The sequence below is a fragment of the Paenibacillus sp. FSL M7-0896 genome, assembly GCF_037975415.1.
GTDB lineage: Bacteria > Bacillota > Bacilli > Paenibacillales > Paenibacillaceae > Paenibacillus_AQ > Paenibacillus_AQ silagei.
In genome coordinates this window covers 1,845,483-2,076,168 of sequence record NZ_CP150250.1, presented here as the reverse complement: position 1 = coordinate 2,076,168, position 230,686 = coordinate 1,845,483, and the positions used below count along the sequence as shown (strand labels likewise).

Sequence of the window (230,686 nt, the reverse complement as noted above, 5' to 3'; positions counted from 1 at the left end):
CGGGAATTTGCCGGAGCCGCAGAGGACCGAATGCTCCAGAATGTGAAACACTCCCGTGCTGTCCGCAGGCGGAGTCCGGAACGTGACACTGAATACCTTATTGTCATCCTGATTCTGTACATAGAGCAGCCGTGCGCCGCTCTGCTGATGCTCCAGCGTGTATACGGAGGATTCGATTTCCCGTATGTACTCCTTGCGTATAACTTCAAACCCGGAATAGACCTCACCTGCTATTAAGCTGCTCATAACTTTTCCCTCCTTGGTTCAGGGCTGCCCTGATTCCATGAGCTTATCATATCCGGGGTTTCGGGTTCCACTATGAGCTGCATAGAGGCTTGTTCATTACTATAACCTCCTGATCAAATATGTTAAAATATGCGGATAGCTTATCTTAGCAGCAATTGAATTGTACAGCAAAGGATGGATCATGATGGAGCTCACGATGAATTGGATTACACTCAGGGTACGCAATTTGGAGGCTTCCCTTGATTTCTATCACCGGATTCTAGGGCTTCCTGTGGAGCGCAGATTCGAGAGCAGAGGGAAGCAGATCGTCATGCTGGGGATAGAGGGGCAGCCGAAGCTGGAACTCATAGAGGGCAGTGACCCGCCGCTGAAGCCGGAGTGCGGAGTCTCTGTAGGCTTCGAGGTCGCATCGCTGGACAAGGCTATGGCCGAACTTGCTAAGGAAGGAATCCCGGTAGCCCGCGGCCCTATCGCGCCGAATCCCAGCCTGCGCTTCTTCTATATTCTGGACCCAGACGGCTTCGAAGTGCAGCTTGCGGAGCATATGTAACGGCGTTCGGATGGGCTTGCTATCCACGGACTAGCACTAGTGTACCTGATTTGCTGATTTAGCCTGCGATTGAGCCGAATGAGATGCAATAGTGCTCCTCATTTGGCCCACGCGCCTGCATGCCAGCACAATGTATGCTGTTTTCCACATACATTTGAGCCATGCGCCTGCATGTGAACACAATGTATGCTGTTTTCCACATACATTTGAGCCATGCGCCTGCATGTGAACACAATGTATGCTGTTTTCCACATACATTTGGCCTATATACCGCTGTACCAGCCGTTTGTACTCGGTTTTTAGCATAGCATTCAGCCTTTTACCGATGAAATTAGTTACACTCCTGCTCTCCCGGCGACCCTTCAGCCCCATTCAGCAACCAAGTCACTCTAGGAATCATTCAAAGAGCTCTTTTCCACAAATGTAGACTCACCTTGTCCACAACAGGAGGAATTATAATTTCCTGTACAGCAAAAAAACGGCATTTCTGCCGTTTCTTAAGGGATGGACTCTCAGGGGCTCGAACCCTGGACAAATAGATTAAGAGTCTACTGCTCTACCAACTGAGCTAAGAGTCCGTATGGTGTCTATGTATGATTCTTCTAGACGATGATCTCTAAGCTGACTGCGTCCGCTCAAAAGTACTTTCATAGTATACTTTTTTGAACGGGCGCTGTCAACTGTTTTATTAAAAGTTTCTCACACTTGGCTATGAACAGCTGTCTACACGCGATTCTTCCGCATCATCACCACATACACGGGGAGTCCGGCAAGCGTGATGCCAATCCCAATAAGCGAGCGCAGCGGATCACTGATGATCGTGCTGGCCAGAATATAGAGCCCCCCTGCTACGCCAAGGATCGGGGTGAACGGATAGAGTGGCACGCGATAGCGGCCTTGTACAGGCGGCAGCTTCCTGCGCAGGAGGAACACGCCGAACACGCCCATCGTGAAGAAGATCCACAGGACAAACACCAGCAGATCGGTCAGCGTATTGAAGGTCCCGGAGAAGATATAGATCACGGCCAGTATACTCTGAAAAACAAGCGCATTCGCCGGTGTCTGGAACTTCGGATGAATGCTGCTCAGCACCCGGGAGAACGGAAGCTGTCCCCGCTCCCCCATCGCCTGCGGCACCCGTGCTGCGGTCATGAGATAACCGTTCAGCGCACCCAGCACAGAGACAATAATGCCTGCCGTAATAAAGGCTCCGCCGCCGCTACCGAACAGCGCCTCTGCTGCATCGGCACCCGGAGTCGGGGACGACACGATCTGGTCATAGGGCAGCGCCTGGAACACCGCAATATTGAACAATACATACACGGCGATGACAAAAATAACACCGATCGAAATGACTTTGGGCAGCGTCCTGGCCGGGTCTTTGATCTCTCCCGCCATATTGGTTACGCTGATCCAGCCGTCATAAGCCCAGAGTGTGCCGAGCACCGCAGCCCCGAAGCCTGCACCCGCAGCCGCTGTACCGATGCCTCCGAAGCCGGGAGCCAGATCCGAGAACAGCCCGACGCCCACAATGCCCGCCACCGGAATCAGCTTTCCAACCGTAGCCACCGTCTGAATAATCCCGCCGAACTTCGTCGCTATAACATTCATCAACAGAATGAAGCCCAGAATACCCACGGCAAGCAGCTTCTGCTGCCATGCATTCAACGGCAGAAAGTAACCGGAATAGGTAGCAAAGGCAATGGCCAGCGCCGCCACAGAAGCCGGATAGGAGATCACCGCCTGCACCCAGCCGAGCAGATAACCGAATACTCCGCCGTACAATTCACTTAAATAAGTATATAGGCCTCCCGACTTCGGAATGGCAGCCGCGATCTCCGCCACACTCAGCGCCGAAGCCAGGGTAATGATCCCTCCAACACCCCAGGCCAGAATACTCATCCATGGGCTACCCGCATTATTCAATACAATTCCGGGCTTCAAAAAAATCCCCGATCCAATAATCATCCCGACCACCAGGGCCAGGGCTTGCATGAACGTAATACTTTTGGTTAACGGCTTTGTTGTCATGATGTGATTCATTGTCCTTCCGTTCTGTGAAATATTTATCATGCTTTTATTTCTCTATTTGTCCTGTTCACCCCTCTTTTTGAGCCGGAGAAATTGGTTATAAACCAAACTCCCCATTGTAACTAACACTATATGGAAGATATACTGAAGCCTGGGCGTATTTCCCTGGGCATAGCTGGTTCGCTCAGCGCCACAACCTTCGAGGAGGCATATACCTTTATGCTGTACACTCCAGGCATTACCGACTGCTCACCGGCAGAGGTGAATTATGACGCTACAAGAATCGGGGTATTGCATACCCACTTCCAGCAACTGATCGATGACAAAAAGATTCAAGCCGCCTCATATTGTATATCCAGATACGGCAAGACGTTCATGCACGGCGCCATCGGCCCCCTCTCCTACCGCAAAGAGCGGACGGAGCCGTTGTTGCCGACTACCGTTCATAGAATTGCTTCAATCACCAAAGCCATTACCTCCGTGGCCATAGCCAAGCTTGTGGAGGATGGCGTGCTCCGGCTGGACCTTCCCGTCGGCACTTTTCTGAAACCGTTTAACGTGGAGCCTTTTGCCAAAATCGATATCTACAGCCTGCTGACCCATACCTCCGGCCTGTTCCCCGACTGCGCGTGCAGCATGATTCCCTATCACAAAAGCTATTGGCAGCTCATCGGCGAATACTTCGACAGCTACAGGCCGGAGGACGGGGATCCGGACTGGATCACCGCCGCGCTGAGCTGCGGCGTGAATAAGAAGGTAGGCGAGGAATGGCAATACTGCTCCTTCGGCTTCTGTATTCTTGGCGAGATTATCAAGAAGGTGACTGGCGTTACCGCCGAGCAGTACATAGAGGAGAACATCCTGAAGCCGCTCGGCATGAAGGATACGATGTGGGAGCCGACGCCGGAGCTGGCGGGGCGCTTCATTATCCGCAACGAAATGCGGGAGAAGCAGTTGAATGAGCTGGCCCAAGGCATCCAGCCCGAGGTCTCTGCGGCAGAAAAGCTGTGGGAGACGGTATCCAGCACCGGCGGAGGGCTGTCCTCCACACCGGCTGACCTGATCCGCTTCGCCAACATGCTGCTGGGCATGGGCCGACTGGGTGAGACCCGCATTCTCGGCCGCAAAGCCGTCGAGAAGCTCACCACCCGTACACTCTACGGGGTTCCCGACTACTGTTGGGGCAATGATGTCAAAGACCGGAGCTACGGTATTGGACTGGATATGCGGAAGGGTCCCGCCTTCTTTTACTCCGAGGGCAGTTATTTCCATGAAGGAGCCGGAGCCTGCTGTATGGTGATGGACCCTGCCGAGCAGCTTGCTGCGGTATGGTTCGTGCCGTTCAAGGACGATAACTGGTACGCGGAGGCGCTGTTCAATGTCACCAATATTATCTGGTCAGGCGTGATCTGATGAACCGTCTCAAGCATAACTGGAGGATCTGCCGCTCCGTGGCGGCGGTAACCTATAAGGAGTGGAGTGCCTACCGCACTCACTCCCTGGTGTCCGTAATCGTCGGTCCTGTCTATTTCATGGTGCAGTATTTCATCTGGACCGCAGTCTATGGAGGGCAGGCTACACTGGGCGGGCTTGATCTCCAGCAAATGATCCGCTACTTCGGGGCAACGGCGCTGATTGGTTACCTGATCATGGATTTCGCCGACTGGAATCTGTCGATGCTTGTCCGCACCGGCAAGTTTCTGACCTTCCATCTGCGTCCGGTCGATCACCGTTCCTTCGCGCTGTTCCAGAAGCTCGGACACCGCTTCCTCGGCTTCGTGTTTGAATTTCTGCCGTGCCTGCTGATTTTTATCTTTATCTTCGGCATCGATATGCGGCCGGCAAGCCTGCCGTGGACCATAGTGTCCGTGCTGCTCGCTTTTCTGATGAATTTCTATGTCAACTATACGATTGGCCTCACCTCCTTCTGGCTGGTGCAGTCAGGGGGCATACGTAGCGCCTTCATGCTGGTGTCGGGGATTTTCTCAGGTGCGCTCATTCCGCTGGATTTCTTCCCGCACTGGCTGCAGGTGACCCAGTTGTTCCTGCCATTTCAATACATTGCTTATATGCCTGCCATGGTGTTCACCGGCCATTATTCACTCGGCGGCCTAGAGTTATCCATCCCGGAGGCTGTCGGCATGCAGGGAGCGGCTGTGCTGGTAATGTTCGGGTGCAATGAGCTGGTCCGCCGCCGGGCCATGAAGCAGTTTACCGCGGTCGGCGCGTGAATGAATGCCCCGAAGAAAGGAACATTCTTGACATGAAAAGGTATGTAGATGTATACAAGCAGTGCATGTACTCCGCCGTGCAGACGGCTTCGGCCTATAGGATGAACTTCATCGTCAGCAGTCTGATTACCCTCATCGGTAATATACTGTTTCCGCTGGTGACCCTGCTGATCTACCGGGCAGGCACCAGCTTCCCCGGCTGGAGCTTATACGAGGTCTTGTTGATCCAGTCCGTATTCACGATGTCCAGCGGCCTCTCCAGCCTTGTCTTCGGAGGGGTCATGTGGACCACCATGTCGCATGTCCGGGAGGGCAGCTTCGAGGTAGTGCTGCTTAAGCCGCTGAATCCGCTGTTCTACCTTGTGGCTACGACCTTCTCCACCGAAAGTGCCGGGCTGTTCCTGGGCGGAGCGGCGTTATTCGTGTTCTCCGCCTGGCATGTAGGCGCGATTCCGGCCTTAGCCTGGCTGCAATTCGCAGGCATGTTCTTCGCCGGAACGGCAGTCCTGGCCGGGTTATCACTGATGATGGCGGCGATGTCGTTCAAGTGGGTGGGCAATTCGCGGATTTCCGAGCTGGCCGACAGTGTACTGAGTGTCGGCAAGTATCCGCTGCCGATATTCCCGAAGGCGGTGCAGGCGGCAGCGACGATGATCATTCCTGTGGGCATGGTCGGCTTCCTCCCGGCCTCGGCGCTGCTTGGCCGGGTAGGAGCCAGTGATTTTACAGCGATACTGCCCTGCTTTGTCTTTCTCTGGGCAGGCATTTGGGTCTACCGGCACATGATCAGATTATATGAGGGGGTTGGCGGCTGATGCCGGTTATAGATGTGAAGCATTTAACGAAGACATACACCACTTATAAGCGGGGCGCAGGCATGGGGCAGACCTTCAGGAGCTTCTTCAAGCGTGAAGAAGTCTCGGTCCAGGCTGTGAACGATATCAGCTTTGCCATTGAGCAGGGCGAAATCTGCGGCATGCTGGGTCCTAACGGGGCCGGCAAATCGACGACCATCAAAATGCTCTGCGGCGCACTCTACCCGACAAGCGGGGAGATTTCGGTCCTCGGCTATTCCCCGGCCCGTGACCGGAAGCGGTATGTCGGCAAAATCGGAGCTGTCTTCGGCCAGAAATCCCAGCTCATCTGGGATATTCCGCCCATCGACAGCTTCAATATGAACAAGGCTATCTACGGAATCTCCACCCCGGATTTCAATCATCGGCTGGAGGAGCTCGCGGTGCTGCTGGAAATCTCCCAGGTCATTGAGAAGCCTACCCGGGTGCTGTCGCTGGGCGAACGCATGAAATGCGAATTCGTCATGGCCATGCTGCACCAGCCGGACATCCTGTTCCTGGATGAGCCGACGATCGGGCTGGATGTGATCGCCAAGGTCAAGATCCGCGAATTCATCCGCCAGATGAACAAGAAGCTGAATATGACCTGTATCCTGACTACCCATGATCTGGAGGATGTGGAGGAGCTGGCGCACCGGGTCATCGTCATTAACCATGGCGAGAAGGTGTTCGATGATTCGCTGCAGCGGCTTAAAGTCTTTCTGGGAGAGAAGAAGCAGGTCAGCTTTACCTTCGTAGAGTCTGTGCAGAACACCCCCTTCGACAACGATTACACCAAGGTGGTTGAGCGGCCGTCAGACTTCCAGGTTACGCTGGAGGTGGACACCGCCCGCATCTCGATCAGCGAGTTCATCGAGAATATCTCCCGCAAGCACGGCTTCTCGGATATTTCGGTCAAGGAGCTGCCGATTCAGCAGGTGGTCATGAATATTTATGAGAGTGTACAAGCATAAACCAACAAACAGCCTGAACCGTCACTTTACCGTGACCGCTCAGGCTGCCTGTTTTTCAGGTGTTTATTAGCTCTTATGGACAAAGTAACGCTTATCATTAACCATTAGGCAGCTTCGTCTTACTTCCCGGCAGCCAGCTCAGACGCAAGCTTCTCCGCCCCGTCAAAGATGGAATAGCTATATCCCCAGAACTGGTTGAAGTCAATCTTATAGATTGCTTTGTTTTGGATTGCCTTCAGACTCTGCAGTGACGGATCGGCATAGAACGCTTTTATCGACTGGTCAGCATCAATACCGCCTGTGTATACCGAGATCAGCAGGACATCCGGGTTGGTCGCAATTAATTGCTCCTTGCTGATCTCACCGGTCACATCCGCGTAGCTGTTAGTCAGTCCAAGCAGTCCCAGCACATCTCCCGCAAAAGTATCCACGTTCCCGCTATAGACAGCGATCGCGCCGTTGCCCCCGTCAGAGACGTAAGCAAAGGTCTTCCCTCCTGCTGCTGCCCCTTCCTTCAGCTTCGCTGCACGCTCCTTCAGCTCTGCAATATATGCAGTAGCCTTCTCCTGCACATCAAAGATCTGGCCGAGCTGTTCAATATCCTTGTACAGGCTGTCAAGCGTTGCCCCTTGCAGACTGGTGCTCTGCACGAAGGTCTTGATGCCCAGCTCATTGAGTCCGCCTACCGTCCCGACTCCCCAATCCGCATCCGCGAACAGGCCGCCGCGCCCCATCACCAGATCCGGGCTTGCGCCTACAACCAGCTCTTTGCTGGCATAGTCCTGGGAGATGACAGGAATCTTCTTGAATTCCTCTTGAACCGCCGGATCGCCTGCACCGTAGAGAGCCGCAACCCCAACCATTTTGTCGGTAAGCCCCAGCTTAATCAGCAGTTCCGCCGCACCTTGGGTATTCGCTACTACCTTCTCAGGAGCCTTATCGAAGGTCTGCGATTTAGTCGTCCATTCGGTGCCTTCCCCGTTATTCGTATGGTTCTCAACAGTAAGCGGATATACCGTCTTGGCCGCCGCAGGTGCAGTCTCCGCCGGTGCGGGACTGGCCGATGCAGGTGCAGCCGTTGCCGCCGCTTCCTTCTCATTACCTGCATTGGAAGAACAAGCTGCCAGCATGACCGCCATCACCAGAACCGCCAGCAGCGGTACATATCGTTTGAATATTTTCTTCATTCTTTGGTTCCCCTTTTCTGTATGTATGTTAGTTATCCTGCGGGTAGGGCATTAAGCCCATAGCCTTGCAGGGGATACCTCCGTAGAATATAGAAAGTTGGACAGCATGTCAATGAGAATTATTATCATTGACAATCGTTCTCAATATCCTTTATATTTAAAAACATGCTACGATATTCTGCTCACAGTGTCTTCTGATGAGTCCGTCCATACTAATCTTTTAATGTAAAGGAGCCTTCCCATTGTCATGCATACTGATCTAGCCGTACCTTCACAGCCTAAGCAATCTCTCATTCATTCCCGTTACGGCTTCATGGCTGTTATAGGCGTCCTGTTCATTATCACCCTGCTGTCTGCCGGGGCTGCGGTCTCCTTCGGCCAGGTGGACATTCCTGTCTCCCAATCCTACCGGATTCTGCTTCATCACATCACAGGCATCCAGATTGGAGATATGCAGGAGCTGACGAACGGTTCTTTCGTGGATATTATCTGGAAAATCCGCTTCCCGCGTGTCCTGATGGCGATGTTCATCGGCGCCGGACTTACGCTGTGCGGGACGATTATGCAGGCGGCGGTACAGAATCCCCTGGCTGATCCATACATACTCGGTATTTCCTCCGGCGCTTCGCTGGGCGCAACCTTCGCCATCCTGATCGGCTTCGGCTCGATGGGGCTGCTCGGCCAGTCGGGAGTCGCCTTTTGGGCTTTTGCAGGGGCGGTTGGTGCATCTCTGTTGGTCCTCACACTTGCCAGTGCGGGCGGCAAAATGACCTCCGTCAAGCTGGTGCTGGCCGGGATGGTCATTAACGCTTTATGTACCGCTTTTGCCAATTTCATTGTCTATTTCGCGAACAATGCCGAAGGCATTAAGACAGTTACCTTCTGGACGATGGGCAGCCTGGCCGCCTCCAGCTGGGACAAGCTGCCGCTGATCTCGGTCACCGTTCTGCTCGCCGTTATCCTGTTCCTCTCGCAGTTCCGCGTGCTGAACGCCATGCTGCTTGGAGATGAGGCTGCGGTTACGCTGGGCATTCATCTCGGTGCCTACCGCAGAGTCTACATGATTCTCACAGCGCTGATTACCGGCGTTATGGTAGCCAGCTGCGGGATGATCGGCTTCGTGGGACTAATTATCCCCCATCTGGTGCGGGGACTGGTGGGCTCGGACCACCGCAGACTGCTGCCGGCGTCGATTCTGTTCGGAGCGATCTTCCTGATCTGGACGGACGTCATTGCCCGGACCATCGTACCGAATGTGGAGCTGCCGATCGGGATCATTACCGCCCTGATTGGAGCGCCGATGTTCATGTACATGCTAATTAGAAAAGGCTATGCCTTCGGAGGGAAAAGCTGATGAATCTGAATGTTGAACGGCTAAGCGTCTCTTTCGGTGAGGCGAAGATTGTGCAGGAGGTCTCGCTGAGGGTGCAAAATAAACAATTCGTCGGCCTGATCGGCCCGAACGGCTGCGGCAAATCGACGCTGCTCAAGAGCATCTATAAAGTCATTAAACCGCGCCAGGGCGATGTCTTTCTCTCTGAGCTTAATGTGATCAAGGCCAGCCCGAAGCTTGTTGCCCGGAAGCTGGGCGTAGTCGGCCAGTTCAACGAGCTGAGCTTCGACTTCACCGTACGTGAGATGGTGGCAATGGGCCGGACGCCCCACAAAGGCAAGCTGGAAACCGACAGCCAGCAGGACGCTGACATTGTCTCGGCCGCACTCTGCAAGGTCAATCTGGAGGGGCACACAGGCCGCAGCTATAACTCCTTATCCGGCGGCGAGAAGCAGCGTGTCATTCTGGCGCGTGTGCTGGCCCAGCAGCCGGAATTCATGATCCTGGACGAACCGACCAACCATCTGGATATCAAATACCAGCTGCAGATTCTGAATATCGTCCGAAAGCTGGATATCGGCATTCTCGCCGCGCTCCACGATCTGACCCTGGCCGCCGAATACTGCGACTATCTGTATGTCATGAAGGAAGGCCGGGTCGCGGCCAGCGGAATCCCTGAGGATATTCTAACGAAGGAATTAATCCGCGAGGTCTTCGATGTGGAGTGCGAGACCTACCGCAATCCGGTCACCGGAGCGCTGGGCATCGCCTATCTGGAGACAAGGTAATCCTTCGGACAAATGGAAACGGCTTTGCCGTCCTTTTAAAGGACGGTACCGTTTCAGCGAGAAGCTTCTACAGCCTGCGGCTCTGTGCCCGCAGGTTTATTCTTTTTGCAGGATGTTGAAACTATTTTCACCCCTTGACGGTCTAATGGTCAATCAAATGCTTCAAGAAGCCAATAAAGGAGTGAAAGAACTGAAAGCCCAGCCGCAAGTATACCAACCATTCGCTGAACAGCTTCAAGACTGCCGGAACAACCTGTTCCGCAAGGCCTACTGTTATGTTAAAAACGAGCATGAAGCGCTAGAAATTGTCTCGGAGGCTACCTATAAGGGGTATCTTGCGTTCGGACGGATGAAGACACCGCAGTATTTCGAGACCTGGATGACCCGGATTGTCATCAACACCGCTATTGACCATCTTAACCGAAACAAACGGGTGACTTACATGGAGGATCACCCGCAGAGCTATACCGGGGATGAGCATGCAGTTCCACTGGAAGAGAAGCTGGATCTGTACCAGGCTCTTGACAGACTACTGCCGGAAGAGAAGGCTTATATTATCCTGAAATTTTTTGAGGATCTGCGCTTCAGGGACATGGCGGACATTCTGGAGCTGCCGGAGAACACCGTCAAGACCAGGTTCTACAAGATTATCGGCAAACTGAAGGCTCACTTAAAGGATGGGGAGGTCGAGGGAATATGACAGGAAAAGACCGCTATGCACAGATCGAAATTCCCGCACAGCTTGGAGACATTCTGGAGGCAGCGCAGAGAAAGGCAGTGGCCCGGAGAAGAACAGTCCGGCTGAAACGATACAGCTCGCTGGCCGCAGCCATCATTGCCTGCCTGCTTGTCGTTAATATTCCCGATGTAGCAAACGCCCTGTCTAAGGTTCCCGTAGTCGGAAGCATCGTGAAGGTGCTGCAATTCGGGACTGGAGGCGAGCGGACCGACGGAGCCGCCGTGAGCACCGTTACTGCAGAGGATACCGTCCGCATTGTATTCGATCAGGAAGGCGATACAGCCGCAAGTGTACCTTCCTATACAGTCGACCAGAGGGAGGCTCCGGACCGTCTGATCTTCACCTTTAACGGTGTCCGCAGCTTCGATTATGATGCGCTGGAGCAGGATATCCTGGCCTCTCCGCTGGTCAGTGATGTGTACAGAAATATCATCCTGGATGATTCCGCCATGCGGTTCGTGGTTGAACTGAAGGAAGGTACGCGCCATACCCTTACCGAGTACAGCAATCCGGGTACGCTTGAGCTGAAGCTGACAGCAGAGGGCAAGGCCCCTGCATCTAAGGAAGTCTACTATGTACGCAGCGAAGGAATGCCTCCGGGAGAATCACTGGCTATCCTGGAAGAGATCTATCTGGATGACGATGTTACCTTCCTGAAGACAGCCTCTGGTGATTTCGCCGCTGTCATCGGCGGTTTCGCCACCCGTGAAGCCGCCGAGCAGAAGCTCGCAGCAATCTCCGCGCGTGAAGACTATGCCGGAAACCTGCGCGTGGATAGCTGGATGAGCAATGGACATCCGGACGATTGACCGTATTCCCACAGGCAGGTTGTGAAGCAGCGGCCGCTTTTATTGCCCTACCCATCCGCGTCAGCTTTAAGGAGGGGAAGAGCATGAAAGCGGCCTTTTTGTGCGGCAATTGCAGCTCCAGATGAATTTCCCTCTATACACCTGATGGGCGATCGCTCATCGTTACGGACTTAAATGTAAAGTATGTGTCATTTATATGTTTTGTATAATCACATAAAATTAATTTTTATTAAATTTTTATGCATATTTATGAATTTATTTTACATATAAGTAAAATTATCATTTTGACAATTATGAATAATGTCATATATACTTACACAGAAATCAAATTAAGAGGAGGTCACTTATGAATCTTATGCACAAAAGAAGTCTAAGTCTCTTTACCGCTCTGTTGGTTCTCTTCACCATGTTATCCTTCCCTTCTATCACGAAGGCCGCCGAAGTCACCACTCCCGGGAGAATCATACCGAATGTCGTAGTAGTCGGTGTCGGAGGAACCATCACCTCCACTTCTCCTTCCAGAGAGCTGTTTCAGACGTACGGAACGCCAAAGGTACCCATTAATGATATTATCCAAAGACTACAGCCCGAGCTATCCAAAATAGCCAATGTCACCAGTACAGAGCTAAGCAATATCAGCTCGGCGCAAACCACCTCCAAGGACTTATACAACCTTACCATCGCTATCGACAAGGAACTGGCCAACCCGGCTGTTCATGCTGTAGTTGTTACTACCGGCACCAACATCATGGAAGAGTTGGCTTACTGGACTGATCTCACTGTCCGCAGTCCCAAGCCTGTTATCTTCACCGGGTCCATGCGACAATCCAATACGATCTCCTTCGACGGAGAAGCTAATCTGCTGAATGCAATCCGGCTGGCTGCAAGTCAGAAAACCACTTACTATGGTACAGTTTTGATGATGAACGATGAATTCTTTGCAGCCAGGGAAGTTACCAAGACGGATGCACTGCGTCTGGATACCTTCGACGGGGGCCGCTACGGCGCTCTGGGGACGGTAGATGAGAACCGGATTCGTGCGGTTCGTGCGCCAGCCCGTGTCAAGGATGCCGGTACGGAGAAGTGGAAGACTCCTTTTGATCTCAGCACCATCCAGCCGGAAGATTTGGCCAAAGTCGATGTTGTGTATAGTTATACAGAAGCCTCCGCTACGCCCATTACGGCCTTGGCTAATGAAGGGGTTAGAGGGATTGTAACGGCGGGCCATGGTGCCGGCGGGATCTCTACCGCGCAGCAGGCAGCCCGTACGGCGGCTATCGAGAAGGGTGTCTTATTCGTAAGTGCAACACGCGCGGGTTCAGGCGCAGTATATGACACTGGCGCCAAAGGCATCATCGGTGCAGGCGATTTACTCCCGCAAAAGGCAAGAATCCTGCTTCAGCTGGGCCTTACCTTCTCCAAGGACCAGGAGCAGATCCGTCAGTGGTTCTCTACCATTGGAATGCCGGATTACGATATGAGCAAATAAGAAGACGCGCGCTTTTCGAGCGGCTCCTCCACATCATTTCCTCATAGGGCACAAAAGATAAGCGGAGGCCCCCGGCCTCCGCTTTCTGCTGCTTAATGCTTCTACACCTGCCCGCCACGCATCAGCCTACATCCTTATATCTCAATCTGCGGATTGACCAGACTGACAGAACTACGAGGTACACTCCATTCATAAGGAAGAATAGCAGATTCTCCATAGCCGTCAGTCCGCGCTGGGTAAGCACGCCCATGCCAATGGTCAGCAGCGAATATGGGAACAGCAGCCCCAGCTTGAGCACATACAGGCCCAGCCCGACAAAAACCGCACATAGACTGATTCCGATGGGTGTGGCAAAGCTGCGGATACGGATGGACAAGCCGAGCTGCAGGGCAGCAATACTCAGCGAAGCCACCCAGCCGCGCACGGTCCACAGGATGATGTCCTTTGGAAATGCCCCCGTCAAAGACAGCATCTGTCCTGCCGCCCAATACATTAGAAGGAATAGCGTCTGCGCTCCGGCAATCAGCACGCCCACAATAACAAGCTTGGCTATAAAGAGACTGGTTATGGATACCGGAGCAGCCAGGATCATGTTCCAGTTCCGGTTCACATGCTCCAGCCGGCAGACAAACGCGCAGCAGATGGCAATCAGAATCGGCAGGAAGAACTCTCCATAAAATAAGCTTACCTGAGTCCATAGACTATACCATTCTCCCTGTAAGGCCTCCCGGTTCATCACAAAATTAGCACAGCCGATCATCAGGCTGACCACAGGCAGACTGACCAGCACCAGTCCCATCCGCGAGCGGCGCAGCTTGGGCCATTCGGCAGCAACACTTCTAAGCATAAGTTCTCCTCCTTAGACCGATTGTTTGGAGACATGGGTATTCCCGGCAACATACAGAACCAGTGTCAGTATCAGAGCTGCACTTAACTGAATCAGAGGCATGCTTCCGGTAATATAGGTTCCTGATGAAGCCTTATACACATAAGTCACCGGACTGAGATCCAAATAATAAGACCAGACGACTAACTGACGGACAGCGGCAGGGAACAAGCTTGCGGTCGTCCCCAGGAACCCGCCCAGCATGCCAAGACACAGGGCAAATGCCTGATTCTTCACCGCCAGCGATATCCATTGCTGCATCGCAATAATCAGCAGACTGGCAATCAGAGTACCCGCAGTAAACTGCAGCAGCAGGCCTGCCGGAAGCGGTTCTGCGAGTCTATGGAACATACCGAAGCCGGCAATAAAAACAACCTGGGCCAGAATGCCGTAAAGGATCAGACTTCCGGCACAGACGAATTTGGCGGCATACACCGTCTGGCGTCCGACAGAAGTAGTCATCAGCATTTTCCAGGTATCCCCTTTATGCTCCATGTCGCAAATCCTTGACACCACAATCGCCGACAGAATCGGCAGGAACAGCCCGTTCATGGACGAGAGGCTGAAAATCAGCGCTTCCCAGGTAGCATTGTCCGCACTCCGCGAGATCGAGATGCTCATGGACATGGCCGCCCAGCCCAGCTCGGCGGCCAGAAAGAGGGTCAGCATCGCCCATACCTTTCTCCGCCGGATTTTGTAGTATTCCAGGAACAAGGCTTTCATCACAGGCTCCGCTCCTTTCCGGTAAGATCCAGGAAGATATCCTCCAGACTCTTCCTCGACTCCACGATCCGGCTCACAGCAATCTGGCCGGACACCAGAATCTCATTGACCCGGGCCACCTCAGAGTCCGGCATGGCGCTGAACACCAGCTGCCGCTCCTGCATTATGGGCCTATACCCGTGCTCCGACAGTATCCGGACTGCCCGGGCGGGATCATCGATCCGAAAGTGAACCGCCGCCCGGTTCTGCGCCTGAAGCGCAGCCATCGCCCCCTGGAACAGCAGCTTGCCGTCACTGATGATGCCAACCGATGTAGCAGTCTGCTCAATCTCCGACAACAGGTGGCTGGATACCACAATCGTCATGTCATACTGGGCAGGCAAGGATTTAATCAGCTCCCGGATCTCTCCGATCCCCGCAGGATCGAGCCCATTCGTAGGCTCGTCCAGAATCAGCAGACTCGGGAAAGCCAGCAAGGCCATAGCCAGACCCAGGCGCTGCTTCATTCCGAGTGAATACTGCCCGGCAGGCTTGTGCCGGTGATTATCCAGCCGGACAATCTGCAATACCTTATCAATATTTTTGGCAGGCAGGCTGCGCAGCCGCTGCATAACTCTCAGATTCTCAAGGCCCGTCAGATGTCCGTAATAGGAAGGCGACTCGATCAGCGAACCCGTCCGGTTCAGAATCTCCAGCCGGTGGCTCCGCAGCTCTTGGCCGAACAGCTTAACGGTTCCTTGGGTGGGTTGCACCAGTCCCAGCAGCATCTTGAGCGTAGTCGTCTTCCCTGCTCCATTCGGACCGAGGAAGCCGAAGATCTCTCCCTGCTGCACCTTCAGATTTACTTGATCCACCCGGGGCGTTCCCCCATAGGTTTTGGTTAATTGTCTTGTCTCGATAATAGGATGAGTGTTCATAGGTTTTCAGTTCAGCTCCATTTCTCTCAAGTTGGCTCTTGCTTCCCAGCATAGAGGCCTTCTCTTGCTCCAGGCTGAAGATAACCTTACGCCTACCTTAAATACACCGGCACCTCCCATTCTTCACCGCCTGATCGTGTATACTAATTCATGGGTGATGACGATTGAATAACATGAAGAACCGCAAAATAATAATCGTTGAGGACGAGCCGAAAATACGTGAGATGATCGAGCTCTTTTTACGAAAAGAAGGGTATTACCGCATCTATGCGGCTGGCGATTATAGCAGTGCCCTCGCCATGTGCCGCCAGGAGAAGCCGGATATCGCCATTCTCGATGTGATGCTGCCGGATGGGGACGGGTTCTCGCTCCTCTCCGCCATACGAACCTTCTCCGATATGCCGGTACTCTTCCTGTCGGCACGGGGCGAAGATGAGGACCGCTTGCTGGGGCTGGGCCTGGGAGCCGACGATTATATCGTCAAGCCTTTTCTGCCGAGGGAGTTAATGCTGCGTCTGAGCGCTGTGCTGAAGCGAGTATATGCCTCGCCGATTCCAGAACGGCTGCCTGTCTTCAGGTCAGGTGAGCAGGTGGTGGATCTGAACAGCGCTGTGGTACGAAGAGACGGCCAGGAGCTGCCTCTGACGGCTAAAGAGCACGCCATTCTGGTCAAGCTCTATGAGAACCGCGGCCGGATTGTGACCAGCGATGCTCTCTGCCTGGCGGTATGGGGAGATGACAGCTACGGGTATGAGAATACCTTAATGGTGCATATGCGGCGTATCCGCGAGAAGATCGAAGCCGATCCCTCGAAGCCGGTACAATTGCTGACGGTCAGAGGGCTTGGGTATAAGCTCTTGGTGCAGGAGGCGCTCTAATGGACAGCGCGGTCCGTATTTTACGCAAATTCGTAGGTTCTACCCTGCTGGTCTCTACGCTTCTGCTCCTGTTCAATCTGATTCTGCTGGGTTCCCTGATCTTCAAGGAAACGCATCAGGAGGCTTCACCGGAAAAGGTTGTGCGGGAGATATCTTCAGCTCTGCAAGGGTCTGACGGCAAGTATTCCCTTAATCCCAAGGAGGGTGCCCTGCTTCAGCAGAACCGGGCCTGGGCTATGCTGCTGAACGCGGAAGGCAAGGTGACATGGAGTGAGCAGCTGCCGCCGGAGATTCCGCACGCTTACAACATCGTAGAGGTGGCGAAGTTCTCACGCTACTACTTGCTGGAATATCCTGTGTATATCTGGGAGCATCCAGAAGGACTTATTGTCGTAGGCTATCCTAAATATTCATATGAAAAATATCAGCTCGGATACATGACGGACTGGCTGCGCTCCCTTCCCTTAAGAGTGCTGCTGCTCCTGATCTGCAATGTGGTACTGGCCGTTGCCCTCTCCTTGTTCATCGGCACCCGGCTGATCCGCAATATCCGGCCCCTGATCAACAGCATTCATGCCCTGGCCAAAGACAAGCCGGTTAACCTGGAGACTGCCGGACTCTTCAGTGATTTGTCCGAGAGCATTAATTCGGCTTCCGCTACCCTGCAGACCAGGAGCTCGCAGCTGAAATCCCGGGATGAAGCCCGCTCCAACTGGATCGCCGGGATCTCCCATGACATCCGCACCCCGCTCTCGATGATCCTTGGCTACGCGAGCAATCTGGAGGAACAAGACAACCTGACCGGAGAGCAACGCCAGCAGGCTGCCATCATCCGCCGCCAAGGCGAGCAGCTAAGGTCGCTGGTCAGCGATTTGAATCTCGTCTCGATGCTGGAGTATGACATGCAACCGTTGCAGCTTAAACCGGTACGCTTATCCGCTCTGGCCCGGACCGTGGTATCCGACTTCATTAATAACGGCCTGGAGGAGCGTTATTCACTGGACCTGTGCATTGTGGACGAGCGCCTGCAGGTGATGGGAGATGAGAAGCTGCTCTACCGTGCAGTAAGCAATCTGGTCCAGAACAGCATCCGGCATAACCCGGATGGGTGCCGGATTGAGATTAGCATCCTCCGCAGCGGGGAAGACTCCTGTTTCGCATTATCCGTATCGGACAATGGTCAGGGAGTTCCGGCGGAGCACTTGCCGGAGCTGGTCCTGCTGCCTTACTCCGGGAAGCGGACCCTCCCCGTCCGGCAGGGCCACGGGCTTGGCCTTCCGATGGTCGCCCGCATTGCCGAAGCCCATAAGGGCAAGCTTGTTCTGGAGAGCAACACCGGCCATGGACTGCGGGCCACCCTGCAGTTTCCCCCTTTGGCGTGAAGACGGATGGACAGCGAATGGAAGAGCCTCTTGCGGCGCAAGAGGTTCTTCCATTTAGGCTAAAATCCTCTCTCCAAGATTCCCCATTTTCTGCTATGCTAATAGAAATCCAAAGTAGAAGCAGGAGGCGCGCAATAGAATGGATGCATTTCAATACGAGCTTACATCTGAGACAGCGATCAACTTGAGATATGAGTATGGAGGTGAATATTTTACATTCAACCTGTTCCGGGATGACAGCGGGTGGGTGCTACATCCGTTTGACGGGATGCTGCTGAGGAATCAGGCAATGTGCACGCTGGTTGCGCAGGAGCTGTTCAAGCACAAGCCTTTTCAGGTGATGCTGGCCAAGGAAGGGATTCTGTTCACCGACATACGCTCCACGGTCAATCTGGATAATGTCAGCGCGCCGGTTGCCGCACGCAATGAACGCGAGTCACGCGGTAATCCTGCAGACGACCTGATGGAATTCGTTCAGCAGCACTCGATTGAAGAGGTCATTGACTACGAAGGCAAGCTGGTGGGGAGCCGTATCTCCTTTTACCAAGAAATTCTACAGCGCATGTTCATGGACAACCTGGGCCCCTCGGACCCCGAGTTCCAGAAGATTCAGGATATTGTACGGATCTACGAGCAATCCCTGGAGCGCCTGACGGATCTGAATGGTCCCAATCTGGATGCCGGAAGCCGGGACAGATTCTGAGTCTGCCACCCGCACTTATACATGCTTGAACTACTCATAGGAAAGGCTGGTACTCATGACACTTGAGCTTATCAAGGGGCAAAAATGCAGCTTAACCAAAGACAATCCTCTACTCGGCCGCATCATCGTAGGCATGGGCTGGAATGAGGCAAGGTCTGGGGTCGAGATTGATTTCTCCGTTTTTTTACTTACCGCGTCGCAGAAGGTTGCAACAGAGAAGGATCTTATTTTCTATGGCAATCCTGCGGCCCCGGACCAGTCTGTAGTGATATTGCCGCCCGCGCAACGAATCCATAGCGGACCCGCTGACGATACACAAATTGCTGTAGAGCTTAGTCTAATTCCTGCGGAGGTTGAGCGGATTGCCTTTGCCCTGACGATCTATGAGGCGGAATCAAGACAGCAGAGCTTCTCGCTGCTCTCCGATCCCTATCTGCGCATTATGAACGCTGCGGATGGAACGGAGCTCCTCCAGTACCGCCTGGGCGGCGGTTATTCCGTGGAGACTGCCATTGTGGCAGGGGAGATCTACAGATATCAGAACGAATGGAAATTCAGCGCGGTCGGCTCCGGTTATGCGGGAGGCTTAGCCGCGCTCTGCCACAGCTACGGAATACAGGTCAAGGACATCCTGCCCGTTGTTCAAGCTTCCAGAACAGCCGAACCTGCCCGCAACTCCCCCTTTGTTCTTCCGGAGCTGCGGTCACGGCCTAAGCCGGTCGATTCATTGCCTCCCGCAGCACCAGCCACTCCTTCCGCTTCGCCCTTGAACCCGGACACCATCGTACTCAAGCGGCACGGGGAGACCCTCCGTCTCCAGCAGGGAGCAGGAGCCGCAGGAGAGATTCTTATCAATCTTAACTGGCTTCAGACTCCATCCTCCGGGTGGTTCGGAAGCAGAGGCATTGACCTGGACCTCGGCTGTCTGTTCGAGCTGAAGAACGGCCTTAAGGGTACGGTCCAGGCGCTCGGCGAATCGTTCGGCAGCTTGAACCGGCCGCCCTACATCCTCCTAGACGGGGATGACCGCACCGGCTCCATCGCCACAGGCGAGAATCTGCGGATTAACGGCCATCACCTGTCCGAGATCAGCCGGATCGTCATCTTTGCTTTTATCTATGAAGGTGTTACGAACTGGTCGCAAGCCGGCGCCGTTATAACCATCAGCCAGCAGGGCGGGCCGGAGATTAAGGTGCAGCTGGACGAGCATAACAACGATAAGGGAATGTGCGCCATCGCCATGCTGCGCAGCCAGCCAGACGGGAGCTTCAGCGTGGAACGGCTTGTAGAGTATTTCAGCGGGCACGAGGAGCTGGACCAGCGTTATCACTGGAATCTGCGTTGGGAGTTGGGGAGTAAATAGGGAGTAAGTAGCGGCCAGCATAATCAGGAACAACGTCCCCTGGCGGGCGGGTGATATGGCCGATAGCGCTGAGCCACCTTCTGCCGGACCAATGTGGTCGGTTTTTCGACCACATTGGACTCACTCGCCTCACGCTGGCCCAATGTGGTCGGTTTTTCGATTACATTGGGCCCACTCGCTCCACGCTGGCCCAATGTGGTCGGTTTTTCGATTACATTGGGCCCACTCGCTCCACGCCGGCCCAATGTGGTCGGTTTTTCGATTACATTGGGGCCACGTGCTCTCGTGGCAGCCTATAGCTTCAGCCGCACACAAAACAACCCTTCCCCGTCAAAGACGGATGGAAGGGCTGTTTGTTACGTGATTTTTTATTCCGCAGTATGATCTACAGATGCTGCCTGGATGCTGCCGAATGCCCAGTAGCTTGCCGGGACATCTGCCCATTTCTGGGCTGCGCTGGTCAGAGGAGCGATCTTCAGAGCACGGTTGATGATGGTTACGGCTTCCGCACGTGTTAACGTCTGGTCTGGACGGAATGTTCCGTCCTGATAGCCGGTAATCATGCCTGCCTGGGACATCCGCTCAATCGCGGCCTGTGCCCAGTGTCCGGCAATATCGCTGAAGCCGGCCGATTGGCCTTCGCTGCTTGTAATCAGGCGCGATAGAAGGGTCGCCATCTCAGCTCTGGTAATCGTCTGGTTCGGCTTGAAGCTGCCGTCCGTGTAACCTTTCATCATGCCGCTTCGCGTCACTTGACCGATTGCTTCTGCCGCCCAGTGTCCGGCAGGAACATCGGAATACGCTACACCAGCAGTGACTGCGGACTGGCTGAAAGTGCGGGCAATGATGCTGGCCGCTTCTGCCCGGGTAATGCTGTTGCCTGGCTTGAAGGTACCATCGGCATAACCCGTCATATACGCCTTCACCTGTACCGCAGGATCTTGTGCAAGTACAACGGTAAAGGTACTAAATTTGCTGATGCTAAATTGAATGCCCGACTTTCCGGTCTGGCCGAAAGGTACGATCTCTCCCTTGACCAATTCTTTGGTGCCGTCGCTGTGCTCGATGAAGACCGCCAGTGCCTTCAGTTGCTCCGCCGTTAACGAAGAGTTGCCAAGCGGCAATACCAGTGTAACCGGACGGCTCTGCAGATTGGTCTCAATCGTTACAGGACGGCTTACTAACGTAACTGTCGCACCGCGGGATACACTCTGCACCTGTGCTTTGGCAAGTGCTTCAACCTCTGCGCTCTGCTGTGATGTCTTCAGTGGAACGAGGTTGAAATAAATATCTGTACCGAATCCAGCCATTGAGCTGCCCGGCACCTTCACCTCAGCATTCACTGTGAATAGATCCAGCATGATCTGATTATCAGCAAATTGCTTACTGGAAGCTGCTGGAATGGTCAGTCTGGTTCCGGCAACTTCATCATTCTTATCAGGCACGATGATTCTGGCAATATTGGACCCGGCCGCCTTAAGCTCATTGACTGCCCGGATCGCCTGCTCCAATGTGAACGTAAGAGTATCACTCTTCACGCCGTTCGCATCCTTGGTGCGGGTAATGACAACGGAGGATACCATGGAGCCTTGAGCAGCCCCGTTTTCAACGTTTGCGTTAATACTTTCTGTCTGAGGACTTGGTGTTGGAACCGGAGCCGGTGCTCCTCCCCCTGATCCTGAACCGCCGCCCGGTGCCGGTGTAGGAGATTCAGTTGGCGTGACTGGAACAGGAACTGTTGCGAAGCTCCAGAGCTTACTATCCGCAAGTCCTGCATAACTGTTACCTGCTTCATCTGTAAAAGCACCCGGTTGTATAAGCACGTAATAGCTGCCGCCCTGCTTCAGCAGGCCGTTCGTGTTGATGCTGACGGTTGAGTTCGCAATCGAAACTAGCGTCTTGTCGTCCGCTTTAATCGACTTAACGACTTCACCATTCTCTGCATTTACAATCTCAATATTGCCTTTTCCCGCAAGTATATTCTCGTTAAAAGTCAATGTGAGTACAGCCGATACAGGTACGTGCGTTGCATTACCTGCCGGACTGTAAGATGTCACTACCGGGGCTGCTGTATCCGGCGCACTGGTAGTCACAAACCGCCAGGCGTTGATACCTGTAATGCCGGCATAGCTGTTGCCCGCGTTATCTGTAAATGCTCCCTCTGTAACCCGTACAAAATAACTCGTTCCATGCTCCAGGTTATCCGCCGGATTGATGGTTACGACATTGTTCAGGATCGTTACCATGTCCGAAAGTGTTGGAATCGTCAAGACCGGATGATTATCATCTAAGCTGCGGAAAATCTCAATAGTACCCGCCGCTGCCCGTACATTTTCGCTGAAGGTAAGGACCAGATTCGCGTTAACTGCCACTTCTGTGGCCCATGGCTCCGGCGAATACGTAATCACCGTTGGTGAGATCCGATCCGGCGCATCTGTGGTTGTGAACTGCCACGTGGTGCTGTCCTTGATTCCGGCGTAACTATTGCCTGCTAAATCTTGGAAGGCCCCGCTTCCAATTCGTACATTGTAGGTTGTTCCATACTTCAGAGCATCTGCCGGATGAATGGTCACCACATTGTCCTCAATGGTTACGTTCGTGGAAATGGCGTGAATATTCGCCACTGGTTCTTGATTCGCACTGTTGTAAATCACAATATTGCCTGCCCCTGCCTGTACACTCTCACTGAAGGTTAGACTCAATGGGGTAGTTGCCGCTACACCTTCTGCCCCTTGTACAGGGGAATATGCAGTCACAGTTGGCGCTGTAGTATCCGGCGCAGCCGTTGTGGTGAAGTGCCACGTGGTGTCGTCTGCGATACCGGAGTACAAGTTGCCGGATAGATCTGCGAAAGCATCTCCGCTAATCTGTACATGGTAGCTTGTACCATATTCCAGATTGTCAGCCGGGTTAATCGTGACTACATTGTTCAGAATGCTTACGTCCTTCGCAGCAATGGTAGCCGCTATTTGGTCAGACGAGTTGTTGTAGATAACAATACTGCCTTCCCCTGCTTGTACATTCTCGCTAAAAGCAAGCTCCAGGTTAGTTCCGATAGCTACCTCTGTTGCCCCATTCTCCGGGGAGTATGTGCTTACGATTGGCGCGGTCGTATCCGGTTCGCTGGTGGTACTAAAGCGCCAGGTTATATTGTTAGTGATACCGGCATAGCTGTTGCCCGACATATCCGTAAATGTACCATTATCAATCTGGACATAATAGCTTGCACCATAATCCAGATCAGCCTCGGGGTTAATCGTTACAACTTTTCCGTCAATGATTACTTCATCAGAACCAACAGGGATCGTCACAGGAGGAACTTCGCTGTTCGTGCTGTTGATTATCTTAATTCGGCCTTCACCCTTCTGTACATCCTCATTAAAGGTAAGAGTAAGGTTGGTGCCAATCTCTTCATTCGTTACTCCATCTTTAGGAGAAAAACCACTCACCACAGGCGGTGCAGTATCTGGCGCCTCTTCTGTTGTGAACTTCCAGGTGTCCTTGTCCGAGATACCTTCATAATAGTTAGCATTGTCTGATAGATCTTTGAAAGCTCCTTCATCGATGTTTACAAAGTACGTAGTACTGTTTTTAAAAACTTTATACGGAACAATGGTTACCACGTTATCCTTAACCGTGACATTCTCTGAGTTAACCGGAATTACCATTAGGTTTCCTTCGTCCATACTGTCATAAATCACAATGTTGCCGCTATCTGTCGTTACATCCTCACTGAAAGTGAGCGTCAGATTTGTGTCAATGGCTACTCCTACCGCCCCTGGCACAGGAAAATAATCACTTACAGTCGGAGCTTCCGTATCTCCTGGTCCGGCAACTGTCGTGAAACTCCACTCAGCCGCTGCGATTGCTGCATTTCCGCTTGCACCGTTAGTGAAAGCATTCTCGTCAACTGTAACGGCATATTTAGCCCCTGCATCAAAATCCTTACCCGGATTAATCGTTACCGTATTGGTAGCTGGATTTACTGTTACTCTGCTGGCGTCATCCGCCGGGATGGTTTCAACCGGGGTAGATGTATCCGCAGCCTTGAAAATATAAATATTTTCAGTTCCCGCCTCTACCGGCTGATTAAACATGATCTCCAGATTTGCATTTACTTCTACATCGGTCTCATCATTCCCTGGAGTCAAACTGAGCACCCGCGGAATGTTGGGAACGACATAAGACATAATGATCTCTCCGGAATCACCCGCTGCAATAAATTGATTAAGAACTTGATAAAATACAATGCCGTTAAGATTAGCAGTTGCGTTTGTAGTCTCAGGCTTCCACGTTTGCCCCAGATCGGTAGTGGAGAACACTTTCCCGCTATCTCCTGCGGCCATAAATACGCTGTTTCCGAAAGTTATTCCATTCAGGTTCACTTTCGATTCAAGGACCTTTGCTGCGCCTTTCGAACTTTCCGGAGAGGTAATAATAGTTCCAGACGCACCAACCGCTACGAACATTCCGCCGCCAAAGGTGATTCCGTTCAATTTGTTGGTTGTTTTACTTGTCACCTTGGTCCAATCAGATCCATCTTTGGACATTACCACTGTACCGTTATCACCCACCGCTACAAACTTACCGTTACCGTAAGCCACAGCGTTCAGATTCTCATTAGTGGCTGAGAATACGATCTCCCAGTCAGGGCGATTGTCATTTTTGATCATAATCATTCCTGAATCGCCGACTAGAACTATTGTTCCATCGCCGTAACTGACTCCATTCCAGTTCATACCGAAGGATCCATCGGAGGGTGTCCAGGATACGCCATCTGTTGACGTTAGGAGGATCCCATTGTCACCGACTGCAACGAATTCGCCGCCTGCGCCTTTATGAATAATGCTATTCAAATCCTCGGCTACCCCAGAACTACGAACAGCCCATGTCGAAGTTCCGCCTGCGGTAACAATTTTTCCTGCTTTCCCCACCGCAACTAATGTATCTGAGCCAATAGCAACTCCGTTTACGTTGATGTCGTCTGGCAGCGGACCGACATTCACCCAGCTTGCCTCACCATTGTCTGTTGAACCCGCATATACCGGAAAGGCTCCGGTCCAAACCAAGCTGATCACGAGTAACAACGAGAAATATTTTTTCAATCCCTTACCCTTAAACAAATGTATCGTTCCCCCTTGTTCATTCATCCTGTACGCTATATTGCAAGTTCTGCTGGAGTCTAGCATCTGCCCCCTTAGAAATTTCATCTCTGCGCCCATTCTAGCAGACAGCTCTAAACAAACTCTTAACAATTCTCGACAAAAACCGATTCATCAGGACCTAATTGGGGTATAGCTCTAAAAAAATGAAAAAACAGCGATTTTCTAACCTCTTATCAAAAAAATTGTCTAAACCAAAAAAAGCGCACGGAGCTTTCGCTCACATGCGCAATTGTGGTTATATTTCCTCGAAAATCCCCTTGGCAACCTGTATCGCCGATGCGGCACGCGGCCAACCTCCATAAAAGGCGAGGTGAGTCATTGCCTCGATCAATTCTTCTTCGGATAGACCGTTCTCTAGGGCCAGACGGATATGAAAGGGTAACTGCTCGGTAAGTCCACCGGCAACCAGGGCCGATATCGTCAGGAGACTGCGTTCCCGAAGCGATAACTGCTCCCTTCTCCATACCTCCCCAAAGAGCACCTCCTCCGAATAACGCGCGAACGAAGGAGCAATGTCTCCAAATGCTTCAAGAGCATTCGATGCAATTTTCCGATGCTTCATTCCAACACCTCTCTTCCTTAAATGAACATTCATTCAATCATCTGTGCGATGCCATTGCCAAACGTCCAGTCCTCGAATTCTGTATCGACCAGCACGACGAAGACGTCTTCTTTCCTGATGCCCAGTGTGCTCGACAACGTCTCGGCCAGCTTGCTGTAAAAGCCCCTTTTCTGCTCCTTGCTTCTCCCGGATTTGAGCGTAATCTGAATATAGAGCAGCCCATCCGTTCGCTCTATATTTAAATAATTCGGACTGTAATAAAATTCGCTTGCTTTATGGGCATGGTAGACTTGAAAGAAATCATCTTGCGGCACGTTAAAATATTCCCTTAGAGCACTCATAATTTCGCGGCTAATGATAGGCAGCTGTTGGTCATCGTATTTGTTCTCCAAGTAACTGACTCTGACAAAAGGCATGTCATTTCACTCCTTTACTAGTGTAACTTCATTGTACTCCCCGCCTCTTATTCTGTATAATTGAATTAAATGATACATAAATTCAAATTACCCGATGGAGATATCTGCTAATGGACCTAAAAGAACTAACTACATTTCAAACCATCCTGCAAGAAGGAAACTTCTCTAAAGCAGCCGCCAAACTGAACTACGCACAATCCACAATCACCAATCAGGTTCAACGTCTGGAAAAGGAACTGGGCATCAAGCTGTTCAAACGGGGCTGGGATTCTGAGCTTACAGCTTCGGGGCGAATATTTGCCGCTGAGATCGACAGTCTGATCCGACATTGGAACTATGTTGCGGACCAGGCAAAAGCTCTGCAAAAAGAGGAGATCGGTACGCTCAGGATCGGAGGGCTGGAATCATTGACAGAGCAGATACTACCAAAATCACTGCTGCGGTTCATGGAGCATAAGCCTAATGTATCCTGCCATTTTGTGATCGGTAACACCGCTTCGCTCTCACATGCCCTGCTTCAGAATCAATTGGATTTTGCCATCTGTGGAGAGCCTGTTGACCTATCTTCGTATCACTTCGAACCCTTGTATCAGGAGCGGATATCTTTTATCGCAGGGAACAACCACCCTTTGGCCGCAAAAGATGAGATCGCTTTCGAGGAATTGCTTGGTTATCCAATCATTGCCGGGGGAGCTACCTGTCTATATCATTCCCAATTATCGAAGCAGTTCTCCCGGTACACCGAAACTCCCTTTCTGCATACCGTAAGTCAAATCTCTGCCATTGCGGGCTTCGTCCAGCAAATCGATTTTGTAGGAGCCGTCCTCGAATCTACGCCGTTACCACCGAATGTGGTGAGACTCCAGGTCACGCTGAAGGAAGCCTCCATTCCCGTAGGCCTGCTGCAATCACGCAACGATGAGTATCTCTCCTCATCCAAGAAGCTTTTGATGCAATTTGTAAAAGAGGAGCTGGAGTCTATTCACGATTAAGGCAGGTGGAGTAACGAGGATGCAAACAGTACCGCAGTGATAAAAATGAGCTGAATCCCTACGCGGACCGCTAATTTCGGCACAGGCTTGCCCCCGATTGTCATATTCATGCGTGCTGCATAGATATTGGCGGGGAGCATGGCCATAAGAAGCAAGATCAGGCATACAGAAGCAGTTGCTGAGAAAGCGGGCAGCAGGATACCTATAGCTCCGGCAATCTCCAGTATTCCGGTAACCGTCACAATCCACTCCTTCATTGGAAAAACAGGCGGCACCATTCTGACCAAATCCGGCCGCCGCCGTCCCCAGTGGGCAGAAGCTCCGAGAAGCAGCATGACAGCTACAGCCCACTGAAGGGCGGTTTGCCAGTCATTCCAATACGTCAAGCCTAGTAGACCTATTCCCCGGAACAGTAAAAAGGATGCTATAAGCGCGATAAAAGGAACCATTTAACCTCTCCCCTTCTTGTTACTTCATATTGCTTCATCTCAATTCTTCAGAATACCAGCCATAAAACCGGATATTTCTTTCGCAGAAAGGGTCCCGGAAGAGGAACGCAGGGATGCCCGCACACGCAGACCCAGTGACAGCAGAACGAACAGCTCCGCCGTCTCATCAGGGTTCACCGTTTCTTTAATCACCCCGTACTTTTGCCCCGTGATAATCCACTGCCTGGAGACCGACACCGACCGCTCATGAAAATGCTCAAGCACCTCCGCTACCGCCGGTTCATTCTCCTTGCCCAGCAGGTATAGAAGCACCTTGTTAGTCGCTTCATGGCTATCTTCCAATCCGGCAAGACTTCTGGCGATGGCATGCATCGGCCCGTCGAAGCTTTTATCAATGCTGCCTCTTACTTCCTCCTCAAAACGATCATTCACAGCGTCAAGACGCTCCTCCAGCACCCAGGCAAAAATCTCATCCTTACTCTTTACATAATGGAATATCGCACCCTTAGATAATTGCGATTGCTCCATAATATCCTTTAAGGTGATGGCATGACAGCTCTTGTCCCGCAGCAATTCTTTCGTTGCATCCAACAACTGCCGGATGGTCTGCTTCCGCCGGTCTGCGTTCTTCATTGCTATTCTCCTCTTCTGCCTTACATAGTTAAGATTGGGTTAATTTAAAATATGATTACTGTTGATTATACATACCGACCGTTGGTTTGTAAATTAGTGTGTAAATAAAAAAAGGTTCGGAATGTTCCGGATAACGTGGATTAATTCCTCCATCATTTCTCCGGCTCCCGCACCCGTGATTTTAATACCTGTCCGATCTGGATCTTATTTCCAGTTATGCCTCTTCATCCTCTTCGTCTTCATCTTCATCAAAGCCGCCATATTGATCCGGTGTCTCTCCCTCGATCTCCGTGACCATAGGCAGTTTTTGTCCCGGCTTCACTTCAGTCTCTCCCAGATATTGAACAATCATTCTCCACTCATCGCCATAATCAAATAGGAGCAGCATCTTTTGTTTGGGGGTATGAAAGACTTTACTGATTTTCGCTTTATGCACTCCAGGAAACCTATCCCCCGCCCCCACATCAGCAAATGATTCATAGCCTTCATCAGAGCGTGTCCAGTTTTTGAGATTATCATAGAATCCAAAGGCATGATCCAGATCAAAATCAAAAGATTCAATCGTAACTGCCGCAAGATCGTACAGCGATGCCTTTGCAGAAATTGCAATCTTCCGGGTAGGCCGACCACGCACCGCACCGTTCCAATCGCTTAAGGTTACTTTGAATAATCTGGCTTGTTCATTCATGGTCATCGGACTCTCCCCTAGTGTCCAAATCAGTTAAATCAAATCGAATGCCTTTGCAAAAGCATCAAGATCATCAATGATAAACAAATCACTACTCCATCTACCTGGCCACACAGCATACAAAGTTGTTTCTTTGCTCATAACCCTATTATATATCTCCAGAATCTTTAGTCTATCTGACTTATTTTTATGATGAACCTGCGATACGTTACCCCTTTCATCCACCTCAAAATAACAAATGGTACTCGCTCCGTATGGAAAGTTCTCGGCTTCTTTAGCACTTCTCATCCCCTTTTTCAACTCCTCTCTTCTCTCGCATTCTCCGAACCTTATGGGACAGTTCTTTTGCTTCGTTAGGGGTCAGCATACCTGCGGATTCAAGGATATCGTCAATTGAATAATCATCTTCAACTTCGATTGTATCGGATTGTTTGTCCATTCTTTTTGGCAAAGACATACCTTATTTCAGCCTCCTATAAGTCATACACAAGGTATTATATTAAAAGCAAACTAAGAATCTCTCAAAACACTTAATCTTGCATCGAGTGTTGACAGCTTAATCTGCCCTTTATGATCAGGGTCCTGATTATACACAAACTTAAAAAGTCAAAGCGAAATTAATAATATTGGCATCAATAAACACATGTGCATTGCGCCTCGTCATTCTTCCTTATCCTCTGAGGCTTCAGTAGTCGTCATCAGCGTTAATGCGGCCTCCTGATATTCCCTGGCTTGCTCTGGAGCGATATGCGCCAAGAGGTTAGCCGCCTCTAAGGATGAGAGCTTCCCTTGCTCAAGAACAGATGCAACAACATTAGTATATCTTTCAAAAGACTCCTCGATGTACGCTTCATCAAACGGACTGGTTGGCAATGAAGACGCACTGCGCTGCTCTTTCCATTCTGTATCCGTCAGCTTCAATACTTCTGTAGAGATAGGCAGCTCTAATTCATTCACTCGTCTGGCAACAGCCTCATATGGGACAGAAGCCATATCTGCAATCATCAAAATAGCTTTCGGCTCTTTGAACTTCTTCTTAAGCTTCGGCCATACCAATCGAATAATCTGCCTAGGCATCATGAGAGCCGCTGCAAATCGATCTGCTGCCCGTTCGACATCCAGCTGCTGAGGTAATAGTTGTTCAAAATTCAGAACATGCCAAAGCTCATGTGCAGCAGTATAATAACGGGTTCTCAATGGCTGATAAGTATTAAGCATTACATATTTATCATCGTCAAAACTAACAGTAGCACCAAAAAAAAGAGGGTCCGGGATATTTTGATAAATCACAGAGGCATGTTCCCGCAATTTTTCTTCGACTCCCGACCCAATAAAGGTTAGCGCTCCAATCTGTTCAGTCAGCACTTCATATGCAAAGTTTTCACCCATTTGTTCAGACTGCTGTTTTATGGAGGGCATTATCGTCCGACCTCCACATATTCCTTTTCCAAATGACGGCTATTCTGAATAGCAGTCAGTAAAATATTCAAATGCCGTTTAGCAATTCGCGAATCCGCATTTCCCCGTAAACTTAGGGTATATTCCTTTTCTTCCGCTTGTTCAGGAGCCAGTAATTGTTCTATAGTAATTCCCATCACACCGGCGACTTGCACCATACGTTTAGGCAGGAACTGACGCTCACCGCTTAGAATATGCCCCATCAAAGCCTTGCTAACCTTGATTTGATCAGCAAGCCACTGAATGGACCTGCCGTTCTCCGCCATCCATGATTTCACCTTCACAATTGCCGCCTGATTCATTTCATTAGCCATCCGAAGCATACCCCCAACTAGAAATGTCACGACATCAATGTCTGTATTTATTATACGTCAAAATAAATTCGATGTGTAGACGAATACAAATTATATATTAACCGTCTACAAAATTTATAAACATCTTATTAAAAGCAAAAAAAGAACGGCATCTCTGCCGTTCTTCATGTGATGGACTCTCAGGGGCTCGAACCCTGGACAAATAGATTAAGAGTCTACTGCTCTACCAACTGAGCTAAGAGTCCGTATGAAATTGGTGGAGCCAAGGGGGATCGAACCCCTGACCTCATCGCTGCCAGCGATGCGCTCTCCCAGCTGAGCTATGGCCCCATATTTTTACAATTTTGCCAATTTAGAATTACATTATGTATTCTAAAATCTGATCTGAGCGAGAAGCTCAGGTCGCTTATTCATCAATGTGTTTCGTAGGCGACTTCTATATAATACAGAAATCTGCTTTCAGTGTCAACACTTTTCCGAAATTAATTTTGATACAAGACGCTCCACCCGGGAACTGACCTCTCAACCTCAAGGCCAGCCCCACTACCCCAATCGAATCCTTCACTTCTAAACGGCGAAGCTTACAGCCCGTCCAGCTCCTCAGTCTTGGACAGCAGTCCCTTCAGTTCCTTCATGAACATGTTAATGTCCTTGAACTGGCGGTACACGGACGCGAAGCGGACGTAGGCTACCTCGTCGACAGGGTAGAGCTGCTCCATGACCAGCTCGCCGATCTGGCGGCTCTCGATCTCGGCGAGAGCGATGCCGCGCAGGCTTTTCTCCACCTCAGATACGATGACCTCCAGGCGCTCTACAGGGACCGGACGCTTCTCGCAGGCACGGATCAGGCCACGGAGGATTTTATCACGGCTGAACTCTTCACGGCTGCCGCCTTTTTTGATCACAATCAGGGGGGTCTCTTCAATCATCTCGAAGGTGGTGAAACGACGGCTGCACAGCTCGCATTCCCGCCTGCGGCGAATGGACTTATTCTCGTTGGCAGGGCGCGAGTCCAGGACCTTGGTATTGGTGTGGTCGCAGTAAGGACATTTCATAAGCTTCTTCACTTCCTCATCATTAGAATGGTTAGGCCTCGTCCCTTGATACACAAGGGCTATGCGGGCATCATTTAATTTCCAGAAAACACCGTTTATTTGTTGTTATGAATCTGACATGTCCGGCACATAATACAGTTACCAACCGATAGGAGGTGAACAGCAATGAGCCAAAATAACAACTCCAATAACCTGGTAGCTCCAAACTCACGCGGTGCCTTGGAACAACTGAAATATGAAGTTGCCCAGGAACTAGGTATCACCCTCTCCCCAGACGGATACCAAGGCAATAAAACTTCTTACGAAAACGGTTCGATCGGTGGTTACATCACTAAACGTCTTGTAACCCTGGCTGAACAGCAGTTGGCAGGTCAGTACAAATAATAACCTGCTAAGCGCGACATAAGCTTGCCTAAGAAGTATCGAACGGCCTCCGGCCGTTTGATGCTTCTTTTTACATAACAGCAGCAGAAGTAACAAGCACCCTAGAACTCACTGTAGAGCTCGGTGTATTGATCATAATAATAAATTACACGCTGCACGTAGTGACGCGTCTCACCGAACGGAATGTCCTTCACAGAGGCTTCTGTTCCGTCCCATTGCCCTTCATCCAACCAGCTCTGCACCTTACCAGGCCCGGCATTATAGGCGGCTATGACCGCTATACGGTTGCCGTCGAACTGCTTGGACAGCGTAGACAAATACCAGGTGCCCAGTTCAATATTGGAGGAGGGCTCTTGCTTCAGCCGCTCCAGCGACACGTCGGGGAGCTTGGCCTTTTCGAGCGCCCACTTGGCGGTATCCGGCATGAGCTGCATGAGCCCCAGTGCGCCTTTTTTGGATTCGCGGCCGGTCTTATAATTGGTCTCCACACGGATGATGGACGCCACCAGGAACGGGTCCATCTCATACGTCTGGCTGTGCTGGCGGATCTCTGCTTTATAATAAATGGGATAAAACCATGACATCCAGTTGGAGCCGAGAAACAGGATCGCGGTAAAGCCGATGAACAGCAGCAGCAGGACTCTTTTTTTGCGAAGCCACTTCATCATATCAGGCCCAGCCTGTCCCACAGACGTCCAACCTGAAGCTCGGCAGATTCAGGATCACCGCTATTGTCGATCACATAATTCGCTTTCCTGCGCTTCAGTTCAATATCTATCTGGGACCTCAGCCGGTCCTCAGCCTGTTCCAGCTTCATTCCGCTGCGCTCCATGAGGCGGGCTAGCTGCACCCTCCTCGGAACATAGACCACAATAATCTGATCAAACAAGGAATCCAGCTCTGATTCGTAGAGCAGCGGAATGTCCACAATGACCAGCCGTTGCGGATTCTCCTGTTCAAGCGCATACATTCTGTCCTTGATCTCCCTGCGGATTGCCGGATGGGTCAGGTTATTCAGTGTCTTGAGCGCCTCCGGGTCCCGGAAGACGATCTCGCCAAGACCCGCCCGGTCCAGCGAACCGTCAGGCAGCAGAATGCGGTCTCCAAAAGCCTCCACCGCTGCCGCCAATACCGGATGTCCGGGGAGCATCACCTCTCTGGCGATGACATCGGCATCCACCAGCGCAGCTCCCTTGCGGACAAACAGTGCAGAGACGGTGCTTTTTCCCGAAGCGATGCCTCCGGTTAAGCCTATAATCATGTACTCACCTCATAATAACTTCATTATACCCATTACAATTAATAATATCGCGGGCAGCGCAGCCGCATGCTTCATCCAGTAGCTGCCAGATAATCTCAGTCCTGTCTTCATTCCCATCAGCAGAAAGGTCCCGCTGAATACAGCGATCATCAGCGAGGTGGACCACGGGCTGAATCCGAGTAGTGCCGCACCGAGACCGGCACCGAAGGCATCCAGCGACAACGCGATCCCCAGGATCATGGCTTCCATGGAGGAGATGCTTCCAGAGGCATCCATATCAGCGGAAGACGGCGTGCGGAGAATCTGTATAACCACGCCCAGATGGCGAAGCTCCAGCGAGAATACAGCCGGCTTCAGCTCTGCCTCAGCACTCTGTGCGGCAGCAGCCGTCTCCCTCCTGATCTCCTGCCCGGGCGCAGCCTCTTCCTGCTCCTTCTCCTTCTGTGTCAGCATCTGGAACAGGGACCAGCAGCCCATTAAGACGAGAATAACCGCTCCGACACTGGAAGCGGCATTCGGGGAGACTACCTTTGCCAGCAGCACGCCGACCTGCATAGAACCATAAATGACGACCCCTGAACAGAGCGAGATAATGATAATGGAGAGCAGGGGAATTTTCATTTTACGCAGTCCATATGTAATGCCTACACCAAATCCATCCAGACTAAGCGCAAACGCAAGCAACAGCAGTGACAACAATGGGCTAAGCACCCGCAATCCCTCCCGTGAAGAACCGGAGCCGGAGCTCCGTTTCGCCATAATCAGCAATCTTCACACATTATATGGGCGGGACGGGCAGGAAGTGCCTGCCTTTATACATAACGGTTATAACTCAGATGTAACTAGCCTGGAAACGGGCTGTAAATGCGGCGCTGACTCTAAATAAATATTACAGAATCAGTACAGGTACCGGCTGGCAGCTGGGACAATAATGCGTTCCCCGTCCGCCGACCACACTCTTCTCAATCAGCGTGCCGCAGGTGGCACACGGCTGATCCTTGCGTCCGTAGATCTTGTGCTGATCCTGGTAGCTCCCGCTCTCCCCCTGGCCGTTGACATATGACTTCACGGAGGAGCCTCCGGCATTCACTGCTTCCGTCAGTGTTGCGACAATAGCATGATGCAGTCTGGCCAGCTGATCCTCCGAGAGGGACTTCGCGGTCTCCTCCGGGTGGATGCCTGCACGGTGCAGGGACTCATCTACATAAATATTGCCGATACCTACTATATATTCCTGATTGAGCAGCAGCGGCTTGATCTTGGTGCTCCGCTTAACGACAATCTCCTTGAACCGTTCCAGCGTGAAATCGGCATCCAGCGGCTCCTGCCCCAGCTTGTTCAGCGGCTTCAGCTGCAGATCCTCTCCCGGCTGGAATAGATGCATCGTCCCGAATTGGCGCACATCCGTATAACGCAGCTCCGTCCCATCTGTGAAATGGAAAATAACATGCGTATGCTTGTCCAGCAGCTCGCCCTCACGGTACACCCCGTAACGGCCCTCCATCCGCAGATGGGAGACCATCACCAGCCCGTCAAATACGAAACGCAGGAACTTGCCTCTGCGCTCAACCGTTACCACTGTATGGCCTGCCAGCATATGGGCAAAGGCCTGAATATCATCCGGGCGCTGAATGATCCGCGGCAGCCGGACGGTGACATGCTCTATCTGCTTGCCTGTAATTAACTCATTAAGTGTTCTTCTGACTGTTTCGACTTCCGGCAATTCCGGCATCATGGCTCACCTCCACTCCATTATACCGGATATCTGCCATGTGCGGGGAGCCTATTTCGCTTCGTACCAGTTGCTGCCATAACTTACCTCTGCCTTCAGCGGAACAGACAGCTGCAGCGCTCCGGCCATCACCTCGGGCAGCAGCTGCTTCATTTGCTCCAGCTCCTCCTCCGGCACCTCGAATACTAACTCATCGTGTACCTGGAGCAGCATCCGGCTCTTCAGGCCGCGCTCATGCAGCGCCTTGTCCATATGAACCATGGCCAGCTTGATAATATCCGCAGCGGTTCCCTGAATCGGCGTATTCATCGCCGTACGTTCTGCGAAGGACCGAAGATTGAAGTTCTTCGCATTGATCTCCGGCAGATAACGGCGCCGCTCCAGCAGCGTAGTCACATACCCCTGCTTACGGGCCTCGACTACGATATCATCCATGTAACGGCGCACACCTTGGAACACCTCGAAATACTGCTCAATGAACCGGGCCGCTTCCTTACGCGGAATGTTCAGGTTCTGAGACAGCCCGTAATCGCTGATGCCGTACACAATCCCGAAGTTAACTGCTTTGGCGGAGCGGCGCATGTTACTGTCCACACTCTCCGCAGGGACGCCGAATACGTCCATCGCAGTCTTGGTATGAATATCCATATCCTCGACAAAAGCTTCCTTCATCCGCTCATCACCTGAGATATGCGCCAGCACACGCAGCTCGATCTGCGAGTAATCCGCCGCCAGAATCGACCAGCCCGGCTCGGAGGGCACGAACACCTTACGGATCTTGCGGCCCTCTTCGAGCCGGATTGGAATGTTCTGCAGGTTCGGGAACTGGCTGCTGAGCCGGCCCGTGGCCGCAATCGTCTGCCGGTAAAAGGTGTGTACCTTGCCGGTCTCCGGCGAGATTTCCTTCATCAGGCCTTCCACATACGTGGATTGCAGCTTGGCAATGGTACGGTATTGCAGAATCAGGCGCACAGCGTCATGATAAGGCGCAAGCTTTTCCAGCACCTCGGCATCCGTCGAATACCCGGTCTTCGTCTTCTTCACGACCGGCAGACCGAGCTTCACGAACAGAACCTCGCCCAGCTGCTTCGGAGAATTAAGATTGAATTCGGTTCCGCAAGCGGAGTAGATCTCAGTGACCAGCCGGGAGATCTGGGCTTCAAATTCCCTGCCGAGCTGGACGAGATCATCCTTGTTAACAGCAATGCCCTGCTTCTCCATATCGGCGAGAATCCGCGACAGCGGCATCTCCAGGTCCTGGAACAGGCGGGTCATGTCCGTCTTGTCCAGCTCCTCCTGCTGCTTCTGCACAATGCCAAGCACGGTTGCACTCTTGCGGGCGACATGCTCACCGAGAATCTTAAGCTCAGGAATTCTATATTTGGCCCCTTTGCCGAAGACATCCTCATCCGGCGACAAGCGGGGCAGGCCGTATTTCGTGGTCAGGTCATTCAGATTCTGGCTGGCTTCGGTCGGGTCCAGCAGGTAGGCGGCAAGCTGAACATCGTTAGCGGCTCCGGCAAAAGCAATCCCCTGCCAATGCAGCGCCAGATCGGCACGGTGCAGATCATACCCGCTCTTCGGCGCCTGCCCGTCACCGAGCCAGTCACGCAGGGGTGCTGCCGCCTTACTCTTCAGCAGGGCAAAAGGCACAAAATAATGCTGCTCCGGCGAAGACAGCCCGAGACCGATCACTTCGGCACGGTGCGGGTTCTCCCCGTTAGATTCCACATGCAGGGCGGAGATGCCCGGCAGTGCCTGAACCAGCTCGCCTATTCCGGCTTCGTCAACAATTGTAATATTAAGCTCTGCGGCTTCCACCACGGGGGAACCCGTCAGGCTGCCGTCCGCCGCATGTGAATAGGCGCTCAGCGACAGGCGCTCCAGCAGCGAGCGGAATTCCAGCTTGGCGAGCGCCGGCCCAGCCGTGTCTGTGTTAATCCCGCTGAAGACCATATCCTCCCACGTATGCTCAAGCGAAACCTCGCGGTAGATCGTCGCCAACTTTTTGCTCATGACGGCGCTGTCCGCGTGCTCTTCCAGCTTCTCTTTCATCTTGCCCTTCAGCTCACCGGTTCCGGCCAGCACGCCCTCCACCGATCCGAACTGCTGGAGCAGCTTAAGCGCTGTCTTCTCCCCGACTCCCGGCACCCCGGGAATATTGTCGCTGGCATCGCCCATCAGCCCCTTCAGATCAATGATCTGCTCTGGGGTGAGATCATATTTGTCACGGATCTGCTTAGGTCCGTAAAGTTCCACTTCCGTAACTCCCTTGCGCACCAGCGCTATGGTGGTATGTTCGGAAGCCAGCTGCAGCATATCCTTATCCCCGGACACAATCATCACCTGACGGCCGGCGGCATCCGCTTCCCTGGAGATGGTGCCGATAATATCGTCAGCCTCGTAGCCTGCAATCTCGAATTGCGGAACCCCCAGACCCTTCAGCAGCTCCTTGAGCAGCGGGAACTGCTCGGACAGCTCCGGCGGGGTCTTCTGGCGCCCGCCTTTATACTCCTCATAGCCTTCATGCCGGAAGGTAATCTTCCCCGCGTCGAAGGCCACAATCATATGTGTCGGTTTATGCTCCTCCAGCAGACGCAGCAGCATCGTCGTGAAACCGTATACCGCATTCGTCTGTTGTCCCGCTGTATTCGTCAGCGGCGGCATGGCGAAGAACGCCCGGTAAATGATATTATTTCCATCAATGAGTATCAGCTTGTCCACACTAGCACCTCGCCTTTTTCTTGCTTTCTCCTTACATAGTAACATATGCTCCGCACCAAGACGAAATGGCTCTGCCACGAATCGCCGCTTTATGCCAAAATAAAAAACAAGCCCCCGGAATGAAGGCTTGCCTCTGGCAGTCTATACTGTTATTGGTTCAAATCCGGACGTTTACCTGTAACAAGATACACTACACTCTCGCCAATATTCGTGGCATGATCGGCAATCCGCTCAATGTAACGGCCAACCAGTGTGAGCAGCATCGCCTGATTCACTGTCTCAGGCTTCTGAACCATATAAGTATACAGTTCGTTAATCATCGCGCTGTACAGGCCATCGACCTGATCGTCATCCTGCGCCATTTTGTAGGCCAGATCCGTATTCTCGTCCAGATAAGACTGAATAGCCTCCGTGGTCATGATTGTAACAAGCTCAGCCATGCGCGGAATATCCACAAGCGGCTTAATCAGCTGCTGTCCCTGGATGCGCATCGTTACCTTGGCTACATCCAGTGCCAGATCGCCCATACGCTCCAGATCGCTGGAGATTTTGAAGGCTACAATAATGCGGCGCAGGTCCTTCGCCACCGGCTGCTGGGTGATGATCAGCCGCGAGCCGATCTCCATGATCCGGTCTTCCATGGCGTTCAGCCGCAGGTCCGCTTTGACAATCTCCTGCGCCCGTACCGTATCAAGGGTCTGTAGGGCCAGTACCGCACCGTCGAGTGCATCCGTTACATGCTCGCCCATCTGCTGCAGCAGAGAGCGCAGTTCTTCCAGATCTTTATCGAATTCTTTTCTGCGAATCATATCGAAAGTGATCCTCCTCACAAACATTTGGTCATATCGGGTGAACAAGAGTGAACCTAAGACTTACGAAGCAGCCATTCTTAGCCGAAGCGGCCAGAAATATAGTCTTCTGTGCGGGAATCCTTAGGGTTCGAGAACAGCAGCTCCGTGTCCGCAGCCTCCACAATAACACCGTTCAGGAAAAATACAGTGCGTCCCGATACCCGGGCGGCCTGATGCATATTATGCGTGACCATTACAATCGTATACTTATCCCGCAGCTCCTGGACCAGCTCCTCAATCTTGAGTGTGGACACCGGGTCCAGCGCTGAAGTCGCCTCATCCATCAGCAGAATATCCGGCTGTACGGCAAGGGCTCTGGCAATACAGAGACGCTGCTGCTGGCCTCCGGACAGACTTAAGGCCGACTTTTTGAGGAAATCCTTCACTTCCTCCCAGAGTGCAGACTGGCGCAGACTTTGCTCTACCAGGACATCCAGCTCGGCTTTGCTCTTCACACCGTGCAGACGCGGGCCATAAGCCACGTTATCATAGATCGACTTAGGAAAAGGATTGGGCTGCTGGAACACCATCCCCACCTGCTTGCGCAGACTCTCCACTTCAATCTCGTCGCTGTAGATGTTTTTGCCGCCGATATTCACTTTACCTTCAATACGTGTTCCGGGAATCATGTCGTTCATACGGTTAAGGGTACGCAGCAGGGTGGATTTCCCGCAGCCGGAGGGTCCGATAAACGCAGTCACCTGCTTCTCCGGAATCTGCAAATCCACCTTCTTCAGGGCATGGAATGACTCATAGTAGAGATCTAGCTTCTCTATGTCAATGATGGATTTCATTAGTTTCTGTTGTCTCCTTCTCATCATCTTCGTTCCCCATGATAAGCTTTCAGTGTAAATAGAGCTCCAGAGAATTGTTAACGCAGTGTAAAAATCCTTGTACAGTTAGACAATGCCGGAGGAGAAGATGCTTATCTTGTGAGAAAAGAACACCGTCATGTTAAATGACCGGTGTTCTCTTCTTGTTGACAACCAGCTTGTAGCCCACGCCGCGGATGGAATCAATATGCACGGATTCAGGGTCAAGCTCTAGCTTCTTGCGCAGGGAGCTGACATGCACATCGACGGTACGCTGGCCTCCGATATAGTCGAAGCCCCAGACCGCATTCATCAGATCATCCCGTGTCAGGACAACGCCCGGCTTGCGGGCCAGATACAGCAGTACTTCAAATTCCTTCGGCCGCAGATTGATGCTCTGTCCGCCCAGCGAGACTTCATAACGCTCGGGGTAGATCTCCAGCTGTCCGAGAATAATCGTCGATGCAGACACCGCCGTCTCGGGCGGAGCTTCTTCGGCAATACCGGAGATCCGCCGCAGTACAGCGCTGACCCGCGCCAGCAGCTCGGATACGCCGAAGGGCTTCGTAATATAGTCATCCGCCCCGGACTTCAGCCCGCGGACGACATCCTCTTCCGCATTCTTGGCCGTCAGCACAATAACCGGTGTGCGGATGCCTTGTCCACGTAATTTATCCAGAATGTCAATGCCGTTCATGCCGGGCAGCATCAGATCCAGTACGATCAATTCAAAAGGTTCTCTAGTCGCACGGTCATATCCTGCCGTTCCATGATCCTCCACCGTCACCTCGTAGCCTTCCTGTGTCAAGTTGTACGACAGCAGCCGGGCCAGTGTCGGTTCGTCTTCAATGACAAGCAATCGTTGTGCCATAGGTTCCCCCGTCTTTTCATAGGTTATTAATTTTACAAAACTGCACACATGCACATCATAGCACCACAATGTTAACTTGGTGTAAAATCATAAATTTATTCTCTATTGATCCGTTATGATCCGCAGGGTTATAGATTCTCTTCCTGCAGCAGCGGCAGTTCAAGGATGAACGAGCTGCCGATGCCCAGATCGCTCTCAACGTTAATTGACCCGCGGTGCAGCTCGACCAGATGCTTCACGATGGATAGACCGAGGCCGGTTCCGCCGGAGCTTCTGGAGCGGGCTTTGTCCACCCGGTAAAAGCGTTCAAAGATCCGGGGCAGATCCTTGCGCGGAATCCCCATCCCCGTATCACTGACTGTAAAGCGCACGCTCTCGGTGCCATCCTTCTTCTGGATACTCACTGCGGTGACTCTGACATTGCCCCCGTCCTGGGTGTAGTTGATCGCATTGGAGAGCAGATTCATGAAGATCTGGCGCAGCTTGTCTTCATCTCCCTCAATGAATAGCTCCGCAGGCACATCAGAGCTAAGTGTAATCTTCTTCTTCTCCGCGACCTTACTGAGCGTTTCCAGCACGGAGTCGAAGAATTCGATCAGATGAACCGGGGAGCATTCCAGCTGAACGCGTTTGGATTCGATTTTGGACAGCTCCAGAATGTCGCCGATCAGGCGGTTCAGCCGTTCATTCTCATCGTAAATAATCTGCAGGAACGAACGCGCCGTCTTCTCATCCGTTACGCCCCCGCCGAGGAGGGTCTCGGCGAAGCCTTTTACCGCAGCGACAGGGGTCTTCAGCTCGTGGGAGACATTGGCGACGAATTCGCTGCGCATTTTCTCGAGCCTGCGAATCTCTGTAACCTCCTGAAGCAGGAACAGCATGCCCCGGGAGCAGCCGTCCTGAATCATCGGCACCCCATCCAGACGCACAATCCGCTCCACGGGATTATAGATACTGCGCTCCTCGTGAATAGGTTCACCTGCGGACACTCCATCATCAATCAGCCGGGTAAGCTCATAGTGATGCTTAATCTCCTTATAGGAATGTCCAGTCATCTCGCTGTGCTTCACATCAAGTAGCCGTTCGGCGGCCCGGTTGAGCAGGGCAATCTCCCCTTCAGCATTGATCATCACGATGCCGCCGGTCATATTGTCGAGTACGCTTTGCAGCAGGTCCTCATTGTCGCGGATGGTTTTCAGCTGGGCCTGGAGACTGTCGGCCATCGCGTTGATGGCTGTAGCCAGCTGGCCGATCTCATCCTTGCGCTTCATGGGCACCCGGGCATCGTAATCGAGATCAGTAATCCGCCGCGCCACTCTGGTGATCTGCTCCAGCGGTGAGGTCATACTGGAAGCCACCTTGTAGCTCACCAAGGTTGCGGCAATGAACAGCAGCACCAGCCCCCCTGCCATGATCATCCACGCCCGGTTCAGTCCTTCGGATACGGTATCGAGCCCCATCGACAGCCGGATATACCCGTCAAAGCCCTGATCCGAGGACACGGAACCCGCCACATACATCATTTCGCGGTCTAATGTATCGCTGTAACGGATCGCCCGGCCAATCCCTTCCTTCGCGGCCAGCAGCTCCTCTTCGCGGGTAGAGTGGTTGTCCATCTCACGCGGATTCTTCTCCGAGTCCCCAATGACCCGGCCCTGCTTCGTAATGAAGGTGACACGTGATCCGGTCAAGATGGATATCCTCTCTGCCTGTTCTGTATAGTAGTTCAGGGCATCCGGGCTGCTGGTATCCATGAATGAGAAGGTGCCGGAGAGCAGCTTTATTTCCCGGGACATGTTCTCTTCCAGCACGGAAATATGCGAATCCTTGAACAGCTGAGCCATGGTGATTCCGGCCCCGGTCATTGATATTCCTATCAGTGCCATAAGTATGATGGTAAGTCGAATGCGGAATGGTTTCATCTGCGGCGGTCCTCTTCCCTCGTGTTTATGTCCATGAGAACACTCTACCTGCATTTTCGGCAAAATACCAGTTCCGGCGGCGATTATCAACGGGGTGTAAAATGTGCGGGGGCGAGGGAGGAGCGCTGTCTAAGATCCAAGAGCCTGGGCCGAGGATGGAGCGTTGTTTGAGATCCAAGAGCCTGGGCCGAGGATGGAGCGCTGTCTGAGATCCAAGAGCCTGGGGCGAGGGTGGAGCGCTGTCTGAGATCCAAGAGCCTGGGCCGAGGATGGAGCGCTGTCTGAGATCCAAGAGCCTGGGCCGAGGATGGAGCGCTGTCTGAGATCCAAGAGCCTGGGCCGAGGGAGGAGCGATGTCTGAGATCCAAGAGCCTGGGCCGAGGATGGAGCGCTGTGGGATCTATAATGGACGCTCCGCAAACGGACTGTTGTTCCGATCGCTGTTGTCTCCAGATTTTATTTATTCCCCTAAACGGTAAAAATCCGGACACAAAGGCGAACGCTGCCGCTTCTCCACAATCAGTCCGCCCGCTGCGCTGTTTAAGTGGTGGAAGTTACAGGGGAATCCTGTAAACCTCAGACCCTCGCACACATCCAGCACGCTCACCCTGCGCCTACATATTGTATTTGTTTTTCCGTATACATTTAGCTCCACGCACCTCGCACGTGCACATTGTGTTCGGTTTAATACGAAAATAAAAGTCGGGATGCGACTGATGCACCCGACTTATTTTCATTCCTGGGGGTGACAAGGCCTCTTTCTTGTCATGCCTGTTTTTCGCATACAGTCGCCCTGCATACCTCGAACGTGTCCTCGCACGCGTGTATTGTATTCGGTTTTCCGCATACATTCGGCCCGCACACCTCGCCACTGCCCATTATGTTCGGTTTTTCGCCTACATTTGGCCCGCATACCTCGCACATGCGCATTGTGTTCGGTTTTTCACACACATTTAGTCTGCATACCTTGCACGTGCGCATTATGTTCGGTTTTCCGATTACATTTGGCACGTACACTCCCAACCTTCGCATTGTGATCGGTTTTCCGATTACATTTGGCACGTACACTCCCAACCTTCGCATTGTGATCGGTTTTTCGATTACATTTGGCACGTGCACTCCCAACCTTCGCATTGTGATCGGTTTTCCGATTACATTTGGCACGTGCACTCCCAACCTGCGCATTGTGATCGGTTTTTCGATTACATTTGGCACGCACACCTCTCCAACCAGAAAACGCCCTTCCTAATTGGCATACTACACCACTTAGTAAGGGCGGCCCCGTTTTGTTACTTACAAGCGCTACTGATCCTTCCAGCGCTGCACGGTCAGTGTGACCGTCTGCGACCCGCCTGACGTCGTGAGCGTCCGGTTCGCAATATCTGCACCGCTGGATGCGGTCTCTACCGTGCCCCAGCTTCCGCGCGTCAGCTTATACGTCACGGCGCTGCCTGCCGGAAGATTCAAGGTGATGGAATAGACGCCGTCACTGCCACGGGTCAGCAGATAGGCTGCATCTGGCGCATTCCAGCTGTTGAACGAACCGCTCAGATAAACAGGAGCATTCGCCGGAGTGGACCCAGGAACGCTAACCCGAAAGGTTACGCTATCCGCCTGCGGTTCCCCGGAGGTCAGGCTTCCCCCAACCAGACTGGAGCTACCGGTGCCAAAATGATAGTTATTCCCGCCATTGTTGTCCCAAGTGCCGCTGCCGTTATTGAAGGCTGCAGTTAGGCCTGTGGCGCTGCCGAGCGGAATGGTAATCGACTTGTAGCCGCTGAAAGTAGAAGCCTGCATCTGTACACCCGGTGAAGTCGTCCAGGTGGTTGCCCCATCCAGCTTGTAATGGATATACGAATTACTGAAGGCTGTATTCTTGTAATAGATCGTCGCGGTGTTGCCCGCCGAAGTGGCAGTTGGCACAGGTGTCGCCGTTGGCGCTACGGTTGGTGTTGCACTCGGTGCTACGGTTGGAGCCACGGTTGGTGTTGCGCTCGGCGATAAAGTTGGTGTAGCTGTTGGAGTTGCAATAGGCGTTGCACTTGGTTTAACTGTCGGTGCCACCGTCGGCGTCGCGGTCGGCGCTACAGTTGGCGCTACAGTTGGTATTGCGGTCGGTGTTGCGGTTGGCGTTGCACTAGGTGTTGCCGTCGGAGCTGCGCTCGGCGTCACACTCGGCGATGCGGTAGGCGCAGCAGGACCGCCCGGCTGGATTTTGCCGGACCCGGTGTAGGTCCATGTGCCGGTGCCGAACAGATAATTGCTGCCGCCGTTGCTGTCCCAGATACCGCTGCCATTGTTGAAGCAGGCTTCGAGCTGGGTAGCTGCGCCGATGTTAATGGTGATTTTGTGATAACCCGCTACCTCGGCGGCCGGAATCGCTACGCCTGGGGCTGTCGTCCATGTCCCCCCAGCCGGACGGTAATGAATGTAAGGAGTGGAATACCCCTGCTTGTAATAGATCGTTACATTATTGCCCGCCGGTGTGGTAGCAGTAGCTGCTGCACTGAAGCCTGAGAGGTTGCCGGAGGCATCATAGGCTTTAACTCTGTATTCATAGGCTGTACTGGCCGACAAGCCGCTGTCTGTATATGAGGTGGAAGCTGTTGTTCCGATTTTGACGCCATTGCGGTAGAGCTCATAGCCGGTAACACGAATATTATCTGAAGCGGCTTTCCAGGTCAGCCCGATAGAAGAAGCATTAACCACTGTGGCCTGAAAATTGCCTGGAACAGCCGGAGCTTCTGTATCCGGGACAGCGGGCACATCAGTGATGAACGGATGCGTTCCTTCAATAGTACCTTGCATGCTCTCCTTGTATTTGCCGTTCTCCAGCGTATATTTGCCGGCACCGACATAGACCTGCTGGATATCACTTTTGGTCACATTGCCTTTAGCATCCCTGGCTTCAATGTAGTAGTCTAACAGCTGATCGCGGTAATCGGAGATGTAGGAGAAATGCAGATTCCCGATATCCGTGGCCGGAACCTTCTGCATAATCGTTTTACTGCTTGGCTGCCAGTCAACACCGTTAATATCGGCGCTCAGGTCGCGGACATTCATCGGGTATTCTGTCCACGCGCCAACCTTGGCAGGGTCAATACCAGGTACTCCGGCTGCGGCCAGACCTGCGGGATCATAGACTTTAAAAGTATTATCCGCTGCGTCTGCCGTCTTATCGCGGTGTGCCCGGACCTTCACCTTGATCTCGCTGATTCCGCTGGTGTCGAAGGCATACGTATAGATGGCAAAAGCATTATTGTAATGCTGCAGGGTCCAGCCCTCTGCCTTACTGACATTGGCGCTGCCCGGATTGTACGGGTAACGCTGGGGCCACCAGACGGAGGGGCCGGTTTTGTCTTTGGCCAGCTTTTGCGATACATAGGGCTTGGAGAAGTATAACGATTGATTGAAGGACAAGGCCGGCTTCACGCTGTCATCCACATTCTCATCGTAATAGCCGAATCCCGAATCCATCGCAGGCAGGAGGAAATACCAGGCCAGCTCAGCGGGATTGGCACCTCCAGCATAGTCATTCGCCGTGTTGCCCTTCACAGGGTAGGAGAGCATCCACGGATTCAATTGGTTGCCTTCGTAAGTCACCTCCCGGTCCAGCGGGTTCGCCGGTTTCCAGTAATTCGGATGCTCCTCCAGCCAGATCTGCTCAGCAGTCTTGGCATAGTTCAGGGAAGCCTGTAACAGTGCGAAATTACGCTCCAGATAATGATAGCCCTTCTCGAAGGATACCGTCATGCCTTCCTCGACACCCGCCAGATTCTTCTTCGGGGCGTAAGCAGTCCCGTTCACCTGATTGAAGGCCGCGAACTGGCCTTTCCAGATCCCAAACGGCAGATGCCAATGGTACCAGGTCGGATCAGACGACGAATCCCGGGTATCGATCCAGGAGCCGTCCTGCACATGGACCACATCGGATGCGGCCGGTGTATTGCTGCGCAGATACTCATCGATCCCCATACCGGTCACACCGCTGCTGGCATAGGTAACATTCCCGGCATTGCGCCAGGTCTCCTCGGAGCCGGCCCGGCCCGAAGAATTATCCCCGTCATGGGCTACAACAAAAATCTGCTTCTGCGCGACCAGATTCTCATACGGCTTAAGCGCGTCTGCTTTTACCTGGCCCAGATACCCTTCTTCCCAGGACTGCGCCTGGGCGACAGGCACGCCGACCACTCTCGATTCTGCCCCGGTTGCCGGGTCCACATAACGGACCCAATGGGCCGTTGAGGCAAATGGATATTTATTATAGACCACCTGCTGCTCATTGAACATCGGCTCACTCACCCAGGCTCCGGCTGTACTGACATTCTGCAAATCGCTGCGGTTGGGCGGTGAGATCATCGTATCTGTGCCCGGACTGTCCAGCAGCGGATAATCCTTAAGGGTGCGGGAGAAATGGTTGTTGCCGATCACGGACCACTGGATGCCAAGCTTGTTCAGCACCGGGATCATCCGCTCTGAGAACCCCAGCTCTGTCGGAAAAAATCCCTTCGACGACTTGTAGCTGCTGCCCAGGAAATAAGGCTGAGCCATCGTGGCTCCATGATAGATCATATCCTTGAGCAAATAGTCGTTGCCGACCAGCGGTCCCATCGAATGGTGTCCGGAGAAATGGATCAGGTCGAGCATGTTGTCGCCGCCTGTGGTCCGAAGCTGATTCACGGCATTCTTCCACGGGGTTCCCCATGCCGGATTATTGTATCCGCTTACATTTCCTTGTTGAATAATACTGTTCACATTGTTCACCACGGACCCCGACATGGTAACATGCATCTGCGCCTGGGGATGATTGCTGTGCAGCGTGTTCGCCACACTCCAGGGCCAGGTTAAATACGCGCCCGTCTTGGCGTGATGGGAATAGTAAGAGACCAGATCATCGTGGGGCATGGGAGTTCCATTCGGCAGATAATAGGGATATCCAGCGGGCGGATTCTGCTTCAGTTGAATCACTTCACCATCGTAGGTATAGCGGATCGGACTGCCTACAGGAGTGGAATTGTAAGAGTTCAAGTCATAGTAAGCCCAGAAATTCGGCATATGATTATGGTAGACATGCGTAGCGGCAATCTCTGCCGAGACAGGGGACACTAATGCCGGAACGCTCAGAAGCCCGCCCAGGAGCAGGGCTGTAATCTTGCGCAGGGACCTGGAGGTCTTGGTCATGGTTCAACTCCTTCTTATCGGGTTCATTCTTCGTCAAAAAAACGGGGGCGGCGGACATCCATCCATCCCCCGCCCCCTCAAGCGGCTTACTGATCCTTCCAGCGCTGCACGCTTAGTGTCACTGTCTGTGCTCCGCCTGCCGGTGTGAGCGTCCGGTTCGCAATGTCCGCCCCGCTGGACGCGGTCTCTACCGTACCCCAGCTTCCGCGCGTCAGCTTATACGTCACGGCGCTGCCTGCCGGAAGGTTCAAGGTGATGGAATAGACGCCGTCACTGCCACGGGTCAGCAGATAGGCTGCCTCTGCCGCATTCCAGCTGTTGAACGAACCCGTCAGATAGACCGGAGCATTCGCCGGAGTGGATCCCGGTACGCTAACCCGGAAGGTTACGCTATCAGCCTGCGGTTCCCCGGAGGTCAAGCTTCCCCCAACCAGACTGGAGCTACCGGTGCCAAAATGATAGTTATTCCCGCCATTGTTATCCCAGGTGCCGCTGCCGTTATTGAAGGCTGCGGTTAGTCCTGTGGCAGTGCCGAGCGGAATGGTAATGGACTTGTAGCCACTGAAAGTAGAGGCCTGCATCTGCACACCCGGTGAAGTCGTCCAGGTTGTCGCCCCATCCAGCTTGTAATGGATATACGAATTACTGAAGGCTGTATTCTTGTAATAGATCGTCGCGGTGTTGCCCGCCGGAGTGGCGGTTGGCACAGGTGTCGCCGTTGGCACTACAGTCGGTGTTGCGGTCGGCGCTACAGTCGGCGCCACAGTTGGTGTAGCAGTCGGTGCTACGGTTGGTGCCACCGTAGGCGTCACAGTCGGTGTCGCTGTTGGTGCTACGGTTGGTGTAGCCGTTGGCGTCACCGGACCGCCTGCCTGGATATTGCCTGTAGGCGTATAGGTCCAGGTACCGGTGCCGAACAGATAATTACTGCCGCCATTGCTGTCCCAGGTGCCGCTGCCGTTATTGAAGCAGGCTTCGAGCTGGGTGGCTGCGCCGATGTTGATGGTGATTTTGTTATAGCCCGCTACCTCAGCGGCTGGAATAGCCACACCCGGAGATGTCGTCCAAGTCCCGCCCACTGGGCGGTAATGAATGTACGGATTGGTGTAACCCTGCTTGTAGTAGATTGTCACACTGTTACCGGCAGGGGTAACGATCAGAGCGGCTGCGCTGAAGGCCGACAGATTCATGGCGGCATCATACGCTTTTACCGTATAAGAATAATTAGTGCTGCCTACAAGTCCGTTATCGGTAAAAGAGGTCGTAGCCGAAGTCCCGATCTTCACGCCATTGCGGTAGATTTCGTACCCGCTCACCCCGACATTATCGGTGGAAGCTGACCAGGACACCAGCGCGCTGGAGGCATTCTGTACGGTTGCTGTTACATTTCCCGGAACACTTGGTGCCTGCGTATCGGTTACCGGCTGTGTTTTGGCATAGATTTTGGCGGAGTTGGCGCCCAGGGTAATTGTAATTTGCTTACCAGTGACACCGCCCGCCTGCACGGTCACAGTATCGGAGGGGTTCAACTGGTTCACCAGAACCGTACCTGCGGTTAGTGTGCTTTCGGCGCGCAGCGGCAGCGTCACAGTCTGTGATCCGCCGGATGCATTACTGAATGCGGAGATGACCTCCTGGCCGACATTCGTGCCCGTATCAATCCGCCGGGAGAAGGCGTACAGATTCTGTGCGGACCACATTTCGCGCTGGGTGCCGGTGCGCAGGGCCGGGTTGTTTTTGCGGATCTCATTGAGCTTGGCTACATGCTTGAAGGTACTGGCATTCTCATTGAAATAATTATCCAGCACATTGCCGTTTGCATCCCGCTTCACCATCGACCAGCGGTTCCACGTATCCGCGATGCCGCCCGTCATAATCTGCCCGTTGCCGTTGCCCTTGTTCTGCTCCGTTCCCTGAAAGACCACAGGCGTTCCGCGCACGGTGAAAATAAAGGACAAAGCATTCTGCAGCTTCTCAACACTGCCCCCGGCCTCGGTCAGGAAGCGGTTGCGGTCATGATTGTCGATGAAGGTAACCATATGGTTGGCGTTGCCGCCGTAGTAGGAGTCTTGAGCCAGGGTGCCTTTGATATTCGCGTCAAAAGACTGCCCGTACGCGAAGCTGTTCAGCACGGAGAAGAACAACGGGAAGTCCAGCATCCCCCACTCCTTATTCTGGCCGACCCAGCGGGAGACGAATTCGGCATTGCCGTCGAAATTCTCCCCAAAAGTGTTCACGCCCAGCAAATTTTGCAGCTCGCCGATATCGGTCGGCTTCATCAGCTTGGCCGCATCGACCCGGGCGCCGTCTGCTCCCGTATAGTCAAACCAGCCCTTGATCGAGCTGAAGATAGCCTGCTTGGCGGCAGGAACATCAAAGTCGATATCATCCAGACCGCCCAGATCATGATTCTCCAGATAATCCTGGGCCCACTGATCGTACCGTCCGTCGGCAAGAGACCAGTTAATGTCACCATTATGGTGATACCAGGCCGGATTATTGAACGGGGCCGCAGGCTGCAATGTCGGGATATCATAATACGCCTGTGTGCCCAGCATATAATCGCCGATGTGATTAGGCACGACATCAATGATCACCTTAATCCCGAGCGCATGTGCGGAGTCTACAAGTTCTTTCAGCTTTTCTTTGGTGCCGAAGTAAGGGTTGGCCTTGTTGGGGTCCTTGACATTGTATCCGTGGTAGGCAGTGTTCTTGCCGGTACCGTTGTTCTCACGGTTAGTCATCTGGGGCTCGGCTACCGGTGAGATCCAGATCGCGGTATAGCCCATATTGTGAATATACGGGAGCTTGTCAATGACCCCCTGCCAGTCCCCGCCCTTCATATACCGGAAGTCCTCCTCGGAGTTCTCCCCGTAGCGGATAGCCGCGCCTGTTGCATTATTGGAAGAATCCCCGTCATGGAAGCGGTCAACCATAATCTGATAAATCGTGTCATTCTCGGTTACGGTGCCAATACTGGCTGCTTCCACCTTGGCTGGCGGCAGGACAAACAGATTCATCATGATCGACAATACAATGGATGTGATTAGAACGGGAACAAGTAGGCGTGTACGTTTACTTTTCATTCCTCATCTCCCTCTCATGTAAACCGAATGCAATACACTTTCAGTAACGAATAAGCTGCCGTCAATAACTCCAATCTTTTTAACATAGGGAAACCGGTTTCCCCACTAAAAATTAACATGTCCATGTATGCGCTGTCAAGACATATAATTTATAACTTCCACAAGCCGCATCCTATAGGGGCTGCCGACTCTGCAAAACATGAAAAAAATATTATTCGGCACAGTTGAATAACTGCAGGTGCTTTTCAGGAAGCGGTTGCCTCCAAAAAATATAATGTTAGACTGATAAATAAAAATGCTGCAATATAAGGGGAGCGATATTATAATGAGCCCATCCATTCTGCGGGACGGATTACGAATCATCTCTTCATGTAAAAAAGACACAGGGGATATCTGGCAGGCTCACTTTGGTGCTGCCGCTATTGGCAGTTATTTTTTTATTAAAACGAATAATCCGGCACCAGAGCTTGCCCGACTTGTAGCTTTGCAGACCGAAGCGATGATCCAAAGGAAAATTGGGGAGAACGGCATACAACATCGTACCGGCTGTGACGAGCAGCTGGCTGTAACTGCCATACTTGAGGCCCTCGATGCAACGATTGATGAGTTACACTGGGTCGGTCATAATGTGATTTACAGCGCATCGTGTCTGCTCTCCATCCACGAACTTAAAGGCTGGGGAAGTACGGAGGATCTTGCAGGAATAACCGATCTTATCCGCTCGTTTGAGCGGACAATTCCGGGGCGGTCATGGATTGGCTTCTCTGCTTCCGAGGTGAAGAGGATGGAGGTTACAGACGAGGACGGCTTTCCGGTCATCTCGACGCCCGGCGAGCTTTCTTCGCTTGTGCTGGAAGAATTAGCTCATTTCCCTGTCATTTACCGGGCAGAAGCACATCATGATCTGATCGGTCATATGCTGACTTTCTCCCACGCGCTAAACATCCTGTATGACCTTGGCCATGTCTCCTTTTTCCAAAGAGGGTTACCGCCTTTAATGAAATTGATTACAGTTCTGCGCCACAGCCGTAACCTTGTACCTGGAGAACCCATCAAGCTGGTTTCACCTGTCGATCATTTGCCCCTGAAGCCGGCTGAGCGTGCGGACGTATTGCCGACCGACATTAAGTTTTGGCAAAAGGACTATAGCGGGCAGGATTGGGATTATGGTCACGTGTTTAAATTCACCCATAGCTTCTATGACCATTTGCAGCGTGTAGAGCACAAGAAAGAGTCGTATATTGAAAAATTCCGGTATACGCTAATTCAATAAAACAGCGTCAGTCTATGGACATTACGCTCGTCCATGGCTGACGCTGTTTCTTTGTTTGAAGTCCTGTTACTTAAACACCGGCTCGCGGAACTGGGCCAGCTTGGCGGCGGAATCCTTTTCGACATCCGCATGGAGGCTGTTGCCGTGCGCATCCATGGTCACGATCGCTGCGAAGCCGTCCACCTGCAGATGCCACATCGCTTCAGGAATACCGAATTCCATGAAGTCTACGGCGTTGACCTTCTTGATACATTCTGCGTAATACTGCGCCGCACCGCCGATTGCATTGAGGTAGACCGCGCCGTGCTCCCCTAAGGCCTTGAGGGTCTTGGGTCCCATACCGCCTTTGCCGATTACAGCGCGGATGCCGAACTTCTTAATAATATCGCCCTGATACGGCTCCTCGCGGATACTGGTCGTCGGGCCAGCCGCCTTCACATGCCAGCCTTCATCATCCTTCAGCATGACCGGGCCACAGTGATAGATGACGGCACCGTTCAGATCGACAGGGGTGTCATGATCCATGAGGTATTTGTGCAGGGCATCGCGGCCGGTGTGCATCTCGCCGGAGAGGATCACCACATCGCCGACACGCAGGCTGCGGATATCCTCCTCGCTGATCGGTGTGGTCAGACGGATCTCGCGCGAGCCGCCTGAGCCAGCGGAAGCTGCCGCAGCCGGTTCAGATCCTGCCCCATTCCCTGAAACGGCTGCATCCGAAGCTGCTTCACCCGTCCCGGATACAATAGCCGGTGCCGCAGGAATCGTAGCATCCTCTGGCACCACGCCGGAAGTTGTCCGTTCTGCCGCAGCTACACCCACAGGTTCAGCAACCGGCTGCGGTGCAGCTTCCCCCTCAACAGATATCCCGGTGCCGCTCTCATACAGCCAATCCTGAATGTCACCAGTAGCCGGATGAACCAGAATGCCCTGGCGGCGGAAGGCCCAGCAGTTATAGGCTACAGAGACAAAGAAGCTGGCAGGCAGCCGGTTCATTACCCCGATTTTGCAGCCCAGCAGCGTCACTTCACCGCCGAAGCCCATCGTGCCGATTCCGAGCTTGTTGGCATTCTCCATAATGTAATTCTCCAGCTTGCCCAAATCTTCATTAGGATTCACATCCTCAACCTTGCGGAACAGCTGCTTCTTCGCCAGCTCATAGCCCGTGGTACGGTCGCCGCCGATGCCTACACCAATGAATCCTGCGCTACAGCCTTGGCCCTGCGCCTGGTATACGGAATGCAGGATGCACTTGCGGATACCGTCGAGGTCGCGTCCGGCTTTGCCGAGTCCCTCCAGCTCTGCCGGAAGGCTGTACTGGATGTTCTTATTCTCGCAGCCGCCGCCCTTCAGAATCAGCCGTACGTCAATGCTCTCTTCCTCCCACTGCTCGAAGTGAATCACCGGAGTCCCTGCCCCCAGATTATCCCCGCTGTTCTCGCCGGTTAGTGAATCCACGGAATTGGGCCGCAGCTTCCCGTTCTTCGTAGCGCGGATAATTGCGCTGTGAATATCCTTCTTCATCTCTATCTGATTCACGCCCACCGGCGTATGAATGATAAAAGTCGGCATCCCCGTATCCTGGCAGATCGGCGATATTTGCTGCTCCGCCATCCCGATATTCTGCGCTATCGTGGTTAGTGCCAGTCCGGAGCGTGTCGCCCGGTCTTCCAGCGCCCGCCCTCTGGCCACTGCCCGGCGCACATCTCCCGGCAGGTTCGTGGAGGTCTCTACAATCAAATTATAAATGCTCTCTTCAAAATGCTGCATCTTCATTCAGTCTCCTCTCCATCTGGTTCAAGCGGCCCTAACTCTGGTACAATTAGTTACTATAATAGCACATTAAGCTGCTCATGAAAGGGGTTACTTCAAAATTGAACTACCATTTCTCCGCCTATCTCTACCGGCTGCAATATATCCAGCGCTGGAGCCTCATGCGCAGCACCGCCCCGGAGAACGTGGCGCAGCATTCATTCCAGGTCGCCCTGCTGGCGCACATGCTGTGCACCATCGGCAATGCCCATTTCGGCCGCTCGCTGAACGCCGACCGCGCATCCACGATGGCGCTGTTCCACGACGCCACCGAGGTCTTCACCGGCGACATCGCTACGCCGGTGAAGCATGACAACTCGCGTCTGCTGTCCAGCTTCCGCGAGATGGAGCAGGTGGCCGCCGACCGGCTGGCGGCCATGATCCCGCCGGAGCTGAGCGCAGTCTATGCGCCGCTCCTGCAGCCGCACACCAGCCCTCCCGGCTCCGAGGATGCCGGACTGCTCCGCTACGTCAAGGCAGCGGATGTGCTGGACGCTTACCTGAAATGCGTCTGGGAGGTCGCCGCAGGCAACCGCGAATTCGCCGCTGCCAGGGAGCAGACTGCCGCGAAGCTGCATGTGCTGGAGATGCCTGAGATGGAGTATTTCCTTAAACACATGGCTCCGGGCTTCGAAATGTCGCTGGACGAGCTGTCTTCCAGTGCGAGTCAGGGACAGTCTGCCGGAGAGCCTGAATCTATAGAGTAGATAGAGTACACATTCGCATGTGTTGGCTCCTAGCGTTGGCTGATATACTTACGTGTTAACAATGCTATGCGAATGCCGCTCTTAAACGGCCCGCATTTTCTCCATCCGCACCAATTGTGTTCGGTTTTTCGCACACGTTTGGCCCACATGCAACTTATAACCCTTATACAATGCAAATAACCCGCCATGAAGCGGGTTATTTGCATATGGTCAAGTTAAGTTAGACACGGTTAGTCTAGTCAAGTTAAGTTAAGTTAGGCACGATTAGTCTGGTCAAGTTAAGTTAGGCACGGTTAGTCTGGTCAGTTTAAGTTGATTCGCTTAGTCTAGTCAAGTTAAGTTCATTCGTTTATCCTGATCAGTTTAAATTACATCCGGTTTGGTCACATCAGGCTCAACCAGATTCAGCCTGCCTATCTCAAACCCAAGCGGCTCGGACAGGATATCCCAGTCCTTGAATACCGGCTGGAGTCCTTGCGAACGCAGCATCTCGGCCATCTCGTTCACGCTGCGGTTGTCCGAGATTTCAAACTGCGGCGTTCCCCCTTCCAGGGAATGTCCGCCCACTTCGGTGGATACCCCTGCGGACATCTTCGTGATGCCGAGCTGGACCAGATGATCGCGCAAGGCCGCAGGCTCGCGTGTAGACAGCGAGATGCCGGAGCGCGGCAGAAATAGGCGGTAGGCCAGAATAATCTGCACCAGCGCACGGTCGGTTACATCGCTTGCGGGATTGAATTCGCCTAAGTAAGGCCGGAACCGGGGAGTCGACAGCCCGATTTCGCATTCCGGGTACTTGTCCTGCAAATATCTCGCATGCAGCGCAGTGGCCAGCGCCTCCTGGCGCCATTCGTACATGCCAAGCAGGGCTCCGATATTCACCGAACGGAACCCGGCTTGACAGCCCCGTTCGGGAGCGTCCAGACGGTTGCGGTAGACGCGTTTGGGTCCTTTTACATGCAGCGCACGATAAGTTTCCTGATGGTAGACCTCCTGATAGAGCGTCAGACCGTCCACGCCAGCTTCTCTGAGCTCAGCATATTCTGCTGTCGAGAGCGGATTCACTTCAATGCTGACGGAGGCAAAATAGCGGCGCAGCACATTCACGCAGTCCCTCACATAACCGGCCGGACTGTCCCTGCGGGATTCTCCGGTCAGAATCAGAATGTGGCGCAGGCCTGTGGCTGCGATGGTCTCCGCTTCCCGGGCGACCTGCTCCAGCGTCAGTTTTTTGCGCGGAAAATCATAAATAGAACTGAAGCTGCAATACGTGCAGTGATTCACGCAATAATCAGCCAGGTACATCGGTGTAAACAGTTGCATCACATGGCCGAAATGCGTACGCGTTAAGCGGTGCGCCTTCTGCGCCATCTCCTCCAGATAAGGCTCCGCTGCCGGTGACAACAGTGCCATCAGCCCCTCTTCATCCACCCGCTCTGCACGAAGCGCACGCTTCACATCCTCTGCCGTATACCGGCTCCATAGCGTCCCGTAAGGAAGCTGCTCCAGCCGGGTCATCGTCTCATAAAAGCTCATAACCGTTCTCTCCTTCCTATTCCATCTGTCAGGCCAAGAACCCGGTCAACGGTGAAGAGGCTGCCGCCGTCTCTTCCACAGGCCCCAGTCCGGCGAGATAAGCCTTGCGCCCTGCGGCTACCGCGTCACGGAAGGCTTCTGCCATCAGCAGCGGATCCGAGGCGGTGGCAATCGCTGTATTAAGCAGCACCGCTGCGGCCCCCATCTCCATCGCCTCAGCCGCCTCGGACGGTCTGCCGATTCCGGCATCCACGATCACCGGCAGATTCGTCTCGGAGATCAGAATCCGGATCAGTTCCTTGGTCTGCAGTCCGCGGTTGGACCCGATCGGCGCTCCCAGCGGCATCACGGCCGCAGCCCCCGCTGCTTTCAACCGCAGGGCGGCGGACAGGTCAGGACTCATATACGGAAGCACCACGAAGCCCTCTGCTGCAAGGATCTCGGTCGCCCGGATGGTCTCGGTATTATCCGGCAGCAAATATTTCTGGTCGTTGATGACCTCAATCTTCACCCAGTTCCCCAGCCCCGCCGATCTCGCCAGCCGGGCAATCCGTACTGCTTCCTCTGCGGTGCGCGCACCGGAGGTATTAGGCAGTAAGGTCATATGGGAAGGAATATGGCTGACAATATTGTCACTGCTCTCCGGGTCCACCCGGCGCAGAGCAACGGTAATGACCTGTGAGCCTGATCGCGTAATCACCTCGGGAATGAGGGTGTTGCGGCTGTATTTTCCGGTACCAATGAACAGTCTGCTGGTTAGAGTCACTCCGCCAATCATCAATGGATCTTGCATGTTAACGCCTCCTGGGATAAGTCTTCGTGTTCAGCCTCCGCCTACAAAATGAACCAGCTCCACCCGGTCCCCCTCACTGAGCAGTGTCTCTCCGTAAACCTCTCTGCCAGCAAGCTCACCATTCAGTTCGACAATCACCAGCTTACCGGCCCACTCGGGCCGGGAGAGCAGATCCTCCAGTGTCCGGCAGCTCTCTTCGATTCTTTGCCTCTTTCCGTTAACGGTCACATTCATGCCTGTTCACCTCCTGCTGTGCCCTGTGTTTGAGCCATATCCAGCGCTTCAGCCAGCTCCGCTGCCCTGTCCCTGTGGACCGCTTCCCTGTACGCCATGGCCGCTGCCACCGGGTCCGGGGCTCCGCAGATCCCCGACATGACAGCAATGCCAGCCGCCCCTTGGGCCAGCACCGCTCCGGCATTACCCGGGGTAATCCCTCCAAGCGCAATCAGCGGGATGCGGCTCCAGCGGACAGCCTCGGCCAGTTGCGCAAGTCCCCGTGCCTGCTGCCCCGACTTGCAAGCTGTCGGGAAAACATGCCCGTAGAGGCAGAAGTCTGCTCCTTGCCTTCCAGCCTCCGCAGCCTCTTCCTGCGAGTGTACCGATCTGCCGATCCGCAGGCCCGGTGCAAGCCCGCGTGCTGCGGCTGGCGGAAGGCTATGCCAGGCCAACTGTACACCGCCTGCCCCAGCGGCCAAGGCAACATCGATCCGGTCATTTATGACCAGCTTCGAAGGCGGAACCCCGGCCTGAAGCATCTGCTGCGCCGCCGCCAGCAGTTCGCGGGCGGACATGGCTTTTTCCCGGAGATGGATATAATCCACCATGGGATGTACCGCCGCAGCCAGCTCCGCAAGCTTCTCAGGGTGGAGCCGTCCGTCTGAGATGACATGAATTTCGTGCAACACGTCCACCTTCCTCTCCTCAGCACTACGCTGATCCCTACCTCCAAACACAAAAAAGACCGCCCCCATAAGGAAGCAGTCTGGAATAGAAACAGGAATACCGGTATTAGCCGTATACCCCCGCTGCAATATTCGTTCTCCACTTCCCTACGCTGGTATAACCCAGATCAGGTTCAAAGGGTCCGAGCAGATACGCCCGTCTCAGCCTTGCGGCTCCCCTAGTGATCGTTCTATGCTATTGTTTGGCCTTGCTTTTTGTATATTAGCATATAATTCCTGTTAGAGCTATTCTTTCGTAGATTTTACTTCAATTACAAAAGCCACGGATGAACTCCCTTCTGAAAATTTACCATCCTCGGATGTCCAGAATGCTGATATGCCGTAGTAATAAACGCCTTGTTCTTTTGGAGCATTAAAAGAGCCGTTCTTCAATGGAATTTGCACTTCTTTATCATCGACAAATTGCTGAACGGTTAACCCGCCGGGTGCCGGTTTATAAGTAAAAGCAACATTGATCCCCCCCTCAGGGGCTATAGCAGTGGGAGTAACCCCCTGTACCATGGATTGTCCTCCTGCATAATCCGCACATCCTAATTTTCCCCAGCAATAGCTGCCTTGGGTAACCGGAATTTGGGTTTTCCCGGAAGTAACAAGGGGTAGCGGCGGCGATTCCTGTGTAATTCTAATCCCAATGCTTTTTGCATTTCCTTCCAATCTTGTATTTGCCACAAGTCTTCCTGCAAAAGGAGTCAAATAAATGAACACTACCAGAAAAACTAAAATCCCCGCTGCAGATAGAATGAATCCTTTTTTTCTAAGCATCCCAATCCCCTATTCATATCAAATTATCTAAATAGACGGAATTATATTGTAATAGTTACAAGCGCTGAAAAAAAGCCTACCGGCAAGCGGTTAGGCTTTTTAAAAATAGAATTTATATGTTGCACACGATTTCTGAAGATGCCGATTAAAGAATCTGCATCCAGATCTTATTCTGCACCCATTATCCGTTGACAACCTCACCGCCGTTCACATGCATCACCTGTCCGCTCACATAGGAGGAATCGTCCGAGGCCAGGTATACATACGCCGGTGCCAGCTCTTCAGGCTGCCCCGGGCGCTTCATCGGCTGGGTGCCGCCGAACTCACTGACCTTCTTCGCGTCAAAGGTTGACGGAATCAGCGGGGTCCAGATCGGTCCGGGCGCTACTGCGTTCACGCGGATGCCCTTATCGGCCAGATTCATTGACAGCGAACGAGTGAAGCTGAGAATGGCTCCTTTGGTGGACGAATAGTCCAGCAGCTGCGGGCTGCCGCGATACGCCGTGATGGAGGTCGTGTTAATGATCGTAGCGCCTTTTTTAAGATGAGGCATAGCTGCCTTCGTCAGGTAGAACATGGAGAAAATATTCGTCCGGAACGTACGCTCCAGCTGCTCCGCTGTAATGTCCTCAATATGGTCCTGCGGATGCTGCTCCGCCGCATTGTTAATCAGGATGTCAAGCTTGCCGAGTCCTTCAACGGTTTGACGTATCAAGCTCTGACAGAAGCATTCGTCCCCGATATCTCCGGCGATCAGAATACACGTTCTGCCCTCCTGCTCAACCTGGCGCTTGGTCTCTTCCGCATCCTCATGCTCGTTCAAGTAGGAGATCACCACATCCGCGCCCTCCTTGGCAAAATGAACGGCAACCGCACGCCCGATCCCGCTGTCGCCTCCGGTAATGAGCGCAGCCTTGCCCAGCAGCTTGCCTGCTGCCTTGTACGCCGGTGTCTCAAACTCCGGGAGCGGGTTCATCTCACTCTCAATTCCCGGGCGCTGATCCTGTACCTGCGGGGGCAGAGTTTTGACAGGTTGTTTGTTAGTGTCTGGCATAATCCATTCTCCTTTCGCTGTCCACAGTATTGTTGATTAATCATGTTAGCATGGCTTAAGGTCTGGTGTTTATGCATCAGGCAGTGTGCCTGCTTGACTGTACGTTATGTTACTTACCACACTTGGCAGCCGCCCAAACAGCCAATCTTCATTCAACGGTGCCTATATCGGAACGGTAGTACGGTAAGGAACGAACGTTTCCAAAAAGAATATTATCTATATCCGCTAAGGGGAATGTCCTATACTTTGTGAGGAACCACGGCAAGATCGTATCGAAATCATACTAGCAGGAGGGTATCGCACAATGAATGCAAGAATCACCTTATCTCCGGTCACCCCGGACGATATCGATTTCATCACAGATCTGGAAATGAGCGCTTCACTCTGGCCCTTCGAGGATATGATTCCAACCGACAAGGAGGCAGTCCGGAAGACTGTGGCGGAACGAATCCAGAGCGACTGGCATAGACAATTCCTGATCAGGCTAGCCACTCCCGAAGCAACCCCTGTAGGGGAACTGAGTATACATTGGTATGTAAAAGAGCGCGAGAGCTGGGAGTTGGGCTACAGCCTGTTCCCTGAATACCGGGGGCAAGGCTACGGCACCGAGGCGGCGCAGCTGGCCTTGAAGCTTGCTTTTGAAGAATGGAAGGCCCATAGAGTCGTGGCTATGTGCAATGAATACAATACCGCATCCATCAAGGTGCTGGAACGCTTGGGCCTGACCCGCGAAGGCGTATTCCGGGAAGAAATACACTGGAATGACCAGTGGGTGAACCAATACTTTTATGCGATACTGGACCGGGAGTACCGGGCGATTACCGGGATATAGCGGAAGGATGCTGTATTCTGTTTTTAGGCACGTTGCTCATTTTCATGCTGGAGCTGTGCCTTGAAAGACATGTTTGTTTTCGCATACATCGGGTCGATATCTCTTCATAGCAGTACATCGCCCCTCATGACAAGACCTCACTCCTTGGGATAACGGCCTTATTTCCAGAACTCTATTCATCTTCCTTCACAATTGCATCCTGAACCTTACCCGCACCCCTAACCTTTGTTGAAGTATTTAGAATCGCCTGCGTCACCGTTGTCCCTTCATCCAGCTCTATCTTAACCCCTGTTGCAGTGGCAGCGGTCTTAAGCGTGCGTATGGAGCCTTTTTGCAGGTGGAGGAAGGGTCCTTTGGCTTCAATGTTCACATCTCCGAAATTGCCGTTAAGCGTCACTACGATCCCGGCTGCAAGGCCGGATGGCAGATCAATATCTGTGAACCCGTCTCCGGTACCCTCCCCCTCTTCCAGATTTACACCGGACTGTACCGACAATGCCTTCACCCAGGTTGTACCTTCGGTGAGCAGGCGGGCAGTTCCACTATTCTTCTGCACAATCACTTGGTTCATGGTTGTGTTCTTGAGCTGCACTGAGGGATCTCCGCTTCCCTGTATGATGACCTTGCCTAGTACTTCAACACTGTCCAAGTTCACCTCTCCGTTGCCGATTCCTTCCTCCAGGACCAGGTCTCCAAAAATCTTCAGATTCTGCAGCAGCACATCATAGCCGGATACAGTGACATTATTATAGTATTTGATAGCTCCTGGTTTAAAGCTTCCGAGCCCCTCAGAACGGCCGATAGTTACACTCTGCAAGCCGCCGCTTGTGACATTGTAATAATCCAGCAGTGCAATTGCTTCGGCCCGGGTCATCGCCTGTTCTGGAGCAAACCGCCCGTCCGGGTACCCCTTCATTCCTCCGTCATTGATCAGTGCAGCGACATCGGCTTCACTCCAGCCTGCAATCTGATCCTTATCGCTGAACATGGATAATACCTCCGTGCTTCCCGTCTCAAAATACATCATTCTGCTCACCATAATCGCCGCCTCCTGGCGCATAACGGGATCGCCCGGACGAATCGTGCCTCCGTAACCCTTGATGATGCCCACTTCCAGCGCTTTCGAGATTTCTTCGTATGCCCAGCTCGTCTTAGGCAGATCGCTGAAATCAGCCTTCACCTTGCTCTCAGTCGTCAGCCCGGCCAACTGGTTGATTAACGCGATAAATTCCGCTCTAGTGATCGCCTGATCCGGCCGGACTGACCCGTCCGCGAATCCCTTCAGCCATCCCTTTTCCAGCCAGCGGCTCATCTGCTTCTGCGCCCAGTGTCCTTCATAATCGGCTGCCGCAGACATATGCCCGGCTGAACCCAGCAGCAAGCCCAGACTCAGCCCGACCGTTACTAATTTTCTTCCTATCATTACTGCGCTCACTCCTAAGTATGTATGTGATGCCAAATGAACCAAGCACCTAATCACAGTGTACCGGAATACATAGCCGTTGGGAACAATATCCAACCATGTGCATCCAGACATGCGAAACAGCCCTGGAGGCCGAGGCTTCCAGAGCTGTTATCACACTGCCCATCCGGCAGCAGGTTATTTAGATAATTGTGTTGTAGACCATGAAAAAGATCATGACGACCAGCGAGACCATCAGCAGCAGACTCATGGTACGGATCTTGGCAGTCTCCGCAGAGACATCGCGGTTCTCTCTCATGCCAGCCGCAGCAAGGCGCAGAGGCTTGGTCATAATCCCGCCGAACGCGAACATAGCCAGCAGAAGCACCGTAACAATGATCATCCAAGGTACAGAATACTCGCCCTTAGTCATCATGTAGCCGCCGGTCAGCAGCTGAATCACCAGCCCGTATTGGGCAAAGCGGTTGAATCCGCCGATTGCACTGAGCGTGCCTTCCTTCGCCGGGGAGGACAGCTTAGCCGTCCCGCTTAAGATAAACGGCAGCACCAGATAGAAACCGAGTGCCAGTGTCCCGATCATATGCAGAAAAAAGAAAATATGACCCATTGTAATCTCCTCCAATTTTGAATGTGAGGCCTTCGGCAGACTGCCGGGGTTACATGGTTACAGAGGAAGTCACCGCGCGGACCGAATCAGCGGACTGGTCGAGTGCCGCCTGTTCCTCCGCCGTAAGCTCCAGTTCAAAAATCCGCTCAATGCCCTCTGCTCCCAGAAGCGCAGGAACTCCCATGAACAGGTTCTCATAGCCGTATTCACCCTCAAGCAGAGCGATTACCGGTATGATCCGTTTCTTGTCCTTGAGAATAGCCTCCGCCATCTGAACCAGGGATGCTGCCGGAGCATAGTACGCGCTGCCGTTCCCAAGCAGGCTGACAATTTCACCGCCGCCCACACGGGTACGCTGCACAATCTCTGCAATGCGATCTGCCGGGATAAGCGTCTCGATTGGAATACCGCCTACGCTGGAATAACGCACTAACGGCACCATATCGTCACCATGGCCGCCCAGCACGAAGCCGCGTACATCCTCTACCGATACATTAAGCTCCTGAGCGATGAAGGTGCAGTAGCGGGCCGTATCCAGCACCCCGGATTGCCCGATGACACGGTTCTTGGGGAAGCCGAGCGCATGATAGGCCACGTATGTCATCGCATCCACCGGATTGGTCAGTATGATCACAATGGACTCTGGGGCCACGCGCTTCACATTCCCGCAGACCGATCTGACGATATTCGCATTGGTATTGACCAGATCCTCACGGCTCATGCCGGGCCCCCGGGCAATCCCTGCGGTAATAATAACGATGTCAGAATCCGCTGCGTCCTCATAGCTCGAAGTTCCGGTAATTTGAGCATCGAAGTTCTGCACGGGTCCCGCTTGGAGCATATCCAGCACCTTGCCCTTGGTAGGATTCTCAAGCTGAGGAATGTCAAGCAGCACTACATTGCCAAGCTCCTTCTGGGCAAGCATAAGCGCCGTGGTCGCGCCGGTGAATCCGGCACCTACGACAGTGATTTTTGAACGTTTGATCGCCACGGTAGCCCTCCTAACCTGATGATAGTCTGAAGGCGGCCAACATAGATATAAGCTACACGGATGTGCAGCTTATATCTGTAGTATTTACCGGCCCGGCCTCTTACAGATGGTTGATGATCTCGTCAGCAAAAGCAGAGCATTTCAGCTCAGTCGCGCCTTCCATCTGGCGGGCAAAGTCGTAAGTAACCGTCTTGTTGTTAATCGCCGTACTCATTCCCTGGTAGATCAGGTCAGCCGCTTCCTGCCAGCCCAGATGCTCAAGCAGCATAACGCCGGAGAGAATAACAGAGCCCGGATTCACTACATCCTTGTCAGCATACTTAGGTGCCGTACCATGTGTAGCTTCGAAAATAGCATGTCCCGTAATATAGTTAATATTCGCTCCCGGAGCGATACCGATGCCGCCAATCTGGGCAGCCAGTGCGTCGGAGAGATAGTCACCGTTCAGGTTCAGCGTTGCAATGACATCGAAGTCTGTCGGGCGTGTCAATACCTGCTGAAGCGCAATGTCCGCAATGGCATCCTTCACGATGATCTTGCCTGCTGCTTCGGCTTCCTTCTGGGCAGCATTCGCAGCCGCTTCACCGTCGCGTTCCTTGATGACATCGTACTGGTTCCAGGTGAAGACCTTATCGCCGAACTCTTGTTCAGCCACTTCATAGCCCCAGTTCTTAAAGGCGCCTTCAGTGAACTTCATGATGTTGCCTTTGTGTACCAAGGTTACGCTCTTGCGTCCGTGCTTGATCGCATACTCTACTGCTGAACGAACAAGGCGTTTCGAGCCTTCCTCGGATACAGGCTTAATACCGATACCGGATGTTTCCGGGAAGCGGATTTTGTTCACGCCCATTTCCTTCTGCAGGAATTCGATCACCTTTTTCACTTCGGCAGAGCCTTCCTGATATTCGATACCAGCATAGATATCCTCTGTATTCTCACGGAAAATAACCATATCCACCAGCTCAGGATGCTTCACCGGAGAAGGAACGCCGTCGAAGTAGCGCACCGGGCGCAGACATACGTACAGGTCAAGCTCCTGGCGCAGCGCTACGTTCAGGGAGCGGATACCTCCTCCAATCGGAGTGGTCAGCGGGCCCTTGATGGCCACAATATACTCACGGATCGCTTCCAGCGTGTCGTTCGGCAGCCATTCACCATATGTATTGAAGGCCTTCTCGCCGGCAAACACTTCGTACCACGCAATTTTCTTCTTGCCGCCGTAGGCTTTCTCTACAGCTGCATCCAGCACCCGCTTGGAGGCTTTCCAAATGTCACGGCCTGTCCCGTCACCCTCGATGAATGGAATGATCGGCTGATCCGGAACCAGCAGCTTGCCGTCTTCGATTGTAATTTGTTCGCCTTCTGTGGGCAGATCGTATTGTTCCAGTTTCAACATTGGTAGATATTCCTCCTAAAAGTATGATGTATAAGCATTCATATCATTCATTGTACTAAAGGGGTAGAGCAGCCCGCAAGGGCCGCCCTCCCTGACGGCCTGTTATCGCTCGTCTACAGGGACGTACTTCATGTCGGACATGCCTGTATATTCCGCACGCGGACGGATGATACGGTTGTCTTCGTACTGCTCCAGAATGTGCGCCGTCCAGCCCGAAGTACGGCTGATCGCGAAGATAGGGGTGAACAGCTCCCGTTCAATCCCCAGCTGTGTGTAGACCGATGCCGAATAGAAGTCGACGTTTGGTTTCAGCCCCTTTTGGCTGGTAATCAGCTCTTCCACCTTGACCGACATGTCATAGAGACTGGTGTCATTCTTCATCGTGCCCAGCTCGCTGGACATCTTCATCAGGTGCTTGGCGCGCGGGTCGCCGTTCTTGTAGACACGGTGTCCGAAGCCCATAATCTTCTCGCGGCGCTCCAGCTTGCCCTGGATATACGGCTCTACCGCATCCAGGCTGCCGATCTCCTCAAGCATCTTCATCACAGCTTCATTCGCCCCGCCATGCAGCGGCCCCTTAAGCGCCCCGATTGCTGAGGTCACACCGGAATAGATGTCGGACAAGGTCGCTACCGTTACCCGTCCGGCAAAAGTCGAAGCATTCAGCTCATGGTCGGCATGCAGCACAAGCGCCGTATCCAGCGCCTTGACGGATACCGCATCCGGCTCTTTTCCCCACAGCATGTAGAGGAAGTTCTCGGCGATGGTCAAGCCTTCCTTGGGAGCTACCGGCTCCAGGCCTTTGCGGATGCGTGCCAATGCGGCAACTACGGTCGGAATCTGCGCCTGCAGCTTCAGCGCCTTGGTCTGGTTCGCTTCCTTGCTCATATCATCGGCGGCTTCATCGTACAGCGCCAGACTCGATACGGCAGAGCGCAAAGCGGCCATGGTGTTGGCTTCCTTGGGATACAGCTTCATTTGAGTGAGCACCTGCTCCGGGATCGGAGCGTGAGCGCTGAGGTCGCGCCGCAGAGCTTCAAGCTCCGGCACTGTCGGCAGACTGCCGAACCACAGCAAATAAGCGGTCTCCTCAAATGTGGCATGGTCCGCAAGATCGTCAATATCATAGCCGCGGTAAGTGAGCACTCCATCTACGATAGAGCTGATTGAGGAGGTCGTTGCAACAATGCCTTCAAGTCCTTTAGTAGCTGTCATAGTATCTCTCTCCTTTGCCAACAAGAGTGTATAGTGCCGCTTCAAATCTCATGTAAACATTTACATTTCCAAGTATTTCAACTCTCTCAGAAAAAAAGCTTCAGGACCGGCTCAGAAGATTGCAACTAAATTTCTGCTCTTTAACCTTTAATTATCATACCGGATTTTGACGGTTATGTGAACAACGTGGAAGCTTTACAGGACATCAAATGATTTTATCGGAGGGATAGAAAAAAACGAACGCAAAACCTGTTTCATGAACGCGCTCCCAGGTTATGGATATGCCCGCCGTCTGCCCTTTTCTAGCGTTGCTAGTCTTTTCACACCCCCTATGAATATATATAAGACGAGCCGTTGTTTCTGGAATCCGCCAGAGTAGGAGGGACCTAAGATCGATACACTTGTGCTTAAAAGATTGCTGCGCGGCCTCTGGGTCGTGCTTGCCGCCGCCCTGATTCTGCTGGCTGTATATGTACTGCTGCCGCTCCTGTACCCCTTGCTGATCGCCTGGATGCTGGCTTATCTTATGCATCCGCTGGTCCTGATCCTGAAGGGGATGAAGCTCCCCGGCTGGCTCGCCGTATCCCTCTCGCTGCTGTTCTACATCGGAGGCATTGCTCTTGTCCTGACCGCACTCATCACAAGGCTGGTCAAAGAGCTGATCGGGCTGCTCCAGACCTTCGATCTTCATACCGATCAGTGGCGGGAACTGCTGCTGTCCCTGAGCCGTAATGCCAGCATTCAGAATATTATTAACCAAATCAACCAGTTTTACCACGACAACCCGGGTTATCATGCCACCATTGACAGCAATATCAACCGGACCACTGAAACGGTCGGCCAAGCCGTGACGCAGATGATCACCGGATTCTTCAATATCATCCTGAAGCTGATCTCCTCGCTGCCGAGCCTTGGCACCATTCTGATTGTCATCGTATTGGCCGCCTTCTTCCTCAGCACCGGCTGGGAACGGCATAATGCCAAGCTGACTGCGTGGCTCCCAGCCCCGCTACTAAGACCGGTGTCGGAGATCTGGAAGGATCTGCGCAAAGCGCTGTTCGGCTACATCCGCGCCCAGCTGGTGCTGATCTCCGTAACGGCGGTAATTGTGATCATTGGCCTGCTGCTGCTGGGGGTCAAATCAGCCTTCGCCATCGGCCTGACCATCGGTATCGTCGATCTGGTTCCTTATCTGGGTGTTGGTATCGTCATTCTGCCCTGGGCCTTGTATTCATACATGACCGGGAACATGGCGCTAGCCATCGGGCTGCTGGTGCTCTACGGCATCATCCTGATCACCCGCCAGGTACTGGAGCCCAAGGTACTCGCCAGCAGCATCGGCGTCGATCCGCTCGCCATGCTGATCGGCATGTTCGCCGGCCTTCAGCTGATGGGCATGCTCGGCCTGATTCTCGGCCCGGTGCTGCTCGTTATTCTCGACGCATTCGCCCGCGCCGGCGTATTCCGCGCCCTGCGCACTTATATCCTCAGCGGCAGGCTGCATTAGTGGCCGCGTTCGAAACTAACTTTGCTCCGCACCACTCCCTAACGCCAAAAAGGCATCCAGCCGCAGTATCCTGCAACTGAACACCTTTTGGCAAGCCTGATTACTTCCTTATTACCCGCTTACCTGCGGTAGAAGGTGAACGTGCCGTTCTTCATCTTCTTCTCGATCCATTTCAGCAGAAAAACCCGGTAAAGCGGCCGGGTCAGCGGAAATACCAGAGTAAAGCCGATCAGATCCGTGACAAACCCCGGCAGAATCAGCAGCAGACCGCCGAAGAAAATACATAAGCCGTCCAGCATGGTCCGTCCGGGCACCCGGCCCTCCTGCATATGTGTTCTGCTGTCCTGCAGCACTTTCTTGCCCTCGAACCGCATCATTAGCAATCCGATGACTGAAGTAGCCAGCATGATCAGCAGCGTCTTGGGCGCTCCAAGAAAGCTTGAGACATAGATGAAACCGAATAATTCCACGGCCGGGACTGCAAATAGGGCGGCCCACAGCCATTTGTTCCTGATCATACTGCTCCTCCTTCTTCTTTACGTTAACGCTATTCTTCTTCCTTCAGCGCAGCCAGGATGGCATGGAACAGCTCAGGCTGTGCCCTGTCGATCCGCACCGGCCTCCATTCCCCGTTCAGCCAGACATGGCTCGTCGAGCCGCTGACCAGAAGCTCGCCTGCGGTCCGCTCCTGCCCTTCCTGACCCGCCGCCATCCGGCGGATTTCATATTCATACACAACCCTAAGAGCCGAGAAGGTGGTTAACCGCGCATACACGGTAATAAGATCATCATATCGCGCGGGGCTTTTAAATTGCAAATCTGCAGAGGTTACCGGCAGCAGCAGACCGAGTCCCTCCAGCCTCTTGTAGTCGAAGCCCAGCTCACGGAACATCTCCGTCCGGCCGCACTCAAACCAGATCAAATAGTTGGCATGATAGACGACGCCCATCTGGTCGGTCTCCTGATAACGTACACGGATGGAGGTACTGTGCCAGCGGCTGGCCCATCCCGGTTGATGCGGATTCATATTCATGCTCCTTTCTAAAATACAGTCTACCCGGCAGCCAGCAGAACGCTTAAGCGCCGACACCGCCGGATGCAGACTTCAGCGGCAGCTTGCGGCGAGAGCTTCGGGCGACATAGAACAGAAGTGCTGCGCCCGCAGCCGCACTAAGCATGCAGGAGAGGTTCATCAGCCCGACCCCGCCCTGATTTAGCAGCATCCCGTTCAGCAGATTGCCCAGAATGCCGGCTAACCCGGAGAATACGATGTTAAATACACTTTGCCCGGTCGCCTGCATCTCAGGTGAGGTAATCTTCGATACATATTCAACCGCCGCAATATAAAAGAACCCGAACGAGAGGCCGTGAAGCACCTGTACGCCGATCATGACGGAAGGGTACGGGAAGGCCACCTGGATGCCCCAGCGCAGTACATAGATCATTGCGCCGAGCAGCAGCGTCCGCTCCATCCCCAGTCTGCGGATCACTTTGGAGGCGAAGAACATTGAAGGCACATTGGTAATCGATGCCAGGAACAGGGCGATTCCGGCAGTGCCGGTCGAACCGCCGACCGACTGGAAGGCAATCACGAAATAGGTCCCGAAGGCCGTCATGGTCTGATTGACCAGAAAGCTCCCGCCCAGGAAGGCCAGGAATATGCGGTTGCCGAGCAGCTTTTTGATCCCCTGGGAGAAGGACTGGCTCATCATATGATTCTCCTCCGCCTGCTTGGGAAGAGTGAAGGCAATCACTACAGCGACGCTATTCAGCAGCAGAAACGGCAGCCAGATGGTCGATACAGAGAACTTGGATACATACTGTCCCCCCGCAATGGCCCCTACGGCGGCGCCTATGCTCATCATCATGCGAATGCTGCCGTAAGTGGCTCCGGCCCTGTTCGCTGCCGCTATGGCGTATGAGTCGGCTATAGGCGCCTGTGTAGAGGAGAAGATCGTGGACACGGTATATACCAGCATCAGCACGATAAAATATTCCGAACGGTACAGGACCGCAAGCACCGCCGGAACCGCCACGCTCAGAATCAGCACCAGCCGCGCCTGGTTATACCGGTCGGAGACCATTCCCCATAAGGGCTGGACACAGATGGCGATCAGCGTACCTATAGCCATCAGCACGCCGATCTGGCTGACTTCAAGTCCGTTCGATTTCAGCAGCAGCGAGAGGTAGGAGCCGAAAGAGCCTCCGGCCAGTCCCAAAAATAGATAGAACCCGCGCAGCTTTGTTATTTTTTCCATGGGGATTACAAGTCCTCTCTCATTCTTTTTAACAGAATACCCAACCTTCATAGCCGCCTGCTGCATTAAATAGAGCACAACCTATTATGAGGCGGTGGACAAGTGGGCCAAGTCAATAGATTAACACGAAGCAAACCCTGTCTGAAGGATAAACTTAATACGGGCAGAGCCGCCAGTTCAGGCTTAGGCTGGACATCAAGCAACTGGAGCGGTTATGCCATTTCCGGCAAAAAAGGCAGCTACCGGCAGATATCCGCCGACTGGATCGTCCCTTATGTAAAGCCTACGGTAAAAGCTACGTTCTCCTCGGCCTGGATCGGCATCGACGGCTTCAAGAACAGCAGCCTGATTCAAACGGGCACCGGCCATGAGTCGGTGAACGGAAAAGTCCGGTATTATGCCTGGTGGGAGATTCTCCCCGCCTCCGAAACCGTCATTCCTCTTCCCGTCTCTCCCGGCAACCATATGCGTGCTTCCATCGTCAAGCTGAGTTCCGGCAAATGGTGCATCACCCTGCGCAATCTCAGCAAATGCTGGGTCTTCCGTACCGTACAGCGCTATAACGGACCGCAAAGCTCTGCCGAATGGATTGTCGAAGCGCCGCAGGTGGGGTTCGATATCGCTCCGCTGTCCAAGTTATCCACAGTCTGCTTTACCTGTTGCCAGGTCAATGGACGCAGCCCCAGACTAAAGGTCTCAGATGGCGGCATTATGCTCCAGAATAAGAAGCTGCTGGCTGTGCCTTCTCCCCCACGTTCCTGCGGAAGCGCCTTTTCAGTCAGACGAATCTATCATAAAAGTCCCTCTGCCGTGTATTCCAGGAACCCTATTTATACGACTCCCTAACAGGCTGACATGCCGTCTGCTCCAGACACTCAGGTCCAATATATCCATTTGCATGATCGATATCAAAAAAGAGCAGCGGCAATCAAGCGCCACTGCTCTTATCATTATATCTTATTCGTGCTGCAGAAGCTCTTCCAAATCCTAGTCGGCTGGAATCGTATCTACCTTCACCAGGTTAGTGGAACCGGAACGTCCAAGCGGGATACCTGCAGTGATGACTACAAGATCGCCAGCTTTAACCAGACCGGAAGCTTTACCGCCGTTAAGAGCTGTTTCCAGCAATTCGTCAGTAGAATGAGCTTCAGGACCGAATACAGGAGTTACGCCCCATACCAGCGCCAGCTGACGCATGGTTCTTTCCTGGGTGGTAACAGCAATGATCTGTGATTTAGGACGATATTTGGAAACCACGCGTGCAGTGTGGCCAGTTACCGTTGAAGAAATGATCGCTTTAGCATTCAGATCCAGAGCGGAGATCGCTACGGATTGGCTGATCGCTTCAGTTACAGTAGTTTCTTGAGCAATCTGCTGCTTCATGAAGATCTCACGGTGGTTCAGAGCAGATTCTGCTTTCTCAGCAATACGGGACATAGTCAGTACGGATTCAACCGGATATTTCCCGGCAGCAGTCTCACCGGACAGCATGATTGCATCAGTTCCGTCGAAAATCGCGTTCGCTACGTCACTTGCTTCAGCGCGGGTTGGGCGCGGGTTGCGCTGCATGGAATCCAGCATTTGGGTAGCTGTGATTACCGGTTTGCCGGCGATATTACATTTTTGAATCATCAGCTTCTGTGCCAAAGGTACATCTTCAGCAGGGATTTCTACACCAAGGTCGCCACGGGCAACCATCAGGCCGTCGGATACTGCCAGGATTTCATCCAGGTTATCGACACCTTCCTGGTTCTCGATCTTGGAGATGATCTGGATGTGGGAAGCATCATGCTTCGCAAGCAGTTCACGGATTTCCAGAACGTCGCTGGCTTTGCGTACGAAAGAAGCGGCAATAAAATCAATGTCCTGTCCGATCCCAAAAATGATATCATTGGTATCTTTTTCCGTAATACCCGGCAGGGAGATGGATACTCCTGGTACGTTAACACCCTTCTTGCTCTTGATCGTACCGCCGTTAACAATACGGGTCTTGATTTCGGTGCCTTGAATGTCGACAACTGTAAGGCCGATCAGGCCGTCGTCGATCAGGATCGTCGATCCTACTTGAACATCGTTAGGCAGGTTGTTGTAAGTGATGGAGATACGGTTGTGGTCGCCAAGGATCTCTTCCGTAGTCAATGTCAGATACTCATCCTGAACCAGTTCAATCGGTTCTACTTCCAGCTTGCCTGTACGAATCTCCGGTCCTTTGGTGTCGAGCAGGATGGCAACAGTCTTGCCAAGTTCCTTGGATGCTTGACGGATCGTGTTGATCCGGGCTCCATGCTCATCAAAATCGCCGTGGGAGAAGTTCAGACGGGCCACATTCATACCAGCCAAAATCAATTTTTTGATATTCTCCAACGATTCACTTGCAGGTCCGATCGTACATACAATTTTACTTTTCCGCATTAGGTTTTCCTCCGTTTTTTCGTTCTCTCTGTCTCATCTTTTCCAACTACAAAATCTACTATAAGGCTTGCTCTTTGTATAGGAACTTTATCACATGTAAAGACATGCACGTTTTATTGCGCCCTTATGAATATTACTGCATGTTGAACACAAAATCAATGTTAGTGCCTGTTTTTGCTGTAAATTAAAGTCGAATAATATAGGATGGCCGATAAAAGAAAAATCATCCCGCAGCAAGCACAGGATGATTATAATGGGAATAATTGTATAACCAGTCTTGTCCCGTCCGCGGACTGGAATAAGCTGGAATGTGTTAAAAAGTGCAAACCGGCGGTACCGGCATTGCCGCTAATTCCCCGGAGAGCATCTCCTGCTTACTCTACAATTTGCGCTTCATCCTGATCGGCATCCTGCTCCAGCACCGCCTCGGAAAACTCGCCGATTTTGCGGAATTTCAGGTAACGGTCTTCCTTCAGCGCCGCCGCATCCATACCGGACAGCTCCTGCAGGTGACGCCAGACTGTGTCCTTAACCGCCTCCGCCGCAGCTTCGTAATCCCGGTGTGCACCGCCTCTGGGCTCCGGAATAATCTCCTCGATCACTTCCATCTCCAGCAGATCGGTGGCCGTAATCTTCATGGCCTCTGCGGCCTGCTCCGCCTTGGTGGCATCCTTCCACAGAATCGACGCTGCACCGTTAGGGGAGATCGCCGAATAGATCGCATTCTCCAGCATCAGCACACGGTTGCCGACAGCCATCGCTAAGGCTCCGCCGCTGCCGCCCTCGCCGATAATCACGCAGATGACCGGCACGGCCAGCTGGGACATCTCGAACAAATTGCGGGCAATCGCTTCCGATTGTCCGCGTTCCTCTGCGGTATTGCCCGGGTAAGCCCCCTTGGTGTCCACAAAGGTGATGATCGGACGGCCGAACTTCTCCGCCTGCTTCATCAGGCGCAGTGACTTGCGGAAGCCTTCCGGATGGGCGCTGCCGAAGAAGCGCAGAATATTCTCCTTCGTATCCTTGCCGCGCTGTTGACCGATGACAGTTACAGGCCGGCCGTTCAGCTTGGCGATTCCGCCGACTACAGCAAGATCGTCACCGTACAGGCGGTCACCATGCAGCTCGATAAAGTCCGTGAAGATAAGCCCGATCAGATCCAGCGAGGTCGGGCGTACGTGATGCCGGGCCAGATGCATCTTCTGGGCCGGGGATATATTGGAATAGATCTCATTCTCCAGCTCGCTGTAGCGCTCCTCAAGCCGGGCTACCTCATCGCTGAAATCAATGCCCTTCTCTTCGCCGAACTGCTTGAGCTCGGCGATTTTTTTGCGCATTTCTACCAGAGGCATTTCAAAAGGCATCTCTCCTGCCAACCTAAAATCCCCCTTTCACATCATGCAGCTCCAGCAGCTTCGTGAGTGTGGAGCGCATTTCCTTACGGTGCACGACCAGATCCAGCTGTCCGTGCTGCAGATTGAACTCGGCCGTCTGGAAATCCTCCGGCAGCTTCTGGCGGATCGTCTGCTCGATGACAATCCGTCCGGCAAAGCCGAAGACCGCTCCGGGCTCGGCAATAATAATATCGCCCAGGCTGGCAAAGCTCGCCGATACCCCGCCGGTGGTCGGATCAGTAATGACGGAGATATACAGGCCGCCCGCTTCACTGAACCGGGCCAGCGCGGCACTTGTCTTCGCCATCTGCATAAGACTGAGAATGCTCTCCTGCATCCTGGCTCCTCCGGAGGTGGAGAAGATCAGCATCGGCAGTCCCCTCTCTGTCGCTTCTTCTACCGCTCTAGTAATTTTCTCTCCAACCACAGATCCCATGCTGCCTGTGAAGAACTCAAAGTTCATCACGGCTACAATAACCGCATGGCCGCCAATGCTGCCCTGGCCGGTGATTACAGCCTCAACTTGTCCGGTTTTGGACTGCTGCTGCTCAAGCTTGGAAGCATAGCCGGGGAACTTCAGCGGATCAATGGACGCCATCTCGCTGTCGAACTCAATGAACCCTTCCGGATCAAGTATCATCGCAATCCGTTCGGTCGCATTCAGGCGCATATGATAGCCGCAGGACGGGCATACTTTCAAATTCTTCTCCAGTTCCTTGCTGTACTGGATTGTTCCGCATTTGGCACACTTGCTCATTAGACCTTCGGGAATCTCCCGCTTAGGGCGCTCGCCTTCTGCCGGTCCGCCGCTTCGCTCCAGACGCTCTGAAGGAATAGTCGCGTACTTCCGTTTTTTCTGAAATAAATCTTTGAACAAGGGTCGCACCTCTTCAGCCGTTTATTTGCGTAAATAGCAGCTTGCCGCTGTCATGAATGTTCTTGAATCTCTACGCCATACTCTTCAGGGATGCAGGATCAGATTGAGGACCTCCTGCACTTCTTCAAGCTCTCCCGAAGGAACCAGAATCTCAAACTGCTGCTTGGACATATTGATGGGACGGCATTTAATCAGAAATCCTTCTTCCGTAAGCTTCCTCTCAATCATCTCCGCCACTTTGGCGGTCGGCGCTATATAGATTACCGTCCACATGCCCTGCAAGGCCTCCCTAATCTCGAATCCAGCCGTATCCTGAATATAATGAAATTATGATAACACAGTTTTCTTTTTTCCCGCAAGCAAGCCCGGCAGGAAGGACTCAGGCCCGGGAGGCCGGTCGCAGCGCATCAGGAGCAGCCGTTATTCGGTCCCGGTCACATGGGGATAGACCTTCGCACCCTCATGCCCGTGGGCGATCCGGGCTGAAGCTGCAGCCGCAATTCCGGCCACAAGATCATCCAGAAATACATGAATGCTCCCCTTATCATCATTCAATTTGCCGATAATTCCAAGCTTTATTTTATCGAGGTAGCCGAAGCTGGTCAGACCGATCATTCCATACACGCTCGTGATGCCCAGCGCCAGCGTCTCGTCCGCCCCATAGAGCGACTCATCCGCTTCCATTACCGCCTGAAACGGCTGGGGCAGCAGCTTCTTCTCGGCCAGCTCATCCAGCGCAATCCCCGTCATGAGCGTATACTGGACCTCTCTTTTGTTCAAGACCGACTTGACGCTGCTCAGGCACTCCTCCTGCGTTAAGCTGGGATAATAGACCGATTGCAGGATATATACGATCTCTGCGATCGAATCCAGTGATACTCCCCGGCGCCCCAGCAGATCCTCCGCCATTTGATAGGACATGATGTCATTCCCCTTCCGCACGGGACAATGCCCCGCTATGATTTAGCTGAACTTGAGAGTGAAGCCTGACAGATTCATAAGTTCACTCTATTGGTTCCCTAATGTATGCGGAAGAGGGGACAAATGTGCTAAAAAGATCAGTGTATCTATGGCCGGGTTATGGTGCAACGCGTATGCCCAAGTGCATTCTGTACAACTAAATCGTCTGATTTACTGCCGGCTATCCATTTAGCTGTAATCGATACAACTAAACTGCCTCTATATGCGGGTTCTCACCTATTCGGGCAGATTTAGTTGTACAGACTACAGTTAGGAGAGGAAAGCCGTCCTTTTCACGGTTTTTAGTTGCACATAATACACCTATGTGAATGTTCGCTTTGAACATGCTCCTAGTAGCGCATCAGATTAAAAAAGCGGGTCGGCATGATGAGGCCTGAACGACTAAAAGAGTGAATTGCTTGGGACAAATGTATACGAAAACAAACAGTCTTTCAAGGCACAACTCCAGCATGAAAATGAGCAGCGTGGCTAAAAAACAGAACATCGTCTGTTTGTATATAATTAACAAATTTAAACATAAAACCAAACGCAATTGGACCGGTGAGTAGCGTAGGCCAAATGTAATCGGAAAACCGAACACAATTGTAGGTGGTATCGTTTTACTGATTCAATCCATAAATTTATTTCTGACGCTGCACTGGGAAGGCTTGGCTATTCCTATCTGAGGCGGACGGTTCCGGCACCCAGCATCTCCTCAATGGCTGCGAACAGCTCCTCCGAGGGCTCGATCCGGTAGCTGTCGCTCAGCGCAAGCACCTTCTGGTTGCGCTCATAGAACAGCAGCGTCGCTGCGGGTCCCGGATGGGTCTGCAGCAGCGCCTGGAGGCGCGGCAGCAGACCCTTCAGCTCAGCGCCCGGCGTGATCTTGATGAAGACACGCTGGGCGCCTGGCTCCCTGCCCCGTGCGCAGCGGGGCAGAGCTGTCCGGCCGCGCGGCTGACGCGGCCGGGACCTTAGGCGCGGCCTGCGCAGCGGCCGCAGAAGCGCGCGCACCGGGCGGCTGTGCCGCCGGTGTGCGCGTGCCCGGTGCAGCGGCGGCGCCAGCTGCACCGCCGGGCCGGGCGCCGGGGCCACCGGCGCCCGTGCGGGCTGCAGGAGCGGCCGCAGGCGCTCCTGCAGGGGCACTGCGGCCCGCGCCGTAGGCGGGCCGGGACCCGGCGCTGCGGCGCTGCAGCAGGCCGCGCACGCTGTCCGAGGTGAGTGGAGCTACCTCCTCGGCCAGCAGCTTGAAACCCTCGTCCTCCTGCTGCACCTTGGCGCGCAGGGCCAGCAGTGCGCCCTTCTCAATCAGGGCGCGGCTGCGTTTCCACACCTCAGGGAAGAGTACGACCTCGCAGCGCTCGATCTGATCTTCCCACTCCACAAAAGCCATCGCCTTACCGGCTTTGGTCGTGATCTCCTTCAGCGACACGACCATACCGGCCGTCACGGTCATACTCTCATCCGCTGCTTCGCCAAGATCCATCAGCTTCTGCACCCCCGGCTCCTCCAGCAGCCCCGCATGGTCATCCAGCGGATGGCCGGAGAGATAGAGCCCGAGCAGCTCACGCTCCAGCTCCAGCTGCTGGGTTCCGCTGAACCTCGGAATATCCGGGTAGCGGATCTCCCAGTTCGGCGTCTCGATCAGGTCATCGAACAGCTGGATCTGCAGCTCATCGCGCTCCTTGCGCCATTTGGCCGCCGCGTCCACCGTCTCATCCAGCATCGCCAGCAGCTGCGCCCGGTGTCCGGGCAGCGCATCGAACGCCCCGGTCTGCAGCAGCGATTCGATCACGCGCTTGTTGCAGACCCGCAGATCGACCCGGCGGCAGAAATCGAGCAGGCTGTCGAACGGCCGCTCCTTGCGGACTGCCATGATGTTCTCTACAGCCTGCGTGCCGACATTCTTCACCGCAGCCAGCCCGAAGCGGATATGCCCGCGGCCTTCACCGGGCACCGGAGTGAACAGCACCCCGCTCTCGTTGACATCCGGCGGCAGTACGCCAATCCCGGACCGGCGGCATTCCAGAACATATTCCGCCACCTTGCGGTGGCTCCCCATCACAGCAGTCAGCATCGCGGCCATGAACTGCACCGGATAATGCGCCTTAAGATAAGCGGTCTGGAAGGCCAGCACCCCGTAAGCAGCCGCATGGGCGCGCGGGAAGCCGTAGTTGGCGAACCGCACGATCATATCATAGACCGCATGGGCATCCGCTTCCTGGTAGCCCTGCTTCAGACTGCCCTCCACAAAGTGGCTGCGCTCCTGATCCAGCGTCTCCCGCTTCTTCTTGGATACTGCACGGCGCAGCAGATCTGCTTCGCCAAGCGAGAAGCCGGCCATCAGGGAGGCAATCTGCATGATCTGCTCCTGGTAGACGATAATGCCATACGTATCGGCCAGAATCGGCTGCAAATCCGCATGCGGATAGACGACCTCGAACTCCCCATGCTTGCCCCCGATGAATTTCGGGATGAATTCCATCGGACCCGGACGGTACAGCGCCACCACCGAGACAATATCCTCGAACCCGCTTGGCTTCAAGTCCTTCAGCACCCGCCGTACGCCTGCCGATTCCAGCTGGAATACGCCGGTAGTCTCGCCTGCTCCAAGCATCTCATAGGTTAGCGGATCATGATCCGGAATAATGCGGAAATCCGGCACGCTCCCGGTCATCTCCTTCACCCATTTCATGCAGCGTTCAATAATCGACAAGGTCCGCAGGCCGAGGAAGTCCATCTTGAGCAGCCCAACGCTCTCCAGATGCTCCATAGAGTACTGGGTCAGCGCCGTGCTCTCATTGCCCGCCTGGAGCGGAACAGCATCGGTTAGCGGCCCCTTGGAGATGACCACGCCAGCCGCATGCGTCGAAGCATGGCGCGGCATGCCCTCCACCTTCATCGCCGTATCCAGCAGCGCTCTGGTCTTCGGATTCGTCTCATACAGCGCCTTCAGCTCAGGCGTACTCTCCAGCGCCCGGGTGATGCTGATGCCGAGCTGGCCCGGAATCAGCTTCGCCGCCTTGTCCACCTCGTTATACGGCAGATTCAGCGCCCGGCCCACATCACGGACAGCAGCCCTGGCCGCCATCGTACCGAAGGTGATGATCTGCGCCACATGCTCCTTACCGTACTTGTCCACCACATAGGCAATGACCTCATCGCGGCGTTCGTCGCTGAAGTCGATATCAATATCGGGCATCGTGATCCGCTCAGGATTCAGGAAGCGCTCGAAGAGCAGATTATATTTCAGCGGGTCCACATCGGTAATCTTCAGCGTGTACGCGGTAAGACTCCCTGCGGAGGAACCACGGCCCGGACCGGTAACAATACCGCTGCGGTGACAAAAAGCGATAAAATCCCACACGATCAGGAAGTAATCGCTGAACCCCATGCTCTCAATAACTCCCAACTCATAGTCGAGCCGCTTCTCAGCCGTCTCCTTCTGCTCCGGCGACTCCCAGAGCGGAGTATCCGCGTAGCGCTGCGCAAGCCCGCTGCGGCACAGCTCGCGCAGATAAGCAGCGGCATCCAGCCCTTCCGGCAAAGGCGAGAATTCCGGGAGAATATGATGGCCGAACGTCAGTTCCAGATTGCACGCTTCAGCGATCCGCTGCGTGTTCTCTATCGCCTGCGGCACATGCGGAAACAGCGCAGCCATCTGCTCTCCGCTTTTGAAGAACAGCTGGTCCGTTCCGATCTTCAGCCGGTCCTCATCGTCTACGGATTTGCCCGTGCCGATGCAGATCAGCACATCCTGGACCTCGGCATCCTCCTTGTCCATATAGTGGACATCATTGGTCACTACCAGCGGAATGTCGAGCTCTTCAGCAAGTGCTATCAGTTGCGGATTCACCCGCTTCTGCTCTGGTATCCCGTGATCCTGCAGCTCCAGATAGAAGTCGTTTCCAAAAATCTCCTTATACCGCAGCGCCGCCTTACGCGCCTCATCCTCCCGGCCGTGCAGCAGATGCTGCGGTACTTCACCGCCCAGGCAGGCACTGAGGCAGATAATGCCTTCGGAATGTGCTGCCAGCGCCTCCATATCAATGCGCGGCTTGTAATGCTGGCCCTCCAGATGGCCGATGGAGATCAGCTTCATCAGATTCTGGTAGCCGGTCATATTCTTCGCCAGCAGAATCAGATGATAGATCGGCTGATCCTTACGGCTCCCCCGCTCACGGCGCGAGCCTGCGGTCAAATAAGCCTCACAGCCGATAATCGGCTTGATTCCCTGCGCCCGGCAGGCTTTATAGAAAGGGATGGCCCCGTACATCACACCATGATCCGTCAGCGCCAGCGATGTCATGCCGTATTCGCCGGCCCGGCGCACGAGATCTGTAATGCGCGCCGCCCCGTCCAGTAAACTGTATTCGCTGTGCACATGCAAATGCACGAATGGGCTCATATTCCCCACTTCCCTTCAGCTCCAAATCAAAACATAAGATGAAACTATTTTATCATATTAGAGGGGGAGCCGCCCATAGAATGGATTAAGAGCATATGGACAGGCAAAAGCCAGGCCGCCGCCTGATCTAAGGAGGGAGCTTTTTATGGATATTTTCTTAAGCAAGGCCGTCCTCGACTTCTTCATCGCGTTCGGCATAGTGCTGGGCGGAGCGATGCTGGGCGGAATCGGAGCCGTCGTCTCTCTTCAGCCGCCAACAGATACCATGGTGGAAATCGCAGACCGGATTAAGATATGGGCACTGGCTGCCGCCGTAGGCGGAACGATCGACCCGATGCGGGTCATTGAGAGCAATATGCTGGGAGGCAATCTCTCCCCGGCGATCAAGCAGATTCTCTATCTGGTGTTCGCCTTCCTGGGCGCTCATATGGGCAGTGAGCTGGTCAAGTGGGTCTGCGGCAAGTAGAACCATCACGCCTCCAACCAAATGTCTATAGATCAAGGGGTGAAAAGATACATGCGACTTCCTCCGTTTGACCGCTACCGCCGCTTCTCGCAGATTGCTGCTGTATTTGTCCTCGGGATGATTGTGGGAGCCGCCCTGTATAACGCAATTTATAACATGGGCTATAACATACTCTGGCTCAACAATCAGGATCTGCGGCTGGAAATTGAACAGTACCGGAATGACATTCTCACGCTCAAAAAGTACAATAATACCTCCACCGTGATCCGGGAGATTAAGGTGCGCAGCGAGGACAGCAAGATCAAGGATGGTGCCGCGGCGCTGGACCCGGTAACAACCAAGGAGGTACTCAGCAAGCTGGCGGGCGATCTGGAGCCGCTGCGCGGACGCAGCATGTTCGATATCGACTCCGACGGCAAGCTGGCGCGTCTGCTGCTGGACAGCAAAATCTATCTGGCCCGCGAGAAGGAATACACCGTCAAAATCCGCACCATGCTGGTGATGGAGGGCGTGCTGCAAATCTGGGTGGAAATCAGCCCTTATAAGCGCAGCTGAGGCGCAAATCATGATACAATAGTGGACAAATCACAATCACAGGATACAGAGTGCCCGGCTGAGGCTACGCTGACTGCCCGGTCTTCCACAAAGGAGCTGTCCGTTCATGATTATGTTCATTAAGTATCTGCTGTTTGCCCTGCTCGTTATCTTCATGGTATGCGCCGCCGCGTACAGCATCTCTTCCCGCAGAACCGCCGACCCGCTCATACAAGGCACTAGGCGCTCAATCATGAATATGCTGCTGGGCGGAATGCTGGTCACGCTTTCACTAATGTCAATGTTCATCTTCCGCGGCTCAACGCTTAACGTGGTCATTGAGGCTGCTTTTCTGCTGCTGGGCCTGTTCAATATCTTCTCGGGGCTGCGCAGCTTCAGCTACTACAGCCGGATGCGCAGCGGAAGCTGAGGGTTCAGCCGCCGCCCATACACAAATAGACCAGTTGCTACTCCTGATCGCCTGCAGGACAGCCTGGTCTATTTAGATATTTTCGGAAAAATCGTTATTCACCCATCATTACCCGCTTATCCCGCTACCCATGGTCAATTGACTGCAGCATCAGAACGGCCTTGGCTACAATGGTATCCATATAGCTGATCTCGATCTCCAGCTTGCAGGTGCGGCGGCTGATCTCCAGCAGCTTCGGCATGACGGTGATGGAATGCTCAATCTGTACCGGACGGATGAAATAGGTGGACATATTGTCCAGTACATAGTCGTTCCCGGTGATGTCCTTGGCTGCTTTGAAGGCGGACAGGGTCATCAGGGTGGACAGAACCCCTTCCGAGATCGTCCCCAGATCAGTTGCCATCTGCGGGGTAATGAAGCCGTGGAAGAATAGTCTTCCCTCCTCATCCCGCTCGTCCGCGAACCCGTTCCAGATCAGATGATCGAACGTCTCTCCAAGCTGCGGCTGATTGCTGGCGTCGCGCAGGCTCTGCAGCACTTCACGCCGGGTGACCGACCCTACCAGCTTGCGGTTGCGGTCCACAATGGGCAGAAAATCAATCCCCTCCCACATCATAATCTGCGCCGCCGAAGCCAGAGAGGTCTGGAGTGCAGCGGTAACCGGACTGCGCACCATCGCCTTCTCGATGCTCTGCCCTTCGCTGAGATCCTCCACATCACGCCGGCCTACAATTCCGATAACCCGGTTCCACTCATCCGTGACCGGAAACCGCTGCTCGCCGCTGGTCTGCGACAGTTCACGCAGCTCGCCTACAGTGCTGGAGATTTTGAGTGTATTCAGGCGCAGCTTGCCCTCCACAATATCCTCTACCAGCATAATCTTCTTCTTGATCAGCCGGTCAAAGATCGCACGGTTAATCATCGAAGCCACCGTAAACGTATCATGTCTGGACGAAATCACCGGCAGATCCAGCTCATCAGCCAGTGCCTTTACCTCTCGGCTGGTGCCGAAGCCCCCCGTTACAAGCACCCCGGCCCCCTGCTCCAGCGCAAGCGAGTGCACATCATCGCGGTTCCCTACGATCAGCAGACTGTCGGCATCGATGTACCGGATCATGGCCTCGACCTTCATCGCACCGATCACATATTTATGAAGGTGCTTGTTCAGACCCTCTGCTCCGCCAAGCACATGCCCCTCAACAATATCTACGACATCCCCGAAGGTCAGCTGTTCGGAAATATTGCGCGGCTTCTTCTCCACCCGGACTGTGCCAATCCGTTCCTTGGTAATGACGATCCCCAGGTTCTCCGCTTCCTTCACTGCACGGTAAGCCGTACCTTCGCTGACCCCCATCTCCTTCGCCAGCTTGCGGACGGAGATTTTGGTTCCCACCTTCAGACTCTCAATGTGCTGCAGCAGTTGTTCATGCTTTGTGATATTATCTCCTTGACCTTCCAACTGTTACACCCCCATACCCCGATCTGTACTATTCTGTACCCATTATACATGCTGGACACACCGGAGTACAACAGGTTACACTGTATCTTTCAAAAGTTATGACAGCTCTATGACAAGCCATTATAAATGTATGGGAGGTATGCGGAAAGAACGGGCCTTCCCAGGAATGACATCAATGAGTACAGCCGGGAATATATATATAACACCGCGTACGTTACTCCCGGGAAAAGTGGCATGCACAGGTAACCCCCGGTCCGCCGCACAGGCAAACAGGGGGTACTTTTGCACCATTAGCTTAATCCCGGAACTATGATCTCTGCGACACCCGGCCTTCTTCGTTCCACTGGCCCTGCCACTGTGCAAGCTTGGCCTTGCGGACGGCATCCAGGCGCTTCTGCTTCTCTTCATCCACCCCGATAATGAAATGCAGATGTGAGGCAATAACCAGGAACGCGAAGACACACCAGACAAGACCGAAGCCCAGCACCCAGCCGGAACCATTCTGAAAAGACAGCTTCGGCAGCGCGTATAACAGCATGGCCAGGGCAACCAGCAGATACACAGAATGTTTGAATTTACTTCTTTTTCTCATTGCAGGACCGCTCCTTCGCTCTACAGGATTGTTAGAATGAATCTATATCTCTATTCTATGAACCTGCGTCCTGAAATATGAGACAAGCTGCGTAATTTTTCAGCAGGATGGTTTTTAATTAATGCAGGTTCTAGCCTGCATGCCTTCCGGTACAACTTCAACCCGTTTGTCACCAAAATCACTGCCGATTTCTCAAAGGACACCCACGGCAAGCTGGACCGCCGTCTCGGGATGGCCGCTACTATTCTGCTGTGTCTGGTAGAGGGCAAGCAGGATTAGCGGATTGCAAGAAATGAAATCATTTCATAAACGTGCTAAATGTGCGAAGTTGCGTTCGAAGCGAACGTTCAGAGATAGGTGTATTTTGTGCAATTAAAAATTGTGAAAAGGAAGACTTTCCTCTTCTAAGTGTAGTCTGTACAACTAAATTTGCCCGGATTGGCAAAAATCCAGGTATAGAGGCATTTTAATTGCACGAAATACAGCTAAATGGATATTCGAGAGTAAATTAGACGATTTAGTTGTACAGATTGCAATTACGCATCCCCACTACACCTTAACTAGGACACAGCCAACTCTCGGCAAGCGGTTATAGGCGTTCTCACACGTTTAAACCTGCTGTACTACTAGTACTGCATCAGATTAAGTATTGTGAATATGACCATTATCGGACCTTAACGAGGCAGCGCTCAATCCCGCAGCAGTCATTAGGATGCAGTAGGCGTTGGCACGATAGCAACTGCATTTTGTACAATGGAATGCTGTAAAAAAGGCTTCGAAATAGAATCTATTGTATTCGGTACAATTGAATGTTGAAAAAAGGCCATTTTTCACCCAAAACACAACATTCCACTGTATGAAATACAATAGAATCTCATTTTACGATCAGTAATGCATTTTCTATTGCAGGAAATACAATCACCTACTTGAATGTAAGAGCAGAAGTCGGTAAAGGGTGCAGGATCAGTCTAATAGTAGCTCGATGTTCATGTTCAGCCTTTAACACCCTGAGGTTCATTCTTACAGTTTTAAAGCGGATGCTGCACTAGACTAAAAAGGGTGATTCCAGAGCCGAATGGCCCTGAAATCACCCTTTTTCTGTATCAGAGAATCCCTGATGCGCTGCCGGTGCTTATTGTGCGCCGTACATTTGGGACAGGCTGTCTGTGATGATTTTGTTCACGTCTTCGATGACTACACTGAGGCGGCGTTCTGCGTCGAACAGACGGCGGATGCCGAGGTTCAGGTTAAGCACCTCAAAGAGCTTCTCCATCTTCTCCATGTCCTCCTGTGGAGGCATGTCCCCGCTCATCATCCGCTGCTGCAGCTCAATCTGGCTCTGGCGGAAGTTGTCGAGCATCTGCTTGCTCTCCGGATCTGCTTCGATCACCTTCATTGCACTGGTAATATCAGATACCTCACTGCTGTCTTTAATGGCACGCGCCAATTCATGCGCCTTGTCAATCACGTTCATTCTATTTCCTCCTCCAATTAATGTTCGTCTCTGCTTCGCTTCAAAAGCCCCCGCTCATCCAGCAGGCAGCGGATCTATGCCTGTTCAGCAGCCAGCCCGGGGGCTGTCCGCGCCCAAATTTGACAGCCGCGCAAGTTCTGCCCGGGCACGCCTACTTCCTTCTGTGCTCCCGCCCTCCGGCCCAGGGCATGCCTGCCAGCCCCCTGGCTGCCGGCGATATTAATCCGCCCGGCACGGCTTTTTCGGGAATAGGTCAATCACCAAGGGTCAGATGTCTCCATATGATGAATGATATGTAACCCTCAAGATTCATATTGCCGGCACCATGCTTGCCTACCGGAAGGAGATTCACGATGTCTAAGCTAAAGATCCCGGTTCAAACGGTCCACTCGGGCATCCTGCAGGAAAATGCTGTAATGCTAGGCGACAAATCCATGAAGAGGCTCAAAATACCGGCGCACGGAACCATTCAGCTGAACTTCGGCTCTTTCCGGCAGGAGGTTACCGTAATTCCTGTCCCCAAATCCGACAGCCTGCGTGTAAGTGAGGCACTCGGCCGGCGGCTTGGCTTAAGACAGCGCTTGACGCTTAACGCTTCCTACAGCACCGGCAGCCGCATTCTGCGTCTGGGGCCGATGATTGGCGTCCTGGTGAGCCGGGACCATCCCGAACAGCCGGAGCGGGTCTTCGGCCAGATCACCATGTTCTGCCGGGAGCTGACTCATGCCTGTCATGCACAAGGCGCCTATGTCTATTTCTTCACCCCGGAAGCGCTGGAATCACGCACCACTACCATCCAGGGCTGGGTCTACGATGAGGGCTGGCGGAAGCTGAGTCTTCCTGTTGCCGATGTGATCAACAATCGGCTGACCACGCGAAAGGTAGAGAATAAACCTAGCGTACAGCATTTTTTGGCAGATGTAAAATCCCGCTACGGAACCCACTTCTTCAACGAAAAGTTCCTAGACAAGACAGAGGTATTCGAGGCGCTGGCTCTGGACCCCGCCCTGCAGCGGTACTTGCCCGAATCGCATGCCCTGAACGGCCTCGCCATACTCAAAAAAATGTGCAGCAGCTACCCCAGTGTGTTCCTCAAGCCGGTACGCGGCAGCCTGGGCAAGGGCATTCTGCGCATTTCCAAAGAGGCAGGCGGCGGCTACCAGCTGCTGTCCACCACTCCGATGGGCACACGCAAGCAGAGCTATTCCAGTCTGGCGAAGCTATTTCAGGCCATTGCCCCCAAGATGAAAACCACCCGCTTCCAGATCCAGCAGGGTCTCTCCCTGATGGAGCTGGGACGGCGTCCGGTCGATTTCCGGGCACTGGTGCAGAAGAACGGCACCGGCAAATGGGGCGTCACCTCCATCGTGGCCCGGACCGCCGGAAGCAATCATTTCGTCTCCAATCTTGCCCGCGGCGGCACGCTCAGTACGGTCAAGGAAGCCGTCGGCAAAAGCAGTCTTCCGGCCGGTGTCAAAGAGAGTACTCAGATTCAGCTGCCCCGAGCGGCGCTGGCCATTGCAAGAGGGGTTGAGACCTACATTCCCGCCCATTTCGGGGAGCTCGGCATCGACCTTGCACTTGACCAATCCGGCCGGATCTGGCTGCTGGAGGTCAACTCCAAGCCGTCCAAGAACGACAACACACCCCTGAATGATCAGAAAATCAGACCCTCAGTCAAACAAATGATTCTATACTGCCGTTATCTGGCCGGATTATAAGGAGGACATCATGACCACAACAGCAATGGGGTTCCTTGGCATTATGACAGGCCGTCGCCACGGGATTCCTCCCATCGCAGAGCCGGAGTTCTGCAGTCATCTCTGCCGTGCGGCCCCGCTGTATGAGCTGAAGGTCCTTGTTTTTCATCCGGAGGATGTGGCTGCGGACGGCTCCTATGTCCGCGGATATCAATGGCAGAACGGACAATGGGAGCCTGCGCAGGCTCCGCCGCCCGACATTCTTTATAACCGCTGCTTCTACCGGACACCGGAGGAGAAAAGGGCAGCTTCCGCTGCCCTGTCTGTATTGACCCGCTGTCTGCCCTGGTCACGCGGGCTTCCTGATAAATGGGGAGTCTACGAGATTCTGCGGCGCAGCCCCGCTGCCGCCCCCCTGCTGCCGGAAACTGAGCTATACAGCAGCAGCGAAGCGCTTGGCAATATGCTCGCCGGAAGGGAATACGGCGTCTTTCTGAAGCCCCGGACCGGCTCCCACGGCAAGCGCACCCTGCACGCTGTACTGCTCGGCAGAAGCGAAGGCGGCGGAGTGAAGGTGCGGGGCAGAGACCGGGATAACAAACCTTTTCAATATGTTTTCGGTACGCTGGACGAAGGTCTGGACTGGATCGGCCGCTTCATCGGCCAGCACCGCTATATCATACAGCCTTACCTGCATCTCACCGGCAGCGGAGGACAGCCGTTCGATGTACGTGTGCTGATGCAGAAGAACGGCACTGGTGCCTGGACCCTGACCGGCATGGCCGTCCGGCTCGGCACCCGGGGATCACTGACCTCCAATCTGCACGGCGGAGGCACGGCCGTTCCTGCTCTCCCCTTCCTGCTGGATGAATACGGCGCGGCAGGAAGAGACCTGCTGGAGGAGCTGACCCTGGCGTCTGCGCTCCTGCCTCCGCTGCTGGAAGAATCCTGCGGCAGACTCGGAGAGCTGGGCCTGGATTTTGGTATCGATGCCGGAGGAAGAATCTATCTGCTGGAAGCCAATTCCAAGCCAGGGCGCACGGTGTTCCGGCTGACGGGCGACCGCCGGGCTGCTAGACTCGCCGCCGAGAACCCGCTGCGCTATGCGCGCCATCTGCTGCTTAGCTCAAGCAGCCAGCACAAGCTGCCTCCCGGGCAGCTCCGTTCACACGGGAGAATGATATCTATGGTTCCAAAGGAGGATTCATAAATGGGTCTCACTTTTTGCAATGTCCATTTCACCAAGCAGCCTGATCGAGTAGTATATGTCTCGGGTGAACTGATGAGAAGCCTGAAATTATCCGGCAAGAAAAATATCCGCCTGCGCCTCGGAAAAGATGCCATCCCGGCCACGATCAAGCCGATCAAGCGTGCCGGCAAGCACCTCTTCCTGGCCTCGGGCGTCAAAAGCGCCATCAAGGTCCCGAAGTCCGGCGGCATCTACCTGCGCAATCTGCAGAATGACGAGGTGCAGCTCGGGCCGCTGGTCGGTGTGCTCTCAGACGGACCCGCTTCTGCTGCGCAGCCCTTCGGCTCCCGCACCGGCTTCATCAAGCAGCTGCTGCGCGAAGGCAGCAACAAATGCTACATCTTCGCCTTCATGCCGCGGGATATCGACTGGCAGCAGGAACAGGTCAACGGATATTTTCTGACGGCAAGCGGCCGCTTCGAGCGCAAGCTGGTGCCCCTGCCGGATGTCGTCTATAACCGCCTGCCCAGCCGCAGAGCTGAGACCTCCCCTTACATCAACCAGTTGCGCGAGCGCTTCGGACGCAAGAAGATTCCGTACTTCAACTGGAGCTTTTTCAACAAATCGGATGTCTACCGGCTGCTGGAGAATGACGGGGCAGCGAACCGCTTCGTGCCTGAAACGCACAGTAACCCCAGCTCCGAACAAATGCGGGATATGCTCGACCGTCACCACTTCGTCTATTATAAACCCTCGGCCGGCAGCCTGGGACACGGCATCTACCGCCTGACCTACCTGCCGAAGAAAGGGTATTTCGCCCGGTACCGCAGGAGCGGCAAGAATGTGCTGCTGCGCTTCACCAGCTTCGACAGCCTGATGCGTATGCTGCGGGGACGCCATGGGCAGAGCATGCAGAACTATGTGGTCCAGCAGGGTATACGCCTTATTGAGATTGACAACTGCCCGATTGATTTCCGCTTCCACATGCACAAGAACGGCAGCAATCAATGGGTCGTCGTCGGAATCGGGGCCAAAAAAGCCGGACGGGGCAGTGTCACCACCCATCTGAAGAACGGCGGAGCGCTATTGACCCCGCAGCAGGCCCTCGGCCGTGTGTTCGGGGCCAGATCAGATGAGGTCCTCCAGCGCGCCAAGACCACTGCCGTCAAGCTAGCAGAATCTCTGGAGATCCAGCACCGCCATCTGCTCGGCGAGATCGGGTTCGACCTCGGCATTGACCAGGATGAGGATATCTGGATGTTCGAGGCCAATGCCAAACCGGGACGCTCTATCTTCCGCCACCCCTCCCTGCGCGCTGAGGGCAAAGCTTCCATTGAGCACATCCTGGAGCATTGTCTGTATCTCAGCAAATTCCGCAGGAGGGATGACTTGTGAACAGCCGGATACCCGATCCCAGCAAGCCCGTAATCGCCATTCTGACCACCAGTGACCGGCTTAAGCAGTTCCGCGGTAACCGCAATAACTTTCGTGACATTATCCGTACCGGCAGAGAAATGGGATATATGGTCTATGTCATCACGGTCCGTGACCTGAAGCTGAATGAACAGACCGTGACCGGCTACGTGCCCTCCGCCAGCGGAAAGCTCTGGTACGCCATTCCTGTTCCGCTGCCGCAGGTCATCTATAACCGGATTCCCAACCGCGAGGAGGAGGAGAAGGCACCGGTCGCGCGCAAAATTGCCGAGTGTCTGGAGCATCCCGAAATCTCGCTGTACAATCCGAGCTTCTTCAATAAATGGAATCTCTTCGAGTGGCTCAAGGAATCCAAGGCCACCTCGAGGCATGTGCCCAAAACCCGCCGCCTGCGCAGCGCGGCGACCCTTACCGCGATGCTGAAGAATCACGAGAGCCTCTATCTCAAGCCCGAGAAGGGCAAGGCGGGCAAAGGCATCATGCGGCTGGGATACCGGCCGGACACTCTCCTTCCCTACCGGCTGCAGATTCAGAGCGGCAAAAAAAACACCACCTACAAAGCAGCGTCTGTCGAACGGCTGTGGGCCCGAATCGGCCGGGAAAAAGGGTCCGCCCGCTATATTGTCCAGCAAGCCATCGTGCTTGCCGGACACCACGGCCGCCCCTTCGATCTGCGGGTGCTGCTGCAGAAGAACGGCCGGGGTGCCTGGGCGGTAACCGGTATCGGCGCCCGGCTGGCCGGGGCCCGCAGCATCACCACCCATGTTCCGCGCGGCGGCAGCATTGAAGACCCCTCCAGCATGCTGGAGGGAACCTTCGGGCCCGAGCAGGCAGAGGTTATCCTGAAGAATGTCTCTACTACGGCGCTGCTGGTGGCCCGGCAGATTGAGCGGGCTTCATCCAGCATGCTGGGCGAGATGTCGATGGACCTCGGGGTCGATGAAGAAGGCGGAGTATGGTTTTTTGAAGCCAATTCCCGCCCGATGAAGTTCGACGAGCCGGCAATCCGCAAGCTGTCACTCGAACGCATTTTCCAATACGGCAATCATCTGTCCCGCCAATCCAAATAATCCATTACCCGTCAAAGGAAGTGACACCATGCAGATATCCTCACTCTACGACAGCAATCCCGTACAGTGGGAATCCAGGCGAAACGGATTGCTTGAGTTCCTGAGGGAGTATGGGGAGCAGCGGATTACACTTCGCGGATGCAGGAGGCTGGCCCGGCTGACACCGGATCAGCTCGCCCTGCCGGGGGTCTCCCTGCTCATTGCCACGGTGCGTGGTCAGAACGGCCGCCAGCTCGCAGGCGTCAGCTTCGTCTCCGGCTACGGCAAGGAGGCCTGTGTAGTCGCCGTACACCCCCTGTACCGGAACAGGCATACGGGCACAGCCCTGCTTGCTGCACAGCTGGAGCGCCTCGGGCATCTGGAATGCCATGTCGCCTGCGACAATGCAGCCAGCCTCAAGATGTGCTTCAACATCGGCCTTTCCGCTGTTGATCTGGTCACCGGCCCTACAGGCAAGCCCACCCTGCTCTTGCGTTCCCCTAGGAGCGAAGTTGATCCCGCCATTCTCCCGCAAGGAGGTGAGCTCCTGTGCCAGAGCCCGTCCTAGGCATCCTCACCCTCTATCTGAACGACGCCAAGCAGCTCGAAGAGAAGAGTGTATACCGGAGGATGATTATTGAAGGCAGCCGGATTGGATTGGATGTCTTTGTGTTCACCCCGGCAGATGTACATGTCAGCAAGGACCTGATCAATGCCATGGTCTATGATGTCAAAAGCGGAGTATGGTCGCGCAAATGGCGCTCCTTCCCGAATATGATCTATGACCGCTGCCGGATTCAGCGCAGCCAGCGCTTCCAGCAGCTGCTGCGCTTCCGTGCGCGGTACGACCATCTGACCTTCCTGAACCGCCCGCTGCGCAATAAATGGACGGTGCATCAGACCTTCTCCCAGCGGAGCCGCTTCCGGCCCCATATGCCGGAGACGCTGCTCTACCAGTCCTCTGCCGATCTGCACCGGATGCTGAAATCCAGCCCCGTCGTCTACATCAAGCCGATTAACGGCACCGGGGGGCGCGGCATCCTGCGGATCGAACGCCAGCGTGAAGGCAAGTCCCTCTTCGATATCCAGGGACGCCGCCAGAGCCGCCAGATCATCGCCCCGCGCAAGGTGTCGCTGAACCGGCTGGAGACCATCGTCCGCCAGTGGTGCATCAGCGGTAAATTCCTCGTGCAGCAGGGCATCCCGCTGCGGCTGCCCAGCGGCCGGTTCCACGACTACCGGATGCTGGTGCAGAAGAACGGCCAGGGCGACTGGGAGTTCACCGGCATGGCCGGCCGGGTGGGCGCCGCGCGCAGCGTCACCTCGAACCTCCATGGCGGCGGGCATGCCATGAAGGCAGAGACGCTGCTGAAGCAGTGGCTCGGCAGCGAAGAACGTGCCGACAAGGCCATGCGCGCTGCCGAGAAGCTGGGGATCGAGGCTGCCGCCTATCTCGAAGACAGCTTCGGCGCCCTCTGCGAGCTGGCCCTGGATCTGGCCATTGACCGCGAGGGCAAAATCTACGTACTGGAAGTCAACCCCAAGCCCGCCCGCGAGGTCTTCGCCCGCTCCGGCGACAACAGCACCTACCGCAAAGCCCTGGTCCGCCCGCTGGAGTACGCAATGTGGGTGTATAAGAATAAGAATACGCCTAGTTCTTCTAAGGTGGTTGAGGAGTAGGGGTTATTATTAATCTATAAACGACAAGCGCCCCTCCGGATATGCGGAGAGGTGCTTGGCTTGGCGTAACGGACTGAGGCGCTCTTATTCGGGAAGAAATTCGTCATTTGGGCGAGTAACGGACTTCATAGGCCTTATCCTTAGCACTTCGGCTCCGAAACGTCTCATAGAGAGACACTAAGGTCGCCTGAGTCCGTTAAACTGCAAAAAGTGGCGTTTTCGCGGGGATAAGATCTCTCTGGTCCGTTATATTCCAAACAACTATCTTATCCCAAACAACTATGTGGGTTGGGTCCGGATTATTTATAATCAAGAGGGGTTTACCGCTATCAAACAGGCTAATGGGAGAAATATTTTTACCATCCCTGAATCTGGAGTATTAAAAACATCCACTCCAGATGTTGAATATGGGATATCTTTCGAAGAATTTTATTACTATGATGAACAAAATAAGCAACAAAAATTAGATGTCGATCAAATGATCCACGGTCACACTATAGGTGACGACGAGTCGGTTAGTAGTTCCGGTACAATCGAGGGGCCTACGGTGCAGAGCTTTTTTGTAGGAACAGAAGCTGAGCTTAAAAACACTCCTGATCCTGACTATCCTGTTGAAACTCTTTGATATTGAAATAAAACATTTCGATTGGTGATACGCAGTGCTCCCGAACGTTCAAGAGTCCCTTGTAAATAATCGCAGAGTTCATTGAACCTGTCGGTCAGGATATGTAATTGGTCTTCGCTAAAATAGGAGGCCACATATAAAATGAGCGGCGCAGCCGATTGTATGACAATATCATTTTGCAATACGTATTGGGCTGTTACCTTAAAATATTTGCCGAGGATATCCTGGCCATTCTCCAGGTTAAAATTTTTAACGGCTTCGTTAAAGAAAGACAGTCTGCCGTCAAACTCTAATATGAGCTGCAATAATTCTCTATAATTGTTCGCGCTTACAGTTGAAGCGTATGCCATTCCACTAGGAACCAATACGCGGTTGATTTCAGAGAAAATCTTCCTGTGGTCCTGAAAATGGTACAGCAGGTGGTTCGCAATCAAAACTTCAAATGAATGATCCGGCCAAGGCATCTTCTCAGCATCAACGACTTCATAGTGAAACCGATCTAGGGGATCATGAATATTCCCTTTTGCCGTTTCTATCATCCCTCTGGAGGCATCAGTCAAGACAATTTCCGATTTGGATGGTACTTTACTCATGTTTTTTTCCCACAACACACCGGTCCCACAACCGATTTCTGCAATCTTCAGACCCTCGATAAGTCTCAAATGCTCAAATACCCATTCATGCCAATCCTTCTTATGTTCACAATACTGATACAGTTGTATTCTTGCATTCAAGCGGTGTTCATTGGAGTACTGGTCTTCAGAAAATTTTTGGACATGCGAAAATAACTCATCCCTGTTCATTAATCTGCACGGCACCTTTCGAGAATAGGATCAAAAAGCGTTCTTTCAAGATCATACTCTCCTTCCGGCAATGAGCATATGAGGTTCCGCATTAATTCACCTGCCCTCTAAATTATAAATGTGTTTCTTTTATGTAATGGATTATTTAATCTCTAACCCTACTAAACATCCTTTTATTGTTATCAAAGGGAATTTGAAGAGGAGAATGAATGGTAAACCTAATAGCTTCTTTTTATAAAATAAATCCCTATTCCAAGATTGTAAATCGCATGTACAAGGATGGCAGGAATCAAGGAACCCGTATAATAAAACAATAAAGCACAGACCAGCCCATTAATAAATACGATAGCGTAGGCTACATAAATGCCTTTATATTGCGGTACGTGTATGATCCAGAATAGAAAGGAGCTTATAAGAATGACGACCCCGTCGATGATCGGGCTATAACCAATAAACAACCCTATTAATACACCCCTGAAGAAAAACTCTTCAAAAAAGCTTCCCCCCAGTGAACTAACGGCAATACCGCTTGGAGTCTTCAATAATTTATTGATCATTTCCGCACCTTGCGATGGAGGAAGCTCTGTGTTTGTTTTTATGATGAGACCTATGCTAATTAATACTATAGTCGTACCGACGATCAAGCCCAGTAAGGTGACTGAAAGATAAGAGATCTCATCCGGGACAAACAGCGAAACCATAAAGGGCATGATCTCTCCCCACCTAAAAATCCCAATAAGGATCAGACCCAATATTAAAAACGGTGTTAATCCCAGCAAGATATGCAGCAATAGCTTATAATGCTGTCTCGAATTTAACGAACTCATACCTAAAGTCACCCCTTTATTCATTACCCTTGTTATAAAACACTTGGATCGCTTGTCCTGCAAACTCCACCACATCAACAGGCAATAAGCTTTTATAGATGTCCAGCTGTTGTTCCAGGTACTGATTTGAATCAGACAGCTCATCTATAGCTACAGGTACCCTTTCTAACAGTCCTTTTAATTCTCTCTGTACTTCGTGACTTTCGGGGGTTAGTTCATTTTGGATTGCTGCTCGGAAGAAAGATAACAGTCTTCTATTCAACCTATCTAATTCGGATTGTTGAGCTTTACTTTTTGGCATTATAGTATCGACCGTGTTTGCAGAGAAATATTGATTTAATATCACTCTTTGATCTTCTTCTAACCGGATAGAATTCATAAGTAACATAAGATCTTCAGTAGTTAAGTCACCGTTCTCATTGCTTATGTTCTTGATTCTGGTTATCATATCGAGTGACTCGTTTATTCTATCTCTCTTATCGAGAAGCATTGCTTCTTGAACCTCTAACATGTCGCTAAAAGAATACTCCGGCTCTTCAAGCCTTTGTTTAATTTCGTCTAAAGGCAGGTTCAAGCTTTTGAGCAGCTGGATATTGTAGAATCTCTTCAATTCATCCCTGGTATATATTTTCTGATTGAATTCATTTCGCTTACCCGGAACAAGCAGCTCAAGTTGCTCATAATGTCTAAGTGTCCTAATCGTTGTATTGACAGCGCTGGCGAATTTCCCTATTGTAAGCTCCAACGAATACCCTCCTTTGCTTTTCTCTAATAAGACCTCTTATGATGTCTATAGTAGACTGTGACGTTACGTCCTCCGCAAGTCCATCTTTTGGGAATGTTCGTTCAAGCAGGTCAATGGGAAAAACATACAACAAAAAATAGATGTCGATCAAATGATCCACGGTCACCCTGTAGGCGACAGCGAGTCGGTTAATAGTCTGAGTTATCCCGATGAGCTTATGAAATAAAAACTGGCATGAATTATAAATTCAGAAGCAACGAAAGGATAGTGTACATGGAAAATATATCTAGTGCAGATCAATTGGAATCCATAATCTCTATGCAATCCACAGTCAAAAAACTTGAGAGCGCTTTGTCCCAAATGACTCAAAGTGGCGCCAATACTACCCTGGTAACCAAACGGCTCCATGCTGTATCCATCGGTTTAGCGGTTCTGGAAAATGTCTGGAATCAAAAGCCTCATTCATATACACCTGAAGATTTAGCAGAGGCCGGCAAGGTTCTCACTGGTTTAACCCCTTCAGTGGAGAACAGTTATGCCAAGTCAAAGGCGGGCAGTCCACAAAGAACGCTTTTGGAGCGGAGAATTAAGGCTTTGAGGCTGGCTGTTCAAGCGATTGAGGGAATTTGTTAAACTGAGAATGGTTAATCAAATAAGGACTTAAGTTCTTTGCACAAGTTATACAGCAACTAACAGTACGTATGATCCAACGCTGTTGCTGCTCGGTTGCAACAGTCTGACAGCCACATACTAAGTGGAGCCCGCTGCAGCAATGCCATGATCCCAGTGAATCTCCCGTACAGAAAAATGGGCAAATGGAAATGATATTAAGGAATAGATAAGTGCGATTGAGAACGCCAATTGAACCAAGTCATAAAAATGCTCCAGCCAGGTTCACCTCCGTATTAGTCATATCGGATTAACACATAGCAGCACATCCTGCTCCCCACCCTTTTGATCCACAATAGAAATTTGCTCAGGCGGTTTTTCCAGGCTTTTCCCCCTAACTAACAACTGTCCTTCCCCTTCGATCTCGTACTTTCTGATATACACTCCTGAACCGATATCCTCATACGTATACTTGTCAAAATCGCTCCAATTCAGTGCGGCTCCCTTGTCCGCTAAGCTCTCTAATTCATTTAACGAAATATAGCCGCTCGTTCCTGGCTCCTTATGACTTTGGCAGGCTGTACATAAGATCAAGACAAATAACAATATCATTGGAAGCTTGAGGCATTTGGATAGTGTCATACAATCCCTCCAGGTTCTTATCATTCCACTGGTAATCTTAGGGATAATTATATCGTAATTTAAACAAGGAAGTCATAAAAACCGCCATATTAAATTCACTCCGGCCTTGAGTAAAGCTTTTCAATCAAATGATTTCTATACAGTTCAAGAGATTGCTGAGGTGGAACTCGTTAATACATTAACTTAAAAAGGATGTTAAGAGTGTATGCACACTCTTAACATCCTTTTTACTATCTTCACTTCACTTCAGTCCCATAGCTCTCCTTCCAATGCTCCAGCCACTGCGAATAATCCAGCCCTTTGATCTCCTTCAGCGTCTTCCCTTCGATGGAGTACTCTCCGCCGGCCACGATGAGATTCTTGATTATGCTTAGCGGACCCGAGGTTCCGCCTATGACCTCATGATCTGCAAGCATGACATTTACGGCAATCCTGTATTCGTCCGGGGGATATTGCTGTTCCAGGGGATGATTCTCTACGAGGAATCGGTAAGTTATGATCTTTTTGCCGAAATAGGCATCAGGTTCTTGCTTCTGCACCGACCAGAGCTGCATGTAATCCAGATTCTCAAGCATGGTCTGATCCAATGTGTATTGGGCAACTTCTCCTGCAGGGTCAACGATCCTGTAACCAAGAATCTCAACATATCTGGCGGCGATTTGCTCGTCAGTCTCACCTTCGGCGGCGCCCCCCTTGTTGCTGCATCCCATTATGGCCAGCAGTGCCAGACTAAGCATTAGGAATAATCCTATGAGCCGGTTCATTCGTTTCGTCCCAATCTCATTGCAATACGTCTGAGGCTCTTCTTCTCTGGACAGCGGAGATTACAAGCGGGACAGCAAAGACAAGAGATAGTCCGAACAGGACGATAGCTGTAATTAAAGAGTTATGCCCTCCGTCAGAAGAAGCGGCATGATGGCCACCACCCACCAGGATTGCCCCTTCATTGGAATTGCGGTTCATAGAATTCAAGGCATCTGCCGATTCGCTAACCGCATCCCTAACCTCTGAAGGACTGATATTCTGCTCATTCGTTAAATCAATATAGGTCTCGTTAACCTCATTGTTTATATAGAGATAATCCAGCTCGTAGCGTTTGTCGTCAATAAGCTCTACAGTGCCCTTTCCGGCATACTCTGCTTCCAGCCGCTTCACGGTGTTGTCAAAATCATTATGATTACTGATGTTATAGATGGTCCATGCCCCTGACTCCAGTGTAGCTTCGATCACTCCAACCTGGGCCTCTTCCAGATAAAGAGGAAATTTATAACCTGCCATTTCATGTGAAATGGAGTTGTCATGGACATTCAACTGGTAATACGGGATTCCTTCCCCCAGAGTGGCCTCATGAAAGCTTGTTTTGCCCGTACCATGAAAGTTATCCTTCTGGGCTTCAAGGCTATCCGCATAATACTCTTTATATTCCTGCTCAATGGCCCCTTTGATCTCTGCCCCAGCCTTCTCAAGACCAGAATCGGCATATGCCGCATTTCCAGCCAGTGATAGAGCCAGGACAGCGGTTAATAGCAACGCACGAATTTTCAAAAAAAGCCCTCCAATTGTTGTTTGTATTAGATCATTAATTTCAATTAATATTGTTTACTGTATTAACCCACTTATAAGTGGAATTGCTCTTGAACGTAGAATAGCCTTGAACGTTGCTCGAACCATCTGCCGGATCAATATAATATAAGTTCTGAATATTGTTAGTGGTGTTGTAGTAATACCCTTTAACTACAAAGGCATGGCCAATACTCGAGCCAGCCTTGCTCGTGAACGCAAGAACATTGGAGTAAGTATCTATATTGCTGACTAAACTATTGTACGACGGCACACTTAGTGATGCAGATGAGCTTACGCCATAGGCGGCAAGTCCTGCCTGGGCATCGTAGACCGTCCCGGCCGTGTCCATGTATATGCCCTTTGCAGCCTTCACTATATTTTGCTGGGTGGCGCTGGATTTCCCCAGATATTGTCCAGCCATGCTGGATACAGCCGCCCAGCACAGATAGCTGCCCTGTTGTACTTGGGAGGTTACGTCATGAATACGGGCTCCAGAAGCGGCGTATACGCTGCCTGCAAATAGAGAAGCGGAGATTATCGAACTAAACAGAATTGACAGCGATTTCAATTTCATTTTTTTCACTTTTTCAAATCCCTCTTGGAGTATTGATCTATCGGCCGACAGAACTGTAGATAATACTATCATAAAATACTATATTTGGAATATCTAAATTAAAGCTTTTATATTGATAATCATAGATTTAACAGTCCGCCAAAAGCTTATTTTCAGCTTGTCTCATCAGATTTAAGTATACACCTTGTGCAATTAGTTAACTAGACGTATACTTCCAGTAAGGGGGCGATGAGATGAGCAGAATGAAGAAAATCACGATATTTACGGGTATTGGATTGTTGAGCGTTGTTGTCATTGCCATTGTTGCGGTCAACGCTTTTGTAATCCAGCGGCCGGTGACCACTACCCCCGTAATCGCAGAAGCGAAGCCTTACGAGTGGAATAAGGTGAAGCTGGGCGGGAATACCCTTTCCAGTGATGGATCGGAGTATTTCATATGGACTAAGACCGGTGAGAGCAACAACTGGATCATCTTCTTTTCCGGCGGCGGGGTCAGCTGGGATGCCCGGAGCGCTGCCCACCCCATTAAAATTATGAACTTTATTAAAGGCGGGGATACAGGCAACTATTTCGCTGACATTCCGTTCTATATGCTGACTTTGCTGGGCGGGATGATGGATACGGACAAACCGGATAATCCTTTTCACGGCTGGAATGTGGTCTACCTCCCTTATTCCACAGGTGACTTCCACATTGGTAACCGCGCCGCTACGTATTCGCGTGAGGACGGGAGAACCTTCACCATGCGGTATAACGGGCGTACTAATGTGCGCAGCAGCCTTGACTGGATCTATGCGAACGTGGCTAAGCCAGATAAGCTGCTGATTGCAGGCGAGAGCGCCGGGGGATTCGGGTCAGCCTTCTGGGCGCCCGAGATTGCTTCACATTACCGGGATTCTGAGATTTTCCAATATGCAGACAGCTCCTTCCTGAAGTCAGACAAGTGGCCGCAGGTGATGAAGCAGGAATGGGACTCGGATTTCACTGCAACCTTCGGGTATGAGCCGGAGGCAGATATCATCAGGGCTGCTTTTCGGGCGGATGGCCGGCTGCTGCCTGCAGGTACGGTGCTTTTACAAGCATACTCGGTATATGATGAGATTCTGATCCACTTTCAGAACAAGATTAACGATTACAACGGGCCACGGGACCAGAAACTCATTAAAGAGTGGTCAGAGGAAATGCGGCAATCAGTAGCTGCTCTAGCTGCAACGGTTCCTAATTATTATTACTATCTGACGGATTACGGGCTGAACGCTGAGAACGGGACAACTCCGCACACTTTTTCCACCCGGGAGACCTTCTATCAGGCGGAGCAGGATGGTGTGAAGCTTGTGAAGTGGCTGGGGGATGCGGTCAATCAGCAGAAGCGCTATTCGGTAGGCAGCGAGTTCTTGGGGACAACAGCACCTGCTCAGGAGTAGCTTTTGCAGCAGCGGTATTTTCGCAGGAAGATAGGAGAGAAGATCATTGAATTTACGTGAAAAGCAAATGCAAATGACCAAAGAGCTCATTAAGGAGGCCGCGCTGGGCCTATTCTGTACTCAGGGGATCGAACGGACGGATATGGCACAGATCGCCGGACAAGCCGGTGTCTCCCGCCGCACGTTGTACCTTCATTATAAGGACAAGGAAGATTTAGCCGCTAAGCTCTATGTAGATAATCTGGAACGGATGTTTGGCAGGCTGCTGTTTGATTTTGATTTTGCCCGGCCTGTTCCCTCCCTGGAGAAGATTCTGGATCAATATCTGGCATTAAAAGATCATCACGAGGCACTGATCTATTATGATGCTATTTTTGGAGTGTATTATAGCACCCTGTCCAAGGATCCGGCGGAGCTGCCTGATTTCAAGAGAGCTATGGAGGTCTGGTATTCCCGGTACATCAACCTTGAGACAGCAGCGGTGGCTCCAGAGTATCAAAAAAAGTGGCTGGATCTTCTGCAGAAGTCCACCCACCTGTATTTCATGTATTTACAAAAATCCGTAATTCTGTCTCATCAGCGGGGCGCTTCCGTTACGGAGGAAGACCGGGCAGCGGACCGGCAATTCAAGGATTTCATTATGGCTGGCGTGCGGGCAACCTGACGATAATCGTTGTTCCCTCTTTTACCGCACCGTCCAGCTCAATACTGCCCTGATGCAGGGAGACGATTTTTGAGACAATTGCCAGTCCCAGGCCGTTCCCGTTATTACTTCCATTCCGCGACTTGTCTATCGTATAGAATCTTTGGAATACGGCACCCCACTCTTCCGGGGAGATCCCGATGCCACTATCGCTGATCGTGACCGCAACTTCTGCTGCACTGTGGTCTATACGGATGCGGATCTTTCCGCCTTCAGGCGTGAACTTGATGCTGTTGCCCAGCAGATTCATCCACACCTGCTTCAGCTGATCTTCATCGCCAATGATATAGACCGCTTCCGGCAGCTCCAGATCGATAACGATGCTTCGGGCTGACCATTGCGGCTCACAGGTCACCACGATGGTTCTAATCTGCTCATCAAGCCGGAAGGAGACTGCCGAGAAGGGGTGATGCTCGGAATCCAGGGAAGCCAGCTTCAGCAGATTATCACTCAGCCGTGACAGACGTCCACTCTCCGCAATGATGATATCCAGATAGTCCTTACGCTCCTCTTCCGCAATCAAATCATTGTTCTGCAGCGCCTTGGCAAAACCCGAAATGGAGGTAAGCGGTGTCTGGATTTCATGGGAGACATTAGAGACGAAATCCTGCCTCATCTGCTCCAGCTGCTTCAGTTCTCCCGCCATCTCCACATAGCTCTGTGTCAGCTCTCCGATCTCGTCTACACGGTTCATTCTGAGATCCACTTCGAAATCACCTTTGGCCAGTCTTCGGGTGGCATTCGTCAAAGCCTTAATCGGCTCCACCAGGTATCTGGCAGCAATAAGAATGCTTACACTTCCCAGCAACAGCACGAGCAGCAGCACAAAGAGTACCAGACGGTTGACGATATGTTCGTTCTCGGCTGAGTACTGCAGGAACATCGCACGCCACTCCCCCTTGAGCATAAAGGGCATTCCAATGAACGTATCATTATCTTCCGTGGAAGAACGATAGACCTTCCCCTGCAACACTTGCCGGACAGCCCCGGGACTGATGGTAACAGCCGGACTATCCGCGAGCCCATAGAAAGTATGTTCCCCCGACTGGTCGTACAAATGGATAGGATGCGCCGATACCTTAACCATACTATTCAGGAACTCATCCGTATCTTCAGGCCTGGCGTCATCATAGCGGTGAATGATCTCCCTGCCCACTGTAATCATCTCGTTCTGTCCCTCATAGCTTATTTGCTTCTGAAATACATACAAGCCGATGAAAAAGGAACAGATCAGACTAAAAACAATAATGCCGAGAAATGTGAGAATGACCCGAACATACAGTGTCTTGATCATGACTCAGGGATCAGGCGGTAGCCCAGACCGCGGGCAGTTTCGATATGAAAACCCTCGCCATTGCCGCTGAACTTCTCTCTCAGCCGGCTGACATGCACATCCACAGTCCTGCCGTCCCCTTCATAATTCAAACCCCAGATTTGCTGGATCAGCTGTTCTCTGGTGAATATCTGCTTGGGGTGGCTGACCAGCAAAAACAGAAGATCAAATTCCTTCAAAGGTAACGTGACCGGCATTCCACCGCGTGTAACCTGAAAAGTCCGGCGGTTAAGCACCACATTGCCAAGCTGTACGGACTGAGAAGTGACAACCAGTGAGCGTTTGAGCAGTGCTTTTACCCGCATGACCAGCTCAACCGGATCAAAGGGCTTGGTCAGATAATCGTCCGTTCCGAGCTGAAATCCTTTCACTTTGTGGGCCGATTCCGCTTTGGCTGTCACCATGAGAAGGGGCAGGTTGGCATCCGTACGCCGGATTTCCCGGCACAGCTCCCAGCCGTTCAGTCCCGGCATCATAATATCCAGAATCACAAGATCGACATGCGAGTTCTCAATGATGGACATCGCCTTGCTGCCATCCCCGGCTTCTTCGAGGTCGAACCCTTCTTTGCGCAGATATAGAGACATCAGCTTCCGGATATTGTCATCATCATCCGCGATCAGTATAGTAGCCACGATCATCCTTCTCTCTTAAGCGTTATCCAAACTGCCAGCCGAGCAGATTCCAATAGTAGAAGAAGAACGTCAGTTGGGCAGCCGACAGCATCACTAAGGTGTAATGCACCCGCCTGAGGGCGGTCCAATATTTATTTTTCCATACCAGTATAGCTGAGACCAGCATTGCTAAGGTCAAGCCCGCCATAATAATTGGCATAACCAAGCTGACAGACAGTAAAGGGCTGATACTGCTGAGCTTCTGCATAATGTCCATGGACATAATAACCATAAACAGAGTAATAAAAGACAACAGCGCCCAAACGGCAGTTCCCGCAGATAATCGGATGGCCCGCTTTTCGGGGAGCGTCATCGCCTTGAACCTGCGTCTGAAGAAGATAGGTCCGGGCAATGCCGTGAGGAAAATAAATCCCAAGACACCAAGCAGGATAAGCCAAAACTTACTCTGATCCAAAAGCGGCGTGCGCTCCAGCGGCATCTCCGGAGCCATGTCCAGGAGCATATGTGTCACTGCGCCGGACTCATCCGTCAGGAAGCCGATCTGGTCGGTCCCTTCCTCCAGCTGGAACAGGTTAGGAGCGACTGCTCTGTACAGCTGTTGTTCACTACCGCTTCCCAAGGATATCTTGTTATCCACAATCGTAACATTCAGCTGGGCAAAAAAGTTAAAGAACTTGTCAATATCACTTATGTTGCGGCGTGTAAATTGATAGGAGCCGGCATATTTCTGTACGGATTCCGCGGAAGCGGAGAACTCCGGCTGCTTCACTTCAGGAGCGGGATAGTACTTGTTGAACAAGGCCTGGACCAGATGGGTCGCAGCTTCGCTGCCTTGACCGCCATTGTAGGATAAGAAAATCCCCAGTTGCTTGTCAGGTGCGAGATACAATTCCGTATTAAACATGGGATCGGAGCCGCCATGAGAGATTATTCTCACCCCGTTCACCCGCTTCTCTGCGAATCCGAGAGCTACTCCCGGCAGGCGCTTATCGAGCTGGAATGCCGTTGAATGCATCAATGCAGCCGTCTCAGGCTTCAGAATCTGCCCGGTGCCATATTTCCCGTTCTGCAGATGCGCGATCATGAAATGTGCCATGTCTATTGCAGATACAGTACCCGAGCCGGCAGGACGAAATCCGCCCTCGAAGGTAGGTGTGCCCGGAATAAAGCTGCCGTTCCCGCTATTATACCCTACCACCTGGTTAGGGATGAATGACTCCGGCAAAGGCTCCACGACCGTTGAATGCTTCATGTCCAGCGGATCGAAGATATACTTCTGAATATAATCATTATAAGGAATACCGCTGACATCCTCCACGATCATACCTGCAAGCGTTGCTCCATAATTAGAATAAGCACTCATCTCACCTGGCGGTCTGATCCGTGCCAGCATATGTTTATTGAGTGTCTCCGAGATGGAACCGGGCAATCGGGCAGGATCAGTGACGATCTGATAACCGACTCCGCCCTCTTCAAAGCCTGCTGTATGGGTCATCAAATGACGCATGGTGATGGGTTCAGGATAAGTAGCAGGAATCTTCACGGATTTCAGGTAGGTATTAATGTCCGTGTCCAGATCAATCTTGCCCTGTTCCACCAGCTGCATCACTGCTGTCCAAGTGAACAGCTTGGTCGTTGAAGCGATTCGGAACATGCTGGTTGCAGGGTCAACCGGAGCCGCCTGCTCCAGATTGGAACTGCCATACCCCTTGCCCAGAATGATTTTGCCATCCTTGACGATGGAGATCACCGCTCCCGGAATTTGCAGCCGGTTCATATACTCTTCCATCATTCCATCCACGAAGGCTGTCAGACTTGCCGTATCCTCAAGATTGGCAGGCGCTTCAATCCGGGAACCCGGTGAAGCGGCTTGCCCTGTCTCCGCACTGGCATGTTTCCCGGGAAATATAAGGCTCGCACTTAATCCCATCACAGCCAATATTGCCAGAGCAGCGTCCCGCCATTTTTTCTTAGGTGTTAACATGATTACCCTCCGCATCATCTTCTATATTTAAGGTTAGGGTCAATCTCCCTAACACTTCTAGAGATTATCAGAGTAGTGTGAATGGAACGTTAACAGAACTTCTAATCGTTATGTAACGATTAATTTCTTTTCCATACCCTTACACTGATTAAATAATATAAAGTCATAAGAAATTGGATTATTAATATACCCAGCGGAAACAAATAAAGCATTTCAAACTGATATTTTCGGAAAAGCTCAAAGGAAACTACAGCATAGCCTCTGGGTTCAATACCTTGCAATTCCACGAAAAGAAATAAGAGTAAACTACTTGGAATGACCGTAAATAAAAACCAGGTGATTTGCTCCTCTCTCTTATTAGCCCTAATAAACAATAAAGAATTAATAAAACACATGCATAAGGGCAGGAAGTAGGTTTTGCAAAGTAATATTATTATTCCTGTTGCCCATCCCTCAATTCTTATCTCAAGAAAATAGATTAAAATCAGATGTACTGCAATTGCTGCTAACATATAAAGAACGGCTTGGTATATTGGCTTTATGAATTTCCCCATTCTCTTTCCTCCTTGCTAACATTGTATGAGGTAAAATGATTATTCTTTGGATAATATCATAAACCACATTGAGGCCCAAAGGAGTAACTGGATAACTGAATAGATAATGGGGAAGAAAAACATCAATTCCAAATACCCCTGTTCAAAATGCAATTCAATAAATACGGGTTCGCTCGGCTCCGCACCTGCAGCCTCCTTTAATTTAAAGAGAATAACAATACTGGGAAGCAGACTGGTCAATAGCCAAACCAGATTATACCTGATCTTCTTCGTTTTCAAAGACCTTACACAAGTTGCATACAATAAAAAAACCGGAGCGCAATACGTCAATAAAATTTGCAGTCCCCTTACTTCCTCCCACGCACCCTTTTTTAAATTCAAAAAGCTAATAATCAGCAAATGAATTATACCCACCACTGCAACCTGCGCTAGTCCTTTAATCCTAATAATCATCCGCTCACTCAACTTATCTCCCCCGAGATTATATATATTTTCCTTTTACACCGAATATCGGATTCTCCGCTTGATTTATGTATATCAAAGAACATCAAAAAAGGAGCCGTATACAGATACGGCCCCAACTCATTCAATATTTTTATTATTCTTCTTACAAACGAGATGGTACAGACAGAATCAGGATTGCTATACTTTTAACTTAATTGCATAGTAGTCAGGCAGGTATCATCACTCTCAAAAGTGGAAATCTCAGACTGGGCCTGCTTACCTTCATGAGTAATGGTCATCTTATAGTTCTGATCACGCGGCAGCCATAGGTCGATGAAGCCGTTCGGCTGGGACTTGACGGTCTGGTTCATGATCTCCTTACCGTCCGCATCTTCGATTGTTACCCCGAAGGATTGGCCGGCCATCTCTCCCTGGCAGCCGGTCAGGCTGTGGGTGGCACAGGGATGTGTATTCTGCACATAAGGGGCAACCGACAGGAAGAACTCATCCTCCGGCAGCCCGTAGACTGCTTCGTTAGAACCGCCGCTGTCCACAATCAGCTGGGTCGAGGTAATCGAAGCGGACTCCGCCGTCAAGGTACGTGAGCTGAAGTCAGCCACCATTTGCTTGATGTCCTGGCTGCTGCCCGGAGTTGTAGCAACCTCCGTTGTCTTCGCTCCCCCGCTTCCCGCGTACAGGTAGATTCCCAGCGCTGCAATAACCGCACAGGCACCTGCTACTATTTTATTATTCACGATATAGATTCAGCTCCTTATAGATGGCATTCAGCCCATTTCTTCCCGCAGATCATGCTCCATGAACAGAATATCACGTTTCATTTCCTTCATGCTAGCTCTGGATATCCGTCCGGCCTCGAACATCAGCTGAATGTGGTCACGTTCGAGCTGAATGCCTGCTCTCGACAATTCCTGCAGCGATTCTTCGAACTCCCGTTTCGTGGAGGAGATGGACTCTGGACGGGTTAACCGCATTCTTCCCCGCTCATAGCGCAGAATCAGGGCGCTAATTACTTCAGGCTCCATCTCTCCCGTAGTCTGCAGTTCTCTCAGCCGCTCAAGAACATAAGCGAAAATCCCGGCCTGCAGCCGGTTTGATTCCTCACGCCGCTCCTGCGCGCTTAAGCGGACCTGCTGAATGACACCTGTGATTTCTTCCCAGCTTTTGAACGGAATCAGATCATTCTTGTACTGCGGATCACGGGTGTATATGAACAGCTGCCGGTTCAGGCGGTTCAGATAGCGGTATGCCGTATACGGGTTCACTTCGTGCTGCTTGAGCGCAAGCATAGTGTATTCCCGCTGCCACTTGAGTGCTGTCACCCCAAGCTTCCGTTCCATTTCCTCAGCGTCTTCATTCTTCTTCAGCAGGCGGATTCTTGCGTTATAGATCCCGGTTAGATGATTCAAGGCGAGGCGGGACTGATCTGTAGCCTGCTCATTTAAGCCCGCAACCACACTGCGCAGAATTTCGATTTTGGCCTCGGCCTCCTCAGCATCGTGCTCTGCTTCATGATCTGAGCCAAGCAGCAGCGGCAGCAGAAAGTTAGACGCCAGCAGGGTCCACAGTATGACACCCGCCGCCAGGAAAATAATCAGGTCTCTCGCCGGAAAGTAGGAGCCGTCATCCAGGAAAAACGGCAGTGACATCGTACTCGCCAGGGTAATCGTACCTCGAACCCCCGACAGTGTAAGAATGAGCGCCTTTTTGAATTCCAGCTTCCAGGGTCCGCGCGGCTCCTCCCCTTCGGGAATATCCATGACTAGCATCCAGATCAGCCTCAGACCGAGAACGGCAGCGGTTAATAGCAGGGTATACAGGATAACCTGGACATTCCCTATATCCGGGTTGTTCCAGACGGTCTGAATAATCTCCGGCAGCTGGGTACCCAGCAGCAGGAAGACCAGGCCGTTCAGGACGAAGATAATGACGGACCAGGTGCTTTTGGACACGATACTCAGCTTGGCTACTTCAGGATTCATCTGCTTGTACCCGAAGGAATGGGCGATCCCTGCACTGACCACTGCCAGAATGCCATTGACTCCCAGCTCCTCAGCGGCCATGAAAATTGCAAAGGGTGTCAGAATCTCAATCAGCATATGTAGCGTGACATTCTCCATCCCGAGCCTGCGCAGCCACCGCACGATCCCGTATTTAATGAGCGTGAGCACAAGACCCAGCACCACACCGCCTAGCGAGATGCCAATAAAGCTCAGACTGGCCGTTTTGAAAGAGAATGCGCCTGTAACCATAGCTGCGACTGCAAATTGAAAGGACACCAGACCCGACGCGTCGTTAATCAAAGATTCTCCTTCGAGAATTTGCATCGTCTGATGGGGGATTTTTACTTTTTGCTCCAAAGCGCCTACAGCAATCGCATCCGTAGGGGCCAGTGCCGCAGCAAGCGCAAACGCAGCCGCCAGGGGCAATACCGGCAGCAGCCAGTGCAGGAAATATCCCAGCACCCCTACCGTTAGAAAAACCAGCCCCAGCGCCAGCAGCAATATCGGCTTTTTCAGCTTCCATAAGGCCACTTTATCGGCAAGCCTGCCGTCATTGAACAGCAAGGGAGCAATGAATAATAGCAGGAACAGCTCCGGGTTCAGCTCCAGCTCGAAATGCAGGGGCAACCAGGTCAAGGCCATACCCAGCGCGATCTGAATGATCGGCACGGAGAGCGAGGGGATAAACCGGTTCACCAGATTAGACAGTGACACGGCTGCCAGCATCAACAAAATATACTCAAATAATTCCAATCTGACAAACCTCCATCTCTGCACTTGCGTGTGCAGATACTAAATTACGTTATGTATGTAAACTCAGTATAAACGATCTGCGGTGAAATATCCTCTTGGTGGCTGCTATAGATTACAAACAAACGGTTAATCTACGGACATCGATAAACCATTTATTGCCTCCCGTCCAGGTGTCAGCGTATAATTAGCTCAGACGAAGAACGTCCCAAGCCATCGCTGGCAGAGGGGCGTTCTTTTTTTGCGTAAAGGAGAGATGGAGGGAATGGAAATGGATTTTGAAAAAGCGCATCAGCTGCTCTTGGACCATCATTTGTCGATCAGAACAGGAGAGCGCAGAGGCCGGCTGTCACGGGGGCATCAGTATGCAGAGAAGCTGCTGCTGCGTAATGTCTGGTGGCCGCTGTTTGGCAATCTGGATGATCTGCATCCGGAGTATGAGGTCTACGACTGGAACCGTAAATCGCAATTTCTGGATTTTGCATTTCTTCCGTCGTACGGAAAATTCGGCCTGGAATGTGATGGTTATCAGAGCCATGTGAAGGATATGGACCGCGAAAGGTTCAGCTACTCACTGAATCGGGAGAATTATCTGAACGGACTGGGCTGGAGGATTATACATTTCTCCTTCGATGATGTGCAGAATCGTCCGGAAATCTGCCGTATGCTGCTGCAAATGGTCATTTCCCCTTCTTTACTCCGTGTTCAGTCAGGACCCTCACTTTCACCGAGGGAAAGAGAGATTGTCAGACTCTCCTTGAGTCAAAAAAAGGGGTTACGGCCCAAAGATGTGATGCTTCAATACAACGTAAGCTTTCGGACGGCTCGCAAACAACTGCAGGAGCTGGTCCATAAAGGGCTGCTGCGCCCTATCATGCTAAACAGATACATTTGCTACTATGAGCCCGTGCAGGGATTACCTGATTTGTATCAGTAAGTACTGATGACTAGCCTTGGGTTGAACCGCTCTGAACATAGGTAAGCCTTATGAGTAAATCCTTAGTATGCAATTTGGCGGGGATTGTAGCGGGTTGACAGTCTAGCAGCCTTAATAATGTTGCAGATATTGCAACTTGGCTATCTAGATACTGGGGTGTGCGGGAGAATTGTTGCAGGAAATGCAGGAATCTTAACGTGAAGTTACTTAAATGCGGAGTATTCCTGCTTTTTGTGCAACATTTTCTGATTATGCCCCCTTAATGAGAGGCAATGTTGCATTATGTGCAGGAATTGTAATTGCGCTGCCGCCTCCACTTCCAAATCAGCAGGGGATGGCTCAATGTACAGTTCAGCGGATGGTCAACGAATGGCACAGCGGATGGCACAGCGGATGGCTCAGGGGACGACTCAATGTACAGTTCAGCAAAATGACTCAGCAGGTGAACACAATTACAGAGGAACACCCCGCTTATTTCATAAGCGGGGTAACTTCCTGTTCCATTTGCCCGAGCAACTCGTCAACGGTGGACGTTTGCGTGTAGAGACCGTCCATCAACAGCTGGATCTTCGTATCAATCTGCTGCCAGTTCTTATGTCCTGGCGCGATCCGCGCCGTGGGGATCTGATCGAGAACCGCCCGCTGAATGCTCTCTGGTGAAGGCTCGGAGGCTGCCCGCAGGAAGACATCGGATTCCAGAACAGACTTGCGTGACGGGACAAAATATTGCGCGGTGATGCTCATAGACTCTGCACTGGTGATGAACTTGAGCAATTCTGCAGCCTCTGCCGGATGAGTGGTCTCGAAAACAGACACTCCCGCATAACCGAGGGAAGTTCCTGTCCCCTTAATGCCTGACGGCATCGGAGCGATGTCCCAGGCAAAATCGGTAACCGCGCGGGCCTTGGAAGTATAGCTGTAACGGTCCGTATACATTCCAAGCCGGCCGCTGTCGAAGGCAATCTCATCCCCGGGCAGCGGGTGCACCTTGTTCTTGAACATCATGTCACTGTAGAGCTGGAGCGCTTCCTTCCCTGCGGGAGAATTGAGTGCAAACGATGCTCCGCCGCTGTCGAACAGCTCTGCCCCATGCGACCAGAACAGCGGCAGCAGTGCATCCGACCAGTTGTTCCAATCGCGGACCAGCTTCACGCCGTAGATGCCTCGCTGCGGGTCGGTAAGGCTTCGCGCCGCCTTGAGGAATTCATCGTAGTTCCACTGTCCTTCCTCATACAGCTCCGTTGGCGTCTTCAGTCCACGGGCCTGGAACAGATCCTTATTGTAATAGATCAGCACCGGGGGCGTGGAGAACGGGATGCCATATAACTGGTCTCCCCGCTTAAAAATATCAAGGGTAGACGGATAAATATCCGCATACCGGTAGTCAGAGTCATCCTGAACCGCTGCGGCAATATCAGCCAGTTGGCCTGATTCAAGCAGTTGCGGGATCATCCGCTCCGCCAGCCAGCCGGCATCCGGCGCGGTGCGGGAGGCCAGCATGATTGACAGCTTCTGCTGATAATCCGCAAAGGGAATCATCATAATCTCGACCTCGATCCCGGAATGAAGCTGTTCAAATTCAGCTATAAGCTCCTCCACCATCGCCTTCTGCGCATCATTGCCCCAGATACTGAACTTCAGCTTCACGGGTGCCTGCACAGCAGCCGTCCCGCTCTCCACTTCTCCCTCCCCGGCTAACCCGCCGGGCGCGCCGTTTCCGGCACCCGAAGAACAGCCCCCAGCCAGCAATACCGCAGCGATAAGCGCTAACAGCCTAATCCGCATTATTCCTCTCCTCCTTGCCTGTCCCCTGCGGGTCCGGCATCATTCATCGCCTCCCAGTTCATCGGCAGGCGCAGCGAGACCGTTACGCCCTGCTCTGCCGTATTATCCAGTGTCAGGCCGTAAGGCTCCCCGTAGAGAAGCCGCAGCCGCTGATGGACATTTCGCAGCGCGAACCCCTTGAGTATCCGGCCAAAGCCTCCTTGCTCCGCATCGGCTGCGGCCCGGGGCTGACGGCTATATAGCTGTTCTTCAAGCTCCAGCATCCGTGCGCGGGTGATGCCGAGGCCATTATCCCTAACCGACAGAATCAGATCCTCTTCTTCTACAGAGGCGGTCAAGGTAAGGCACAGCTTGTCCGGTCCCATGGCATGCTCAATGACATTCTCGATCAGCGGCTGCAGAATCAGCTTCGGCACCACACAGGAATCAAAGGAAGAATCAATATGGATCACGGCCTCCAGTTTGTCTCCCAGACGCATGCCTTGAATGCGCAGATAGGCTTCCACGAATTTCACCTCATCCAGCACATACACCATCTGTTCCCGGTGGCCTACGGTATAACGCAGCAGCTTGCCGAGACTGGTTACCACACCGGAGAGCTCCCGGGTATTGCCCTGAAGTGCCAGCATGTTCACCATCTCCAGCGTGTTGTACAGAAAATGCGGATGAATCTGGCTCTGCAGCGCCAGCAGCTCTGCCTCCCGCTCCTTCAGCCGGGTCTCATAGACCTCCTTGACCAGACGGTCAATCTCGCCGATCATCGTGTTGAATCCTTCGGTCAGCTGCCCGATTTCATCGCTGGTGGTGACCGTCGCGCGTTCGAGGAACAGCCCCCGCTTCACCTGCCTCATCTTCGACTGAAGATGGGCAATGGGCTTAATCAGGCGGCTCGACAGCAGGATGGCTGCTACGTAAGCCGCCATGAGGGCCACTATGGAGACAATCAGTGTAGAGTTTGTCAGCTCACGGGCATCCTCCCGAAGCTGCGCCCGGGGCATCAGCGAGGTGACCTTAAGTCCTGTGTACGGTGATTCCGCAGAGGCAGTAATATAAGATTCGCGTGAATCGGGAAGCTTGCCGGCCCCGGAGTACAGAACCACCTGATCCTTGCCAGTAATCTGCAGCAGGCCGCTCCCGCTTGAGCGTACCGTCGAGACAATTGATCCGAAGCCCCGGGGCATCAGATCTACCTTGACAATCCCCAGCATGGCATGGGTGTACGGTTCACGGATGACTCTGGCCACGGAGATGATCCCCTGCTTCGCCTCTGTGTAGTAAGCTGCGCTATGCGGCGGAAGAATGGCAAGGCCACCGTCCGCCTGCTCTACGGTCTCCATCCACTCTGCCATGCTGCGGTCCCACCGCTTCCTCACACTCTGGTCCAGATTACTGAAGATTCCGCCGTCATTGGTGAACACCAGGATGCTCTCGATTTCCCCCCGGTCAAAAGCCAGCGAAGAGATAAACAGGTTCATCTTCAGCGTCTCATCCGTGCTCAGATAGGTGCCGCCCGAACCCGGCCCCCTGTGCTTGCGGAGAATCTGCATCATATCCTCATCATACAGCGGCGCAAGCGTCAGACGGTCCAGCTCCTTAATATAATGCTCCAGATTAATATTAATCTGGCTGACGACCTGATTGGACAGTTCTACCGTGTTGCGTTCTACTCCGGCAATATATTTCTTATAGCTGATGGTGCCGATGACCAGGAACGGAATGGTGATCAGCAAGCAGAATAAAATGATAAACTTCGTGCGCAGCGGCACATAAGCGGATCGGTTGAATCTTTTACCGGATAACATGCGTAACATGCGGACAGCCTCCCCGAACTCTGGTTCTACATCAACATAGCATAATCCGGGATGGAAGTCAGAGCTATCCGCCATGCCCTGCCCAGGCTCAGAGATTCCGGCTCAGCTATTCTCAAGCTCGCTTGACCAGACCTCCGTCTGCCTCCAGAATTCGGCGGCTGTCAGTGTCCCGCTGTGAATCATATACGCGTAATCCAGCAGATTCGGCAAACAGGGCAGGTCCAGCAGATAACGGCTGAACGCATGCGCAGCGATCTCCGAGGTCTTCGTTACGCCCGCCCGGATGCGCAGCGGCCCCAGGGAGAGGCTGCTGATGTCATCCAGCCGCTTATTGGTGTATCCCAGCTCCGTGAACTCCAGATCATGGAACAGCTCATGGGCGAGATGAATGTCGGTAACCTCCCTGAGGCTGAAGGAACGGCCGGGAAGCAGCACACCGGCACATTGCCGCAGCTCCTCCATGGAGGACCGGTACAGTGTAATGACACGTTCCTTGGCCGACAGCTCAATCTGGGCGCGGAAGCGGATCTGCCCGATGGTGCCTTTCCGTTCATTGAGGTTCACCTGGATGCCCCTGTCCCTGCAGATGGCTCCGACATCCGTGCCATAGCGGGCTTTGAACGCCAGAGCCTGCTCCTTCCCGATGGCCAGCGGACGCTCTACATAATAACGAAGTTTACCGCTCGGGATCCGGTGGAACAGCAGGTCGTTCTTCAGTTCGGCATACCCCAGTACATGATCATCCGGCAGTGTACGTGCATCTGTCTTCATCATCCTCTGCACCTCCTACTGGTAGACGACCGCGAGCAGCTCGCTGTTGTCCTCGAGCAACCCTGTCTCCACCTCAAGAATGGAGAACAGCTGCTCCTTGGTTTGCATCCCGGTCAAATCGAGCATTTTTTCCTTATAGAAAACAAAGGTCTTGGGGATCGTGGCATTTGCATCCGAATAGATCGTATTCTCCTCCAGGAACGAGGCGAACCGGTCAACCATATTCTTCTTCAGAAAAGCCAGGTGATACGCATTGGTCTTCTTGAAGCGCACCACCCCCTCACGGTCGAGCACGCTCACATGGCTGAGCTTCTTCTTCACCAGCCCGAACATCGACTTCTTAATCTCGCTGGACTCGAACAGATACCATCTGCCGGAGGCTGCCTTCAGCTCCGTCTGCTCCGCAGGCTGGCCCAGCGCATCCGCCGCCGTCTGCATCAGCTCATTCACCGGCACCGCGCGGCTGGCCAGATCCTTCGAGCGCAGCTCGGTGGAGCCGGTGGCGATTGCCCGCAGAATATTGCGCTGGGAGTCGATCTCGATCGTGACATCGACGGTGGATTCGTTCGCCCCGGATTGGACGATTTTCTCCATAATCTCTGCCCGGATCAGCTTGATGTCATGCTCGGTGGCACCCACGACCGTCTTCTCGATCTGCTCGCGGACCATTGCCATCCCGACGCCAATCGTAGAGATATACGGCGCGTTGTTCGCAATCTGGTGCTTGAAGCCCTCCTTCGCCGCCATGGCCGGAACTAGAACCGCACCGCTGCCCCCGCCGCCTACCAGCGTAATGAAGCTCGTGTCCAGCTCATAATCGCTGATCATCTGGTTCACCACCGCCATCACCTTGCGGATGGCAATATCCATGGCGGCCCGGGCCGCCTCCTCCGCAGACATCCCGAGATGAGAACCCAGCGTCTGCCAGGCGATCCGCGTGCTCTCCATATTCCCGCGCGCATAATCCGTCTCCGGCACATGGTTCAGCAGATTCGCCGCTCCCGCCAGGGTCAGCGCATATTCCTGTCCTCCCCTACTACGAACCGTGACATAATCCGGGTCTCCTTCGCGCGGTCTGACGAGACCGATCGCAGGCTGCTCCAGGTTCTCCTTGCCGGTGAAGCACTCGTATTCCAGTCCCGCAATATGCGCACTGCGCGGGCCGACATCCGTGATCTTGCCCCCGCCGATCTGGATCATGCTGCCTCCGGCAACGGCCAGCGTCCGCACATCCAGCGAGCGCAGATAGGTCTTGTGTCCGCCGACCTGGGCGTTCTCAATCATGACCTTACCGTTCTTGATCACGGAAATATCTACGCTGGTGCCGCCGACCTCGAAGAAAATGCCGTCCGATATCTTCTCATACATCAGGGCACCGGCCACGCCGGCCGCCAGCCCCGACAGCATGGTCAGGATCGGACGCTTGCGCACCTCGTCGATGCTCATGACCCCGCCGTCACAGCGCATGATCATGAGCTGTGAGGTAATTCCCGCTTCTTGGACCGCCTGCTCGGTCATATTGGCCGTCTCCATCATCTTCGGGATCAGGCTCGCATTGACGACCGCTGTGCGGGTCCGCGTCTTCAGCCCGTAGAGCTGGGAGATCTCATGTCCGCCGGTGGCGTACACTCCCCGGCTGCGTGCCGCTTCCATCACTCTCAGCTCATTGGCCGGATCATCGACACTGTAAGCTTCCGAGGCTACAATGACCTCTGCGCCCTGAGCCAGCAGCTGGTCAATCGCATCTTCAATGGCTTCCGCTGTAAGTTCCCGGGAGTCAATGAACTTGTGATACGTAGTAAGATACTTGCCCGCAGCCAATTCAATATCCGCCACATTGGTCTCTGAGCGGGCACTGCGGGCATCCAGCCCCGTACCCATCCCCACGATGCCTACACGGGCAACATCGCCTTCCAGCAGCGCATTGGTAGCCTGCGTCGTCCCGTGGGCGATGAACTTGATATCGCCGGGAAGAATCCCGTTCTCGCTCATGATCCGCTGGATGATCTGGACAATCCCGCTGGCGACTCCGCGTTTATCGTGGTGCGTGGTGGGCATTTTGACCTTGGACAGCACCTCAAAGGTCTCATTATCTATCGCCACGGCATCCGTGAAGGTTCCTCCGACATCGATGCCGATTCTGATTTGTTTATTGCTCATAGCAGGTTCTCCTCTCCATGAAGCTTAGGTCTCTAAGAGTCTCTAAAAGGCAATCATCCCCGCGATAATCATCGAGATCATCACCGCAACGAACATCCATGGCAGCGTCTTGCGCAGCGTTTCAATAATATCTGTCTTCGTGTAATCGGCGATCCACACATTGTGCGAGTTGGTCGGATCACTGACAGCCTGCAGATTGCTCACAATACGCAGGGCGAGCATCGCTGCCACAGGGGCCATACCACCAGCCACGATCAGTGCCGCAATTCCGCTGCCGAGTCCCCATACATTGAGCGGACCACGGTAGATTGCCAGCGGAGAGAGCAGGGTGAAGACGAGAATGTACATTAGCGGACTCGTCGGAATAATGACTTCGATCAGCGGCTGGATTAACGAGGCCACCTGTGGCGCAGTTACCGCACTAAGCAGCATCCCGATTCCGATCATCAGACCCAGCGCACCGGCCACATCCTGAATGCCTTCAACCAACGCACTCGACAACACATGGAACGGACGCTTAGGGGTGGCCAGCAGCAGGGTGACCAGAGCCCCCATGAAGACCGCCGAGACAATATCCACCTTCAGGAAAAACACGAGCAGCACCGGAACAAGCGGGCTGATCAGCGCAATAGCTCTTACGTTCTTGTTATCCTGAGCCTGGAATTCCGGCTTAAGCGGCATGGCCCAGGCACGGCGGACCTTACCGTCTTTGCGGGTGTAATAGACGATCATAATCAGGGCAATCACAATCAGCGGGACAGCACAGACGAGCGAATAAGAAGCAATCGTGTTCGTTGGTACCTTAAGCACATCGGTATAGATCGCCCAGGTAGAGACGTTGAACACCACACCGACCGCATTGGCCAGTAGTACTACCAGACCGCTTACAAAGGGCTTAAGTCCGGCTGTCAGCATAATAGGGATAGCGATGGTCCCGACCAGAATAACCATACCCAGTCCGTTCGCGGCCGAGAAGATCACAGAGGCGGCGAGGAAAAAGATAATGGCAATCGCCAGTGGCTTATCTCCCGCCAGCTCCGCTGCCTTGCGGATAATGGTCTTCGTGATACCGACCTTGCTGAGAATCTGGCCGAACCAGGCGCCGAAGATCAGTCCGGCGATGGCGGTAGACAGCTTCATGGCTCCGCCTGCAAGCACACCCTTCGTGATGGTGAAGGTGTCCGGGTTATCAGACAGGAGCGGGATGCCCGCAATTGCCGCCAGCAGAATCGCCATCATCGGCAGCGCGAGCAGTGTGGTCAGCTTGCGGGTCATCATCAGACCCACAAACACAATGAATACAAGTAAAATCCCGATAATTTGCACGGTTTCCAAACCAATTCCTCCTAAAGTTTTGTTGAATATACGTTGTTATAAGAATTATTTTAAAATCTATTAGAACTTTGATGAGGTACAAGCATTTAATTGCAGCCAAGGGTAGATGCTAACAACAGCTAACAACAGCCAACAACAGTTAGATGTATTTCCTACAGTTAAAAGACTTCGAAAACCCGGATTTCTCAGGATAGCTGTACTTTGTACAATTAAAATTAACGATATGTCCGATTTTACGATATATGGGGATTTTTAACTGTATGGAATACAATTAAACTACACACAGCTTAATAACTGGCCACTTTAGTTGCACATATTACAGTTATGGCGCCGCGCGTTACACTTCCAGATAAGCGCCGTGCGCCACAAGCATCTCCTGTAGTCTCTTATAATCCACCTGCTGCACTGGAACTCCTTCCCGGACCGCCAGCGCCGCCGCCGTACCGCCCGCCTGCCCGATTGCGCCTACCGTCGGTGTAGTCCGCACAGCCGCCTGGGCTTCAAAGGTAGCCGAGAGGCATCTCCCCACAACAATCAGATTGTCGATCTCGCTGGTGATCAGGCAGCGGTAAGGGATGCCGTACATCGCGCCCCACTCCAGATGATCTGTTGCGGTTCCCTCGCCGTCCGGGCTGTGGATATCAATCGGGTAGCCGGAATGGGCGATCACATCCTCGAAGGGCTTCACCGACAGGATATCCTGCGCAGTCAGTGTGTACACACCTTTGATCTGGCGGGAGCCGCGTACGCCGATGGACGGGCCTGTAGAGACAACCACTGAATCTTCGAACCCGGGAATATATTTTTTCAGAAAAACCTCCAGCTCCCGGCACTGCTTGCGGCCCTCAATCTCGGCCTCGCTGAGGCTCCATGGGTCTGTGCTGTCCTTGCCGAGAATCCGCGTCGTGTTCATAATAATCTCACCGGGATTGCTCGTCTCGAAGAATAGCACATCCTCTCTCGGAATACTGATCTCACCGCGCGCCTTCGCTTCACGGAATTGCTTGTCGAAGCCGACGACAGAGAGTCTGGCCGCCGAGTCCATCACCGTAATATCCAGATTCATGCGCGGAAAGTCCTCACGGTGCCCGCGGATGTACGCCTTGATTTTCTCCGTGTCCACTCCCCTCATCTTCATCTTCAGTGTCATCGGCTGCGACTGCTCGTCGGATTCGCGCCCTTTGGTGAACGGGACGCCGGACCAGGCCGCCAGATCGCCATCCCCCGTAGCATCGATGAACACATCCGCCGAGATCCTGCTAAGCCCGCCTTTGTTGCACAAGGTAAGCGATGTAATGCGTCTGCCGGATACTTCAGCACCGGCCAGCATCGTATGATACAGCACCTCGCCTCCGCTCTCCTGCAGCATCAGATCCAGCTCGTATTTCATCGCTTCCGCATCGAACGGTGTCACTGAATAGGTGTAGTTCGTCGCGTCCGGGATATGCCCCGGCGATTTGCCGAGCGCCCGGAGCCGCTGAATCAGCTCATCGGTGATTCCCTGGATAGCCTGCTTATCCCCCGCGTGAAAAGTCATCATCGGTCCTACGCCTGCAGCAGTCAGGGTCCCGCCCAGGAACCCCCCCGCCTCGATGATCAGCGTCCGGGCGCCTGCTCTTGCTGCCGCGATAGCCGCGATGGAGCCGGAAACCCCGCCTCCCGCCACAACCACCTCATATTTCCGCATCCTTGCTCCTCCTTCTTCTTCTAAAGTGAACGGTTACATTACTGCTGCTCCCTGTATTGCGTTGGGGTGCAGCCGGTATAGTCCTTGAATACCGCCATGAAATGCTTCGAGCTTAGGTAGCCGGATAATTTGGCAACCTCGTAGATTCTGAGATTCGTCTCCTTCAGCAGCTGCTTGGCCCGGTTCATCCGGCACCGGGAGACATAATCCGTGAAGTTCTGTCCGGTCTCCGTCTTGAACAGCACCGACAGGTACTGATGATTCAGATGCACCTGCTCCGCCATATATTGCAGCGAAATTTCCTGATCCAGCCGCTGGGCAACCAGTTCTTTCACTTTGCGGATCAGTTGCCTGCCCTTCTGGTCGGTCTCCCCCTCTTCCGGCTGGCCCGGCAGAGCATTCCGGGCTCCATGCTTGCGCTTGAACTCCCCTAAGGCCTGGGCCAGCTCCGTGCGGTCAACCGGCTTCAGGAGATAATCGCTGATGCCGTATTTGATGGCCTGCTTTGCATATTCGAAATCGGCATACCCGCTCAGAATCAGGATATACAATTCAGGGTACTGGTCACGGACCCGCCGGATCATCTCCAGCCCGTTCATTTCATTCATCCGTATATCCGAGATCAGGACATCAGGCTTCACACTCTTGAGTGCCTCCAGTGCAAGTCTTCCGTTCTCTGCCTCACCCACCACCTGAAAGCCGCCGATGACCTCCTCAATCAAATGCTTGAGGCCCGTACGGATCAGGGCTTCATCCTCAACCAGAAACAGCTTGTGCAACCCTATCCCTCCAAATACAGTATCTGGCCGCCGCTGCGCTTCGCCAAGCTTCTGAGGCTCATTCCTGGTGAAACGCTTACAGTACCAGTATAAAATTTGAGCACCTGCAATGAAACGGCCCTCATTCGAGAAAAGGTATGAAATTTCGAGATGAATCCGCGTCCGCTCCGCCAGATATGAAACCGGATGCCCTTCACGCCTATAGTAAGGCGGAAATGACATCCGGTTCTGCTTGCTTGTATATACACAGCCCTCTTCTGGCCTGGCTGATTACAGGCTTTGCGCTGTGCTGTTATCATACAGCGCTATCAATTCATCGAATGATGAGATAATGACATCCGAGCCCTTCAGCTCATCCTGCCGCCCGAAGCCGGCATAGGCGCAGCCGATCACGGTCTGTCCGTTGCCCTTGCCCGCCTGTACATCGGAGGAACGGTCCCCGACCATCCAGGCACTGCCGATCTTGTGATTGTCCAGCAGAAGGCCGAGCAGCTCGGTCTTCGTTGCCGTGCCCGAGCCGCCCGCGCTGTACAGCCCCTCGAACAGGTCCTTCAGCTCGTGTACGACTACGATGCTATGGATATAATCCTCCAGCCCGTTGCTGGCGACGAACAGCTTCACTCCGCGTGCGTGCAGCGCACGCAGCGTCTCGACTACCTTAGGGTACAGGACTGTACCTCCGGCCTCCAGCCCCTCAATCTCAAGCTGCAGGAGCAGTTCATCCGCCCGGCGGTGTACCGCCTCATCCGCTTCCGGCATTACGTTCTTCCAGATATCCGCAAGCAGCATGCCTAGACTGCCCAGGATGCGCTCCTCCGGCGGAGTCGGGCCGGAATGCAGGCCTTCTTCCCGCAGAATATCGAACATTTTATGATAGGCGGGCAATAACAGGCTTTCTGTCTGAAACAGCGTACCATCCATATCAAATACGATGGCTTCCGGCTGGTTTAATCTCGGCAGCGGTCTGTTCCCCGCCTGTGTCTGTTCTTCGTTGCTCATGAGGTGAATCATCCCTTCCAATTGTTCTTCGGTCACACGCCCTAATGATATAGGAAGCAGCAGATGTTGTCTACGAACCCCTAATTACAGAAAGGGACCGCAGTGCAAACACATGGAGTGCTTACACTGCGATCCCTTCTGTTCATACTGCATACTGCCTCAGAACCTTAACTTATACGTTGTCGAAGCTTGAGATCAGTTCATCGAGAACATCTTTGCTGACCATTTTACCTTTGAAGTTGATCAGGTTCTCGGAACTTCCGGAGAAGATGCAAGTAGGTTCATATTTTCTGAGAATGATCTTTTCGCCGTCCACAAAAATTTCGAGCGGATCCTTTATGTCAATTCCCATTGTTCTGCGCAGCTCAATCGGAATCACAATACGTCCCAGTTCATCTACTTTTCTTACTATGCCAGTTGCTTTCATCATTATGCATCCTCCCTTGAAATAACACTTGGATCATCATTCGGTGTTAAAAGCTATCAAAGCTTCTAATAAGTAGAAATGATTACTCTATAATTGCATTGTAAAGTGCTATTTCTTTCCTGTCAATTTTATTTCTACATCTTTTGATATTTATCGACAAAAAATTCGACAAAGTTTAGAGTTTTTTCGACAAATTTATAATCGAAACCGTTTTATATCCATTTTATTCTTTTCATTCAATTTTTGCCCGTAATTCTGTAGGGGTATGGCTGAAGCGGTTTTCCCCTTAGCTTACGGCTGCTCCTTAGGAACTATGCTCTTCCTTTACTTGACAAGAAAGATATACAATCTATATATTTTACGTAATATACTATATTGGAGTGTTTCCATGAGCAAAGAAGCTGAGAAAGAGCAAGCCGTCTATACCGTCATGGAGCATATGGCCAGCGTGCAGCAAAAGTCACAGGCGTTCATAGACCGGATTACGAAAAAAGGGTCACTCTCGCAGAACCAGATCATGCTGATGTTCCTGCTGCAGCTCACCGGCTCTCTTAATATTACGGATATCTCAGAGCGGCTGGTCATTACGCCTGGAGCCGCTTCGTTCATGTGCGATAAGCTGGAGGATCTGGGATACATCGAGAGAATTCGCACGAAGGAAGACCGCAGAGTCGTCAATATTGTTCTCACCGGATCAGGCAAGCAGCACATCCTTTCTCTCTTCGACACCTTTGCATTGACTGACCTTGACAAAATATCGGCAGCCCTGCAGAGAATTGATGAGCTGATGGGCGGAATGTTACAGTAGCATCAACGGCTATCCTTTAAGCACAGACTGCATTTCCCATCGGGGAGTGCAGTTTTTTTTGTAAATATAGAATTTATATGTTTCACACGATAACTTATCCTTCTATTTCTCGCTGAAACGGTACCGTCCTTAAAAGGACGGCAATGCCGTTTCCACTTGTAAAGAACATATATTGATTAAATATTTCATTTAATATATATTATAGTTACTAAAATAGTATAAAACGGTGGTGATTGAACCTATGCCTGCACTGAACCCGACACCTGCGGCCAATAAACCTCTTAAAATCAACGGCTCCCGGATCTGCCGGGGGGATATGGATGCCTCCCATGTGGAGGTGCTGGGCCACCTGCATGTCAGCGGGAGCTTGACCACAGCATGCCTGAGGCTTAGAGGAGAATGCTCCATAGGGTTATCTTGCAATACGCAGGAGCTGAGCAGCTTCGGCAGTCTGCGCGTTCCTGAACTCAGGGGCGTGAGCATCACGGCCAATGGATACCTGTCTGTTACCGGTGAGGTTGCCGCAGAAGAATTCAAAGCCGAGGGCTGCGTACGTATAGACCGCTTGTCCTGCATCGGCACCATCCGCATCAAGCTGGGGGCCTTGTGCAAGATCAGGCACATGACCTCGGCAGGTGATATTATCGTGTCGCCCTCCTCCAGGCTGCTCCCAATTCCGCTGAGTCCTTTCCGCAAGCTGCGCTGCGGGATCATTGAAGGGGCTGACCTCACCCTATACCGGACGCAGGCAGACCTTGTGTGCGGACAGAATGTTACGCTCGGGCCGGGTTGCTCCATCCGGGAGATCCGTTACCGGGAGACGCTGACGATTCATCCACATTCCCGGATAGGCAAGATTATTCAGATGAATACATAACGATGGAGGTACACGACATGAAATCTTCTTCTTCTGGTGCAATGCCTATACTGCTGAACTATCTGGCAAAAGGATTCGTCATCCTATTTGCATTGCCCGTACTGGGCGTCTGGGTGGCAGGGAGCCTCATCTGTGCCATCATCGCTCCGATAGCCGGCTTGCTGCGGACCTTCGGAGTCAGTGCCATAGGGATGGGGCTGACCCCATCCTATTCCGTCCCGGTCTTTCTCAGCTTGCCCTTCAGCCTAGTTCTCGCGTTCCTCCTGCTCTTGTCCTTTTATTACACCCGCCGTTTGCTGCTGTTAAGCCTAAGCTTCATCAGGTAGCAGAAAAAGGGGTATTTCAGCAGCCATTCACCGGTGCAGAAATACCCCTTTTTGTATGCAAATCACCCCGTATCAGCTGTTCAGCCTCTTCTAGGTGTATGAAGCTGGCCCTACGAACGAAGCTCGAAGAGCCTCGCAGTCTTGCCGGCGGGCAGCGTAACGCTCAAGCTGCCTTCCGGGGCGTCCCAGCTCCACTGCGCCCCGTGCGCCTCAGGATACGCACACCGGGCCTCCGCCCCGCGGCCCCTTAGCTCAGGTATGGGCAGCGTGACCGCAGCCGCTTCTCCGGCAATCCGCCATACAGCAATATAGCGGATGTCTCCATGACGGAGTCCGAAGCTGACCCATTCCCCTCCACCGTCAGGCATACCGAGCGGCCAGAAGGCGAAGGCTTGCGGAATGCAGGCGCGGATAGACTTGTAATAATTCAGCGCCTCCTTCACCAGCGCCCGGCGTCTTGGCGTTAGCTCGGCCAGATGGCCGCTCTGATGAACGCGAAGCAGCAGCGAGTTAACCATATTGAAAATGACCTCTTCATCGTCGCCTTCGCGCAGCGGATACGACCAGACCGCCGATTGCTCGGGAGTCAGTGCAGCCGGAGAGCCTGCGGCAATGGCAGCATACTTCACATAATCCTCCTGATCACTGGTGGACTGGATGCTGTGGCGGCTGAGCATGGCGTAATCCATCCGCATCCCGCCGCTGGAGCAGTTCTCGATGACGAGCTGCGGATAACGGGCGAAGATGCTGTCCAGCCAGGCCAGATAAGCGCGGTTATGCTGCAATAGACCGTCCCCGAAGCTGTCCGCCCCCGTCTCCGTACCAATGCCTGCATTGATATTATAGTCCATCTTGATATATCCGACGCCGTATTCCTCAACCAGCCGGGCAATCACGCTGTCGGCATGCTTAATGACCGCCGGATTACGGTAATCGAGCTGATAGCGGCTGCGGTCCTTGACCCTCTTGCCATGGCGCATGAAGAACCAGCTGTCGTCGGTCTCCGCAAGCTTCGGGCTGTTGATGCCCATCACCTCCAGCTCCAGCCAGAGACCGGGAATCATCCCCTTGCTGCGGATCACATCCAGCACATACTTGATGCCTTCCGGGAAGCGCTCAGCCGAAGGCTCCCACTCGCCGACCCCGTCCCACCACTCGCCGGGAGCATACCAGCCCGCGTCGATACAGAAGTATTCACAGCCGACCTCGGCAGCGGCATCAATCAGCGGCAGCAGCTTCTCCGTTGTCGGGCTTCCCCACAGACAGTTCATGTAGTCATTGAAAATCACCCGCAGCAGCTCATTATCCTCATTCGGTCTGCGGATCAGCCGCCGGTATGCGGTAAGCTGCTCTGCCGCCTCTCCGAACCCGCCCTCTACTACACCTGCGGCCACTGGCACAGAGGTGAACGCTTCGCCGGGGGCGAGCCTCCGCCACCAGTGATTGTCATGCTCCGTAGGCCCGCTGACCAGCAGCGTAAGCTGATCTGCCTGATCTGTCAGCTCCCAGTGCCAGGAGCCGTTATGTTCAATCTGCCAGAACAGGCTGCTTCTGCTCTCCTTGTTGCGCAGCACGGCCATTGGCAACAGCTCAGCCGCCGACCAGGAGCCGGTATTGCTGGCGGCAACCCGCTTCGATCCACGATCGGCGAGATGGGACATGCCCAGTTCGGGCAGGCTGTAGCTTTTCCACTGCAGCTCACTCTGCCACCCGCTGTGAGCAATACTCACTTCGATCTTGTCATTGCGGTCTCCGCTGCCCTCTTTGTCCACTCCAGTGAGTGCGAATGAAGAGATATACTCCACAGCCGCTTCCGCATTGCCTTCATTTCGAACCACTGTCCAGGAACGGACAATCTGCACACCGGTATAGAACTGATAATGCTGTACTGCCTTTACACCCGTCAGCGGGTCAGCCAGTGTAAGCTCCAGCTTCCGTCCCAGCGGATTCACCGTGTCCCTATGCCCGTCATACACCATGCGCAATCCCGGATAAGATGCACGGTGCGTCCGCCCGTGATATTCCGCCCGGTCTTCCCCCGACAGCTGCAGCTCCAGCAGCCGGAAGCTTGCCTTATGCTTCTCTTCTATGCTCCCTGCTTCCAGCGGCGCTGCGCCAAAATGCAGCAGCCGTACATCCTGCTCCCCAGTAATTTCAATCGTAAGATACAGCCCGTTCTCGGCTATGTCTATGAGCCTGCTGTCCATGTCTATTTAGCCTCCTGACAAAGATTCTTGCCTTTGGTATCTTTGGTATCTCTGTTGCCTTTGGTCTCTTTGCTCTCTCTGTCTCTTTGATCTCTTTGGTCTTCCTGCCCCTCCTGATTATGAGGCCATCTCTTCTATTCGTAACTCCTGATTTCCCTGCGGTGCTCGTGTAAGTGGCGAAGTAACGGAGGGAGGTTTGGAATTGGAGGAGCGGTAGCGACCGCCTTTATGTTTGGATTTCTACTGCGGCCAGCAGTTTAAATCGGGAAATCCAAACATAACAGCGGCCGGAAATCCAAAGCTCACGCAGTTACGTCCAGCCACTTACACCCCCCACCCTGAAATCCGCGTTACACAGAAAGAAGGCCCCCTCAGTAATAAAGCTTACTTCGGAGGCCGTTAAGGTCAAATCAAAATTTTATTCCGCAGACCCGAATTGAATCCAGGCCTTCTGAATTTCATCCATCGCCTGATCCTTCGTCTTGCTGCCGCCGATATAAGCCTGCATCAGCTCACCGAATTTCTGGTGGAACGTATCCAGAGAGTAGTTCACCGACAGGTCGCCGGATTTCTCCGTCTTCAGAATTTCTTCCATTTCCTTAGGCATCTGCAGGTCAGGCATCGGAGCATCCTTGATTGGAGGAATGACCTTGGCTACGTTAGAGAACCAGCTCTTCCCGTAGTCGGAGGTATACAGCCAGTTGAAGAACTCAATCGTCTCTGCCGCTACCGCAGAATCCTTGTTGATCCGCAGTGCCTGATCGGCACCGGTGATAATCTGGGACTGCTCCGGTTTGTCACTGACAGGATACCCGGCGATGCCGAGGTCAAAGTCAGGGGTGATTTTCTTAATCGCTTCTTCATCCCACGCCCCTTTACCGGTCATGAAGGCTGTTTTGCCCAAGGCGAAATCACTGACCTCAGCATTGCTGTCGCGTTCAAGCGGCTTGTCTGTGCCATGTTTAACCGTTGTATCAATGAAGGTGAAGAAGTTATCGCTCAGCACCGGATGATCCTTGAAGGTCGTCTTCCCGGCGATGAAGTCCGCTACGAGCGTCTTGGCATCGGTTCCGGCATCTGTGGCAGCGGCGTCTACGAAGTGCTGGAAGATATGCTTCCATACCCACCACTCTTTATAGGCGTTGGCAAAAGGCGTGATGCCCTTGGCTTCAAGCTTAGTAATTGCATCGTCCATTTCAGCAGTTGTCTTAGGCACTTCAGTGATGCCGGCATCAGCCAGCAGCTTCTTGTTGTACATCAGGACGAACAGGTTGCCCTTCACCGGCAGTCCGAGGACTTTACCATCTGTAGAGCTCATGTTGGAGCGGACTGCATCAGTCATCGCTGCGGCCAGCGGTTCATTGGTAAGATCGGCACTGTATTCGGCAAAAGTATCGATATCCCCGCCCGCCGTAGTCTGGAACACATCCGGTGTGCTGCCGGCGGCAATTTTGGATTTCAGCACCGTATTGTAGTCTGCCTGCATGATTTCCAGATTGATCGTAACATTCGGCTTAACCTTCTTGTATTCCGCAATATAAGCATTGAAGGCATCCGTGTATTCGGGAGAGGCGGTGAACATATTAATCGTGACGGGCTTGGCGGAATCCGTAGGTGTATTGCCTGCCCCGGCCGTTCCACCTGTGTTGTTAGCGGTATTATTGGTGCTATTTCCGCCGCAGCCGGCCAGCAGTCCGCCCACCAGCAGCAGACTCGCAGATAATGCCATGAATCGTTTTAACATGATGTTGCCCCCTTTTTCCTTATGCATCTTGTGGTCTTGCTCATCATTCTAAATAAAAAGAAAAAGGATAAGAATGTACATAAGTGAACTGATGAGGGTAAAAAAGTGTCCATGTAACCGTTTCACTTTTCTACCCCTGGCAGCTGCAGCCGGAACTCAGAAGGGGAGCAATCATAGTAATTGCGAAAAGCCTTGCTGAAATAGTTCTTGTCCTTGTATCCCAGCATTTCAGAGATATCCTGAATTTTGAGGGCAGGGTCGCGTAGCAATGCTTTAGCCTTGTCCATCCTTACCTTTTGCACATACTCGTGAATGCCGTAGCCGTATTGTCCCTTGAACAGCTTCATCAGATACTCTCTGCTCAGGAAATATTGTTCCGTGAACATCGATATTTTAATATCCTCGAAATAATGGTTATCAATATATGCCTTGATATTCTCCAGCACGCTGCTGCGGTCTCCGGCCACTGTCCGGCTGATCTCACCCGCATAACGGTCGAAGATATCATTAAGCACGCCCGCAAACTGCTCAAAGGAGGAGAAGTCGCTGAGGATGCCCAGAGGTGCCAGGCTGCTGTCCTTCCCGCTGCGGATCTGCGGCGGCATGGCACCCAGCTGGGCAGCAATCTCGCCCAGCAGCAGGAGAAAGCCCTGCAGGGTCCGGTCCGCTTCACCAAGAGTAAAACCTTCCGTCTCCTGGCATTTGCGGATGAATTCGCTGAGGATGCTGCGGGCATGGTTCACATTCCCGCCCTCCAGCGCGCTGCGGATCTGCGGCATCCGCCCGGTCAGGGAGGGAATATCCTTCGCTACGGGATTCATCACGATGCCCTGCACAATCAGGCTGCCCCTCAGGCTGAGCAGGTCAATCGTATCTAGTGATGCTTTGGCCTGCTCATAAGAAGCGGCAATGCTGAGCGAATCACTGCAAGGCTCCCCGATTCCGCCTGCACAGATGATCCCGAACAGCTCCTTCAGGGTAGAGGCTGCTTTTTTCATATGGTGCAGCGACAGGAAGGCCGCATCCGCTTCATAACCGCCCTTCATGGTGAAGATGGCAATGAATTCGCGTTCCCCCTTGGGGCTGGCGAAGCTGAATGACTCGAACTGCCCGTCCGTGTTCTCGTTCATTACATTCGTTACGGCGAAATGCAGCAGATCCCGGTCCCCATGGAATCTTTCCTTACGCACCTTCTCCAGATTCAGCATCCGCAGCAGGCCGACAGCGAAGTGGCTGGCCGCCCCGTCCGCCCCGATCAGCGGGAGAAAAGCCTCATTGGACTGGGTCTTGAAGCTCCGGTCAATGATGGACAGATACATCTTCTCCTTCAGCTTCGGCAGCGACATATTGAGTGTAATATTGCGGCTTATGAACTCGCTCTCCCGCTTCCGCTTGGCCTCCAGCACCCCCACCGCCTTGCGCAGTGCATGGTTAAGATCTGTGCGGTTCACCGGCTTCAGCAGGTAATCCACCACCTTCGAGCGGATGGCCTGGCGCGTATACTCGAAATCATTATAGCCGCTGATCACAATCAGCAGCAGGTCCGGGAATTCCTGCTCGGCAATCTGCAGCAGCTCGGCTCCGCTCAGCTCCGGCATTTTCATATCGACCAGCACCAGATCGAACCGCTCACGGCGCAGCAGCTCAAGCCCTGCCTTACCGTCTGTCGCCTCCCGCACCTCGCTGACACCGAGCCCCTCCCAATCCCCCAGGATATGAATCGCTTCGCGCAGCGGCTCCTCATCATCAATAATCAGCACTCTATACATGTTGTCCTACTCCTCCCCGCGGCAGCCGCATATCCATTCGTGTTCCCTGCTCCGTGCTCTGAATGACCAGACCCGACTCCTCTCCATACAAAAGCTTCAGCCGGGTATTCAGATTCTTCAGCCCGATACTCTCCATACCGTCCTCTTCGGCCGTGTCCGCTACGCGGTCCTCCCACTGCATCTGAAGGGAGCTGAGCACCTGCTCCAGCCGTTCTCCGCTGATGCCCGGCCCATCGTCCAGCACAGAGATGACGCTGTGTGTGCCGGTGATACGCGCCTCAATGGTGATGGTAACCGTACTCGATACCTTTTCCAGCGCATGCTTGATGCAGTTCTCCACCAGGGTCTGGATCGACAGCTTGGGAATTCGCAGCTCCATCAGGCTCTCATCCCAGGCGTATACCACCTGCATCCGGTTCCCGAACCGCGCCTTCTGCAGCGCCAGATACCGTTCAATATGCCGCAGCTCCTCCCTTGCCTGCACGACATCCTTGCCGCTAATGCAGTATCGCAGGGTCAGGGCCAGGTTGTCCACCATCTCGACAATATCGTCGTTGTTGTTCTTGAGCGCCTTGGTCGAGATCGCCTGGAGCGCATTGTACAGGAAATGGGGATTAATCTCGGCCTCCAGGGCTTTCAGGACAGCGTTTTTTTCAACGATTTTCATTTTATAGCGTTCATTGATCAGCTCATTCGTCTTCTCGACCATCTTGTTGAAATGGCGCGACAGGTAGGCGATCTCATCCTTGCCTGCAACCGCAGCCTGCGCATCGAAGCTCCCGGTACTGAACCGCTGCATTTGGAGCGACAGATTCTTCAGCGGATGGGTAATCCGGTTCGAGGTGAAGCTGACCAGCACCACAGAGACGATCAGGAACAGCAGGCCAATCGCCACACTTAACGTACGCGTCGTTGTAGCTGCTTCATAGATTTGGGTGTAGGGAATCGGCTTGACGAGCTTCCAGCCTTCCTTTTGGCTGATATCGTAGATTACCAGGTATTTCTGCCCCTTATCCGACCAGGTTACGCGCCCCTTCTGCTCCGGTGTCAGCAGCTTCGACAGTCCCGCCTCTCTGCTCTCCCGGTAGAATTCCTTATCATCCACCTTGAAGGGCTCGCCGTCCGGGCTGATATACATCAGATGCTCTCCGGTGCTGAACGGGATATCCCGCATAATCTCATCCGTCACGGAGGAGTTCAAATATAGCGATAATACCGCCTGCGGCTCGCGTGAGACAATGGAGCGGATCAGCCGGTGGTAGCCCATGAACACCTTATTATGGTTGACGGGGTAATCGGCGCTGTTCACGCTGGCCGGCTGCTCCTCCACGAACGACTGATAGGAACGGTTATACGGACTCTTAAGCGCCCGCTTATACCACGGCAGGTCATCAATAGGCGGGTGCTCGGATACCCGGACGGTGATGTTATAGTTCTCCTTAGTGACATAATAATACTTCTGCTCCTTGATTACATAGAGATAGGCAGCCTCCAGATCATTGCGCGAAAAATACAGATTCCGCAGATAATCCTCCACGTACATCCGGGAGCTGTAGTCTTCCGATTCATGCAAAAGCGCATAATTGAACTCATCGTAGGAGATTTGCGGCAGAGACAATTGCTCAATCCCGCTCAGATAACTCTCCAGATTCCGTCCGACCAGGAGCAGGTTGTTGCTAGTACTGGCAATGCTGTTATCGACCGATTCCCGCTGCAGCATGCTATAGGATATGTAGGTGAGTGAACTGACCACCAGGATGATGATAATCGTAAACAACAGAATCAGCTTGTTAGCCAGGCGGCGGGACACCCGCGCCAGTAAAGGCTCGATCAGCTTAACCCACACTTTTCTCATGATGCTCTCCGCTCTCCCCGCTGCCGGTTTTGGGGACTTTTCCGGCCTCCGCAGTCCGTTCACCTTTTTACCCTTAACTGTACTCTTAAATCCATTTTTGACGATACGGGTCTACTCTATAATACACAATATAGACTAACCGGAATGGTTAAGTGTGGCAAGCCAGGCCTACTAACTCCCACCCTATAACTCAAGAAGAGGTGCATCCATGTTAAAAACACTCGGCAAAAGATGGCGCGAGAAATTCGAATTCGGAATCTTCACTCTCCCGGTTCTGATCTGTATCGCTGTAGCCTTCTATATTCCGTTCGCCATGACCATCCGCTATTCGATGACCAAGTGGAACGGGATCTCCAAGCACCCCAAGTTCGTCGGGCTGGATAATTTCAAGCAGATCTTCTCCGGCGATACCAACTTCTCGGATGCTGCCTGGTTCACGATTAAATACGCGGTGCTCTACATTATCATAGTCAACGTGCTGGCGATTCTGCTGGCCGTGCTGCTGGACATGAAGCTGAGAAGCACCTCCTGGCTGAGAGCGGCCTTCTTCATCCCTTATATCCTCAGCCTTGTGATTGTCGGCTTCATCTGGAAATTCATCTTCATGCAGGGCTTCAACTCGCTGGGTGAGAGCACCGGCTGGGCAATCTTCGATCTAAGCTGGCTCGGGACACCGGGACTGGCCTTCATCTCCATCCTGGGCGTATCCATCTGGCAGTCCATCGGGTTCTATCTGGTTATCTACATTGCCGGTCTGCAATCTGTGCCTGAGGATCTCAAGGAAGCCGCTACAGTAGACGGTGCCGGACCGCTGAGACGATTCTTCAGCATTACGCTGCCGCTGCTTGCCCCATCGATCACGATCTCTGTGTTCATGGCGCTCACCAATTCAATCAAGGTATTCGATGTCATCCTGTCGCTGACCGGCGGCGGTCCCGGCGGAACTACCTACAGTATTGCTTATGATATCTACAGGGATACGTTCCAGAACAATCTGTACGGCTACGGCACGGCGAAAGCGCTTATCCTGTTCCTGGCTGTGCTTGTCGTGACGATCATCCAGCTGACAGTCTTCAAACGGAGAGAGGTAGAGGCCTAATGAAAACAAACCACAACAAGGCGGGCAAGATCATACTGGAAATTGTCCTGGTCCTCTTGTCTCTGCTGTTCCTGTATCCACTGCTGCTGACAATCATTAACTCGTTAAAAAGCTTCGGCGAGGTCATGACCGATGTCATCGCCCTCCCGCAGAAGCTGACCTTCAGCAACTACGCCTATGTCTGGGAGTTCATCAACTATCCGCGGCTGTTCCTGAACAACTTCATCATTACGGGTGTCGGCCTGCTCGGTATCGTATTCATCTCCTCCATCGCCGCCTATAAGCTGGCCCGGACCAAGACCAGATGGAGCGGTGTCCTGTACTTCCTGTGCATTATGCCGATGCTGATCCCGTTCCAGTCGATCATGCTGACGGTCCTCCAGACCGCCAAGAACCTCAACCTGTCGGAGAGCACCTGGGGACTGGGTCTCCTGTATTGGGGCTTCGGCGCTCCACTGGCGGTGTTCATCTATCACGGCTTCGTGAAGGGTATCCCGACAGAGATTGACGAGAGTGCGACGATTGACGGCGCTTCCGGCTTCCGCCTGTTCTTCAGCGTGATCTTCCCGCTGTTGAAATCGGTCACCACGACCATCGTCATCATCGATGTCATGTGGATCTGGAATGACTTCCTGCTCCCGCTGCTGATGGTCAACGGTTCACCGGAGACGAAGACGTTAACGCTGGCCGCTTACACCTTCGTGGGCCAGTATACCTCGGACTGGCAGTATGCCATGACCGCTATGGTAATGGCGGTGCTTCCATCGATCGTGGTCTTCATCTTCCTGCAGAAATACATTGTGAAGGGCGTTGTCGCGGGGGCGGTTAAGGGCTGATCCTGTTCTCACTATGCAAAGAGGCGTCCCCACAAGCCGTGTAACGGCTACAGGGGACGCCTTTTCTTTTTGTCACGGGATATACTAATGAGCCTGCAGCCATTCATTCTTGATTTCCGGAGGCAGCTCAAGCCCCAGCTCATTTTTACAAGCCGCTTCAAACTGCTCATACCGTCTGTTGATATTCTCTAATGCGCCGCGTCCTCTATACATGCTAATCAGGAGGCGGTTCATTTCCTCCTCCAACGGATACAGCGACAAGTATTGCTCAAGACGTAATTCCGCTGCTGCTCCATTTCCAGCCGTAAGCTCAGCCGCCGCCAATTCCCGGACCATTGCTGTATATTGCTTGAAGAAGGCTTCCTCTAACGGGATCTTCCATAAGTAATTCTTGCCCTCCAGCAGCGGCCCCTGATACAGCGAACAGAGCTCTTCGGCTTGCTCTGTGGTCAGTCTGCCCTCACTGTGAACCTGCTGCAGTTGATGATACTGCAGGAGATCATATTGTTTATTTGCCGTATCCAGCCTGTAACCGTCATTAAGCTTCTGTATGCTCATCGGAATTTTGTTCTCTTTCAGGACCTTTTTTAACAGGTACAGGGTATTATGCAGATTGGATAATCCCCGCTCTCCCTTCGCATCCTGCCACAACAAATCAATGAGCTTCCACTTGCTGATATACCGTCCAGGGTGGCAAAGAAGATAAGCGAATAATTCCTCGGTCCGGCGGGTTCGGAAGTGGACCGGGAGTCCCTCCGGATTAAGGACTTCAAATTCACCGAAGCAGCGGATGGAGAAGCTAGACTTGACGGTCTCTGCGGAAATGTGGGTTGTCCGGTGCTTGAACAGCCGCCCGGTGACCCGCTGAATCGCTTGCGGCGTGACAGGCTTGAGAATATAATCAAGTGCACTTACTTCGAATGCTTCAAGTGCATAATCCTTATAAGCCGTAGTGAACACTATCTCTGCCTGACCCAGCTGTTCATGGATGTGCACTGCAAGCTGCAGCCCGTTCATCCTCGGCATCTCCACATCAATGAACACGATATCCGGCTGCAGCTCCTGCAGATTCGCCAAGGCCTCTACCGGATTCGTAAAAGCTCCTACAATGCTGTAATTGCTATTTTGGCCAACCAGCACCTTCATTAAATCCAGGATTGGCCGTTCATCCTCAACAATCATCGCCCGAAACATGGAAGACCCCTCCTTCACGCAGAATCATATTTACTCCTACTCCTCAGAAGCCCCTTGCCCGGAGCCGCCGCCGCTGAGCGGCAGATAGATCGTTACCTTCGTACCGCTGTCTGCTTCAGAATGAATGCTTAAGCTGGCTCCCGGAATCATATCCAGACGCTTGCGGATATTCTGAATACCAATGCTTCCTTGCAGCTCTCCCTGACTGTTCAATGTATATAACAGATCAGCGGGAATGCCTACACCGTCATCTTCGACTATAATCCTCATGTATCCGTCACCAGCCTGAATCCTTAAGGCAACCTTGCCTTGCCCCTCCTTCTCGAACAGTCCATGACGGATGGCATTCTCAATAAATGGCTGGATGCAGAGGGACGGGATATTCACTGCCTTCAGGGAATTATCCACCTGGCTGTTATAGTCGAACCTCTCCCCGAAGCGGGCTTGTTCAATTTCCACATAGGCTTGAATCAGCTCCAGCTCCCGGTACAACGGAATGACAAGTGTGGAGCGGTCCATATCCAGAATAAAGCGCATATATTGGCTGAGCATGGTTAACAGATAAGCTGCCTTGACGCCATCGGTATAACAGAATGAGATAATACTGCTCATCGCATTATACAGGAAATGCGGTTTGATCTGGGCTTGATGGAACGCATGCTCATGCCGGATCGCTTCCTGGATCGACAATTTCATGGCCAGCAGGTTATGAATCCGGGCCATCAGCGTCTCGCTCTCAAAGGGCTTGGTCACGAAATCATTCGCCCCGGCCCGGAAGCCCAGCGCGATATCGGAAGGTGCATCCTTGACTGTGGCGAACAGAATCGGCAGATCAAGTATAGAATGACGGCTGCGCAGTGACTGGCATAATTCTATCCCCGATGTACCCGGCATCATGATATCCAGAATGACAAGATCCACTTGCTGATATTCCTGCAGTTTGGTCAATGCTTCCTTGGCGGAGAAGGCTATCAGCACATTATAATCATGACGACGGAGAATATTCAGCAGGGTATGGATGTTGGAGGCCTCATCGTCTACAATCAGAATGGTCTGCCCTTCCCGGTCCAGTACATCAAGCACCGTATAATCAACTTCGGCATGCAGCGCGTAAGGTTCGGATACGGCAGCCTGCTGATATTCGGGAATAGGGTCTACTAGGGGCAGCGTAAATACCATGCGGGTTCCCTTGCCCTTCTCGGACCAATCCACCCGAATCACACCGCCCATACGCTCCACCAGCTTCCTGCTGATATACAGCCCTACCCCCATTCCGGTATATCCGTCCTGCGGCAGCAGCCTGTCCACCTGCTCAAAATATTCAAAGATCGCCGCATGGTTCTCTTCGGATATCCCTGTTCCGGTGTCCTCCACTTCAATGAAGACCTCACTCCCGGCTACTCTTGCTGTAATCTGAATCGATCCCTGAAGGGTATGCTTAATCGCGTTATGAACCAGGTTATACATCACCTGCCGCAGTCTGCTCTCATCCGCGAGTACCCATGTATCGGCCTCCACCTGGTTTAGCAGCTGCACCTCTTTGCCCGCCAGCTCGAACCGGAGAATATCATATACAATTTGGACAGCCACTCTTAGATCAACAGCGGTCTGGTGCAATCGCAGCTCTCCGTGCCTCAACCGGCTGACATCGATCAGATCCTGGATCAGCATCGACAGCTTCGTGGATGTATCCTTAATCAGCCACAGATTCTGCTTCTGGCCTGCATGCAAATTCTCTTCCTGATTCTCCAGTAAAAAAGAGGTCATATTCATTATTCCATGAAGCGGTGTCTTAATCTCATGAGAGGTGTTCATCAGGAATTCATCCTTAAGCTGGTTCGCTGTCCATAGCTTACGGGATAGAATCTCTGTTTTGGCATACGCATTCGAGAACCTTACGGCCAGCAGGATATTAATGAGCACAATAAATGCAATAACTCCGCATCTTCCTGTAAAATTGCTCTGGACAATATTCTCGGAATAAAGGCCGTCATTCATCAGATAGATTATCAGCGAGATGGCACCGCCAATGAACAGCATCAGCTCCGCACGGTCTGCCACCTGACTCTGCCTGCGGATATACAAATAGACCATTCTCGCTACAATGCCGAGCATAACGATCCAGAGATAGAATATAAAGAAATATTTCACTCGAATATGCACCGCATATGGCAAAAGCACAACCATAACAAGATAGGCCATAAACGGGGTAAGAATCAGCTTCAGCCTGCGCAGCGACATCAGGTGCGACTCTACGGTACAAAAGAACACAATAATCAGTATCGCGCTAAGAAAGTGGCTGACATCCAGCAGCTTATACGAAAAATCAAAGGGGACCGACGGCAGGAGACGCTGAAACATCTTTTCCCCGTACAAGGAGTTCTGCAAGGCCAGAAACAATAAGAAAAATCCGCTAAGCAAATACTCCTTCTCATGGCGGCCAATAAAATAGAAGCTGAGGTGATAGGCACCGAACATGGCCAAGATCAAAATGATTCCGATATCCGCACCGATCTGTATCATGTTGCGCCGGGTGATGTCCTCTTGTGCTCCAAGCGTGAGGGAGTTCACAATTCCTCCGGTGACAAAATTATAGTTAGAGACTTGGATCACAATCTCGAGCCTGCGGGCATCCGGATGAAAAAATATCGAATACGGTGTGTTTCCGGGTTGAAACGCGCCTTTGTCCGTGGAAGGAAGCCCGCTGGCCCCCTCCTCCTGTCCACCAATAAACAGACGGTGGGCCATGCGGATGCTTCTTATTTTCAAGCCGAGTATTTCATCGGTATCCTTCAATAATACCTGTAAACGGTAGGTGCCTGAACCCCTGCTGCTCATCCCGCCAGCGGGATTCTTGCCGCGCCAGGTACCGGGAACCTTCAAATAGGCAGGCGGAGAATCATACCGGCCTTGCCGGAAATCCTCAGGGCTCAGCAGCTTATCCTGGTAAAACTCCCACTCACCATCCAAATTCACGACTCCCTGCTGCTCAAGATTCCATGAGGACAGATCCAGTACTCCCTTCTCCACGCTTACCTCATTTTGAGGAGGCCGGGTCAGTGAGAAGATCATGAAGATCAAAGAAAAGATAATACAGAAGAATATGCCGATTCCCGCAAGTCTGCGGATATTTACCTTTCTCACAAACAGCCTCCAGTTTAAATCATCGATGTTCTCATTCTAACTTAATGCACTTATAAAAATCTCACAAAATACTTAAACAGAAAAAAGCACCATCCAGCGGAGCTTCCTGGACAGTGCTTCCTTCTTGCATTATCTTGTTAGTCCGATCCGGTACACCTTTGTTGCGGTCACACTATGGAACACGGCAACGGCTTCGCCCTCGAATACCTTCTCCACAGCCATGGCTGCATCGTCGGCCAGCTTAACAGCACCTGTCCGGCGAGGTGTCGTTTCCAGAACGATCTCGCCCCGGCGCAGTACCTCCCGGAACCGGGATAGGCCGATCTCCCACGGCAGGCCGTTATAGAAATGGTCGTGGAACAGCTGCCCGGCAGCGAAGGCATAGCCCACATTGCCTGTATAATCAATGCTCAGCAGGACTTCTTCCGAACCCTCCAGGACTTCTTCGGGCAACTGGAGGACAACCTTGTGATCCTGAATCCGGCGCATCGGAATCGTGATTTCCTTCTGCGGTACCTGTACCTCGTAAGCCTGGAACCAGCCATCCTGTCGTCCGCTGACCGTTGCATCCGCTTGTGCGGTATTCCACTGCGTTGCCGCCTCAGTTCCGCCCGTGTATTCACGGAATGTGAATGCATGATGCCCCTGGCTGATGAATTCAATTCCGCCCGGGGTCTGAACCGGAGGAACCGGTGAGAAGATGATGCGGCTGCGGCCGTCCTCCTCAAGCTCCCACAGAGCCGCAGCTTCACGAGCGCTCATGGCATAGATACGGACTTCTCTGGCTCCGTCCCGCCGGATCACAATCATAGAAGATTGGTGATGCGGAATCAGCACATTATAGCCGCCATTCTCTGCTACGTCTCCGGTCTCCGCGCTCACCTCCAGAATACCGGCATCCGCGTCAATCTGGAACTCAGCGTCGACGCCCTCCGGCATAGAGAAGAAGTAGGTGGCTGCTTCCTCCGTTTCAATAGCCGTAACAGGCTGGGCCGTGGCAGCCTTGAGATTAAGACCATCCAGCGCGAAGTTGAACGGCAGCAGGAAGGAAGCCTTGGGCTGAACCGTCAGCTTGCTCCGCTGCGGGAAGCTTAGCGTCTCCTCTCCCAGTTCTACCGCAAACACAACCTCCTCGTGCGTATCCATCTCCACATGGTCCTGATAGTTATTGACGAACAGGAAGCCGGACTTGCCGTCCGTGCGGACTGCATAACGCAACGTGTACGCATCCTCTGGCGTAACTGCTTCTGCCCCTTCAGGAAGCACAGTTGCCATCGGTGCAAGCCGGTCTGCGAACCGGCGCAGGAAATAATGAAGCGGACGAAGCAGGTGATTCGACTCACGGATCTGGCCGAATTCCCCGATTGGCGCCTGGAAGTCATAGGTCAGCTTCGGCGTAGTGCTCTCATTCAGGTATCCCGTTCTTCCCACCGGATTGGTTCCGCCATGGAACATATAATACCCGATGAAGTTGCAGCCTCCGGCAAGCTTCATTAAGGTCATGGCGATGACACTTTCCGGCTCAACCTGGAACCGGGACAGATACCAGGTCTGCATCCCGCCGCCCATCTCACAGCAAGCGAACGGGTATTTCGTCCGCGCATACGGCGGATTGAATTCGCCGCCCGGCGCCTTGTCATCATGGAAATTCACGAATACGTATTCCGGCGTCGGCTTCTGAACCTGATTCGGGTCACTGATGCTCCACGGAGTATAGGCATACCCTCCGTAGAGCGGAAGCACCTCATCCTCCAGGAACGGCGCCTCGCCCCAGCCGGTGCTGGTATAGATCGGAGCGATCAGACCGGAATCCACCGCATACTGCTTAAGCAGACGCATATGCTCAGATCCCGCTTCACCGCTCGCTCCGCCGCTGAGATATTCGTCACCCTGCTTGGCGGTCTCTTCCCAGAGAGCGGCCGCAGCATTCAGCTCATTCTCCAGCTGAATCCCGATCACCGGGCCGCCATCCTTGAACATCTGTCCATCGGCCTGATTGCCGATCTCCTTGAACAGGCGGTTCACATACTTCAGGTAGCCCTCGTCATTGGAGCGCACATCGAATTCCCGGCCGAACAGCCAGTCCGGCAGTCCGCCGTTACGGACCTCGCCATGACAGAACGGACCCACACGCAGAATGACGTATAGGCCATTATCCCGGCACAGCTCCACGAATCTCCGGAGATTGCGGTTGCCTGCCCATTCGAATGCTCCTTCCACCTCTTCATGATGATTCCAGAAGATATAGGTCGCCACCACATTGATGCCGGACAGCTTCATCTTGGCGATTTCACTCCCCCAATCCGCTTCGGGATACCGTGAATAATGGAATTCCCCGCAGATGGCGAAATAAGGCTTGCCGCTGCGCTCCATATAATAATTCGTGAAGCGGATCTCATCCCCTTGGGGATTGCTCCCGCCCAGCTTCAGTGTGGACGGGTAGATTTTTTTGGGAGACACCCCAGCCTGTATCGTATATCTCATGAGAATTGCTCCTTTGCCATATTGTATGATCCGTGTACAATCTATACCTTCTTATATTTTCATAAAAACTGCCCCAAAGCTATTGCTTTGGAGCAGCCCGTAAGCTTATTCTGTTATTTCTGCGCTGCGAGGAACGCATCGATCTGTGTCTGCATTTCAGTCTGCACCTTATCCAGACCTGCTGATTTCAGCTGCTTGATCAGGTCTGCCTGGCCTTTCGCCAGATCTTCGATCAAGCCATATTCAAGCGGAATCGCATAACGCAGCATCACGTTGCCGATATTAGCCACTTCGTTCTTCACTGGCGTAGTGTCGAAGACGAAGGTTTCCAGCGGGAAGTGATAGATGCTGGACTGCCAAGTGTTGAACATATCGTCCGCTTCCTTAGGATACGCTGCATCCTGACGGTTCAGCGGGGAGTTCCAGCCCCAGTTCGAGAAGCCTGTGTAGTTAGCGGCAGCAGGACCGGCGGTGAACTTCTTGTCGCCTTCCGGATTGTAGTTGCTTCCGGCGATACCGTACATAGTCAAGTCGTGAATTTCCTTGTCATTCTGCAGTAAATCCAGCAGCATCAGTGCGCGCTCAGGATTCTTGGAGGTTGCATGCACCGACATCCCGTTCTGCGTTGAGATCGCAGCAATTTTCTTTTTGTCCGGGGTAAGGTCAGCAATGCCCAGCTCTACATCCGGTTTGTCACGGCGCATTTCAGCCAGGTTAGCAGCTACAGTACCCAGATTGTGCGCATAAGAGGATACTTTGCCTGCTTTCACATCCTGCCATACATCGTTTTTGTTGCTGACTACGTTCTTGGACCACGCGCCGTTATCGGCCAGGTCTTTGTAATATTTAAGCAGGGAAGTGAATTCCGGTGTGTCATAGATGTTGAAGACTTTACCGGTTGCATCATCCAGCTTGTACGCCAGCGGCAGCAGGCTTGCATCTACCAGGTTGAAGTTGTTGTTCTGCTCCAGCAGCGTCTGATCCAGCTCATGGAATTTCCAGCCGTCTGCAGGCTTGGCACCGAATGCGGTGATGCCTTTCTCATCTTTGGCAATGGCCTTCAGATAAGTAGCATATGATTCAGCACTGTTGATTTCAGGCAGATTGTGTTTTTTGCGCAGATCCTCACGGTACAGCACCACTTTGTCCGTTACTTCAACATTGTTGTTAGGAACCATATAGAGCTTGCCGTCCACCTTGGCTTGCTGCCAGTTCACTTTCGGCATCGCTTCCCAGGTCTGTGGCATGTATTTGGTCAGCATATCATCCGTTAGCTCCAGGAATCCGCCTTTCAGCGCCTGGTCGTTATAGAAGGCCCAGTTCGCTGTATATACGAGATCGAAGTCTTCATTTGCTGCGAATTTCAGCGGGTATTTCTGGGTCCAGTCAGACCAGTCGAGGAATTCGGTTTCTACGGTAGCATTGATTTTTTCCTTGAGCTTAGTGTTCAGCTCTCCGAAGACCTTGTCATAATCCCCGGGCTGTGGCCCGAGCAGAATCATCTTGAGCTTCACTTCCTTGGAAGTGTCCGGAGCACCGGAATTTGTTGCTCCTTCCGATGTCGCCGGAGCCTTCGTAGCCTCCGCTCCTGTATTACCATTATTATTGCCGCCGCAGGCACTGAGGACCGTTCCAAGCGCCAGAATCGTTGCAAGCGTAACTGTCAGTTTCTTTTTCTTGTTCATCATGACCTGTATTTCCCCCTTAAATAATAGTTGCTTTAAGTCTTATATTGATAACCAGGTTGCCCTGTAATCATCCTTTGACTGCGCCAATCGTAAGTCCTGTTACAAAATACTTCTGGATGAACGGATACGCCAGCAGGATCGGTCCTGTAGCCACAATCGTCATGGCCATCTTCAGACTTTCGGTTGGCAGGTCTGTGTTGACCACCGCACCGGAAGCCATCATCGCCTTACGCATTCCATCCATGTTGCCTAACATTTTGTAGAGATAATACTGCAGCGGCATCAGCTCCGACTTGGAGATGAAGAGCAATGCGTTATACCAGTCATTCCAGTAGGCCAAGGCAATGAAGAGGCCAATGGTCGCCAGCGCCGGCTTGGACAACGGCACGATCAGCTGCATGAAGATCCGGAAATCTCCGGCTCCGTCAATTTTGGCGGATTCTGTAATCGCATCCGGGATGCTGCTCATGAAGGACTTCATGACAATAATATAGAAGACGTTCATCATCATCGGCAGAATCAGTACCAGAAGCGTATCCTTCAGATGCAGATAGTTGATGATCATCAGATACCATGGAACCAGACCGCCGCTGAACAATGTAGTGAAGAAGAAGAAGAAGGAGAAGCGGCTGCGCCATTTGAAATCTCTCCGGGACAGCACGTAGGCTGTCATTGACGTCAGGAATAATCCGACGATAGTACCGATGGCCGTAACGGAGATCGTCACGCCATACGCTCTGAGCATCTCAGCCGGATACTTGAACAGCAAGCTGTACGCCTCTGTCGAGAAGGCGGTTGGGAATATCTGGAACCCTTTCTCGATAATCGCGCTCTCTTCACTCAGAGAGGAAGAGATGACCAGAATGAACGGGAAGATACAGAATATGGCCAGTACCGTTAAGGTTACGTATCCGATGATGGATAGCACCATCTTGTCCCGGTTAGCAGGCTTTCTGCGTACTTCCGGTGATTTAATATTTGCAGTGGTTGAACTCATTGGGCATTACCTCCTTGTCCTAGAATAGAGCGCGATCCTTGTCGTATCGGCGTACTGCATAGTTGGCCAGCATGATGGTTGCGAAGCCGAGCAGGGATTGGTAGAATCCGGCTGCCGCAGACATCCCGATTTCATTGGATGTGGTCAGCGAGCGGAAGACGAAGGTGTCGATTACGTCTGTGGATGAGAACAGCAGGCCGTTGTTGCCGACCATATTGTAGAACATCCCGAAGTCTCCGCGGAAGATATTACCGATCGCCAGCAGCACCAGAATGATGACAGTCGGCATCAGGTTAGGAATCGTAATTTTCATAATCCGCTGGAAAATATTCGCCCCGTCAATTTCGGCGGCTTCGTACATCTCGGTGTCTATGCTGGTGATGGCGGCCAGATACATGATCGTTCCGTAGCCCAGTGTCTTCCAGGCGGAGACAATGACCAGGATAAACGGCCAGTAGGCTGCCGTATTATAGATATCCACCGGCTGCATACCGAGTCCCTTCAGCAATACGTTAACGGTACCTACATCGAAGTTGAACAGGTTGTACGCAATGGCTCCAACTACAACCCAGGAGATGAAATAAGGCAGGAACAATACCGTTTGGGTCAGCTTGCGGAACCATTTGCCCGCTACCTCGAACAGCAGGATCGCTGCGAAGATCTGAAGCCCGTTGTTCACAACGATGAATGCGATGTTATATAACGCTGTATTTCGGGTTACGCGCCAGGCGTCACCGGAATCAATGAAGAATTTGAAGTTATCCAGTCCGTTCCACGGACTGCCGAATACCCCGCCAGTATAATCAAATTGCTTGAATGCCAGCACTATGCCCGACATGGGCAGATAAGCAAATAGCAGAAAGAACAATACTGCCGGTGTCAGCATAAGAAGCAAGGATCTGTATTTCTTGACGTCATCCCAGAATCCGTGTTGTTTCTGTTTCATCTTGAATCCCCTTTCCCATTCCCATTTCTCTATAGCCTTATTATAAATAAGCGTCCTTCCGGTGTGGATTAGGGCTATCAACTAAAAGTAATACTTTTTCAACGATCCGTTTAAATATATACTTTCCAAAAAAACAAAAAACGTTGCCTCTGATTTGGAAATCAGGACTGGCAACGTTTGGTAATCATCAGCTTAGATTTTCTGCTTCTTGCGGTATTCCCCCGGCGTCATGCCGGTGATCTGCTTGAACTGCCGGTTGAAATAGATAATATTCTTATAGCCCATCCGTTCGGCTATCTCATAGATCTTAAGCGTCGGATCACTGAGCAGCTCGAACACTCTGCCTGTTTTGCGTTCGTTAACATACTCGCTGAAGGGCACCCCATACTCTTCCTTGAACAGGAAGCCCAGATAATTCGGGGTGAAGTCGAAGTGGGCGGCTACCTCCTTCAGCGTGATTTTCTTCTCCAGATTCTCCTCCACATAATTCATAATCTCGTCAATCAGCTTGCGCTTCTGCCGCTGCCGCTTCACATACAGCAGCTCCGACAGCTCGAAGAATCTCCGTCTCATCCACGACAGGATATCGTGAATCGTCTCGAACTGGAACAGGATGTCCGGCTGATGAGACTCCCACTGGAGCAGCTCATACAGATTCTCATTCTGCTGCTGCAGGTCCGCATGCAGCTTGGAGGTGATCCGGATAATCAGCTCATAGACATCCTTCTTGCCCGCATTCGTGAACAGCTCCAGCAGATGATCGTCAATCGCCACCAGATCGTACTGGATGATAGCCTCCAGCAGCTGCACAACGGTCTGTTCAATCCTTGCCCCCGGCGTCCCGCGCGGGGAGGACTCCAGATTGTCGCGGATCAGCCGGTTCTTGCCCAGCAGCCACTTCGCACTGAGTGCAGCCGTTGCCTGCTGATAGGATTCATGCAGCCCCGCCTCATCCTGGGCGTAACGCCCGACCCCGATGGTTAAGGTGCAGGGTGAGCTCCCGGCCATCTGCTTAATCAGCTCATCCAGCAGACTGAGGAAGCTGTCCTGCGGAAGGCTGCACAGAATGACGAACCGGTGATGATGGACGGGGATCAGTGTTCCCAGCTGGGCGCTCTCTACGAACGCTCTGATCAGTCCGGCCATCTGCCGCGTCTTGACCCGCGCATCCTCCTCGGACAGGTCGCGCATTTTCCATTCCAGATCATCAATCTCAATAATTGCTGTAGCCGCCCCCTTCATGAGCAGCGGATTCAGGGCACTGCGCAGATGCTGCTCCGCCGGCTCAGGCGATGCATCCTCGAACCAGCGCAGAATCAGCTCCTTGTTCACCAGGGACAGCGCCTCGGTAAATGAACGGTTCTTCTCCCGTTCCTGCTCCAGAGCGGCAGACAGGGATTCGAGCATGTCGTAGAGATCCTTGTCTTCCACAGGCTTCAATAAATAACCGGAGGCATTGATCTCAATCGCTTCCTTGGCATAGCTGAAATCCTCATGGCCGCTGATGAAGACAATTTTGACCTTTGGATGGATCACCTTCGCCCGGCGCGCGAATTCTGTCCCCGTCATAATGGGCATCCGTATATCGGACAGGATGATATCCACCCGCTCCTGCTCCATAATCTTAAGCGCATTGAAGCCGCTGTTCGCCGTTCCTACCACTGCAAGATCCAGCGGGCTGGCCAGTACTCTGCGCCGCAGCCATTCCAGATCAATCGCTTCATCGTCAACCAGCAATACATTGATACTCATCGCAATCTTGTCCTCCTGTATGTGTAACTGACCCTAAGTCTTACAGCTCCTCATCACCCTGAAGCCCGGCAGGGAGCAGCAGCCGCACGGTTGTCCCGCCTCCGTAGAAGCTGGCAATGCTCACCCCGTAAGCATCGCCGTATCTGAGCTTGATCCGCTCATCCACATTTTTCACACCGTAACCGCCTGACTGGCTCGGCCCCTGCATCATACGCTTAACCACTTCAGGACGCATGCCAATCCCGTTATCAATTACCTTGAGCTCAATATTGTCCCCCACCCGCTTGCCGGTCAGCCGGATGGCGATGGTCTCACCGAACCAGGCGTGCTTGAATATATTCTCGACAAAAGGCTGAAGCAGCAGCTTAATCACCTGCATGTGCAGAATCTCCTCGTCCACATCCACGTGCAGCGTGAAGGCATCCGCATATTTGACCCGCTGGATCTCCAAGTAAGTAGCCACCTGGTCCAGCTCCTTCTCCAGTTCAATATAGACATTGCCTTGATTGAGCGTCAGCCGGTAGAACCGGGACAGCCCCTGGACCATCTCCGTGACCTTGCCGATCTCCCCGAGATTAGCAAGGCTACTGATCGTAGAGAGCGTATTATAGAGAAAATGCGGATTAATCTGTGCCTGCAGGGCTTCCAGCTCCGCCTGCTTCTTCTGGATTCCCTGCACATACACGCTGTTGATCAGCCCCTGGATGTTGGAGGCCATATCATTGAAGGAATCCGCGATCTGCACGAATTCATCATTACCGGAGAAGCGGATGCGCTTCTGGAAGTTCCCGTCCTGGAAGGAGCGTACCAGGCCTACGATCCGGCTCATTTTGCGTCCCGATATCCGTGCTACCACATACCCGATCAAGGTCATAACCAGGAAGCTCAGACTGCAGACTGCGATAATCACACGGCGCAGGCGTCCGGCATCCTGAGTGAGATATTTATGCGGAACCATCGCTTCAATTATGAAGTTACTGCCCGGAATCTGCTCCTGCAGCCTGAGGAAGCTCCCCTCCCGGCTGCTATTATTGGCGGGACCCCGCTGGAACAGAACGTCCCCGGTGGTCTCCTCCACCAGCCGCAGCGTAATCCCTTCCTCCAGCGGGAAGGTGTCGAAGCCGCCGAACAGGTCCTCCAGCGATACCGTAATCCGCACATAACCGATCAGAGATTTGTAATCACTGAAGTTGACGAGTCTGCGTACATGCGAGAGGTTGCCCAGCTTCTGGTCCGTATCAATCTGCAGCCACAAATTATCACGCTTGGAATCCTTCAGCGAGCGATACCATGGACTGCCTGTAATATCGTCCAGCGGCAGAATGTAGTAATCGCTGGTAATGATCGGCTCATCCAGATTATCCCCGGACACAATGTTCAGATCTGGGTTCGGGGTGTAGAGCATGAAGCGGATCTTGTTCCCGAACAGCTGCAGCGGCGCGGTAATCTGGGGGATAATCTCGTCAAGCATCGTCAGATAGATCTCAAACGGCGTCCCCTTCAGCTCAAGCGCACGCTGGAACGGCTGGCTGCCGAACAGGTTGTCCGACATCCGCTGTATTTCATCCATCTGATAGCGGATATTGTTCCTCGACTGCTCCATACCTGTGCGGATGTTGGACTCGGCCATCTCTGTCCTGGAATCCGTCAGCATGGAATAGGAGATATAGCCGATGAACACATCCGTGAGGAGAACCAGCAGCAGATAAGGAATCATCATTTTATAGGTGAAAGGCATGTACTTCTTAAGCTTGGGCATCATTCACTGGACATCCTCTGCATGGAATTCGTTACAGCTATTCTATAGAACTAATATTCATATTGTAGAGCAGATTCACTCCGCGCTGTTAGCACAATGCTAAGAATGAATAGCACAAAATGAAGAATACCGGGAAAACGCAAAACAGCCCGGGGAGGATTAGGAAGCGGCTCCCCGGGCTATAAGAGATGGATCATACAGATTCATGGATAAGAACTGTTACGCCGGCTTATTTCACAGCTTCTCACTGACTGCCCCGTTCGCTGCAATCTTCGCATTGAAGGAGAGCTGGTTCAGCTTCTTGATGGTTTCTTTATTGTAGGCATCCCCCATGAAATTCGGCTGGCCGCCAATAATTTTGACCGGTGTAATGCTGCTGTTTACCCCTGACGGGTTAATGGTGAAGTTAACCAGCATGGAATGCAGGGTCTTGTCTCCGCCCCGTGTAGAACGGTTGAACACAAAGTTGCCCAGTGAATAATAGATCGGCTTATGCTTGTAATATTCAATACCCATCAGACAATGACTGTGCGCGCCCAGGATGATATCTGCCCCACTGTCGATCATCTGCTTGGCCAGCTTCCGCGCATACGCTTCCGGGTAATCCTTGAATTCCTGATTCCAGTGAATATAGACAACCGTATAGTCATTATCCTTGGCAGACTTCTTAATCGCACTTAGCAGCGGCTCTGCCGTATAAGCTGAGGCTGCTCCCGGGCTGTTCTTGCCTGCATACCAGGAAGGGTCAGACAGCACACGGCTTGTACCCAGAACGGCGATCCGCTTGCCCTTGACGGTCTTGACATACGGTTTGAAGGCTTCATCCATATTGGCACCCGCACCGGTGTGTCCAATATTGTTCTTATCCAGATGAATCAGCGTGTCCAGCATCGCGGTCCGGCCGTAATCCAGAATATGATTATTGGCTACGCTCACGCCGTCGATCCCCGCTTTACTTAATCCCGCAAGTGCCGCCGGCTTGGAACGGAAGGCGAACGTCTTGCTGGCCGCAGCCCCGCGCACAGAGACTGGAGTCTCCAGATTGGCAAAAGCAAGATCGGCCTTCTTCAGCACAGGCGCCACCTTGGCGAACGGGAAATCTACGCCATACTTGGCAATCTGGTCGCCGACAAAGCCGTCCAGCAGAATATCCCCGGCAAACGTAAGACGGATTTCCTCCTGCGGAGCAGTCCCTTGGGCACTTATCCCCGCAGCGGGGACCAGCAGAAGCAGAATCATGAATATAACAGCATATCTGCGCAACGTTCTCTAGCTCCTTTTTCTAATGTAATATAATAATGACTATGACTAGGAAATATAGAACACAACGCAGGATGCACTCGCGCTTGCCTGCTGATAGAACTCCCGGATGGCCTTGAAATACGTATAGATATAATCAAAGAATTCTTTCGCCTCATCATCCTCCATAAGGGGGTAGATTCCTTCCTCCATCATCTGCCGGAAAGGGTAGTGTTCCCTCAGCCAGGCTTCTTCTATTCCCTCCAGAGCTGAAGCAATTCAGCATGTACAGTCAGGTAATTGCCGATCATCCCCATGAGATTGTCTCCTTCTTTCTTCTGCCCTTGAAGCTATTCTACTACAATGGAAGGAAACAACCAAATGATGGGTGAATTTTGCTAGATTTGCGCTTTTTTAAGCACTGCCCGGAAGCAGCTCAGGCCGCCCCACTGGTCTGTACGCACGGCATCTGCCGGAAGATTGAAATCCGTCTCGCCCCAATACTGAAATCCGGCCTGGAGCAGAATCTCATTCATCCGCGGCAGGTTGACGGTCGGATGATCAAAGGTCAGCACCAGCAGTCCTTCTCCATTAAGCGTTCTATGAAACTCACGGACGGCCAGGACCGCTTCCTGCACAGACAGATGCTCCAGCACCGAGATACAAAAAACCGTATCAAAGCTCTCATCCTCATAAGGCAGTGAGGTCAAATCAGCCTGGGCCAAGTGCAGCCTGTTCACAGGTCCGGCCTCCACCTGACGGGCTGCAGCTGCTCCGACATCCTCGGTGATATTCTGCATAATCGCTTCATGCGACAGAATCCGGGCATCCTTATCACAGGCATAGACCTCAGCGCTATGCTCGGCAAGATAGAATTTGAGCGGATGAGAGATCCCGCAGGCGGCATCCAGCACGACATCATGCGGTGAGATGAAATGGGTACACCATTCATATTCATATGGGCGGCTCCACCAGGCTTTCGGCAAATCATAAATCAGCTTGTCACGGCGTGCATCGGTATTCACAAAAAAACGGGAGACGTAAGGATGTGTCGGCATGACCAGGACTCCTTTACTCGTGGGGATTTCGGTAGTCAGAGTATATTCACGAATCCGGGTTTCATGCTATACCTGGGTTATAACCTGACACTGCTTATACACAAACAGGCACCATCCTCTATGGACAGCACCTGTTCCGGTATGAAGAAATATTCTGATAGATACTATTAGTTCTCTCTACACGTAATAGCTAAGCAGCTTTGCATCGACGCCGTGCCTGGCGATCAATCCGTCCAGCATCTTGGACCAATCCTGGTCAACTGTGCATAATTCAGAATGGGCTTCGAACCAGGCAACCGACCGTTTCACCCCTTCAGCGAACGGCACAGTAGCGGCGAAGTCAGGAACGAGACGCTTGATCTTGCTGTTGTCGAACACACTGCTGACCGCCTGATCCCCGATCAGCCCGTCCGCTGTTCCCGGCGGGGTATTCGCAGCGATGAAATCCGTAGACATGTGTACAACCTTCGGCTCACGGCCGGCTGCCTCCCCGATGGCCGCATAGATCTGATTCCAGTTCAGTACCTCATCCGAGGTAATATGAACCGCTTCTCCAATCGCCTCCTGAAGTCCCAGCAATCCAACGAAGCCTTTGGCAAAATCCGTATTATGCGTCAATGTCCATAGAGAGGTACCATCGCCATGGATAACGAGCGGCTGGCCCTTGCGGATGCGTTCCACCAGAGACCATGGATGGCTCCAGCTGGTCAGCGCCGCCGGAATAGCTGTATCTCCGTACGTATGGGATGGACGGACAATGGTCACCGGGAAGCCGCTGCTCTGATACGCTTCCAGAAGCAGCTGCTCGGAGGCAATCTTATCCCGGGAATACTGCCAATAAGGGTTCACCAGCGGAGTCTCTTCGGTAATCAGATAATTACGCTGGGGCTTCTGATATGCGGAAGCCGAGCTGATATAGATATACTGCTGCGTCTTGCCTGTGAACAGATCAATATCTGTCTGCACATGCTCCGGCGTAAAGGCAATCCAGTCCACAACAACATCGAAGTCATGCCCCTTCAGCGCCTCGGCTGCCTTCTCTTTGTCACGGATATCGCCCTGAATCACCTGAGCGCCCTGAGGCACGAAGCCGCTGCGCTCTCCACGGTTGAACAGATACAGTTCTATTCCCCGTTCCACTGCCAGCCGGGAAACCGCCTGACTGATAAGTCCCGTACCTCCGATAAATAGAACCTTCATCTGTATCCTCCCTCTCTCTTAACCGATAATTTCTTCAATTCGGGCCAGTATATCCTCATTCAGCTCAATGCCGGAAGCCTTTACATTCTCCTCCACCTGCTCCGGGCGGCTCGCGCCGACCAGGGCACTGGATACATTCGGCTGACGCAGAATCCAGGCCAGTGCCAGATTGCCTACTGAGATATCCAGTTCAGCGGCCACCTTGCCCAGCTCCTGAACCTTCGTAAGCTTCTCCTCCGTAATTCCTTTGCGCATCCAGTCGAGCCGGGCAGCCCGGCTGTCTGCCGGAATCTCGGAGACTGAGCTGTATTTGCCGGTCAGCAGGCCTTGAGCGAGCGGAGAGAACACAACTTGTCCGATTCCCTTGCGCTGCCCAAGCGGGATAATCTCCTTCTCGATATAACGTTCGAACATATTATAGACCGGCTGATTGACCACGATATGATCCAGCAGATACCGGTCGGCAACCGCAAGGGCTTCGGTCATCTGCGCCGCTGTCCATTCGCTGACTCCAACATAGAGCACCTTGCCCTGACGGACCAGATCATCCAGCGCCCGCAGCGTCTCCTCGATCGGGGTCTCCGGATCATACCGGTGACAATAGAGCAGATCCACGTATTCAGCGCCCAGCCGCTTCAGGCTGGCATGGCATTGCTCGGTAATATGCTTCCGGGACAGGCCGCGGTCATTGGGACCGTCGCCCATAACCCCGAACACCTTGGTCGCCAGCACGTAGGATTCGCGCGGATAGCTGCTCAGGGTAGCTCCCAGCACCTTTTCCGCCGCCCCCTTCTCATAGACATTCGCGGTATCAAAAAAATTAATGCCCAGGGAGTAAGCGGTTTCAATGGCCTTAACGGCATTGTCCTGCTCCACATATCCTCCGTAGGTCAACCAGCTTCCCAGGCTAATCTCACTGACCTTAAGTCCGGTCCCACCTAATCTGCGGTATTTCATTAATCCTCTGCTCCTCTCTGAATCCGGCAGTTCCCACCAACCGGTTGCTATATGCACCTATTCATTCTAGAACAATTTGGTAGAAATAGAAAGCGGAGCGGACGGCGGGACCATCTGGTTACGCTCCATGAGTGCCCACAATTGCCCGGATAGCTCTGTTGCTGAATACGGCGTTGCACGCGTAACCAGCTGTTCGATCATGCCGGTCATTGCCACAGCCAGAAATTGCACCAGGATTCCCTTGTCCATCATCTTGTTAATGCCGCCCATATCCATCTGTTTGTCGAATCCCCGTATCAGTACCGCCTGCAGACGATTTCGGAACGCGGGAACCCCTTGGTTAGCCAGCGCCGCTGCATAGAACGAAGCATGCTCATCGAGGTAACGGAACGTATAGTGCAGAGCCGCCTCAGTAGGAAACAGCGCCTGTTCGCCGCACGGCAGACAGCTGTCAATCAGCTTGACAAAATGTGTCCTGATGCACTGGTCCAGCAGATCGTATTTGTCGGTATAATGCGAATAAACGGTGCCCCGGCTTACATTGGCCCGCTCGGCTATTTCGTTTATCGTAATTTGTTCGAAGTTCTTCTCTGCAATCAGCTGGATAAAGGCTTCAATAATAGCCTCCTGCGATTTACGTATCCTTCTATCCATAAATAACCCCTTCTTCGCCCCGTTCGAATTGATTTGAACACTTCTACAGATTCTGTACAATACTGAACACATTCCGAAATTCTAGCAATTGATGCAGCTATACCACACTGGTAGGATCATTATAGTGAACGTCTACCCGTAAATCAACAGAGGCTCAAAATACACGGATCGGAGGATTTAGCTATGCATGCAATTGCTATTCAGCATTATGGTAATCCCGAAGTATTCACAGAAGAGGTACTCCCTACTCCCGCTATCACCGAGACTCAGATGCGCATTGAAATGTACGCCACAACTGTCAGTTCCGCTGACCAACTGGTGCGCTCAGGCGCATTCGAGGAGTTGATGCAGCTGCAGTTCCCCCATGTGCTGGGAGTAGAAGTAGCCGGAATAGTGAGGGCGATTGGGAAAAATGTGTCACGGCTGAAGGTGGGCGACCGCGTCATGGGGCTCTCCAGGTCCGGCGGCGGTTACGCAGACTTCTTAGCTCTGGAAGAGAACTCAGCGGTTGTTATTCCGCCTGAGCTTTCCTTTCAGGAAGCTGCCGCCCTGCCCGCCTCTGCCTTGTCTGCCTGGCAGTCCTTATTCCAGTACGGCAAGCTGCACCCGGGCCAACGGATTCTTATTCACGCTGGCGCTGGAGGTGTAGGACATCTTGCGGTGCAAATGGCCAAGCAGCACGGCGCCTATGTCCTGGCCACCGCCCGGGAGTATAATCATGAATTTGTGCGGCAGCTTGGAGCCGATGAGGTTATTGACTACACGACCACTGATTTCGCAGAAGCAACCGGCACAGTAGATATTGTATTGGATATGGTGAGAGAAACTTCCATTAATGCGGACACTGGATTAGGAGCAACCGAACAGAAGAACCTTCAGATTCTGCGGGACAACGGCAGGCTAATCTCCCTGGTAGACCCGATGATCACCACCCACCCCAAGGTTCGCGGAATCGAGGCCCAGTTTGCCTATATCGAGCCGAACCCAAAGGATCTGGCTTCCATTATCCAGCAAGTCCGCGAGCATAAGCTTAAGGTGCATGTGGAGGAGATTTTCCCGTTTACAATGCAGGGGATAGTAGGTGCGCATAATCATTATGAGACCCGGAAGGTTCGGGGGAAATTAGTGATTCTGAGACAGGGATAGAACATTATACAGAACCAGACTGTTATGTCGTACTTGGAGTGCAGATAGACTCCAGATGAACATTCAGCACCCGGATCACACGTTGTTTATTCATCCTGTCAGGCTCCAGCATGGCATGAAGGGCCAGGCCGTCAATCAGAGCATACAGCCGTTCAGCTTCATCCCCCTTATCCAGCCCCTGCTTAAAGAGTGCGTGCTGATCCAGGTAGTCAATAATCTGCACAATCAGCGGATAGATCGCATCATTAAGCTCAACAGGCTTCTCCCCGCCAGTCTTGAGATGGAAGGTAAATGCGAACCATACCTCCATCTCAGCCATGCTGCTGTCGTCTGTAGGGAGCAGCTCCAGCAGCACCTTCATAATCTGCTCCCGCGGAGGAAGCTCCGACTGCATAATGTCCACAATCCTCGCTGTTACGCGCTCCTTCACCAGATTCATAGCGAACTCCAGCAATTCTTGCTGGGTAGAGAAATAATGGCGCAGCGCACCCAAGGATACACCCGCCTCGGCAGCAATATTACGCACCGTAGCCCCTTTGATTCCCTGCCGGATAATGACCCGCCAGGTGGCTTCAGCAATATTCGATTTTCGTTCGGAATGATCTACAATTTTTGGCATGACCATATTGTAGCATACCCGAAATAATAAGCACAATTTAAATAATACGGTTGTACTATTTAAAGACCGCTGTTATACTTCGACTAGGCTATAACTACTATCAACAATAACAAGGGGTGCTATATGAATCTGGTGGCATGGGCGATTGTGACCTGTGAGGTCTTGTTCTGGGTGGTCATTCTTGCAGGCTTTACAGCACGTTATATCTTCAAGCGGCCTACACTGGGGCTAATTTTCCTGGCGATGACTCCGGTCCTCGATATCCTACTGTTACTGATTTCCGGCGTGGATTTGGCACGGGGCGCTACCGCTACGACAGCCCATGCGCTTGCGGCTGTGTATATTTCTGTGTCTCTTGTATTCGGTAAAAGCATGATCGCTTGGGCCGACGAACGCTTCCGCTACTATGTTACCAAGCAAGGGACGAAGCCGGCCAAGCGTTACGGCATGGACCATGCCAAGCATTATTTCAAGGGCTGGGTGAAGCACTTGCTCTCTTTTGTGCTCGCTGCCGGTATTCTGTATGGATTGATATTGTGGATCGACGATGCCGCCCGCACGGAGGCGCTGTTAAGTATCCTGACTGTATGGTCCGTGGTGGTCGGCATTGACCTGATTATCACTGTTACCTATTTCATCTGGCCCAGACAGGCCAAAGGTTCGAGCTAAGCTCCGGCAGGAGCAGCTGGTTCATCGAAAAAAAGCCGGCTTATATGCCGGCTCTTATATTTTTCACCGTCCGCTGTTCCAGTGAGAAATGCTTGTAGATTCTATCCCCGCCATCGCCAGTAGGGGCCTGCGCCAATAACCCAACCTTGACTGTGTCTCCCACCGGAAGGTTAAAGAAACGCATCATGTCAAACCGTACGCCGTCGGTCGAATAATGAAAAGCAAAGGCATTCCCGGATCTGGCGGCCTGCAGCCATACCTCATTGCCCTCAATATTGCAGCCGTTCGCATCATCCGAGGTCTGGTTCGTAACTACGCTGACCACTGCGTGGGTATCAAAATCTGTCAGCTCGAAGCAAGCCTTCGCCCAGACCGACAGATCCTGCATAATCATAATGGAAGAAGAATCGTACGTGTCCCGGAAGTCATGACTCACCTTCACCCGCAGCACGAAATCCCCGGATACTTCAGTATAGAAGAAAGGCGCGTTGGTCAGACTCTCAGGCGTCAGCCCTTCTTCCGCAACCGCCCCGTTATTGCAGAAAAAATCACTGTTAGCAGTGGCCTCTATTATAATACTGTCATCCTCAAACCTGATGTTCCCCTCATTCATCCATTGGTACGCTGCGAAATCAGTCTTAGTCATTTGGTAGTCCTCCTATTTTTGGGAAATTCAAAATATACTACTATTATATTTCGATTCTCACATAATTTACACCTCAAACTCATTCAAACCCGTCTATCTCGATAGGATTCATGGTTATAAAATTGTCATACCATCCATTTAAGGGGATATGCGCCCCATTTACTATATCTAAACTATTTATTTTAAGCACGAACATGCCTCCTCTTTCGAGTATTCTAAATAATGGATCATATATTCTTAAATACTCATATTTATCTGGATTTTTATCAGCATACATAGCAAGATGTAAATAATACTGAACAATATTTTTTACATATGTATTCTCTCCTAAAAAATCCAAAACTTCCAAGCTACAATACTCCGAAATATCTATTTCGTCTTTGTCGCCTAATAGCTTTGCTATATTTGCAGCCAGAGGTTTTATCGGCCTAATCCCCTCCTCTTTAAAAAAACAAGCTAATCTCCGTAAAAATTCACAAGCCAAATCAGCCTGTACTTCTGGTGAATTTCCACCAGCCAAATCCCAGTTAATACTATTGATTCTTTCTTTTGCATCAATTAAATACATAGCTTAACCTTCACTTTTTGAGTAAGTCTGCTCAAATCCTCAATATCTTCCATCTCTAACTCATTGGCTAATTTATCAATATTAAAATCCTTAATAATATTTTTCACTTCATCGAGGATTCGTTGTGAGACTACACCTTTATCAATTTGTAAATCTGCTAGGCAAACATAAAATATAATATTCTCAACTTCCCCCTCCTCTATAACATTGGATAACTCGTACAAACATCTTCCTCCTGCTTGGAGAGTATTTAGTCCATCACTTATTGAATTATTAAAAACTTCACGTATGTATTTACTAAATTCTGTATAACTCCAATCTTTCATATGTTCCCCCTCTTCTCCCCATTCATCAACTTTTGATTATATTTTTCAATATCCTGCAAAACCTTCTTAGCATCCTCGGCTGCTAATTCTTGCTTTAAGGTTGTGGAGGAAATATCAATAATACTATTTAATTCAAATTGTATATCTTCTCTAATATAATTTTTTTCAAGAGAAAGAAGAGCAACTGTCAAATAAACAACTAGTTTTTCAACGTTACTCCTTAAGATTCCACGATGATATTCAACAAGCAATTTTTCTGTGACTTGCGATAATGATAAGCCTTCCTTCAAAAATTCTTCAAAATCTTCCGCAATAAACTGTTCAAGTTCTTTATAATTCCATAGCACTTTACTTCACCTCTACTTCATTCACCTAGAGACAGAAATTTTCAATTAAAAGTTAAGGATGGTTTTTTCAATAAACAAAATAAAAAGCAAGTCCATTATGATATTGTATATCGATAGAGGACCTGCTTTGCGTAAAGAAATAGCAAAATTGTTTCTCAGAAAATTCACAATACAATAACAACTTACTTTACTAATTCCCACTATTATCTTGGTCAATTTTATCTAAAGCTTCATCACTTATCTCTTATGAAGGAATTATAATCAACAGGTAATTCTTTAAGTGAAATTAACACATTATTAATTCTTGTAGTCAAATCAGTAAGATCTTCAATTGATATAAGTCCTGATAACTCATTGGGATTATAATTGATTAATAATTCCTCAATAGAATTTAAATTGCCGATAAAAACTTTTTGGTGCGACAAAATTATTTCACCCATCGCTGTAGAAACTATAATATCCTCTAATATCCCTTCTTTTCGAACTGTCTCAAAATCATAGGATGTTCTTGCAAGGGCAAGTTGATCACTTAAATTTTGTTCAAGATAATTATTGTAATTTCTATTCACTGCTTCAAATAGCTCTTCATATTCCCAATCGTCCATAAAGTGCTACTCCTTCTTGCAACTCCAGATTATTAAGATAGTTATTTCGATCTAAGATACCCTAAAACGATAAAACAACTCTGTAACAAACCTTATTTTTACAGCTTTATTCAAACCCGCCCAGGTGTGGTGGTGTTAGTTTCATAAGCACCTTTTGTACCTACGTTAATTATATCCTCCTTGTCTTCCCATCCGCTCTGTCCAAATTAGCTTCACTAATATCTTGCTTCGTAACTTGTAACTCACGCCAATAATTTAGAGGATAAGCCGAGGTACCAACCAGCATTTCGCCTTGTCGGATGTAGAAACTTCCACCTCGTTCTATAAAATTTAACATCGGCTCGTACAAATCCCTATATTCGTTCGCTTCATCAACACCCTCATCTACTAATGAACAAATTTCTAAATGGTAATAACATATTGCTTTTATGTACAAATTATTAATGTCTTCGAGAATTGGACAAGCTTTCATTATATCGATATGAATGCTTTTTTGAAGAATGCTAGCAATACGAATTAATGGGTAGTTATCAGTACTAATAGATAATGTATCCAGCACTACATTAATCCTCCTAAAATATTCACTAATTAATACGTGATGCGATTCACAAAATTTATTCCCTGCCTTTTCAAAATCGATTAAGGATATACGGTTTACAGCATTATTGAGTAGTTCCCCCACCTAACGTCACCTCGCTCATTTAAACAAATTTTTAAAATAGTATTCTTCATATCCAGGAAAAGTCCAGTTTGGTTGAGAGGGGGCATTCTCATGCGCACCGGGTGGATACCCGTCAAATCTCCCCTTTAGTTCGTTCCATGATTCAAGCGTTCGATACTTTTGACCTGCTGCCATATAATTTCGTTCTGTAAGCTCGTGCGCTGCTAATTGCTGGAACCATTCTTTTTGTTTAGCAGATAAATCCCCTTGTTGAGCTATTCTCCAAGCAAAGGCAATCTCATCATCGGCAGCGAATCGTTCAAGTCTAAACTCTATTCCACCTGGTTGAGGAATTTGATGTTTGCAAAAAAACAAATGCTTCTTCATAGTTTTTATTTCCGCAATACTTAGTCCTGTATTTTGTGCCAAATTCTCAATGTCCTTCATTTTCATATTTCTTATTGCTGCATACTCAGCTTCTGCTGCACTATCATAATCCTTTATTCCAGAACCAGTAAATCTCTTGCTTTGAATTGTTCCCCCAACCCCTCTAACCCCAGGATCGAAATCCTCCAGCAAAGGTTTCGCGGGCCCCATGCCCTCTACCTCATCCAACGCTTTCATCTTACCAAAAGAGCTTCCAGTTATTCCAGCGTCAGGCTCTATTTGTCTGTTCTTTTGCGTTCCGGTCTTTACATTAACGGTTCCCGTTCCGAAGACTTCGCTAATCCGGTCTGCACTCGCTGCTCCACGCAAGACGGACTCGAACTCGCTGGAGAGATCACTGAGTACGAATTGCTGCTCGATTTGCATCCCATAGAATTGGGCGGAGAGCACTTGCTCCAGTTGCGTCTTGGGCTGCGGTTTCTCTCCTGTAAATAGTTCAATGAGCGGGTCCACCATGTATTTATCGATAAAATCCTTTTTGGCCGGCTGACTCTCCCAATCTGCCAAATCTGGCATGATACCTCCTGCATGTATAGCCTGCAACTGGCCTTTCGCCCACCCGCCTTTATCTCCAGGCTCCATGGCCATCCGCAGCAGCAGCAGATAGGATTCATTCTTTGGCAGCGGCACACTCTTTGTTAAGATGGAGGGATCGTAATCACATGCCTGAAGCGTCGGTTGCTTGAAGCACATACTCAGGTCTTTACCCACTGTATAGTGCACTTCATCTATCCCCAGCGAAGCCAGTGTCTGACGCGCTTCTTCTGCCTGTAGATGCACTGCATTCATCTGACTCTTGTTCCCAAAGCTCTCGTAGACTTTATAAGCCATTTGTGCCTTAGCAATCTGATCCCGTGCTGTGAAGATATCCTTAAGCTTGCTCTGCGCAGCAATAGCTCCCAAGCTTCCCGGCCCTGAGGTTTGGATGGTCAGCCGGAGCTGCTTCACCGCAGGATCGCTATCCAGCTCATCCCGTCCCGGTAGGGCAGCGAACGAACGGATTAGATTCGTAGCCGCATTGTACGCAGCAGGCGGGATTGAACTCCGTCCCCCCACCTCTTGTGCTCCATACCTCCCGAGCATCCCTGCAAATAAACTAAACTGCTGTGTCACCTGGTCCGCATTCCGTGTATTCTCCGCCTGGAGTCCTTCGACACCCCTAAGGGCAGTTCGGATAATATCCTCCAGCTTCTCTGCTTCTACGGTTAATTCGTTCATTAGCACTTGGGCTTTCATCAGATGGGCTCCCACTGGAATACCGCTCCAACTCCCCGCCTGGCCTTTCATCTGCAGATACAGCCGGTTCGTATCTTGACTCACCTGTCCGATCTTCGTCTGCAGACGCCGGACCTGATCGGTATCAAATATAAGCTTTGCTGAAGCCATATGCTTCCTCCCCGCTTGCAGCTCATAAAATTAGCTATGCAGCGTTCTGCATAGCTAATTGCCTTCTTATGTAGTAAAGCTCATGGAGTATGGGTATGAATGAATCATTTTAGAAGCCGGATTGCGCCTTAATGACTGCCTGCGACAGCTCTTTGTATTTATCGGATACATTGTTCATGTGATCTCCCAAACCCTTCAGTGCCTCAGAGAACTGTTTAAACGTTTTGTCCATAGCATTAACTTTTTCCGTGAAATTCTTGGCAGCAGCGTCATCCCATACCTGATTAAGGTTCTGCGTGGTAGTTTTTACGTTTTTAATTAAGGTGTCGAAATCCGCCTTTTGTTTCAGGATCACACTTGCCTGCTTCTTCAATCCTTCATAGTCCAATGTAACTTTAGGGCTTGCCATAGTTAACCGCTCCTTTGATTAATTTTTTTTATATAAAAATGAATTTGAAAAGTCCTGTAACTCTATGAGAAATTCCAAATTCATTAATATAGCATCAGTTTGCTCTTCCATTATTATCGGTCAACGGACTCAATTATCTTATATATAATCCCTTTAAATATTATATTTAACTACTAAGTAATTTAATTCAATATCTTATCTACCCTGCCCCAGATAATCATTACGCACCGAGAAATCTGATTCGAAGAGCATAATATCCCCGGATGAAAAGTAAAAGGTCTGTCCCCGTTCATCTGTAGCGCCTGTCATCTGTCCCTCGATCGCCCACATATTCGCAATCGGCGCCTTGTAACCCAGAATCCGCGTATCCGCATCTCCGTTCTTGAAGGTGTAGATTTCAAACTTCACAAGGATGTAGCCGCCGGTTATGAATTCGGGCTCATGCCCGTCCAGTGCCCCCCCGTAGTGATTCGCAAGATTGAGCAGGTTCGTTCCTTTCGGCAGGATATACGGGGCAATGGGCAGGTTATACTCGCCATACCAGTGCTGAACACTGCGGACAGCCGTAATTGGATCAACTTCCACCGGGATGTCTGTTGGACCCACCAAGGTACGGGATTTGTAGGGCAGGACTTCCAGATTATAACCTTCTCCAATGTTGGTTTTGCGCTTCAGATATTGCGGGTAGAATTTGATCCACGGCTTCTTCTCCCGCTCCTCCTGGGTGAGTATATAGTTATACTCGTAGCTGGCTGAAGTGGATAGCTCACCATCCGCAATATTCCGCAAGCCATCTGCCAGGCGGTAAGTACGGCTATAGCTAAGCTTGTCCTTAGCAGAGCCCACCCCAATCATCTTATTCTGCGACCCGGAAATGTCATAGTACAGATCTACAGGGGCCGCAGCACCTCCGGTCTTCGGGATGAAGTAGAAGCTGGGTTCAATCCTTATCCCCTCGCCCGGCTGCCACAGATTCCCGATGGTCCGAAAATCAAACAGAAAGGAATACCCGTTATGCGGTACCGTCAATTGCTCCGTGGGATGAGAGCCCTTGCGGATCGGCAGCTGCCATTGTGGCTGTCCGCTCAAAGCCGTGGGATTTCCGTTTTCATCATTGCCGCCGGTATAGTACATTGCAGTACTATGCGCAAGAGTGCCCGTTCCTTTACGAAATACCTTTTCAAACCGGAAATCACCAATGTCCCAGATTCTAAAATCAAACAACCGGCCCACCACACCCACGTTGAAGCTTTCCGCTGCACAGTAATTGACAAGATCTCCATTCAGGTTCTGTTGACACAGATATTCACCGTCTGACGGAGCATTAATTGCCCAGGACTGCGTACGCACAGTATAGTCCCCTTCATTCACCCAGGTCGGCAGGGTAAAAGTCATAGCTGGAGTGCCAACCGGAATAGATATCCAGGTATTGTCGGGATAGTATTGTTTGCCATGAAACACCCCGAACGGAAATTGAATACGTTTATCCTTCGTATATTTACCGTAGTCCCGGTTGCCATACCCCGGAATCCCCAGATGCTGACCACTCTCCGTAAAATATACGGTGAAGGGCCGGTCCAGAATCAGCACTGTCCGTGTCATATCCGGCGCCATCCGCTGGTCGAACGGCCGGTTGTCATCAGGAAGCTGGGAGTAATTGACGACTGGGGTATGGACTGTCACGGAGTTAATCGGGGAAATGGGATACTCCTTATCCCCCTCTCCATCCACATTTTCGGGTAGCATAGTGTAATAGATTGTCCCCGTACTGATTGTATCTGCCCGGTTAAGCAAGTATCTGTTAATCATCAGCCCGCCTTCATAGAGCACTTCGTCTCCGATCATGGGTGGATCTGGAATCCTTCCCGGAGCGGGTCCGGTTCCCTCAGCAACACTATCATCCATAATCGTCTCCCCGTTAAAGACTAGACGGTCATTCTGAACCTCAGGATCTTCGGTTTGGCTTTCTGCCAGCTCTTTGAGTGTTGCTGTATCATCAACATCATTTTCAGTTGGCTCGTGATCGCCTCCATCCACTACATCCGGTGTAAATGTTAAACTCCCTGTCTCTTTAGGAACAACATGGTCCTCAACCTCTGTGCTATTGGCAAGATCAACTACAGGCTCTTCATAATTGTTGGGGTATAGGGTCACTTCCCCTCCAGGCAGTGCATAGTTTGCCATTCGAGCCTGTTCAATTTGATAGACAGATAACTTGTCTACTTGCCAGTAAGCATATTCTCTTGGGGTCAAGTCAAAGGTGTACGTTTTTTTGAAAGATGAACTTTTAGGCAGCGGCAACTGGGGAATCGTTGTATTATCAGGCCCCGGAAGATCCGGCTGCGCTTCCTCCCACTTCGTAGGGTAAGTGACTTCTACTTTGCAGGAGTAGCGGACTTGACCTTTCATATTGGCAAAGGTATGGTCAAACAAATAATTTCTGCCCCAGACATTAGCATATAAGCTCTCTGAAGTAGGAATGCCTATAGGTGCTTCAAAATGAATTCCATTCGCTGAATCGTCACCCTTAATGACTCCATTCGCGCTAGGCTCCATAAAGGATGTTTGCGGCGATCCGGCGGTGCTAGGCGGTTCAATGGTAAATGTGCATTCACCGGATCCTTCTCCTCCACCCGGATCCGGAGGGGTATTTACTTTTTTGTAACTGGCTACCATATTAACTCCGCCTACATACACCTTAAAGTTACGCTGAACTAAACCTGGATCATTTGCAGATTTGCGCTGAATATATAGCTGTTCGCCTGATCTCAGAACCGGTGAAAGCCAAGATTGGTCAATCGCATAGGACTGTCCTCCAGATTCAACGGTTAGCGGGAAAGATTTGGTTATAGTAAAGCCCGCCTTATAATTACCGATTAATTGTTTACTTACGACCGTCCCGTTGGAAAGCTTAAGAATCATAGTAACGGGATAATCTTCCCCTTCAAAAGGTACAGTGACATCAAAATATTGTCTGAAATCTCCGGGATTGGCCCAAGATTCTGCATGCCTGATATCGTATAACGTATGGTAGGGACCTGATACCTGGATTGGGTTCGACCTTGGGCCTGTGACTACGCGCATAATGGCACTGGCATATAAAGGAGTACCTTCAGAGATGACTTGTTCCGCTTTTGCTTTACCGATAGCATCCAGAACCTCGGCTTTGGTCCAAGCAAAGTTTGTAGTCACCTTTCCATCAGCAATAGTTTCCGATTCTATATGTCCTCCGCCGGAATCCTGCAATTTAAACCGTTTGTTAACCGGTAATGATGTTGGGTCACATTGCTCCCCACTTCCGGAACCGTTACAGGTTGGCTGTGTATGAATGTACCAGCCTACCGTTTGAAAGCGGATGCTTGAAGTGGCTTCATTAGAGGATGTTATATACTTAAACGCCCCATCTTTAAACTTAGCAGTAAAAGCAGCCTCCGCAATATCTAAAAATGGAGTCAGTAACAAAGAAGTTAAAAATAAAGATATTAAACTAACGAGACACTTGTTCCGCATCTTCCATCACTTCACTTCATACTTAATAGAATTTTCAAACAAACTGGAAAATGCATCTAATGCGATGTGCTCAAATGGGTCCCCATTATAGTAATTTGTGGACACAGATATATCTGCGTAACCCTCATACCAGACTCCCTTTTTTAATCTCTCATTGTTCATATAGTGTGTGGTCGAAAAATACTCATCAAGCATCAAATCTTTATACTCTGTAAAACTATTAATTCTGAACCGGAACTTGGACCGGACACGATAATCCCCAGTTCCCGGATAATACATGACCGAAGGCTCCGGATCGAGTGACCCTTCAATCTGAATTCTGTTCTTCTTCACCCATTCGGCATATTTTCTGATATCATCTTCCCGGATAGATACGGACTGATTCTCATACTTAAAGACTTCCCGGGCATAACTTGCCGGATTGATGGTCTTATAATCAACATTTAAGCGTAGATTATATCCGATATTCATCCGGTTTATGACCTTTGCTATACCTTCACTTGTCACTTCTTTAGTAGCATACAATTTTGCCCCAGTGTCAGCTTCCTTGGCAACGTAATTTTTGGTATTTTTCATCTCATACATCTCATTTGGGATGTCTTCCAGAATATAAGGGTAGTCCTTATAATTCTTCGGCAGGTTTGTTGTACGAATTTTTCTGCCGAAATCGTCCAGCTTGCCAAGCTCTTTGCCTGGTGTATGAATATGTACGCTTTGAATCAATTCATCTACTTCAACTTCTGCACCCAGAAGATCGCTGACAACCGTTAGGGGTATCATCGTCATCCCGTCTTTCTGTACTACTTTGGCTCCGAGAGCTGTAGGCACTCCGTTTACTTTGGCATAGGAAGAACCTACAGTAAGGATAATATTATTCTCCTTCTGCTTAAGGGTTAGCACCTTCGTAGCTGCGTTCCAGCTCGATTGTGTCCCCAGTTTACCGGAGATGATGCGGAATGGGAGCATCGTCATTCCATTCTCTGCATAGGGATATCCTGCCGATAACGGGGATTTGATCCCGTCAAAAATCACGCTTACCGCCTGGGATGCCGTTCCTTCAGCCCCCGCAGTATTCATCGTCAATACCATGCTAACCATTACACTCATTCCTATGATTAAGCTTTTACTGATGCTGAATAATTTCATTTCAATTCTCCTTTGCTAATGGACCACTCATTCATTTTTATCGGTTTGAATTGTAGGAACAAGATCAAAAAAATAACGAGGATAAACAATATTATATTTATCATTGTTATGATTTTTGATCGTTTTTTTATCAATGCTTCTCCACCTCTCTTAATACTGAGTACGATTAGGGCCTGCTATTTTTAAGATTTCATTTCGTAAGGAATAGAAGGCAGAATAAGACGGAACGGCCACACGAATATATATGCCTGAAGTATTCTTCCACCCACTTTTAGGTAAAATAGTCATTGGTAAATCGAAAGGTATTTTTTGAAATACAAGTGCTTGAGCATTTAAATGTCCATTGACAAAAGCCACTCGCTCATAATAATTATCAAGACCTGAGAATTCGGCTGTAAAATCACCTATTGGTGAATAACGTTTAGTATCATTATTGAAGTTTACATGGCCTTTAGAATAGAGCAAGTAACTATTCAAATATTCCCCAGCAATTTTTATCCCATCCGGTGTATTATCAGTAGTGTTTTTCCATTTTAAAGTAGCTACATCAGGAATCCGAGCTAAATTCGGATCATTTTTATCAGCTAAGTCAATGACAAGCAGTTCATCTAGTTCGGCGCTATAAAGACCATCCTTAGAAGTGATTTTCATCTTATCTTCTTTCCAAAGATCGGCTGCATTTAAATCCTTCACAGGATCACCAGTCGTCATAATCTCCGGCATGACCGTAAAAATATTCGTTTTGTGCCAGACCAATTCTGCGCTTCCAACGGCGTACTTATCTATAGGCAGCTTACCTCCGCCTTTAACCGTCAACACGCGCTCGACAGTAACTACTGCTTGGGCTCTAGTGGTATTTTCCTTTTCTCCAAGCTTGCCTGCGCCCAGTCCAGAGATTAAGCCCGTCTTCGCAGCCAGATACATCCACTTGTCATCTTCTTTCGTCTCTAATCCAGTCGCACGGGCAGCAATACGTGCCATCTCCTTGCGAGTTATTTTCGCGTTCCATTCCAGCTCCGAATTAGCAAAATCACTGGTAACGTACAGCTTAGCCTGTTCCGCAGCATTAACGTAGCCTTCATACCATTTCCCTTCCGTCGGCTCCACATTTTGACCAGTGGCAGTCACGATCATCTTGATGAATTCTGCACGGCTTACATTCGCATTAGGCATAAATAGTCCGCTGGGATATCCAACTACAATGCCTTTTTTTACTGCCGAGTCAATTCCGCCTTTCGCCCAATAATTAGCCGGAATATCACTGAATTGAACAGAATCTGCCCTTACTCCGGAGGCTGGGAATGAAGCTAGGCCTGTAGCCAACAGTACCAGAACAACCATTGTTTTTTTGATGCTTTTCACTAGATTATTATTCATAGATAACACCCTCTCAAATCAATGTTTATAGACTTATCTAGCCGCATCTTCCATCACTTCACTTCATACATAATTGAATTTTCAAACAAACTGGAAGTTGCACCTACTGTCATATGATCGAATGGGTCTCCATTGTAGTAATTCGTGGATACCGCTATATCTGCATACCCTTCATACCAGACTCCCTTTTTTATTCTCTCATTGTTCATATAGTGTGTGGTCGAAAAATACGCATCGAGCATCAATTCTTTATACTCTGTAAAACTATTAATTCTGAACCGGAACTTGGACCGGATACGATAATCCCCTGTTCCAGGATAATACATGACTGAAGGCTCTGGATCGATTGACCCTTCAATCTGAATTCTGTTCTTCTTCACCCATTCAGCATATTCTCTTATATAATTCTCACGAATGGATACGGACTGATTCTCATACTTAAAGACTTCTTGGGCAAAACTTGCCGGATTGATGGTCTTGTAATCCACATTTAAGCGCAGATCGTATCCGATATTCATCCGTTTAATGATCTTTGATATACCTTCACTTGTCACTTCTTTAATAGCATACAAATTCGCCCCAGTGTCAGCTCTCTTGACAATATAATTTATGGTATTTTTCATTTCATACATTTCATTTGGGATGTCTTCCAGAATATAAGGGTAGTCCTTATAATTCTTTGGCAGGTTTGTCGTACGAATTTTTCTGCCGAAATCGTCCAGCTTGCCAAGCTCCTTGCCTGGCGTATGAATATGTACACTTTGAATCAATTCATCCACTTCGACTTCTGCACCCAGAAGCTCGCTGACAACCGTTAGGGGAATCATCGTCATCCCGTCTTTCTGTACTACCTTGGCTCCGAGTGCTGTAGGCACTCCGTTTACTTTGGCATAGGAAGAACCTACAGTAAGAATAATATTATTCTCCTTCTGCTTAAGGGTTAGCACCTTCGTAGCTGCGTTCCAGCTTGATTGTGTCCCCAGCTTGCCGGAGATGATGCGGAACGGAATCATCGTTATTCCGTTCTCTGCATAGGGATAACCTGCCGCTAACGGGGATTTGATCCCGTCAAAAATCACGCTTACCGCCTGGGATGACGTTCCTTCAGCCCCCGCAGTATTCATCGTCAATGCCATGCTCACCATTACACTCATTCCTATGATTAAGCTTTTACTGATGCCGAATAATTTCATTTCATTTCTCCTTTGCTAATGGATATAAACCGAACAATCCTCAATAAAATACCCCTTTCGCACAGCCTCCTCCGGGTCGAATAGGCTTTCTATCATAGTAGCTCCGGCTGGTACGCAGTTTTCTCCGTAAGCGATATGCCTGCCCGCGGCATTCCGGGTTCCGACCAGACCCTTCCGCTGCATGACCGCCCCGCTGCCTAAGGAGTAAGCATCCAGTAGCTCTCCGCCCGGAAGCGGATATCCCTGGATAAACGCCATAATACCGGTGTCCTGTATAGACTGCTCCTGCAAGCCGCGTGGGAGGGTGAACTGCACGGATAACCCCATCCGTCTCACCAATTCCAGATGCCTGTTAATGGCTGTGGCCAGATCCTTTTCCACCAGTGAAGTGATCGTACTCTGCCTCACCTCACGAAATCTATCAATCGAAGTAAGCGGGTCAAGATTGGTCTCCGCAGTCAGTGCTGCATACTCACCTTCATAGAATTCATTAGAGCCCGTATCATACACCCGTGCGTGATCATCCAAAGTAAAATAAAGCAAATTTCCGTTCCTCAGCTTATAGTAATAGGGCCGTTCAGGCCAACTGACGGGTGTCAACTCTTTATCTCCGCTGTAGCTGGCTGTGTCGTCCAGAGTCACTAAGGTGTATCCGCTATAACCGAACATCACTAGTGCAGGTATATGTATTTTCAGATTATTGATTGCGCTCTGATTGTTCTCCAGTCCAAACTTCATCGCCAGATTACTGTAAAATACACTGAGCACATCCTGATCCATCTGCAGCTGCCGTTCCCTCCCGTAATGCACCGCTGTGGTGGTTGGCTGCTTCTCCAGCCGTGCCAGATAGCCGCCCGCATCATCCACCGCAGACTGAAAGTCATCCGAGTAGCGTTTATACATCTCCTGATTGGATAACTGAAGCTCCGCTCGCGTGTCATTCATAAGCACCAGCGGGATGATCAGAATCAGAAAAATAAGCACCACACTAAGGGGCTTCACTACGTACCATCCCCCCGTACTTCAGATTGACCGGAATCAGTTCGCTATGAAACAGCAGAGAGCGCATCCGTGAGGCCAGCGTTGTGCCTGCGGATTCCAGCCGGACATTGAATAAGTCGCCCACATGCATAGTGAATCTTCTCTGGGGATTATCCGCTGGAATGGAATCGCTTGAAGCCGGATACAAGACATTCAGTATATCTTTGGTGAAATAGCCATCGAACCGTACACTGAAGCTGTTCTGGAATGTGGAGTAATCATCCGGATTACCGTATAAGGGCTGCAGGTTCTTTTTGTAATATTCCAGCTTGACGTCAAATACACCGTAGGAGGCATCCAGCGAATGAAGGAACAGCTCATAATCGCCTACATCCACATACCCCTTACTGCGAACTGTATCGACGAATTCCACCACCGCTGCATTGGCTGCAAGCTTAGTATTCCTCTCGACAACTTCGGATTGGCGGAATGCCGGATACACCCCGAACACGAAAGCCAGTAGTATTACGATAATCACACCTTTAAGTGCATCTGCCATACAGGCTCTCCTTTCTCAACGGGTGGCAGAGATTTGCTTAATCATCTCATCCGTCCGGGTGACCTCTAACCGATAAGCCGCACCCGGCACTCCACGTAAATCAATTGCTGTGAGATCTGTAGCTTCATTAATAACCGTACCGTCGATATATAAAATATAGTCCCCCTCGAGCGCCGCAGGGATCATGCCCAGCACTTGCTCTCCGCTTATCCGCTTCAAATCACCTGTCCCTGTGTAAAGCGCGGATGCAACTGTTCGCTGCTCCGGTTGCCGGAGTTCAGCAGCAGAGTTCTCCCCTTCCAGCCGCAGAAACGTAAAGCCGCCAACAGCGAACAAAATCCAGGCAAAGAGGGTTAGGAGGAACTGGGTGCTACTTTTCATTGATGTTATTTTGATCAAATACGATTAATCTGACCTCATCATTCTTGTCTCTATATACAGTTGACTTAAAAAGTGAGAGTGTATTTACATTGTAGTTATCTGCATCAAGTATTGTTTTACTCTGATCCAGCATTTGGGAGACACTGTGTTGTTTTGCCGCACTATTTTTCACAAAACTAGCGGTGGGGCTATCATTGGAGCCATCGGTGGGGGGGACCTCTGACTCTCCTGGGATACTATAATAAGTTGCATAAGTATTCTCTGCGTAAAAGCCCGCCAAATTTACTCCGGTTTTAATTAGAATAGAAAACTGTGGACGTCCTCTAAACTTCATAGCTGCATTAATTACATCCTGACCAGAGACAATTTTACTATCATAGCTGTTGAACTCCGCCTGATTAATCATCTGGGTCTGGGCCAGCGTCTGCTCCTGGGCGCGGATGAAATAATTGTTAATCACCAGGTAGATACTTACACCCGCCGCTACAATTAGAATTGTCACTATAATTCCAATCACCCATTTAAGTCCGGTTGATATATTCTCCATAGTTGCTCTCCTCTCCCCTATTCATCGGGCTGTGAAAATACAATGAGTCTGACTTCATCGTTCTTGTCTTTGTAAATTTGAGCATGGAAGCGCCCCAGCGTATTCACATTACAATCATTATTTTTTATATCCAGCATTTCAGAAACACTTTTACCATCTTCACTCTCCGTCTTAGTCCAATCAACAACATCCCCAGACTTTGAATGTATATAATTAGCATGGTACGTATTCTGCGCATAGAAACCTTTAGTCGGATTCTCTCCTGTATATATCTTTATCGCGAACTGCGGGCGCCCCTTATAACGCATCGCCGCATTAATTACATCCTGGCCGGAGACATCCTTGTTATCATAACTGTTGAACTCCGCTTGGTTAATCATCTGGGTCTGAGCCAGCGTCTGCTCTTGGGCGCGGATGAAGTAGTTGTTAATGACCAGATAGATGCTGACTCCGGCTGCGATAATCAGAATGGTAACGATGATCCCGATGACCCATTTGAGTCCTGTTGAGATATTTTCCATAATGCCCTCCCTTTATTTAGCCCTGAAGTAGATAGCGGCAATCCGCTCATTGTGGTCTTTGATCAGCGTCGCCCTGAATCTGGACTGGGGACTGATATAGTAATGGTTAGAAGCGTCAGAAATCTCCTTGTCATTCACTTTGTTATAATCTTTCTCCGTTCCCTCTTTGAATCTCCCCCCCGAGTAATCAAAGGCACGGCAATAGCCGTCTCCGCTTGGGTTCATACTAATGTATCTATTAGAATCAGTCTGACCATAGACATAAGGCCGTTCCACATATAGACAGAAGTTCTGCTCCGATTCATACCGCCGGTAAGCGGTCAGAATCTGTGAACCGCTGACCAGTTGGTTATCGAAGGCGGAATATTGCTGCTCGGAGAGCTCCCTGGCCTGTGCGGCCGCCTGGCTGTTGGCCAGCTCGACTACAGGCTGTGTCTTCCCCCAGAGGAACAGCCCCGCTGAGATGATGGCTAGTGTAATCAGAATGGATATGGTGGTCTTCAAGAAGCTTGCTATATTCTCCATGCCTGTATCTCCTTCACATTTTGCCAGTTACAACAGTCAGGTCACCCAGCTGCTGGAAGGCCATATAGACGAAGGGAAGCAGTAAATATAAGGTGAACGTTGCCTGCATCGGCAAGAACCCGAACATTTTACCCAGTGTGTTCTTCCTGCTGATTACCTTCTCATAGTGCTCCTTGCGCTGATCCATGGCGAACGACCGCTCCGCATCCATGTCATCAAACGCCTTCTTCACCGGAATCAGATCTGCCGCAACCTGCAAGCGGTCCGCCAGACGTTCAAGCGGGACGAACCGTGCATCCTCCTTCAGCCGGTCTATGGCATCCCAGCCACCGGCCTCATAATCCAGCATGCACCGCAGCAATTGCCGTTCGAAGATGTAGCTGTACCGGTGCAGCCACTCTATCATTTCATACACGCTAATATTGGGAAATTGGGATAACATCATTGAGAGAGTATTAAAGCCGTCCACCTCATTCTGCATTTCCCATTTCCGAAGCTGTGTGCGGATGAGCAGGAAAAGGTCGGGCACGTAGAAGCCGGCACAGGCCAGCGTAAAAGCCAGCACAAGCTCATACCATTTGAAGTATTCCTGATGATATTGGTCTACCTGATGAATCAATTGCTGCGCATACGCATTCTGATCCGTATTGAACTGCAAAAAATGCTTGTTTTCCGCTTTCTCCTGAATATAGATCAGCATCTCATCCGGTGTAATATCCTTTGCTGTCAGTTCGCCCATTAATGATTGTTCAAAGGCATATCGTTCCTCGCTGAGCATCCTTTGCGATTCGGTCTGATTGCCGCCTGTCGTAATCTGCACATTGGGGTGCAGAAGGTTATGCCTGATGCTCCCATGGATAGAGAATTGAAGCACCAGAACCAGCAGGAAAATCGCTGCTGCCGTTAAGCTTTTCTGCAGATAATACGCATGCTGGGACAACCCCGAGTTGGCATCCTTCAATCGCCGGGCAACTTTGAAATGAACTGGCTCATGCTCTTCCGGAGTAATCCGGTCTGCTGCCCGGAAGACCCATTTCCGCTTCAGCATCCGGTTCAGCCACTTCCCTTCATCCTTGATCGCCTGGGTATCTTCATCCACACCCTTGAGAATCCGCAACGCAATAAAAGATACAATAAAGGTGATATACAGCAGGATTAATGAGTACAGCCCCCACGCAGAATTATAGTAATTAGATACAATCGGAAACATATTCTCCGCCCAATTACGAATCGGGTCCAGCATGAAGACCGGTGAAATCGCCACAAAGACGATACCATACAACAGCCGATCAATCCGCTCCCGGCGGTTAATATCCATATGGATCTCTTCTCTGATGTTGCCGAGCATGGACAAGTAAATGGAACGTTCCCCTTTATGAATATCCGCATCACCATATTCGCCTATCTTGTAGCTGACTCCGGCCAATTGCTTCATGTACCGGTTCGGTGCTACTTCATAATATTTCTGCAGCTCATCCTCCGGATCTACTGCCGCAAGAATTCCGGCAATCTGCCGGGCGTGTACAGCAACCATCGGCTTGGAGCGCTCCGCCGAATTCTCCAGGCTGACTTGTACCATATGCGTCTGATGATATTCATGCCGGATGTCGAGAATCATGGAGGACTGGTCATACAGCATCTGCTTCACTAACCGTCCGATGAAGAGATCACTCAGGATGCCTCCCATATAGACGGAGACCAGCATAATGGTTACCCGGCTTACCCATGAAGTGGTCCAAAAGAAGGACAGCAGCGAGATCAGCAGAATGCAGGCCACTATCATGATTGTCAACGCAGCCGAACGGCTTCTGACCATGATCTCATTACCGGCATGGATGATCGTCAGGCGTGAACGAATACGGTGCAGAAGCTTCTTCACCACCGGCAACTCATCCAATACCGGGTAGGCTTTATGTGCTTGTTCGAGCCATTTTTTCTCCTTGGTTCGTGTGGGAAGCAGTGCCTTCAGGCGTCTTTGCTCCTGATACTGTGTTCCTTTTAATTTGCGCTGCACGATACTGAGCAGAATAAGCAGAATAGCCAGCAAAAGGCCCAGGGAGATCAGGACAATCAACATTACTGTTTGCAGATTCATGCGGACTGCCCCCAATATTGTTCGATAAAGGCTTCGAAACGCCCGGCCTCATCTTTATCCATATTCTTCAGCATCTCTTCTCTTTTCCGGCTGCTGATCGGTTGCTTCGCTACGTACTCCCCGGCTTCCCAGACGATGATATCTGTATAGCTGTAAGCACGCCGGTCCGTCATCCGTCCGAAATATTCGGACATGGTATCCATGAATGCATCCAGCTTCTCCATAGGAGTCTCCCGGTTCTTATATTCCTGAGGATACTCATACTGTGAGTCCGCCGGAATGATCTCGGTAATGCGCTCGATATACCGTTTGCCGGCACGCAATACCAGATGAACATTGAAGCCGAGCGCCTCAACGACCTGAACCTCGGCAATCTTCTCATTGCTGAAGGCTCCTGAAGCGACAAGACTGTTACGCAAAGCGCTGATCAAATTGGGCAGTGTTTTGCCGTGATGCGTAAAGAGCGTATATTCGGAAGCCACCTGGGCTGCCTGAATGACATAACTGACAACGCTGTGCGTGGCTGCTTCACCGACGATATTCACCGCACCATCTGTTTTCTTCTGCACATCCAGCCCATCCTGTCCGCTGACAGAAGGAGTCTCCCGGAAGGACAGAATATTTTTGCCCGGATACATTTTTCTCGCCCAGATCTCAAAGGATGTCTCCTGAATCCGGATGTTCTTTGCATCAATGTACTTGATCAGCGCCTTCAGCAAGGTGGTTTTCCCGGAGCCCTGCCGGCCGGTAATTGCAGTAACCTGATGACCCAGAATCAGAAACTCCAGCATTTCTATAGCCAGCGGCGCCCCTTCATCTGTAATCTGCTGCTCCAGTTCTACCAGGGAGTCATTGAATTTGCGGACAAAAAAAGCCCAGCTCTCCGCCATTTTTGGCCGGACCACCACCACTCTGCTTCCATCCGCCATGTCATTAATAATGTAACCCTTGGATTCGTTCAGCTGTCCCGGATTTCCGAAACCGTAAATATTCTGACAGACCCGCTTGAGCTCCTTCTCCGAACCGAAGCTTAAGAATTCCAGATGTAGTGACTTTCCGCGGTAGAAGGTCCAGACAGCGTCATAGGATTGCGGAAGGAAATGCTGCTGCTTCGTATACTCCAGAAAATCTGTGGTCTGGACAACATCCGGCGGCATCCCGCTTGTCCCCCCGTTGACACCGTCAATATTCTGGTCCCGCAGCTCATCGATCACACCCAGACCTTTATAGATTTGGTACGCTCTCTGTACAATGACCTCAACCTTGTCCTGAAAGGACAATCCCGGATGCTCTGCGCTGTAGATGCTGCGAATTTGCTCTTCGGTAACCTTGTAGCCCTTAGAACCATCAGGCAATCTATGCAGCGTATCCAAATTGTATTTGCTAACCATTTCATTGAAGGCATTCTGCCCATAATCTTTCTTGAAGGTATAGAGCAGGATGTCGAAACAGTCCTGGGAAGTCAGCCGGTTAGCATGACCGAAGGGTATCACCTTATCTGCATTCCCCTCATCCAGCCCATAGGTCTGCAGCAGCAGATCCTTCATATAGAGCTTCACATATCTCTTCGCCGATAAATCGCCGTGCATGCAAGAGCGCAGCGCCTTCTGCAGCTCTCTGCGCCGCGCCTTGCGGCGGTTGTATTCTTCCTCGCTGGGGCTTCCTTCATATAGTGAAGACGCAATAATCTCCTCGAAGGCTCTCCTCAGAAACTGCACAATTTCGTTCATATCGTACTTCAATTGAACGGCAGGCGGCGCTGATTTCTTGCTTTTGCCTACCCATAAGTACAGGAATACTCCAATAGCAGCCAGCACAACAATGATCAGGATGATATTAATCATTCGCAGCGTCCAATTCCACTACAGGGAATATCTCCAGAGTCTGCAGGATCAGCTTCCCCATGTGGCGCACCGCATCATTGAAGTAGACATCCTCGTTGAAATCCAGGAACCGCTTCCTGGCTTCCCGTGTCTTTAGCAGGAACTGAATGATGCGTTGTTCGTTCAGAGCATCCATATAATTGATATGCTGTGGAATGAAGCCGACTTCATTTTTATGTAATCCGTATAGCTTCATAATTTTTTCTTTATTAAATCTGGCTTTACGTTCATAAGAACCCAGACAATACAGAACCGGCTTGTTGTCTGGCACTGGAGCTTTGCCCTTCTGCGTGAAGTAGGCATTCAGACTGGACTGGCTCTGATTCAGATTCACTACAATTAAATCTGCCTGCTTCATAACCATCTGAGCCACCTCCGGGTCTTCACCGGCAGCAATCTCTACAAACAGCAAATCATAAAAGCGTCTATAGTCTTTAAAAATATGCGGCAGCAACAGCTCCGGCCCATGCTTCTCCGTACTCACCGACCCTCTTAGCAGCTCCAGACGGTTCTTAAGAATAGATTCTGCATGATCCCGTATTCCTTCAGGAGTAAGCATCCCGCACTGCACCAGCCGCTGAATCGCATCCAGCCCGCCCGAGCTGCTTACAGACTGACCAAGGGATCTTGTCTGTGAGAAGATATACTCCAGCATGCCTTGTCCGGAATCTGTATGGGTCATCAGCACCCGGATATGATGATCCAGCGCGATGGTTGCCGCGACAGCGGCCATATTAGAGGTCGTTCTCCCCTGCCCTTGGGCAGGTCCCCAGAAAGCTACAAGCACAATGAACTACCCCCGTTTCCGTGCATACTGCCACAGCTTCTTAATCTCATGCTTTGGAACATTACAGACTTCAATCAAGAAGTCATTTACAGCCTCAGCGAAATCCTTATCAACCTTCAGGTTCACTCTTCCATCATGAATCCAGTCAATTCTTCTGCCCGGGCTGCTAATGTAGCTAATCTTTGAAGTAATCACCGGATAATAATGATCTATATACTTCAGGCCAAGCCCGCATTCTTCTTCAATAACCAGCAATACAACCGGGATATGCTTCTGATTAAGCAGCGTATCTACGTTCTCCATAGCGTGACGCTCATAGGTGGTGGCAAAGACAGTAACCTCATCCACCAGTCCTTCCGGGTAACCCTGATGCCAGTCATACAGCACAATATCCGGCTTCTCGGTAACAGAGGAATCTGTGATCGTTATACCGGACGCCTCTCCATCTAAATACTGATAATGCCTGTTGTTATCCGTGATGACCATAACCTCATTGTTAAAATAATTCTTCAGCAGCATTGCTGCTGCAAGTATGAAATCATGCTTCTCGCAATCTCCTGCCACAACGATATTCACAGCTGTCACTCTCCTTCGAGCAGTTGATTCTCAGTTGCCGGTGCATCCTCCGTTAAGCCCGCTGAATTCTGATCTGTACTTGAGTCGATAGGCGCCTGATGGGTCTGATCTATAATTCCGTTCACTGACTGAGAGTTATCTACTGGCGCAGCCTGCTCCAGTGCTGCTCCCTGCTCAGACTTCCGCTTGCTGACTCCGCTTCCGCTTGGTTCCTGTGCTCCTATGCGGATTTTGTTGCCATCGTCAATAGCCTTAAGGCGTTTATCCAACTCTGTACGAAGCTTCTCGGCAAGCCCCCACTTGGCCTGTTCAATAATGGACGGATTGCTCTTGATCACGCCCAGTACATCCAGATTAGGCACATAGTTAATCACGGGTTCTGGCTGCAGCTCCGGCTCCACATACTGCTTCATATACAGCTCTGCATTGTTAATATAAGCATCTACCAGAGCCGAAGTAAGCAATTGCGCCTCTTCTTCATTATCATTGAAGAAGGTGTACTGATTCGCCAAATCAACGTCCTTCAGCGATTTCTTGCCCACTACTATGTAATCTTCACCGTTAGGAAATACAATCCGGATATCAACGACATCTTTCTTTGTAAGGCGGAGCGGAAGCTTAATATATTCCGTCTCTTCTTTACGCTCTGACGGGTCAAGTCTCGCCTCATCACGAACCATCTGCGTCGTTACTGCTGTGCCCGGCATAACATCAATCTTCAGGTATTTACCGACAATCGCTTTGGACTCACTAATCAGATTATCCGGCGAGGAGAACTTCGGGAGCTTCTCCTGTATTACATCCTCTGCAGCAATAGCTTCACCCGCCAGCTTAGGGGTCATCAGCACGTAAGCGGTCTGGGACTGATCCATGTAACGCTGCAAGACCTGATCCTTATCCAGCAGCTGCTGCTCATAAGCGGCCCGTTCGTCAATCAGCTTGGCATTATAGTGGCGGTAGGTTGCAAACCATACACCCGAAGTAATAACGGCAACAAGAGAACCTGAAATAATCGTGTATCGTAGAATTTTTTTGCGCTTGCGTACTGCCACTTCATGACCTCTTTTCTCAGGCTATTTAATTTTCCCCGTCATCTTTGTTGCAGCTGCTTTAGCCCGGTCAGCAGCGGCCTTCTCTTCTGCCTGTAGGGTATCCGCATATCTCAGCATATCCGTCTCAAGGCTGCTAATCGCCTGCTTGAAGGTTTCCATCTTCCGGATCCAATCTGTGCAGTGATTCTTGAACTCTTCCCCGCCCAGATCCACCCAATAACCCGGAAGTCCGGTTATAGCAGCGGTCATTTTATCCTTGCATTCCTGGGCAGGAGACAGCAACCGGTGACAATTGAATGCGAGCCCTCTAACCGTACCTGAATCCATATTCAGCCTCCTTAATCATTGGTAAGGTATCCTACTGCTTCAAGCCTATCGGCTCTGCGGAACAAACGAAAATCCAATGCCTATTAATAGTAAAGTCACAAACAAAACGGTGCCTGCAATGGCCCAGAGCAGCGTTTGCTTGCGAATGAGTTTTTTCTGAACACTCAGCAGCTTCATCACCCATTCCACTGCCGCCTTATCCGGATATAGCGGATCTTGATGGGCAGGCATCAGCATCGCCTGTATCTCCGGGAAGTCCTTCTTCAGCATGTGCAGCACCTCCTGATGCCCATTCTCCAGCAGCAGTCTGCAGCGCTTTCGTTCATACGGATTAAGCGTGTTTAGCTTCTCTTTGAGCAGCTCGTATTTCCACATGGCTCCATTACCGATCAGGATAGGAATCTGCGAATTCCACCACAGCTCCAGTCCGCTAATTCCCTTACGCTCCTGATGAATATCCAGCCATAGAATAATATGAGTGAAATCACTGGCCAAGAGCTCTGAGATATCCCACGCATAACCCCTGCGATAGAAAGTGACCCCTTCATATTCAAACATGGTCGAAGTGGAATCCTCTTGCTCGCCCTCAAATACAATCTGCTCCAGCGAGCTGATCTCCGGCCGGTTATCTCCGCATACCAGCGGCTTCCAGCCCAGATCTGCCAGACCTGCAGCCAGCAAAAAGGCCGCAGCACCTACATCCTCTTCTCCCCCGGCACCGCAGATGCCAATCACCAGCGGCACATGGCTGCCTAGTAATCTCGCAGTTCCTGCTAAGGAAGGCTGTTGCTGGCTTTCTGCCGGTATAGATCGTTCCAGACTCTCCAGCGTTCCGGCATCAGCTGCCGGAGCTTCTATCCGGGCTGTTGGCCTCGGCCGGGGAGCAGCTCCCCCTCCGCCAGAGCCTGAGGAAGGAGCCTGCCTGACACCAGCCGGTGCCGCTCCTGTTCTTGGACTTACAGCCGGCTGTGGACGGGCAAGCGAATCCACAGTTCTGGCAGCAGCCTGTTCAGATTCTTCCATAGGCTGAACAGGAGCAGGGGCTGCGGTTGAGCCCTTGAATGAGAACAGGCGCTTCTTTTTGCCAAGGATGCTATAATAATCTCTTGTCGTTTTCTTCTCCCTGATCCAATTCAATAGCTCCTCACCCCGGAATTCCGTGGTGAACTGCAGATCGTGAATATTCATATTGACCATCGTCCGGATGAACTCAATATCTGTTTTCAGTGCCGGATCTAATTGAACAATCAGCCGGGTAGCTTTGAGATACTTCCGGATCAATGTCATGAACGAGACAACTTCGGCTGACTTCACAGGTGTGCTGAGACCTGCTCCGCCCTCTATAATGACTATGGAAGAAGGATCTACCTCTTTACTGCTGAAGCCCCGTATAAAGCTGTGAAGTGTAGAATGTTTACCTGAGATCACATACCCCTCATTCTCCAGTGACCGTGACAAAAGCATGATGAGATCAGGCGAGCAGACCAGATGTACGCTTTTCATATGTAACCTCCTCTATAATCCTCCTGTTCAATAGGGCCAAATCCGGATAAGCGCCCCATCCCCCTGAATCACCTCAGCGAGTACCACTTGTTGGCCAAGCTCTGTCCAATGCTCTCCCGTGCAGCTAACCTCACATTTGAATTCCCAGTCACCGGGGAGCCAGCCCGCCTGCTTCAGCCATTCAAGACATTGCCCTGTGGTCATTGTGAGGGTGATATCCAAATCCATTGTTTTCTTGTTCGCTCCATTGAATATTACTGTGGTAACCGCTGTTGACATCTCCTGATCCCCCTGATCATTACACGGCTTGCAGCCATAGGCATAACTCCTCAATAGCCGTTGACAATGTTACTCTGTCCCGAGTGATTTCCTCTTCCGGTTCACGCTTCAGCACCCACATCAGATTCTTATGAATCACCAGGTTCAGTTCACGGATGACCTGAGCTTCCTTGCCGATGCACCTGATTTCTGCCAGTGCGTATAGCGATGCTCCGGCGTGAAGAAGTTCCTCTGCCCAGCGCTCCAAGTCCGGTTCTTCGAAGATATCTTGTTCAGAATCTCCTTCACCTTCAAGACTCTGGAGCAGTGGAATCCGCTCTATAACCTGGAACATTATTTCATGCTGTGCATAGAGTTCCTGCATAATATATGTATTGGTCTCAGGCAGATACTCCAGCTGAAACCGCGTGTTCCCCTGATGAAAATAATAGATTCTAGAAGGCTTATCTCCGTTCTGTACAACCTGACAGAGGTAAGAAGTACTATTGGCACCTGCGGCAATACACTCATGAAGCACTTCATTAACTTTGGCAAGTCCCATGAAGTCAATCTCCAGATACCCCTTCGCTTCAAGCGTTCTCATCTGGGCATTCATTAACGCACGCTGCCTGCTCTCCGTTTCTGCTTCCAAATCTACGGCTAACCCCGGAAAACCATTCTCCCCGGTTAATGCAGCTAAATATATAATCTCGAGAGCCTGTAATTCAAAATTCTCACGTGCCGGTTCCATCGCTTCATTCACCTGCCATCTATCATTCTGTTGCCATTCTAATTTGCTTCCTGGAGCCTGCAATAAGCAGCATAGCCTCAGCTGGCTCCATTATTTGATTAAGCTCGTTATACTCCATGCTCTCCAGTAAATGAGCGTAAGCCATATGATCGTTCAACCTTCCGCCGGTCAGCAGCGCGTTGCCGCTATTAATCATCTCACCGGCCAGGTTCGTGATAAGCTGCAGCTGATTAAGCTCATGCACGTCACTGCCCACCATCAGCAGCACGCCAAGTCCGCCGCCAAAGCGGGCAATCCGCTCCAGGTGATCCAGTGAATCATTCTCCATCCGGTCAAAGGCCGACTTGAAATGCGGCATTACCAAGACAAGAAGCGGATACTTGGACAAAATATAATCCGTTTCATCAAATTCCCCAGGTGCGGAGCTGTCAGCCAAAGCTTGACGGGCATCATTTTTTCTAAGCTGCAATTGCTCTATGAAGGTATGAGTGAGCTGCAGAAACTCTTCTGCTGTATCCATAACCGTAAGAGCGGAAACGGATTTCAATTCTGCCCGCTTAAAAGTGTTGCTGTCGAATACATACAGCTCCTTGGTTATGGAATCCGCCGAGGCTTCAAACGCCTTCAGGATCGAAGTAAACGTTAGCTCCACATCCTGCTGCCCGGTATAAGAGACTACAAAGCTGCTGATTTCCTTCAGATTGAGTTCTACCGGCAGTGTCGTGGCCTGTTCCAATCCAAGCGGCACCAGCGTTCCCCCGGTTCCTTCCGGCCGGTTCTTGACTGCACGCTCCAGAAGCTCTGCAAGTGAAAGCTTATCCGGTATTACAGAAATCTGAGCAGGACTAGTGTCTCCTGCTACCGCTCTCATCTCTGAGCTGATCCGGCGTATGGAGGCCGCGATTTGATCATCCGAGCTGCCTTCGGCCGGCTGCGCAATATGGAATTCCAGAATCCCGTTTTCTTTTAGCAAGCCACGGCCCACTGTATTGGTCGGTTCCATTCCATCTGTCCTGCCCAGAACGCTGGAGTAATCCAGCCTGTCAGACATTTGAAATACTAGCGACTGCTTAATATTCTGGCTAATCCGGTAAGGATAGGAGCTGACTGTATTGGCCGTAAACACAAAGTAAATTCCGTAGCCTCCCCCTTCGCGCACAAGCTTAGCCAGATCCATAACATAGTCGTCGTACGCCTCTGCGAAGCCTGTGAAATTATCCAGCATAATAACGATATAAGGGACTTTTTCTCCAGTTGCGTTACAGTAAGAGACCAGATTGCTGATGCCAAGCTGAGAAAATTTACGTTTACGCTCATTTAGTTGGGCGAGCAGCCAGCTAATCAGCTTCCCGAGCTTTTGTTCATCCTCCGGATAAATGACATCCCCCAAATGCGGAAGCTCATGATAGACGCCTAAAGTTCTTGTACCGAAATCCAGAATATAAAAATTCACATATCCCGGATCATATTTCATGGCAAGCGACATGATCATTGTCTTCAGTAGAGTGGTCTTCCCGCTGCTTGGCGCTCCATAGACCAGCAAATGTCCATTTACATTAAAATTAATCTCCAGATTGTACTGCTCCTGATCTGAAGGATTGTCTACCCGCCCAACGCTTGCCACCAGTTGATCCCTTGGCTCCTGCCACTGCTGCCCATTCCATATCCGTTCCTGATCAAGCACCTCCGACAGCGCCAAAGTCTCCGGAAGCGGAGGAAGCCACAGCTGGAAGGCCTCTCCAATGGATTCCTTTGCTGAAATATCGGCAATGTGTTGAACTACAGCCTGCAGTTCACTTAACGCCAAGGCATTATCACCCTGTTGCTGCTTCGGAAGCAGCGCTCTGCGCTCCCCGCTTAATGAAACGATGTCCAGCTTGGGCATCCCCTCATCTTCAGCTTCACCTGAATGGTAAGGCGCCCCGCTCCAGGAAGACTGGAACAAGGTGAACAGCTCATTATTGCCCACCTGCAGATAGCCGCGGCCCTTTTCTTTGATCTCGGCAGCCTCCGGACGTTTCAGCATCTCATTACTGTCAGAGGGAGTCTGCACCTTCAGGCACAGCTTGAATCTGGAGTTACTCCAGATTTGATCGTCCACCACTCCGGATGGCTTCTGAGTTGCCAGTATTAAATGAATGCCCAAGCTTCTTCCGACCCGCGCCGCACTGACCAGCTCCTTCATGAACTCCGGCTGATCCGATTTCAGCTCTGCAAACTCATCGACTACGATAATCAAGTGCGGCAGAGGCAGGCGTACCTCCTTATTACGGTAAAGAACAATATAGCTGTCAATACTGGTCACACCAGCTTCACTGAAGAGTCTTTGCCTCCGCATCAGCTCGCTTTTGATGGAGGCCAGCGCCCGGTTAATCTGATTGCCGCCCAGGTTGGTGATCGTTCCCACCAGATGCGGAAGTCCCGTGAAGGCATTGGCCATCCCGCCACCCTTATAGTCAATCAGCACAAACGCAATTTCATGCGGATGATAATTCACCGCCAGACCAAGCAGCAGAGATTGAAGCAACTCACTTTTCCCTGATCCGGTTGTACCCGCTACCAGTCCATGGGGACCGTAGCTAGTCTCATGCATATCGAAGACAAGAGACTTTCCGCCTGCACCCAGCCCAAGGGGAGTGGACAGCGTACGGTTGGCCTGGTTTCGGGACCAGCGTTCCAGTACCTTCAGCTCCTCGACCTGCTGGGCCTCAAAGCTCTCCAGAAAAGTAACCATCGGCGGAATGTAGCTGTTATTCTGTCCGGCCTTAATACGGAGCGGTGCCAAAGAACGGGCGAAAAACTCTGCTTGAGTGTTATACATTGAATCTGTAGTGAAAAAATCAGCCAAATGACCCAGCAGATCATGAGTATCCTTGCGGACAAGTCCTTGACCATCCTTCATCTCCAGAATGACCTGGCAATTCAGCGGCAAAGCAACGTCGATTTTCTCCGATACAAAAATACTTGTCATTCCAAGCTTCGAATCACCTGAGAGCAGGTATTTCATCATTTCCGTACTGTCCCACAGTTCAGGAGCAAAAACCAAAAAAACATAGTGCGGGGTCTGCAAATTCTGCAAGCCGTAGCTTCCTTTGTTACCCTCTTCTCTCTTCCTGAGATCCGCAAGCAGTTCATCGGCAATCGCAGCAGCCTCGTAGGCTGTCGTGGCCAGAGTTCTTTGACTCCGGTCCTTATTCCAGGTATGCGGCAGCCATTTCAGCCACTCCCAGTGCTCCAGATCTTCCGGCTGCATGACACACACGATCCTTACATCATCGTATCCGTGGTGTGTGGTGAGATGAACGATTGCAGCATTCAGGAAATTGCGGACCTCAGGCCGCTTACCGTATAACCCGAGCGTGCTGATACTGCTTAGAGGAATATAGACCGGGATATCTTTTACGTAATACATCTCCTCGCAGATCTTACTGGCGATCTCTTCAAGCGGATTCTCATCATCGATAGCCTTGGTGGTCGGGGTGTATGTAGGTACGAGAGAGATCGGCTGAACCCCGACCCCAATCCGTATATGTAAAAAATCGTCCTCAATAGCTGTTCTCTCCCAGAGCTGTTTACTCCGGCTACGGGCAATTTCTGTACAGCTTTGAATACTTGGATGAATATATGTATGGGCCTCACGCTGCGTACTGGCAGCTCCTTGCAGATCATTGCGAACCTGGAATAAGTAGTTGAGATATTTCTTTTCTAACTTTTTGTTGTGCTCCTGATGCTTGTTCACACTGGCTCTATAATTCATGACCGAGACTATCACCGTGAGCGCCGTCATACCCATCGTGGAGACAAGCATAATATAGGACCTGGTCAGGGTTGACATAAATATGGATATGATCAGCATTCCTAGCGGCGGAACGATAATCGTTAACCAAGAGAAGGACGGTTTCTCCGAAGGCCTGGCGGGATCTTCCAGCTCCAGCACGCCCACCGGGTAGTTTGGTTTAATCCGGGGGGTTCTTTGTACCTGATTGGTTGTCATTTCTTGAATGTTCATTCTTTTCATCACCACTGGATAGGAATTTTGGATTACAAAGCAGATAATTTAATTTTTAAACAATTATTGTATATTTTCATTAAATTGGGACGGGCTTTATTTTTTATCGGATCAGCAAGTGAATAGTTTATATTTTACATAACATTTTCTGCTAAAATAGTTCATTGATCCCTTATGGGCGTTTCTTATCTTTACTCTGTTAAAGTTAACAGAGGAGAAAGTTATAGTTCCTTAGTCATATTTTTTTGTCGAAACGAATTTAGATATAAGGATTTTGTCGGATTTACGTTTCATCTATACTTCAATCTAAAAAGTGTCTTGACTTAAACCTTGGTTTAAGTCGTATCCTATAACTGTCGACACCTAAACAATCAATTGGAGGCCTCCAGATGAACTATTATTCCATTGGCGAAGCGGCAACGCGGTTAGGGATTCCGGAATCTACCATACGTTATTATGAGAAGCAGGGGTTACTGCCCCGGATGGAGCGGGATGAAGCCGGCAGGCGGATTTTCACGGAGGATTACCTCGTTTTCCTTAAGATCATCCTCTATCTGAAAAACACACAGATGCCCATAAGCCAGATCAGGCAATATGTAGACTGGATGGCGGAGGGGGACAGCACGATTGCATTGCGGCTTGCCATGTTTCAAGAACATAAGCAGGCTGTATTGGCACAAATCGCGCTCATGACCGAATCCTTGCAGGGAATTGAGAAGAAAATAGAACGTTATACGAATTATTTAGAGACTAACGGGAAAGAGGTTTTATCATGAAGCTCTCAGGAAACACTCTTCTGATTACAGGCGGAGGCTCCGGCATCGGACTGGCTATGGCGGAACGGTTCATCCAAATGGGGAACACAGTCATCATTACCGGACGGCGTGAGCAAGTGCTACAGTCGGCTAAGGACAAAGTCCCCGGCCTGATTACCCGCTCGTGCGATTTAATGGTAGAGTCAGAACGCCTTGCTCTCTTAGACTGGGTAACATCAAGCTATCCGCAAGTCAATGTCCTGGTGAACAATGCCGGGATTCAGCAGCGCTTCAATATACAGACAGCGGATGTTAGGAATCATTGGGCTGATTTCAATCAGGAAATTACCACCAACCTTGAAGCCCCTCTTCATCTGGCTATGCTGTTTGCTCCATTCTTCGCAAGCCAGGAGGCTGCAACCATCATTAACGTGACCTCAGGTCTGGCCTTTACTCCGTTTGCCATCGCACCGATCTATTCAGCAACGAAGGCGGCCCTTCATTCGTTCACCATGAGTCTGAGACTCCAGCTCTCCGGGACCCGCGTTGAGGTCATCGAGGTGGCCCCGCCGGCCGTAAATACCGATCTCGGCGGATCAGGGCTGCATGTACATGGCGAGCCGTTAGATGCGTTCACGGATGGAATTTTTCAGGGATTCGCTGAAGGACTCCAGGAGATCGGATACGGCACCTCTGTGGACCGTCTGCGCATGTCACGGGACCAGATTGACCAATATGCAGCCCAGATGTATGAGGCGACGAAAGGCTACATTGAATAAAAGATTTGAATCAAAACGCACTAAAGAGACCGTCTTAGGGTAGACGGTCTCTTTGGGCGTGAGCATAATATGATAGAACTCCGCTTACATCAGCTTCTTAATCTTCTCTACCGGTAACTCCACCGCTTTGGAGACCTCTTCTGGAGTGAATCCGTGAAGCAGTAACTTGCGGATAATCTCCGCCTGGCCTTTTTCTACTCCTTGTTCGATTCCCTGTTCAATTCCTCTTTCAATTCCTCTTTCAATTCCTCGTTCTATGCCTTGTTCTATGCCTTTTTCTATGCCTTCAGCTATACCTTCTTCATATCCCCAACGCTTCCAGGCTGGCATGAGTTCCATAATCGCTTCACCCTCCTCCGGGTATTGTATCATCAATTCTTTTATAATCTCTTCATCCTGGACCCGGTCCGGCTGAAAATATAAATCCGCCACTGACATCACAAGCGCCAGCCGTCCTTGATCGAGCCGTGTCTTCAGCTTCATGAACATGCGCAGGAACTCCCGGCGCACATCTCTTGCTTCTCTTGTAGTATACCCCATCTTAGCTAGTAACGCAGCAGCTACTGCATTGTCTGAATCAATAAATCTTCGCCAGTTTTGCTTACGCAATTCTACCTTGAGAAACTGAAAGCGCAGGATCTGATGCTCAGGAATAACCATCTCCAAGGTGTCCTGCTCCTCCCTGATCTCATCTGAAGTGAAGATGGCAATCGGAATAATCAGCTTATGTTCTTTGCGGTAACGTTCAAACAGACGGCTGAAGTAAATAAACATTCGTTCATGAAACCGTGAATCCCGATACGACTGCGGCTCCAGGTGAATGAGAATATAACCGTCCAGTCCTTTGTAGCGGATTTCCAGCAGCAGATCCAGCTCCCGCGCTTCCTCGCCAACAATATCCACCAGCAATTCCTGCATCAGAAACCGGGTCTCACTATAATCCAGCATCGAATCAAGCTCAGGAAAAAACAACTCAATAAATTCCTGAAAAAACGTCTCCAGCAGCTTCTTAAAAGCCTCATCATGCGGTAAGGGTATTTTAGTCGCCTCCTGTTATATCCTGCTTGTTTCTTGTGAGTATATTCCATTTTAGTGGAATATAATATAACAAAAAGCACATGTGTTCTCATTTCGATCGTAGAAAACTATCTTACCCTCCGCTTTACCTTGCTAAAAAAAGAGCAGCCCCGATTAAATGGGGCTGCCCTTGTCTGCTCAGAAGCTTTAGCTTTGTCTACTTATCCTACTCCTCACCCGCTTCAACAAGCTTATCCATGAGCCGGACGATCATCACTACGGCTTCCGCGCGGGAAGCAGAATCCTTTGGTTTGAAGGCGCCATTGCCTTTCCCTGAGACAATTCCTGCATTAGCGAAGGCATTAATTGGCTCTGCCGCCCAGCTTGCCGGGAGGTCGGAGAATGGTGCCGGTGTGCCGGGAACATAGCTTGTAAGACGCGCTAGCATAGTCACAGCTTCCGCGCGGGTGATCTCCTGCTTGGGGTGGAAGGAACCATCGGCGTAGCCCTGAATAACTCCATGCTGTTGAAGCGCCGCAAGTGCCTTCGAAGCCCAATGTCCCTCCGTATCGGAGAATCCGGTCCCCTGCGCCCCCGTGAGGCCAAAAGCTTTTGTGAGCATTACAGCAAACTCAGCGCGTGATACTTTGGCTTCAGGATGGAATGAACCATCCGCGTAACCCGTTATCATCCCCATCCGGGCTGCACGATCAATGAATGATGCACTCCACAGAACGGCAGGTACATCCTGGAACTTGACAACTGCAGCCGTCCGGCCTTTTGCAACGATAGATTTAAGCGTATCTAAGTCCAAGGTATCTTTCAGGACAGGCCTGGTTACCGTTGGCTTTGCGGGACCGGCAGTTATAGCCGGTGTTGGTGCCGGTGTCGTCGTTGCTGTTGGTGCTGGTGTTGCTGTTGCTGTCGGTGTTACCGCCGGCTTTGGTGCTGGCGTTGCTGCCGGTGTTCCTCCCGATTGTGGCGTTGGCGTTGGCGTTGGTGTCGGCGTTGGTGTCGGCGTTGCCACCGGTACCTTTCCGCCCTCAACCACGATGGGAATCGCAATGGTTAAGCCGCCGAAGGAAGCAGTAATTGTTACCCCGTCCCCCGCTGCAATACCCGTAATGATCCCCTTGTCCGATACCGAGGCGACCGCAGGATCTGAAGTTGTCCAACGAACCTGATCCGTAACCACTATATTTGCTCCATTGTCATATACCGCTGTAATCACGGAAGCTGCTTGCTTGTTCACCTGTAAGGTGTGTGTGCCAGGCTCGGCGGTCAGCTTCAGCAGTTTAGGCACCGTACCTTCTGCCTGAACCGTTACCGATAGCTTCACCGGCGGCATGTTACCGTAATTCGCCTGGATGGTAGCTTCTCCCACTTCAACGGCATGAATGATACCCTGGGCGTCTACTGTAGCTGCCCGCTCATTAGAAGATGTCCAGACCGCTTGATTCGTGACATCGGCAGTGGAGTTATCGCTATAGGTAGCCGTAAGCACCGTCGCGTGCGTGTCGCCGACATTCAGCTTCAATTCGGCCGGGGCTACGGCCACGGAAGTCACTGTCCGCTCATCCTTTTTCACAATCGTATAGTTGTCAATTAATTCTGCGCTCTGCGTAGTGCGGGCTTGAATGATGATCTTATCATGGCTTACCTGAATGGCAGAATAGACGGGAACATCCTCGTCAAACATGAAATCAAGATACTCGTATTTGCTTCCATCGTAGAACTTCCAGCCAGAAGCTCCGCCGTCCAGATAGACTGTTCCTTGCTCTCCGTTCAGCAGCGGCTTGCCTTTGCTCATCGGATAGGTACGTGCATATACATGGTCATGGCCTTCCAGCACCAGATCGACCTTCAATTCTTCGAGAATAGGGGCAAAATAAGTCTGTGTGTATTCAATCAGATTGCCGCGTCCATCTTCGGTATGATAGGCAGGTTTGTGGAACATGACAATCTTCCATTTTTTATCACTGGTTAGAATATCCTCCCGCAGCCACTCCGCTTGCTTACCCATTGTTGCTTCGTCTGCTTCAGAGTTCAGCACCACGAAATGCACCTCTCCTGAGTCGAACGAATAGGCATACTCCTTCTGGAGCTCAGGTCCGTTAACAGGAAGCCCCAAGGCTTTGGCGAAAATGTACTTTCCTCCCCCTTTGACATCATGATTCCCCATGGCATACGCTGAAGGAACAGAGGAGGTATAGATCGACGAGGCTTGCCAGAACTGGTTCCATTCATTCAAAACCGCCCCATCATCGACCATATCACCGCCATGCATAACGAACTGGGTATCGGGATAATTCGTGAACGCATTCTGGATCAATTGCTGATAGGTCTCCAGCCCATTGTCCCCTTTGGTATGCGAATCGGTTACAAATACAAAGGAAACAGGCTTGTCCGGCGCAGCCTCCACCGTCTTATAATTGGACCAATCGCTCCAATGGCCTTCGTAGCCAACTCTGTAAAGATAGCCCGTACCTGGCTCAAGACCCGTGACTAATGCGTTATGAAGCTTGATTTCGCCCATAGGTCCGCCTGCAACCTCAGGAATGACCTCCACCTCGGAGAGCGCGCGCTGCTTGGCTGCTTTTGCCGGAGCATTCGTCAGATCACTATCCACCCAATCACTATCTTTCATATACTGGATGTAAGCTTCTTGAACACTTGGCGCGCTCTGCCACCCTACACTCATCATCGTCTTCATATCTTCGGTCACAAAGGTCTGCACATATTGCGGATCTGCCCCGCCAAACGGAGCTACAACATTCATATTGATACTCTCGCTGGTCCCGCCATCCTTGACAGCCTGAACGCTCCAAGTGCCAATGGCAAGGTTCGTCAGGGACGTATGAATCTCTCCCAAGGCATCCGTCAAGCCTATTCCTGCGGTAAGATCACTCTGCTCCACATCTGCGGATGAGATGTACCCTGCCTTGCTGCCATCCGGCAAATACACCTTTATGAATCCGGAAGCACTACCAGCTGTGGCGAACATCCGCGCGTCTTTCTCTACAGCAAGCAACACTGCGGACGATGGATCGGCTTTGGCATACACTTTGGACTCATCGGCGGTTACACGCACATAAGTCTGAGGACCGCTGGTATCGCTAAAATCAATCCCGGCTCCTTCCACCGGCGCTCCTGCGCGGGAGGTAACCGTGATGATACTCTGAGTGTGCAGCGCTGATCCCTTGATGCTGAGCTTGTAAGGAAACCCGATCTTATACCTAAGCGGGGAGGCTAAGGAAGGAACTGGCGTCCCGCTTTCATACCCGAAACTGCCTTCCACCATAGCCATCTGCTTAGCCGTCTCGCCGCGTTCCATTTTCGCAGACCGGTTCACCTCAAAATCAATACTTGCCAGCGCATCCGCCTGATCCCCTTGCAATCCCTCGGCACTGACTTCAACATAGCCGCCTGTATTATCGAGGACTGTCTGCACATGGCTGAGGCCGGAGCGTGCAGTAATCACATTGGCCTGCAATGTCTCTGGATCGAACTTGATTCTGGCATGGAAGCTCTTAGCCTCGCCTACGTCCGTCGCCTTCAGCTTCAGCCGGTAGGTCTCATTACTGACAGCCTCTTCCGGGGCTTCCAAGGTAAATCTGGCCCCATGCTCAATCTGAAAAGCATATTCTGCTGCTGCCGGATTGCCGGCCATATCCTTCACTTCTGCCAGCACTTGATGATAACCTCCGGCCAGCGGAAGCTCCGGGTGATAGGTAATCTGCTTATGATTCAGATCATAGACATAAGTTGACGGTGCCGCAGGCTGACCATCCACAGTTAACCGGATGGAATCCGGGTCAATGCCCGACTTGGCATCCTCCGCTGACAGAATAATGTCAGAGACAGGGGCGCTCAAGGTTTGATTAGGAGCCGGTGCCGCTGGACTTAACACAGGCACATCCATATCTTCATTAACCGGCTCATCATAGATCAGCCTGACGTCATCAATCCAGATCGAGCCTTTATTCTTTTTGCTCATTTGTCTTTCTTTCATCTGGAAGTAGAAGGCCAGTGTACCCGGCATGGTCAGGTCTGAACCTATATCCGCCTCAACATACTTCCAGCCGCTCCAGTCGATCCCGGTCTCTTCACTCCTGATTTCATACGTTTTGGATTTGCCGGTGGAAGACACGTAGAACTTGGAGGTGAGGCCATGACCTTCCTGATTGGCGTATACCCACATCCCGATTCTCTTAGGCGTTCGGTTAGAGAGCGGCAGCTGAGTCGCGGGACCCACGGCAACCTGAGAGGGGTTATCGGTTATGCCAATGAAGTCATAATCAATCCGCAGGGACTTCGCTCCGCTATGTACGTATTTCGGATTCGTCTCCAGCGCCAGACTGCCGCTATGAATACGGGCACTGTCAAAGGTTAGGTCCGTTAAGCTCACCTGTTCAAAATCCTCTACCTTCACGACCCCGCTAGGTTCCCCTGCCTCTCCATAGACGGTGGGTGATTGGGATAGAGAGGGTGGCATGAGCGGAAGCAGAACTGTTACTGCCAGAATTCCGCTCAAGACTCTCTTTACAAATGGATGATTACTCACGAACTTTCACGCTCCTTGTTGTCTGTTCTAGTAGACAGCATAACGGCGTAATATGTTCGTAGAATCATCGCAATGTAAGCATATTAAATTTTATTGTATTAGACAGCAATCGCCTTAAGGTCCGGGGAGATCCATAGCTCGGCCCCTGTAGCCTTCTGAACGTCTTCCACCGTCAGACCCGGTGCAATTTCCATCAGCATCAGCCCCTGGCCCGGGATCACCTCGATGACCGCCATTTCAGTGACAATCGTGTTTACGACATGTACCGCCGTCAGGGGGAGCTTGCAGTCTTTCACTATTTTCGGCTGCCCGTCCTTGCTCACATGATCCATGGCGATAATGACCCGCTTGGCCCCGACTACCAGATCCATAGCTCCGCCCATGCCCGGAACCTTTTTCCCCGGAATCATCCAGCTTGCCAGATTGCCTTGCTCATCGACTTCAAGCGCGCCCAGCACAGTGATGTCCACATGCCCGCCACGGATGATCGAGAAGGAGACCGCGCTGTCAAAATAGCAGGCTCCGGCCATCGTGGTCACGAAGCTGCCGCCAGAATCTATACAATCGATGTTTTCTTCTGACTTCGCCGCTTTGGGGCCGACTCCAAGTATTCCGTTCTCCGCCTGTAGCATAATCTGGACATGATCAGGAATATAATCGACTGCCAGGGTCGGCATACCGATCCCCAGATTCACCACATCGCCGTCCTTGAACTCCTGGGCGATTCTTCTCACAATGAATTCCCGGTTATTCATGCGTATTCCACACCTTTACAATGGCATCAATCAAAATTCCCGGGACATTGACATGATTGGGATCAATCTCCCCGAGCTTCACATAATCATCTACCTCAGCGATTACATAATCCGCCGCCATCGCCATAACGAAATTAAAGTTCCGTGAGGAACCGTCGATCACCAGATTCCCCGCCTCGTCCGCCTTATGGGCCCGGATTAGTGCCACATCTGCATGGAGAGGCAGCTCGAGTAAATATTCCCTCCCTTCAATATCGAGCTTCCTTTTACCTTCCTCTACAATCGTCCCTACTCCTACAGGGGTTAACACACCACCCAGCCCCGCTCCACCAGCCCGAATTTTCTCAGCTAACGTGCCCTGCGGATAGAGATTCACCTCCGCTTCTTTGGTCATCAGCAGCCTTCCCGTTTCCGGGTTGGAGCCGATGTAGGAGGCATAGATTCGCTTGACCCGGCCGCTTTTGACCAGCTTATAGATCGATAATTCCGGGGTGCCGGTATCATTGGAGATTAGCGAGAGCTGACCGGCTGACTGCGTCTCGACAAGCGCACGCACCAGCTCTTCGGGGTGGCCGCCAGCCAGAAAACCGCCGACCATCACGGTATCTCCATCCTTCACCCTCTTCACGGCGTCTTCGGCGGAGATTAATTTGTTTATCATAGATTTCAGGCTCCTTATTCATTATTTGGAGAATAGCTGGTTACTGGAGATAATCATGAATGACTTTGCCATAAGGCAGCGTTAGATCGGCAATAAAATGCTTTCCCCCGCGGTACGTCTTCACCGGAAAATCGGCCACAGGAGCATTCACATGGGGAATCAGGCTTAAGCGGGCCGGCCCGGTCCAAGCGCCTTTTACGTGAACATATTCAAGAGTGTAGGCAACCAGCTGCGCAATCTTAGGGGTACCATCCACATTGGGAATGAGCTTCAGATTCACTTGAGTTTTGGCGATAGCTCTAGCTGTGTCCTCTGTATCCAGCAGGTTATGCTTGTAAGGCATGGTTCCCACAGCCACCAGGACATCGTTATAATATAGCGTGCCGGTCAGCGTCTCTGTGCCTGCAACTGTCAGGCGGGGAGAGGCCCACTTTTTGGGGAACCCCCAGATCTCCCGTCCTCCCAGAATGGCAGGCGCATTATCCAGATACATCTGGGCCACGAAATTGCACGGCTCCCCCTGAAAGGTACACGGAATCACGATCCCGCTCTCCTCATAGCTTCCCAGACCCGACGAATCGGGCATCTTGATCCATTCATAAGACACGGTGTTACTTCCATCCGGCTGTAAGGGTTCCGGGACCGCCTGTCTGATCGCAGCAGGGTCAGATTCATAAGTGATGACCATAAATTCACGGTCAATGAAGCGGTAAGGCGGACGCCCGTAACCCGGACTGGCCGCAGGCATGGATTGCAGCGTAAGAACCTCTTTTGCATTCATAATGATCTTAAACCCCTTTCTGTCAGCGTTGTGTTAATAGCGTGCGTTCTCGACCAGCATGGCAATGCCCATCCCCGTTCCGATGCACAAGCTGGCTATACCGTAATGCGACGATCTCCGTACCATTTCATGCACCAGTGTAACTAACACTCTGGCTCCGCTTGCCCCGACAGGATGTCCAATCGCAATCGCGCCGCCATTGACATTCACCTTCTCCGGGTTAATCTCCAGCTCATGCAATACCGCTATGGCCTGTGCCGCGAAGGCTTCATTAATCTCGAACAGATCGATAGCTTCTAGAGGGATATCCTGATTCTTAAGCAGCGACTTAATGGCTCTTACCGGACCCATTCCCATGTAGGCAGGATCTACGCCAACCAGTGAATAACCCTTAATATAGGCTAAAGGCTCTACCTCATGCTCCTTGCATTTGTCTTCCGACATGACCAGCACAGCCGCCGCACCATCATTGATCCCCGAGGCATTTCCGGCAGTCACCGACCCGTTTTCCTTAAAAGCAGGCTTTAGATGAGCAAGCTTCTCTTTGCTGACCTCTCCTCTTACATGCTCGTCCTCCGCGAACCATACAGTTTCCTTTTTGCTGGTGGTCATCACGGGTACAATCTGCTCAGCAAAAACCTTATTTCTCTTAGCTTCGGAGGCCTTGATCTGGCTGTCATAAGCAAATTCATCCTGCTCCAGTCGCGAAATATGATATTTCTCGGCAATGTTCTCGGCTGTAATGCCCATATGGTAATGATTGATCGGGCAGGTCAGCCCGTCAGCGACCACGGTATCTATCAGCTCGCTGTTTCCAAGCTTATAGCCGTTTCTTGCATTTCTCAGCACATAAGGGGCATTCGACATACTCTCCATCCCTCCGGCCATAAGGACACTCCCTTGTTCAGCCCGAATAGAGTTGTAAGCTAAAGCGACGGCATGAAGCCCTGAACCGCAAACGGTGTTGATAGTTGTTGCAGGGACTTCAATAGGGATACCGGCTTGCAGTGCCGCCTGTCTGGCAGGATTCTGGCCCTCGCCCGCCTGTAGGACATTGCCCAGATAGATCTGCTCCACTAACGCAGGCTCTACATGGCTTTGCTGAAGGCAGGCCGTCATCACATTTGCTCCTAATTCTGTAGCACTGACTAATGAAAGTCCGTTGTTAAAAGAACCAACTGCTGTCCGTAATGGATTAACCAATGCAACTCTGTTCACAAAATCTCACATTCCTTTCTGATTGTAGTGGACTTACGTGCGGGTATGATCACGATGTATGAGAGAGTATGCGTTACGGCTTAGATCGGCTTAATCAGCTTGATTAGCTTGATCCGCTATGCCGCCTTGATCGCCTTCCTCCGTCTGATTATTTGGTATTTATTTACATATTCAGTGTAAGCCTAAACGCCGGTTTCCTCAACACTCAAAAATATACATAATTTTACATACAAATAGCTCTAAGCCCTTGTACACTCCCCAACGAGGTCATGCTATCATTTCCTTTGAAATTCTGGTTATTAATGGTTATTTCAGAAAAACGCATGAAAACATACCAAAAGAGTTCATATTTAAAACGCCTCCGGCCCTTACTTGGGTCTGGAGGCGTTTTTTGCAGCTCTCTTAGCATATTGTTCCGTTATTTGTTTGTGTATTCATTATTGTCAGAACACCCGCTTCTTATCCTTCTCCTCAATCAAAATCTGCACCGATTCCTTGAACCGGATCGCATGAATGATCTCCCGCTCGCGCAGGAACTTGAGGCTGTCCTGCAGATCCACATCGTCGGTCATGTCAATCAGCCACTGGTATGTAGCCCGGGCCTTCTCCTCGGCGGCGATATCCTCATACAGATCTGCGATTGGATCTCCCTTCGCAGCGATGTAGGCTGCTGTGAACGGAACACCTGCAGAGTTGTTATAGAACAACGCATGATCCCGCTGCGCATAATTCGGGCCTAAGCCTGCGGCTTCCAGCTCCTGCACCGAGGCGTCCTTGGTCAGCTTGTAGATCATGGTGGCAATCATTTCGAGGTGTGCAAATTCCTCAGTGGAAATATCAGTCAAAACACCAATTACCTTATCGGGTATAGCATACCGCTGGTTCATATAGCGCAGCGCCGCAGCCAGCTCACCGTCCGCACCGCCGTATTGCTCCATCAGATAGCGGGCCATCCGCACATCACATTTGCCGACACGCACCGGGTATTGCAGCTTTTTCTCATAGATCCACATTCGTGAACTTCCCCCTCCTTAAGGCTATTTCATTCCCGGCTTCATGTCTTAGACTTGCCAAGGCCAGGGACTCTCGCTCCATTGCCATGGAGCCTTGGAATAGGCGCGGCCGAAATTCTGCAGCGGTCCGTATAGCTCCTGGAACTGGTTCGCCAGCTTGGTGCGCTCATACGTCAGTTGATTGAACTGCTCAATCGCCTTCACATCCTGCGGATGAGTGTCCAGGTACAGATTCAGCTCTACGAGTGCAAAATCAAGTACCTGCAGCTGCTCCAGCATCTCGTAATAACGGGGCTCGCAAGGATTCGCTTCCATAGCCTACTTCCCTCCTTTGAACTTGGACTCATAAGGGCTGTATAGCGATGGCCATAACGTTCCATGCTTGAGCGCCTCCGGCAGGGAGAACTGCGGCAGATTCGGGGGCTGAAACGTGACGAATTGATTCGGCGGCACAACATACGTCTTGAACGGCACCGGCGGACAAGGATCAAACGGTCCCCTGTACGGTGTCCATACGCGATCCTGGGAGTTCAATGATCATTCCTCCTCGTAAGGTTTTGACGGCATGGCCTGATGGATGTCCAGATCTCTGATCGTTACCTTCGTAACTAACTTATGACAGTCCAAGGGTGGAAAAGAACAACTGCCCAATAAAATCGCCCTAAGCAACAAAAAAACAGGGCCCCCAAAAGCCCTGCAAACCGGCTTCTGAAGTACCCTGCTCTATTTAAAAATAAGAGTTACACTTCTGCTTACTCCTTCTCCTCTTCCACGGCTTCCGCATCCTCTTCGGACTCTGGCGGCGGCTCGCGGTGGATGTTGATCCGGGTGATCCGCAGCCGGGTGGATTCCTCCACCTCGAAGGTGACGTCGCCTACCACAACTTTCTTGCCCTTGGACGGATTGCCCTCCAGCTCCTTGAACAGCCAGCCGCCGATGGAATCCACCTCGTCATCCTCAATCACGACGCCTGTGAGATCGTTGACGTCTTCAATCAGCATCCGGCCCTCTACGGAGATGTAATCGCCGTTACGCTCTACGCTGGGGCGTTCATCCTCGAACTCGTCATGCAGATCGCCGACGATCTCCTCCAGAATCTCTTCAGCGGTCAGCAGCCCCGCCGTTCCGCCGTACTCGTCAACGACCAGCGTCAGCTGGGCCTTGTTCTTCTGCATCAGCCGCAGCGCATGGCTGATCTCCATCGATTCCGGCACGTTCAGAATCGGCCGGACCAGGGAAGCCAGATCATTCTGCTGCTCCGGCGGGGCGAACAGCAGATCCGTAATATGGATGAAGCCGATAATCCGGTCCTTGTCCTCGAAGGCCACCGGATAACGCGAATGCTTCGTTTCCGTAATGATCCGCATGTTCTCCTCCAGCGGAAGATTGCTGTACAGTACATCCATATCGGTACGCGGCAGCATCACCTCACGGGCCAGCAGGTCCGAGAATTCGAAGATGTTATCCATCAGCTTCATCTCATCCTGATCGATCACCCCGCTCTTCGCGCTCTGATTCATCAGAATGCGGATTTCCTCCTCCGAATGGGCAGCCTCGGCTTCACTGGCCGGCTCCACGCCGAACAATCTCAGCAGAGCGTTCGCTGACGCATTCAGCACCCAGATGAAGGGCAGAAACAGATTATAGAAGAACATCAGCGGAGCGGACAGCAGCAGTGCTGAGCCTTCCGTTTTTTGAATAGCCAGAGATTTCGGTGCCAGTTCCCCCAGCACAATATGTAAAAAGGTAATAATCGAGAAGCCGATAATCACAGATACCGTTGAGATTAGCGTCTGGTCAGTAACACCGATCTGGTACATCAGGGGCTCCACCAGCAGCTCCGAGATCGCCGGTTCCCCGACCCAGCCGAGTCCAAGGGAAGCGAGTGTGATCCCGAACTGGGTGGCCGACAGATACGAATCCAGCCGCTTGTTGACCTTAAGCGCATATCCCGCCATTTTGTTCCCTTCGCTGACCAGCTGGGTCAGACGGGACTGTCTGACCTTAACCAGCGAGAATTCCGCCGCAACAAATACACCATTTAATAATACGAGCACCAGAACGAGCAAAAGATTAAGCACTAATCTTCCTATTTCAAATTCCGTATGCACTATAATAACGCCCCATTTCTACAAGGTGATCGCTTTTCTGGTTTTGAAATCGACCCCGGGATAATACATATCGGCCACGAGCAGGTTAGGCCCGCAGCAGCCTGCCGCATCACAGTAACAATTCACTTGCTGATTCAAGGGATGCTTAGTCTGCCACTCCGTGAAAATGTCATCCAGCTTCGAGTCGCTGATATTGCCAAAGGCGGATATGTCGGCGAAGTCTGTTACAAAGACATCGCCCGTGAACAGGTTGACATTGACCCGGTTTCTTCCGTCCGGATCATTGCGCAGCGTTACATTCTTCTCGCTGCGCAGTCTGCTCAGCAGCTGCTGGTCTTCCTCCAGGAAGCTGCAGGCGAAGAACGGCAGCGTGCCGAACAGCATCCACATCTCCGGGTCACGATGGTCAAGGAGGGAATGAATAGCAGTATTCATCTCCCGGAGCGACAGCACAGGCAGCTTCGAGGCGAAGCTGGATGCGTACATCGGGTGTACCTCATGCCGTCTAGCCCCCATGTCCCCGATCAGCCGGTGAATCTCGGGAAGCTTGGTGTGTGTACGATAGTTGATCATCGACTCGGCAGAGATCAGCATTCCGTCGCTGCTCAGCCGGCGGGAATTCTCCAGCATCGTATCATACAGCCGGTAGGCGGCCTCCTTCGAGACCGGGTGCCCGCTGTTCGCGAAGCCCACCTCGTGGAAGTCATCGCCGTTCACATAATTGAACGAGATATGCATGACATCCAGGTAAGGGAGCAGCTGCTCATAACGGGAATACGGCATGGTCAGATTGGAGTTGATCTGCGAACGGATGCCCCGCTCCCGCGCATATTTCAGCAGCGGTACGATGGTATTCTCCACCGTCCCGGCACGGAACATCGGCTCCCCGCCCGTAATGCTGATAGTCTGCAGGTGCTCTACCTCGTCCAGACGCTTCAGCATCTTGGTTAAAGGCAGCAGCTCTCCCTCTTTCATCGTAAGACTGTCGCCGACGGCGCAATGCTCGCAGCGCATATTGCATAGATTCGTGACCGTCATCTCTACACTGGTCAGCACATGCTGCCCGTATTCACGGAGTGAAGTAATCGGATCCCACGGATCATACTCCGGCGACAGCTCTTTTACAGGGATTATAGATGATGGCTCTAATATACTCATTTCTTAATGCTCCTTTAATGCTTATTCCTTATTATTAACCCAAAACAAAAGAAAAAGAACGATAACTTAAGCTATATCATACCACGACTACTCAAAAAAACAGCAAGGCGGAGAATACAGCTCCGCAATTCCTGCAGATACCCTATTCTCTCCTCGCTGCGCAGAACACCTATCCGGTACTTTTCACTACAGGTTCTCCCCCGTCTGTCACATCCACAATGACTACAGAGAGGGCTTTGCTGAGATCACGTTCATAGGGGGTAACCGTTTCGCCTTCGGGTCCATTCAGCACCCGGACAACAGGCCGATGTGGTGTGCTGGGGTCAATCTTGACCACCACACCACTCTCGCCGGAGCTGAGCTTCACCGTAAGTCCCAGCGGATAGATGGCCACGCGGTCTCTGAATAACTCCAGTTGCTTCTGCTCATACAAAGTTCCTGAGCCGACATACAGCGCTTCTACCGCCTGATGGGGCAGCATGGCTTTTTTGTAAATCCGGTTGGAGGTCATCGCATCATAGGAATCGGCGACCCCCAGCCATTTCGCATATTCATGGATCTGCGGACCCGTCAGGCCGCGCGGATAGCCGGAGCCGTCAATCCGTTCATGATGCTGCAGGGCACAGTGGGCCGCCAGCAGAGGAATATTCGGCTCTTCCTTGAGAATGCGGTATCCGATCTCCGTATGCGCCTGCATATGGCGGAACTCCTCCTCGCTGAGCATGCCGGGCTTTTGAACAATTTTGACAGGAATCTGCGTCTTGCCGATATCATGCAGCAGCGCACCAAGCCCGATGACCCGCAGCTCTTCTTTGCTGTAGCCGTGGGCAATGCCCAGCACCAGCGTATACAGGCATACGTTCAGGGAATGGACATACAGGTAGTTGTCGGCGGTGTGCATGTCAAGCAGCATGATCATCGGGTCCTCCTGCAGGGACATGTCATCAAGGATGGAATCCATCACCTTGGAGAACTTTTTATCCAGATGATAAAAGCCCTTGGTAATTCCCGAGGCGCCGGACATCTGCTGGAACTGGTTCCGGATGACCTTGAGCGCCTGATTGCGCGTCTCGTCCTGCAGCATTCCGGGGATCACAATATCCTCCGTGAGCGAATCCTCAATATAGATATAGCCGATATCGATTCTGGCGAGCCGCTTGATCAGGGAATCGGTAAGCTCCACTCCGTCCGCAAGCAGAACCAGCCCTTCATCATTATATATTTTTTTACCCAGCTTCATTCCCGCCTGAAGCCGATTGACGGATACTAGACGCACCTTGGCTCACTCCTGCCTTTAAACGGTAAAATTGCTTTTCTGTGATGCCAAGCTGAGAATCAACGCATAATAAACAGCCAGAAGGCGGCTGCAAGGATAAAGCGGTAGATGGCAAAATGCGTCGGTCTGATCTTCTGGATCATTCTCATGAACAGAACCACCACCACATAAGCCACGATGAAGGAAATAATGAAGCCAATGACAAAATACCCGATCGTCTCACTCGTAAAGTTCTTGTACGAATCCAGCAGCTCATACCCCGAGGCCGCACACATAATCGGAATCGCGATCAGGAAGGAGAAGTCGGCCGAGGCCTTGTAGCTCACTCCGCTCAGCATCCCCCCGGAAATGGTCGAGCCGGAACGGGAGAACCCGGGCCAGAGGACGGAAATAATCTGGAACAGTCCGATCGAGAGTGCCTGCCCGTAGGACAGATCATCCAGATCATGCGCCGTCACGCGGATCTTGCGTTTGTTGACCCATTCGGCAATGATCATCAGAATACCGCCTGCGACCAGCGCCCAGAGGACGGTGGATGCCCCGAAGAGGCTTTTAATGAAGTCCCGGGCAAAAAAAGCTACAGCGAGCGCAGGCACAATGCCCAACAGCACATGAATCAGGTTCAGGCGGGCTGCCGGCATTACGCCCCCTCTGTCTCTGCGGCCGAATCCGAGCAGATCCACAATCCGCTGGCGGTAGACCAGCGCAATCGCCAGTATAGCCCCCAGCTGAATCACGATCTCATACGTCTTCATAATCGAATCCTGCTCGTTAAATCCCAGAAGCTTAGTCGTTAGAATCATGTGTCCCGTCGAAGAAACCGGAATGAACTCCGTGATTCCTTCCACAATTGCCAGAATAATGGCTGTAATTGTATCCATATTACTCCTCCTGATCTAGTCAATGAAACCTGGTACTGTGTTAACTATCAATTTAATAAAACATGGTGTGGATCATCAGGTGGATTGCCTCTCCCAGCGAACCGCTTCACACTCATCCAGACTCCCCGGGCGCTGCAGCTCCATCCGCAGCAGATCGCGGAGGAAATGAGGCAGCAAATATACCGCCTCCCGGCCATTGGCTATACTCTCGTAGCCTGTACGGAACGTAAACATATCCAGCGTGCCGACACTATATACCTTGGTATCCTCCAGCTGCTCCCCGCCGGCAAAAATCGCAATACCGTTATCATAAGGCATGACCCTTGGATCGTACAAGATTTTTAATCCGTCCACGGCCAGGGTGCCCAGCACCTCTCCCCGGAAGCCATATCCGTAGATGACTTTATTCCGGAACTCTGCCATCAGACTTTGTTCCAGTGCGGTGCGGATATCCTTGCCTGTCAGCTGTACAATACAAGGATTAATCGGAGAAGGACATAAGGCATGCAGCATGCCTGTAGTGATATTCCCTTCCGGCAGCGGGCCAAGCAGCTGGCCTGTATTCACGAGTGAGATGGGACTGCCTGTGAACTGGCGGACCGCCTGTGCCAGCAGGTTGCCAAAAGGGGACTCCCCCTGCAGATCCAGCGGCAGCATGCGGTCGCTGATGGCAACCGTCTCCTCCAGGGCCTCACGCCCGCGCAGCAGATGGATCGCTGCCGCCGGAGCGATCAGCTCCTCCGTCAAGGCAGGATCAACTTCCGTGCAGCCTCCTTCGGCCAGGTGAAACGCTCCGTCCGGCTGCTGCCGCTCGAAGACCACCCGTCCGGCGTACCGGCCGAATTTGCCGGCTCCACATACGGCGGTCCCGTTAATCATCTGCGGCTGCTCCAGCATATGGTGGGTGTGCCCGCCCAGAATGGCATGCACGCCCTCCAGGTTCTCTGCCAGCCTCTGGTCTGCGGGTAACCCCAGATGAGACAGAATGATCACGATATCCACCTGCGGGGCAAGCAGCTGAACCTGCTCGCGCAGCGCCTCTTCCGGGTCCAGCACATCCCAGCCGAGCAGGGAATAGAAGGAGGTGAACGCCGCCGTAGCACCGGTCAGTCCAATCTTGATGCCGTCCTTCTCCAGAACCGCGTGGCGCTGCATCCAGTGCGGCGGCTCACCGGTAGCGGACTCCAGGAAATTGCAGCATACCACAGGACACTGGATACCTGTAAATATGGCTGAGAGCATCTCCTTGGAGAAGGTGAGGCCTTCGTTATTGCCGATGGTGACTGCATCGTATCCGGTCAGATTCATAATATCTATGTTGGCCTGTCCCATCGTGCCTTCCGTCTCTACAGCAGCGCGGTCCATATGATCGCCGATATCAAGCAGCAGCACCGGATCCTCGCCTGCCGCTGCCTTCATTGCGGATATCACTGCCGCAAGCGGACTCATCATTTCAAAGTGGCTATGTATATCATTGGTATGAATAATGGTTAATCTTTGCGGCCCAGGCTTCATAAGCTGGCTTCCCTCCCACTTGTACAGCCGTTTATAAAGTAAGCGGCAGGCTTGTTCAGTTCTAGAGTTAGCATAACATTTTCAGACCCAATATGGTATATTGTAATCATTATAAGCTGTCCTAAGCTTAAGTCCAGAAAGGGTGAAGAAAGCATGCATATCTCCATCCGGCTGTTCGCCGGTCTGGCCGAAATCATCGGCTCCTCCACTCTGGTCTTCCACGCCCAGGAGTCCCCTTTGACAGCAGGCAGGCTGAAGGAACTCCTCTCCGCCTCCTATCCCGATGCCGCGCCGCAGATCAGTGTGTCCCTTGTAGCCGTTGATCAGGAATATGCGCCTGATGATACGGATATTACCGAAGGCTCAGAGGTGGCCTTCATTCCGCCCGTATCCGGCGGTTAACCGGACCGTTCCCCTTCCGCGAATCTGCATAGATACACAACAGGGTAGGACCAGCGGGTTGCACAATCTGCAAGCTACAATCAGTACTCTTACACCATTGAATATTGCGGACTTTGTTGCTATGCTGTAAAAAATTGCTATAGTAAGGTGGCCTAGTCATTGAGAGTACACGTGATGGATCTTAAACCGGGTGATCATCTGCGGATGGATACCTTCAGCTCCCGCGGGCTGCATGTACTCCCTAAGGGATCACGGCTGCAAATGGAGGAAATCGCCAAGCTGATACAGCACGGCGTGGATTATGTAGACATTGAAACGGTACAGGAAGAGCCCGCCCCTTCCAGCCGGACATCAATCATTCAGGCCGCAGCCAGCAGCTTCGATACCACGATTGACGGTTTTGAATCTCTATATATGGAAGCGCTCAGCAAAGGCAGCTTCAATCAGTCCGTAGTGGATGATATTCTACAGCCGACCTTGTCCACGCTGGACAAACATAAGGACGTAGTGACACTCCTGCTGCTGCTGGACCGGGAAGATAACTATACCTACAATCATTCCCTGCAGGTAGGCATGCTCTCGTATTATCTTGCCTCGTGGCTCGGATATTCCAAGACAGAGTGCTACGAGATCGGGCGTGCGGGATACCTGATTGATATCGGCAAATGCCGCATCTCCCCCGCAATTCTGAATAAGCCTGGTAAGTTAACCCCTGATGAATACGAAGAGATCAAATTACATACGATTTACGGTTACGAAATCATACAGAACTCCATGAACGATCCTTTCACTGCTCTGGTTGCCCTGCAGCATCATGAACGCGAGGACGGCTCCGGTTATCCCAAGCAGCTGACCAAGACAGATATTCATCCTTACGCCCAGATCGCAGCCGTTGCGGATATTTACAGTGCCATGACCACTCACCGGGTCTATCAGTCCAAGCAGGAGCTGATTTCCGTTCTGCGTGAGATCAACTCCCTCAGCTTCGGGAAGCTGAACGGCAAACCGGTCCAGGCCTTCATCAATCACCTGATGCCTAACTTCATCGGCAAGCGCGTTCTGCTGAGCACCGGTGATATGGGTGTTATCGTGATGAACAACCCGCTGGATGTCTTCCGTCCGCTTGTACAGAGCGAAGGCAAGTTCCTTGACCTGTCCCGCGAACGCAAAATTGCCGTCGTTGAGATTTATATGGAGTAGAGAGATTTCCTCTACGCAAAAAAAAATCAAGCAGCCCCTCCTGCGTTACCGCAGAAGTGCTGCTTGAAGTTGAATACCAACAGAAGCCTCCCCCGGCCGGGGGAGGCTATCCTTTTATCGGATAAGTGTAAGCAGCAGCTCACCGCTAGGCACTTCTGTCCCTGTGCTCTTAAGCACATCAAGGTATTGTGCCGAGTTGGTGACAATCACAGGCGTGGCGGTTACAAATCCGGCTGCACGGATGGCTTCAAGGTCAAATTCAAGCAATAGCTGACCCTTGACTACCTTGTCGCCTTCCTGCACTTTTTTGGTAAAATGCTGACCCTTAAGCTTCACGGTATTGACACCGACATGAATCAGCAGCTCCGCACCGCCCTCCGAAGTGATGCCGATGGCATGTCCTGTCGGGAATACAGTAGTTACCGTTCCGTTCACAGGGCTGGTTAAGATGCCGGAAGAAGGCTCGATTACAATGCCCTTGCCCATGGCGCCGGAAGCAAAAGCTTCGTCAGGCAGGGTGTCAAGCGGCTGCAGCGTTCCTGCCAGCGGGCTTACAACCAGTTCTTTATCAATCAGCGTCGGTGTAGTCGTACCCGAGGTTGCACTTAAGTTAACCGATGCCGCAGCATCTGTCTCAGGCTCCTCGTAGCCAAACACCAGCACCAGTACAGCGGCCAGTACAAATGCTACCAGTATACCAATGACTACCCAAACAAATCCGGTGCCGAAATAGGTCGGCAGAGCCAGCAGACCCGGCAGTGAGAAGGATAATGCTCTTGCGCCGCCTGTTGCAATAATTGCACCGCCGATAGCGCCGGAGATACATGCATAGATGAACGGTTTTTTGAGCTTCAGGGTGACTCCATAAATGGTTGGTTCAGTAATCCCAAAGACCGCAGATAGTGTAGAAGAACCGGCGAGTGCCTTAAGCTGCGGGTTCCGCGATTTCAGGAATACACCGAATACAGCCCCAGCCTGCGACAGAACGGCCGCACTGAGAATAGGCAGCATGGTATCCTGTCCCAGTGTAGCAATATTGCTGAGCATGATCGGTACGAAGCCCCAGTGTACACCGAAGATTACGAACACTTGCCAGAACGCCCCGGCAATGGCTCCGGCCACAAGCGGACTTAGATTGTAGAGCCAGGTATAGCCAGAGGCCAAGCCGTCACTGATCAGGGAGCCTACAGGTCCGAAGGCCAGGAACGTAAGCGGAATAACAATGAGCAGTGCGAACATGGGAACCAGGATATTCCGGACCGATTCATGAATGAACGAACGGAACCATTTTTCTACATAGGATTGTACCCATACCGCCAGAATAATCGGGATCACGCTGGAGGAATAGTTGATCAGTACGATCTTGATCCCCAGGAAGTGCAGCGGGTCAGGTGAGCCTACAGCCGCAATGACTGCGGGATAGATCAAGGCTCCGGCTATGGCAATGGACACGAATTGATTCGCCTTGAATTTGCGCGCTGCCGTAACCGCCAGGAAGACAGGCAGGAAATAGAACACGCTGTCGGCAGCCGCATTGAGGATCATGTAAGTGCCGCTGGCAGCACTAATCCACTCCAGTGACAGAATCAGGGCCAGTAAGCCCTTGAGAATCCCCGCCCCGGCCAGTGCACCCAGAATCGGCGAGAAAATACTCGAAATGATGTCCACCGCTTTACCCAGAACTCCGGTGCTTTCCGAGCTTTCGTCACTGCCGCTTTTCTCCGCATCCTGAAGCGAGGTTTCCTTCATAATCTGCTCGAATACCTGGCTGACATTGTTGCCGATGACCACCTGGAATTGCCCGCTGTTCTCAACCACTGTAATGACTCCCGGAGTCTTCTCCAGCGCTGCTTTATTGGCTTTGCTGTTATCCTTCAGCTTGAATCTTAAGCGTGTGGCACAATGGAAGACGGAATTCACATTCCCTTCTCCGCCAACGAGTGTGATAATTTGTTTGGATAAGTCTTCATTGCTCATTTGGGTTTGCTCCTTTTGAGATCTGTAATATAAGCATCGCTGCAGAGGCGAGTTGTGCCAGCCCTTCTATCTTTCCCCTCTGCAAACAAGAAAAACCTGAACTCAAGGCAAAAAAGGCGTAGAATACACGCTATTTTGCCATCAGCTCAGGTTTTGCCTGCATGACCAGTTACACCCTGACAGATGATATGAAAATATATGAAATAAATATTGTAGTCTTACGTATGTTACGTGTTACTCCAGGTTATTGCGTTCAGTTACACGCTGAATGTGAATCGTCAAATAGACATATTCATCCTTGCTGAGGCTCTGGCCATGGGATTTCTCCAGATATTCATTAATCTTGCCTACGCATTCAAAAGCCTTGACATAGGTTAGCCTCACCTGATTGTACAGGAACTCTTCCCCGCTGTTATTGGTCTCCTTCTTCAGCACCCGCATGGAAAAATACTGCAGATGGGTCAGGAACCGCGAGTAGTTAAGCGAGGTCTCGTCCAGCACCACCTTATAATGATAGGTAACGATGTTCAGAATGTTCTGGACGATCTCCGTCATCTTGATCGTCGATCTTACCTCGGTGCCATCCATTCTGGCGTTGACCAGGTGGAGGGCAATGAAGCCGGCTTCATCCTCGCCCAGCGAGAGGCCGGTGGTCTGTTCAATCATCTTCAGGGCATCCAACCCGATCCCGAATTCCTTCTGGTAAAAGCGCTTGATCTCAAACAGCATCGCATTCTTCAGCTGAATCCCCTTCTCAAAACGCTCCAGCGCGAAATGGATATGATCCGTCAGCGTCAGATAGAGATTATCGTTCAGCTCTGTGTGCAGCACTCCACTCGCGTAGGTGACGATGCTGCTGGCCAGCTCCAGGTGAGCCACCGGAATATCATTCAGCAGTTCAGTCAGCCGGGCAGTGAATTCATTCTCGTTCAGCAGAAAAATCTTATCCACCTTGGCAGGATCAACATAATCCCCCGCCACCTTATTGAAGGAAATCCCTCTGCCCATCACAATAACCTCCTTGCCCTTCTGGTTCTTGGTCAGGAGCACATTATTGTTCAGCACCTTCTCGATAATCATCTCTATTTCACCTCCTGACGCATAGTTTGTACAAAAAAAGCCTAAGTTGATCCCAATATCATTCATAAAAATGATACTCGCATCAGCTTAGGCATTGCCCGCGTTACCGGTCACAATCCTGTATTACTGCTATTGTAGCATAAATAAAAGCGATTTCAAGAACTTTTTTTATTCTAAAGATCTGAATATTCATATTTGGCTTCATTCCGGTTTGAAACCGTATCTCCAGGGTCACGCTAATAGCAGACAATAATACAAGGGAGGAGATATGATGCTTGCGGTTCACCAGCGCCTTGCCGAGCTATATACCCTGAGTCTGAAGCGTCCACTGGCTCCGGCGGAGCAAGACGAGCTTCAGCATTGCCTGCATGTTAACACCGTCTACTGCTGGGAAATGGCCCGCCTCCATATCGAAGCTCTGTTGGCAGAGAGTACTCAAGATACCGGGTGGCAGCAGGAGATCAGTGCGCAGCTGCTGGAGGTCCGGGTAAGCGGGAAGCCGGGAAAACGGCCTTAACGGGAAGGAGCTCTACGCTTCCCCTTATCATTCCAGACGCAAAAAAAACAGCAGCCCCTCCCCCACATCGGGGCCAGGCTGCTGCATGTGCTTCTATAAGAAGCGGAACTGTGCTTCTATTAATCCGTTATAAATACCGTCGTGCTTGGTGAGCTCAGCATGGTTGCCTTCTTCCTTGATCTCGCCGTGATCCAGCACCACGATCTTATCCGCATGGCGGATGGTCGAGAGGCGGTGGGCGACGATGAAGGAGGTCCGGCCCTGAAGCAGCAGCTTCAGCGCTTCCTGAATCTTGATCTCCGTCTCCGTATCAATGCTGGCGGTCGCTTCATCCAGAATCAGAATCCGCGGATCAGCCAGCAGCGCCCGGGCGAAGGACAGCAGCTGGCGCTGTCCCATGGACAGTGCGCTTCCCCGCTCCTCTACCTCGGTATCATAACCGGCAGGCAGCTTGACGATGAAATCATGGGCGTCTACAGCCTTAGCGGCCGCTTCAATCTCTTCGTCCGTGGCATCCAGCCGCCCGAAGCGGATGTTGTCGCGGATCGTTCCCGAGAAGATGAAGGTATCCTGCAAGACAATCCCGATCTGTTCGCGCAGACTCTGGAGTGTAACCTCGCGGATATCCCGTCCATCAATGGTGATGCCGCCGCTCTTGATATCATAGAACCGGCCGATCAGGTTGATGATCGTGCTTTTGCCGGAGCCGGTATGTCCTACGAGTGCAATGGATTGGCCTGCGTGGACATCCAGATTAATGCCCTTGAGTGCCGCGCGGCCCTTCTCATATTCAAACACAACATTATCGAAGTGAATATCTCCCTTAATCTTGGACAGCGGAGTTGCTCCCGGCTTATCCTGAACCGCAGGCTGTTCGTCGAGATATTCGAAGATCCGCTCGGAGGAGGCCATCGCCACTAGCAGCTGATTGTACATCTGTCCCAGCCGGTTGATCGGGTCCCAGAAGTTGCTGACATAACTGCTGAAGGCGACCAGGAAGCCGACCGTAAGCTCTCCCGACTGAATCAGGTAAGCCCCGAACCAGAAGAGAATCATCGTCCCGAAGCCGCCGGTAACTTCAATGATCGGACCGAATGCCTGGTTCATGGCTGAGGCCTTGTTCCACGACTTCCGGCTGTCCATATTCATGGCATCGAAATAATGCATGTTCTCTTCTTCCTGCGTGTAGGCCTGGGTGACGCGGATCCCCTGAATTGACTCATTCAGATGGGAGTTGATCCGCGAGTTCTTCATACGCACATCCTGCCAGGCAATACGGATTCTCTGCCGCAGCTTGGTCGAGATCAGGAACATAATGGGCACCGTAATCATAACGGCCAGCCCCAGCTTCCAGTTGATCAGCAGCAGAATTATCATAATGCCGAACAGTTGCACACAGTCAATCATTAGATTGACGACCCCGTTGGTGAACAAATCCTGCAGCGAGTTAATATCATTGGTCACCCGGACCAGGACTGATCCGGCCGGACGTTTATCAAAGAAGTTGAAGGACAGCTTCTGGATATGCCGGAACAGGTCCGAGCGCAGATCATAGATCACCCGCTGGCCGATCACATTCGTATATTTGATCCGGTATACGCCCGCAATCCATTGAATCAGATACAGAATGATTACACTGGCTGTGAGCGTGTAGAGCAGCGTCAAGCTGGTGTTTCCGTCTTTTGGAGCAATCGCTTTATCAATCGCCATACTGGTCAGGAATGGAACCGTCAGCTTGGTAATCGTCCCCAGAATCATCATGATCGAGACCAGCGGCAGCATCTGCCTCGCATATGGCTTCATATAGCTGAATAAGCGGGTGAACTGCTTCCAGTCAAAAGCCTTATCGATCACATCATCGTCTTTGTAGATAAAACGCTCTTCAAGCGTCTGTTCTTCAACCTTACTGTTGTCGGTATTTAATACGCCGTCAGCGGTCTGTTTGGAGGTCTCAAGACTCATGCCGGATCACCCGCCTCTCGTTCATTATCCCTGGCTAAATAATCGGCATACTGAATCCGGTACACATCCTGGTAAGGTCCCGGGACCGCGATCAATTCCTGATGGGTGCCCTGCTGGACCATTCTCCCTTCATTCATGACAATGATCTGATCGGCATGACGCAGGGAGGAGATCCGGTGGGCAATAATCAAGGTGGTCCGTCCGCGCATAACCTCCTGGAACCCGGCCTGAATCTCATGCTCCGTCTCCATGTCCACCGCACTGGTGGCATCGTCCAGGATAAGAATCCGCGGATTCTTGAGCAGTGCGCGCGCGATGGCAATCCGCTGCTTTTGGCCGCCCGAGAGACCCATTCCCCGCTCCCCGACTACCGTATCGTAGCCTTCCGGCATCTCCATAATGAAGTCATGCGCCTTCGCCAGCTCGGCGGCACGGATGATCTCATCCATGCTGACATTCTTCAGTCCATAAGAGATATTATTGCGGATCGATGAGGAGAACAGGAAGGTCTCCTGGAATACCGTCGATATTTGCGAGCGCAGACTACGGACCTGGAACTCGCGGATATCCACGCCATCGAGCTTGATACTGCCCTGATTCACATCATAAGCACGCATCATGAGCTGGGTAATCGTGGATTTACCGGATCCCGTTCCGCCAAGGAATCCAATGACCGCACCAGGCTCCGCATGGAAATGAATATCCTTGACTGCCGGCATTTTGTTGCCGTAAGCGAAGGTGACATGATCGAACTCCACCTCACCCTTCACTTCTGCCGCTGCAAGCTCGCGGGCATTCTCTTGATCCCGGACATCGATTGTCTGATTCAGCACTTCCAGCACACGTTCGCCAGAGGCCTTCGACTGGGTATAGTTGTTGATGTGGAACCCGAGTCCCCATACGGGGCCGATAATGTACCAGATCAGGCTGAAGAACGCAACCAGCTCACCCAGCGACATCTTCCCGTTGATAACCAGCGTACCGCCAACACCCAGCAGGATCGCTACACTGACCGAAGCCAGCAGCTCCATGAACGGGAAGAATTTACTCCACAGCTCGGCCGCAAAAATCTGATTATCTTTATAACGTTCATTACGGTGTGAGAATTTCTCAACTTCGTAGGCCTCTCTGGCAAACGATTTGACCGTTCTTACCCCGGTGACATTCTCCTGTACAGCCGTTGTCAGGGAACTTAACGCCAGGCGCATCTCCTGAAAGGCCGGATGAATCTTGGATTCAAATCTGAGTGCGACTACCGCCAGAAACGGCATTGTGATCAGAGTAACCAGCGTCAGCTGCCAATTGATGGTAAACATCATAATGGAGCCGAACAAAACCATGAAAAACACATTCAGCAGTTGGGCAAATCCGAAGCCGATAAACATCCGGATCGCTTCCAAATCCCCGGTCAGCCGGGACATCAGGTCACCTGTCTTCGCCGTATCATAATAACGGAAGGACAGAAATTGCAGCTTCTCATAGCAGGCATTGCGCAGCCGGTAGGCCAGGAAATTCCCCAGCCGTCCGCCGAAAAATCCATGGGCAAACTGCAGGCACGCCTTGACAATAATGACAGCAAGCACACTGAGAGCGAGTACGGGCACCTCAGTAAACTTTAGGGGAACAATAACATCATCGATCAATCTCCTTAACAAATTGGGGGTAATAAGCCCCACTGCAGTTGCGGCCGCCAAACATACAATCGACAGAATCAGATAGTGCAGCTTCTCCCGATAAAAGCCCCGCAGTTGCCTGAGAACATCCATATCTCTCCTCCTTAAAGCTTTACGAAGTAAAGCTGGCTCCGTAAGCATAAACTTGGTCTCTAAATATCGCACCGTAAGCTAGCTTTTTTAGCGCTTCCAATTTAGTGACTTTAAGCAGTTTATCATCCCTAATTTAATGCGGCAAAGGGGAGAAACCACCGTTTTCCCTCTTTTTCCGGAATAAACCGGGCTTAAGCAGGGGCTAATGGACACCCGTAGTTTTAAATGCTGCTATTTCCTCGCAAATACTGCTCAATTAAGATATAGCAAGATTCAACGATGCAAAGCAGCTTTTTGAAAGCCTAATAAAAGGTATTTTATGTTCCTATAACACACAAAAGTGCCCACAGAGCTTTGACCAACCTGCATCAAAGTTCTGTGGACACTCACTGTATATCGCCTGGTTATTGAAGGAGGCAGCTAGTTTACCCTATACTGCCTTCCATCTCAAACTTGATGAGACGATTCATCTCGACCGCATATTCCATCGGCAGCTCTTTGGTGAACGGCTCGATGAAGCCCATAATAATCATCTGCGTGGCATCAGCTTCGGAGAGACCGCGGCTCATGAGGTAGAATAGCTGCTCCTCAGATACCTTGGAGACCGTCGCTTCATGCTCAAGCACAATGTTATCGTTCATGATCTCATTGTAAGGAATCGTGTCCGAGGTGGACTCGTTATCCAGAATGAGCGTATCGCATTTAATATTGGATTTCGCGCCTTCTGCCTTGCGGCCGAAGGAAGCGAGTCCACGGTAAGTGACCTTGCCGCCGTGCTTGCTGATCGACTTGGATACAATGGTTGAGGTGGTATCCGGTGCCAAGTGGATCATTTTGGCGCCTGCATCCTGATGCTGATTCTTGCCCGCTACCGCGATGGACAATACAGAACCCTTGGCTCCACGGCCTTTAAGAACAACCGCAGGATATTTCATAGTCAGCTTGGAGCCGATGTTGCCATCTACCCATTCCATCGTAGCATTCTCTTCGGCAACCGCACGCTTGGTAACGAGGTTGTAGATGTTCGGTGCCCAGTTCTGAATGGTGGTATAACGGACACGGGCGTTCTTCATGCAGAGAATTTCAACCACTGCACTATGCAGAGAGTTCGTGCTGTAGATTGGGGCAGTACAGCCTTCAACGTAATGCACGAAGCTGTCTTCGTCTGCCAGAATCAGAGTACGCTCGAATTGTCCCATATTCTCGGAGTTGATGCGGAAGTAAGCCTGCAAAGGAACTTCACACTTCACACCCTTCGGAACATAGATGAAGCTGCCTCCTGACCAAACGGCACTGTTAAGTGCGGCGAACTTGTTGTCTGCAGGCGGAATGATTGTGCCGAAGAACTTCTTGAACAGCTCAGGATGATCACGCAGTGCGGAATCCGTATCTGTGAAGATCACACCCTGATCCTCCAGGTTCTGCTGCATGCTGTGATAGACTACCTCAGATTCATACTGTGCAGAGACACCGGCAAGGAACTTCTGCTCCGCTTCCGGAATTCCCAGCTTGTCGAAGGTCTCTTTGATCTCGGAAGGTACCTCCTCCCAAGTCTTGCCCTGCTTCTCGGAAGGTCTAACATAATATTGGATATCCTCGAAATCCAGATCATCCAGATTGCCGCCCCACTTCGGCATTGGCATCTTACGGAACTGCTCCAGGGATTTCAGCCGGAATTCCAGCATCCATTCGGGCTCGTTTTTGATTGCGGAGATTTCCCGGACGATTTCTTCCGTGAGTCCTTTACCAGACTGAAATATCGACTTGTGCTCGTCACGGAATCCGTACTGGTATTCCTCCATATCAGGCGCTTTCTTAGCCATGGTGTCAGCCTCCTTGTGTGTAATATTATTTTATAAGCTTCTTTGCGTATCTATGCCTTTGCGAAGCGCGTTCCAGGCCAGAGTGGCACATTTGATCCGCGCCGGAAATTTATTAACACCGGACAGGGCTTCAATATCTTCGTAGTCACCGAAATCTGCTTCCTCACCCTTCATTAGAGAGGAGAAGCTGTCGGCCATCTCAAGCGCATGCGCTATCGATTGGCCCTTGACCGCTTCCGTCATCATCGAAGCCGACGACATGCTGATTGAACAGCCTTCGCCGCTGAAACGGGCGTCCTGGACGATCCCATCCTCCACCTTAAGCTGAAGCGTAATGCGGTCGCCGCAGGTAGGGTTATTGAGCTCAATCTTAAGTGCGTCATCTTCAAATGAGCCGCGATTTCGGGGATTTTTGTAATGATCCATAATTACGCGTCTATATAAGTCATCCAAGTTCATAGCTGAAATACTCCTTTGCCTTAAGTAAGGCTTGAACCAGCGCATCTACATCCTGTTCAGTGTTGTACAGGTAGAAGCTCGCCCGGGCGGTGGAGCTGACCTCCAGCCAGCGCATGAGCGGCTGGCAGCAATGATGCCCCGCGCGGACAGCCACGCCTTCCGCATCCAGCACGGTGGCCACATCATGCGGATGAACATCACCCAGGTTGAAGGTGACTACCCCCACCTGACGGTTGCGGGGACCATAGATCGTCAGATCACTGACCTCCGACAGCCGCTGCTCCGCATATGCTGCAAGCTGCATTTCGTGGCGGTGAATCTCATCCATCCCGACCTCCTGCAGGAAATCAATCGCTGCTCCTAAGCCGACGGCACCAGCAATAATCGGTGTTCCGCCTTCGAACTTCCACGGCAGCTCCTTCCAGGTAGACTCATACAGCCCGACATCATCGATCATCTCGCCGCCGAATTCAACCGGCTCCATAGCTTCCAGCAGCGCCTTCTTGCCGTAGAGAGCACCGATACCAGTAGGCGCAAGCATCTTGTGCCCGGACAAGGCGTAGAAATCGCAATCCAGGTCCTGCACATCCACCTTCAGGTGCGGTGTGCTCTGTGCACCGTCCACCACAATTACTGCACCGTTCCGGTGGGCAATCGCTGCAAGCTCTTTGATAGGATGAGTAACGCCCATGACATTGGATACATACGCAATGGCTACGATCTTGGTCCGGGCAGTAATCGTCTGCTCGGCATCCTCCAGCGTGATCGTACCGTCCTTTTGCAGCGGCAGGAATTTCAGGGTAGCCCCGGTGTTCTTGGCCAGCTGCTGCCAGGGAATGAAATTGCTGTGATGCTCCATCTGGGTAATCACGATCTCATCCCCTTCCTTCAGGACGGAAGGACCGTAAGAGGAAGCTACAATATTAAGCGCGGTCGTTGTCCCGCGTGTGAAGATAATTTCCTTCACACTGCGGGCATTAATGAAGTTCTTCAGCTTCTCGCGGGCACCTTCATACGCATCGGTTGCCCGGCTCCCCAGGGTATGCACCCCGCGGTGTACGTTGGCATTATCCCATTCGTAGTAAGACTTGACCGCCTCAATGACCTGGCGCGGCTTCTGTGAAGTGGCCGCACTGTCCAGGTAGACCAGCGGATGGCCGTTGATCTTCTGGTTCAGGATGGGAAACTGCTCCCGGATCTGACTGCTAATCATTGGCCTAACTTCCTTTCCACAAGAGATTGGAGCTGATTGCGCAGTCCCTCCAGTGGAATTTGCGATACAACAGGTGCAAGGAAGCCGTATATGATCAGTGTTTCTGCGTCATGCCGCGATAATCCCCGGGACATCAGGTAATAGACTTGCTCGTAATTGACCTGTCCTACGGAAGCGGCATGGCCTGCGGTTACATCATCTTCATCTATAAGGAGGATCGGGTTGGCGTCTCCACGCGCTTTGGGGCTTAGCATCAGAACCTTCTCTGTCTGCTGTCCGTCAGCTCTGGTAGCGCCCTTCTCAATCTTCGTAATTCCGTTAATAATCGAGGTTGCTGAATCCCGCATAACAGCACGCGTGATCATGTCACTTGGTGTATTTCTGCCGAAGTGCTGGGCTTGTGTAGTATAGCTCAGCTTCTGCGAACCGGAGCCTACAGCAATGACCTTCGCATCTGAGCTTGAGCCGTTGCCTTTAAGCACCGATTTGGTATCGCTGGCGGTATCTCCATAGTTCATCTCACCGATGATCCATTCAATGGTGCCGTCATTCTCCACAACGGCGCGGCGGTACGTCACATCCGTTGTATCCTGCCCCAGCTGATGTACGGTAGCGTATCTCACAGTGGCACCTGCACCTACGAATACTTCAACGGCTCCGTTATGCAGACCCGCTTCAGTCTTATCCGATACGTAGTTATCCACGTAGGTCAACGAACTGTTAGTATCGGCAACAATCAGAATATGCGGTACAAAGGCAGCTTCAGCGTCATCTGTGAGCAGAACCGCCTGCAGCGGAGTCTCGATGACAACATTCTTCGGAACATAGAGGAATACCCCGCCGTTCCATAGTGCTGCATGCAGTGCGGCGATGGAGTGCTCTTCCGGCAATACTGCCTTATGCAGATAACGCTGAACAAGGTCTCCATGCTCTCTGACTGCAGTCTGCAAATCGGTGAAAATAACACCTTGCGCAGCCAGCTCCGGAGCCAGGCGGGCATATACAGCCCCTGAATTCCGTTGAATAATCAGGCTGCCTTCCTCTTGTCCTTCAATCAGCCCGGCAATAGAAGCCGGTGCATCTTGAAGTGCCGCCAGCGCCTGGCTTGGCTTGTATTCCCCGTAGTTGTTGATATTCCAGCGGTCAATCCGTGTCTTCTCCAGCTTCGGCAGGTCAAGCCCTGCGGCAAGCTCCAGAGCCTTCAAACGGCTGTCCTTCAGCCAGCCCGGTTCGCCGCTGCTCTGCGATTGTGCGCCGAGCTGCTGTGCATCCACGGGAAGAATGGTTTGCGTCGTCATAAGTGGTTTCCTCCTTCCAGCGTTTCTAAGCTTCTTGTCCTACAGTTTCGTCTTCAATGCCGAGCTCTTCCTTGATCCATTCGTAACCTTCTGCTTCCAGTTTCTGTGCCAGCTCAGGACCGCCGGATTTCACAATCCGTCCCTGCATCATGACATGCACATAGTCAGGTTTGATATAATTAAGCAACCGCTGATAGTGGGTAATAACAAGGAATCCGCGTTCCGGGCTGCGCATGGAGTTCACGCCATCAGCAACAATTTTGAGTGCGTCAATATCAAGGCCGGAGTCAATTTCGTCAAGGATGACGATCTTAGGGTCCAGCATCATCATTTGCAGAATCTCGTTACGCTTCTTCTCCCCGCCGGAGAAGCCTTCATTCAGATAACGGTGCAGGAATTCAGGGTTCATATCCAGTTCTTTCATCTTGGCTTCCATCTGGCGGATGAAGCGGATCAGTGAGATCTCACTGCCCTCTTCACGGCGCGAGTTAATCGCACTGCGCAGGAAGTCGGAGTTCGTCACTCCGCTGATTTCACTTGGATATTGCATCCCGAGGAACAACCCGGCGCGGGCGCGCTCATCCACTGCCATCTCCAGCAGATCTTCACCTTCGAGCAAGGCCGTACCTTCTGTAACCACATACTTGGGATGACCCATCAGAGCTGAGGCCAGCGTACTTTTACCAGTACCATTCGGTCCCATCACGGCGTGAATTTCTCCGCCCTTCATCTGAAGGTTAATCCCCTTCAGAATTTCTTTTCCTTCAATCGTCGCTTTCAGTCCCTCAATGACAAATTCTGCTGCCATAATTATTATTCCCTCCATTGATCGATTTGCGAAATCAGAAAGTTGTATTGTCACAGGTTAACCCTGATTACAAGCAATTAGATTTTATATCACATTATAATTATTATAAAGTGAATCAGGATGATTATCAATGATTCTCACTAATTTTATTACATCGGCCCTTTTTTATCAAATTAATTAATGGTTATCTTCACTGCGGGAATAGGAAAAACGGAATTTGAATACCGCTTATGTTCCCCCGCTTCAAGTACTGCGACGATCCGTTCCAGCGGACGAAGCCCGAAGGACTCACACTGCTTCCGGTCATAGACCCATTCCGGAATCCTGCGGCGCAACTGCCACCCTTCAGACCGGGCCAGCAGTTGAAAATTCTGTATCAGGCTGCACACCGCGGCATAATCCTCTTCCTGCTTGTGCGGGTCCGTCTCTTCTCTGGCTACGGCCAGCAGAAACGGCGGTGAAGGTGCCTCTTCAGAGAACTGCAGTTTGCCTGATGCCTCTGTCTTATCACCCGTCACATAGATGAACCGCCAAGGCTCCCGCATGCCGTCATTCGGTGCCCAGACCGCCTCGTTCAGCAGCCTAAGGACATTGTACGCGGAGAAAGGAGCGGCATCCTCAAGCTGGCGGCTGTCTTCACCTATAACCGTCCATTTCCGTTCTGCCGGTGTTCTTTTTCGTCCTCGCGGCGCTTTGTCGAAGGAGCCGATTTCCAGAATCCCGGCAAACTGCTCTCCTTCACGCCAGCCGATGAGCTTATAGAACGATTCGCTCAGAATCAAGGGATCTGTGTACCACAGCATCCCCAGCCCCTGTTCCCAGCCCAGAAGCTGAACCGTTTGCATGATGCTGCAGACCGCGGCGTAATTCTCATCCCGCTCCCGCTCCGTGCCGGCGGACTCGGCAATGAAGATTACATGAGCGGGAGTACCCGTGATTTGCCTTCTTAGAAGATCTGTCATTGGGGCAGGAAGGAGCTTCCCCAGCCGGCCGCCCGTCACCTTCGCCATCATGGATTCAGCCAGCTCTTCACGGGACTCGGGAGTGCCGAAGTAAAGACAGCGCCAGTGCGGCGTTCCTTCGGACTCGTATAAGCCAGCCGCCTCATTTACCAAGGAAATAATCCGTTCTTGTTCAACCGGCGCAGCGCTGAATCTCCGAATGGTCCGCCGTTCCCTAACCGTTATGGACACATCCTTCATCTTCATCCCCCCAAAATATCGTTTGGCATTCAATAATTAATATTGTTTACCAGTTAACTATATTTTGAAAGAAATACGATGTCAATCTTTATTATTTAATTTAAGATCAGCAATTTACCATAAATACATTGTCTGAATATTTAGTTTACACGTTAATAATTTTAAGTTAGAATAAAGGTACTTTGCAGAAAGGAGATGCTAAGCCCCATGCATTCCTCTGAAGGACTTAAGCGGCTGCTGTATGACCGTTTTCTCCACCTCTCCCATTTAGTTGAAGAGACTTTCGTAACCGAAATGGATGTATTTACGGATCTCACACGGAAGTACGGGATTACTCTCACTTCAACCAGCTTGACCAGTATTCATGTCATCGACTGCATTGGCAATCACGAGCCTGTCAACAGCACTACCATCGCGGAGAGCTTGAAATTGTCCAAGGCGAGCATCACTAAGATCAGCACCAAGCTTCTCCAGGATGGCTGCATTAAGCGGAGCCGGATGAATGACAACAAGAAAGAAATCTACTTCAGCCTTACTCCTAAAGGCAGACAGCTCTTTGAACTCCACGCCCGGATGCACGAGAACCTGGAGGAGAGATTCATTGAGAAAATGGGTGAATTCTCGGAACCGGAGCTGCAGGCTTCACTGAAATTCATTCAAATGATGATTGATGAGAATAGAATGCTCCCCCTGAATCTTAGTGAATTCGAGTAGAAAGGGCTACGCTGCCCTTTTAAAGGGGATCATGAGAAGCACAAGAATCCTTATATTTTGAAAAATAAATAAAGCCTCCCTTCAGGGGAGACTTTATTCCTATATTCAAATCATTGTGCTGCTTATCCCGCAATCAGCCCAGGAAAGCGCGCAGCATCCACTGGTTCTTCTCCAGATCCGTGCGGATCTTAATGAACAGGTCTGCCGTCGGCTGGTCGCTGATTTCTTCCGCCAGCTCGATGCCCTCTGTCAGTTCTTCCGCTACTGTAGCGAAATCTTCGATCAGCGCCTGAACCATACCGCGGGCATCTTCTTTGCCTGTGGCTTCCTGAATGGTAGCCAGTTCCAGATATTCTTTCATAGTTGCTGCAGGGCTGCCTTTGATGCTCAGCAAGCGCTCAGCTACCTCGTCCATTTTGAGTGTAATATCATCGTACAGCTCTTCGAACTTCACATGCAGGGCGAAGAACTGCTCCCCCTTCACATACCAGTGATAGTTATGCACTTTCACATACAATACGTTCAGGTTGGCAACCTGACGGTTCAGTACCTGTTCCAATGAAGCGGTGTTCACTTTGTTTGATGCTTTAGCCATGAGATGATCCCTTCCTTATCCATTAAATTTAGCCGGCTGCTTGTCCATTGTCCGGCCTTGCAGTTGTCTATTCTCCATTTACCCTTTTGCCTGAAGGGCGAAACAAGCCTGGCCCCGGACAAGCCCTCTTCCCCGCCGCTGGCTGCATGCTTGTGTCTTCACCCGTAGGATGAACCAAGCAAGCGCCGGTTATGCTAATTGATGCGGTTCAAGACAGAATAAAGTCAGCCAAGGGGCCGGGAAGCTCCTTGGCTGACTACACATTGCTATGTGCCTTACATCATTAGCAGCAGGGCCTCTGCACCGGACATGCCCGGAACGATTCCCAGCTTCTCTGCTTCTATAGTTACGGACTCCAGCGGCGCGGCCAGCAGCTGTTGAAGCGTGCGCACCCCGACAGCCCTTGCCGCAATAATCTTCCGGTCGCTCAGCACCTCGTTCAGCAGTCCTATGTCCAGCGCCCCGCACATAATATATCCCTTGTCTGTGCTGATGCTGAGCAGCGTCGTTTTGGGCAGCTTCACCTCAACCCCCACCAGGACATGATCGCCCACCTGCATGGGCTCTATTGTTACCATCTGCAGCACCTCCTCCTTTCACATTCACGTTGTAGGTTATGCGTACGGTTCAGGCCACGTGTGGACGATTGTCCTAGTTCATGGAGAAATCGGAGGGTCAGAAGTCCTTATTTCTATGCAGGAGGGTATATAATTTCCGCTTATTTAATGGTATAGTTTATACACTAATTTAAATTAAAGAAATCGTGATTAACGATTAAGCTGGGGGATTAATGGATAAGAAACTACAACATACCGACGGCAATTATCTTTTCAATGTCGACATCCTGATTAATGCCCGCACCAACCCGCTTGCGCTGCAATTCCTGCTTGAAATGTTGAATTCAAGCGACAAAGTCACTGATTTCAACATCAACTCCGGGCTGGAGCTTGGAAGAGCCATTGATCATCTGCTGAAGTCTGCAAAAATGGCTCTGAAGAATGACAGCTTCACACCTGCTCCGGTGCCAGTGAAATTGCCGGAGAAGCCGGCAGACCCTCAGGCAGCCAAGCCTGCGGAGAAGCCCGCAGCCAAGAAGCCTGCAGCAGCTCCGGCAGAAACTCCAGCAGATGTATTCGGCAAAATCAGACAGTACATTCAGAATAACCAGCTCGTCCGGCTGCGTGCGAACCGGCATGGCAAACAGGTATCCATGCCCTGCCGTATTCTGAACTTAGACGAAACGGAAAATTCGCTGAGTGTATACCATGTAGACGAGAAGCAGGTCTACACGTTCAAGCTTAATGAAATCGATGAATTTCTGTAAGAGAAAGAAGCACCCGCTCCGGGTTCCGGGGCGGGTGCTTCTTTCTCTTACGATTATTTTGGCGGATACGCAGCTCTTGCCGCACTTCACTTCTTGCGCGAGAAGGCCTCCAAGGCCAGGCAGATCCAGCCCGCAATGAAGCATACCCCTCCCAGCGGAGTGATTGCTCCGAGAACCTTGACACCGGAAATACTGAGGATGTACAGGCTGCCCGAGAACAGGACAACCCCGCCAATCATCAGCCGCCCTGCCCAGCGCAGACGGACACTTTCGCCCCACTGCCCAGCGGTAAGCCCGATAAGTATCAGGGCCAGCGCATGGAACATATGATACTGGACGCCCGTCTCGTACACCTGCAGATAGTGCTCACTGATTACAGGCTTCAGGATATGCGATCCGAACGCGCCGATGGCAACAGACAGCATACCCAGCAAGGCTCCCCAGCCCACCAATCTTCGTTGCATGGATATACAGCTCCTTCCCTGAGTTGAACTTCTCCTATCTTAACAATCAGCTTCGCCTTTTGCCAGCCGCATCATTCTGTAGCTTGTATTCCTGAGGACTTGCATTTAGAGCGCTGTTATGATGAAGTGGTAGTAATAACCTATTACACCCCAAGGAGTGCAGCCAAATGGACTATCATACACCTCCCAAATCGGACACCGCCGCAACCGAGCCTGCAAGATGGGGCTCTTCTGAACAAGACATGAACCCGGATTATGTATACCAGGAGAACAAACGCGACTATAAGCACTCGGGCCCCGGTATCGCTTCGTTCGTAATAGCTCTACTTACATTGGTCTGCTATGCCATTACCTTCGTGTATGTAGGAGCGCAAGCGTCTTCTCTGATGAATGAGCATAATAAACTGATTGCCGATTCGGCAGAAACGATTATGTATTTGGGCCTGACGATGCTGATCCTGGTCGCAGTGAATATCATCGGGGCGGTTACCGGTATTATCGGCCTGACCCTGCGCAGACGGCGCAAGGTTTTTGCTATTATCGGCACCATCATCAACGCCGGCTTCCTGCTTCTGTTCATGCTTCTGCTGTCCGTTGTTCTGGTGAATGCCGGAGCATCATGATAACTCGTGTACGCAAACACAGCATATCCCTGTGAACCGGGACATGCTGTGTTTTGTTGTGGAGCCTTATATACAGAGCTGGACGCTTAGATCTCGAACTCTTCGCTTGAATCGGACAGTCCGCCGTTCTGCACGCCAGAGCTGTTGGCTACCGCAAGCACGTATACCTTATACTTGGTGCCTTTGACAATCGGGTTACCGTTAATATCTTTGGCTGCAGCCGCTATAGAGAGATTGCTACCGTTAGGGACTGCTGATCTGTAGTAAGACGATTGCACGTTAAGAGCTTCTGCAGTGCCGAAGCTCTGCTTGGAAGGGACTACGAATACCCGGTATTCGGAAATATTCGACTCACGGGCAGACTTGGTGAAGTTAACCACAAGTTTGCCGTTATCCATGCCGTAAGTCACATTTGTCACGGAGGTGACGGGAAGCTTAGCCGATAAGGTAATGGCTGCCGATCCCTCCGATAATACATTAGCTCCCTGGTAGCTGCCGTTTCTGACAGTCAATACATATACCCGGTAGCTGATTCCCGGCTTGATGGCTGCGCCGCGTACGTCCTTGGCTGAGCTATCGAGCACCTGATTGGTGCTGTCCCCGGATGTACCTGCGGTTGTATAATTCCCCGCATTATTCGCATCCGACAAGCTGAAGCTGTTGTAATAATTCATAGGCACCACCAGAATCCGGTAATGGCTGATGTAGGATTCGTCTCCGGCATGATTGAACGATACTCTCAGATCACGGCCGTCTCCATAATCGTTCACATCACTCACACTTAGATTCGATATGGCACTGAGGCCGGAGGTATTCACCAGCGTAATCGCCGGAGAAGCAGCGGATAGCACATTCGAACCCGAATTGTTCCAGTTGCCTGCCGCGAGCACATACACTTTGTAGCTGGTTCCGTTCCTGATCAGGGAACCGCGAACATCTCTGCTGGAAGAATTCAGGATCTGCTCGGTATAGGTTCCTGATGTGTTTACCGCCGTATAATTCGCACTGGATACATTATTCGCATCATTTAAGCTGAAGCTGCTGTAATAATTCACAGGCACCACCAGAATGCGGTATTGGCTAATATTGGTCTCGTCTGTGGCATGGTTGAAGGTAACCTTCAAATCCCGCCCGTCATTATAATCGTTCACATCGGTCACGTTCAGGTTGGATACCCCTGCATTGGCCAGTGTAAGGGCCGTTGAAGCAGGTGACAGCACATTATTCGCAGCATTGCTGCTGTCAACCGCCAGTACGTATACCCGGTAGCTCACACCCGTCTTGATCAGCGCCCCATCTGTATCTCTGGAGCCGGAGGAGAGGTTCATACTGATGTTATTCCCTGTCTTGTTGATCTGCGTGTAATTGCTGCTGGAGACCGCATTGGCTCTGCCCAGGTCAAACACTGTGGTATTGGACGCTTTGACTACGAAGATCCGGTAAGAGCTTATCTTACTCTCATCTGCCAGCTTGTTGAAGCTGACGGAGAGATCCCGGCCATCCCCGTAATCACTGGTATCCGTTGCCTGGACGGTGCCCAGTGCCGGAACTGCCTTGTTCTGCAATGTAATAACGGCAGCTGCACTGGAGAGGGCACTGGTATTATTGCCTTTGCCGACTGTCACTACATATACGCTATATCCCTGATTATTCTTAATCAGGTCACCGTCGATCGTTCTGGCGGCAGCGTTCAGCTTCACAACAGGATTGGCTCCTGTTACCAGAGCAACGGAGTAGTTATTGGAACCTACTGCCAGTGCAGACGACAGGTTCAGTGAAGTACCGGTCTTGGCGACAAGCACTCGGTATTGATCCACCAGCGATTCGTCGGCCGCACGGTTGAAGCTGACTTGCAGATCCCGGCCGTCTCCATAATCGCTGATATCCTGGGCGGTTACTCCCGATACCGGAGCCGCATTCCCGCCTACCGGAACCGGAGTGGTGATCGTGACAATCTGCGCAGCCGGATTCCAGCCGACCTCGCGGCCGAGCGCTTCACTTACGAAGCGGGTAGGCACCATTGTGCGGCCCTTCAGATTCTGTCCCGGCACATCCAGGCTGACTGCCTTGTTGTTGATGGTTGCGATCTTGGAGCCAATCTTCAGTACAATCGTTGTATCGTTCTGGGAAGCTGTTACTGTCTGTGTCTTCTGATTCCACTTGATGTCGGCATTGAAGGCTTCAAAGATAGCCCGCAGCGGAACCATGGTCCGTCCGTTCACCATTACCGGCGGCTGGTCTGTGGACAAGGTCACTCCATCAATAATAACTCTGATGGGTTTTGCTGCTGCCTGGGCAGGAGCCTGAAACAACATCGGGAACACCAATAATCCTGCTACAATCGAAATCCATAACTTTTTCACAAGCTCACCCTCCCGGATAGGAAAACAATCTCAATTTCTATCTCTTTGACGCAAGCCGGGCGGAAAAAGTTTCTCTCTGAACCGGTTACAAAAAAATAACCTTTGGAGCCGATTCCAAAGGCGGCAAAAAGAACTGCAATGGCGGATACCCATGGGGTATTCCGCCATTGCAGCCCGGGTTCGGGTTCAGGGCACTCTGCCGAATCAGTCCGCTTTGGCCAGACTGGACAATACCCGCTGAATCACGACAGGATCTTTTCCGACTATTTTTTTCACATAAGTAAATACTACAGGATCATCCATCTCAAGTCCTTCCGGCGCATCCGCTGTGCCTGCACCGAGTTCAAAGGCCGTCGGCCCTTCTTCTGTCACAATCTCCACGGAATGGGTATCCATCTGCCCGACATAAGTGCCTGAGCCCTGGATCTTCTCTGACTCTGCGGCTGCGGAAGGACCAGGCTTCAGCACCGGACTGGCGAGAGGTAACGCCGCTGTCTGTACAGGGATTCCCGATGAGCCTGCTGAGGACGATTCTCCGGGGGCTTCCGCAGGGCTGTTCCCGCCGCAAGCCGTCAGGGTGAGCATCAATACAGCGATTGCTGTCATAGCGGGTAGCGTACGCTCTAGTCTCATGATGTGTACCTCCTCTGTTGGTTGTGTGCTGCTTACCTTACCTATGGATTACCCCATAAGCCGGGTAGTGTAAACTTGCCGTTACGGGCTGGGCATCAGCCGTACGCACAGAAGCGCCGGACTAATACAATAGATGAAGAGCCTTATTCAGCATTTGAAGGAGTGGTATCCCTTGAGAATCGATATCGGCTGCGGCCCCGGCAAAGAGTCCGGGTATCTGGGAATCGACCGCACACAGTACCCCGGGGTGGATATCGTCTGCGATATTTGCGAAGGAATCCCCCTGCCCGACAATACGGCTGAATTCGTTATGGCCAGCCGGGTGATGCCTTATGTGAACGATCTGTTTGCAGCGATGTCAGAGATTTATAGAATAAGCACACACCAAGCGGTTGTGTGTATTCTCTCACCCTATGCCCATAGCTTCCCGCATGCCTCCAACCCTATGTTTAAGCAAAAGTTCGATGAGTATACCCCACGGTATTTCACCGGCCGCTTCTTCCAGCCCTATCAGAGCCCGCTGTGCCCGGAGATCCCGGATTATCCCGTGCCGCTGCCGCCGTTTGACTTCAGACTGCTGCGGATGGAGCTGTTCTATCAATATCCGTATGACGACAATCTGTATGATGCGGAAGAGCTCGAGGTTCTGAAGACGCTGCAGTCCAATGTCATTCACGAAATTATGTACCACTTCGCCGTCATTAAGCGGGAGATTACCGATGAGGAACTGGAGGCGATGAGCCGGAAGGTGCTGCCTGAACCACAGGCACTGCTAGAGCGCCGGCTTCGGCTGCAGAACAGGAAATATATGTTATGAAATTCGGGATGGACATACAAGATTGCCCAAAACGGAACATAGGTTAATACAACACAAGCAAGATGGCATATCGGCTCACACAGAGCCGGTCTGCTTTTTTTTGACTGTCTGAGCTTCTATTCAAAAGGAGGTGAAAATTATTCCTCTAGTCGTTCGGTCTACGGTTAATGCAACAGGCGCCATCACTTTCACTGGCAACACGCTGGGACTAAGCCGCTCTGAAACTGCCGGTGTACCGGGTACACAGGACAGTATCGGAGGCTTCTCTACGATTAATACAGCTTCTGTATACGGCACCTATCCTGCTGGCACTACCAGTCTATATCAGAGCAACAGTTCAGCAGCTATTCTGGTTCTCCCTGCCGGAAGCACAGTTCTGTATGCCGAGCTGATCTGGGGCGGTTCCTATGTTAATGGTACCGTCAATCTCACTGCGGCAATCAACAACCCTGTATCCTTCACTACACCGCTAGGGAACACGGTCAGTGTAACCCCCGACTCAGCCACAGCCAATTCGGTGGATCTGGGCGGCGGAGCACTCGCATATGTCCGTTCCGCCAATGTGACCAGCACTATTCAAGCCTCCGGTGCCGGAACCTATGTCACTGGCGGTGTAGTCGGGACTATCGTAATTCCCGGTGATTCCACTGCCAACCATGCCGGCTGGACACTCGCCGTCATCTACCAGAATCCGTCGCTGCCCTTCCGCAACATGTCCCTGCGCGCAGGCGCTGTCCTTGTCCAGGCCTCCTCGGCCCCGGTGGTCACCACCATTACCGGCTTCGCCACACCTGTTACCGGCGCGCTGGGCGGACGTATCCAGTTCAGCGCCCAGGAAGGAGATGCCAACCGCTCGGGAGACCAGGCGCTTTTCGGCCCTACTTCTACTACTCAGGTCGCCCTGTCAGGTCCTAATAACTTTGCCAACAACTTTTTTGCCTCGCAGATTAACAATGATGCCGGCAATCTGAATACGACCGGCACGTTCGGCACCCGCAACCAGACCAACGGCAGTCCAGGCTCCAACATTGTCGGGGGGCGGCAGGGCTGGGATATCACGAATGTGGATGTCTCTGCGCGCCTGGTCAATAACCAGTCCTCCGCACTCCTGACCTTAACTACTTCGGGCGATGCGTATGTCGTTAACGCCAACGGGCTGCAAATTGACATCAATGCGCCCAAGATCTCCTTGACCAAAAGCGCCAATGTCGCCGGTACCATCGTTGGCGATCTGGTCACCTACACTGTAACGGTCAACAATACCGGTACGGCAAGCGCAGCCAGTGTTGTATTGTCGGATGCTTTACCGGCAGGTCTTACTTTTGTCACAGGAAGTGTGGTGGTAGCCGGTGTTGCCAGGCCGACTTATGATATAACCTCCGGCATCCCGCTGGGTTCACTTGCTCTGGGCACTTCCATAACGGTCACCTATCAAGCCAGGGTGACTTCCTTGCCGAATCCGCAAATTGTGCCCAACACGGCTAACGCTGCCTTCACCTTCCAGAGTGTGGCCGGGGGCCCGATTGTGAGCGGGGTGATTCCCTCCAACACACAATCGCTGCCGGTGTATTCTCCGGTTCTCGGCATTGTCAAAAGCGCCAATACTACCAACGCAACCGTCGGGAATCAGATTCTCTACACGCTGCAGATAGCCAACACCGGCAATATCGGTGCCACCACTACACTCACGGATAACATTCCTGCGGGCAGCACCTATGTTCCGGGGAGCTTCACGGTGAACGGTACGCCTGTAGCGGGTAATCCCGCCGCCGGAATCGCCATCGGCACCATCGCAGCGGGAGGAAGCTCGACAGTCCAGTTCCGCGTGCTGGTGAACAGCCTGCCTTCTCCTCCGCAGCTCGTTGACCAGGCGACAGCCGCCTATACCTTCCTGGTTCCTGACGGACGTACCGTTAACGGTACGGCAGCCTCCAATACGCTCACCATACCGGTCAGACTGCCTAATGTCTCCATCGTCAAGAGCGCCAGCTTCCCGGATGTCACCGTAGGCGACACCCTGCTGTATTCGTCAGTGATCACCAATAATGGAATTGAAGCCGTGACGAATGTCGTGCTCTCCGATCCGATCCCCGCCGGCAGCTCTTTCGTGCCGGGAAGTGTTGTGGTAGCCGGCAGCTCCCGGCCTTCCGCTGATCCGACTTCAGGGATTTCCGTAGGTACCCTTGCTGCGGGGGCCAGCGTAACGGTTACCTTCCAGGTAAGTGTCACCTCTGTGCCGGGAAACGGCCAGCTCGCCAACCAGTCATCGGCCTCTTACAGCTCTGGGACATTTAACGCCATTACACAGTCCAATACAATACTCACTCCTGTGTACCAGCCAATAATCGGTATCGTCAAAAGCTCCAGCCCAAGCAGCGCCACGGTTGGAGGAAATGTACAATACACGCTGCAGGTGCAGAACACCGGTAATCTCGCAGCGAATGTGACCCTAACTGACACGATCCCTGCCGGGTCTGCCTTCGTCGCCGGAAGCGTTACAGTAAACGGTGTGGTCCGTCCGTCAGATTCTCCGGTAAGCGGAATCCCGCTCGGGTCCGTAGCACCGGGAGCCGCCTTTACCGTAACCTTCCTGACCACTGTCCAATCCCTGCCGTCTCCGGCAACCTTGACGGACCAGGGCAGCAGCAGCTATACCTATCAGTTGCCCAGCGGACGCTCTCTGTCCGGCGGAAGTGTATCCAATACGGTGACTATTCCAGTCTCTGCCCCCAACATCACGATTCTAAAAAATGCCAATCTCACCTCAGTGGCTGTAGGCGAATATCTTACCTACACCGTCTCTGTATCCAACCCCAGCGGCGTAGCTGTTAACAATGTAGTGCTGTCTGATCCGGCTCCGGCAGGCAGTGCCTTTGTAGCAGGAACTGTCACGGTGAACGGGACAGCCGTACCCTCTGCCAATCCAAATGCCGGGATTGCTCTCGGAACACTTGCTGCGGGTGCCACAAGCATCGTTGTCTTCCAGGTGAATGCCAACTCTATTCCAAGCCCGCCTCAACTGAGCAACCGGGCCAGCGCCTCCTTTACGGCCGGCTCATTCAGCGGAGCAGCCCTGTCCAATACAGTGTCTACCCCGGTCTTCATTCCAGTCATTGGACTGGTCAAAAGCTCAAGCCCTGCACAGGCCTCTGTCGGCAGTCTGCTCTCCTTCTCCATCCTGGCCAGCAACACTGGCAATATCGCGGCAATGCTGAATCTGACCGATTCCCTGCCGCCGCAGACGGTATTCGAGACCAACAGCGTAAGTATAGGCGGGACCCCGTTACCTGGGTATAGCCCATTAACAGGCATTCCGGTGGGGCCGCTTGCTCCCGGAGACAGCGTCGTAGTCAGTTTCCTTGTTACGGTTACTTCGCTTCCCCCAAACCAGCAGCTGCCTAACTCGGCAGCTGCATCCTATACTTTCACCCTGCCGGATGGGCGTCAGCTTGGCGGTAACACCGTGTCGAACACACTTACGGTTCCCGTCTCGGCACCGAATGTCAGTGTTGTCAAAAGCGTCAATGCCATTGATGCCGTGACCGGCGACATCCTTACATTCACCTCCGTGCTGACGAATAACAGCATTACCTCTGTCAGCAATATCATTCTCAGCGATCCCTTGCCAGAGAATGCAGCGTTCCTTCCCGGAACCGTAATTGTCGGCGGCGTCTCCCAGCCGTTGTCAGTTCCGTCGGCCGGCATCCCAATCGGCAGCCTGGGGCCTGGAGCCTCCGTTGCCGTCACATTCGAGGTGAGAATAACCATGCCGATTCCTTCACAGGTGAATAACCAGTCCACCGTCAGTTTCACCTCCGGGGTCTTCTCCGGCTCTTCATCGTCCAACGTCACCACCACACCGGTCACACAACCGCAGATCTCCCTTGTCAAAAGCGCCAGTGACCTGAACGCCACAGTAGGCGATACGGTCATCTATACCATTGTGGTCAGCAATAGCGGTAACCTTGCAGCCAATGTTACGTTAACCGACAACATCCCGGCGGGTACTACATTTGACCCCAACAGCGTCATTGTCGGCGGATTCCCTCAGCCGGGGGCTGCACCGGATACCGGAATTACTGTTGGAACTGTAGCTCCCGGTGCCAGTGTATCTGTCAGCTTCACGGTCTTCATCGTGTCTCTGCCTTCACCGCAGCAGCTTGTCAATCAGGCAAACGCCACCTATACCTTCACTCCGCCTGACGGGCGGCTGCTCAGCGGAAGTGCCATCTCCAATACCGTGACCATCGCAGTCTCTGCCCCTAACCTGTCGGTGGTTAAGAGCACCTCCTCCACTTCAGTGGCACTAGGTGACACTATTGCATATTCCGTAAATATCACGAATAACGGTATAGACCCGGTGAACAATGTGATCCTCAGTGATCCAACACCAGACGGGGCTGCCTTTGTGCCGGGCAGCGTATCGGTGAACGGGGTGCCTTTTCCGAATGCCAACCCGGCATCAGGGATTACACTCAGTACGCTTGCCTCCGGGGCTAGTGCCGTCGTCTCGTACAGTGTCACTGTCACCTCTGTACCCGGGGATGCCTCCATAGACAATCAGGCTACAGTAACTTACACCTCAGGTGTATTTAGCGGCTCCACCTTCTCCAATCCCGTGGCGGTGCCTGTCTTCCAGCCCAATATCGCTGCGGTCAAAACAGCCAATACCGCCAATGCAACAGTCGGTGATACCGTAACCTACACGATAACGGTCAGCAATACAGGCAACTACGCAGCAATTCTGACCGTAACGGACAATATCCCGGCCGGAACTACCTTTGAGGAGAACAGTGTACTGATTAACGGGCTGCCTCTGCCGCAAGCTAATCCCTCCACAGGAATTGCTGCCGGAACTATCGCTCCGGGGGCCACTGTAGCTGTCTCATTCTCGGTGGTGATCACTTCACTGCCATCGCCGCAGCTGCTGGTGAATCAGGGAACGGTTGCTTACAGCTTCACCTTGCCTGACGGAAGAACCCTGGGAGGGTCGGTGCTCACCAATACCCTGACCATCCCTGTCTCGAATCCGAATCTGGCTGTCGTCAAAACCACCGCAACCACCGCAACCAATGTGGGCGACACCATCACTTATTCCGTGACCCTGACCAATAACGGTATTGCTACGGTTAATAATGTGGTATTCACAGATGCTCTGCCTGCCGGTACCGCCTTTGTACCGGGCAGTGTGCTCGTAGACGGCGTGTCTCGTCCCGCTTCTTCACCGGCTACCGGGGTGACCATAGGCAGCATCGCTCCGGGCGCTTCTGTAACGGTGGCCTTTAACGTAACGGTTACGTCTCTGCCGGCTTCAGGTGTACTGAACAATCAGTCATCCGTCAGCTTCACTTCCGGTGCCCTGTCCAGTGTAGCCTTCTCGAACATTGTGACCACCCCGGTCTTCCAGCCGGTTATCGCTGCAGCCAAGAGCTCCAGCTCTCAGAATGCAACGGTAGGCGATACCATTGTCTATACCGTTAATGTCAGCAATTCAGGGAACTATGCGGCATCGGCCACCCTGACTGATACCATTCCCGCAGGTACAACTCTGGTTCCGAACAGTGTACTGATTAACGGCTTCCCTGCTCCGGGTGCAGATCCCGCTACCGGAATCCCTCTGGGCAGTGTTGCAGCCGGTGCATCACTGACCATAGTATTCTCTGTAGTGATCGACACGCTGCCAGCCAGCCAGCAGCTCAGCAATCAGGCCATTATCGCCTTCAACTATACGCTGCCTGACGGACGCGTCTTCAATCAATCCGCCAGCTCGAACATCAACCAGATTTCCGTATCTTCGCCGAATGTACTTGTGGTCAAGAGCACCACTG

At 51.7% G+C, this 230,686-nt stretch carries 204 protein-coding genes, 3 tRNA genes, 1 pseudogene and 1 riboswitch (2 of these 209 only partly in view); of the genes and pseudogenes, 52 read left to right on the top strand and 156 right to left on the bottom strand.

Annotated elements, in window-relative coordinates; genetic code table 11:
* Positions 1-246, bottom strand: the 5' end (the start) of a protein-coding gene (locus MKY12_RS08750; RefSeq protein WP_339313470.1) for an insulinase family protein. The gene continues 2,685 nt to the left of window position 1, outside the view; 246 of the gene's 2,931 nt are visible here — the first part of the coding sequence; the start codon lies at positions 244-246; the stop codon falls past the left edge of the window.
* Positions 247-442: 196 nt separating this feature from the next.
* Between MKY12_RS08750 and MKY12_RS08745 the strand changes: the two genes are divergently transcribed.
* Positions 443-796 (top strand): VOC family protein, encoded by a 354-nt coding sequence (locus MKY12_RS08745; protein WP_339255157.1) that lies wholly within the window; start codon positions 443-445, stop codon positions 794-796.
* A 505-nt stretch (positions 797-1,301) separates the two neighbouring features.
* Here the strand turns inward: MKY12_RS08745 and MKY12_RS08740 are convergent.
* A tRNA-Lys gene (locus tag MKY12_RS08740) sits at positions 1,302-1,374 on the bottom strand.
* Between the two features lie 145 nt (positions 1,375-1,519).
* Positions 1,520-2,827 (bottom strand): amino acid permease, encoded by a 1,308-nt coding sequence (locus tag MKY12_RS08735; RefSeq protein ID WP_339313469.1) that lies wholly within the window; start codon positions 2,825-2,827, stop codon positions 1,520-1,522.
* Between the two features lie 132 nt (positions 2,828-2,959).
* On the opposite strand from MKY12_RS08735, the gene MKY12_RS08730 reads away from it, so the two are divergent.
* Genes MKY12_RS08730 through MKY12_RS08715 form a run of 4 tightly spaced genes read left to right on the top strand, consistent with a single transcriptional unit; the run spans position 2,960 to position 6,865 of the window.
* The gene (locus MKY12_RS08730) at positions 2,960-4,240 is read left to right on the top strand and encodes a serine hydrolase domain-containing protein (RefSeq protein ID WP_339313468.1); all 1,281 of its coding nucleotides are present in this window, start codon (positions 2,960-2,962) and stop codon (positions 4,238-4,240) included.
* Positions 4,240-5,058 (top strand): ABC-2 family transporter protein, encoded by an 819-nt coding sequence (locus MKY12_RS08725; RefSeq protein ID WP_076085067.1) that lies wholly within the window; start codon positions 4,240-4,242, stop codon positions 5,056-5,058. Before MKY12_RS08730 ends, MKY12_RS08725 begins: the two co-directional genes overlap by 1 nt.
* Before the next feature lie 32 nt (positions 5,059-5,090).
* Positions 5,091-5,873: an ABC-2 family transporter protein gene (locus tag MKY12_RS08720; protein ID WP_339313467.1), complete on the top strand. Its 783-nt coding sequence runs from the start codon at positions 5,091-5,093 to the stop codon at positions 5,871-5,873.
* A complete protein-coding gene (locus tag MKY12_RS08715) occupies positions 5,873-6,865 on the top strand; it encodes an ATP-binding cassette domain-containing protein (RefSeq protein WP_339313466.1) in 993 nt (330 codons plus the stop codon). The genes MKY12_RS08720 and MKY12_RS08715 overlap by 1 nt, the downstream gene beginning before the upstream one ends.
* A 119-nt stretch (positions 6,866-6,984) precedes the next feature.
* Here the strand turns inward: MKY12_RS08715 and MKY12_RS08710 are convergent, their stop codons facing one another.
* Complete coding sequence (locus MKY12_RS08710) at positions 6,985-8,052, bottom strand: ABC transporter substrate-binding protein (protein WP_339313464.1); 1,068 nt, start codon at positions 8,050-8,052, stop codon at positions 6,985-6,987.
* Positions 8,053-8,299: 247 nt separating this feature from the next.
* Here MKY12_RS08710 and MKY12_RS08705 point away from each other — a divergent pair, with 247 nt between their 5' ends.
* The 5 genes from MKY12_RS08705 (at position 8,300) to MKY12_RS08685 (ending at position 13,210) form a co-directional block, all read left to right on the top strand.
* The gene (locus MKY12_RS08705) at positions 8,300-9,406 is read left to right on the top strand and encodes an iron ABC transporter permease (RefSeq protein ID WP_076085078.1); all 1,107 of its coding nucleotides are present in this window, start codon (positions 8,300-8,302) and stop codon (positions 9,404-9,406) included.
* Positions 9,406-10,173: an ABC transporter ATP-binding protein gene (locus MKY12_RS08700; RefSeq protein WP_339313463.1), complete on the top strand. Its 768-nt coding sequence runs from the start codon at positions 9,406-9,408 to the stop codon at positions 10,171-10,173. Before MKY12_RS08705 ends, MKY12_RS08700 begins: the two co-directional genes overlap by 1 nt.
* Positions 10,174-10,354: 181 nt before the next feature.
* Entirely contained in the window at positions 10,355-10,873 is a 519-nt protein-coding gene (locus MKY12_RS08695; RefSeq protein WP_076085161.1) for a sigma-70 family RNA polymerase sigma factor, read from the top strand.
* Positions 10,870-11,721 carry a hypothetical protein gene (locus tag MKY12_RS08690; protein WP_339313462.1) on the top strand — a complete coding sequence of 284 codons (852 nt, stop codon included), beginning with the start codon at positions 10,870-10,872 and terminating at the stop codon, positions 11,719-11,721. The genes MKY12_RS08695 and MKY12_RS08690 overlap by 4 nt, the downstream gene beginning before the upstream one ends.
* 346 nt (positions 11,722-12,067) lie before the next feature.
* A complete protein-coding gene (locus MKY12_RS08685) occupies positions 12,068-13,210 on the top strand; it encodes an asparaginase (protein WP_339313461.1) in 1,143 nt (380 codons plus the stop codon).
* Positions 13,211-13,331: 121 nt separating this feature from the next.
* Here the strand turns inward: MKY12_RS08685 and MKY12_RS08680 are convergent, their stop codons facing one another.
* Genes MKY12_RS08680 through MKY12_RS08670 form a run of 3 tightly spaced genes read right to left on the bottom strand, consistent with a single transcriptional unit; the run spans position 13,332 to position 15,736 of the window.
* Positions 13,332-14,057, bottom strand: a complete 726-nt coding sequence (locus tag MKY12_RS08680; RefSeq protein WP_339313460.1) for an ABC transporter permease — start codon at positions 14,055-14,057, stop codon at positions 13,332-13,334.
* 12 nt (positions 14,058-14,069) lie between these two features.
* Entirely contained in the window at positions 14,070-14,819 is a 750-nt protein-coding gene (locus MKY12_RS08675) for an ABC transporter permease (protein WP_339314827.1), read from the bottom strand.
* Positions 14,819-15,736, bottom strand: coding sequence for an ABC transporter ATP-binding protein (locus tag MKY12_RS08670; protein WP_339313459.1), 918 nt, complete (start codon positions 15,734-15,736; stop codon positions 14,819-14,821). Before MKY12_RS08670 ends, MKY12_RS08675 begins: the two co-directional genes overlap by 1 nt.
* A 164-nt stretch (positions 15,737-15,900) precedes the next feature.
* On the opposite strand from MKY12_RS08670, the gene MKY12_RS08665 reads away from it, so the two are divergent.
* The 4 genes from MKY12_RS08665 (at position 15,901) to MKY12_RS08650 (ending at position 20,062) form a co-directional block, all read left to right on the top strand.
* Complete coding sequence (locus MKY12_RS08665; protein ID WP_339313458.1) at positions 15,901-16,614, top strand: response regulator transcription factor; 714 nt, start codon at positions 15,901-15,903, stop codon at positions 16,612-16,614.
* Positions 16,614-17,996: a HAMP domain-containing sensor histidine kinase gene (locus MKY12_RS08660; protein WP_339313457.1), complete on the top strand. Its 1,383-nt coding sequence runs from the start codon at positions 16,614-16,616 to the stop codon at positions 17,994-17,996. The genes MKY12_RS08665 and MKY12_RS08660 overlap by 1 nt, the downstream gene beginning before the upstream one ends.
* 139 nt (positions 17,997-18,135) lie before the next feature.
* Entirely contained in the window at positions 18,136-18,699 is a 564-nt protein-coding gene (locus tag MKY12_RS08655; RefSeq protein WP_339313456.1) for a hypothetical protein, read from the top strand.
* A 55-nt stretch (positions 18,700-18,754) separates the two neighbouring features.
* Positions 18,755-20,062 (top strand): TerD family protein, encoded by a 1,308-nt coding sequence (locus MKY12_RS08650; RefSeq protein ID WP_339313455.1) that lies wholly within the window; start codon positions 18,755-18,757, stop codon positions 20,060-20,062.
* 23 nt (positions 20,063-20,085) lie between these two features.
* Here MKY12_RS08650 and MKY12_RS08645 read toward each other — a convergent pair whose 3' ends face one another.
* From MKY12_RS08645 to MKY12_RS08630, 4 genes are all read right to left on the bottom strand, one after another.
* The gene (locus MKY12_RS08645; protein ID WP_339313454.1) at positions 20,086-20,307 is read right to left on the bottom strand and encodes a hypothetical protein; all 222 of its coding nucleotides are present in this window, start codon (positions 20,305-20,307) and stop codon (positions 20,086-20,088) included.
* A gap of 123 nt (positions 20,308-20,430) precedes the next feature.
* Positions 20,431-25,140, bottom strand: coding sequence for an Ig-like domain-containing protein (locus tag MKY12_RS08640; protein ID WP_339313453.1), 4,710 nt, complete (start codon positions 25,138-25,140; stop codon positions 20,431-20,433).
* Between the two features lie 322 nt (positions 25,141-25,462).
* Positions 25,463-25,789 (bottom strand): carboxymuconolactone decarboxylase family protein, encoded by a 327-nt coding sequence (locus tag MKY12_RS08635; RefSeq protein WP_339313452.1) that lies wholly within the window; start codon positions 25,787-25,789, stop codon positions 25,463-25,465.
* A gap of 29 nt (positions 25,790-25,818) precedes the next feature.
* Entirely contained in the window at positions 25,819-26,205 is a 387-nt protein-coding gene (locus MKY12_RS08630) for a tautomerase family protein (protein ID WP_339313451.1), read from the bottom strand.
* Positions 26,206-26,315: 110 nt separating this feature from the next.
* On the opposite strand from MKY12_RS08630, the gene MKY12_RS08625 reads away from it, so the two are divergent.
* Positions 26,316-27,197 (top strand): LysR family transcriptional regulator, encoded by an 882-nt coding sequence (locus MKY12_RS08625; protein ID WP_339313450.1) that lies wholly within the window; start codon positions 26,316-26,318, stop codon positions 27,195-27,197.
* On the opposite strand, the gene MKY12_RS08620 is transcribed toward MKY12_RS08625, so the two are convergent.
* From MKY12_RS08620 to nrdR, 10 genes are all read right to left on the bottom strand, one after another.
* Positions 27,194-27,646, bottom strand: coding sequence for a DoxX family protein (locus MKY12_RS08620; protein WP_339313449.1), 453 nt, complete (start codon positions 27,644-27,646; stop codon positions 27,194-27,196). The two genes, MKY12_RS08625 and MKY12_RS08620, sit on opposite strands and share 4 nt — an antisense overlap.
* A 39-nt stretch (positions 27,647-27,685) precedes the next feature.
* On the bottom strand, positions 27,686-28,279 hold the full coding sequence (locus MKY12_RS08615) for a TetR/AcrR family transcriptional regulator (RefSeq protein ID WP_339313448.1): 594 nt from the start codon (positions 28,277-28,279) through the stop codon (positions 27,686-27,688).
* A 214-nt stretch (positions 28,280-28,493) separates the two neighbouring features.
* The gene (locus tag MKY12_RS08610; RefSeq protein WP_339313447.1) at positions 28,494-28,973 is read right to left on the bottom strand and encodes a hypothetical protein; all 480 of its coding nucleotides are present in this window, start codon (positions 28,971-28,973) and stop codon (positions 28,494-28,496) included.
* A 27-nt stretch (positions 28,974-29,000) separates the two neighbouring features.
* The gene (locus tag MKY12_RS08605) at positions 29,001-29,255 is read right to left on the bottom strand and encodes a hypothetical protein (protein WP_339313445.1); all 255 of its coding nucleotides are present in this window, start codon (positions 29,253-29,255) and stop codon (positions 29,001-29,003) included.
* Complete coding sequence (locus MKY12_RS08600) at positions 29,242-29,424, bottom strand: hypothetical protein (protein WP_339313444.1); 183 nt, start codon at positions 29,422-29,424, stop codon at positions 29,242-29,244. Before MKY12_RS08600 ends, MKY12_RS08605 begins: the two co-directional genes overlap by 14 nt.
* A 203-nt stretch (positions 29,425-29,627) precedes the next feature.
* Positions 29,628-30,386, bottom strand: a complete 759-nt coding sequence (locus MKY12_RS08595) for an ImmA/IrrE family metallo-endopeptidase (protein WP_339313443.1) — start codon at positions 30,384-30,386, stop codon at positions 29,628-29,630.
* A complete protein-coding gene (locus MKY12_RS08590; RefSeq protein ID WP_339313442.1) occupies positions 30,386-30,739 on the bottom strand; it encodes a helix-turn-helix transcriptional regulator in 354 nt (117 codons plus the stop codon). The genes MKY12_RS08595 and MKY12_RS08590 overlap by 1 nt, the downstream gene beginning before the upstream one ends.
* A 172-nt stretch (positions 30,740-30,911) precedes the next feature.
* A tRNA-Lys gene (locus tag MKY12_RS08585) sits at positions 30,912-30,984 on the bottom strand.
* Between the two features lie 9 nt (positions 30,985-30,993).
* Positions 30,994-31,069: transfer RNA gene (locus tag MKY12_RS08580), tRNA-Ala, on the bottom strand.
* A 251-nt stretch (positions 31,070-31,320) separates the two neighbouring features.
* Complete coding sequence (nrdR, locus tag MKY12_RS08575) at positions 31,321-31,794, bottom strand: transcriptional regulator NrdR (protein WP_036725557.1); 474 nt, start codon at positions 31,792-31,794, stop codon at positions 31,321-31,323.
* Positions 31,795-31,959: 165 nt separating this feature from the next.
* Between nrdR and MKY12_RS08570 the strand changes: the two genes are divergently transcribed.
* Positions 31,960-32,178: an alpha/beta-type small acid-soluble spore protein gene (locus tag MKY12_RS08570; protein WP_036695868.1), complete on the top strand. Its 219-nt coding sequence runs from the start codon at positions 31,960-31,962 to the stop codon at positions 32,176-32,178.
* A 101-nt stretch (positions 32,179-32,279) separates the two neighbouring features.
* On the opposite strand, the gene MKY12_RS08565 is transcribed toward MKY12_RS08570, so the two are convergent.
* The 11 genes from MKY12_RS08565 to MKY12_RS08515 form a co-directional block, all read right to left on the bottom strand.
* Entirely contained in the window at positions 32,280-32,843 is a 564-nt protein-coding gene (locus MKY12_RS08565) for a lytic transglycosylase domain-containing protein (protein ID WP_339314825.1), read from the bottom strand.
* Positions 32,843-33,439, bottom strand: coding sequence for a dephospho-CoA kinase (gene coaE / locus MKY12_RS08560; RefSeq protein WP_339313441.1), 597 nt, complete (start codon positions 33,437-33,439; stop codon positions 32,843-32,845). The genes MKY12_RS08565 and coaE overlap by 1 nt, the downstream gene beginning before the upstream one ends.
* A 9-nt stretch (positions 33,440-33,448) precedes the next feature.
* A complete protein-coding gene (gene ytaF, locus MKY12_RS08555) occupies positions 33,449-34,150 on the bottom strand; it encodes a sporulation membrane protein YtaF (protein WP_036725560.1) in 702 nt (233 codons plus the stop codon).
* A 178-nt stretch (positions 34,151-34,328) separates the two neighbouring features.
* Complete coding sequence (gene mutM / locus MKY12_RS08550) at positions 34,329-35,171, bottom strand: DNA-formamidopyrimidine glycosylase (RefSeq protein WP_339257406.1); 843 nt, start codon at positions 35,169-35,171, stop codon at positions 34,329-34,331.
* Between the two features lie 51 nt (positions 35,172-35,222).
* Positions 35,223-37,895: a DNA polymerase I gene (polA, locus tag MKY12_RS08545; RefSeq protein ID WP_339313440.1), complete on the bottom strand. Its 2,673-nt coding sequence runs from the start codon at positions 37,893-37,895 to the stop codon at positions 35,223-35,225.
* A 149-nt stretch (positions 37,896-38,044) separates the two neighbouring features.
* Positions 38,045-38,704 (bottom strand): phosphate signaling complex protein PhoU, encoded by a 660-nt coding sequence (gene phoU, locus MKY12_RS08540; protein ID WP_339313438.1) that lies wholly within the window; start codon positions 38,702-38,704, stop codon positions 38,045-38,047.
* Between the two features lie 80 nt (positions 38,705-38,784).
* Positions 38,785-39,540, bottom strand: coding sequence for a phosphate ABC transporter ATP-binding protein PstB (gene pstB, locus MKY12_RS08535; protein WP_036725565.1), 756 nt, complete (start codon positions 39,538-39,540; stop codon positions 38,785-38,787).
* Between the two features lie 160 nt (positions 39,541-39,700).
* On the bottom strand, positions 39,701-40,429 hold the full coding sequence (locus MKY12_RS08530; protein WP_036725566.1) for a response regulator transcription factor: 729 nt from the start codon (positions 40,427-40,429) through the stop codon (positions 39,701-39,703).
* A 128-nt stretch (positions 40,430-40,557) separates the two neighbouring features.
* The gene (locus MKY12_RS08525) at positions 40,558-42,351 is read right to left on the bottom strand and encodes an ATP-binding protein (protein ID WP_209874696.1); all 1,794 of its coding nucleotides are present in this window, start codon (positions 42,349-42,351) and stop codon (positions 40,558-40,560) included.
* A gap of 1,302 nt (positions 42,352-43,653) precedes the next feature.
* The gene (locus tag MKY12_RS08520) at positions 43,654-47,532 is read right to left on the bottom strand and encodes a carbohydrate binding domain-containing protein (protein WP_339313435.1); all 3,879 of its coding nucleotides are present in this window, start codon (positions 47,530-47,532) and stop codon (positions 43,654-43,656) included.
* A gap of 86 nt (positions 47,533-47,618) precedes the next feature.
* Positions 47,619-50,618 (bottom strand): carbohydrate binding domain-containing protein, encoded by a 3,000-nt coding sequence (locus tag MKY12_RS08515; protein ID WP_339313434.1) that lies wholly within the window; start codon positions 50,616-50,618, stop codon positions 47,619-47,621.
* Between the two features lie 322 nt (positions 50,619-50,940).
* On the opposite strand from MKY12_RS08515, the gene MKY12_RS08510 reads away from it, so the two are divergent.
* A complete protein-coding gene (locus MKY12_RS08510) occupies positions 50,941-51,891 on the top strand; it encodes a hypothetical protein (RefSeq protein ID WP_339257404.1) in 951 nt (316 codons plus the stop codon).
* 66 nt (positions 51,892-51,957) lie between these two features.
* On the opposite strand, the gene MKY12_RS08505 is transcribed toward MKY12_RS08510, so the two are convergent.
* Positions 51,958-53,661, bottom strand: a complete 1,704-nt coding sequence (locus MKY12_RS08505; protein WP_209873009.1) for a fumarate hydratase — start codon at positions 53,659-53,661, stop codon at positions 51,958-51,960.
* Between the two features lie 104 nt (positions 53,662-53,765).
* On the opposite strand from MKY12_RS08505, the gene yfbR reads away from it, so the two are divergent.
* On the top strand, positions 53,766-54,410 hold the full coding sequence (gene yfbR / locus MKY12_RS08500) for a 5'-deoxynucleotidase (RefSeq protein WP_155991445.1): 645 nt from the start codon (positions 53,766-53,768) through the stop codon (positions 54,408-54,410).
* 363 nt (positions 54,411-54,773) lie between these two features.
* On the opposite strand, the gene thiH is transcribed toward yfbR, so the two are convergent.
* The 6 genes from thiH to MKY12_RS08470 all read right to left on the bottom strand — a co-directional run bounded on the left by thiH (position 54,774) and on the right by MKY12_RS08470 (position 59,517).
* Positions 54,774-55,946 (bottom strand): 2-iminoacetate synthase ThiH, encoded by a 1,173-nt coding sequence (gene thiH, locus MKY12_RS08495; protein ID WP_339255130.1) that lies wholly within the window; start codon positions 55,944-55,946, stop codon positions 54,774-54,776.
* Positions 55,947-55,974: 28 nt separating this feature from the next.
* Positions 55,975-56,739, bottom strand: a complete 765-nt coding sequence (locus MKY12_RS08490) for a thiazole synthase (protein WP_209872516.1) — start codon at positions 56,737-56,739, stop codon at positions 55,975-55,977.
* A 30-nt stretch (positions 56,740-56,769) separates the two neighbouring features.
* Positions 56,770-56,973, bottom strand: coding sequence for a sulfur carrier protein ThiS (gene thiS / locus MKY12_RS08485; protein WP_036725578.1), 204 nt, complete (start codon positions 56,971-56,973; stop codon positions 56,770-56,772).
* The gene (locus MKY12_RS08480) at positions 56,970-57,650 is read right to left on the bottom strand and encodes a thiamine phosphate synthase (RefSeq protein WP_339255129.1); all 681 of its coding nucleotides are present in this window, start codon (positions 57,648-57,650) and stop codon (positions 56,970-56,972) included. The genes thiS and MKY12_RS08480 overlap by 4 nt, the downstream gene beginning before the upstream one ends.
* A 118-nt stretch (positions 57,651-57,768) precedes the next feature.
* A riboswitch (TPP riboswitch) is annotated at positions 57,769-57,871 on the bottom strand.
* A gap of 55 nt (positions 57,872-57,926) precedes the next feature.
* Positions 57,927-58,463, bottom strand: coding sequence for a hypothetical protein (locus MKY12_RS08475; protein WP_339313432.1), 537 nt, complete (start codon positions 58,461-58,463; stop codon positions 57,927-57,929).
* Between the two features lie 181 nt (positions 58,464-58,644).
* Positions 58,645-59,517, bottom strand: coding sequence for an SDR family oxidoreductase (locus MKY12_RS08470; RefSeq protein WP_209872520.1), 873 nt, complete (start codon positions 59,515-59,517; stop codon positions 58,645-58,647).
* 304 nt (positions 59,518-59,821) lie between these two features.
* Between MKY12_RS08470 and MKY12_RS08465 the strand changes: the two genes are divergently transcribed.
* Positions 59,822-60,349 carry a GNAT family protein gene (locus tag MKY12_RS08465; RefSeq protein WP_339313430.1) on the top strand — a complete coding sequence of 176 codons (528 nt, stop codon included), beginning with the start codon at positions 59,822-59,824 and terminating at the stop codon, positions 60,347-60,349.
* 172 nt (positions 60,350-60,521) lie between these two features.
* Here MKY12_RS08465 and MKY12_RS08460 read toward each other — a convergent pair whose 3' ends face one another.
* The 5 genes from MKY12_RS08460 to citZ form a co-directional block, all read right to left on the bottom strand.
* On the bottom strand, positions 60,522-61,772 hold the full coding sequence (locus MKY12_RS08460; protein ID WP_036725586.1) for an S-layer homology domain-containing protein: 1,251 nt from the start codon (positions 61,770-61,772) through the stop codon (positions 60,522-60,524).
* Between the two features lie 181 nt (positions 61,773-61,953).
* Entirely contained in the window at positions 61,954-62,379 is a 426-nt protein-coding gene (locus MKY12_RS08455; protein WP_076082918.1) for a hypothetical protein, read from the bottom strand.
* 49 nt (positions 62,380-62,428) lie between these two features.
* Positions 62,429-63,370 carry a malate dehydrogenase gene (gene mdh / locus MKY12_RS08450; protein ID WP_036725589.1) on the bottom strand — a complete coding sequence of 314 codons (942 nt, stop codon included), beginning with the start codon at positions 63,368-63,370 and terminating at the stop codon, positions 62,429-62,431.
* Between the two features lie 100 nt (positions 63,371-63,470).
* Entirely contained in the window at positions 63,471-64,766 is a 1,296-nt protein-coding gene (gene icd, locus MKY12_RS08445) for an NADP-dependent isocitrate dehydrogenase (protein ID WP_036725590.1), read from the bottom strand.
* A 102-nt stretch (positions 64,767-64,868) separates the two neighbouring features.
* On the bottom strand, positions 64,869-65,981 hold the full coding sequence (gene citZ / locus MKY12_RS08440) for a citrate synthase (protein WP_036725592.1): 1,113 nt from the start codon (positions 65,979-65,981) through the stop codon (positions 64,869-64,871).
* Positions 65,982-66,372: 391 nt separating this feature from the next.
* Between citZ and ytvI the strand changes: the two genes are divergently transcribed.
* Complete coding sequence (ytvI, locus tag MKY12_RS08435; RefSeq protein ID WP_339257401.1) at positions 66,373-67,488, top strand: sporulation integral membrane protein YtvI; 1,116 nt, start codon at positions 66,373-66,375, stop codon at positions 67,486-67,488.
* A 119-nt stretch (positions 67,489-67,607) separates the two neighbouring features.
* On the opposite strand, the gene MKY12_RS08430 is transcribed toward ytvI, so the two are convergent.
* From MKY12_RS08430 to MKY12_RS08420, 3 genes are read right to left on the bottom strand one after another with little or no spacing between them, the layout of a single operon-like run.
* Entirely contained in the window at positions 67,608-68,006 is a 399-nt protein-coding gene (locus tag MKY12_RS08430; RefSeq protein ID WP_036695825.1) for an FxsA family protein, read from the bottom strand.
* Between the two features lie 29 nt (positions 68,007-68,035).
* On the bottom strand, positions 68,036-68,515 hold the full coding sequence (locus MKY12_RS08425; protein WP_339255124.1) for a thioesterase family protein: 480 nt from the start codon (positions 68,513-68,515) through the stop codon (positions 68,036-68,038).
* Positions 68,516-68,564: 49 nt separating this feature from the next.
* Complete coding sequence (locus MKY12_RS08420; protein ID WP_339255123.1) at positions 68,565-69,746, bottom strand: MFS transporter; 1,182 nt, start codon at positions 69,744-69,746, stop codon at positions 68,565-68,567.
* Positions 69,747-69,848: 102 nt separating this feature from the next.
* Between MKY12_RS08420 and MKY12_RS08415 the strand changes: the two genes are divergently transcribed.
* A complete protein-coding gene (locus MKY12_RS08415) occupies positions 69,849-70,592 on the top strand; it encodes a G1 family glutamic endopeptidase (protein WP_339255122.1) in 744 nt (247 codons plus the stop codon).
* Positions 70,593-70,733: 141 nt separating this feature from the next.
* Here MKY12_RS08415 and pyk read toward each other — a convergent pair whose 3' ends face one another.
* The 6 genes and pseudogenes from pyk to MKY12_RS08385 all read right to left on the bottom strand — a co-directional run bounded on the left by pyk (position 70,734) and on the right by MKY12_RS08385 (position 79,797).
* Entirely contained in the window at positions 70,734-72,158 is a 1,425-nt protein-coding gene (gene pyk / locus MKY12_RS08410) for a pyruvate kinase (RefSeq protein WP_036725599.1), read from the bottom strand.
* A 374-nt stretch (positions 72,159-72,532) separates the two neighbouring features.
* Positions 72,533-73,534 carry an acetyl-CoA carboxylase carboxyltransferase subunit alpha gene (locus MKY12_RS08405; RefSeq protein ID WP_076082927.1) on the bottom strand — a complete coding sequence of 334 codons (1,002 nt, stop codon included), beginning with the start codon at positions 73,532-73,534 and terminating at the stop codon, positions 72,533-72,535.
* A gap of 1 nt (position 73,535) precedes the next feature.
* Positions 73,536-74,429 (bottom strand): acetyl-CoA carboxylase, carboxyltransferase subunit beta, encoded by an 894-nt coding sequence (accD, locus tag MKY12_RS08400; protein ID WP_036725603.1) that lies wholly within the window; start codon positions 74,427-74,429, stop codon positions 73,536-73,538.
* 84 nt (positions 74,430-74,513) lie between these two features.
* Positions 74,514-74,702, bottom strand: coding sequence for a hypothetical protein (locus MKY12_RS08395; protein ID WP_036725605.1), 189 nt, complete (start codon positions 74,700-74,702; stop codon positions 74,514-74,516).
* A gap of 147 nt (positions 74,703-74,849) precedes the next feature.
* On the bottom strand, positions 74,850-75,350 hold the full coding sequence (locus MKY12_RS08390) for a phosphatidylglycerophosphatase A (protein WP_209872538.1): 501 nt from the start codon (positions 75,348-75,350) through the stop codon (positions 74,850-74,852).
* Between the two features lie 717 nt (positions 75,351-76,067).
* Positions 76,068-79,797 (bottom strand): annotated as a pseudogene (locus tag MKY12_RS08385) (DNA polymerase III subunit alpha).
* 145 nt (positions 79,798-79,942) lie between these two features.
* On the opposite strand from MKY12_RS08385, the gene MKY12_RS08380 reads away from it, so the two are divergent.
* The 3 genes from MKY12_RS08380 (at position 79,943) to MKY12_RS08370 (ending at position 81,227) form a co-directional block, all read left to right on the top strand.
* Positions 79,943-80,263: a YtrH family sporulation protein gene (locus MKY12_RS08380; protein WP_036721610.1), complete on the top strand. Its 321-nt coding sequence runs from the start codon at positions 79,943-79,945 to the stop codon at positions 80,261-80,263.
* A gap of 51 nt (positions 80,264-80,314) precedes the next feature.
* On the top strand, positions 80,315-80,818 hold the full coding sequence (locus MKY12_RS08375; RefSeq protein ID WP_209872545.1) for a hypothetical protein: 504 nt from the start codon (positions 80,315-80,317) through the stop codon (positions 80,816-80,818).
* Between the two features lie 106 nt (positions 80,819-80,924).
* Positions 80,925-81,227, top strand: a complete 303-nt coding sequence (locus tag MKY12_RS08370) for a YtpI family protein (RefSeq protein WP_076082940.1) — start codon at positions 80,925-80,927, stop codon at positions 81,225-81,227.
* A gap of 124 nt (positions 81,228-81,351) precedes the next feature.
* On the opposite strand, the gene MKY12_RS08365 is transcribed toward MKY12_RS08370, so the two are convergent.
* The 4 genes from MKY12_RS08365 to MKY12_RS08350 form a co-directional block, all read right to left on the bottom strand.
* On the bottom strand, positions 81,352-82,686 hold the full coding sequence (locus MKY12_RS08365; RefSeq protein ID WP_339313424.1) for a DRTGG domain-containing protein: 1,335 nt from the start codon (positions 82,684-82,686) through the stop codon (positions 81,352-81,354).
* A gap of 307 nt (positions 82,687-82,993) precedes the next feature.
* Positions 82,994-83,278, bottom strand: coding sequence for a hypothetical protein (locus tag MKY12_RS08360; RefSeq protein ID WP_036721603.1), 285 nt, complete (start codon positions 83,276-83,278; stop codon positions 82,994-82,996).
* 1,132 nt (positions 83,279-84,410) lie between these two features.
* Positions 84,411-84,752, bottom strand: coding sequence for a YlbF family regulator (locus MKY12_RS08355; protein ID WP_036691219.1), 342 nt, complete (start codon positions 84,750-84,752; stop codon positions 84,411-84,413).
* 74 nt (positions 84,753-84,826) lie between these two features.
* Positions 84,827-85,009 (bottom strand): hypothetical protein, encoded by a 183-nt coding sequence (locus tag MKY12_RS08350; RefSeq protein WP_339313422.1) that lies wholly within the window; start codon positions 85,007-85,009, stop codon positions 84,827-84,829.
* A 96-nt stretch (positions 85,010-85,105) separates the two neighbouring features.
* On the opposite strand from MKY12_RS08350, the gene MKY12_RS08345 reads away from it, so the two are divergent.
* The 7 genes from MKY12_RS08345 (at position 85,106) to MKY12_RS08315 (ending at position 92,429) form a co-directional block, all read left to right on the top strand.
* Positions 85,106-86,473, top strand: a complete 1,368-nt coding sequence (locus tag MKY12_RS08345) for a YheC/YheD family protein (protein WP_036721601.1) — start codon at positions 85,106-85,108, stop codon at positions 86,471-86,473.
* A 10-nt stretch (positions 86,474-86,483) separates the two neighbouring features.
* Positions 86,484-87,662: a YheC/YheD family protein gene (locus tag MKY12_RS08340; RefSeq protein ID WP_339313420.1), complete on the top strand. Its 1,179-nt coding sequence runs from the start codon at positions 86,484-86,486 to the stop codon at positions 87,660-87,662.
* Positions 87,663-89,036, top strand: coding sequence for a YheC/YheD family protein (locus MKY12_RS08335; protein ID WP_036721599.1), 1,374 nt, complete (start codon positions 87,663-87,665; stop codon positions 89,034-89,036).
* Positions 89,033-90,145 (top strand): YheC/YheD family protein, encoded by a 1,113-nt coding sequence (locus MKY12_RS08330; protein WP_036721597.1) that lies wholly within the window; start codon positions 89,033-89,035, stop codon positions 90,143-90,145. The genes MKY12_RS08335 and MKY12_RS08330 overlap by 4 nt, the downstream gene beginning before the upstream one ends.
* 28 nt (positions 90,146-90,173) lie before the next feature.
* Positions 90,174-90,692, top strand: coding sequence for an N-acetyltransferase (locus MKY12_RS08325; RefSeq protein WP_339313418.1), 519 nt, complete (start codon positions 90,174-90,176; stop codon positions 90,690-90,692).
* A complete protein-coding gene (locus MKY12_RS08320; protein ID WP_339255115.1) occupies positions 90,674-91,804 on the top strand; it encodes a YheC/YheD family protein in 1,131 nt (376 codons plus the stop codon). The genes MKY12_RS08325 and MKY12_RS08320 overlap by 19 nt, the downstream gene beginning before the upstream one ends.
* Positions 91,805-91,991: 187 nt before the next feature.
* Positions 91,992-92,429: a hypothetical protein gene (locus MKY12_RS08315; RefSeq protein WP_339314823.1), complete on the top strand. Its 438-nt coding sequence runs from the start codon at positions 91,992-91,994 to the stop codon at positions 92,427-92,429.
* Here the strand turns inward: MKY12_RS08315 and MKY12_RS08310 are convergent.
* The 3 genes from MKY12_RS08310 to MKY12_RS08300 all read right to left on the bottom strand — a co-directional run bounded on the left by MKY12_RS08310 (position 92,408) and on the right by MKY12_RS08300 (position 94,804).
* On the bottom strand, positions 92,408-93,232 hold the full coding sequence (locus MKY12_RS08310) for a class I SAM-dependent methyltransferase (protein ID WP_339313417.1): 825 nt from the start codon (positions 93,230-93,232) through the stop codon (positions 92,408-92,410). The two genes, MKY12_RS08315 and MKY12_RS08310, sit on opposite strands and share 22 nt — an antisense overlap.
* 218 nt (positions 93,233-93,450) lie before the next feature.
* Positions 93,451-94,083: a CPBP family intramembrane glutamic endopeptidase gene (locus tag MKY12_RS08305; protein ID WP_339255113.1), complete on the bottom strand. Its 633-nt coding sequence runs from the start codon at positions 94,081-94,083 to the stop codon at positions 93,451-93,453.
* A complete protein-coding gene (locus MKY12_RS08300) occupies positions 94,076-94,804 on the bottom strand; it encodes a MerR family transcriptional regulator (protein ID WP_036721581.1) in 729 nt (242 codons plus the stop codon). Before MKY12_RS08300 ends, MKY12_RS08305 begins: the two co-directional genes overlap by 8 nt.
* 273 nt (positions 94,805-95,077) lie before the next feature.
* Here MKY12_RS08300 and MKY12_RS08295 point away from each other — a divergent pair, with 273 nt between their 5' ends.
* Positions 95,078-95,437 (top strand): hypothetical protein, encoded by a 360-nt coding sequence (locus tag MKY12_RS08295; protein WP_036721579.1) that lies wholly within the window; start codon positions 95,078-95,080, stop codon positions 95,435-95,437.
* A gap of 276 nt (positions 95,438-95,713) precedes the next feature.
* Here the strand turns inward: MKY12_RS08295 and MKY12_RS08290 are convergent, their stop codons facing one another.
* The 4 genes from MKY12_RS08290 to MKY12_RS08275 form a co-directional block, all read right to left on the bottom strand.
* Positions 95,714-96,055 carry a hypothetical protein gene (locus MKY12_RS08290; RefSeq protein ID WP_036721577.1) on the bottom strand — a complete coding sequence of 114 codons (342 nt, stop codon included), beginning with the start codon at positions 96,053-96,055 and terminating at the stop codon, positions 95,714-95,716.
* Between the two features lie 236 nt (positions 96,056-96,291).
* Positions 96,292-96,792 (bottom strand): hypothetical protein, encoded by a 501-nt coding sequence (locus MKY12_RS08285; RefSeq protein ID WP_339313415.1) that lies wholly within the window; start codon positions 96,790-96,792, stop codon positions 96,292-96,294.
* A gap of 43 nt (positions 96,793-96,835) precedes the next feature.
* Complete coding sequence (locus MKY12_RS08280) at positions 96,836-97,600, bottom strand: hypothetical protein (protein ID WP_036721573.1); 765 nt, start codon at positions 97,598-97,600, stop codon at positions 96,836-96,838.
* A 40-nt stretch (positions 97,601-97,640) separates the two neighbouring features.
* Complete coding sequence (locus MKY12_RS08275; RefSeq protein WP_235191728.1) at positions 97,641-98,192, bottom strand: papain-like cysteine protease family protein; 552 nt, start codon at positions 98,190-98,192, stop codon at positions 97,641-97,643.
* Positions 98,193-98,425: 233 nt separating this feature from the next.
* Here MKY12_RS08275 and MKY12_RS08270 point away from each other — a divergent pair, with 233 nt between their 5' ends.
* A complete protein-coding gene (locus tag MKY12_RS08270) occupies positions 98,426-99,616 on the top strand; it encodes a pectin acetylesterase-family hydrolase (RefSeq protein WP_339313414.1) in 1,191 nt (396 codons plus the stop codon).
* Positions 99,617-99,662: 46 nt separating this feature from the next.
* A complete protein-coding gene (locus MKY12_RS08265) occupies positions 99,663-100,280 on the top strand; it encodes a TetR/AcrR family transcriptional regulator (protein WP_339313412.1) in 618 nt (205 codons plus the stop codon).
* On the opposite strand, the gene MKY12_RS08260 is transcribed toward MKY12_RS08265, so the two are convergent.
* The 7 genes from MKY12_RS08260 to MKY12_RS08230 form a co-directional block, all read right to left on the bottom strand.
* On the bottom strand, positions 100,255-101,613 hold the full coding sequence (locus MKY12_RS08260; protein ID WP_339313410.1) for a HAMP domain-containing sensor histidine kinase: 1,359 nt from the start codon (positions 101,611-101,613) through the stop codon (positions 100,255-100,257). The genes MKY12_RS08265 and MKY12_RS08260 overlap by 26 nt on opposite strands.
* Complete coding sequence (locus MKY12_RS08255; RefSeq protein WP_339313408.1) at positions 101,610-102,287, bottom strand: response regulator transcription factor; 678 nt, start codon at positions 102,285-102,287, stop codon at positions 101,610-101,612. The genes MKY12_RS08260 and MKY12_RS08255 overlap by 4 nt, the downstream gene beginning before the upstream one ends.
* Positions 102,288-102,309: 22 nt before the next feature.
* Positions 102,310-104,271: a serine hydrolase domain-containing protein gene (locus MKY12_RS08250; protein ID WP_339313406.1), complete on the bottom strand. Its 1,962-nt coding sequence runs from the start codon at positions 104,269-104,271 to the stop codon at positions 102,310-102,312.
* Positions 104,272-104,390: 119 nt separating this feature from the next.
* Positions 104,391-104,825 (bottom strand): hypothetical protein, encoded by a 435-nt coding sequence (locus MKY12_RS08245; RefSeq protein ID WP_209872593.1) that lies wholly within the window; start codon positions 104,823-104,825, stop codon positions 104,391-104,393.
* 39 nt (positions 104,826-104,864) lie between these two features.
* Positions 104,865-105,290 (bottom strand): hypothetical protein, encoded by a 426-nt coding sequence (locus tag MKY12_RS08240; RefSeq protein ID WP_339313405.1) that lies wholly within the window; start codon positions 105,288-105,290, stop codon positions 104,865-104,867.
* 185 nt (positions 105,291-105,475) lie between these two features.
* The gene (locus tag MKY12_RS08235; protein WP_339314821.1) at positions 105,476-106,027 is read right to left on the bottom strand and encodes a CueP family metal-binding protein; all 552 of its coding nucleotides are present in this window, start codon (positions 106,025-106,027) and stop codon (positions 105,476-105,478) included.
* Positions 106,028-106,054: 27 nt separating this feature from the next.
* Positions 106,055-108,043 carry a Na+/H+ antiporter gene (locus MKY12_RS08230; RefSeq protein WP_339313404.1) on the bottom strand — a complete coding sequence of 663 codons (1,989 nt, stop codon included), beginning with the start codon at positions 108,041-108,043 and terminating at the stop codon, positions 106,055-106,057.
* Positions 108,044-108,311: 268 nt separating this feature from the next.
* On the opposite strand from MKY12_RS08230, the gene MKY12_RS08225 reads away from it, so the two are divergent.
* Positions 108,312-108,977 carry a hypothetical protein gene (locus tag MKY12_RS08225; protein ID WP_339313403.1) on the top strand — a complete coding sequence of 222 codons (666 nt, stop codon included), beginning with the start codon at positions 108,312-108,314 and terminating at the stop codon, positions 108,975-108,977.
* 471 nt (positions 108,978-109,448) lie between these two features.
* Here the strand turns inward: MKY12_RS08225 and MKY12_RS08220 are convergent, their stop codons facing one another.
* The 9 genes from MKY12_RS08220 to MKY12_RS08180 all read right to left on the bottom strand — a co-directional run bounded on the left by MKY12_RS08220 (position 109,449) and on the right by MKY12_RS08180 (position 120,734).
* Entirely contained in the window at positions 109,449-110,762 is a 1,314-nt protein-coding gene (locus MKY12_RS08220) for a sugar ABC transporter substrate-binding protein (protein ID WP_339313402.1), read from the bottom strand.
* Positions 110,762-112,573 (bottom strand): histidine kinase, encoded by a 1,812-nt coding sequence (locus MKY12_RS08215; protein ID WP_339313400.1) that lies wholly within the window; start codon positions 112,571-112,573, stop codon positions 110,762-110,764. The genes MKY12_RS08220 and MKY12_RS08215 overlap by 1 nt, the downstream gene beginning before the upstream one ends.
* 102 nt (positions 112,574-112,675) lie before the next feature.
* Positions 112,676-113,347, bottom strand: a complete 672-nt coding sequence (locus tag MKY12_RS08210; RefSeq protein ID WP_339313398.1) for a hypothetical protein — start codon at positions 113,345-113,347, stop codon at positions 112,676-112,678.
* A gap of 12 nt (positions 113,348-113,359) precedes the next feature.
* Complete coding sequence (locus tag MKY12_RS08205) at positions 113,360-115,504, bottom strand: hydantoinase/oxoprolinase family protein (RefSeq protein WP_339313397.1); 2,145 nt, start codon at positions 115,502-115,504, stop codon at positions 113,360-113,362.
* A gap of 42 nt (positions 115,505-115,546) precedes the next feature.
* Positions 115,547-116,830, bottom strand: a complete 1,284-nt coding sequence (locus MKY12_RS08200) for a citrate transporter (RefSeq protein WP_235191726.1) — start codon at positions 116,828-116,830, stop codon at positions 115,547-115,549.
* Between the two features lie 346 nt (positions 116,831-117,176).
* Entirely contained in the window at positions 117,177-118,526 is a 1,350-nt protein-coding gene (locus MKY12_RS08195) for an FAD-dependent oxidoreductase (RefSeq protein ID WP_339313396.1), read from the bottom strand.
* A 38-nt stretch (positions 118,527-118,564) separates the two neighbouring features.
* Entirely contained in the window at positions 118,565-119,305 is a 741-nt protein-coding gene (locus MKY12_RS08190; protein ID WP_209872623.1) for a response regulator, read from the bottom strand.
* A 270-nt stretch (positions 119,306-119,575) separates the two neighbouring features.
* Positions 119,576-120,304 (bottom strand): HAD family hydrolase, encoded by a 729-nt coding sequence (locus tag MKY12_RS08185; RefSeq protein WP_339255095.1) that lies wholly within the window; start codon positions 120,302-120,304, stop codon positions 119,576-119,578.
* Positions 120,305-120,476: 172 nt separating this feature from the next.
* Entirely contained in the window at positions 120,477-120,734 is a 258-nt protein-coding gene (locus tag MKY12_RS08180; RefSeq protein WP_036721536.1) for an AbrB/MazE/SpoVT family DNA-binding domain-containing protein, read from the bottom strand.
* A gap of 385 nt (positions 120,735-121,119) precedes the next feature.
* On the opposite strand from MKY12_RS08180, the gene MKY12_RS08175 reads away from it, so the two are divergent.
* From MKY12_RS08175 to MKY12_RS08165, 3 genes are all read left to right on the top strand, one after another.
* Positions 121,120-121,539 (top strand): MarR family transcriptional regulator, encoded by a 420-nt coding sequence (locus MKY12_RS08175; RefSeq protein ID WP_209872629.1) that lies wholly within the window; start codon positions 121,120-121,122, stop codon positions 121,537-121,539.
* Positions 121,540-121,780: 241 nt separating this feature from the next.
* Positions 121,781-122,416 (top strand): hypothetical protein, encoded by a 636-nt coding sequence (locus MKY12_RS08170; RefSeq protein WP_339255094.1) that lies wholly within the window; start codon positions 121,781-121,783, stop codon positions 122,414-122,416.
* Positions 122,417-122,433: 17 nt separating this feature from the next.
* Entirely contained in the window at positions 122,434-122,742 is a 309-nt protein-coding gene (locus MKY12_RS08165; protein WP_339255093.1) for a hypothetical protein, read from the top strand.
* A 110-nt stretch (positions 122,743-122,852) separates the two neighbouring features.
* Here MKY12_RS08165 and MKY12_RS08160 read toward each other — a convergent pair whose 3' ends face one another.
* From MKY12_RS08160 to MKY12_RS08145, 4 genes are all read right to left on the bottom strand, one after another.
* Positions 122,853-124,949 (bottom strand): alpha-galactosidase, encoded by a 2,097-nt coding sequence (locus MKY12_RS08160; RefSeq protein ID WP_339313394.1) that lies wholly within the window; start codon positions 124,947-124,949, stop codon positions 122,853-122,855.
* A gap of 418 nt (positions 124,950-125,367) precedes the next feature.
* Positions 125,368-126,693 (bottom strand): extracellular solute-binding protein, encoded by a 1,326-nt coding sequence (locus tag MKY12_RS08155; protein ID WP_209872641.1) that lies wholly within the window; start codon positions 126,691-126,693, stop codon positions 125,368-125,370.
* A 122-nt stretch (positions 126,694-126,815) separates the two neighbouring features.
* Positions 126,816-128,462, bottom strand: a complete 1,647-nt coding sequence (locus MKY12_RS08150) for a response regulator (protein ID WP_339255091.1) — start codon at positions 128,460-128,462, stop codon at positions 126,816-126,818.
* The gene (locus tag MKY12_RS08145) at positions 128,455-130,317 is read right to left on the bottom strand and encodes a sensor histidine kinase (protein WP_339255090.1); all 1,863 of its coding nucleotides are present in this window, start codon (positions 130,315-130,317) and stop codon (positions 128,455-128,457) included. The genes MKY12_RS08150 and MKY12_RS08145 overlap by 8 nt, the downstream gene beginning before the upstream one ends.
* Positions 130,318-130,525: 208 nt before the next feature.
* Between MKY12_RS08145 and MKY12_RS08140 the strand changes: the two genes are divergently transcribed.
* Positions 130,526-131,416, top strand: coding sequence for a sugar ABC transporter permease (locus MKY12_RS08140; RefSeq protein ID WP_036721513.1), 891 nt, complete (start codon positions 130,526-130,528; stop codon positions 131,414-131,416).
* The gene (locus MKY12_RS08135) at positions 131,416-132,252 is read left to right on the top strand and encodes a carbohydrate ABC transporter permease (protein ID WP_339255089.1); all 837 of its coding nucleotides are present in this window, start codon (positions 131,416-131,418) and stop codon (positions 132,250-132,252) included. Before MKY12_RS08140 ends, MKY12_RS08135 begins: the two co-directional genes overlap by 1 nt.
* An 84-nt stretch (positions 132,253-132,336) precedes the next feature.
* Here MKY12_RS08135 and MKY12_RS08130 read toward each other — a convergent pair whose 3' ends face one another.
* The 14 genes from MKY12_RS08130 to MKY12_RS08065 all read right to left on the bottom strand — a co-directional run bounded on the left by MKY12_RS08130 (position 132,337) and on the right by MKY12_RS08065 (position 151,324).
* Entirely contained in the window at positions 132,337-133,446 is a 1,110-nt protein-coding gene (locus MKY12_RS08130) for a response regulator (RefSeq protein WP_339255088.1), read from the bottom strand.
* Between the two features lie 36 nt (positions 133,447-133,482).
* Positions 133,483-136,590, bottom strand: coding sequence for an ATP-binding protein (locus tag MKY12_RS08125; RefSeq protein ID WP_339255087.1), 3,108 nt, complete (start codon positions 136,588-136,590; stop codon positions 133,483-133,485).
* 129 nt (positions 136,591-136,719) lie between these two features.
* Positions 136,720-139,074, bottom strand: a complete 2,355-nt coding sequence (locus MKY12_RS08120; RefSeq protein ID WP_339255086.1) for a beta-galactosidase — start codon at positions 139,072-139,074, stop codon at positions 136,720-136,722.
* 113 nt (positions 139,075-139,187) lie between these two features.
* Positions 139,188-140,762 carry a DUF3502 domain-containing protein gene (locus MKY12_RS08115; RefSeq protein WP_339255085.1) on the bottom strand — a complete coding sequence of 525 codons (1,575 nt, stop codon included), beginning with the start codon at positions 140,760-140,762 and terminating at the stop codon, positions 139,188-139,190.
* Between the two features lie 67 nt (positions 140,763-140,829).
* Positions 140,830-141,759: a carbohydrate ABC transporter permease gene (locus MKY12_RS08110; protein ID WP_036721501.1), complete on the bottom strand. Its 930-nt coding sequence runs from the start codon at positions 141,757-141,759 to the stop codon at positions 140,830-140,832.
* Between the two features lie 19 nt (positions 141,760-141,778).
* Positions 141,779-142,705 (bottom strand): ABC transporter permease subunit, encoded by a 927-nt coding sequence (locus MKY12_RS08105; protein ID WP_036721498.1) that lies wholly within the window; start codon positions 142,703-142,705, stop codon positions 141,779-141,781.
* A gap of 192 nt (positions 142,706-142,897) precedes the next feature.
* Positions 142,898-144,457 (bottom strand): response regulator, encoded by a 1,560-nt coding sequence (locus MKY12_RS08100; RefSeq protein WP_339255084.1) that lies wholly within the window; start codon positions 144,455-144,457, stop codon positions 142,898-142,900.
* Between the two features lie 40 nt (positions 144,458-144,497).
* The gene (locus MKY12_RS08095) at positions 144,498-146,219 is read right to left on the bottom strand and encodes a histidine kinase (RefSeq protein WP_339255083.1); all 1,722 of its coding nucleotides are present in this window, start codon (positions 146,217-146,219) and stop codon (positions 144,498-144,500) included.
* 231 nt (positions 146,220-146,450) lie between these two features.
* The gene (locus MKY12_RS08090) at positions 146,451-147,479 is read right to left on the bottom strand and encodes a CapA family protein (protein ID WP_339255082.1); all 1,029 of its coding nucleotides are present in this window, start codon (positions 147,477-147,479) and stop codon (positions 146,451-146,453) included.
* A gap of 45 nt (positions 147,480-147,524) precedes the next feature.
* Entirely contained in the window at positions 147,525-147,722 is a 198-nt protein-coding gene (locus MKY12_RS08085) for a DUF1877 family protein (protein WP_339257397.1), read from the bottom strand.
* A gap of 131 nt (positions 147,723-147,853) precedes the next feature.
* Positions 147,854-148,513 carry a class I SAM-dependent methyltransferase gene (locus MKY12_RS08080; RefSeq protein WP_339255081.1) on the bottom strand — a complete coding sequence of 220 codons (660 nt, stop codon included), beginning with the start codon at positions 148,511-148,513 and terminating at the stop codon, positions 147,854-147,856.
* Between the two features lie 177 nt (positions 148,514-148,690).
* Positions 148,691-149,713 carry an SDR family oxidoreductase gene (locus MKY12_RS08075; RefSeq protein ID WP_339255080.1) on the bottom strand — a complete coding sequence of 341 codons (1,023 nt, stop codon included), beginning with the start codon at positions 149,711-149,713 and terminating at the stop codon, positions 148,691-148,693.
* 18 nt (positions 149,714-149,731) lie between these two features.
* The gene (locus MKY12_RS08070; protein ID WP_209872675.1) at positions 149,732-150,670 is read right to left on the bottom strand and encodes an aldo/keto reductase family protein; all 939 of its coding nucleotides are present in this window, start codon (positions 150,668-150,670) and stop codon (positions 149,732-149,734) included.
* A 66-nt stretch (positions 150,671-150,736) separates the two neighbouring features.
* On the bottom strand, positions 150,737-151,324 hold the full coding sequence (locus MKY12_RS08065; RefSeq protein WP_209872679.1) for a TetR/AcrR family transcriptional regulator: 588 nt from the start codon (positions 151,322-151,324) through the stop codon (positions 150,737-150,739).
* Between the two features lie 183 nt (positions 151,325-151,507).
* On the opposite strand from MKY12_RS08065, the gene MKY12_RS08060 reads away from it, so the two are divergent.
* The gene (locus MKY12_RS08060) at positions 151,508-152,470 is read left to right on the top strand and encodes an NADP-dependent oxidoreductase (RefSeq protein ID WP_339255079.1); all 963 of its coding nucleotides are present in this window, start codon (positions 151,508-151,510) and stop codon (positions 152,468-152,470) included.
* Positions 152,471-152,492: 22 nt separating this feature from the next.
* Here MKY12_RS08060 and MKY12_RS08055 read toward each other — a convergent pair whose 3' ends face one another.
* Positions 152,493-153,089, bottom strand: a complete 597-nt coding sequence (locus tag MKY12_RS08055; RefSeq protein ID WP_339255078.1) for a TetR family transcriptional regulator C-terminal domain-containing protein — start codon at positions 153,087-153,089, stop codon at positions 152,493-152,495.
* 123 nt (positions 153,090-153,212) lie between these two features.
* Here MKY12_RS08055 and MKY12_RS08050 point away from each other — a divergent pair, with 123 nt between their 5' ends.
* Positions 153,213-153,758: a hypothetical protein gene (locus tag MKY12_RS08050; protein WP_076079043.1), complete on the top strand. Its 546-nt coding sequence runs from the start codon at positions 153,213-153,215 to the stop codon at positions 153,756-153,758.
* 40 nt (positions 153,759-153,798) lie between these two features.
* Here MKY12_RS08050 and MKY12_RS08045 read toward each other — a convergent pair whose 3' ends face one another.
* The 28 genes from MKY12_RS08045 to essC all read right to left on the bottom strand — a co-directional run bounded on the left by MKY12_RS08045 (position 153,799) and on the right by essC (position 183,134).
* Positions 153,799-154,404 (bottom strand): DUF1349 domain-containing protein, encoded by a 606-nt coding sequence (locus MKY12_RS08045; protein ID WP_036721478.1) that lies wholly within the window; start codon positions 154,402-154,404, stop codon positions 153,799-153,801.
* 79 nt (positions 154,405-154,483) lie between these two features.
* Positions 154,484-154,972 (bottom strand): hypothetical protein, encoded by a 489-nt coding sequence (locus tag MKY12_RS08040; RefSeq protein WP_339255076.1) that lies wholly within the window; start codon positions 154,970-154,972, stop codon positions 154,484-154,486.
* The gene (locus tag MKY12_RS08035; protein WP_339255075.1) at positions 154,963-155,298 is read right to left on the bottom strand and encodes an Imm3 family immunity protein; all 336 of its coding nucleotides are present in this window, start codon (positions 155,296-155,298) and stop codon (positions 154,963-154,965) included. Before MKY12_RS08035 ends, MKY12_RS08040 begins: the two co-directional genes overlap by 10 nt.
* Positions 155,295-155,645: an Imm3 family immunity protein gene (locus MKY12_RS08030; protein ID WP_339255074.1), complete on the bottom strand. Its 351-nt coding sequence runs from the start codon at positions 155,643-155,645 to the stop codon at positions 155,295-155,297. The genes MKY12_RS08035 and MKY12_RS08030 overlap by 4 nt, the downstream gene beginning before the upstream one ends.
* Positions 155,646-155,878: 233 nt before the next feature.
* Entirely contained in the window at positions 155,879-156,250 is a 372-nt protein-coding gene (locus MKY12_RS08025) for an Imm3 family immunity protein (RefSeq protein WP_339255073.1), read from the bottom strand.
* Positions 156,251-156,419: 169 nt separating this feature from the next.
* Positions 156,420-156,809 carry a hypothetical protein gene (locus MKY12_RS08020; protein WP_339255072.1) on the bottom strand — a complete coding sequence of 130 codons (390 nt, stop codon included), beginning with the start codon at positions 156,807-156,809 and terminating at the stop codon, positions 156,420-156,422.
* 138 nt (positions 156,810-156,947) lie between these two features.
* Positions 156,948-158,744: a hypothetical protein gene (locus MKY12_RS08015; RefSeq protein WP_339313393.1), complete on the bottom strand. Its 1,797-nt coding sequence runs from the start codon at positions 158,742-158,744 to the stop codon at positions 156,948-156,950.
* Positions 158,745-158,853: 109 nt separating this feature from the next.
* The gene (locus tag MKY12_RS08010) at positions 158,854-159,153 is read right to left on the bottom strand and encodes a WXG100 family type VII secretion target (RefSeq protein WP_076079049.1); all 300 of its coding nucleotides are present in this window, start codon (positions 159,151-159,153) and stop codon (positions 158,854-158,856) included.
* Between the two features lie 195 nt (positions 159,154-159,348).
* Complete coding sequence (locus MKY12_RS08005) at positions 159,349-161,709, bottom strand: DUF5704 domain-containing protein (RefSeq protein WP_339255070.1); 2,361 nt, start codon at positions 161,707-161,709, stop codon at positions 159,349-159,351.
* Between the two features lie 960 nt (positions 161,710-162,669).
* Positions 162,670-163,809 (bottom strand): copper amine oxidase N-terminal domain-containing protein, encoded by a 1,140-nt coding sequence (locus tag MKY12_RS08000; protein ID WP_339255069.1) that lies wholly within the window; start codon positions 163,807-163,809, stop codon positions 162,670-162,672.
* Positions 163,810-163,959: 150 nt separating this feature from the next.
* Entirely contained in the window at positions 163,960-165,186 is a 1,227-nt protein-coding gene (locus tag MKY12_RS07995; protein WP_339313392.1) for an S-layer homology domain-containing protein, read from the bottom strand.
* 53 nt (positions 165,187-165,239) lie between these two features.
* Positions 165,240-166,379: a copper amine oxidase N-terminal domain-containing protein gene (locus tag MKY12_RS07990; RefSeq protein WP_339313391.1), complete on the bottom strand. Its 1,140-nt coding sequence runs from the start codon at positions 166,377-166,379 to the stop codon at positions 165,240-165,242.
* Positions 166,380-166,394: 15 nt separating this feature from the next.
* Positions 166,395-167,381 carry a hypothetical protein gene (locus tag MKY12_RS07985; RefSeq protein ID WP_339313390.1) on the bottom strand — a complete coding sequence of 329 codons (987 nt, stop codon included), beginning with the start codon at positions 167,379-167,381 and terminating at the stop codon, positions 166,395-166,397.
* Positions 167,368-167,919, bottom strand: a complete 552-nt coding sequence (locus MKY12_RS07980; RefSeq protein WP_339255065.1) for a hypothetical protein — start codon at positions 167,917-167,919, stop codon at positions 167,368-167,370. The genes MKY12_RS07985 and MKY12_RS07980 overlap by 14 nt, the downstream gene beginning before the upstream one ends.
* 15 nt (positions 167,920-167,934) lie before the next feature.
* Positions 167,935-168,300: a hypothetical protein gene (locus MKY12_RS07975; RefSeq protein ID WP_339313389.1), complete on the bottom strand. Its 366-nt coding sequence runs from the start codon at positions 168,298-168,300 to the stop codon at positions 167,935-167,937.
* Complete coding sequence (locus tag MKY12_RS07970; RefSeq protein ID WP_339313387.1) at positions 168,290-168,847, bottom strand: hypothetical protein; 558 nt, start codon at positions 168,845-168,847, stop codon at positions 168,290-168,292. Before MKY12_RS07970 ends, MKY12_RS07975 begins: the two co-directional genes overlap by 11 nt.
* Positions 168,848-168,864: 17 nt before the next feature.
* On the bottom strand, positions 168,865-169,368 hold the full coding sequence (locus MKY12_RS07965) for a hypothetical protein (RefSeq protein ID WP_339255062.1): 504 nt from the start codon (positions 169,366-169,368) through the stop codon (positions 168,865-168,867).
* Positions 169,369-169,380: 12 nt separating this feature from the next.
* Positions 169,381-169,893: a hypothetical protein gene (locus MKY12_RS07960; protein ID WP_339313386.1), complete on the bottom strand. Its 513-nt coding sequence runs from the start codon at positions 169,891-169,893 to the stop codon at positions 169,381-169,383.
* 13 nt (positions 169,894-169,906) lie between these two features.
* Positions 169,907-171,988, bottom strand: a complete 2,082-nt coding sequence (locus tag MKY12_RS07955) for a hypothetical protein (protein ID WP_339313384.1) — start codon at positions 171,986-171,988, stop codon at positions 169,907-169,909.
* Entirely contained in the window at positions 171,985-173,832 is a 1,848-nt protein-coding gene (locus MKY12_RS07950) for an ATPase, T2SS/T4P/T4SS family (RefSeq protein ID WP_339255059.1), read from the bottom strand. The genes MKY12_RS07955 and MKY12_RS07950 overlap by 4 nt, the downstream gene beginning before the upstream one ends.
* Positions 173,825-174,658 carry a hypothetical protein gene (locus MKY12_RS07945; RefSeq protein WP_339313383.1) on the bottom strand — a complete coding sequence of 278 codons (834 nt, stop codon included), beginning with the start codon at positions 174,656-174,658 and terminating at the stop codon, positions 173,825-173,827. Before MKY12_RS07945 ends, MKY12_RS07950 begins: the two co-directional genes overlap by 8 nt.
* A 6-nt stretch (positions 174,659-174,664) precedes the next feature.
* Entirely contained in the window at positions 174,665-175,234 is a 570-nt protein-coding gene (locus MKY12_RS07940) for a hypothetical protein (RefSeq protein WP_339255057.1), read from the bottom strand.
* 5 nt (positions 175,235-175,239) lie between these two features.
* Positions 175,240-176,286 carry an SAF domain-containing protein gene (locus MKY12_RS07935; protein WP_339313382.1) on the bottom strand — a complete coding sequence of 349 codons (1,047 nt, stop codon included), beginning with the start codon at positions 176,284-176,286 and terminating at the stop codon, positions 175,240-175,242.
* Between the two features lie 21 nt (positions 176,287-176,307).
* Entirely contained in the window at positions 176,308-176,613 is a 306-nt protein-coding gene (locus MKY12_RS07930; protein ID WP_076079061.1) for a hypothetical protein, read from the bottom strand.
* Positions 176,614-176,658: 45 nt separating this feature from the next.
* Positions 176,659-178,116, bottom strand: coding sequence for a hypothetical protein (locus MKY12_RS07925; protein WP_339313381.1), 1,458 nt, complete (start codon positions 178,114-178,116; stop codon positions 176,659-176,661).
* Positions 178,117-178,143: 27 nt separating this feature from the next.
* Positions 178,144-178,395 carry a hypothetical protein gene (locus tag MKY12_RS07920; RefSeq protein WP_339313380.1) on the bottom strand — a complete coding sequence of 84 codons (252 nt, stop codon included), beginning with the start codon at positions 178,393-178,395 and terminating at the stop codon, positions 178,144-178,146.
* Between the two features lie 19 nt (positions 178,396-178,414).
* The gene (locus MKY12_RS07915; protein WP_339313379.1) at positions 178,415-179,125 is read right to left on the bottom strand and encodes a hypothetical protein; all 711 of its coding nucleotides are present in this window, start codon (positions 179,123-179,125) and stop codon (positions 178,415-178,417) included.
* A 22-nt stretch (positions 179,126-179,147) separates the two neighbouring features.
* Positions 179,148-183,134, bottom strand: a complete 3,987-nt coding sequence (essC, locus tag MKY12_RS07910) for a type VII secretion protein EssC (RefSeq protein WP_339255051.1) — start codon at positions 183,132-183,134, stop codon at positions 179,148-179,150.
* A gap of 389 nt (positions 183,135-183,523) precedes the next feature.
* On the opposite strand from essC, the gene MKY12_RS07905 reads away from it, so the two are divergent.
* Entirely contained in the window at positions 183,524-183,910 is a 387-nt protein-coding gene (locus MKY12_RS07905) for a MerR family transcriptional regulator (RefSeq protein WP_339255050.1), read from the top strand.
* A complete protein-coding gene (locus tag MKY12_RS07900; RefSeq protein WP_339255049.1) occupies positions 183,907-184,668 on the top strand; it encodes an SDR family NAD(P)-dependent oxidoreductase in 762 nt (253 codons plus the stop codon). The genes MKY12_RS07905 and MKY12_RS07900 overlap by 4 nt, the downstream gene beginning before the upstream one ends.
* 84 nt (positions 184,669-184,752) lie before the next feature.
* Here the strand turns inward: MKY12_RS07900 and MKY12_RS07895 are convergent, their stop codons facing one another.
* The 14 genes from MKY12_RS07895 to MKY12_RS07830 form a co-directional block, all read right to left on the bottom strand.
* The gene (locus MKY12_RS07895; RefSeq protein WP_339257395.1) at positions 184,753-185,706 is read right to left on the bottom strand and encodes an Rpn family recombination-promoting nuclease/putative transposase; all 954 of its coding nucleotides are present in this window, start codon (positions 185,704-185,706) and stop codon (positions 184,753-184,755) included.
* Positions 185,707-185,911: 205 nt separating this feature from the next.
* Positions 185,912-190,249: an S-layer homology domain-containing protein gene (locus MKY12_RS07890; protein ID WP_339313378.1), complete on the bottom strand. Its 4,338-nt coding sequence runs from the start codon at positions 190,247-190,249 to the stop codon at positions 185,912-185,914.
* Between the two features lie 98 nt (positions 190,250-190,347).
* Positions 190,348-191,004, bottom strand: coding sequence for a 3-oxoacid CoA-transferase subunit B (locus MKY12_RS07885; protein ID WP_339313377.1), 657 nt, complete (start codon positions 191,002-191,004; stop codon positions 190,348-190,350).
* Positions 190,997-191,665: a CoA transferase subunit A gene (locus tag MKY12_RS07880; protein WP_339313376.1), complete on the bottom strand. Its 669-nt coding sequence runs from the start codon at positions 191,663-191,665 to the stop codon at positions 190,997-190,999. The genes MKY12_RS07885 and MKY12_RS07880 overlap by 8 nt, the downstream gene beginning before the upstream one ends.
* Positions 191,666-191,705: 40 nt before the next feature.
* The gene (locus tag MKY12_RS07875) at positions 191,706-192,446 is read right to left on the bottom strand and encodes an acetoacetate decarboxylase (RefSeq protein WP_339313374.1); all 741 of its coding nucleotides are present in this window, start codon (positions 192,444-192,446) and stop codon (positions 191,706-191,708) included.
* Between the two features lie 33 nt (positions 192,447-192,479).
* A complete protein-coding gene (locus MKY12_RS07870) occupies positions 192,480-193,664 on the bottom strand; it encodes an acetyl-CoA C-acetyltransferase (protein WP_339313373.1) in 1,185 nt (394 codons plus the stop codon).
* A 443-nt stretch (positions 193,665-194,107) separates the two neighbouring features.
* Positions 194,108-194,677: a manganese catalase family protein gene (locus tag MKY12_RS07865; protein WP_036692823.1), complete on the bottom strand. Its 570-nt coding sequence runs from the start codon at positions 194,675-194,677 to the stop codon at positions 194,108-194,110.
* A gap of 48 nt (positions 194,678-194,725) precedes the next feature.
* Positions 194,726-194,992, bottom strand: coding sequence for a spore coat protein CotJB (locus MKY12_RS07860; protein ID WP_036721463.1), 267 nt, complete (start codon positions 194,990-194,992; stop codon positions 194,726-194,728).
* A gap of 3 nt (positions 194,993-194,995) precedes the next feature.
* A complete protein-coding gene (locus MKY12_RS07855; protein WP_036692819.1) occupies positions 194,996-195,211 on the bottom strand; it encodes a spore coat associated protein CotJA in 216 nt (71 codons plus the stop codon).
* Positions 195,212-195,429: 218 nt separating this feature from the next.
* The gene (locus tag MKY12_RS07850; RefSeq protein ID WP_143803712.1) at positions 195,430-196,794 is read right to left on the bottom strand and encodes a hemolysin family protein; all 1,365 of its coding nucleotides are present in this window, start codon (positions 196,792-196,794) and stop codon (positions 195,430-195,432) included.
* A 12-nt stretch (positions 196,795-196,806) separates the two neighbouring features.
* Complete coding sequence (yfkAB, locus tag MKY12_RS07845; RefSeq protein ID WP_339255043.1) at positions 196,807-197,946, bottom strand: radical SAM/CxCxxxxC motif protein YfkAB; 1,140 nt, start codon at positions 197,944-197,946, stop codon at positions 196,807-196,809.
* A 169-nt stretch (positions 197,947-198,115) separates the two neighbouring features.
* On the bottom strand, positions 198,116-199,222 hold the full coding sequence (locus MKY12_RS07840) for an HD-GYP domain-containing protein (protein ID WP_036721458.1): 1,107 nt from the start codon (positions 199,220-199,222) through the stop codon (positions 198,116-198,118).
* 59 nt (positions 199,223-199,281) lie between these two features.
* On the bottom strand, positions 199,282-200,103 hold the full coding sequence (locus MKY12_RS07835) for an undecaprenyl-diphosphate phosphatase (protein WP_209872766.1): 822 nt from the start codon (positions 200,101-200,103) through the stop codon (positions 199,282-199,284).
* A gap of 75 nt (positions 200,104-200,178) precedes the next feature.
* On the bottom strand, positions 200,179-201,618 hold the full coding sequence (locus tag MKY12_RS07830; RefSeq protein ID WP_339313371.1) for a bifunctional UDP-sugar hydrolase/5'-nucleotidase: 1,440 nt from the start codon (positions 201,616-201,618) through the stop codon (positions 200,179-200,181).
* Positions 201,619-201,771: 153 nt separating this feature from the next.
* Here MKY12_RS07830 and moaD point away from each other — a divergent pair, with 153 nt between their 5' ends.
* Together moaD and MKY12_RS07820 are read left to right on the top strand one after the other, a co-directional pair.
* Positions 201,772-202,020 (top strand): molybdopterin converting factor subunit 1, encoded by a 249-nt coding sequence (moaD, locus tag MKY12_RS07825; RefSeq protein WP_036721451.1) that lies wholly within the window; start codon positions 201,772-201,774, stop codon positions 202,018-202,020.
* A 159-nt stretch (positions 202,021-202,179) separates the two neighbouring features.
* Positions 202,180-203,220 (top strand): HD-GYP domain-containing protein, encoded by a 1,041-nt coding sequence (locus MKY12_RS07820; RefSeq protein WP_036721450.1) that lies wholly within the window; start codon positions 202,180-202,182, stop codon positions 203,218-203,220.
* A 114-nt stretch (positions 203,221-203,334) separates the two neighbouring features.
* Here the strand turns inward: MKY12_RS07820 and MKY12_RS07815 are convergent, their stop codons facing one another.
* Both MKY12_RS07815 and MKY12_RS07810 read right to left on the bottom strand, forming a co-directional pair.
* A complete protein-coding gene (locus MKY12_RS07815) occupies positions 203,335-205,197 on the bottom strand; it encodes a beta-glucoside-specific PTS transporter subunit IIABC (RefSeq protein WP_339313370.1) in 1,863 nt (620 codons plus the stop codon).
* 234 nt (positions 205,198-205,431) lie between these two features.
* A complete protein-coding gene (locus MKY12_RS07810; RefSeq protein ID WP_339313369.1) occupies positions 205,432-206,277 on the bottom strand; it encodes a PRD domain-containing protein in 846 nt (281 codons plus the stop codon).
* A gap of 268 nt (positions 206,278-206,545) precedes the next feature.
* Between MKY12_RS07810 and MKY12_RS07805 the strand changes: the two genes are divergently transcribed.
* On the top strand, positions 206,546-206,794 hold the full coding sequence (locus MKY12_RS07805) for a hypothetical protein (RefSeq protein WP_339313367.1): 249 nt from the start codon (positions 206,546-206,548) through the stop codon (positions 206,792-206,794).
* Positions 206,795-206,887: 93 nt separating this feature from the next.
* On the opposite strand, the gene MKY12_RS07800 is transcribed toward MKY12_RS07805, so the two are convergent.
* The 8 genes from MKY12_RS07800 to MKY12_RS07765 form a co-directional block, all read right to left on the bottom strand.
* A complete protein-coding gene (locus tag MKY12_RS07800) occupies positions 206,888-208,756 on the bottom strand; it encodes an ABC transporter ATP-binding protein (RefSeq protein ID WP_339313366.1) in 1,869 nt (622 codons plus the stop codon).
* Positions 208,753-210,522 carry an ABC transporter ATP-binding protein gene (locus MKY12_RS07795; RefSeq protein WP_339313365.1) on the bottom strand — a complete coding sequence of 590 codons (1,770 nt, stop codon included), beginning with the start codon at positions 210,520-210,522 and terminating at the stop codon, positions 208,753-208,755. Before MKY12_RS07795 ends, MKY12_RS07800 begins: the two co-directional genes overlap by 4 nt.
* Positions 210,523-210,947: 425 nt before the next feature.
* Positions 210,948-212,345, bottom strand: a complete 1,398-nt coding sequence (gene sufB, locus MKY12_RS07790) for a Fe-S cluster assembly protein SufB (protein ID WP_036721442.1) — start codon at positions 212,343-212,345, stop codon at positions 210,948-210,950.
* Positions 212,346-212,375: 30 nt separating this feature from the next.
* Positions 212,376-212,804 carry a Fe-S cluster assembly sulfur transfer protein SufU gene (gene sufU, locus MKY12_RS07785; RefSeq protein WP_339313364.1) on the bottom strand — a complete coding sequence of 143 codons (429 nt, stop codon included), beginning with the start codon at positions 212,802-212,804 and terminating at the stop codon, positions 212,376-212,378.
* Positions 212,791-214,017 carry a cysteine desulfurase gene (locus MKY12_RS07780; RefSeq protein WP_076079079.1) on the bottom strand — a complete coding sequence of 409 codons (1,227 nt, stop codon included), beginning with the start codon at positions 214,015-214,017 and terminating at the stop codon, positions 212,791-212,793. The genes sufU and MKY12_RS07780 overlap by 14 nt, the downstream gene beginning before the upstream one ends.
* Complete coding sequence (gene sufD, locus MKY12_RS07775; RefSeq protein ID WP_036721436.1) at positions 214,014-215,315, bottom strand: Fe-S cluster assembly protein SufD; 1,302 nt, start codon at positions 215,313-215,315, stop codon at positions 214,014-214,016. The genes MKY12_RS07780 and sufD overlap by 4 nt, the downstream gene beginning before the upstream one ends.
* A 25-nt stretch (positions 215,316-215,340) precedes the next feature.
* Positions 215,341-216,123, bottom strand: coding sequence for a Fe-S cluster assembly ATPase SufC (gene sufC, locus MKY12_RS07770; protein ID WP_036721433.1), 783 nt, complete (start codon positions 216,121-216,123; stop codon positions 215,341-215,343).
* A gap of 173 nt (positions 216,124-216,296) precedes the next feature.
* A complete protein-coding gene (locus MKY12_RS07765) occupies positions 216,297-217,325 on the bottom strand; it encodes a nitroreductase family protein (RefSeq protein ID WP_339313363.1) in 1,029 nt (342 codons plus the stop codon).
* A gap of 207 nt (positions 217,326-217,532) precedes the next feature.
* On the opposite strand from MKY12_RS07765, the gene MKY12_RS07760 reads away from it, so the two are divergent.
* Entirely contained in the window at positions 217,533-218,039 is a 507-nt protein-coding gene (locus MKY12_RS07760; protein WP_339313362.1) for a MarR family transcriptional regulator, read from the top strand.
* Between the two features lie 133 nt (positions 218,040-218,172).
* Here MKY12_RS07760 and MKY12_RS07755 read toward each other — a convergent pair whose 3' ends face one another.
* Together MKY12_RS07755 and MKY12_RS07750 are read right to left on the bottom strand one after the other, a co-directional pair.
* Positions 218,173-218,634 (bottom strand): Dps family protein, encoded by a 462-nt coding sequence (locus MKY12_RS07755; protein ID WP_036692784.1) that lies wholly within the window; start codon positions 218,632-218,634, stop codon positions 218,173-218,175.
* A 275-nt stretch (positions 218,635-218,909) separates the two neighbouring features.
* Positions 218,910-219,212, bottom strand: coding sequence for a DUF1805 domain-containing protein (locus MKY12_RS07750; protein WP_209872793.1), 303 nt, complete (start codon positions 219,210-219,212; stop codon positions 218,910-218,912).
* Positions 219,213-219,424: 212 nt separating this feature from the next.
* On the opposite strand from MKY12_RS07750, the gene MKY12_RS07745 reads away from it, so the two are divergent.
* The gene (locus MKY12_RS07745; RefSeq protein ID WP_339313361.1) at positions 219,425-219,958 is read left to right on the top strand and encodes a hypothetical protein; all 534 of its coding nucleotides are present in this window, start codon (positions 219,425-219,427) and stop codon (positions 219,956-219,958) included.
* Between the two features lie 86 nt (positions 219,959-220,044).
* On the opposite strand, the gene MKY12_RS07740 is transcribed toward MKY12_RS07745, so the two are convergent.
* Positions 220,045-220,422, bottom strand: a complete 378-nt coding sequence (locus MKY12_RS07740) for a DUF423 domain-containing protein (protein WP_339313360.1) — start codon at positions 220,420-220,422, stop codon at positions 220,045-220,047.
* 167 nt (positions 220,423-220,589) lie between these two features.
* On the opposite strand from MKY12_RS07740, the gene MKY12_RS07735 reads away from it, so the two are divergent.
* Complete coding sequence (locus MKY12_RS07735) at positions 220,590-221,045, top strand: hypothetical protein (RefSeq protein ID WP_036721420.1); 456 nt, start codon at positions 220,590-220,592, stop codon at positions 221,043-221,045.
* Positions 221,046-221,131: 86 nt separating this feature from the next.
* Here MKY12_RS07735 and MKY12_RS07730 read toward each other — a convergent pair whose 3' ends face one another.
* Positions 221,132-223,408 carry a copper amine oxidase N-terminal domain-containing protein gene (locus tag MKY12_RS07730; protein ID WP_339313359.1) on the bottom strand — a complete coding sequence of 759 codons (2,277 nt, stop codon included), beginning with the start codon at positions 223,406-223,408 and terminating at the stop codon, positions 221,132-221,134.
* 204 nt (positions 223,409-223,612) lie between these two features.
* The gene (locus tag MKY12_RS07725; RefSeq protein WP_339313358.1) at positions 223,613-224,041 is read right to left on the bottom strand and encodes a hypothetical protein; all 429 of its coding nucleotides are present in this window, start codon (positions 224,039-224,041) and stop codon (positions 223,613-223,615) included.
* 172 nt (positions 224,042-224,213) lie between these two features.
* Here MKY12_RS07725 and MKY12_RS07720 point away from each other — a divergent pair, with 172 nt between their 5' ends.
* Together MKY12_RS07720 and MKY12_RS07715 are read left to right on the top strand one after the other, a co-directional pair.
* The gene (locus MKY12_RS07720; protein ID WP_339313357.1) at positions 224,214-224,858 is read left to right on the top strand and encodes a methyltransferase domain-containing protein; all 645 of its coding nucleotides are present in this window, start codon (positions 224,214-224,216) and stop codon (positions 224,856-224,858) included.
* A 130-nt stretch (positions 224,859-224,988) separates the two neighbouring features.
* Positions 224,989-230,686, top strand: partial view of a hypothetical protein gene (locus MKY12_RS07715; RefSeq protein ID WP_339313355.1) — the 5' portion only. It continues 1,022 nt past the right edge of the window; the window shows 5,698 of its 6,720 coding nt (coding positions 1-5,698); it begins with the start codon at positions 224,989-224,991; its stop codon lies beyond the right edge, outside the window.

Bases quoted from the DNA above. Each gene is read 5' to 3' on its own strand.
- MKY12_RS08035 (WP_339255075.1), bottom strand. From the start codon at position 155,298: ATGAAAGATTGGAGTTATACAGAATTTAGTAAATACATACGTGAAGTT.
- MKY12_RS08685 (WP_339313461.1), top strand. From the start codon at position 12,068: ATGAATCTTATGCACAAAAGAAGTCTAAGTCTCTTTACCGCTCTGTTG.
- MKY12_RS08565 (WP_339314825.1), bottom strand. From the start codon at position 32,843: ATGAAGTGGCTTCGCAAAAAAAGAGTCCTGCTGCTGCTGTTCATCGGC.
- MKY12_RS07970 (WP_339313387.1), bottom strand. From the start codon at position 168,847: ATGGAGAATATATCAACCGGACTTAAATGGGTGATTGGAATTATAGTG.
- MKY12_RS08590 (WP_339313442.1), bottom strand. From the start codon at position 30,739: ATGGCTAATGAAATGAATCAGGCGGCAATTGTGAAGGTGAAATCATGG.
- MKY12_RS08145 (WP_339255090.1), bottom strand. From the start codon at position 130,317: ATGAGAAAAGTGTGGGTTAAGCTGATCGAGCCTTTACTGGCGCGGGTG.
- MKY12_RS08015 (WP_339313393.1), bottom strand. From the start codon at position 158,744: ATGGCTTCAGCAAAGCTTATATTTGATACCGATCAGGTCCGGCGTCTG.
- MKY12_RS07900 (WP_339255049.1), top strand. From the start codon at position 183,907: ATGAAGCTCTCAGGAAACACTCTTCTGATTACAGGCGGAGGCTCCGGC.
- MKY12_RS08700 (WP_339313463.1), top strand. From the start codon at position 9,406: ATGAATCTGAATGTTGAACGGCTAAGCGTCTCTTTCGGTGAGGCGAAG.
- MKY12_RS07740 (WP_339313360.1), bottom strand. From the start codon at position 220,422: ATGCAACGAAGATTGGTGGGCTGGGGAGCCTTGCTGGGTATGCTGTCT.
- MKY12_RS08165 (WP_339255093.1), top strand. From the start codon at position 122,434: ATGAAATCTTCTTCTTCTGGTGCAATGCCTATACTGCTGAACTATCTG.
- MKY12_RS08290 (WP_036721577.1), bottom strand. From the start codon at position 96,055: ATGACACTATCCAAATGCCTCAAGCTTCCAATGATATTGTTATTTGTC.
- MKY12_RS07925 (WP_339313381.1), bottom strand. From the start codon at position 178,116: ATGAAAAGCGTACATCTGGTCTGCTCGCCTGATCTCATCATGCTTTTG.
- pyk (WP_036725599.1), bottom strand. From the start codon at position 72,158: ATGCGGAAAAGTAAAATTGTATGTACGATCGGACCTGCAAGTGAATCG.
- MKY12_RS08570 (WP_036695868.1), top strand. From the start codon at position 31,960: ATGAGCCAAAATAACAACTCCAATAACCTGGTAGCTCCAAACTCACGC.
- MKY12_RS07860 (WP_036721463.1), bottom strand. From the start codon at position 194,992: ATGGAAGCGAATCCTTGCGAGCCCCGTTATTACGAGATGCTGGAGCAG.
- MKY12_RS08005 (WP_339255070.1), bottom strand. From the start codon at position 161,709: ATGGAGCCTAGCGCGAATGGAGTCATTAAGGGTGACGATTCAGCGAAT.
- MKY12_RS07835 (WP_209872766.1), bottom strand. From the start codon at position 200,103: ATGGATACAATTACAGCCATTATTCTGGCAATTGTGGAAGGAATCACG.
- MKY12_RS08110 (WP_036721501.1), bottom strand. From the start codon at position 141,759: ATGAGTTCAACCACTGCAAATATTAAATCACCGGAAGTACGCAGAAAG.
- MKY12_RS08690 (WP_339313462.1), top strand. From the start codon at position 10,870: ATGACAGGAAAAGACCGCTATGCACAGATCGAAATTCCCGCACAGCTT.
- MKY12_RS07995 (WP_339313392.1), bottom strand. From the start codon at position 165,186: ATGAATAATAATCTAGTGAAAAGCATCAAAAAAACAATGGTTGTTCTG.
- pstB (WP_036725565.1), bottom strand. From the start codon at position 39,540: ATGAAATCCATCATTGACATAGAGAAGCTAGATCTCTACTATGAGTCA.
- MKY12_RS08360 (WP_036721603.1), bottom strand. From the start codon at position 83,278: ATGAGAAAAAGAAGTAAATTCAAACATTCTGTGTATCTGCTGGTTGCC.
- mutM (WP_339257406.1), bottom strand. From the start codon at position 35,171: ATGCCGGAATTGCCGGAAGTCGAAACAGTCAGAAGAACACTTAATGAG.
- moaD (WP_036721451.1), top strand. From the start codon at position 201,772: ATGCATATCTCCATCCGGCTGTTCGCCGGTCTGGCCGAAATCATCGGC.
- MKY12_RS08625 (WP_339313450.1), top strand. From the start codon at position 26,316: ATGGACCTAAAAGAACTAACTACATTTCAAACCATCCTGCAAGAAGGA.
- MKY12_RS08670 (WP_339313459.1), bottom strand. From the start codon at position 15,736: ATGAACACTCATCCTATTATCGAGACAAGACAATTAACCAAAACCTAT.
- MKY12_RS07765 (WP_339313363.1), bottom strand. From the start codon at position 217,325: ATGAAGGATGTGTCCATAACGGTTAGGGAACGGCGGACCATTCGGAGA.
- MKY12_RS07780 (WP_076079079.1), bottom strand. From the start codon at position 214,017: ATGATTAGCAGTCAGATCCGGGAGCAGTTTCCCATCCTGAACCAGAAG.
- MKY12_RS07725 (WP_339313358.1), bottom strand. From the start codon at position 224,041: ATGAGACTAGAGCGTACGCTACCCGCTATGACAGCAATCGCTGTATTG.
- MKY12_RS07735 (WP_036721420.1), top strand. From the start codon at position 220,590: ATGGACTATCATACACCTCCCAAATCGGACACCGCCGCAACCGAGCCT.
- MKY12_RS08680 (WP_339313460.1), bottom strand. From the start codon at position 14,057: ATGCTTAGAAGTGTTGCTGCCGAATGGCCCAAGCTGCGCCGCTCGCGG.
- MKY12_RS08720 (WP_339313467.1), top strand. From the start codon at position 5,091: ATGAAAAGGTATGTAGATGTATACAAGCAGTGCATGTACTCCGCCGTG.
- MKY12_RS08430 (WP_036695825.1), bottom strand. From the start codon at position 68,006: ATGATCAGGAACAAATGGCTGTGGGCCGCCCTATTTGCAGTCCCGGCC.
- MKY12_RS08605 (WP_339313445.1), bottom strand. From the start codon at position 29,255: ATGAGAAGTGCTAAAGAAGCCGAGAACTTTCCATACGGAGCGAGTACC.
- MKY12_RS08615 (WP_339313448.1), bottom strand. From the start codon at position 28,279: ATGAAGAACGCAGACCGGCGGAAGCAGACCATCCGGCAGTTGTTGGAT.
- MKY12_RS08045 (WP_036721478.1), bottom strand. From the start codon at position 154,404: ATGACTAAGACTGATTTCGCAGCGTACCAATGGATGAATGAGGGGAAC.
- MKY12_RS08245 (WP_209872593.1), bottom strand. From the start codon at position 104,825: ATGGGGAAATTCATAAAGCCAATATACCAAGCCGTTCTTTATATGTTA.
- MKY12_RS07930 (WP_076079061.1), bottom strand. From the start codon at position 176,613: ATGGATTCAGGTACGGTTAGAGGGCTCGCATTCAATTGTCACCGGTTG.
- MKY12_RS07795 (WP_339313365.1), bottom strand. From the start codon at position 210,522: ATGGATGTTCTCAGGCAACTGCGGGGCTTTTATCGGGAGAAGCTGCAC.
- MKY12_RS08155 (WP_209872641.1), bottom strand. From the start codon at position 126,693: ATGTTAAAACGATTCATGGCATTATCTGCGAGTCTGCTGCTGGTGGGC.
- MKY12_RS08705 (WP_076085078.1), top strand. From the start codon at position 8,300: ATGCATACTGATCTAGCCGTACCTTCACAGCCTAAGCAATCTCTCATT.
- MKY12_RS08140 (WP_036721513.1), top strand. From the start codon at position 130,526: ATGTTAAAAACACTCGGCAAAAGATGGCGCGAGAAATTCGAATTCGGA.
- MKY12_RS07830 (WP_339313371.1), bottom strand. From the start codon at position 201,618: ATGAAGCCTGGGCCGCAAAGATTAACCATTATTCATACCAATGATATA.
- MKY12_RS08175 (WP_209872629.1), top strand. From the start codon at position 121,120: ATGAGCAAAGAAGCTGAGAAAGAGCAAGCCGTCTATACCGTCATGGAG.
- MKY12_RS08730 (WP_339313468.1), top strand. From the start codon at position 2,960: ATGGAAGATATACTGAAGCCTGGGCGTATTTCCCTGGGCATAGCTGGT.
- MKY12_RS08725 (WP_076085067.1), top strand. From the start codon at position 4,240: ATGAACCGTCTCAAGCATAACTGGAGGATCTGCCGCTCCGTGGCGGCG.
- thiS (WP_036725578.1), bottom strand. From the start codon at position 56,973: ATGAATGTGACCGTTAACGGAAAGAGGCAAAGAATCGAAGAGAGCTGC.
- MKY12_RS08050 (WP_076079043.1), top strand. From the start codon at position 153,213: ATGAATCTGGTGGCATGGGCGATTGTGACCTGTGAGGTCTTGTTCTGG.
- MKY12_RS07805 (WP_339313367.1), top strand. From the start codon at position 206,546: ATGATGCTTGCGGTTCACCAGCGCCTTGCCGAGCTATATACCCTGAGT.
- MKY12_RS08150 (WP_339255091.1), bottom strand. From the start codon at position 128,462: ATGTATAGAGTGCTGATTATTGATGATGAGGAGCCGCTGCGCGAAGCG.
- MKY12_RS08075 (WP_339255080.1), bottom strand. From the start codon at position 149,713: ATGAAGGTTCTATTTATCGGAGGTACGGGACTTATCAGTCAGGCGGTT.
- MKY12_RS08215 (WP_339313400.1), bottom strand. From the start codon at position 112,573: ATGTTACGCATGTTATCCGGTAAAAGATTCAACCGATCCGCTTATGTG.
- MKY12_RS08275 (WP_235191728.1), bottom strand. From the start codon at position 98,192: ATGAAATTGAAATCGCTGTCAATTCTGTTTAGTTCGATAATCTCCGCT.
- MKY12_RS07815 (WP_339313370.1), bottom strand. From the start codon at position 205,197: ATGAGCAATGAAGACTTATCCAAACAAATTATCACACTCGTTGGCGGA.
- MKY12_RS08115 (WP_339255085.1), bottom strand. From the start codon at position 140,762: ATGATGAACAAGAAAAAGAAACTGACAGTTACGCTTGCAACGATTCTG.
- MKY12_RS08375 (WP_209872545.1), top strand. From the start codon at position 80,315: ATGCGACTTCCTCCGTTTGACCGCTACCGCCGCTTCTCGCAGATTGCT.
- MKY12_RS08070 (WP_209872675.1), bottom strand. From the start codon at position 150,670: ATGAAATACCGCAGATTAGGTGGGACCGGACTTAAGGTCAGTGAGATT.
- MKY12_RS08340 (WP_339313420.1), top strand. From the start codon at position 86,484: ATGACCACAACAGCAATGGGGTTCCTTGGCATTATGACAGGCCGTCGC.
- MKY12_RS08205 (WP_339313397.1), bottom strand. From the start codon at position 115,504: ATGAGCAATAAACAAATCAGAATCGGCATCGATGTCGGAGGAACCTTC.
- MKY12_RS07905 (WP_339255050.1), top strand. From the start codon at position 183,524: ATGAACTATTATTCCATTGGCGAAGCGGCAACGCGGTTAGGGATTCCG.
- MKY12_RS08000 (WP_339255069.1), bottom strand. From the start codon at position 163,809: ATGAAATTATTCAGCATCAGTAAAAGCTTAATCATAGGAATGAGTGTA.
- MKY12_RS07980 (WP_339255065.1), bottom strand. From the start codon at position 167,919: ATGGCAGATGCACTTAAAGGTGTGATTATCGTAATACTACTGGCTTTC.
- MKY12_RS08325 (WP_339313418.1), top strand. From the start codon at position 90,174: ATGCAGATATCCTCACTCTACGACAGCAATCCCGTACAGTGGGAATCC.
- MKY12_RS08515 (WP_339313434.1), bottom strand. From the start codon at position 50,618: ATGAAAAGTAAACGTACACGCCTACTTGTTCCCGTTCTAATCACATCC.
- MKY12_RS08490 (WP_209872516.1), bottom strand. From the start codon at position 56,739: ATGCAAGATCCATTGATGATTGGCGGAGTGACTCTAACCAGCAGACTG.
- MKY12_RS08595 (WP_339313443.1), bottom strand. From the start codon at position 30,386: ATGCCCTCCATAAAACAGCAGTCTGAACAAATGGGTGAAAACTTTGCA.
- MKY12_RS08080 (WP_339255081.1), bottom strand. From the start codon at position 148,513: ATGCCGACACATCCTTACGTCTCCCGTTTTTTTGTGAATACCGATGCA.
- MKY12_RS08420 (WP_339255123.1), bottom strand. From the start codon at position 69,746: ATGGAAAAAATAACAAAGCTGCGCGGGTTCTATCTATTTTTGGGACTG.
- MKY12_RS08095 (WP_339255083.1), bottom strand. From the start codon at position 146,219: ATGATGCCCAAGCTTAAGAAGTACATGCCTTTCACCTATAAAATGATG.
- coaE (WP_339313441.1), bottom strand. From the start codon at position 33,439: ATGATTATAGGCTTAACCGGAGGCATCGCTTCGGGAAAAAGCACCGTC.
- MKY12_RS08675 (WP_339314827.1), bottom strand. From the start codon at position 14,819: ATGAAAGCCTTGTTCCTGGAATACTACAAAATCCGGCGGAGAAAGGTA.
- MKY12_RS07810 (WP_339313369.1), bottom strand. From the start codon at position 206,277: ATGATTATCGAGAAGGTGCTGAACAATAATGTGCTCCTGACCAAGAAC.
- MKY12_RS08335 (WP_036721599.1), top strand. From the start codon at position 87,663: ATGGGTCTCACTTTTTGCAATGTCCATTTCACCAAGCAGCCTGATCGA.
- MKY12_RS08525 (WP_209874696.1), bottom strand. From the start codon at position 42,351: ATGAAACCATTCCGCATTCGACTTACCATCATACTTATGGCACTGATA.
- MKY12_RS08455 (WP_076082918.1), bottom strand. From the start codon at position 62,379: ATGGGTCATATTTTCTTTTTTCTGCATATGATCGGGACACTGGCACTC.
- MKY12_RS07865 (WP_036692823.1), bottom strand. From the start codon at position 194,677: ATGTGGATCTATGAGAAAAAGCTGCAATACCCGGTGCGTGTCGGCAAA.
- MKY12_RS08285 (WP_339313415.1), bottom strand. From the start codon at position 96,792: ATGCTTAGTCTGGCACTGCTGGCCATAATGGGATGCAGCAACAAGGGG.
- MKY12_RS08065 (WP_209872679.1), bottom strand. From the start codon at position 151,324: ATGGATAGAAGGATACGTAAATCGCAGGAGGCTATTATTGAAGCCTTT.
- MKY12_RS08395 (WP_036725605.1), bottom strand. From the start codon at position 74,702: ATGTGGACGGTAATCTATATAGCGCCGACCGCCAAAGTGGCGGAGATG.
- MKY12_RS08025 (WP_339255073.1), bottom strand. From the start codon at position 156,250: ATGGACGATTGGGAATATGAAGAGCTATTTGAAGCAGTGAATAGAAAT.
- MKY12_RS08650 (WP_339313455.1), top strand. From the start codon at position 18,755: ATGACACTTGAGCTTATCAAGGGGCAAAAATGCAGCTTAACCAAAGAC.
- citZ (WP_036725592.1), bottom strand. From the start codon at position 65,981: ATGACAGCTACTAAAGGACTTGAAGGCATTGTTGCAACGACCTCCTCA.
- MKY12_RS08120 (WP_339255086.1), bottom strand. From the start codon at position 139,074: ATGAGATATACGATACAGGCTGGGGTGTCTCCCAAAAAAATCTACCCG.
- thiH (WP_339255130.1), bottom strand. From the start codon at position 55,946: ATGAGCTTTTATGAGACGATGACCCGGCTGGAGCAGCTTCCTTACGGG.
- MKY12_RS07885 (WP_339313377.1), bottom strand. From the start codon at position 191,004: ATGAATAACCGGGAATTCATTGTGAGAAGAATCGCCCAGGAGTTCAAG.
- MKY12_RS08355 (WP_036691219.1), bottom strand. From the start codon at position 84,752: ATGAACGTGATTGACAAGGCGCATGAATTGGCGCGTGCCATTAAAGAC.
- MKY12_RS07760 (WP_339313362.1), top strand. From the start codon at position 217,533: ATGCATTCCTCTGAAGGACTTAAGCGGCTGCTGTATGACCGTTTTCTC.
- MKY12_RS08225 (WP_339313403.1), top strand. From the start codon at position 108,312: ATGGATTTTGAAAAAGCGCATCAGCTGCTCTTGGACCATCATTTGTCG.
- MKY12_RS08745 (WP_339255157.1), top strand. From the start codon at position 443: ATGAATTGGATTACACTCAGGGTACGCAATTTGGAGGCTTCCCTTGAT.
- MKY12_RS08610 (WP_339313447.1), bottom strand. From the start codon at position 28,973: ATGACCATGAATGAACAAGCCAGATTATTCAAAGTAACCTTAAGCGAT.
- MKY12_RS08715 (WP_339313466.1), top strand. From the start codon at position 5,873: ATGCCGGTTATAGATGTGAAGCATTTAACGAAGACATACACCACTTAT.
- MKY12_RS07800 (WP_339313366.1), bottom strand. From the start codon at position 208,756: ATGAGTCTTGAGACCTCCAAACAGACCGCTGACGGCGTATTAAATACC.
- MKY12_RS08660 (WP_339313457.1), top strand. From the start codon at position 16,614: ATGGACAGCGCGGTCCGTATTTTACGCAAATTCGTAGGTTCTACCCTG.
- MKY12_RS07920 (WP_339313380.1), bottom strand. From the start codon at position 178,395: ATGTCAACAGCGGTTACCACAGTAATATTCAATGGAGCGAACAAGAAA.
- MKY12_RS08655 (WP_339313456.1), top strand. From the start codon at position 18,136: ATGGATGCATTTCAATACGAGCTTACATCTGAGACAGCGATCAACTTG.
- MKY12_RS07975 (WP_339313389.1), bottom strand. From the start codon at position 168,300: ATGAAAAGTAGCACCCAGTTCCTCCTAACCCTCTTTGCCTGGATTTTG.
- MKY12_RS08100 (WP_339255084.1), bottom strand. From the start codon at position 144,457: ATGAGTATCAATGTATTGCTGGTTGACGATGAAGCGATTGATCTGGAA.
- MKY12_RS08180 (WP_036721536.1), bottom strand. From the start codon at position 120,734: ATGATGAAAGCAACTGGCATAGTAAGAAAAGTAGATGAACTGGGACGT.
- MKY12_RS08630 (WP_339313451.1), bottom strand. From the start codon at position 26,205: ATGCCTTTTGTCAGAGTCAGTTACTTGGAGAACAAATACGATGACCAA.
- MKY12_RS07990 (WP_339313391.1), bottom strand. From the start codon at position 166,379: ATGAAATTATTCGGCATCAGTAAAAGCTTAATCATAGGAATGAGTGTA.
- MKY12_RS08060 (WP_339255079.1), top strand. From the start codon at position 151,508: ATGCATGCAATTGCTATTCAGCATTATGGTAATCCCGAAGTATTCACA.
- MKY12_RS08055 (WP_339255078.1), bottom strand. From the start codon at position 153,089: ATGCCAAAAATTGTAGATCATTCCGAACGAAAATCGAATATTGCTGAA.
- MKY12_RS08465 (WP_339313430.1), top strand. From the start codon at position 59,822: ATGAATGCAAGAATCACCTTATCTCCGGTCACCCCGGACGATATCGAT.
- MKY12_RS08160 (WP_339313394.1), bottom strand. From the start codon at position 124,949: ATGGACAGCAGGCTCATAGACATAGCCGAGAACGGGCTGTATCTTACG.
- phoU (WP_339313438.1), bottom strand. From the start codon at position 38,704: ATGATTCGCAGAAAAGAATTCGATAAAGATCTGGAAGAACTGCGCTCT.
- yfkAB (WP_339255043.1), bottom strand. From the start codon at position 197,946: ATGAGTATATTAGAGCCATCATCTATAATCCCTGTAAAAGAGCTGTCG.
- MKY12_RS07745 (WP_339313361.1), top strand. From the start codon at position 219,425: ATGGATAAGAAACTACAACATACCGACGGCAATTATCTTTTCAATGTC.
- sufD (WP_036721436.1), bottom strand. From the start codon at position 215,315: ATGACGACGCAAACCATTCTTCCCGTGGATGCACAGCAGCTCGGCGCA.
- sufC (WP_036721433.1), bottom strand. From the start codon at position 216,123: ATGGCAGCAGAATTTGTCATTGAGGGACTGAAAGCGACGATTGAAGGA.
- essC (WP_339255051.1), bottom strand. From the start codon at position 183,134: ATGAACATTCAAGAAATGACAACCAATCAGGTACAAAGAACCCCCCGG.
- MKY12_RS08305 (WP_339255113.1), bottom strand. From the start codon at position 94,083: ATGAATAAAGGGGTGACTTTAGGTATGAGTTCGTTAAATTCGAGACAG.
- sufB (WP_036721442.1), bottom strand. From the start codon at position 212,345: ATGGCTAAGAAAGCGCCTGATATGGAGGAATACCAGTACGGATTCCGT.
- MKY12_RS07915 (WP_339313379.1), bottom strand. From the start codon at position 179,125: ATGGAACCGGCACGTGAGAATTTTGAATTACAGGCTCTCGAGATTATA.
- MKY12_RS07750 (WP_209872793.1), bottom strand. From the start codon at position 219,212: ATGGTAACAATAGAGCCCATGCAGGTGGGCGATCATGTCCTGGTGGGG.
- MKY12_RS08270 (WP_339313414.1), top strand. From the start codon at position 98,426: ATGAGCAGAATGAAGAAAATCACGATATTTACGGGTATTGGATTGTTG.
- MKY12_RS08210 (WP_339313398.1), bottom strand. From the start codon at position 113,347: ATGATGAAGACAGATGCACGTACACTGCCGGATGATCATGTACTGGGG.
- MKY12_RS07755 (WP_036692784.1), bottom strand. From the start codon at position 218,634: ATGGCTAAAGCATCAAACAAAGTGAACACCGCTTCATTGGAACAGGTA.
- MKY12_RS07880 (WP_339313376.1), bottom strand. From the start codon at position 191,665: ATGATAAACAAATTAATCTCCGCCGAAGACGCCGTGAAGAGGGTGAAG.
- MKY12_RS08520 (WP_339313435.1), bottom strand. From the start codon at position 47,532: ATGACCAAGACCTCCAGGTCCCTGCGCAAGATTACAGCCCTGCTCCTG.
- icd (WP_036725590.1), bottom strand. From the start codon at position 64,766: ATGTTGAAACTGGAACAATACGATCTGCCCACAGAAGGCGAACAAATT.
- MKY12_RS08530 (WP_036725566.1), bottom strand. From the start codon at position 40,429: ATGGCACAACGATTGCTTGTCATTGAAGACGAACCGACACTGGCCCGG.
- MKY12_RS07955 (WP_339313384.1), bottom strand. From the start codon at position 171,988: ATGAATCTGCAAACAGTAATGTTGATTGTCCTGATCTCCCTGGGCCTT.
- MKY12_RS08620 (WP_339313449.1), bottom strand. From the start codon at position 27,646: ATGGTTCCTTTTATCGCGCTTATAGCATCCTTTTTACTGTTCCGGGGA.
- MKY12_RS07875 (WP_339313374.1), bottom strand. From the start codon at position 192,446: ATGAATGCAAAAGAGGTTCTTACGCTGCAATCCATGCCTGCGGCCAGT.
- MKY12_RS08130 (WP_339255088.1), bottom strand. From the start codon at position 133,446: ATGTTTCGGGCGATGATTGTTGAGGATGAACGGCCAATCCTGGATTTA.
- MKY12_RS08185 (WP_339255095.1), bottom strand. From the start codon at position 120,304: ATGAGCAACGAAGAACAGACACAGGCGGGGAACAGACCGCTGCCGAGA.
- MKY12_RS08170 (WP_339255094.1), top strand. From the start codon at position 121,781: ATGCCTGCACTGAACCCGACACCTGCGGCCAATAAACCTCTTAAAATC.
- MKY12_RS07960 (WP_339313386.1), bottom strand. From the start codon at position 169,893: ATGGAGAATATAGCAAGCTTCTTGAAGACCACCATATCCATTCTGATT.
- MKY12_RS08380 (WP_036721610.1), top strand. From the start codon at position 79,943: ATGGATATTTTCTTAAGCAAGGCCGTCCTCGACTTCTTCATCGCGTTC.
- MKY12_RS08295 (WP_036721579.1), top strand. From the start codon at position 95,078: ATGGAAAATATATCTAGTGCAGATCAATTGGAATCCATAATCTCTATG.
- MKY12_RS08310 (WP_339313417.1), bottom strand. From the start codon at position 93,232: ATGAACAGGGATGAGTTATTTTCGCATGTCCAAAAATTTTCTGAAGAC.
- MKY12_RS08250 (WP_339313406.1), bottom strand. From the start codon at position 104,271: ATGTTAACACCTAAGAAAAAATGGCGGGACGCTGCTCTGGCAATATTG.
- MKY12_RS08735 (WP_339313469.1), bottom strand. From the start codon at position 2,827: ATGACAACAAAGCCGTTAACCAAAAGTATTACGTTCATGCAAGCCCTG.
- MKY12_RS08425 (WP_339255124.1), bottom strand. From the start codon at position 68,515: ATGAATCCGCATCAACCGGGATGGGCCAGCCGCTGGCACAGTACCTCC.
- MKY12_RS08370 (WP_076082940.1), top strand. From the start codon at position 80,925: ATGATTATGTTCATTAAGTATCTGCTGTTTGCCCTGCTCGTTATCTTC.
- MKY12_RS08600 (WP_339313444.1), bottom strand. From the start codon at position 29,424: ATGTCTTTGCCAAAAAGAATGGACAAACAATCCGATACAATCGAAGTT.
- MKY12_RS08710 (WP_339313464.1), bottom strand. From the start codon at position 8,052: ATGAAGAAAATATTCAAACGATATGTACCGCTGCTGGCGGTTCTGGTG.
- MKY12_RS08220 (WP_339313402.1), bottom strand. From the start codon at position 110,762: ATGCGGATTAGGCTGTTAGCGCTTATCGCTGCGGTATTGCTGGCTGGG.
- MKY12_RS08105 (WP_036721498.1), bottom strand. From the start codon at position 142,705: ATGAAACAGAAACAACACGGATTCTGGGATGACGTCAAGAAATACAGA.
- MKY12_RS08135 (WP_339255089.1), top strand. From the start codon at position 131,416: ATGAAAACAAACCACAACAAGGCGGGCAAGATCATACTGGAAATTGTC.
- sufU (WP_339313364.1), bottom strand. From the start codon at position 212,804: ATGAACTTGGATGACTTATATAGACGCGTAATTATGGATCATTACAAA.
- MKY12_RS07965 (WP_339255062.1), bottom strand. From the start codon at position 169,368: ATGGAAAATATCTCAACAGGACTCAAATGGGTCATCGGGATCATCGTT.
- MKY12_RS08635 (WP_339313452.1), bottom strand. From the start codon at position 25,789: ATGAAGCATCGGAAAATTGCATCGAATGCTCTTGAAGCATTTGGAGAC.
- MKY12_RS08460 (WP_036725586.1), bottom strand. From the start codon at position 61,772: ATGATAGGAAGAAAATTAGTAACGGTCGGGCTGAGTCTGGGCTTGCTG.
- MKY12_RS08470 (WP_209872520.1), bottom strand. From the start codon at position 59,517: ATGCCAGACACTAACAAACAACCTGTCAAAACTCTGCCCCCGCAGGTA.
- MKY12_RS08040 (WP_339255076.1), bottom strand. From the start codon at position 154,972: ATGTATTTAATTGATGCAAAAGAAAGAATCAATAGTATTAACTGGGAT.
- MKY12_RS08505 (WP_209873009.1), bottom strand. From the start codon at position 53,661: ATGCAGCATTTTGAAGAGAGCATTTATAATTTGATTGTAGAGACCTCC.
- MKY12_RS08390 (WP_209872538.1), bottom strand. From the start codon at position 75,350: ATGTCCTATCAAATGGCGGAGGATCTGCTGGGGCGCCGGGGAGTATCA.
- MKY12_RS08010 (WP_076079049.1), bottom strand. From the start codon at position 159,153: ATGGCAAGCCCTAAAGTTACATTGGACTATGAAGGATTGAAGAAGCAG.
- MKY12_RS08260 (WP_339313410.1), bottom strand. From the start codon at position 101,613: ATGATCAAGACACTGTATGTTCGGGTCATTCTCACATTTCTCGGCATT.
- MKY12_RS08475 (WP_339313432.1), bottom strand. From the start codon at position 58,463: ATGCTTAGAAAAAAAGGATTCATTCTATCTGCAGCGGGGATTTTAGTT.
- MKY12_RS08345 (WP_036721601.1), top strand. From the start codon at position 85,106: ATGTCTAAGCTAAAGATCCCGGTTCAAACGGTCCACTCGGGCATCCTG.
- nrdR (WP_036725557.1), bottom strand. From the start codon at position 31,794: ATGAAATGTCCTTACTGCGACCACACCAATACCAAGGTCCTGGACTCG.
- MKY12_RS07950 (WP_339255059.1), bottom strand. From the start codon at position 173,832: ATGATTAATATCATCCTGATCATTGTTGTGCTGGCTGCTATTGGAGTA.
- MKY12_RS08195 (WP_339313396.1), bottom strand. From the start codon at position 118,526: ATGCGGAAATATGAGGTGGTTGTGGCGGGAGGCGGGGTTTCCGGCTCC.